Origin of the sequence: Roseburia sp. 831b, from assembly GCF_001940165.2 — a bacterium.
In the GTDB taxonomy this organism is placed as follows: Bacteria; Bacillota; Clostridia; order Lachnospirales; family Lachnospiraceae; genus Roseburia.
Map to the genome: position 1 here is coordinate 1 of NZ_CP135162.1, position 230,686 is coordinate 230,686.

Annotated in this window: 194 protein-coding genes, 1 tRNA gene, 2 pseudogenes, 1 CRISPR repeat array and 2 riboswitches (1 of these 200 cut by a window edge); of the genes and pseudogenes, 172 read left to right on the forward strand and 25 right to left on the reverse strand. The window is 41.3% G+C overall.

Annotated elements, in window-relative coordinates; genetic code table 11:
* From BIV16_RS00005 to BIV16_RS00085, 17 genes are all read left to right on the forward strand, one after another.
* Complete coding sequence (locus BIV16_RS00005) at nt 1-396, forward strand: replication initiator protein A (protein ID WP_002588752.1); 396 nt, start codon at nt 1-3, stop codon at nt 394-396.
* A gap of 183 nt (nt 397-579) precedes the next feature.
* The gene (gene mobV / locus BIV16_RS00010; protein ID WP_002334814.1) at nt 580-1,524 is read left to right on the forward strand and encodes a MobV family relaxase; all 945 of its coding nucleotides are present in this window, start codon (nt 580-582) and stop codon (nt 1,522-1,524) included.
* A 72-nt stretch (nt 1,525-1,596) separates the two neighbouring features.
* The gene (locus tag BIV16_RS00015; RefSeq protein WP_002334813.1) at nt 1,597-1,791 is read left to right on the forward strand and encodes a hypothetical protein; all 195 of its coding nucleotides are present in this window, start codon (nt 1,597-1,599) and stop codon (nt 1,789-1,791) included.
* A 144-nt stretch (nt 1,792-1,935) separates the two neighbouring features.
* Nucleotides 1,936-3,513 carry a recombinase family protein gene (locus BIV16_RS00020; protein WP_154410947.1) on the forward strand — a complete coding sequence of 526 codons (1,578 nt, stop codon included), beginning with the start codon at nt 1,936-1,938 and terminating at the stop codon, nt 3,511-3,513.
* A gap of 52 nt (nt 3,514-3,565) precedes the next feature.
* Nucleotides 3,566-4,102: a hypothetical protein gene (locus tag BIV16_RS00025; protein ID WP_075679987.1), complete on the forward strand. Its 537-nt coding sequence runs from the start codon at nt 3,566-3,568 to the stop codon at nt 4,100-4,102.
* 152 nt (nt 4,103-4,254) lie between these two features.
* Nucleotides 4,255-5,280 carry a helix-turn-helix domain-containing protein gene (locus BIV16_RS00030; RefSeq protein ID WP_075679986.1) on the forward strand — a complete coding sequence of 342 codons (1,026 nt, stop codon included), beginning with the start codon at nt 4,255-4,257 and terminating at the stop codon, nt 5,278-5,280.
* 151 nt (nt 5,281-5,431) lie between these two features.
* Complete coding sequence (locus tag BIV16_RS00035) at nt 5,432-6,418, forward strand: diaminopimelate dehydrogenase (protein WP_075679985.1); 987 nt, start codon at nt 5,432-5,434, stop codon at nt 6,416-6,418.
* Between the two features lie 222 nt (nt 6,419-6,640).
* On the forward strand, nt 6,641-8,614 hold the full coding sequence (locus BIV16_RS00040) for a sodium-translocating pyrophosphatase (protein WP_075679984.1): 1,974 nt from the start codon (nt 6,641-6,643) through the stop codon (nt 8,612-8,614).
* Nucleotides 8,615-8,922: 308 nt separating this feature from the next.
* A complete protein-coding gene (locus BIV16_RS00045; protein ID WP_075679983.1) occupies nt 8,923-9,981 on the forward strand; it encodes a D-alanyl-D-alanine carboxypeptidase family protein in 1,059 nt (352 codons plus the stop codon).
* 322 nt (nt 9,982-10,303) lie between these two features.
* Nucleotides 10,304-12,472, forward strand: a complete 2,169-nt coding sequence (locus BIV16_RS00050; protein WP_075679982.1) for a peptide ABC transporter substrate-binding protein — start codon at nt 10,304-10,306, stop codon at nt 12,470-12,472.
* Between the two features lie 248 nt (nt 12,473-12,720).
* Nucleotides 12,721-13,497: an SDR family NAD(P)-dependent oxidoreductase gene (locus BIV16_RS00055; RefSeq protein ID WP_075679981.1), complete on the forward strand. Its 777-nt coding sequence runs from the start codon at nt 12,721-12,723 to the stop codon at nt 13,495-13,497.
* A gap of 115 nt (nt 13,498-13,612) precedes the next feature.
* Complete coding sequence (locus tag BIV16_RS00060) at nt 13,613-14,668, forward strand: methyl-accepting chemotaxis protein (protein WP_075679980.1); 1,056 nt, start codon at nt 13,613-13,615, stop codon at nt 14,666-14,668.
* A 111-nt stretch (nt 14,669-14,779) separates the two neighbouring features.
* Entirely contained in the window at nt 14,780-15,322 is a 543-nt protein-coding gene (spoVT, locus tag BIV16_RS00065; RefSeq protein ID WP_075679979.1) for a stage V sporulation protein T, read from the forward strand.
* Nucleotides 15,323-15,594: 272 nt separating this feature from the next.
* A complete protein-coding gene (locus BIV16_RS00070) occupies nt 15,595-16,653 on the forward strand; it encodes a metallophosphoesterase family protein (RefSeq protein WP_075679978.1) in 1,059 nt (352 codons plus the stop codon).
* Nucleotides 16,644-18,203 (forward strand): ATP-binding protein, encoded by a 1,560-nt coding sequence (locus tag BIV16_RS00075; protein ID WP_075679977.1) that lies wholly within the window; start codon nt 16,644-16,646, stop codon nt 18,201-18,203. The genes BIV16_RS00070 and BIV16_RS00075 overlap by 10 nt, the downstream gene beginning before the upstream one ends.
* 32 nt (nt 18,204-18,235) lie before the next feature.
* Nucleotides 18,236-20,605 (forward strand): transglycosylase domain-containing protein, encoded by a 2,370-nt coding sequence (locus BIV16_RS00080; RefSeq protein ID WP_083625119.1) that lies wholly within the window; start codon nt 18,236-18,238, stop codon nt 20,603-20,605.
* 72 nt (nt 20,606-20,677) lie between these two features.
* A complete protein-coding gene (locus tag BIV16_RS00085) occupies nt 20,678-21,619 on the forward strand; it encodes an ROK family glucokinase (protein WP_075679976.1) in 942 nt (313 codons plus the stop codon).
* Between the two features lie 179 nt (nt 21,620-21,798).
* Here BIV16_RS00085 and thiT read toward each other — a convergent pair whose 3' ends face one another.
* A complete protein-coding gene (gene thiT / locus BIV16_RS00090) occupies nt 21,799-22,485 on the reverse strand; it encodes an energy-coupled thiamine transporter ThiT (protein ID WP_075679975.1) in 687 nt (228 codons plus the stop codon).
* 32 nt (nt 22,486-22,517) lie between these two features.
* Nucleotides 22,518-22,626, reverse strand: a riboswitch (TPP riboswitch).
* Nucleotides 22,627-23,533: 907 nt separating this feature from the next.
* Here thiT and BIV16_RS00095 point away from each other — a divergent pair.
* From BIV16_RS00095 to BIV16_RS00140, 10 genes are all read left to right on the forward strand, one after another.
* Complete coding sequence (locus BIV16_RS00095; protein ID WP_075679974.1) at nt 23,534-23,989, forward strand: MarR family winged helix-turn-helix transcriptional regulator; 456 nt, start codon at nt 23,534-23,536, stop codon at nt 23,987-23,989.
* A gap of 9 nt (nt 23,990-23,998) precedes the next feature.
* Nucleotides 23,999-24,262, forward strand: coding sequence for a DUF4321 domain-containing protein (locus BIV16_RS00100; protein WP_075679973.1), 264 nt, complete (start codon nt 23,999-24,001; stop codon nt 24,260-24,262).
* Between the two features lie 357 nt (nt 24,263-24,619).
* Entirely contained in the window at nt 24,620-25,978 is a 1,359-nt protein-coding gene (gdhA, locus tag BIV16_RS00105; RefSeq protein ID WP_075679972.1) for an NADP-specific glutamate dehydrogenase, read from the forward strand.
* 267 nt (nt 25,979-26,245) lie between these two features.
* Nucleotides 26,246-27,118 carry a SatD family protein gene (locus BIV16_RS00110; protein ID WP_075679971.1) on the forward strand — a complete coding sequence of 291 codons (873 nt, stop codon included), beginning with the start codon at nt 26,246-26,248 and terminating at the stop codon, nt 27,116-27,118.
* Nucleotides 27,109-27,867 carry a DUF3307 domain-containing protein gene (locus BIV16_RS00115; RefSeq protein WP_075679970.1) on the forward strand — a complete coding sequence of 253 codons (759 nt, stop codon included), beginning with the start codon at nt 27,109-27,111 and terminating at the stop codon, nt 27,865-27,867. The genes BIV16_RS00110 and BIV16_RS00115 overlap by 10 nt, the downstream gene beginning before the upstream one ends.
* Before the next feature lie 144 nt (nt 27,868-28,011).
* Nucleotides 28,012-29,349: a replication-associated recombination protein A gene (locus BIV16_RS00120; RefSeq protein WP_075679969.1), complete on the forward strand. Its 1,338-nt coding sequence runs from the start codon at nt 28,012-28,014 to the stop codon at nt 29,347-29,349.
* Nucleotides 29,350-29,383: 34 nt separating this feature from the next.
* Nucleotides 29,384-29,812, forward strand: a complete 429-nt coding sequence (locus BIV16_RS00125; protein WP_075679968.1) for a CBS domain-containing protein — start codon at nt 29,384-29,386, stop codon at nt 29,810-29,812.
* Between the two features lie 170 nt (nt 29,813-29,982).
* On the forward strand, nt 29,983-30,537 hold the full coding sequence (locus BIV16_RS00130; RefSeq protein ID WP_075679967.1) for an ECF-type riboflavin transporter substrate-binding protein: 555 nt from the start codon (nt 29,983-29,985) through the stop codon (nt 30,535-30,537).
* A 6-nt stretch (nt 30,538-30,543) separates the two neighbouring features.
* On the forward strand, nt 30,544-32,253 hold the full coding sequence (locus BIV16_RS00135; protein WP_075679966.1) for an ABC transporter ATP-binding protein: 1,710 nt from the start codon (nt 30,544-30,546) through the stop codon (nt 32,251-32,253).
* Nucleotides 32,246-33,073: an energy-coupling factor transporter transmembrane component T family protein gene (locus BIV16_RS00140; protein ID WP_075679965.1), complete on the forward strand. Its 828-nt coding sequence runs from the start codon at nt 32,246-32,248 to the stop codon at nt 33,071-33,073. The genes BIV16_RS00135 and BIV16_RS00140 overlap by 8 nt, the downstream gene beginning before the upstream one ends.
* Before the next feature lie 61 nt (nt 33,074-33,134).
* On the opposite strand, the gene BIV16_RS00145 is transcribed toward BIV16_RS00140, so the two are convergent.
* Both BIV16_RS00145 and BIV16_RS00150 read right to left on the reverse strand, forming a co-directional pair.
* On the reverse strand, nt 33,135-34,208 hold the full coding sequence (locus tag BIV16_RS00145; RefSeq protein WP_075679964.1) for a hypothetical protein: 1,074 nt from the start codon (nt 34,206-34,208) through the stop codon (nt 33,135-33,137).
* Between the two features lie 388 nt (nt 34,209-34,596).
* Nucleotides 34,597-36,243: a SulP family inorganic anion transporter gene (locus tag BIV16_RS00150; RefSeq protein WP_075679963.1), complete on the reverse strand. Its 1,647-nt coding sequence runs from the start codon at nt 36,241-36,243 to the stop codon at nt 34,597-34,599.
* A gap of 295 nt (nt 36,244-36,538) precedes the next feature.
* On the opposite strand from BIV16_RS00150, the gene BIV16_RS00155 reads away from it, so the two are divergent.
* The 4 genes from BIV16_RS00155 to BIV16_RS00170 all read left to right on the forward strand — a co-directional run bounded on the left by BIV16_RS00155 (nt 36,539) and on the right by BIV16_RS00170 (nt 40,018).
* On the forward strand, nt 36,539-37,813 hold the full coding sequence (locus BIV16_RS00155) for an IS110 family transposase (protein ID WP_075680211.1): 1,275 nt from the start codon (nt 36,539-36,541) through the stop codon (nt 37,811-37,813).
* Between the two features lie 336 nt (nt 37,814-38,149).
* The gene (locus BIV16_RS00160; RefSeq protein ID WP_075679961.1) at nt 38,150-38,473 is read left to right on the forward strand and encodes an MGMT family protein; all 324 of its coding nucleotides are present in this window, start codon (nt 38,150-38,152) and stop codon (nt 38,471-38,473) included.
* A gap of 363 nt (nt 38,474-38,836) precedes the next feature.
* Nucleotides 38,837-39,427 (forward strand): hypothetical protein, encoded by a 591-nt coding sequence (locus BIV16_RS00165; RefSeq protein ID WP_075679960.1) that lies wholly within the window; start codon nt 38,837-38,839, stop codon nt 39,425-39,427.
* A gap of 156 nt (nt 39,428-39,583) precedes the next feature.
* A complete protein-coding gene (locus BIV16_RS00170) occupies nt 39,584-40,018 on the forward strand; it encodes an RrF2 family transcriptional regulator (protein ID WP_075679959.1) in 435 nt (144 codons plus the stop codon).
* Nucleotides 40,019-40,403: 385 nt separating this feature from the next.
* Here BIV16_RS00170 and BIV16_RS00175 read toward each other — a convergent pair whose 3' ends face one another.
* Nucleotides 40,404-41,186, reverse strand: coding sequence for a hypothetical protein (locus BIV16_RS00175; RefSeq protein WP_075679957.1), 783 nt, complete (start codon nt 41,184-41,186; stop codon nt 40,404-40,406).
* Nucleotides 41,187-41,667: 481 nt separating this feature from the next.
* Here BIV16_RS00175 and BIV16_RS00180 point away from each other — a divergent pair, with 481 nt between their 5' ends.
* The 8 genes from BIV16_RS00180 to BIV16_RS00215 all read left to right on the forward strand — a co-directional run bounded on the left by BIV16_RS00180 (nt 41,668) and on the right by BIV16_RS00215 (nt 51,286).
* A complete protein-coding gene (locus tag BIV16_RS00180) occupies nt 41,668-42,438 on the forward strand; it encodes an ABC transporter ATP-binding protein (protein ID WP_075679956.1) in 771 nt (256 codons plus the stop codon).
* A 3-nt stretch (nt 42,439-42,441) separates the two neighbouring features.
* On the forward strand, nt 42,442-44,118 hold the full coding sequence (locus tag BIV16_RS00185; protein WP_075679955.1) for a putative ABC exporter domain-containing protein: 1,677 nt from the start codon (nt 42,442-42,444) through the stop codon (nt 44,116-44,118).
* Between the two features lie 170 nt (nt 44,119-44,288).
* Entirely contained in the window at nt 44,289-46,457 is a 2,169-nt protein-coding gene (locus tag BIV16_RS00190; RefSeq protein ID WP_075679954.1) for a methyl-accepting chemotaxis protein, read from the forward strand.
* Between the two features lie 270 nt (nt 46,458-46,727).
* On the forward strand, nt 46,728-47,909 hold the full coding sequence (gene nifS / locus BIV16_RS00195) for a cysteine desulfurase NifS (protein ID WP_075679953.1): 1,182 nt from the start codon (nt 46,728-46,730) through the stop codon (nt 47,907-47,909).
* 95 nt (nt 47,910-48,004) lie between these two features.
* The gene (gene nifU, locus BIV16_RS00200) at nt 48,005-48,442 is read left to right on the forward strand and encodes a Fe-S cluster assembly scaffold protein NifU (protein ID WP_075680266.1); all 438 of its coding nucleotides are present in this window, start codon (nt 48,005-48,007) and stop codon (nt 48,440-48,442) included.
* Between the two features lie 41 nt (nt 48,443-48,483).
* Nucleotides 48,484-49,416 (forward strand): cysteine synthase A, encoded by a 933-nt coding sequence (gene cysK, locus BIV16_RS00205; protein ID WP_075679952.1) that lies wholly within the window; start codon nt 48,484-48,486, stop codon nt 49,414-49,416.
* 91 nt (nt 49,417-49,507) lie between these two features.
* Nucleotides 49,508-50,062 (forward strand): signal peptidase I, encoded by a 555-nt coding sequence (lepB, locus tag BIV16_RS00210; protein ID WP_075679951.1) that lies wholly within the window; start codon nt 49,508-49,510, stop codon nt 50,060-50,062.
* Between the two features lie 57 nt (nt 50,063-50,119).
* The gene (locus BIV16_RS00215) at nt 50,120-51,286 is read left to right on the forward strand and encodes a cation diffusion facilitator family transporter (RefSeq protein WP_075680265.1); all 1,167 of its coding nucleotides are present in this window, start codon (nt 50,120-50,122) and stop codon (nt 51,284-51,286) included.
* Between the two features lie 128 nt (nt 51,287-51,414).
* Here the strand turns inward: BIV16_RS00215 and BIV16_RS00220 are convergent, their stop codons facing one another.
* Together BIV16_RS00220 and BIV16_RS00225 are read right to left on the reverse strand one after the other, a co-directional pair.
* Nucleotides 51,415-53,814 carry an LTA synthase family protein gene (locus BIV16_RS00220; protein WP_075679950.1) on the reverse strand — a complete coding sequence of 800 codons (2,400 nt, stop codon included), beginning with the start codon at nt 53,812-53,814 and terminating at the stop codon, nt 51,415-51,417.
* A gap of 372 nt (nt 53,815-54,186) precedes the next feature.
* Nucleotides 54,187-54,633: a metal-sensing transcriptional repressor gene (locus BIV16_RS00225; protein WP_075679949.1), complete on the reverse strand. Its 447-nt coding sequence runs from the start codon at nt 54,631-54,633 to the stop codon at nt 54,187-54,189.
* A 268-nt stretch (nt 54,634-54,901) separates the two neighbouring features.
* On the opposite strand from BIV16_RS00225, the gene sdaAB reads away from it, so the two are divergent.
* Both sdaAB and sdaAA read left to right on the forward strand, forming a co-directional pair.
* Complete coding sequence (gene sdaAB, locus BIV16_RS00230; RefSeq protein WP_075679948.1) at nt 54,902-55,582, forward strand: L-serine ammonia-lyase, iron-sulfur-dependent subunit beta; 681 nt, start codon at nt 54,902-54,904, stop codon at nt 55,580-55,582.
* Between the two features lie 19 nt (nt 55,583-55,601).
* Entirely contained in the window at nt 55,602-56,471 is an 870-nt protein-coding gene (sdaAA, locus tag BIV16_RS00235) for an L-serine ammonia-lyase, iron-sulfur-dependent, subunit alpha (protein ID WP_075679947.1), read from the forward strand.
* Nucleotides 56,472-56,615: 144 nt separating this feature from the next.
* Here the strand turns inward: sdaAA and BIV16_RS00240 are convergent, their stop codons facing one another.
* The gene (locus tag BIV16_RS00240; RefSeq protein ID WP_075679946.1) at nt 56,616-57,956 is read right to left on the reverse strand and encodes a butyryl-CoA:acetate CoA-transferase; all 1,341 of its coding nucleotides are present in this window, start codon (nt 57,954-57,956) and stop codon (nt 56,616-56,618) included.
* 209 nt (nt 57,957-58,165) lie between these two features.
* Here BIV16_RS00240 and BIV16_RS00245 point away from each other — a divergent pair, with 209 nt between their 5' ends.
* Nucleotides 58,166-58,681, forward strand: coding sequence for an NUDIX hydrolase (locus tag BIV16_RS00245; RefSeq protein ID WP_075679945.1), 516 nt, complete (start codon nt 58,166-58,168; stop codon nt 58,679-58,681).
* Nucleotides 58,682-58,728: 47 nt separating this feature from the next.
* Here BIV16_RS00245 and BIV16_RS00250 read toward each other — a convergent pair whose 3' ends face one another.
* Nucleotides 58,729-59,211 (reverse strand): pyridoxamine 5'-phosphate oxidase family protein, encoded by a 483-nt coding sequence (locus tag BIV16_RS00250; RefSeq protein WP_075679944.1) that lies wholly within the window; start codon nt 59,209-59,211, stop codon nt 58,729-58,731.
* A 49-nt stretch (nt 59,212-59,260) separates the two neighbouring features.
* Complete coding sequence (locus BIV16_RS00255; protein ID WP_075679943.1) at nt 59,261-60,337, reverse strand: glycosyltransferase family 2 protein; 1,077 nt, start codon at nt 60,335-60,337, stop codon at nt 59,261-59,263.
* A 199-nt stretch (nt 60,338-60,536) separates the two neighbouring features.
* Here BIV16_RS00255 and BIV16_RS00260 point away from each other — a divergent pair, with 199 nt between their 5' ends.
* The 7 genes from BIV16_RS00260 (at nt 60,537) to BIV16_RS00290 (ending at nt 67,678) form a co-directional block, all read left to right on the forward strand.
* Complete coding sequence (locus tag BIV16_RS00260; protein ID WP_075679942.1) at nt 60,537-61,472, forward strand: DMT family transporter; 936 nt, start codon at nt 60,537-60,539, stop codon at nt 61,470-61,472.
* Nucleotide 61,473: 1 nt separating this feature from the next.
* Nucleotides 61,474-62,700 (forward strand): class I SAM-dependent rRNA methyltransferase, encoded by a 1,227-nt coding sequence (locus BIV16_RS00265; protein WP_075679941.1) that lies wholly within the window; start codon nt 61,474-61,476, stop codon nt 62,698-62,700.
* Between the two features lie 285 nt (nt 62,701-62,985).
* A complete protein-coding gene (locus BIV16_RS00270; protein WP_075679940.1) occupies nt 62,986-63,558 on the forward strand; it encodes a hypothetical protein in 573 nt (190 codons plus the stop codon).
* 373 nt (nt 63,559-63,931) lie between these two features.
* Entirely contained in the window at nt 63,932-64,408 is a 477-nt protein-coding gene (locus BIV16_RS00275) for an NUDIX hydrolase (protein ID WP_075679939.1), read from the forward strand.
* A gap of 65 nt (nt 64,409-64,473) precedes the next feature.
* Nucleotides 64,474-65,190, forward strand: coding sequence for a sulfite exporter TauE/SafE family protein (locus BIV16_RS00280; protein ID WP_075679938.1), 717 nt, complete (start codon nt 64,474-64,476; stop codon nt 65,188-65,190).
* Between the two features lie 153 nt (nt 65,191-65,343).
* Entirely contained in the window at nt 65,344-67,149 is a 1,806-nt protein-coding gene (locus BIV16_RS00285) for a hypothetical protein (RefSeq protein ID WP_075679937.1), read from the forward strand.
* Between the two features lie 70 nt (nt 67,150-67,219).
* Nucleotides 67,220-67,678, forward strand: coding sequence for a GNAT family N-acetyltransferase (locus BIV16_RS00290; protein ID WP_075679936.1), 459 nt, complete (start codon nt 67,220-67,222; stop codon nt 67,676-67,678).
* A gap of 138 nt (nt 67,679-67,816) precedes the next feature.
* Here the strand turns inward: BIV16_RS00290 and BIV16_RS00295 are convergent, their stop codons facing one another.
* Nucleotides 67,817-68,014, reverse strand: a complete 198-nt coding sequence (locus tag BIV16_RS00295; protein WP_075679935.1) for a hypothetical protein — start codon at nt 68,012-68,014, stop codon at nt 67,817-67,819.
* A gap of 136 nt (nt 68,015-68,150) precedes the next feature.
* On the opposite strand from BIV16_RS00295, the gene rlmD reads away from it, so the two are divergent.
* The 12 genes and pseudogenes from rlmD to BIV16_RS00350 all read left to right on the forward strand — a co-directional run bounded on the left by rlmD (nt 68,151) and on the right by BIV16_RS00350 (nt 79,732).
* Nucleotides 68,151-69,872: a 23S rRNA (uracil(1939)-C(5))-methyltransferase RlmD gene (rlmD, locus tag BIV16_RS00300; RefSeq protein ID WP_075679934.1), complete on the forward strand. Its 1,722-nt coding sequence runs from the start codon at nt 68,151-68,153 to the stop codon at nt 69,870-69,872.
* Between the two features lie 301 nt (nt 69,873-70,173).
* Nucleotides 70,174-70,764: a GNAT family N-acetyltransferase gene (locus BIV16_RS00305; protein ID WP_075679933.1), complete on the forward strand. Its 591-nt coding sequence runs from the start codon at nt 70,174-70,176 to the stop codon at nt 70,762-70,764.
* Complete coding sequence (locus tag BIV16_RS00310) at nt 70,761-71,165, forward strand: hypothetical protein (protein WP_075679932.1); 405 nt, start codon at nt 70,761-70,763, stop codon at nt 71,163-71,165. The genes BIV16_RS00305 and BIV16_RS00310 overlap by 4 nt, the downstream gene beginning before the upstream one ends.
* Before the next feature lie 9 nt (nt 71,166-71,174).
* Nucleotides 71,175-72,071, forward strand: a complete 897-nt coding sequence (locus tag BIV16_RS00315) for a sugar phosphate isomerase/epimerase family protein (protein ID WP_075679931.1) — start codon at nt 71,175-71,177, stop codon at nt 72,069-72,071.
* 26 nt (nt 72,072-72,097) lie between these two features.
* Nucleotides 72,098-72,676: a phosphorylase family protein gene (locus BIV16_RS00320; protein ID WP_075679930.1), complete on the forward strand. Its 579-nt coding sequence runs from the start codon at nt 72,098-72,100 to the stop codon at nt 72,674-72,676.
* Nucleotides 72,667-72,825: pseudogene (locus BIV16_RS15670) on the forward strand (recombinase family protein); the annotation flags it as partial. The gene BIV16_RS00320 and the pseudogene BIV16_RS15670, both read left to right, overlap by 10 nt.
* Entirely contained in the window at nt 72,811-73,245 is a 435-nt protein-coding gene (locus tag BIV16_RS00325; protein WP_278335605.1) for an NAD(P)-dependent oxidoreductase, read from the forward strand. The pseudogene BIV16_RS15670 and the gene BIV16_RS00325, both read left to right, overlap by 15 nt.
* A 130-nt stretch (nt 73,246-73,375) precedes the next feature.
* On the forward strand, nt 73,376-74,353 hold the full coding sequence (locus BIV16_RS00330) for an aldo/keto reductase (protein ID WP_075679928.1): 978 nt from the start codon (nt 73,376-73,378) through the stop codon (nt 74,351-74,353).
* Nucleotides 74,337-75,458, forward strand: coding sequence for an ABC transporter transmembrane domain-containing protein (locus BIV16_RS00335; RefSeq protein ID WP_075679927.1), 1,122 nt, complete (start codon nt 74,337-74,339; stop codon nt 75,456-75,458). Before BIV16_RS00330 ends, BIV16_RS00335 begins: the two co-directional genes overlap by 17 nt.
* Complete coding sequence (locus BIV16_RS00340; protein ID WP_242940358.1) at nt 75,455-75,961, forward strand: ATP-binding cassette domain-containing protein; 507 nt, start codon at nt 75,455-75,457, stop codon at nt 75,959-75,961. Before BIV16_RS00335 ends, BIV16_RS00340 begins: the two co-directional genes overlap by 4 nt.
* A 173-nt stretch (nt 75,962-76,134) precedes the next feature.
* Nucleotides 76,135-77,952, forward strand: coding sequence for an ABC transporter ATP-binding protein (locus tag BIV16_RS00345; protein ID WP_083625109.1), 1,818 nt, complete (start codon nt 76,135-76,137; stop codon nt 77,950-77,952).
* A gap of 1 nt (nt 77,953) precedes the next feature.
* Nucleotides 77,954-79,732, forward strand: coding sequence for an ABC transporter ATP-binding protein (locus tag BIV16_RS00350; protein ID WP_075679925.1), 1,779 nt, complete (start codon nt 77,954-77,956; stop codon nt 79,730-79,732).
* Here BIV16_RS00350 and BIV16_RS00355 read toward each other — a convergent pair.
* Together BIV16_RS00355 and BIV16_RS00360 are read right to left on the reverse strand one after the other, a co-directional pair.
* Nucleotides 79,714-81,036 (reverse strand): MATE family efflux transporter, encoded by a 1,323-nt coding sequence (locus tag BIV16_RS00355; protein ID WP_083625107.1) that lies wholly within the window; start codon nt 81,034-81,036, stop codon nt 79,714-79,716. The genes BIV16_RS00350 and BIV16_RS00355 overlap by 19 nt on opposite strands.
* Nucleotides 81,037-81,522: 486 nt before the next feature.
* The gene (locus BIV16_RS00360) at nt 81,523-82,647 is read right to left on the reverse strand and encodes an IS91 family transposase (protein ID WP_075679811.1); all 1,125 of its coding nucleotides are present in this window, start codon (nt 82,645-82,647) and stop codon (nt 81,523-81,525) included.
* A gap of 198 nt (nt 82,648-82,845) precedes the next feature.
* Between BIV16_RS00360 and BIV16_RS00370 the strand changes: the two genes are divergently transcribed.
* The 4 genes from BIV16_RS00370 to BIV16_RS00385 all read left to right on the forward strand — a co-directional run bounded on the left by BIV16_RS00370 (nt 82,846) and on the right by BIV16_RS00385 (nt 87,661).
* Complete coding sequence (locus tag BIV16_RS00370; protein ID WP_075679923.1) at nt 82,846-83,586, forward strand: MerR family transcriptional regulator; 741 nt, start codon at nt 82,846-82,848, stop codon at nt 83,584-83,586.
* 235 nt (nt 83,587-83,821) lie between these two features.
* Nucleotides 83,822-85,180: a Trk system potassium transporter TrkA gene (trkA, locus tag BIV16_RS00375; protein ID WP_075679922.1), complete on the forward strand. Its 1,359-nt coding sequence runs from the start codon at nt 83,822-83,824 to the stop codon at nt 85,178-85,180.
* Between the two features lie 13 nt (nt 85,181-85,193).
* Nucleotides 85,194-86,636 (forward strand): TrkH family potassium uptake protein, encoded by a 1,443-nt coding sequence (locus tag BIV16_RS00380; protein ID WP_075679921.1) that lies wholly within the window; start codon nt 85,194-85,196, stop codon nt 86,634-86,636.
* 125 nt (nt 86,637-86,761) lie between these two features.
* Nucleotides 86,762-87,661, forward strand: coding sequence for an SseB family protein (locus BIV16_RS00385; protein ID WP_075679920.1), 900 nt, complete (start codon nt 86,762-86,764; stop codon nt 87,659-87,661).
* Nucleotides 87,662-87,751: 90 nt separating this feature from the next.
* Here BIV16_RS00385 and ybaK read toward each other — a convergent pair whose 3' ends face one another.
* Nucleotides 87,752-88,234 carry a Cys-tRNA(Pro) deacylase gene (gene ybaK / locus BIV16_RS00390; RefSeq protein WP_075679919.1) on the reverse strand — a complete coding sequence of 161 codons (483 nt, stop codon included), beginning with the start codon at nt 88,232-88,234 and terminating at the stop codon, nt 87,752-87,754.
* A 200-nt stretch (nt 88,235-88,434) separates the two neighbouring features.
* Here ybaK and BIV16_RS00395 point away from each other — a divergent pair, with 200 nt between their 5' ends.
* The 9 genes from BIV16_RS00395 to BIV16_RS00435 all read left to right on the forward strand — a co-directional run bounded on the left by BIV16_RS00395 (nt 88,435) and on the right by BIV16_RS00435 (nt 99,194).
* Nucleotides 88,435-89,019, forward strand: a complete 585-nt coding sequence (locus BIV16_RS00395; RefSeq protein WP_075679918.1) for an HdeD family acid-resistance protein — start codon at nt 88,435-88,437, stop codon at nt 89,017-89,019.
* Nucleotides 89,020-89,091: 72 nt separating this feature from the next.
* Nucleotides 89,092-89,322, forward strand: a complete 231-nt coding sequence (locus BIV16_RS00400; protein ID WP_075679917.1) for a hypothetical protein — start codon at nt 89,092-89,094, stop codon at nt 89,320-89,322.
* Between the two features lie 103 nt (nt 89,323-89,425).
* Complete coding sequence (locus BIV16_RS00405; protein WP_075679916.1) at nt 89,426-90,481, forward strand: HD-GYP domain-containing protein; 1,056 nt, start codon at nt 89,426-89,428, stop codon at nt 90,479-90,481.
* 32 nt (nt 90,482-90,513) lie between these two features.
* The gene (locus tag BIV16_RS00410) at nt 90,514-91,089 is read left to right on the forward strand and encodes a TetR/AcrR family transcriptional regulator C-terminal domain-containing protein (protein ID WP_075679915.1); all 576 of its coding nucleotides are present in this window, start codon (nt 90,514-90,516) and stop codon (nt 91,087-91,089) included.
* A gap of 172 nt (nt 91,090-91,261) precedes the next feature.
* Nucleotides 91,262-93,373 carry an efflux RND transporter permease subunit gene (locus BIV16_RS00415; protein WP_075679914.1) on the forward strand — a complete coding sequence of 704 codons (2,112 nt, stop codon included), beginning with the start codon at nt 91,262-91,264 and terminating at the stop codon, nt 93,371-93,373.
* 16 nt (nt 93,374-93,389) lie between these two features.
* A complete protein-coding gene (locus BIV16_RS00420) occupies nt 93,390-95,633 on the forward strand; it encodes a hypothetical protein (protein ID WP_075679913.1) in 2,244 nt (747 codons plus the stop codon).
* Between the two features lie 209 nt (nt 95,634-95,842).
* Entirely contained in the window at nt 95,843-96,418 is a 576-nt protein-coding gene (locus BIV16_RS00425; protein WP_075679912.1) for a manganese efflux pump MntP, read from the forward strand.
* 143 nt (nt 96,419-96,561) lie between these two features.
* Nucleotides 96,562-98,373 (forward strand): B12-binding domain-containing radical SAM protein, encoded by a 1,812-nt coding sequence (locus tag BIV16_RS00430; protein ID WP_075679911.1) that lies wholly within the window; start codon nt 96,562-96,564, stop codon nt 98,371-98,373.
* An 83-nt stretch (nt 98,374-98,456) separates the two neighbouring features.
* On the forward strand, nt 98,457-99,194 hold the full coding sequence (locus BIV16_RS00435; RefSeq protein ID WP_330546338.1) for a 3'-5' exonuclease: 738 nt from the start codon (nt 98,457-98,459) through the stop codon (nt 99,192-99,194).
* Here BIV16_RS00435 and BIV16_RS00440 read toward each other — a convergent pair.
* On the reverse strand, nt 99,142-99,744 hold the full coding sequence (locus BIV16_RS00440; protein WP_075679910.1) for a hypothetical protein: 603 nt from the start codon (nt 99,742-99,744) through the stop codon (nt 99,142-99,144). The genes BIV16_RS00435 and BIV16_RS00440 overlap by 53 nt on opposite strands.
* A gap of 310 nt (nt 99,745-100,054) precedes the next feature.
* On the opposite strand from BIV16_RS00440, the gene BIV16_RS00445 reads away from it, so the two are divergent.
* The 11 genes from BIV16_RS00445 to BIV16_RS00495 all read left to right on the forward strand — a co-directional run bounded on the left by BIV16_RS00445 (nt 100,055) and on the right by BIV16_RS00495 (nt 109,921).
* Complete coding sequence (locus BIV16_RS00445) at nt 100,055-101,668, forward strand: VanW family protein (RefSeq protein ID WP_075679909.1); 1,614 nt, start codon at nt 100,055-100,057, stop codon at nt 101,666-101,668.
* 90 nt (nt 101,669-101,758) lie between these two features.
* Complete coding sequence (locus BIV16_RS00450) at nt 101,759-102,742, forward strand: AIR synthase family protein (protein ID WP_075679908.1); 984 nt, start codon at nt 101,759-101,761, stop codon at nt 102,740-102,742.
* Nucleotides 102,743-102,770: 28 nt separating this feature from the next.
* The gene (locus BIV16_RS00455; protein WP_075679907.1) at nt 102,771-103,274 is read left to right on the forward strand and encodes a tRNA (cytidine(34)-2'-O)-methyltransferase; all 504 of its coding nucleotides are present in this window, start codon (nt 102,771-102,773) and stop codon (nt 103,272-103,274) included.
* 18 nt (nt 103,275-103,292) lie between these two features.
* Nucleotides 103,293-104,144, forward strand: a complete 852-nt coding sequence (locus BIV16_RS00460) for an energy-coupling factor transporter ATPase (protein ID WP_075679906.1) — start codon at nt 103,293-103,295, stop codon at nt 104,142-104,144.
* 19 nt (nt 104,145-104,163) lie between these two features.
* The gene (locus BIV16_RS00465; protein WP_075679905.1) at nt 104,164-105,012 is read left to right on the forward strand and encodes an energy-coupling factor transporter ATPase; all 849 of its coding nucleotides are present in this window, start codon (nt 104,164-104,166) and stop codon (nt 105,010-105,012) included.
* Between the two features lie 8 nt (nt 105,013-105,020).
* A complete protein-coding gene (locus BIV16_RS00470) occupies nt 105,021-105,833 on the forward strand; it encodes an energy-coupling factor transporter transmembrane component T family protein (protein ID WP_075679904.1) in 813 nt (270 codons plus the stop codon).
* A gap of 27 nt (nt 105,834-105,860) precedes the next feature.
* Nucleotides 105,861-106,586: a tRNA pseudouridine(38-40) synthase TruA gene (truA, locus tag BIV16_RS00475; protein WP_083625105.1), complete on the forward strand. Its 726-nt coding sequence runs from the start codon at nt 105,861-105,863 to the stop codon at nt 106,584-106,586.
* A 199-nt stretch (nt 106,587-106,785) separates the two neighbouring features.
* Nucleotides 106,786-107,214 (forward strand): 50S ribosomal protein L13, encoded by a 429-nt coding sequence (rplM, locus tag BIV16_RS00480; RefSeq protein ID WP_075679902.1) that lies wholly within the window; start codon nt 106,786-106,788, stop codon nt 107,212-107,214.
* Between the two features lie 16 nt (nt 107,215-107,230).
* Nucleotides 107,231-107,623, forward strand: coding sequence for a 30S ribosomal protein S9 (gene rpsI / locus BIV16_RS00485; protein ID WP_075679901.1), 393 nt, complete (start codon nt 107,231-107,233; stop codon nt 107,621-107,623).
* Nucleotides 107,624-108,755: 1,132 nt separating this feature from the next.
* Nucleotides 108,756-109,193, forward strand: a complete 438-nt coding sequence (locus BIV16_RS00490; protein WP_075679900.1) for a MarR family winged helix-turn-helix transcriptional regulator — start codon at nt 108,756-108,758, stop codon at nt 109,191-109,193.
* A gap of 47 nt (nt 109,194-109,240) precedes the next feature.
* Complete coding sequence (locus BIV16_RS00495) at nt 109,241-109,921, forward strand: YczE/YyaS/YitT family protein (RefSeq protein ID WP_278335602.1); 681 nt, start codon at nt 109,241-109,243, stop codon at nt 109,919-109,921.
* A 243-nt stretch (nt 109,922-110,164) separates the two neighbouring features.
* On the opposite strand, the pseudogene BIV16_RS00500 reads toward BIV16_RS00495, so the two are convergent.
* Nucleotides 110,165-111,542: pseudogene (locus BIV16_RS00500) on the reverse strand (transposase).
* On the opposite strand from BIV16_RS00500, the gene BIV16_RS00505 reads away from it, so the two are divergent.
* The 16 genes from BIV16_RS00505 to BIV16_RS00580 all read left to right on the forward strand — a co-directional run bounded on the left by BIV16_RS00505 (nt 111,531) and on the right by BIV16_RS00580 (nt 128,647).
* Nucleotides 111,531-111,728, forward strand: a complete 198-nt coding sequence (locus BIV16_RS00505) for a hypothetical protein (protein ID WP_075679898.1) — start codon at nt 111,531-111,533, stop codon at nt 111,726-111,728. The pseudogene BIV16_RS00500 and the gene BIV16_RS00505 overlap by 12 nt on opposite strands.
* A gap of 71 nt (nt 111,729-111,799) precedes the next feature.
* Complete coding sequence (locus tag BIV16_RS00510) at nt 111,800-112,072, forward strand: hypothetical protein (protein WP_075679897.1); 273 nt, start codon at nt 111,800-111,802, stop codon at nt 112,070-112,072.
* 22 nt (nt 112,073-112,094) lie between these two features.
* Nucleotides 112,095-113,363, forward strand: a complete 1,269-nt coding sequence (locus BIV16_RS00515; RefSeq protein WP_075679896.1) for an O-acetylhomoserine aminocarboxypropyltransferase/cysteine synthase family protein — start codon at nt 112,095-112,097, stop codon at nt 113,361-113,363.
* Between the two features lie 86 nt (nt 113,364-113,449).
* Nucleotides 113,450-113,893 (forward strand): TspO/MBR family protein, encoded by a 444-nt coding sequence (locus BIV16_RS00520; protein WP_242940346.1) that lies wholly within the window; start codon nt 113,450-113,452, stop codon nt 113,891-113,893.
* Nucleotides 113,894-113,969: 76 nt separating this feature from the next.
* Nucleotides 113,970-114,398: a hypothetical protein gene (locus tag BIV16_RS00525; protein WP_075679894.1), complete on the forward strand. Its 429-nt coding sequence runs from the start codon at nt 113,970-113,972 to the stop codon at nt 114,396-114,398.
* Between the two features lie 126 nt (nt 114,399-114,524).
* Nucleotides 114,525-116,324, forward strand: coding sequence for an ABC-F family ATP-binding cassette domain-containing protein (locus BIV16_RS00530; protein WP_075679893.1), 1,800 nt, complete (start codon nt 114,525-114,527; stop codon nt 116,322-116,324).
* A gap of 10 nt (nt 116,325-116,334) precedes the next feature.
* Nucleotides 116,335-117,294 (forward strand): tRNA dihydrouridine synthase, encoded by a 960-nt coding sequence (locus tag BIV16_RS00535; RefSeq protein ID WP_075679892.1) that lies wholly within the window; start codon nt 116,335-116,337, stop codon nt 117,292-117,294.
* Between the two features lie 15 nt (nt 117,295-117,309).
* A complete protein-coding gene (locus BIV16_RS00540) occupies nt 117,310-118,140 on the forward strand; it encodes a magnesium transporter CorA family protein (protein WP_075679891.1) in 831 nt (276 codons plus the stop codon).
* 10 nt (nt 118,141-118,150) lie between these two features.
* Nucleotides 118,151-119,005 carry an NAD(+) diphosphatase gene (gene nudC / locus BIV16_RS00545; protein WP_075679890.1) on the forward strand — a complete coding sequence of 285 codons (855 nt, stop codon included), beginning with the start codon at nt 118,151-118,153 and terminating at the stop codon, nt 119,003-119,005.
* A 146-nt stretch (nt 119,006-119,151) separates the two neighbouring features.
* Nucleotides 119,152-120,168 (forward strand): radical SAM protein, encoded by a 1,017-nt coding sequence (locus BIV16_RS00550; protein WP_075679889.1) that lies wholly within the window; start codon nt 119,152-119,154, stop codon nt 120,166-120,168.
* 33 nt (nt 120,169-120,201) lie between these two features.
* A riboswitch (ZMP/ZTP riboswitch) is annotated at nt 120,202-120,285 on the forward strand.
* Nucleotides 120,286-120,467: 182 nt separating this feature from the next.
* Nucleotides 120,468-122,696 carry a formate C-acetyltransferase gene (pflB, locus tag BIV16_RS00555; RefSeq protein ID WP_075679888.1) on the forward strand — a complete coding sequence of 743 codons (2,229 nt, stop codon included), beginning with the start codon at nt 120,468-120,470 and terminating at the stop codon, nt 122,694-122,696.
* A gap of 138 nt (nt 122,697-122,834) precedes the next feature.
* Nucleotides 122,835-123,761 (forward strand): radical SAM protein, encoded by a 927-nt coding sequence (locus tag BIV16_RS00560; protein WP_242940357.1) that lies wholly within the window; start codon nt 122,835-122,837, stop codon nt 123,759-123,761.
* A gap of 121 nt (nt 123,762-123,882) precedes the next feature.
* Nucleotides 123,883-125,244, forward strand: a complete 1,362-nt coding sequence (locus tag BIV16_RS00565) for an MATE family efflux transporter (protein WP_083625101.1) — start codon at nt 123,883-123,885, stop codon at nt 125,242-125,244.
* A 167-nt stretch (nt 125,245-125,411) separates the two neighbouring features.
* Nucleotides 125,412-127,271, forward strand: a complete 1,860-nt coding sequence (locus tag BIV16_RS00570) for a GNAT family N-acetyltransferase (RefSeq protein WP_075679887.1) — start codon at nt 125,412-125,414, stop codon at nt 127,269-127,271.
* A gap of 122 nt (nt 127,272-127,393) precedes the next feature.
* Nucleotides 127,394-127,924, forward strand: a complete 531-nt coding sequence (hpf, locus tag BIV16_RS00575) for a ribosome hibernation-promoting factor, HPF/YfiA family (RefSeq protein ID WP_075679886.1) — start codon at nt 127,394-127,396, stop codon at nt 127,922-127,924.
* 649 nt (nt 127,925-128,573) lie between these two features.
* Nucleotides 128,574-128,647 (forward strand) — tRNA-Ile (locus BIV16_RS00580).
* A 171-nt stretch (nt 128,648-128,818) separates the two neighbouring features.
* On the opposite strand, the gene BIV16_RS00585 is transcribed toward BIV16_RS00580, so the two are convergent.
* Nucleotides 128,819-129,106 (reverse strand): GNAT family acetyltransferase, encoded by a 288-nt coding sequence (locus BIV16_RS00585; RefSeq protein ID WP_075679885.1) that lies wholly within the window; start codon nt 129,104-129,106, stop codon nt 128,819-128,821.
* Nucleotides 129,107-129,587: 481 nt separating this feature from the next.
* Between BIV16_RS00585 and BIV16_RS00590 the strand changes: the two genes are divergently transcribed.
* The 10 genes from BIV16_RS00590 (at nt 129,588) to BIV16_RS00635 (ending at nt 143,142) form a co-directional block, all read left to right on the forward strand.
* Nucleotides 129,588-131,264 carry a M3 family oligoendopeptidase gene (locus BIV16_RS00590; RefSeq protein WP_075679884.1) on the forward strand — a complete coding sequence of 559 codons (1,677 nt, stop codon included), beginning with the start codon at nt 129,588-129,590 and terminating at the stop codon, nt 131,262-131,264.
* A gap of 67 nt (nt 131,265-131,331) precedes the next feature.
* On the forward strand, nt 131,332-133,488 hold the full coding sequence (locus BIV16_RS00595; protein ID WP_075679883.1) for an ABC transporter substrate-binding protein: 2,157 nt from the start codon (nt 131,332-131,334) through the stop codon (nt 133,486-133,488).
* Between the two features lie 96 nt (nt 133,489-133,584).
* Nucleotides 133,585-135,156, forward strand: coding sequence for an ABC transporter permease (locus tag BIV16_RS00600; RefSeq protein WP_075679882.1), 1,572 nt, complete (start codon nt 133,585-133,587; stop codon nt 135,154-135,156).
* A 6-nt stretch (nt 135,157-135,162) separates the two neighbouring features.
* Nucleotides 135,163-136,131 carry an ABC transporter permease gene (locus BIV16_RS00605; RefSeq protein WP_075679881.1) on the forward strand — a complete coding sequence of 323 codons (969 nt, stop codon included), beginning with the start codon at nt 135,163-135,165 and terminating at the stop codon, nt 136,129-136,131.
* An 11-nt stretch (nt 136,132-136,142) separates the two neighbouring features.
* The gene (locus BIV16_RS00610) at nt 136,143-137,915 is read left to right on the forward strand and encodes an oligopeptide/dipeptide ABC transporter ATP-binding protein (protein ID WP_075679880.1); all 1,773 of its coding nucleotides are present in this window, start codon (nt 136,143-136,145) and stop codon (nt 137,913-137,915) included.
* A complete protein-coding gene (locus BIV16_RS00615) occupies nt 137,908-139,218 on the forward strand; it encodes an ATP-binding cassette domain-containing protein (protein ID WP_202969654.1) in 1,311 nt (436 codons plus the stop codon). Before BIV16_RS00610 ends, BIV16_RS00615 begins: the two co-directional genes overlap by 8 nt.
* A gap of 129 nt (nt 139,219-139,347) precedes the next feature.
* Nucleotides 139,348-140,610: a hypothetical protein gene (locus tag BIV16_RS00620; protein WP_075679879.1), complete on the forward strand. Its 1,263-nt coding sequence runs from the start codon at nt 139,348-139,350 to the stop codon at nt 140,608-140,610.
* 32 nt (nt 140,611-140,642) lie between these two features.
* Nucleotides 140,643-141,788: an aldo/keto reductase gene (locus BIV16_RS00625; protein ID WP_075679878.1), complete on the forward strand. Its 1,146-nt coding sequence runs from the start codon at nt 140,643-140,645 to the stop codon at nt 141,786-141,788.
* Nucleotides 141,789-141,880: 92 nt separating this feature from the next.
* Nucleotides 141,881-142,459 carry a hypothetical protein gene (locus BIV16_RS00630; protein WP_075679877.1) on the forward strand — a complete coding sequence of 193 codons (579 nt, stop codon included), beginning with the start codon at nt 141,881-141,883 and terminating at the stop codon, nt 142,457-142,459.
* 41 nt (nt 142,460-142,500) lie between these two features.
* The gene (locus BIV16_RS00635) at nt 142,501-143,142 is read left to right on the forward strand and encodes a DUF1653 domain-containing protein (protein ID WP_075679876.1); all 642 of its coding nucleotides are present in this window, start codon (nt 142,501-142,503) and stop codon (nt 143,140-143,142) included.
* Between the two features lie 2 nt (nt 143,143-143,144).
* Here the strand turns inward: BIV16_RS00635 and BIV16_RS00640 are convergent, their stop codons facing one another.
* Nucleotides 143,145-143,591 (reverse strand): CYTH domain-containing protein, encoded by a 447-nt coding sequence (locus BIV16_RS00640; RefSeq protein ID WP_075679875.1) that lies wholly within the window; start codon nt 143,589-143,591, stop codon nt 143,145-143,147.
* A gap of 164 nt (nt 143,592-143,755) precedes the next feature.
* Between BIV16_RS00640 and BIV16_RS00645 the strand changes: the two genes are divergently transcribed.
* The gene (locus tag BIV16_RS00645; protein WP_075679874.1) at nt 143,756-144,307 is read left to right on the forward strand and encodes a DJ-1 family glyoxalase III; all 552 of its coding nucleotides are present in this window, start codon (nt 143,756-143,758) and stop codon (nt 144,305-144,307) included.
* Between the two features lie 87 nt (nt 144,308-144,394).
* Here the strand turns inward: BIV16_RS00645 and BIV16_RS00650 are convergent, their stop codons facing one another.
* On the reverse strand, nt 144,395-144,607 hold the full coding sequence (locus tag BIV16_RS00650; protein ID WP_075679873.1) for an alpha/beta-type small acid-soluble spore protein: 213 nt from the start codon (nt 144,605-144,607) through the stop codon (nt 144,395-144,397).
* A 470-nt stretch (nt 144,608-145,077) separates the two neighbouring features.
* On the opposite strand from BIV16_RS00650, the gene BIV16_RS00655 reads away from it, so the two are divergent.
* From BIV16_RS00655 to yihA, 8 genes are all read left to right on the forward strand, one after another.
* Nucleotides 145,078-146,799: an ABC transporter ATP-binding protein gene (locus BIV16_RS00655; protein WP_075679872.1), complete on the forward strand. Its 1,722-nt coding sequence runs from the start codon at nt 145,078-145,080 to the stop codon at nt 146,797-146,799.
* A 47-nt stretch (nt 146,800-146,846) separates the two neighbouring features.
* Nucleotides 146,847-148,637: an ABC transporter ATP-binding protein gene (locus tag BIV16_RS00660; protein WP_075680259.1), complete on the forward strand. Its 1,791-nt coding sequence runs from the start codon at nt 146,847-146,849 to the stop codon at nt 148,635-148,637.
* A 28-nt stretch (nt 148,638-148,665) separates the two neighbouring features.
* The gene (locus BIV16_RS00665; RefSeq protein ID WP_075679871.1) at nt 148,666-149,745 is read left to right on the forward strand and encodes a lysozyme inhibitor LprI family protein; all 1,080 of its coding nucleotides are present in this window, start codon (nt 148,666-148,668) and stop codon (nt 149,743-149,745) included.
* Nucleotides 149,746-149,896: 151 nt separating this feature from the next.
* Entirely contained in the window at nt 149,897-151,240 is a 1,344-nt protein-coding gene (gene tig / locus BIV16_RS00670) for a trigger factor (protein WP_075679870.1), read from the forward strand.
* Between the two features lie 198 nt (nt 151,241-151,438).
* A complete protein-coding gene (gene clpP / locus BIV16_RS00675) occupies nt 151,439-152,020 on the forward strand; it encodes an ATP-dependent Clp endopeptidase proteolytic subunit ClpP (protein ID WP_075679869.1) in 582 nt (193 codons plus the stop codon).
* Nucleotides 152,021-152,143: 123 nt separating this feature from the next.
* Nucleotides 152,144-153,406, forward strand: coding sequence for an ATP-dependent Clp protease ATP-binding subunit ClpX (clpX, locus tag BIV16_RS00680; RefSeq protein ID WP_075679868.1), 1,263 nt, complete (start codon nt 152,144-152,146; stop codon nt 153,404-153,406).
* A gap of 46 nt (nt 153,407-153,452) precedes the next feature.
* Nucleotides 153,453-155,723 (forward strand): endopeptidase La, encoded by a 2,271-nt coding sequence (gene lon, locus BIV16_RS00685; protein WP_242940356.1) that lies wholly within the window; start codon nt 153,453-153,455, stop codon nt 155,721-155,723.
* A 51-nt stretch (nt 155,724-155,774) separates the two neighbouring features.
* The gene (yihA, locus tag BIV16_RS00690; protein ID WP_075679866.1) at nt 155,775-156,386 is read left to right on the forward strand and encodes a ribosome biogenesis GTP-binding protein YihA/YsxC; all 612 of its coding nucleotides are present in this window, start codon (nt 155,775-155,777) and stop codon (nt 156,384-156,386) included.
* A 209-nt stretch (nt 156,387-156,595) separates the two neighbouring features.
* On the opposite strand, the gene BIV16_RS00695 is transcribed toward yihA, so the two are convergent.
* The gene (locus BIV16_RS00695; protein ID WP_075679865.1) at nt 156,596-156,814 is read right to left on the reverse strand and encodes a hypothetical protein; all 219 of its coding nucleotides are present in this window, start codon (nt 156,812-156,814) and stop codon (nt 156,596-156,598) included.
* Nucleotides 156,815-157,315: 501 nt separating this feature from the next.
* Between BIV16_RS00695 and BIV16_RS00700 the strand changes: the two genes are divergently transcribed.
* The 13 genes from BIV16_RS00700 (at nt 157,316) to BIV16_RS00760 (ending at nt 176,822) form a co-directional block, all read left to right on the forward strand.
* Nucleotides 157,316-158,335 carry a DHH family phosphoesterase gene (locus BIV16_RS00700; protein WP_075679864.1) on the forward strand — a complete coding sequence of 340 codons (1,020 nt, stop codon included), beginning with the start codon at nt 157,316-157,318 and terminating at the stop codon, nt 158,333-158,335.
* 95 nt (nt 158,336-158,430) lie between these two features.
* Entirely contained in the window at nt 158,431-159,549 is a 1,119-nt protein-coding gene (locus BIV16_RS00705; protein WP_242940345.1) for a hypothetical protein, read from the forward strand.
* 12 nt (nt 159,550-159,561) lie between these two features.
* On the forward strand, nt 159,562-159,885 hold the full coding sequence (locus BIV16_RS00710; RefSeq protein ID WP_075679861.1) for a hypothetical protein: 324 nt from the start codon (nt 159,562-159,564) through the stop codon (nt 159,883-159,885).
* A 421-nt stretch (nt 159,886-160,306) separates the two neighbouring features.
* Nucleotides 160,307-163,498 (forward strand): isoleucine--tRNA ligase, encoded by a 3,192-nt coding sequence (gene ileS / locus BIV16_RS00715; RefSeq protein ID WP_075679860.1) that lies wholly within the window; start codon nt 160,307-160,309, stop codon nt 163,496-163,498.
* Between the two features lie 129 nt (nt 163,499-163,627).
* The gene (locus tag BIV16_RS00720; RefSeq protein ID WP_075679859.1) at nt 163,628-166,093 is read left to right on the forward strand and encodes a glycogen/starch/alpha-glucan phosphorylase; all 2,466 of its coding nucleotides are present in this window, start codon (nt 163,628-163,630) and stop codon (nt 166,091-166,093) included.
* Nucleotides 166,094-166,231: 138 nt separating this feature from the next.
* Entirely contained in the window at nt 166,232-167,329 is a 1,098-nt protein-coding gene (trpS, locus tag BIV16_RS00725) for a tryptophan--tRNA ligase (RefSeq protein ID WP_075679858.1), read from the forward strand.
* A 15-nt stretch (nt 167,330-167,344) separates the two neighbouring features.
* Nucleotides 167,345-170,818 carry a DNA polymerase III subunit alpha gene (locus BIV16_RS00730; protein WP_075679857.1) on the forward strand — a complete coding sequence of 1,158 codons (3,474 nt, stop codon included), beginning with the start codon at nt 167,345-167,347 and terminating at the stop codon, nt 170,816-170,818.
* 71 nt (nt 170,819-170,889) lie between these two features.
* Nucleotides 170,890-171,864, forward strand: a complete 975-nt coding sequence (gene pfkA, locus BIV16_RS00735) for a 6-phosphofructokinase (RefSeq protein ID WP_075679856.1) — start codon at nt 170,890-170,892, stop codon at nt 171,862-171,864.
* 107 nt (nt 171,865-171,971) lie between these two features.
* On the forward strand, nt 171,972-172,745 hold the full coding sequence (locus BIV16_RS00740; RefSeq protein WP_075679855.1) for a TrmH family RNA methyltransferase: 774 nt from the start codon (nt 171,972-171,974) through the stop codon (nt 172,743-172,745).
* Nucleotides 172,746-172,758: 13 nt separating this feature from the next.
* A complete protein-coding gene (locus tag BIV16_RS00745) occupies nt 172,759-173,022 on the forward strand; it encodes a hypothetical protein (protein ID WP_075679854.1) in 264 nt (87 codons plus the stop codon).
* A gap of 1 nt (nt 173,023) precedes the next feature.
* Complete coding sequence (locus BIV16_RS00750) at nt 173,024-174,085, forward strand: PTS transporter subunit IIC (RefSeq protein ID WP_075679853.1); 1,062 nt, start codon at nt 173,024-173,026, stop codon at nt 174,083-174,085.
* Nucleotides 174,086-174,235: 150 nt separating this feature from the next.
* Complete coding sequence (locus BIV16_RS00755) at nt 174,236-174,895, forward strand: GTP pyrophosphokinase (protein WP_075679852.1); 660 nt, start codon at nt 174,236-174,238, stop codon at nt 174,893-174,895.
* Nucleotides 174,882-176,822, forward strand: coding sequence for an ABC-F family ATP-binding cassette domain-containing protein (locus BIV16_RS00760; RefSeq protein ID WP_075679851.1), 1,941 nt, complete (start codon nt 174,882-174,884; stop codon nt 176,820-176,822). Before BIV16_RS00755 ends, BIV16_RS00760 begins: the two co-directional genes overlap by 14 nt.
* An 83-nt stretch (nt 176,823-176,905) precedes the next feature.
* Here the strand turns inward: BIV16_RS00760 and BIV16_RS00765 are convergent, their stop codons facing one another.
* On the reverse strand, nt 176,906-177,343 hold the full coding sequence (locus BIV16_RS00765; RefSeq protein ID WP_083625160.1) for a threonine/serine exporter family protein: 438 nt from the start codon (nt 177,341-177,343) through the stop codon (nt 176,906-176,908).
* Nucleotides 177,343-178,119: a threonine/serine ThrE exporter family protein gene (locus tag BIV16_RS00770; protein ID WP_075679849.1), complete on the reverse strand. Its 777-nt coding sequence runs from the start codon at nt 178,117-178,119 to the stop codon at nt 177,343-177,345. Before BIV16_RS00770 ends, BIV16_RS00765 begins: the two co-directional genes overlap by 1 nt.
* A gap of 297 nt (nt 178,120-178,416) precedes the next feature.
* Here BIV16_RS00770 and BIV16_RS00775 point away from each other — a divergent pair, with 297 nt between their 5' ends.
* The 5 genes from BIV16_RS00775 (at nt 178,417) to BIV16_RS00795 (ending at nt 181,346) form a co-directional block, all read left to right on the forward strand.
* A complete protein-coding gene (locus tag BIV16_RS00775) occupies nt 178,417-178,662 on the forward strand; it encodes a hypothetical protein (protein ID WP_075679848.1) in 246 nt (81 codons plus the stop codon).
* Nucleotides 178,659-179,330, forward strand: coding sequence for a stage V sporulation protein AA (locus BIV16_RS00780; protein ID WP_075679847.1), 672 nt, complete (start codon nt 178,659-178,661; stop codon nt 179,328-179,330). Before BIV16_RS00775 ends, BIV16_RS00780 begins: the two co-directional genes overlap by 4 nt.
* Entirely contained in the window at nt 179,320-179,748 is a 429-nt protein-coding gene (locus tag BIV16_RS00785) for a stage V sporulation protein AB (RefSeq protein ID WP_075679846.1), read from the forward strand. The genes BIV16_RS00780 and BIV16_RS00785 overlap by 11 nt, the downstream gene beginning before the upstream one ends.
* A 123-nt stretch (nt 179,749-179,871) precedes the next feature.
* The gene (locus BIV16_RS00790) at nt 179,872-180,198 is read left to right on the forward strand and encodes a DUF3837 domain-containing protein (protein ID WP_075679845.1); all 327 of its coding nucleotides are present in this window, start codon (nt 179,872-179,874) and stop codon (nt 180,196-180,198) included.
* 683 nt (nt 180,199-180,881) lie between these two features.
* Nucleotides 180,882-181,346, forward strand: a complete 465-nt coding sequence (locus BIV16_RS00795; protein ID WP_143524723.1) for a SpoVA/SpoVAEb family sporulation membrane protein — start codon at nt 180,882-180,884, stop codon at nt 181,344-181,346.
* A gap of 78 nt (nt 181,347-181,424) precedes the next feature.
* On the opposite strand, the gene BIV16_RS00800 is transcribed toward BIV16_RS00795, so the two are convergent.
* The gene (locus BIV16_RS00800) at nt 181,425-181,988 is read right to left on the reverse strand and encodes a hypothetical protein (RefSeq protein WP_075679843.1); all 564 of its coding nucleotides are present in this window, start codon (nt 181,986-181,988) and stop codon (nt 181,425-181,427) included.
* A 30-nt stretch (nt 181,989-182,018) separates the two neighbouring features.
* Nucleotides 182,019-182,207 carry a hypothetical protein gene (locus tag BIV16_RS00805; RefSeq protein ID WP_075679842.1) on the reverse strand — a complete coding sequence of 63 codons (189 nt, stop codon included), beginning with the start codon at nt 182,205-182,207 and terminating at the stop codon, nt 182,019-182,021.
* Nucleotides 182,208-182,252: 45 nt separating this feature from the next.
* On the opposite strand from BIV16_RS00805, the gene BIV16_RS00810 reads away from it, so the two are divergent.
* The 15 genes from BIV16_RS00810 to clpX (BIV16_RS00880) all read left to right on the forward strand — a co-directional run bounded on the left by BIV16_RS00810 (nt 182,253) and on the right by clpX (BIV16_RS00880) (nt 200,681).
* Complete coding sequence (locus tag BIV16_RS00810; RefSeq protein ID WP_075679841.1) at nt 182,253-182,465, forward strand: hypothetical protein; 213 nt, start codon at nt 182,253-182,255, stop codon at nt 182,463-182,465.
* 445 nt (nt 182,466-182,910) lie between these two features.
* Complete coding sequence (locus BIV16_RS00815) at nt 182,911-184,275, forward strand: MATE family efflux transporter (protein WP_173664543.1); 1,365 nt, start codon at nt 182,911-182,913, stop codon at nt 184,273-184,275.
* A gap of 77 nt (nt 184,276-184,352) precedes the next feature.
* A complete protein-coding gene (locus BIV16_RS00820; protein ID WP_075679840.1) occupies nt 184,353-185,678 on the forward strand; it encodes an MATE family efflux transporter in 1,326 nt (441 codons plus the stop codon).
* 4 nt (nt 185,679-185,682) lie between these two features.
* Nucleotides 185,683-186,423 carry an alpha/beta fold hydrolase gene (locus BIV16_RS00825; protein WP_075679839.1) on the forward strand — a complete coding sequence of 247 codons (741 nt, stop codon included), beginning with the start codon at nt 185,683-185,685 and terminating at the stop codon, nt 186,421-186,423.
* 106 nt (nt 186,424-186,529) lie between these two features.
* Nucleotides 186,530-187,546, forward strand: a complete 1,017-nt coding sequence (gene spoVAD, locus BIV16_RS00830; protein ID WP_075680257.1) for a stage V sporulation protein AD — start codon at nt 186,530-186,532, stop codon at nt 187,544-187,546.
* A gap of 17 nt (nt 187,547-187,563) precedes the next feature.
* Complete coding sequence (gene spoVAE / locus BIV16_RS00835; RefSeq protein ID WP_075679838.1) at nt 187,564-187,920, forward strand: stage V sporulation protein AE; 357 nt, start codon at nt 187,564-187,566, stop codon at nt 187,918-187,920.
* A 152-nt stretch (nt 187,921-188,072) separates the two neighbouring features.
* Nucleotides 188,073-192,326 (forward strand): EAL domain-containing protein, encoded by a 4,254-nt coding sequence (locus tag BIV16_RS00840; RefSeq protein WP_075679837.1) that lies wholly within the window; start codon nt 188,073-188,075, stop codon nt 192,324-192,326.
* Between the two features lie 19 nt (nt 192,327-192,345).
* A complete protein-coding gene (locus BIV16_RS00845) occupies nt 192,346-192,690 on the forward strand; it encodes an Hpt domain-containing protein (protein WP_075679836.1) in 345 nt (114 codons plus the stop codon).
* A gap of 32 nt (nt 192,691-192,722) precedes the next feature.
* Entirely contained in the window at nt 192,723-193,145 is a 423-nt protein-coding gene (locus BIV16_RS00850) for a DUF4430 domain-containing protein (protein ID WP_075679835.1), read from the forward strand.
* Complete coding sequence (locus tag BIV16_RS00855; RefSeq protein ID WP_075679834.1) at nt 193,138-193,635, forward strand: hypothetical protein; 498 nt, start codon at nt 193,138-193,140, stop codon at nt 193,633-193,635. Before BIV16_RS00850 ends, BIV16_RS00855 begins: the two co-directional genes overlap by 8 nt.
* A gap of 100 nt (nt 193,636-193,735) precedes the next feature.
* Nucleotides 193,736-194,167 carry a hypothetical protein gene (locus BIV16_RS00860; RefSeq protein WP_075679833.1) on the forward strand — a complete coding sequence of 144 codons (432 nt, stop codon included), beginning with the start codon at nt 193,736-193,738 and terminating at the stop codon, nt 194,165-194,167.
* Between the two features lie 175 nt (nt 194,168-194,342).
* Entirely contained in the window at nt 194,343-195,281 is a 939-nt protein-coding gene (locus tag BIV16_RS00865; protein ID WP_075680256.1) for an AAA family ATPase, read from the forward strand.
* Complete coding sequence (locus BIV16_RS00870; protein WP_075679832.1) at nt 195,274-196,371, forward strand: DUF58 domain-containing protein; 1,098 nt, start codon at nt 195,274-195,276, stop codon at nt 196,369-196,371. Before BIV16_RS00865 ends, BIV16_RS00870 begins: the two co-directional genes overlap by 8 nt.
* Nucleotides 196,372-196,434: 63 nt before the next feature.
* Entirely contained in the window at nt 196,435-199,014 is a 2,580-nt protein-coding gene (locus BIV16_RS00875) for a transglutaminase-like domain-containing protein (protein WP_075679831.1), read from the forward strand.
* A gap of 134 nt (nt 199,015-199,148) precedes the next feature.
* Nucleotides 199,149-200,681 carry an ATP-dependent Clp protease ATP-binding subunit ClpX gene (gene clpX / locus BIV16_RS00880; protein WP_075679830.1) on the forward strand — a complete coding sequence of 511 codons (1,533 nt, stop codon included), beginning with the start codon at nt 199,149-199,151 and terminating at the stop codon, nt 200,679-200,681.
* 52 nt (nt 200,682-200,733) lie between these two features.
* Here the strand turns inward: clpX (BIV16_RS00880) and BIV16_RS00885 are convergent, their stop codons facing one another.
* Nucleotides 200,734-203,673 carry a glycoside hydrolase family 3 protein gene (locus BIV16_RS00885; RefSeq protein WP_075679829.1) on the reverse strand — a complete coding sequence of 980 codons (2,940 nt, stop codon included), beginning with the start codon at nt 203,671-203,673 and terminating at the stop codon, nt 200,734-200,736.
* Between the two features lie 143 nt (nt 203,674-203,816).
* On the opposite strand from BIV16_RS00885, the gene BIV16_RS00890 reads away from it, so the two are divergent.
* The 18 genes from BIV16_RS00890 (at nt 203,817) to BIV16_RS00975 (ending at nt 229,032) form a co-directional block, all read left to right on the forward strand.
* Nucleotides 203,817-204,713: an AraC family transcriptional regulator gene (locus tag BIV16_RS00890; protein WP_075679828.1), complete on the forward strand. Its 897-nt coding sequence runs from the start codon at nt 203,817-203,819 to the stop codon at nt 204,711-204,713.
* Nucleotides 204,714-204,776: 63 nt separating this feature from the next.
* On the forward strand, nt 204,777-206,465 hold the full coding sequence (locus tag BIV16_RS00895; RefSeq protein WP_173664542.1) for a S8 family peptidase: 1,689 nt from the start codon (nt 204,777-204,779) through the stop codon (nt 206,463-206,465).
* Between the two features lie 175 nt (nt 206,466-206,640).
* Entirely contained in the window at nt 206,641-208,383 is a 1,743-nt protein-coding gene (locus tag BIV16_RS00900) for a phosphoadenosine phosphosulfate reductase domain-containing protein (protein ID WP_173664541.1), read from the forward strand.
* Between the two features lie 12 nt (nt 208,384-208,395).
* Nucleotides 208,396-209,253: a DUF4007 family protein gene (locus tag BIV16_RS00905; protein WP_075679826.1), complete on the forward strand. Its 858-nt coding sequence runs from the start codon at nt 208,396-208,398 to the stop codon at nt 209,251-209,253.
* Between the two features lie 52 nt (nt 209,254-209,305).
* Entirely contained in the window at nt 209,306-212,869 is a 3,564-nt protein-coding gene (locus BIV16_RS00910) for a hypothetical protein (protein ID WP_075679825.1), read from the forward strand.
* Between the two features lie 36 nt (nt 212,870-212,905).
* The gene (locus BIV16_RS00915; RefSeq protein ID WP_075679824.1) at nt 212,906-214,060 is read left to right on the forward strand and encodes an aminotransferase class V-fold PLP-dependent enzyme; all 1,155 of its coding nucleotides are present in this window, start codon (nt 212,906-212,908) and stop codon (nt 214,058-214,060) included.
* A gap of 12 nt (nt 214,061-214,072) precedes the next feature.
* Nucleotides 214,073-216,232, forward strand: a complete 2,160-nt coding sequence (locus tag BIV16_RS00920; RefSeq protein ID WP_075679823.1) for a DUF262 domain-containing protein — start codon at nt 214,073-214,075, stop codon at nt 216,230-216,232.
* 17 nt (nt 216,233-216,249) lie between these two features.
* Nucleotides 216,250-216,405 carry a hypothetical protein gene (locus tag BIV16_RS00925; protein WP_173664540.1) on the forward strand — a complete coding sequence of 52 codons (156 nt, stop codon included), beginning with the start codon at nt 216,250-216,252 and terminating at the stop codon, nt 216,403-216,405.
* A 29-nt stretch (nt 216,406-216,434) separates the two neighbouring features.
* On the forward strand, nt 216,435-218,456 hold the full coding sequence (locus tag BIV16_RS00930; RefSeq protein WP_075679821.1) for an AAA family ATPase: 2,022 nt from the start codon (nt 216,435-216,437) through the stop codon (nt 218,454-218,456).
* Nucleotides 218,449-218,967, forward strand: a complete 519-nt coding sequence (locus BIV16_RS00935; RefSeq protein WP_075679820.1) for a hypothetical protein — start codon at nt 218,449-218,451, stop codon at nt 218,965-218,967. The genes BIV16_RS00930 and BIV16_RS00935 overlap by 8 nt, the downstream gene beginning before the upstream one ends.
* 186 nt (nt 218,968-219,153) lie before the next feature.
* Nucleotides 219,154-222,489: a type II CRISPR RNA-guided endonuclease Cas9 gene (cas9, locus tag BIV16_RS00940; RefSeq protein WP_075679819.1), complete on the forward strand. Its 3,336-nt coding sequence runs from the start codon at nt 219,154-219,156 to the stop codon at nt 222,487-222,489.
* A 14-nt stretch (nt 222,490-222,503) separates the two neighbouring features.
* Nucleotides 222,504-223,409, forward strand: coding sequence for a type II CRISPR-associated endonuclease Cas1 (gene cas1 / locus BIV16_RS00945; protein WP_075679818.1), 906 nt, complete (start codon nt 222,504-222,506; stop codon nt 223,407-223,409).
* Nucleotides 223,402-223,722 (forward strand): CRISPR-associated endonuclease Cas2, encoded by a 321-nt coding sequence (cas2, locus tag BIV16_RS00950; protein ID WP_173664539.1) that lies wholly within the window; start codon nt 223,402-223,404, stop codon nt 223,720-223,722. The genes cas1 and cas2 overlap by 8 nt, the downstream gene beginning before the upstream one ends.
* A 100-nt stretch (nt 223,723-223,822) precedes the next feature.
* A CRISPR array of direct repeats spans nt 223,823-226,496; the repeat unit is 36 nt; unit sequence ATTATAACATACCAAGCAATAACCGGGACTTACAAC.
* Between the two features lie 454 nt (nt 226,497-226,950).
* On the forward strand, nt 226,951-227,415 hold the full coding sequence (locus tag BIV16_RS00955; RefSeq protein WP_075680253.1) for a DUF3990 domain-containing protein: 465 nt from the start codon (nt 226,951-226,953) through the stop codon (nt 227,413-227,415).
* Nucleotides 227,405-227,848, forward strand: a complete 444-nt coding sequence (locus BIV16_RS00960; RefSeq protein WP_075679817.1) for a hypothetical protein — start codon at nt 227,405-227,407, stop codon at nt 227,846-227,848. Before BIV16_RS00955 ends, BIV16_RS00960 begins: the two co-directional genes overlap by 11 nt.
* Before the next feature lie 14 nt (nt 227,849-227,862).
* The gene (locus tag BIV16_RS00965; RefSeq protein WP_075679816.1) at nt 227,863-228,063 is read left to right on the forward strand and encodes a hypothetical protein; all 201 of its coding nucleotides are present in this window, start codon (nt 227,863-227,865) and stop codon (nt 228,061-228,063) included.
* A 3-nt stretch (nt 228,064-228,066) separates the two neighbouring features.
* On the forward strand, nt 228,067-228,519 hold the full coding sequence (locus tag BIV16_RS00970) for a signal peptidase II (protein WP_075679815.1): 453 nt from the start codon (nt 228,067-228,069) through the stop codon (nt 228,517-228,519).
* An 18-nt stretch (nt 228,520-228,537) separates the two neighbouring features.
* Nucleotides 228,538-229,032: a phosphatase PAP2 family protein gene (locus BIV16_RS00975; RefSeq protein WP_075679814.1), complete on the forward strand. Its 495-nt coding sequence runs from the start codon at nt 228,538-228,540 to the stop codon at nt 229,030-229,032.
* A 66-nt stretch (nt 229,033-229,098) separates the two neighbouring features.
* Here BIV16_RS00975 and BIV16_RS00980 read toward each other — a convergent pair whose 3' ends face one another.
* Entirely contained in the window at nt 229,099-229,980 is an 882-nt protein-coding gene (locus tag BIV16_RS00980; RefSeq protein ID WP_075679813.1) for an AraC family transcriptional regulator, read from the reverse strand.
* A gap of 130 nt (nt 229,981-230,110) precedes the next feature.
* Here BIV16_RS00980 and BIV16_RS00985 point away from each other — a divergent pair, with 130 nt between their 5' ends.
* On the forward strand, nt 230,111-230,686 hold the start of the coding sequence (locus BIV16_RS00985; protein ID WP_075679812.1) for a glycogen/starch/alpha-glucan phosphorylase. It continues 1,677 nt past the right edge of the window; the window shows 576 of its 2,253 coding nt (coding positions 1-576); its start codon is at nt 230,111-230,113; its stop codon lies off the right edge, out of view.

Sequence of the window (230,686 nt, forward strand, 5' to 3'; positions counted from 1 at the left end):
ATGACAAATACCATCTATATCCATCAGCCGGAAAAGGCGTTCAGCTTCACCCGGCTCCCGAATTTCCTCTTTGAAGCCCCCACATTCAAGCCCTTGTCCAACGAGGCAAAGGTTCTGTACGCCTTTATCCTGCGCCGGACAGAGTTATCCCGCAAGAATGGGTGGGCGGATGATTGCGGACGGATTTATCTGTACTATCCCATCTGCGAGGTGGTTGACCTGCTCCACTGTGGGCGGCAGAAAGCGGTAAACACCCTGCGGGAACTGCAATACGCCGGGCTGGTGGAGATCCAGAAGCAGGGCTGTGGAAAACCCAACCGCATTTTCCCAAAATCCTATGAAGCGGTTCCAAACACCGACTTCAAGAAATCCGGTTCTGGTACGCCGGAGGGCTGAAAACCGTACTTATGAAGTGAGGAAATCACTCCCCGGAAGTACGAAAACCGGACGGTATATAGAAATACAAAGATTAAAAAGATTTATTTATATTCTATCCATTCCAATCCTATCCGAGCTAATTTCTGCGGGATTTTCCCTGTGGAAAACCCCGGATAGGAAAGGAATGGGGAAAGGAGCAGAATGGCACAACACGCAATTTTGCGGTTTGAGAAGCACAAGGGCAACCCGGCAAGGCCGCTGGAAGCCCATCACGAAAGACAGAAAGAACAATACGCCAGCAACCCCGACATTGACACAAGCCGGAGCAAGTACAACTTTCATATCGTCAAGCCAGAGGGCAGGTACTATCATTTCATTCAAAACCGCATTGAACAGGCCGGGTGCCGAACCCGCAAGGACAGCACACGGTTTGTCGATACGCTGGTAACTGCCAGCCCGGAGTTTTTCAAGGGGAAATCCCCAAAGGAGATACAGGCGTTTTTCCAGAGGGCGGCGGACTTCCTCATTGGCCGGGTAGGACGGGAAAATATCGTGTCGGCGGTGGTACACATGGACGAGAAAACGCCCCACCTGCATTTGACCTTTGTTCCGCTGACAAAGGACAACCGCCTGTGTGCAAAGGAGATTATCGGCAACCGGGCAAACCTGACGAAGTGGCAGGACGATTTTCACGCCTATATGGTGGAGAAATATCCTGACTTGGAGCGTGGGGAGAGCGCCAGCAGGACAGGCCGGAAGCATATCCCCACCCGGCTTTTCAAACAGGCGGTTTCCCTCTCCCGGCAGGCAAGAGCCATTGAAGCCACACTGGACGGCATTAACCCGCTGAACGCCGGAAAGAAAAAAGAGGAAGCCCTCTCCATGCTGAAAAAGTGGTTCCCGCAGATGGAGAATTTCTCCGGGCAGTTGAAAAAGTACAAGGTCACAATCAATGACCTGCTGGCGGAGAATGAGAAGTTGGAAGCAAGGGCAAAGGCCAGCGAAAAAGGAAAGATGAAAGATACGATGGAACGGGCAAAGCTGAAAAGCGAACTGGACAATTTACAGCGGCTGGTTGACCGTATCCCGCCGGATATACTGGCGGAACTGAAACGTCAGCAGCGGCACACGGTAAAGGAAAGGTGATAGATATAAGCAGAAATTTTCGCCGCCTCTGTGCGGCATTGTACCTTGAAAACTGAATATGGAGGACACTGGATGGCAAAAAGTGAAAGCGATATTTTTACACCCCGAACAGGGCAGGTTATACAAGCAGAGAACGGCACGCAGTATTTTGTATGTGGGAACAACCGTATAAAAATCTCCGAACACTTCGCCGCAGGCGGGAAGCCCCTCGGTGATCTGATTGTAGATGTGGTGCGGCATACCGCAGAAAAAGCCGCTTCAACCTGATAGCCCATCATTGATAACACGCCCACGCTTATGATATAATTGCCATAGAGCAAAAGTATTGTAAGCGTGGGTTGTTTCTTTAGAAGGAGGATTTTTACGGTGAAACAACCTTACAATACTACGATTTACAACACGGCGCTTTATATGAGATTGAGCCGGGACGATGAACTGCAAGGAGAAAGCGGGAGTATTCAGACACAACGCATGATGCTCCGGCAATATGCCGCCGAGCATGGCCTGAATGTCATAGATGAATATATCGACGATGGATGGTCTGGAACGAACTTTGACAGGCCGGATTTTCAGAGAATGATTGATGACATTGAGGACGGGAAAATCAACTGCGTTGTTACGAAGGATTTATCCCGCTTAGGCAGAAACTACATTCTGACCGGCCAGTACACGGAAATCTACTTTCCCAGCAAAGGCGTCCGCTATATCGCTGTCAATGACAATGTGGACACCATCAACGGAGAGAATGAGCTTGCCCCATTCCTCAACATTCTGAATGAAATGCACGCCCGCCAGACCAGCAAAAAGGTAAAGGCGGCCATGCGGACACGGTTCGCAAATGGCGCACACTATGGAGCCTATGCTCCGCTTGGCTATGTCAAAGACCCAGATAAGAAAGGCCATCTTCTGATTGACCCGGAAACAAGGTGGATTATCGAAAAGATTTTTGACCTTGCCGTTCATGGCCGGGGAGCCGCCAGCATTACACGGATTTTGGTCGAAGAAAAAGTACCTACTCCCGGCTGGCTGAATTTCCAGAGATACGGCACTTTCGCAAATATCTATGCCGGAGCGCCGGAGGAAAAAGCCTATGCGTGGACGATAGCGCAGGTGAAAAGTATTCTGAAAGAGGAAACCTATATCGGACACAGCGTCCACAATAAGCAGACCAACATTTCATTCAAAAACAAGAAGAAAGTACGCAAGCCAAAAGAGGAATGGTATCGTGTGGAGAACACCCACGAAGCGATTATTTCCGAAGATGTGTTCCGTCAAGTACAGGAGCAGATTTGCAACAGGCGCAGACGGCAGAAGAACGGCACAACACAGATATTTTCCGGGCTGGTAAAATGTGCGGACTGCGGCTGGTCGCTGGCCTATGGTATGAACAGCCAGAACAAAAATCCCTATGCCCACTACCATTGTAGCAAGTACGGGCAAGGATTGCACCAGTGTTCCATGCACTATATCCGCTATGATGTGCTTTACGCCTATGTCCTTTCCCGTCTGCAATACTGGTCTGTGCTGGCACAGCAGGATGGGGACAAACTTCTGAAACGGCTACTTAACGCCAGCGACAAGGAACGCAATACTGCAAGGAAGCGGCAGACAGCCGAACTGAAAAAGGCGGAAAAGCGCAAAGCAGAAGTAGACACCCTGTTTGCAAAAATGTATGAGGACTGGTCTGCCGGACGCATTACAGAATACAATTTCAATATGCTGTCCGAAAAGTATCAGGGCGAACAGCGAGAATTGGACGTAAAAATTGAACGGCTTCACGAAGCGATGGAGACCGCCGCCCAGACAGCGGTTGACGCTGAAAAGTGGATAGGTCTGATGAAACAGTATGTCAATCCCACAGAATTGACGGCTGAACTTCTGAATACGCTGATTGAAAAAATCCTTGTCCATGAAGCGGTCAAAAGTGAGGACGGAAGCCGGGAACAGGAAGTGGAAATCTTCTACCGCTTTATCGGCAAAATCGAATGACACATCTTGAGATACCCAACAATATCTTTAACTAAGGGAAACGGGAAGAGGAATGCCGGACATTTCATCGTTAGATGCATTGTGTAATGATCTGGATGTGAGTGTGAATGAATTGCTAAGTGGCGAAGTGTTACCTCCTGAATTTTATGAGAAAAAGGCGGAGGAAAATATGAAAACATTAATAAAAGAGAATGAGAAAAATACAAAGGGAAACTGGATTCAGATGATTCTTGGAGAGGTGCTGGTAATCGTGGCATTTGTATTTCTTGCAATATGCATTGGGATAAGGATGCTTGGAAACTATTTTGACCTTCCATCGCTTCTTTATCTGGTGTTAATTTCAGCGGGAGTTGTTTTACTGTCCAGGCCGGCGGGAAAAAGAGAGGTATTTGCTGCCTTGCAAAAGGCTGTCATTCCTGCGGGAGCACTTGCGTCCGTGATAAGCTTGATTCAAATTTTCTTGTACGTAGAAGACATGGAGGTTATCTTTACCAACTTTGCGGTTGCACTGTTACCAATCGCGTACGGAATCTTTGTGTACCTGCTTTTACTTCCGATTACAAGACATTTGAAAAAAGAGACCGAATAAAAGAAAGGTCAGGTACCTACATCCGGGAGCAACTCAACCAACAGTAGAACTGACTAAAAAGCACCTCGATTGCAACATATGAAAAGACCATGTATAGTAAGAAATGTAAAAACAAGTGGCCACTCAAATTCAAAAGAAAGTTGAGAAAAAGTATGTTAGGAAATCAGATTAAATATTACAGACAGGAAAATAAAATCAAACAGGAAGAACTTGCCGAATTTTTAGGCGTGTCATTCCAGGCAGTATCCAAGTGGGAAAGGGGTGCAAGTGACCCGGACATTGCACTTCTCCCGAAACTTGCGGTATATTTTGGCGTTACGATTGACGAATTGTTTGAGATGCCTTATGAGGAACAGATGGAGCGAATCGAAAACATGATTTCGACCGAGCGTACCATCAAGGAAAAAACGTTTGAGAGCGCCGTCACATTTTTGGAAAACCGATTAAAAAATGCACCAAAGGACACAAGAGCGCTCTCGAATCTTGCTTATCTTTACAACCACAGAGCGCACAGTGACCATGAACTTGCTTCTTACTATGCTAAAAGAGTGTTAGAGGCAGACCCGGATGAAAAAGCAGGATGGGTTGCTTATCTGGAAGCAAACGGCGGTGTCTGTGGAGACAAATGGTATGACAATCACTTTGAGGTCATCCGTTATTTTGAAGAATTTTTAGAGAAAAATCCAGGCAATTTCTTAGGACTTTACGGCGTGATTGAGAATCTCCTTGCAGATGGCAGATACGAGGAGGCAAAGCCTTACATCGAAGAAATAAAAAAGGCAAAAAAGAACCATCAATATCTTTTATATAGCGGGGAGGTTGCGTTTGGAGAAGGAAGGCGTAAAGAAGCTTTGGAATACTGGGAGAAGATGGTAAAAGACTACCCGCAGACCTGGCAGGCATATTGCTCGTTAGGAGAAGGATACCAGAAGATGGGCATGGAAAAAGAAGCATTGGAAGCCTTTGAAACGTCATTTACGATGCAGGAGGCACCAAGAATTTATGATGGACTATGCTCCATGGCGCAGATTCATGAGAAACAGGGAGAACTCAAACTTGCCATACAGGATTATGAGCGCATCATTCGCTGCCTGAAAGAGGACTATCATGTCACAGAGGGTGAACAGAAGGAACAATACGAGCGTGAAATGAAGAGATTGAGAAGAAAACTCGATTGAAATTGATAGAAAAGAATTGAAATCCATAACCATTTATTTTAAACTGTATGAGGATAAAAAAGCACAGTTTTTCTGTGAAAAATTTCCATGGTCAGAGAAAAGAAAACAATCTGACTACAAATGTATATAAAAACAAAGGAAGGATGAGAAAATGAGTACAAGAATTGGAATAATTGGTTATGGAAATCTTGGACGCGGTGTAGAGTGTGCAGTAAAAGCAGCAGACGATATGGAACTTGTTGCAGTATTTACAAGACGTGATCCAAAGAGCGTTACAATTCAGACAGAAAATGTACCGGTTTGTAATGTCGCAGATGTGGAACAGTGGAAGGACAAGATTGATGTGATGATTCTGTGTGGAGGAAGTGCAACAGATCTTCCGGTTCAGACACCACAGTTTGCAAAGATGTTCAATGTCATTGATAGTTTTGATACACATGCAAAGATTCCGGAACATTTTGCAGCAGTAGATGCAGCAGCAAAGGCAGCAGGAAACGTTGCATTGATTTCCGTAGGCTGGGATCCGGGAATGTTCTCTTTAAACAGAGTTTATGCAAATGCAATTCTTCCGGATGGAAAAGATTACACATTCTGGGGAAAAGGTGTCAGCCAGGGACACTCTGATGCGATTCGCCGTATCAAAGGTGTGAAAGATGCAAAACAGTACACAATTCCGGTTGAAGCAGCACTTGAAGCAGTTCGTTCCGGCGCAAATCCGGAGCTTTCTACCAGAGAAAAACACACAAGAGAATGTTTTGTTGTGTTAGAAGATGGTGCAGATGCAGCAGCAGTAGAAAAAGAGATTAAGACAATGCCAAACTACTTCGCAGATTATGACACAACCGTTCATTTCATCAGCGAAGTAGAATTAAAAAGAGATCACAGCGGAATGGCACACGGTGGTTTCGTCATTCGCTCCGGCAAGACAGGCATGAACAAAGAGCATAACCATATCATTGAATATAGTTTAAAATTAGACTCCAACCCAGAATTTACAACAAGTGTTCTGGTTGCTTACGCAAGAGCAGCACATCGTCTCGCCAAAGAAGGACAGTGCGGATGTAAGACTGTTTTGGACATCCCACCAGCATACTTAAGCGAGAAGAGCGGTGAGGAGTTAAGAGCCTCTCTTTTATAAAACAAAGTTGTTTTTGTGAGAAAGAAACAAAAAACACATCCCTTTTTCAAAAATAAGATAGAAACTCCGGTTTTTCTTTGTGAAAAAGGGAGAAAAATCATGTAAAAAAGTGGCGGAAAAAAGAGGTTAAAGTGTTGACATTTTAGGCTTGTTTCTTTATACTTTAAACTTGCATGTTAAGAAAATAACAAGTAAAAGTAACGAAAGAAAGTGAGAGAAATTATGAACTATTTAATTCCTGTAATTGGAATCCTTGCTTTACTTGTTGCTGCAGGTCTTGCAGTATGGGTAAAAAAACAGGGTGAAGGAACTGACAGAATGAAAGAGATTGCAGCAGCAATCCACGAAGGTGCTCAGGCGTTCTTAATGTCTGAATACAAAATTCTTGTCATTTTTATTGTTGTGTTATTCGCAGCAATCGGATTCGGAATCAGCTGGGCAACAGCTATCTGTTTCGTAATCGGTGCAGTATTCTCTACAATCGCTGGATACTGTGGTATGCAGGTTGCAACACGTGCAAACGTACGTACAGCAAACGCTGCTAAAGAAGGTGGTATGACAAAAGCATTACCAATCGCTTACCGTGGTGGTGCTGTAATGGGTCTTTGCGTAGTTGGTCTTGGACTTTTCGGTGTCTCCATCATTTATTTTGTAACTGGTAATGCAGACATCTTATTCGGATTCTCTCTTGGTGCTTCTTCCATCGCATTGTTCGCACGTGTTGGTGGTGGTATCTACACAAAAGCAGCAGACGTTGGAGCTGACCTTGTAGGTAAAGTAGAAGCTGGTATCCCAGAAGATGATCCTCGTAACCCAGCAGTTATCGCTGATAACGTAGGTGATAACGTAGGTGACGTTGCTGGTATGGGAGCTGACTTATTTGAATCTTATGTTGGTTCTATCGTATCTGCAATCACATTAGGTATCCTTGCTTATGACGGAATGTCTGGAGCTTTATATCCACTCATCCTTGCAGCAGTAGGTATCGTTTCTTCTATTCTTGGTGTATTCTGTGTACGTGGAAAAGAAGGCGCAGATCCTCACAAAGCATTAAAGCTTGGAACAAACATTGCAAACGTAATTACAATTGTAGCTGCAGTTGTATTAAGTAAAGTAGTTCTTGGTTCTTACAAACCATGTGGTGCTATCATCGCTGGTCTTATTGTTGGAACATTAATCGGTACTATCACAGAATGGTACACATCTGACAAATACCGTCATGTACGTAAAATTGCAGATCAGTCTGAGACTGGTGCAGCAACAAACATCATCAGTGGTTTAGCAGTAGGTATGCATTCTTGTACTATCCCAATCATTTTGATTGCAGTTGGTATCTTCGCAGCTTACGCATTCGCTGGTATTTATGGTATCGCTCTTGCAGCAGTTGGTATGCTTGCTACAACAGGAAGCACCGTAGCAGTTGATGCTTATGGTCCAATCGCTGATAACGCAGGTGGTATCGCTGAGATGGCAGGATTAGACGAAAGCGTTCGTGACATCACAGATACATTAGACTCTGTTGGTAACACAACAGCTGCTGTTGGTAAAGGTTTCGCAATCGGATCTGCAGCATTAACAGCTTTATCTTTATTCGTATCATATTCCGAAGCAGTTAAGCTTGACAGCATTTCTATTCTTCAGCCTACTGTAATCATCGGATTATTCATTGGTGCTATGTTACCATTCTTATTCTCTGCTATTACAATGGAATCCGTTTCCAAAGCAGCTTATAAGATGATTGAAGAAGTACGTCGTCAGTTCCATGCAGACAAAGGTATCTTAGAGGGAACAAGCAAACCTGACTACAAGTCTTGTGTTGGTATCTCTACAAATGCTGCATTAAAACAGATGTTACTTCCAGGTATCATTGCAATCGTTGCTCCTATCCTTGTAGGTGTTCTTTTAGGTACAGAAGCATTAGGCGGACTTCTTGCTGGTGCTCTTGTAACTGGTGTTATGATGGCTATCTTCATGGCAAATGCAGGTGGTGCATGGGATAACGCTAAGAAATACATCGAAGGTGGTGCACACGGTGGAAAAGGTAGTGATCCTCACAAAGCAGCCGTTGTAGGTGATACCGTAGGTGATCCTTTCAAGGATACATCAGGTCCATCTATCAACATCTTAATCAAATTAATGACAGTTGTTGCTTTAGTATTTGCACCATTATTCTTAAGCATCGGTGGATTACTCTAGGATTTAACTTCATTTGAAGCTGAAATAAGAAAAACAGTTGTGTCTTTTACAAAAGTAAGAGATGCAGCTGTTTTTTCGTTATAAAGATTCGGATGGCAAAAGGCGAGAAGCAATTCTGGGTTCTTATAATTAAAATTTTGGAAAAAATAGGATAGTCACGAAAATAAAATTGTGCTAGAATGGTAAGGAAATTTTTTGCAGGAATAGAGCATGAAAATATTCAGATAATGAGAATAAAGGTAAATACTTAGAAGTATTTGAAAAAGACGCTGAGATTAAGATGAAATTGTGATGGGAGATAAAGAAACATGAGCAGACAGTCAGAGGCTAGAAAACAGAAAAGGAAAAAGGAGTTGAGAAGGCAGATTTTTTCACTGGCAGGTTTCCTTTGTGTGATACTTGTAATTGGGATTCTGGTAAAAGTAAATACAGGAAAGTCACCGAAAAATGAGATTGAAGCAGACTTAGGAGATACCGAGTACGTGGCGCAGGATGAATCAGCCACGGAAGACGAAGCAGCAGCCACGGCATCCGTAGAAGAAAATACGGAGGCGGCAAAGGTATTTTCTGCGCAGGAGACACCGGAAACTACAAATGTAGGTGATGGGATTGTAAGTGAACATGCTGTCTTAATTGACCTGGATAACGGAAATATTGTGTCACAGAAGGGCGCAAATGAGCGTATTAATCCGGCCTCGATGACAAAGGTGCTGACGGTTCTTGTGGCGGCAGAACATGTAAAGGATTTGGATGATACCTTCACGTTTACTTTAGATGTGACAGACTATGCCTATATCAATGACTGCAGTACGGCAGGTTTCCTGGAGGGTGAGACGGTTACGGTTCGTGATTTGTTCTATGGAACCATTCTGCCATCCGGTGGCGACGCTGCGGTAGGACTTGCAACGTATGTTGCAGGCTCCCAGGAAGCGTTTGTGGAGATGATGAATGAAAAGGTAAAAGAATTAGGACTGTCTGATTCTGCCCATTTTACAAACTGTGTCGGTATCTATGATGATGATCTGTATTGTACCACCTATGATATGGCAATGATTTTAGAAGCTGCGATGAACAATGAGTTATGTAGGGAGGTTCTGTCTACACATTGTTACAAGACGTCTGCGACAGAGCAGCATCCGGAAGGAATTGTAATCTCCAACTGGTTCCTGCGCAGGATTGAGGATAAAGAAACACTTGGAACCGTTGTCTGTGGAAAAACAGGTTACGTGGTGCAGGCAGGAAGCTGTGCGGCAAGTTACGGAGAAGCACCGGACGGTCATGGTTATGTCTGTGTGACGGCAGGTTCTTCTAGCAGCTGGCAGTGTATTTATGATCAGGTAGCCTTATATGATTCTGTATTTCAATAAAAGATAAAAATGGCTTAAAATAAGGGCGGTGCGTGACGTTGTTCATGCATCGCTTTAAATTTCTAAAAAAAGTTGTTGACAAATGAAAAGAAGTTTGTATAATAAAAAACAAGTGTTCGTGATACACAGACACAAAGCGTTGCGACGGTGCAATAGACGAAGACGTCTATCCGCACTTTTTTTATTCTTATTTCACTTTAACGTGATAAAACTACAAAACAACAAGGTGTTAATGGGAGAGAGAATTGTCGGACGAATCATGAATTTGACGTAAGCTATCAGGCAGCGTACGTTGAAGATAAATTTTTTAGGAGGAAAAATTATGAAGAAAAAAGTGGTAAGTGCAATGCTCATCGTAGCAATGAGTGCTAGCCTTGTAGGCTGTGGCAAAGGTTCCGCAGATGCAAATACAAGCAGCAACGCACAGACAGAAGAAGGCACAGAGAGTGCTGGGGCATCAGATGCCAACTATGACGCAACATCCAGTGAAATCTATGATGCACAGTTAGGAGATTTCTATGAGGCATATCAGAAAGTGGACGATGCATCATCTGTATCTGAGAAATATGCATTAGAAGCAGTTGCAGAAGCAAAATTATTAGAGTCAGGTGTTATGCTTCCAACACGAACACGTGGTGGTATGTATGCAATCTCCAGAGTGGCTCCAAGAACTGTTGACTATACATTATGGGGAAATGACTACGAAAGATTCCATCAGGCTCTTGTTGCTACGGATTATATCAAAGCAGCAGACAGAGCAGAGATGAAAGCAAAATGGGCTGAGTTAAAAGGAACAGGAACCTATGAAGACTGGGCAAAATCTTATCTTCAGGAAAAAGGATATACATTAAAAGATACCTACAATTATGTATATCCATCAGATCCTGTAACATGGGATGTACTTGCTACTTCTTTATCAGCAGATAGTGAAGCAATCATCAATACTTATGATGGTTTGATGGAATATGACTGTGAAGGAACACTTCAGCCAGCATTAGCAGAAAGCTACGAAGTATCGGATGACGGATTAACTTATACATTCAAGCTTCGTGAAGGTGTGAAATGGGTTGATTCCCAGGGAAGAGAAGTTGCTGATGTAACAGCAGACGACTTCGTTGCCGGTATGCAGCATATGATGGATGCACAGGGTGGTCTGGAATACTTAGTAGAAGGTATCATCAAGAATGCATCTGAATATATTGATGGATCTGTAACAGACTTCTCCCAGGTTGGTGTAAAGGCTGTTGATGATTACACCGTAGAATATGACTTAGAGGCACCATGTACTTACTTCACAACTATGCTTGGTTATGGTGTATTTGCTCCAATGAGCAGAACCTACTATGAATCACAGGGTGGTAAATTCGGTCAGGAATATGATTCCTCCGCATCCGATTATACATACGGTAAAGACCCTAACTCCATCGCTTACTGTGGACCATATCTTGTAACAAATGCAACTGCTAAGAATACTATTGTATTCCAGGCAAATGATTCTTACTGGAACAAAGATAACATCAACATCAAGACTCTTACATGGGTTTACAATGATGGTACTGATGTTACAAAGACATACACAGATTTGAAATCCGGCGTGTTAGACGGAGCTAACTTAAATACTTCAACAATTGAGACTGCAAAGACAGACGGTTTATTTGATGATTACGCTTATGTTACAGATACAGAAGCAACTTCTTACATGGCATTCTACAACTTAAACCGTGCAGCATTTGCAAATACAAATGATGATACAACAGTTGTATCCAGCGAGACAGATGAACAGAAAGCGCAGACAAATGCAGCTCTTCAGAATGTTCACTTCCGTAGAGCAATTTCCTTCGGTGTAGACAGAGCTTCTTACAACGCACAGGTTACAGGTGAGGATTTGAAATATAATTCTCTTAGAAATGGTTACACACCTGGTACATTCGTATCCCTTGATGAGGATGTTACAATTGATATCAACGGTGAAGAGACTACATTCCCAGCAGGAACATACTATGGTGAAATCGAGCAGGCTCAGATTGATGCTGATGGTGTTAAGATTAAAGTTTGGGATTCTACAGCAGATGAAGGAAACGGTTCTTCCGATGGATTCGATGGATGGTATAGCCCAGAGAACGCTATGGAAGAGTTAAATACAGCAATCGACGAATTAAAGGCTGACGGTGTTACCATTGATGCTGACAACCCAGTTGTTCTTGATTTGCCTTATGCATCTAACGATGAAAGATATACAAATATGGCAAACGCTTACAAACAGTCCTTAGAGGCTTCCTTAGAAGGTCTTGTAAAAGTAAACTTAGTAGCAGCAAATAGCAACGATGAATGGTATTATGCAGGATACTACACAAGCTATGGATATGAAGCTAACTACGATATCTATGACTTATCCGGATGGGGTCCTGACTACGGTGATCCTAAGACCTACCTTGATACCTTCTTACCTGATTACGCAGGTTACATGGTTCGTACACTTGGTATTTTCTAAATTCTGTTAGTTGCCTGAGTAACAGAATCAGTTTGAGACAAAGGAGCTGTCACTTCGGTGGCAGTTCCTTTGTTAGTTAAAAGATAGATGTAATTTTAAACAGAACACTTGTATTTTGTTGCAGGTAAAAGAAAAAATCTAGTGGAAGGAATAAGTTCCATGAATTGTGAAAAAGATTATCTTATGGTATAATAATTTTATTACAATTCATGGAATTTTTTGTTATAGAGGAGGGAAGAAGGGAGAACATGAAAAAACATTTTGCAGTGGTAACAGGTGCCAGTTCAGGCATTGGAAAAGAGTTTGCAAGACAGCTCGCAAGGGAGGGATATCCGTTGGTGCTGGTGGCAAGAAGAAAGGAACGCCTAGAAGAACTCAAAGCAGAATTAGAGAAAAAAGGCACCACATGTCTTTTGATTACGGCAGACCTTTCGAAAACAGCAGAATGTATTCGATTGGTGGAAGAATTAGAAGAGATACCGGTTTCTATCTTTATTAACAATGCGGGATTTGGGGACTGTGGATCCTTTTTGGATACGGATGCCAAGAAGGAACTTGAAATGATAGACGTCAACATCAAAGCCATGCATCTATTAATGAAGAAAATGCTTTATAGCATGGAACAACAGGGGCACGGTTATCTTTTAAATGTGGCATCTTCGGCGGGACTGCTTCCGGCAGGACCATACATGGCGACCTACTATGCAACCAAAGCTTATGTGGCAAGTCTGACACGTGCCGTGGCAGCAGAGCTAAAGCAGAAGAACAGCAACGTGTATGTCGGTGCACTTTGTCCGGGACCGGTTGACACAGAGTTTAATGATGTCGCAAATGTAGAGTTTGCATTGCCGGGAATTACGCCGGAATATTGTGCGTCTTATGCAATCAGTCAGATGAAACGCCGTAAGACGGTGATTGTGCCGACGCTTACGCTAAAGGCTGCGACAACTTTTGCAAGATTCATCCCACAGAAGCTTTTGATTGATATTGTGGGGCATCAGCAGAAGAAGAAGTTAACAAAATAACAGAAGTCAGTTATATATAGAAGAAAAAGATTTCAAAATGGGATTGACTTTTGAAAAAATTGGGTACAAAATCAAGGAAAACAAATGAAATTTGTAAAAATAGGGGAATGAGAGAATGTTTTCAAAATCAAATGACAAAGAATTACTTGAGGCACTTGCTGGATTAAGACCGGCAGATTACACGAAAAAACCGGAGCTGGCTGCAATTTATGCAAGACTGGTAAACGGACGGAAAGAGTTTGCGAAAGTTTACGAAAAAGATAAGGAAGTAGTGGAACAGTTAGGTTCCTTAGATCAGGACTTAGCACAGCACATCAAGACCTTAGAAGCACTTTCTTCACATGTAGCGGCAGCATCGGAAAAGATTTATGATGCAACATCTGAGACCACTTCTGTGGCAGAGCGTGTATCACAGCAGCATGAAGAGCTGACCAATACCATTATCAGTGCTTCTGAGGAGACGAGTGATGTATACAAGAAGATTGATGAGGGGCAGAATGAGTTAAATAACATCAGAGAGTTATCCAACCAGACCATCGAGATGTCAAAAGCGATGCAAAAGGATATGGATCAGCTGTCGGATGTGATTTTACATATGAATGAGGTAATTGAAGGTATCAATTCGATTTCTTCACAGACAAATCTTCTTGCATTAAACGCTTCTATCGAGGCTGCAAGAGCAGGGGAAGCAGGAAAAGGTTTTGCGGTTGTAGCAGACGAGATCCGAAAACTTGCAGAAGAGACACAGAAACTGACCGGCGATATGGGACAGTTTGTAGAAGGAATCCGCGGAGCATCCGAGAAGAGCGTGACAAGTGCAAAGGATACCATTACGGCGCTCGGCAGCATGACAGAGAAGATTGAGAATGTCTGGAAATTGAATGAACAGAATCAGCAGAACGTATCCCAGATTAACGACTCTATCAGTTCGCTTGCAGCAGTCAGTGAAGAAATCAGCAGTTCCATGACGGAGATGGAAAATGAGGCAGGAAACATCAAAGAACAGTGTGAGACATTAAAAGACGATTCTGCGAAGATGTCCGACGTCACAGATGCATTGGCAGATGTTGCAAGACCGGTACCTGTGATTAAAAATACATTAGAGGATGCAGCACAGATTATGGACGGAATGTCCAAAGATGTGTTCTATGCACAGACAACGGAAAAATAAGAATAATTTTTGTGATTTTCCACATACTAACTCCATGACTAATATATAGCAGAAAAGAGTGAAACGTAATCCAAAACACTCTTAGAAAATGTGAAATTGGAGGAAAAAGTAGTGAAAGCCACAGGAATTGTACGCAGAATAGATGATTTGGGACGTATTGTAGTACCGAAAGAAATTCGAAGAACATTAAGAATCCGGGAGGGAGATCCGCTGGAGATTTTTACGGACCGGGAAGGCGAGATTATTCTGAAGAAATATTCTCCGATTGGGGAACTCAGCCAGTTCGCAGTGCAGTATGCGGAGAGCTTAGCACAGACGACAGGGCATCTGGTATGTATTGCGGATCGTGACCACATTATTGCAGCATCAGGTTCCGGAAAAAAGGATTTTGATGGAAAACCAATCAGCAAACAGTTAGAAACGTTAATTGAAGAACGTGGAAATGTGGTTGCACAAAAGGATTCCTCGGATTTTATCAAGGTCACATTAGACGATGCCGGAGATTTTGGGCAACAGGCAATCTGTACCATCATCTGTGAAGGAGATGCCATCGGGGCAGTCATCCTTGCGGACAAAGAGGAGAAAATGGGTGAGACGGAGCGAAAGCTTGCTGCAGCTGCAGCTGGTTTTCTCGGTCGCCAGATGGAGCAATAGGAACAGGCTCTATTGGCTATCTCACAGGAACGATAAGATGTAAAAAAGTGGATGTCAGGCTTTTGAAAAGCTTGGCATCCATTTTTTGTCATATAAGTATTCCAGACCACCCTAATTTTTAGGTAGGGAAAGCTTAGTATTTTACCATATATTTCATTCCAGAAAAGTACAGCTTTTCGTGGAAAACAGTTGCGCAGTCCAACATTGGGTTGTAAAATAAGAACAAATGTACTGGTATAGCAGACAAATATGGAAAAAGGGAGGGACAACAAATGAGATTTATGCATATATCGGATGTGCACCTTGGGGTAAAACCAGATCAGGGAAGGGCATGGAGTGAGCGAAGAACACAGGATATCTGGGATTCTTTTGCCGAGGTAATTGCAGTGGCAGCAAGAAAAAAGATAGAGTACCTGTTTATTACGGGAGACCTTTTTCATGCACAGCCCCTAAAAAGGGAGCTAAAAGAGGTGGGACGCCTGTTTGAACAGATTCCACAGACCAAGATTTTTCTGATTGCAGGCAATCATGATTATTTACAGCCAAAATCATATTATTTGTCCTATCCCTGGCCGGACAATGTTTACTTTTTCCCAAAAGAAGAGGTGGAAGCAATCGATTTCCCAAAGGACAATATCACCGTGTATGGTTTGAGTTACTGGCACAGGGAAATCAGGGAGCGTCTTTACGATGAAGTAAGACCGGCGAATGGAAAACGAATCAATCTTTTCCTGGCACACGGGGGAGATGAAAAGCATATCCCATGCAACCCAACTACGTTTGTAAACAATGGATTTGATTATACCATGATGGGGCATATTCACAAGGGCGGTCAGTTAATTCCAGGAAAAGTGACGATGGCGGGAGCGCTAGAGCCGACCGACTGCAATGATTTTGGACCGCATGGTTATTGGATGGGAGAATTGGAAAAAGGACACTGTGTACTTCAGTTTTTCCCAATCCAAAAATGCCAGTACTGTGTGGAAACGTTTCCGGTTGAGCAAAAGACAACGGGGCGTGAGGTATTAGAATGGGCAAGAAACTTAATTCAGGAAAGTGAACCGTATCAGCTTTTTCGGATTCAGCTAAAAGGATATGCAGACCCGGATATGGAGTTTGGATTAGAGCGCATCGAGGCGTTAGAACAGGTGTTAGATGTAACATGTGATATTTTGCCAAACTACGATTATGAGAAATTAAAGGAAGAACATCAGAATACATTAGTGGAAGCATATATTACTTCCATGCAGGAAATGGAACAGACCAACATCACAAAAAAGGCATTAGAATATGGCGTAAGCGCCTTGTTAGGACATCAGATATGCAGATAAATCAGATTAAAATATACAACTATGGAAAATTACAGAACAAAGAATACACATTTGACCCGGGAATCAATCTGATTTATGGGGAAAATGAAGCCGGAAAATCGACGATGCAGGCATTTTTAAAAAGCATGCTGTTCGGGATGGAAAAGCCAAAGGGAAGGGCGGCAGCAGGAGAGCTTTATACGAAATATGAGCCGTGGCATGCACCGTCTTATTATAGCGGGGCAATGCATTTTTTCGTGGACGGGAAGCCTTTTTATCTGGAGCGCAATTTCTATGTGAAGGAGAAAAAGGAAGTTTTATGTAACGAAAGGGATGGGGAAGAACTTTCGGTTGCTTATGGAGATTTAGCGGTGCTGCTTGGAGGAATCAGCAAGGAGGCATATGAGGCAACCTATGAGATTCCACAGGCAGGAGCTGCGACTGGAACACAGCTTGCCGGACTTTTGGCAGAATACTTATCCGATGCCACGTTAGGTGGTGCCGGCTCGATTCATGTGACAAGGGCGATGAAGAATCTTTTGACCCAAAAGAGAGAACTTGCGTCCATACTTCGAAAAGAAGAACAGCAGCGAAAGCAGCAGCAAGAGCATGTACTGGTAGAAAAAAAAGTTCTTGAGCGTGACCTTGCAGAGCAGAAACAATTAATCGAGAAAGCAAAAATGCAAATGGAGTCAGAACAGCAAAAGGAAGCGCAATTTGCTAGAAAGCAGGAAACGGTTAGGAAAGAAAGCGGTATCCTACGCATTTTACATTCTTTTTCTTCCAGAACACTTCGTGTCGCTGGCGCCATGCTTGCAATTTTGAACTCGTTTGCTTATCAAATCTGGTATCAGGTGGCACCCGTTTTCTGGCTGTTAGAGATTTTTTTCATTGCAATTTTCTTTTGCGGAATTTTTTCGAATGAGACGACAGGGGAAGATGCGCCAGTTCCAGATGGAATATCACAGAAGCCTCAGTTGGAAGAGGAGCCTTTTTCGGAGAAAAAGTTACTTCGAAAATTAGAAGAGACAGTGCGCGAAAAAGAAATCAGATTGTCTAATTTGAAGGAACAATCAGAACAATTGGAACAATTAAGCCGGAAAGAACAGGAATTAAAAGAGGATATCCAGGCGTTGGAATTAGCGCAGATGCAGATTCAAAAATTATCGGTGGAAGTGAGTGAGGATATCCAGGATCAGCTCGATGCGCAGGTGTCAAAATATGTGTCAGAGCTTACGAACGGCAGGTACGACAGAATCCGGGTGGACGAACAGGGAAATTTAAAAGTTTATCTGGAAGGAAGAACCATTCCGCTAGAACAGCTTAGCAAGGGAACGTTAGAACAAATGTATCTGGCGCTGCGCCTTGCTGTTGGCACTGTTTTTACAAGAGAGGAAAAGCTGCCGCTTTTGCTGGATGAGACATTTGCAATGTATGATGAGACACGTCTGGGAGAGGCACTTCTTTTACTGGAAAAGCAGCAGACACAGGTATTTTTGTTCACCTGTCAAAAGCGTGAAGAAGAAATCTTACAAAAAATGGGTATTATGTACCAAAAAGTGGTATTATAGTAAGGTAATGTTAGGAAAGGAACCTGATTTTTATGGCAAAAAAAAGAAAGAAAAAGAGAAAGAACCGTTTCTTTTGGTTTTTCGCAAAATTTCAAATTGTTCTGATGTTCTTAGTCATTGGTGCATTGGCATATTATTATTATGGTGGCTATGCGCAGCAGATTCAGAAATTGCATTCCGAGGCAGTACAGCTTGTGAAGGATTCCACCGAGGCTACCTTTAAGTCAGCACAGACAAGTAGTGTCTATGATGCAAATGGGGATCTGATTACCAAGTTAAGAGGATCAAAAGACGTTTATTATGTAAATTCTGAGGATATTCCTGCCGATGTAAAGGCGGCGATTATCAGTATTGAAGATAAAAAATTTTACAGACACCACGGTGTTGACTATAAAGCGATTGTGCGTGCATTTGTCGCAATGGTAAAAAATCGTGAGGTAACGCAGGGTGGAAGTACGATTACAATGCAGCTTGCAAGAAATATTTATCTGTCAACGGAGCAGACCTGGCAGCGAAAAGTGGAAGAGATTTTTATTGCACTTGAGATGGAACGTGTTTACAGCAAGGATAAAATTTTGGAGTATTACTTAAATAATATCTATTTTGGAAATGGATATTATGGAATTCAGGCTGCAAGCCGTGGTTATTTCAATAAGGATGTCCAGGATTTGGATCTTTCGCAGATTGCATATCTGTGTGGAATTCCGAACAATCCGACCATGTACAACCCACTCACCCATTTGGATAAAGGGGTTGGGCGAAGAAATCGTATTCTGAAAAATATGTTAGAGGACGGAAAAATTTCGCAGGCCAGATACAATGAGGCTGTTTCCGAGGAGATTGTCTTAGACCAGCCGGAAGAGACGGCAAAGAATGATTATGTGGAAACTTATACCTATTCTTGTGCAACCAAGGCGTTGATGTCATTGGAGGGATTTGAATTCCAATATGATTTTGATACGCAGGAGGAGGAAGATGCGTATGATGAGGCTTACAGTGAACTTTACGATGAGTGCCAGAAGAAACTGTATACAGCCGGTTATCAGATTTATACTTCCATTGACCTTACCATGCAGCAGGAATTACAGGATTCTGTGAACGATACGTTAAGCGATTTTACGGAGACAACGGATGACGGCGTCTATACGCTTCAATCTTCTGCGGTATGTATTGACAATGACACAGGATTTGTAAAAGCAATTGTAGGTGGACGAAGCCAGGACTTTTCCGGCTATACCTTAAACCGTGCCTACCAGAGTTTCCGACAGCCTGGTAGTACGATAAAACCTTTGATTGTATACACGCCAGCTTTTGAAAATGGTTATACGCCGGATTCCCATGTGGTCGATCAGCCAATTGAGGATGGACCAAAGAATGCGGGAGGTTCCTACCGAGGCGAGATTACGGTACGGACAGCGGTAGAGAATTCCATCAACACGATTGCATGGCAGTTGTATACAGAGCTGACCCCAAAGGTAGGTCTTTCCTATTTGAAAGAGATGAATTTCTCCAAAATTGTTGCAGCAGATGAGACACCGGCAACCGCACTGGGTGGTTTTACCAATGGTGTTTCCGCAGTTGAGATGGCATCCGGTTATGCTACGATTGAAAATGATGGTGTTTACCGCGAACCGACCTGTGTCACATCTATTTTGGATGCAGATGGAAATGTAGTTTATTCCGCACCACAGACAGAGACGATTGTCTATAAGCAGAATGCAGCCCGCATGATGACCGATGTGTTACAGGGTGTTATCAAAGAAGGTACCGCAAGAGGACTTTCCCTTGGTGACATGCCATGTGCTGGAAAAACAGGTACGACAAACGGTTCAAAGGATGGCTGGTTTGTGGGTTATACCAGATATTACACCACAAGTGTATGGGTTGGATATGATATGCCAAAAACTTTGAATAACTTACAGGGTGCAACCTATCCTGGAAAAATCTGGCAGGATTTCATGTTAAAGATTCATGAGGGACTAGATCCGCTTGATTTTCTCCCATATGCACAGGTTTCCGATAGTGTGAACCAGGGTGAATCGCAGGACGAGACAACCGATGAGTCGCAGGATGCGGTAGAAAATACGGATGCACAACCGACAACAACGGATACAGGAGATGCGCAGCAGACTACAACCGATCAGACACAGAACAATCAGACGCAGCAGGGAACGACGGGACAGACAAACAATTCTACCGTCACAACCCCAACGGATATCCAGGGTACAACTACAAATGACAATGGAAACTCGCAGAATACCATCAACGGAACAACGGGACAGACAGATTCCGATTCGTCAAATGGTTCCCAGACCAATCAAAACGGTTCCCAGACCAATCAAAATGGCACCCAGACAGGGCAAAATGGAGGAGAAAATACGCCATCCGATGGACAAAACTGAACCGTTGACAATTAGGAAACGAAACCGTAAAATAAGGATAGTATTTGGCGAAAATCAGAAAGGAAATAAATCATGAAAAAATATGCATTTGGTGTAGATATTGGTGGTACTACCATCAAGATGGGTTTTTTTGAAACAAGTGGAAAAATGTTGGATAAATGGGAAATCAAGACCAATACCGAGAACAACGGAGCTTCCATTTTAGAGGATGTGGCTCGTGCCGTTGACAACAAACTGGCACAGGAGAGCATCTCCAAAAATGATGTACAGGGAATTGGAATCGGTGTACCAGGACCTGTTATGGCAGATGGAACTGTGAATAAATGCGTAAACCTTGGATGGGGTGTATTCAATGTTGCAGAACAGTTACAGAACTTAAGTGGTCTTTCTGTAAAAGTAGGAAATGATGCAAATGTCGCAGCACTTGGAGAAATGTGGCAAGGCGGCGGTAAAGGATTTACAGATGTAGTTATGGTTACACTTGGAACCGGTGTTGGCGGTGGAATCATCATCGGTGGTAAGATGGTTTCTGGTGCAACAGGAGCCGGTGGTGAAATCGGACATGTCATGGTGAATGAAGACGAAATCGAACTCTGTGGATGTGGAAAATGTGGATGTTTAGAGCAGTATGCATCAGCAACCGGAATTGTTCGTATTGCAAAAAGAAAGCTTGCAACTACAACCGCTGAGACATCTTTACGCAATTTTGATGAACTCACTGCAAAAGATGTTTTCGACGAAGCAAAAGCAGGAGATGCGGTTGCCGTTGGTCTTGTAGACGAAGTAGGTAAGATTTTAGGAACAGCACTTGCTAATATTGCATGTGTAGTAAACCCACAGGCATTTGTAATCGGCGGTGGAGTTTCAAAAGCTGGTAAGATTTTAACAGATAATATTGAAAAATATTATGTAGAAAGAACCTTCCATGCCTGCCGTGGTGCAAAATTCGAACTTGCATCCCTTGGAAATGATGCAGGAATGTATGGATGTGTCCGTATGTTGTTAGAAGACTAAAAAAGATGCAGGGATGTATCTGTGTATTGCCAGAGGTACAGAAATAAAAATCCACAGCTTACGAAGAACTATAAATTTCGTAAGTTGTGGATTTTTTCAAATTGACTGTTTTTGAGCAAGCAAATTTCTGGTTTCAAAAGTTATGTTTGCTTCATATGAGATATTTTTCAAAGTTTGACTTACACTTCTGCACGTGCCATTTTTTTCACATAAGCAAGGGCGCTTGCAACCGGTGGAAGTGAAATCAAAATCAAGGTTACAAGTGCCTCCGGTACTAAGTAGCTTGCCTGATAAGTTACGGAATAGACTAACGCCGGAGTTCCTTCTGGTGCGAAAGAACCGAAGAAAACAACACCGGAAATGGTGGAACAAATGAAACGTCCGATTACACCGACAACATATCCAATCTGTAAGCCCCATTTTTTCTTATAAAAGAAACCGGAGAGTCCTAAGGCGCCGAATGCAAGCGGGTAATCCAAAAGCATCTGCGGAATCGTGTAAAAGATTGGTTCCATGACAAACTGAACAAGACCATAGGCAAAACCGGTCATAAGTCCGATAGATGGACCGTACCAATAACCAATCAAAGCGATAAAGAGCATACTAAACAATGTGACAGAACCACCCATTGGAAGGTTGGCAAATTTAATCATAGAGGTCACAACTGCAAGTGCAATGGCAACTGCAGAGAATACAAGCTGCTTGGTTGTAATAGCCTTTTTGGTCTCAGCGCTCTTGTGACGAACGAGAAGTGAACCAATGATTAAGATTGCGATGATGGCAATGATAATCACAAGACCAATTGTAGTTAAATGTGCAGAGCCGTCATCCCAGGCTCCTTCTGGTGTTGCAAAAAAATTGTTCATAAAAAATCTCCCTTCATATTTCATGCCAGGAGGGAGTGATAAAAACGCTTCCTTACGCCGGTATTATCCGGTTCAAGTAATGAGGGTCGATGAAAATCATCTCTCAGCGTTGCAAAAAGCAATGCACCCCTAGCAGAAATATTTTATTGTGTGTAACGTGATAGGTTTAGGAAAACCTTCGTCGTTAAATATAGCAACGTTAAGAAATAAAGTCAAGGAAGATTGTCGAAAAATACAATCCGGTTCGCCAGAGGATGAAGATGGAAGTTGGTTGAAGAAAAATCGAAGCAGGTCAGAGCAATGGAGTAGAAAAAGCAGAAAACTTTTGAAAACACCTAAAGCCATTTAAGCAATGGAGTAGAAAACTGGGAAAAGTTGAAAAAGCACCTAAAGCCACCGAGCGAATGGAGTAGGAAACTGGGAAAAGTTGAAAAAACACCTAAAGTCATTTAAGCCATGGAGTAGAAAAAGTGTGAAACCGCTGAAAGCACCTAAAGTCCTCTAAGCAATGGAGTAGAGAACAAGATAAATGCTCAAAAATACCTAAAGGCGCCAAGGCAATGGAGTAGAAAATAAGATAAATGCTTGAAAACACCTAAAGTCATTTAAGCCATGGAGTAGAAAACAAGATAACTGCTTAAAAACACCTAAAGGCGCCAAGCCAATGGAGTAGAAAAAGTGTGAAATCGCTGAAAGCACCTAAAGTTCTCTAAGCAATGGAGTAGAGAATCCGGAAAATTACAAAAACCACCTAAAGTCGCCAGAACAAGGCGTTGGAGAAAGCAGGACGTATCTAGAATCTCTTAAAGAGCCAAAGTGAAGGGAGTGGAAAAGTTAGAAAACGTCTAAAACCATTTAAAGCCAAGTGCATACAATAATATAACTACAATAATAGTTATACATTCCTTTTTTATAACGAAAATTTGAAAATTTCTTGATTCTTAGGCAAGACATGGTATGATAAAAGTCGGGGAAAATTGTCATAAAAACTGGAAACTTGACTCGGACAGAAGTTTTTTGATTTATGACAGCAAAAAGGAGTATAACAATGACAACAGATGAAGCATTTAACGAGTTATTGGTGAAACTTTTCAAGGATATCACGGAGATTGAGGGAAGAGAACTGGTAACAGAGGAGTTCCATGACATCACGTATAACGATTTCCATATTATAGAAGGAATCGGTACGAAAGAGGCAAAAACCATGACTGGAATTGCCAAAAGCATGAATGTCACAACAGGCACCATGACAAAGGCAATTGAAGGTCTGACAGAAAAAGGTTATGTGACAAGGGAGCGAACCAAAGAGGACAAACGAATTGTCTTTATTTCATTGACGGAAAAAGGAAAACGGGCTTACGAACATCATGAGGCGTTTCATAATCGTATGATTAGCTCCATGAAAAATTCACTTTCCAGAGAAGAATTGACGGTTTTAGCTCATTCTATGGAGACGCTTACAAACTTTTTTCATGAAGTTTACGAAGAAAATAAGAAGAAATAGGAGAATACAATGAGTAGAGGGAATGCAGGAAAAAATAATTGGGCACTGTTTTTATTATTGTTAGCAGGAATTGTGCTTGGAGGCTTCCTTGGTTCACTTGCAGAGGGAGTACCATTTTTAAGCTGGTTAAATTACGGACAAAACTTCGGATTTGCAGAACCAATCGTGTTGAATCTTGGAATCTTGGTTCTGACATTTGGGCTGACCATTAAGATTACAATTGCAAGCATTATAGGTGTGTTATTAGCGATTATCATCTACCGACTTATGTAGTTGGATTGCATGAGCTTGTAATCAAGATGTGAGATTAAAAATTGTATAAGGAAGATTCTGCCAGGCAATGTGCTGTGGCAAGAAAAACAGGGTGTCAGGCGCTTGTATGTCTTGATGCCCTATTTTTTTACTTCATAAAAATAGGATAAATAAGAAAAATCAAGAATATTGATAAAAAACGTTATAAATGAAATTTTTAATAGATAAACTTGCAAAAATACTGCTTTTTTGCATGAAAACTTTAATATTTTAACGAAATAAAGAAAAAACCATTGCATCATAATTCATTTTATAATAAAATAAACGTGTTGATGAACAAACAACGGCATGTTGTGTTAGAAAAGGAGATTGTGAATTATGAGTTACGTTGATGAAGTACTTGCAAAAGTAAAAGCAAAAAACGCTTCTGAACCTGAATTTTTACAGGCTGTTGAAGAAGTATTAGATTCTTTAAGACCAGTAATTGATGCAAATGAAGATTTATATCGTAAAAATGCAATTTTAGAGAGAATCACAGAGCCAGATCGTCAGATTATGTTCCGTGTACCATGGGTAGATGACAATGGACAGGTTCAGGTAAACAGAGGTTTCCGTGTACAGTTCAATAATGCAATTGGACCATACAAGGGAGGTTTAAGACTTCATCCTTCCGTTAACTTAGGTATTATTAAATTCTTAGGATTTGAGCAGATTTTCAAAAACTCTCTTACAACACTTCCAATCGGTGGTGGTAAAGGTGGTTCTGATTTCGATCCTAAGGGCAAATCAGATAGAGAAATCATGGCATTCTGCCAGAGCTTTATGACAGAGCTTTCCAAATACATCGGAGCAGATGTCGATGTTCCTGCCGGTGATATCGGAACAGGCGCAAGAGAAATCGGTTTCATGTTCGGACAGTACAAGAGAATCCGTGGTTCTTTCGAAGGTGTATTAACAGGTAAAGGACTTACATACGGTGGTTCCCTTGCTCGTACACAGGCTACAGGATATGGTTTGTTATACTTAACAAACGCATTGTGGAAAGATCATGGAATGAGCCTGGAAGGTAAGACAGCAGCAGTTTCCGGTTCCGGTAACGTTGCAATCTACGCAATCGAGAAAGCTTACCAGTTAGGAGCAAAAGTTGTAACATGTTCTGATTCTACCGGTTGGATTTATGATCCAGAAGGAATCGATGTTGCATTATTAAAAGAAGTAAAAGAAGTAAAACGTGCACGTTTGACAGAGTATGCAGCTGCTAGACCATCTGCTGAATATCATGCAAAAGAGAACGGTGAACACGGTGTATGGCAGTACAAAGTAGACTTAGCGCTTCCTTGTGCAACTCAGAACGAGTTAGACCTTGAAGATGCAAAAATGTTAGTTGCAAACGGTGTTACATCTGTAACAGAAGGTGCTAACATGCCTACTACATTAGAAGCTACCAAATACTTACAGGAGAACGGCGTATTGTTCGTAGGTGGTAAAGCTGCTAACGCCGGTGGTGTTGCTACATCTGCATTAGAGATGAGCCAGAACTCCGAGAGACTTTCCTGGACATTCGAAGAAGTTGATGGAAAACTCAAAGGAATCATGGAAACAATCTACGCTAACATTTCAGATGCTGCTAAGAGATACAATGCAACAGTTGGCGGTCAGACAGACTATGTTGCTGGTGCAAATATCGCAGGTTTTGAAAAAGTTGTTGATGCTATGCTTGCTCAGGGTGTTTGCTAGGCAAAAATTAAAAGCTGATAAATAGTTATTCAAAATAAGCCCCCACACATTACAGAACTGTAATGTGTGGGGGCTGTTGCTTTTATGGACAATAAATGAAAATATAGAAAATGACTAGATTATTCAAGAATAAGTTGGAAAACGCAACTAAAAATAATTACAGAATTAAAATGCAATCAAATATGGTTGCAAAATAAAAATGCAATCAAAAACAATTGCAAAAATAAAATATAAGTTTTAAAATATATGAAAAATGGAGGTGCACTTATGAAAAAATATGTTTCATTAATAATGGATATTGAAAAGTCAAAATCATACGATATCAACGATCGAAACGAAATGCAGCATTATATAGATAAATGCATCAAAAATCTTAACATTTTATTTGATGAGGGAATGCAATGTGAGGTTACATTTAGTGCGGGTGATGAACTTCAAGGATTGTTCCATGATGTTGTTACAGCGTTGTTATATTTCAGAATGTTAGAAATGCTTGTGAACCCAGTTAAGATAAGGGCTGGTATTGGAATCGGTGATTGGACTGTAAAGATGGAACAAGGATTGTCTACACAACAAGATGGACCAGCTTATCATAAAGCTAGACAAGCAATTGAAGCGGCGCGCAGCATGCAGTTACAGAATGTTCGAATTTGTTCAGATAATGATGATATATTAGCAAATCATTTAATGAATGCATCTTTACCTTTAAAAAGGCAGCAGGTATATATGCAAAATATGGTTCAGGTTTTAATGGAGCTGCTGTTCCCATTCGTTCCGGCAAGTATTAAGTTGGGTAGATATGATGTTGTGAAAGAATTAATTGCAGTTAAATTTGAATATAGGTTAGGCTCAAAAAACAGGGGAGTATATTCAAGAAGAAATATTGTTATGGAACAAGAAGTTTTGAATCTGAATGAGATACCAGCCGTGTTGCCAATTTATATAAATGGAGAGATAGCGGATGCAGAATCGGCTATTATTAAGAAAAATACAGCGTTGATTATTTCAGAGATACTGCGATGCTCTAGGCAGAATGTGGTATCAATTATGAGAAGAGGTAATTCTAATAAAATAAGAGAATTAGATTATGTGGCATTGCAATATGTGAAAAAACATTATGGAGGAAGTAGATGGAATTAATTTTACTGGGACATATTATTGGGGATTTTTATGTTCAGACGGATAAGATGGCTGAAAAAAAGAAGAACTTGATAAAATATATGCTAATACATTGTTTGATTTATTCAATTGTGATAGGAATATGCTTTTATATACTGTGTAGAAAAATTGTGGGGACTTTGATAATATCAAGTTTTGTTTTTCTAAGTCACCTTATGATAGATTTATTTAAGGGCAGATGTGATAAGAAAGTTGCTAAATATGAGTATATATTTTTTCTTGCTGATCAGACAATACATATTATAGTAGTACTTTTGAGTGTTTATATTATAAAGCAACAATTTGGTTCTCAGATGGAAAAGGAATGGGTGATAAATGGGATAACAATAAACGTGAAAAATTGTATTGTAGTTATTGTAGCTGCTTTAGTGTGTTGGAAGCCTGCAGCAATTTTTGTTTCGTTAGTATTCAAAATGATACCTGAGACAATAGAACAGGCGGATGAAATAGCGGACGTAAAAGGAAATATAGAAAATGAAGGAGCAAAAATAGGTTCCTGGATTGGAATATTGGAAAGAGAAATAATTTTAATACTTGGATTAATGGGACAATTTGGTGCAATAGGATTTGTGTTAACGGCAAAGAGTTTAGCAAGATTCAAGCAATTAGAAAACAAATCGTTTGCTGAAAAGTATCTGGTTGGAACACTATTGAGTGCATTAATTGCAATAGGAAATATCGTTATATGTAAATTTTATGGTCTTGCCTAGATAATTTTTAGAGTTCCTTTTCCTTACAGTATGTGATATAATACAAACAAATGTTCGCAAAATATAAGATATGATGTGAAAACTTTTTACAGATGAGATTGATATTTTCGCCAAAACATAAGATACTTGGAAATGGAGAGTAACATGGAGCAGATTTCGTTGTTTGATACAAGTTCACAGGAAGAATTTGATATGAGCGCACCGCTTGCAAGCAGACTGCGTCCACAGTCGATTGAGGAATATGTGGGACAGGAACATTTGCTTGGACCGGGAAAGCTGCTTCGTCAGATTCTAGAAAAAGACCAGATATCATCGATGATTTTCTGGGGGCCGCCCGGAGTGGGAAAGACGACACTTGCACGCATCATCGCAAAGCATACGAAGTCGAAGTTCACCAATTTCAGTGCGGTGAACAACGGAATCAAAGAGATTAAAGACATCATGAAGCAGGCTGAACAGGACCGTTTCTGTGGAATCCAAACGATTGTGTTTGTGGACGAGATTCATCGCTTCAATAAGGCACAGCAGGATGCATTTCTTCCTTATGTGGAAAAAGGGAGCATTGTGCTAATCGGGGCGACAACGGAGAACCCGTCTTTTGAGGTAAATGCAGCGCTTTTGTCCCGGTGTAAGGTGTTTGTGTTAAAAGTATTGACAAAAGAGAACATCGAGCAGATTTTAAGGAATGCGCTAAAGAACCCCAAAGGGCTTGGAAATCTAAAGGTGCAGATGGAGGAGGAATCCATTGCATTTATAGCGGCATTTTGTGATGGGGACGCCAGAACAGCCTTGAATACGCTGGAAATGTCTGTTTTAAATGGAAACGTGCAGCCGGACGGAACGATTGTTGTGGATAAGGATGTGGTGGAGCAGTGCATCGGGAAGAAGGCGCTTCTTTATGATAAGGATGGAGAAGAGCATTATAACCTGATTTCTGCGCTGCACAAGTCGATGCGAAACAGTGACCCGGATGCGGCCATCTATTGGCTTGCCAGAATGTTAGAGGCGGGAGAAGACCCGCTTTACATTGCAAGGAGACTGATTCGGTTTGCAAGCGAGGACGTTGGAATTGCAGACAGCAATGCACTTCCACTTACAGTTGCCTGTTATCAGGCATGCCATTTTATTGGAATGCCGGAGTGCAATGTCAATTTAACGCAAGCGGTTGTCTATCTTTCCATGGCGCCGAAATCAAATGCGCTCTATCTGGCTTACGGAAAAGCAAGAGAGGATGCACAGAAAATGCTCTCCGAGCCGGTGCCGCTTCAGATTCGAAATGCCGTGACGGATTTGATGTCGGATTTGCATTATGGAGAAGGCTATGTGTATGCGCATGATACCAAAGAGAAGGTGACGGCAATGCAGTGCCTGCCAGATTCGATTGCAAATCACACATACTATCACCCAACCAATCAGGGAAAAGAAGCAGCGGTGAAGGAACGCTTAGAGGAAATCAGAGAATTTCGTAAGAAACATTCCTAGAGAATAAAAATAAGAAAAATGGGGTAAACGAACGATGAATATTTTATTTTTTTTAACACCAAAAGAAGAGGTGGCGTATGTGGAGGAAGATGATTCCCTGCGCCAGGTTGTGGAGCGCCTGGAATATCACGGATATTCTGCAATTCCGCTTTTAAGCAAAGACGGAAAGTATATTGGAACCATCACAGAGGGTGATATTTTGTGGGAAATGAAGGATAAGGATTACCCGGATGTGCATCGCATGGAGAAAATCAGAATTATGGAGGTACCACGTAGAAGAGATAACGAGGCTGTCAATGTACAGGAATCCATGGAAAATCTTTACGATAAGATTACGAATCAGAACTTTGTTCCGGTGGTGGATGACGACCAGACGTTTATCGGAATTGTAACCAGAAAAGATATCATTGTTTATCTGGCGAAGAAGGTAAAAGAACAGGAAGAGAAAGAGAAAACAAAATAAATTTTTCCATGGATTGAAATGGAATTATGCTAAAAAATAGCGTGATATTTTTATTGAAAAAACAGTCTTGATAGCTTATGATGTATGGGAGAAAGTCGGTTAACAAAACTACAAGTGTAATTAGCTTAAAGAGAAAAGGCTGTATATCATGCAGCAGATAGGAGTACATTATGAAAAACAAATTTGGTATCAAAGAAGTTGTCGCAACTGGTATTGGTACAGCACTGTTCATTGTGTTGACAAACGTACAGATTCCGCTTGGATTTATTCCAAACACATCCTTACAGCCAAGAGCTGCATTATTAGCATTTTTTGCAGCAGTATTTGGTCCGGTAGTAGGTGGAATCATGGGACTTGCAGGTCATGCAATCGGTGATGCATTGTTCTACGGCAGCGTATGGTGGAGCTGGGTATTCCCAGATGCAGTATTTGGAATTGCAATGGGTCTTTTTGCAAAACGGTTTGCTGTAAAAGAAGGCGGATTTACCACAAAACAGATGGTAAAATTCAATATCGTTCAGGTTGTTGGAAACCTTGTAGCATGGGTAGTCGTAGCACCTGTATTAGATATTTTGATTTATGCAGAACCAGCCAACAAAGTATTCGTTCAGGGTGCAGCAGCATTTGTTGCAAACATCATTGCAGTTGGTGTATTAGGAACTATTTTAACAGCAGCATATTCTAAGATTGGAGCAAAATCATCCAGTCTTACAAAGGAAGATTAAGATTTTATGGAACCAATTATCGAATTTAAAGATTATTCCTTTAAATATCGATCACAGGTAGAACCAACTCTCCAGGATATCAATCTGTCGATTTATCCGGGAGAGAAGGTTTTGATTGTGGGACCATCCGGCTCGGGAAAGTCAACACTTGCCCACTGCATCAACGGGCTGGTTCCATTTTCATTTACTGGTGAGAGTAAGGGAAGTTTAAAAATTAAGGGGCAGGACCCGGCAAAACTTGGAATTTTCGGAATGTCGAAGTTAGTGGGAACTGTTTTGCAGGATACGGACGGTCAGTTTATTGGCCTTACGGTAGCGGAGGATATTGCATTTTCCATGGAAAATGACTGTATCGAACAGGAAGAAATGTTTGACCATGTGAATCGCGTGGCCAAGACGGTTGACATCACAGATTTTTTAGACCATGCACCGAATGCATTGTCAGGCGGACAGAAACAGCGTGTTTCGATGGCGGGCGTTATTGTCGATGACGTGGATATTCTGCTTTTTGATGAGCCGCTTGCCAATTTAGATCCGGCGACAGGAAAACGTGCCATTGATTTGATTGACCGGATTCACAAAGAGAAAAACACAACGATTGTCATCATTGAACACCGTTTGGAGGATGTTTTATACCGTGATGTAGATCGTATTATTGTAGTAGGGGACGGAAGAATCGTCTCAGATTTAAAACCAGATGAACTTCTGGCAGGTCAGATTTTAAAAGAGCAGGGAATTCGTGAGCCACTATACATCACGGCACTAAAATATGCCGGCTGTACCATAAAGGGAGCGGATTTACCACAACATATTGAATCGATGAATCTTTTGCCATATAAGGAGCGTGTGCAGAACTGGTATGGTAAGGTTCAACTAACCAAGAAAACATCAGACAGGGAGCCGGCGCTTGAAGTTCGTAATTTGAGCTTTTCTTATGTGCCAGGGCAGCCTGTTCTTTCGCATATAGATTTTTCCATTGCAAAAGGAGAAATGGTAGCACTCGTTGGAAAAAATGGTGCTGGAAAATCAACCCTTGCAAGCTTAATTTGTGGTTTTATGCAGCCGGACGAGGGCGGAATCTATTTAAATGGAGAGGACCTTTCGGGATACTCGATTAAGGAGCGCGGAGAGAAAATTGGTCTTGTCATGCAAAGCCCGAATCAGATGATTTCCAAGCCGATGATTTTTGATGAGGTAGCGCTTGGACTTCGTGTAAGAGGAGTGCCGGAGGAAGAGGTAAAAGAACGGGTATTTGAGACGTTAAAGATTTGTGGACTGTATCCATTCCGAAACTGGCCGGTATCGGCACTTAGTTTTGGACAAAAGAAACGTGTCACAATCGCATCCATCCTTGTGATGAATCCTGAGATTTTAATTTTAGACGAGCCGACAGCAGGACAGGATTATCATCATTATACAGAAATCATGGAATTTTTAAGAAAAATTCATAGGGAACTTGGAATCACAATTGTAATGATTACACATGATATGCACCTGATGCTGGAATATACAGATCGTGCAATTGTAATTGCCGATGGTCAAATGTTAGCGGACGATACGCCGGCAAATATTCTGACCAATGAAGAGATTTCGGACAGAGCATATTTGAAAAAAACATCGCTCTACGATCTGGCGGTGCGTTGCGATATCGACGAGCCGTCTGCCTTTGTAGAATGTTTTATACAGTACGAAAGAGAGGTAGGGCGCGATGTCTAGACTTTTAACTTATGACCCGAAAGATACCTGGATTCACCGGTTGAGTGGGCTGACCAAACTGATTTTCTTTCTTGCGTGGTCCATTGTCAGCATGATAACGTATGATACAAGAATTCTTTTGTTTATGTTAATCAGCAGTCTGATTATTTTTCGGATTTCAAAAATTGAGTGGAAACAGATTTCAACCGTATTTAAGTTCATTCTGTTTTTCCTATGCCTGAATTTACTGGCAGTGTTTCTTTTTTCCCCGTATGAAGGAGTAAAAATTTATGGAACACAGACAGATTTGCTGCATCTTGCAGGTCATTACACGATTACCAAAGAGCAGCTTTTCTATGAGTTAAACATTATGATTAAATATTTCACGGTAATTCCGGCGGTCTTAATGTTTATTTTGACTACCAATCCGAGCGAGTTTGCGGCATCTATGAACAAGATTGGTGTCAGCTATAAAATCAGTTATTCCATTGCGATTGCATTGCGCTATATCCCGGATGTCCAGGCTGATTTCACGAAGATTAAGCATGCGCAGGAAGCGCGTGGAATTGAGATGAGTTCCAAAGCAGGTCTTATAGACCGTATCAAAAATGTATCGTCCATTCTGTTCCCACTGATTTTCACCAGTATGGATAGAATTGATGTGGTAAGTAATGCAATGGAACTGCGTGGTTTTGGAAAAAATAAAAAAAGAACCTGGTATTCCGGTAAGAAACTTTCATCGAAAGATATAACTGTAATTGTAGTTGTATTCGTATTTGCGGTGGTAAGCCTGGCAATCACATTTGCGGATGGAAGCCGTTTCTACAATCCGTTCCAATAGAGGAGGGTGGAAGGAAACCAGAAAAAAGCAACGTGCAATATTTATCATTGCACGTTGCTTTTTATATCTGGTTCCCATGGCTATTGTATAAGATTCCGGTAACGGTATCGTACCATTGGATGTTTACGTTCTCATCGGTTTCTACGATGCGAATGTCAATGGTATGTCCCTGGTCGAAGTAGAGGGAGGATACGTTATCCGGTGCCATGTAGCAAGTACCGTTGTAGTTGCATTTCAGGCGCCAGGTGGTGACATCGTATGTGGAAACGCTATGAGGAGTCTTTTCGTTTTCAGAGGAAGCATCTGGTGCATCAGAGGAGCTATCTGGTTTTGGGGCAGCGTTCTGACCAGAATCCGTTTCTGAATGGGAGTCTGCTGCGGATGCAACTTCAAGTTCCTGCAGCCTTGCATCATAGCCAGCAATCAATCCATGAATCTGTTCTTCATAGGAAGCAAGCTCGTCATCGTTGCAGATGTTATCATCCTTGATATTGTCTAAACAATCTGAAAGTGCTTCTTTTGCTTTGGATAAAAGATTTGCATCCTCTGTGGAAGCGGCATCTATCGTATTGTTTTTGATTTTCTTATCATAGGAGGCAAGTGTGTCCTCCTTATCTAAAACAGCAAGCTGATCGGTGTAGGTAGTGATGAGCTTGTTTAATTTTTCTTTATATTCATTGAATTCGTCGTTGGTTAAGACGGTATCTTTTTCAATATGTATCACAGCAAGCTCATCGGAAAAAGCCTTGATGGATTTGGTGACAGCATCCTTGTCTGAGGACAGCTCCTTTTTGGACAAGGTATTAGACTGGATACAGCTATCGTAATCATCCGTAAAGAAATGTTTCATTTTCTTTAACGTTTTCTGATAGGTTGTCGTAACATCGTCCAAAGCAGAATCAGAGTCTTTATAATCCTTGGCTTCCGCTTTTAAACTTTCATAAAGATTTAATTTTTCAAGGCGGTCATCTTCTTTTTTGAAGGAACGGTACTGCTCCTGGATGGAAGTGTCCATGCTGCTGATTTCCTGTTGCTCCTGATAGGTGTGATAAACCCAGAAACCAATTGAGCTGGTAGCGCCGGCAATCACAAGAATGGAAAGGACGCCAATCAAGATTTTGGTTCTTTTTTTCATGCGAGAGTACTCACTTTCTTTGGTGGTTGGATTAGAGCGGTAAAAGATGGTGCATAGTCTTTGGAGGGATAAATTGCACAAATCCAGATGTATTTTGTTCTAATGTTCTTCCATAGTCGCAAAATAGCTCTGTCTTTGTGTAATTTATCCACTACCAAGTTATAGAACCATCTTTTACCACCTTAATTACAATAGGTTCTTATTAGATAAATTATAATACAAAAAAAATTTTTCTGCAAATTTTGAGAAAGATTTGAGTGTCAAAAGGCAGCTTACAAGTTCCTTGTTGACAAATCGCACAAGGTCAAGTCTATTTTGTTTTGATGAGTGAACATAAGAAAGCCCCCAAAACAGAATGCATCTGTTTCGGGGGCCTGGTTTTGAAAATTTATTTTACAAGATTTTCTGCATAGTCGAGAGCTTCTACAATATTTTTGTGGAAATTTTCTGCACCGACATATTCTACGAAATGGTCTTTTTTCATGACAGACATTGGCTGATCATTGACGTGAGAGAAGACCAGGGTAATCTTTTTCTTTTTGGCACGGTCTGCTAATTCACGGAGAGATTTCATTGCACTTGCGTCGATGGCTGGAACGCTTCTCATTCGGATGACAACTACTTTTGTAGATTTGTCGCTGTTGATGGCTAAAATCTGGTCAGCAGCGGCAAAGAATAATGGTCCGCTGATTTCGAAAACGCGGATGCTGTGCGGGATTTCACGCATTTTTTCTGCCTCACCAGGGGTGACATCCGGCTCGTCTGTGTATTTCCATGCTTTTACATCTGCAGTTTCAGCCATACGCTTCATAAATAACATAGCCGCCATCACGACACCAACCTCGATTGCGACGACAAGGTCGAAGAATACGGTCAGAAGAAATGTTGCGACAAGAACAATGACATCGCTTTTTGGTGCTGTTTTGCAAAGATGGAAAAAGGAAGTCCAGTCAGCCATGTTAGCAGCTACGACAAGAAGCACAGCGGCTAAGGTTGTCATTGGAATCAATGCGGCGAGAGGCATTAAGACCAACAAAATAATGGTTAACGTAATACAATGCACAATGCCGGCGATTGGAGTACGGCCACCATTTCTTACGTTGGCAGCGGTTCTGGCGATAGCGCCGGTTGCCGGAATTCCACCGAAAAGACCGGAAAAAATGTTACCAAGTCCCTGACCAATCAGTTCGGCGTTGGATTTATGCTGGTCGCCTATCATACCGTCTGAAACGACAGCGGAAAGCAAAGATTCGATACCTGCCAGAATTGCAATCGTAAAAGCAGGGGAAATCATCTGCTGAATCAGGTTCATGGAAAGTGCCGGCACATGGAAGGTTGGAAAAGAAGAATTCAATTCTCCGTAAACGCTGCCGATGGTGTTGACCGGTAATTTTGCAAAATAAACAATGGCAGTTGTGACAATGATAGCCACCAGAGAACCTGGAATTTTATCGGTAACCTTTGGCCAGACTAACATAATGGCAATTGCGACAAGTCCAATCACAAGTGCTGTCCAATTTATGGTACTGATATTTTCGGCATAAGCAATGACTTTGTTTAGAAATTCGGACGGAACAGAATCAATGGAGAGTCCGAAGAAATCTTTTAATTGTCCGACAAAAAGGGTGACTGCGATACCACAGGTAAAACCGGTTGTAATCGTATATGGAATGTATTTGATGAGAGAACCAAAATGGCAGATTCCCATCAAAATTAAGATGGCACCGGCTAAAATGGTTGCGACAATCAAACCGTCGGTGCCATAATTTGCAACGATTCCGTAAATAATGACAACAAAGGCTGCAGTAGGTCCACCAATCTGGACGCGACTGCCGCCAAAAAAGGAAATAAAAAAGCCTGCGATGATTGCGGTATAAAGTCCCTGTTCCGGCCCCACACCGGATGCAATCGCAAGGGCAATGGATAAAGGCAATGCAATGATTGCGACAATGATACCGGAAATGATATCTTTGATGAGCTGTTCTTTGGTGTAACCCTTCATTACATCAAAAAGCTTTGGGCGTAATTCGTTCATAATAATCTCCATTCCGCCGCCTTCGGCTGGCGGCACAAATAGTAATGAAAGTGTTCCAACTCTCTACACTGTGCTGTAAAATAGTTTGCAAGAAGCTACACTACAAAGCACGGGAGGAGGAGTTGTAATAACTTTCTTCGTTTTAGACAGCATAATAATCAGTGTAAGTTCTGCCTTTTCAAGCACAAATAAGTGGCATCATGAATCCGTACACTAAGAATTGTTTAAGCACCTTAGTTTAATTGTGTGGCAGTTCAGTCAATGGCTTCTTATCATTCACGAAAGGAGTCTGACTATGAAAGTTACTTATCAAACCTGTTGTGGTATCGATGTTCACAAATCTTTTCTCGTTGCCACAATTGTAAAAACCACTGGTGGCATTGAGCCTTCTTACCAAAAGAAGCGCTTTTCCACCTTTAACAATTCAATTCTTGAATTCAAGCAATGGCTTCTCGACAATGATTGCCATGATGTCTGTATGGAATCCACAGGTAAATACTGGGTTCCTGTCTTTAATCTTCTGGAAGATGAGATCAATGTTGTCATTGCCAATCCCAAGTGGGTAAAGGCTGTGAAAGGCAACAAAGATGATACCAAAGATTCTAAATGGATTGGGGATTTATTCCGTCTCGGACTTGTCAAAGGCAGCTATATCCCTTGTAAGATAGTCCGTATTCTCAGGGAATACACTCGCTATCGTTACAAGCTTGTTTCCTGCCGTTCAAGTGAAAAGAATCGATATCAGAATGCTCTTACTGTCTGTAATGTTGCATTAGATTCTGTTGTTTCCGATATCTTTGGGAAGTCATCCATGTCCATTATCGACTATCTGCTTGAACAATCGGGTACATCCATTAACCACGAAGAAATCGCATCTAAGCTTCTTCGGAGCCTCAAATCCAAAGAAGATGCTGTTATAGAATCCGTCGAAGGATATCAGATGACTGATGCCCAAAAATACCGTGTGCGCCTCGTCCGCACACATATGGATTATATCACAGCAGAAATCAACGATGTTGATAAAATGATAGAAAATATGATTTCTTCTAATCCTGATTTTGAAAATGCTGTCCAGTTCCTCTGTACCATTCCGGGTGTCAAACGTGATAGTGCAATCACTATCATCTCCGAAATCGGTACTGATATGTCTCAGTTCTCAAGTTCCAAACGTTTATGTTGCTGGGCTGGTCTTACACCAGGCAGCAATGAATCTGCTGGTAAGAAGAAATCTGTTCGGATTACACGTGCCGGTGTCTACCTCAAACCTGCATTAGTACAGTGTGCTCATGCAGCCGTAAAATCTGACAAATCTCCTTACTACAAAAAGAAATATGAATCACTTGTTAAACGTCGTGGCAAGAAAAGAGCCATTATCGCTATTGCCCGTATGATTCTTACTGCCATCTACCAGATGCTGTCTACTGGTGAGCAGTGGAATCCGAGCGATCTTTACAAAATCGATATGCCTGTAGCTCTTGTTGAAAAACAAAAGGCAAAAGCTATCAAGCAAGCCAAGAAACTATTGCAACGGGAGGGAATACTTCCTCCTGATGAACCATTAGCTTCTTAATCTAATTCACTATATCTATAACACTCTAAAAAGTTGCCTGATTTAGACAGCTTAGTAAAGTGCGCCCATTTATGGCTGTCCTCTACTTTCTTTCACACTAACTCCTCGTGTCTTTCTGTTGTGATGGAAAAATTTTCTCACAAACGCTTCTTTGGTTAAATTGTGTATAAAATATAAATTTTATAAAAAATATATAAAATTTGAGACCACAAGTTAAAAGTTTAGCATGGTAAAACCTTGATTTCAAGGGGAAAAAAGCATTTTTATATGGAAAAATTGGATATTTTCGAGTACACTAGAGAGTATCAGAATCAGAGGAAAAGGAGTTCTGAAAATATGGAGCAGGAAAAGAATACATTTGAGAAAATATATGAAGTTGTAAAACAGATTCCAAAAGGAAATGTAGCAACGTACGGGCAGGTTGCAGCGCTCGCCGGAAACCGCAGGTGGGCGAGGGTTGTCGGTTATGCGTTACATGCCAACCCAAGTCCGGATGAGATACCGTGCTACCGTGTGGTAAACCGGGAGGGGCGTCTGTCCGAAGCCTTTGCGTTTGGCGGCAGAAACAGGCAGCAGGATCTGCTGGAGCAGGACGGAATTGAGGTCGTTGATGGAAAAGTTGATTTGAAAAAGGTGCAATGGAGCAGAATTGCGTTCTGAAATCGACGGCAAGGATGCTGAGGGGATAGCCGGAAGAGATATATGAAAGAGATAGCTAGAATAAATAGCTGAAATAGATACTCAGAGAAGATAGCTAGAATAGGTATTCGGAGGAGATACGCATAGGACATGCTTAGAAAAATTATTTTGAATAGAGATACGGAATAGGTATTTATAGGATATATTTCGAAAAGCTATTAAAAATAGATATTCATAGGACCTGCTCAGAAAAGATATTTAGGATAGATACTCGGAATAAATATATGAAAGAGAGCCCCAGAATGGATATCCAGAAAATCTATTTAGAATAAATATTCGAATGGATAGATAAGACAGATAATTGAAATAGATGGAGTGAGAAGAATGAATTGGAAGAAATTGATAGCTCTGATAGCAATTGGATGCTGTTTTTTGACAGGTTGCGGAATGATGGAATTCCCGGAAGTAGATACGGCACGTGTAGAAAAGCCGATTAATCCAGAACGTGTTCTGGAAAACAAGGATGGTCAGGAGATTTCAAGTGCCACGTCAAACGACGAGGAAGAATCGGAGTCCATGAATCAGGGAAAGTCAACAGAGACATCATCAACAGAAGGCAAAGATTCGACAGTTGCATCATCAGTAAATAGTGAAAAGTCCCAGGAGAAGCTAAAGTTTGCAATAGGAAACTGGGATTGCCTATATGGTTCCTGGATTGATTTGAATGAGAATCAGTATACTTTTGAGCAGGATGGAACATACACCTATTTACCATATCAGGCATCCGAAACAGAAACCGGAACCTATACGGTTGAGACGGAAGGTGAGAAAGACTATCTTGTCATGCTATCCGATGCCGGTGAGAAAAAGAAGTACGAGCTAAGTATGGTGCGGGCAGGAATCGGATTATATAGCACAGAAGAAGGAAAAGAAACAGAACTGGCAGCTTATTTGCTTTCAAATAGCGGGGAGTAGTTGATACAAGAAATTTAATTCCTATTGACATAGTATGAATACTAGAATATAATACGTCTTGTGAAAATGGAAACCAGCATATAGTGTTTTAGATGCTAGAAATGAATGATAAAGATGTAGTAATGGGATTACGATATAGGAAGGAATGGATTTTAAATGAAAGTATCAACAAAAGGAAGATATGCATTACGTTTAATGTTAGATCTTGCAATCAATAATTCAGGAGAACCTATCAGCTTAAAGGATATCGCAAGACGTCAGGGTATTTCTGACAAATATCTAGAGCAGATAATTTCTGTTTTAAATAAAGCAAATTATGTAAAAAGTATTCGTGGAGCACAAGGCGGTTACATTCTTCGTATGAAACCGGAAGAATACACAGTTGGCATGATTCTTCGCCTGACAGAAGGAAGTCTTGCGCCGGTTGCTTGTGTGGAGGATGAAGAGAACACCTGCGATCGTGTACACGATTGCGCCACAATTATGGTATGGCAGAAGATGAATGATGCAATCAATGAAGTTGTAGACAGTATCACGCTTGCAGACCTTGTAGATTTTGAAATGCAAAAAGCAGGTCAGTATGTGATTTAAAAGTGTCATGGGGCTTTTTGGAGGTAGTTTCAGTAAAATCGAAAAGTGCATTACAATTGAAAAAGAATGCAGCAATTGAAAAAAATGTCACAACTGAAAAAGAATGTTACAACCAAAAAAGGGGCGCCACAACTAGAAAAAGTTGTGTGGCGCCCTTTTTCCCGTATTTTATGCTGGAAAAACAGGTGAAATGGGCGTAGAACGCAAGAGGAGCGCTTTGACGCCCCGCCTATGTGGTGATGTCGGGGCGTATAGGAGAAAAAGAGTTCAGCTACAGCCAAAAGGCAACTTTTTTATTGGAAAATAAATCGAAAATGGGCGTAGAAAGTAAAAGACAACTTTCTTCGCCCATTTTGTTTTGAAATCAAAGAAAAGCCAACAAAATCTATTTTGCCAGAAATTCCTGAACGAGTTTATCAACAGTTTCAATGCTAAGGGGATTGGCTTTGGTTTCGTAGGTGGTAATAAGTTGAATGGAAGGAATAATGCCACAGGAGGCGTAGAGGGATAATTTTTGAAATGCATTTTGGGAGTACTCCGTAACGTCCATAAGTCCAAAATGTTCCCAATAGTAAGTGTCTCCGGTGACAGGATGACGAATTGTGAAATCAGGATATAAAATTACAGATTTTAGGTGTAATGCACATTCATAGCGGAAAGGAATCTGATATTTGGAAAGAATAGTAGAGATAAGTGCCTCAGACTTGGAGCGGACATAGTTGCCGGAAATTGTCTTTTGGTTAAGCTGTTCGGGATGAAGTCGATTATGTTCAAAAGGTGAGGCTGCCCATTCTGCAAGTTCTTTGGATAGTGGCTGCAAATGAGGAAGAAGAAGTTCCCGATATGCGTTATGTTCCAAAAGACTCTGGTCGGTGTGGCGAACATGAGACAGATAGTAATTCAAATAAAGTTCAAGTGCTTTTTGTTCCTCTAATAAATCTTCCAGTTGTAAAGACAGGTATTTCTTCTGAGCCAACTCTTCTGCGAGAGGGCGTTGTGATTTTGGAAGATAGGAAGAAGTGTGACCGTCGCTTTGGTACCATTTGAAACGTGTCCCATTTTTGGTACAGTATAAATTTTTCTCAGGGAAACGACGAAGCTGATTCTGAAGAGATTGTATTTTCTCCTTCAGGTTGGCAAGTTCTAATCTAGCGTGTTCATAACTCATAAAAGCCTCCATTTCGAATGTTGTCTTTGCACAACGTAGGGTTGGGTTCAGACAAAAAGTAAAGGATATGTTAGAGAAAAAGGTAAGAAATACAAGATAAAAATAGAAGGTGCAAGATAAAAAACAGAAAGTACAAGACGAAAAACAAGAAGTGCAAGGTAAAAGTATGGCATACGGGATAAAAGCAAAAAGCACAAGATAAAAGGTAAGAAGTACAAAGCAGAAAGCACAGGGAGTATAAATATCAAAAACAACCAGAAAAATTAGAACATTTCAGAAAAAATAGAAATCAGAAATCTATTTTTAATGTAACAAAAGCAAGTCAAATTGTAAAGCAGGAAAATCGCAGAAACTATAAAAAATGCGCTTGCAAGGGAGATGGCATTCCCCCACATTAAGGAAATATTAAAACAAATCCGCCGCCCAGTTTGCTATAATAGAAATAGTTTGATAATCAAAGCAAATGTAGGAGGAGAAAGAAATGTTAATGGTTTCGCACGTGACCAAAAAGTATCGCAAGGTAATGGCAAATAAAGATATTAATTTTTCGATACCGGATGGCCAGATTGGAATTTTACTTGGACAAAACGGTGCTGGAAAAAGTACCATCATCAAATGCATTGTGGGCTTTTTAAAATATGAAGGAATGGTTCAGGTGAATGGACTAAACAACAAATCCATTGAGGCAAAAAGAATTATGGGATACGTTCCAGAGATTCCGTCACTCTACCCGAACCTGACCGTAGAGGAACACTTAGAGTTTATTGCAAGGGCTTATAAGCTAAAGGATTACAAGAAATACAAAGAAGAATTGTTAGAGCGGTTTGAACTTGCGGATAAAAGAAAAAAATTCGGAGACGAGCTTTCCAAAGGGATGCAGCAGAAGTTAAGTATTTGTTGTGGACTGCTTCCAAAACCTTCGCTTGTGCTGTTTGATGAGCCGATGATTGGGTTAGACCCGCATGCGATAAAAGAACTGAAAAAAGTTTTTGTAGAACTAAAGGAACAAGGCGCAACGGTTCTTGTGAGTACACATATGATTGACAGTGTGGAGGAGTTATGGGATACCACCTACATTATGAAAAAAGGTGAAATTGCCGCTATTGTAAAAAAAGAAGACATGGCACACACAGAGAAAAAACTGGAAGACATTTTCTTTAGCGTCACCGAAGGTGACGCTGACACTGAAGGTGACGCTGACACTGAAAGTGACGCTGTCATCGAAGGTAACACTGAAAAGGAAGAGGTGTAACAAATGAAATTTGTAGGATATTATGCGTTTCACACCTTTGTGAATTCCATCAAAAAAATGTTCAAAAGCACCTTTTTGATTGTGATAGCAGCCATTTTGGCAATTGGAATCATATTCGGCGTCAGCATGGGACTTTTAACATCCAGTCTGGAAGAGAATGAGGAGATATCGCAGGAGCTTAGTCAGGAGGACAATCAAGAGGAGCAGCAGGAAAATGCACAAGATCTCCAGCAGACGGAAGGAACCACGATGGATGAGATGTTTACGCAGGCGTTTTGGAACAAGTGCATTGAGGCGGGAGCAGAAGTCCTTTTCCTGGGATTTTTGCTGTGGGGAATGTATGCCGGAGCGAAAAAAGGTTCCGACATCTTTTTGATGGCAGACGTGAATCTGTTGTTTACGGCGCCACTAAAGGCGCAGACGGTCTTAATGTTCCGTCTGACCTTTCAGATGGTGGCGGCATTGCTCGGCTCTATCTACCTTGTTTTCCAGGTTCCGAATCTGATTGAGAATGCAGGGTTAAGTGCGTATGCCGTGCTTGCAATTTTTCTGGCGTGGATTTTTTTGGTTCTGTTTCAAAAACTGCTTTCCGTGCTTACTTACACGGTCACTGCAACCTATGAAAAATTAAAACCATATGTGCTGCCATTTATTCTGGCGGTTGCCGGTATTATTTTATTGGTGACGGGAGCGATTTACCTTTCATCTGGAAGAAGTGTGGAACGGACGCTGGACATTTTGTATACGTCCAAGTGGTCTAGAATGATACCAATGATTGGCTGGTATAAGGGAATGATTGTGACCGCCGTGGAAGGAAAAATGACGGCATCCCTTTTGTATCTGCTGCTTTTGCTGGCCGGAATGGGAATTATGATTGTTTTGATCTGGAGAATCAAAGCAGATTTTTATGAGGATGCCATGGCGGGAGCACAGACAAGAGAAGACCTGATGAATGCCGCAAAAGAAGGAAGAAATGCTACTGCGAAAAAGCGCACCAAGGAAAGAAAAACAACGGGAGAGCTGTCGGGTGTTGGTGCAAGCGTATTTTTCACCAAAGAAATGTATAATCGCAAACGCTTTGCAAAGGGCGGATTTTTGACGAATACCATGTTAACGTATATCGCAATCTGTGTTTTTGTGCCGGTTTTTTGTATAAAAGCGTTGGAAATCAGAAGTTTCCTGCCGGCAGGCTTTCTCTTGGCAGGTTTTGTGTTCTTTCGTACCTACGGCAATCCAATCGCGATGGAAACAGCAAGAAACTGGCTTTTCCTGGTGCCGGATAACCCTTATAAAAAGGTGTTTTTTGCGATGGCTGCAGGAAGCTGTTCCTGCGCGCTGGATTTGCTGCCGGCGCTTGTGATTGGAAATCTCATCAGCAAAGACAGTGTGGCAAACACCGCTCTTTGGATGCTCTGCATTGTCACGATGGACTTTATGCTCTCGGCGGTCGGGGTGCTTTTAGAGGTGTTGATTCCGACATCTGCGCTTGACACGGTAAAAAGCATGATTCAGATGGTACTAAAGTTCTTCATGATTATGGTGGAAATTGTTTTATTTGTAGTTGGAGCAACCGGCTTTGGATTCGTGGGTGGACTGTTGGTTGCAACGCTTGGAAACAGCGTGATTGGTGCCATTATCTTCCTGATTTACCCATCTTTTTTACATGAAGGTGCCGCTTAAGGCGTAAAACAGAGTCTGCCTGTTTTTTCTTTGGAAAATCAGTTGAAAAATTCTTCAAAACCTAGTACAATCAACTTGGTAAAATTATACAAAAAAATAATTTCTGAAAAAACATTTATTGTCGAAAATTTACGAAAAAATGTACAGGGAAGAAGAAGGGGGATTTACAGATGAAAGGGAACAAGGCAGAGACACGACAGAAGAAGGTGGCTTGGGGAAAAGAAAAACAGGCGAAGAAAAAGCGCCAGAGGGTAGCAACAGGTACACCAAAATCCACGAATCGTACGACCAAAACAGGATTTTTCAGTATCCGTAATAAACTGCTGCTAGCATTTTTAGTGCCGATTATCTTCATGATTATCATCGGATACACTGCATATCAGAAGGCGGCAGACGGTATGAGCAGTAAATTTAAAGAATCGACGCTGCAGACGATTTGTATGGCAACCGAGTATCTGGATATGAGTGATAACTTTATTGAGGCAGAAGGTATCAAGTACGCATTTGACAGTAACATCGGTCAGTATGCGATGGGATTGTTTGACAAGGATGCCACGAAGAAGTCCAATATCATCAATACGACAAAATCAAGTATTTCGGCGTCACAGACGTCCAATGCATTTATCAGCAATATTCATATTATAACCAAGAGCGGTGCCCACACGATTTCAACCAAGAGTGGAGCAGGACTGACAGGATTTTATGATGATTACATAGGAGAACTTTCTTCAAACGGAACAACGCTAGACAGCAAATGGACAGATAAACATCAAGTATTAGATGAACAGACAGGACTGACAGAGGATGATTATTTTATTGCATTCCAGCTCGTCAACAGCTCTAAGACGGCAGTGGTTGTCATTGATATCAAAGAGGATGCGCTGAGTGATTTTATCAGTACGCTTGATATGGGAAAAGGCAGTATCGTAGGACTGGTCACACCAAATGGCAAGGAGATTGTCTGCAAACGTACTGCAAAAGGTGTGGAGACCGTAAAGGAAGAAACACAGATATTCTACGGACAGGATTTCTTCCAAAACGCAGTGTCGGATGAAAATTTAAGTGGCGCGAAACAGGTTACTTACAATGGAAAACCATACCTGTTTTTCTATAGTAAGAGTGAAGTAGATGGCATGACAGTCTGCTCATTGGTTCCGATGACCACCGTTACAGGACAGGCAAGCGATATTGGTACAATTGCGGTCGCACTCGTGATTTTAGCATCCGTAATCGTTTCCGTGATTGGAATTAAGATTGCATTACAGATTCAAAAGAATATGAACCGCATTTCCAATAAATTAGGTGAGGTGGCACAGGGTAACCTTACCGTAGCGGTAGAAGTAAAAGGAAAAGATGAGTTCCGGGGACTTGCAGATTCCGCAACCAACATGATACAGAATAATAAGAATCTCGTACAAAAAGTCAATGCAGCAACAAAACAGCTTGAGGTTTCTGCGGACGAGGTAAAAGAGGTATCATCTGTTATTCAGGAGTACTCCACAGATATCACCAAGGCAATCAACGAAATTAATGATGGCATGGAAAAACAGTCTGTACATGCACAGGAATGTGTGGAGAGAACGGACAGCTTATCGACAGAGATGCAGGAAGTAAGTCGTGTGGTCGATCATGTAGAGCAGCTCGTGCACGAGACAGAAGAAATGATTACACAGGGAATGGATATTGTACATAATCTGGGTGAGCGCGCGAAGGCAACCACCGAGATGACCGGAAAAGTAGGAAGTAGTATTCAGGCACTCCGGGAAGAAACGGAGATTATCAATGGATTTGTCGGCATCATTACGGACATTTCCGAGCAGACCAATCTCTTGTCCTTAAATGCATCGATTGAGGCTGCGCGTGCCGGTGAAGCAGGAAAAGGATTTGCGGTCGTTGCAGAAGAGATTCGAAAGCTTGCGGATGATTCTGCAAAGGCAGCAGGCGAGATTCGTGCAAATGTGACCAATATCACGTCCCAGACGGTAAACAGTGTGGAATGTGCGAGCCAGGCAGAATCCATGGTTCAGTTACAGACCAAAGCCGTTGAGGATGTCATCCAGGTATTCCATGAAATGAATCAGCGCATGGATACGCTGGTAGATGGATTAAAAGAGATTGTACAAAGTGTCGATAAAGCAGACCAGGAGCGTACGGATGCACTTGAGGCAGTGCGTAATATCTCCGCAATCATCGAGGAGACAGCAAGCAGTGCAGAGGTGGTACACGATACAGCGGTACGTTTGCAGCAGAATGTCGACAACCTGAATCAGACAGCAGATTCTCTTGGTGAGAACATGGATGGATTAAAGGGAGAAATCTCCGTATTTAAAACAGAATAAGGCGCATAAAAAGTCGAATTCAGGCGTAACAGAAAAGAGTGCTGTTACGCCTGTTTTATAGAGTATGTTCTTGATAAAAAACATTTAATTCCTATCTTGACAATAGGAAATAATGCGTTATAATACTCTTATCCTATCAAGTAACTAGGAAATAAAACAAAAGCCAAAGCATTTATCCGGTTTTCTGGGAATCTGGAGAACCTGGAAAGACGAAAATATAAGAAAACTTCTATGCGCAGGCAAAAGCATAGAAAAAGGAAGGTACAAGATATGAATAAAGTGATTTACTTTGATAACGCAGCTACAACGCAGGTTTATCCAGAAGTATTTGAGGAGATGAAACCATATTTTACAGAATACTACGGAAATCCATCCAGTATTTATTCTTTTGCAGGGGAATCCAAAAAGGCAGTTGACCATGCAAGAAAAAGTGTGGCAGATTTAATCAATGCGAAAACAGATGATATCTACTTTACCGGCGGCGGAAGTGAGTCTGACAACTGGGCATTGAAAGCAACCGCTGAGGCATATGCTTCCAAGGGAAAACACATCATCACAAGTACCATTGAGCATCATGCAGTTTTACACACTTGTGCATACTTAGAGAAAAAGGGATTTGAAATCACTTACGTTGGCGTAGATGAGAACGGTGTAATCAAATTAGACGAATTAAAGGCTGCCATCCGTCCGGATACCATTTTGATTTCCGTCATGGCTGCAAACAATGAAATCGGTACAATTGAGCCAATCGCAGAAATTGGTAAAATTGCGCATGAACATGGAATTCTTTTCCATACCGATGCGGTACAGGCATTTGGCCATATTCCGATTGATGTAGAGACTATGAACATCGATATGCTTAGCGCAAGCGGCCATAAAATCAACGGACCAAAAGGAATTGGTGTGATGTACATCCGTAAAGGTGTCAAGATTCTTTCCTTTATCCATGGTGGGGCACAGGAGAGAAAACGTCGTGCAGGAACACACAACGTACCTGGTATCGTAGGAATTGGAAAAGCAGCAGAACTTGCAAAGAATAATATGGAACAGAGAAGCGAATATGAGACAAAGCTTCGTGATTACTTTATCAGCAGAATCGAGAACGAGATTCCATACGCAAAATTAAATGGTGACCGTGTGAAACGTCTGCCAAACAACATTAACTTTTCCTTTGAATTTATCGAAGGAGAGTCCATGCTCATTCTGTTAGACCAGAAAGGAATCTGTGCATCCAGTGGTTCCGCTTGTACATCAGGCTCCTTAGACCCATCCCATGTTTTACTTGCGATTGGTCTTCCACATGAGAAAGCACACGGCTCTCTTCGTCTGACAATCTCTGAGAAGAACACAAAAGAAGAGGTTGACTTTACCGTTGATGAATTAAAGAAAATCATCGAGCGTTTAAGAGGAATGTCTCCGCTCTATGAAGATTTCTTAAAACATCAGAAATAAACTACAATTGTAATTAGATAACATTTATTTTGAAAAAGGAAAATTTCACTTTATCAGAATAAAGGATGACAATTTCGAAACGAAAGGATAAAATTATGTATAGCGAAAAAGTAATGGATCATTTTAATAACCCAAGAAACGTAGGCGAGATGGAGAACCCAAGTGGTGTGGGAACTGTCGGAAACGCAAAATGCGGAGATATCATGAGAATGTATCTGGATATCGACGACAACGGAATTATCCAGGAAGCAAAATTTAAGACCTTTGGCTGCGGTGCAGCAGTTGCAACCAGCAGTATGGCGACAGAGCTTGTAAAAGGAAAAACAATCCAGGAAGCACTTGAAGTTACCAACAAAGCGGTTATGGAAGCATTAGACGGACTTCCACCAGTGAAAGTACACTGTTCCCTTTTGGCAGAGGAAGCAATCCACGCAGCACTTTGGGATTACGCAGAAAGAAACCACATTAAGATTGAAGGATTGGAAAAACCAGTCAACGATATCAGTGAAAAAGAAGAAGAGGAAGAATATTAAACCTGATTTGATTGCAGGGGAAAAAGAAGGAGAAGAAAGCGATGTCTAATATTTTTAAAGGAACACTTGGCTTAATTGGAAATACGCCATTAGTAGAAGTGACTAACATTGAGAGAAAATATCAGTTAGAGGCAACGGTTGTTGCAAAATTAGAGTATTTTAACCCGGCGGGAAGCGTCAAAGACCGTGCAGCTTACTACATGATTAAAGATGCAGAGGAAAAAGGTCTTTTAAAACCAGGTTCTGTTATCATCGAGCCAACATCCGGTAATACCGGAATCGGTCTTGCATCCATTGCAGCAGCAAAAGGATACCGTGTCATTTTGACAATGCCGGAGACCATGAGTGTGGAACGTCGTAATATTTTAAAAGCTTACGGTGCAGAGATTGTCTTGACAGAGGGAGCAAAAGGAATGAAGGGTGCCATTGCCAAGGCAGAAGAACTTGCAAAAGAGACACCAGACAGCTTCATCCCATCCCAGTTCTCCAACCAGGCAAATGCACAGGCACATCGTGAGACAACAGGACCGGAAATCTGGAACGATACCGATGGCAAAGTAGACATCTTTGTCGCTGGTGTTGGTACCGGCGGAACCGTAACCGGTGTTGGTGAATATTTAAAATCCAAGAATCCGGATATTAAGATTGTTGCAGTAGAACCTGAGACATCCCCTGTTTTATCCAAAGGTGTCAGTGGTGGACATAAGATTCAGGGAATCGGTGCAGGATTTGTTCCAGAAGTTTTAAATACCAAGATTTACGATGAAGTTTTCCCGGTTTCCAATGAAGCTGCATTCCAGATTGGAAAAGAAATTGCAAAGAGCGAAGGAATTCTGGTAGGAATCTCATCCGGTGCTGCATTATATGCTGCAATCGAGCTTGCAAAACGTCCAACCAACAAAGGAAAGACCATTGTTGCATTATTGCCAGACAGCGGAGATCGTTATTACTCCACAGCTTTGTTTACCGAATAAGAAAAAGAAACCGAAAAAGTTTACAATCTGTTTGCTTTTTTTCTTCAGGCAAGTGTGGTAAAATGAAAGAACCGTAGAAGGAGACTAAAATATGAGCGAAAAAGAGCAGCAGAACGAGCCGGCATGGAAAGAAGTCCTAAGTTGGATTCTGACCTTCGCAATTGCGATTGTAGCGGCTTTATTGATAAAGAATTATGTGATTATTAACGCAAGCGTTCCGACAGGTTCCATGGAGAATACCATTATGACAGGTGACCGTCTGATTGGAAACCGTCTTGCATATCTGAAAAGTGACCCACAGCGTGGAGATATTATTATTTTTAAATACCCGGATAACGAAGATGAAATCTATGTAAAACGTGTCATCGGGCTTCCGGGAGAGACGGTGTCGATTCAGGATGGAAAAGTTTACATCGACGGCTCTGAATATCCATTGATTGAGGATTACCTGAAGGAGGAGTGGGTTGTCGCAACCGGTCCTTATACGTTTGAGGTACCGCAGGGCTGTTATTTTGTGATGGGAGATAACAGGAATGATTCCTGGGATGCAAGATACTGGACAAATAAGTATGTCTCAGAAGACAAAATTCTTGGAAAGGCAGTACTTCGCTACTGGCCATTCAATAAAATAGGAAAATTAAATTAAAATCAGAAAGGCAGCCCGAAAAGGCTGCTTTTTGTAAAGAAGGGTATGGTGATGGAAATGGTTGGGTTATTGGCAAAGATTTTTATTAAGGAGGATACGAAGAAGCCGGCGGAGGTCAGGCAGGCGTATGGAATGCTTTGCGGCATAGTTGGCATTCTTTTAAATGTGTGCCTGTTCCTGGGGAAATTTTTGGCAGGGACACTCAGCAAATCGATTGCGATTACGGCAGATGCGTTTAACAACCTGTCCGATGCAGGTTCTTCCTTTATCACATTATTGGGATTTAAGCTGGCCGGGGCAAAGCCAGACCAGGGGCATCCATTCGGTCATGGAAGAATGGAATATATGTCCGGCCTTGCAGTGGCGGCGGCAATCTTAATCATGGCATTTGAGCTGATTAAGGATTCCTTTGGGAAGATTCTTCATCCGCAGGAGACCGAGTTTTCGGTTTTGATTGTTGTGATTTTACTTGTGGCGATTCTGGTAAAGCTTTATATGGGATTTTACAATAGCAGAATCGGAAAGAAAATTGATTCTGCGGCGATGAAAGCAACAGCGCTTGACAGTCTGAGCGATACGGCTGCGACAACGGTAGTCCTTGTGGCGACGCTGGTGGGTCATTTTACGAACTTAAAGATAGATGGCTACTGTGGTGTAGCTGTTGGATGCTTTATCTTCTATGCGGGCATTAACGCGGCGAGAGACACCATCAATCCACTGCTTGGTCAGCCACCGGAACCGGAATTTGTCAAAGAGATTGAAGATATTGTAATGTCACATTCCAAAGTGTGTGGAATTCATGATTTGATTGTGCATGATTATGGTCCAGGAAGACAGATGATCAGCCTTCACGCAGAGGTTGGTGCAGAGGGCGATATCTTAGAGACGCATGATGAGATTGATTTGATTGAAATGGAATTAAAGCACAAGCTAGGATGTGAAGCAACGATACATATGGACCCGATTGTTACCAAGGATGAACACGTAAAAGAATTAAAGAGTCAGGTAACAGCGATTGTCAAAGAGATAGAGGAGCATTTAAGCATCCACGATTTTCGAATGGTACAGGGACCAAGCCATACAAACCTCATTTTTGATGTTGTGGTTCCTTATGATGTGAAATTAGAAGATGATGAGCTGCTTGACAATATCCAGCAAAAGATTCAGGAGAAGATAGGAAAAAATTATTACTCGGTTGTTCAGATTGACCATTACTATTTATAATAGAGGAATCGCAGAGTGTGATATCAGAAAGTGACAGCGATATCATAAGATAAGAAAAAGCCAGGCATAAAATTCTATGTCATTTCGATAAGGATGACATTGAATTTTATGCCTGGCAATTTTTTATCTTATTGTGCAGCGTTTTCATTTGATGAGGTTGTAGAACCTGTTGTTGCACCGGAAAGAGAGGTTTCATCGGAACCGTCTTCCAAAGTTGTGTTTTCATCTGAAGTACCATCGGTGCTTTCGGAACCGGTAGATGGATTTAAGACATCGTCCGAAGTCTGATTATCCGTTGTACCGTCCGGGTTGGTTAAAAGCACACCGTTCTGTGCCGGATCTAATTCCGTTTCGCTGTCCTCCGTGTCGTGAATGACTGCCGGATCAACGTAAGTATATTCATTCGAAGAACGGAAGATGGCACCCTGTGCACCTACAATGTTTACCATGATGGTATCGCCGTCTGTTACCTTGTTCAGATTAACAGTCAGCATACCGGTTGAAATAAAGTTCGTCGGTACTTTTTCGCCATTTACAAAGACTTTACTGTATTTTGTAAAGTTGTTACCATATACCGTTAAGGTATTGTTGGTAGTGTTCTTATGAAGTGCTTTAATACTGATATCTTTGATACCCATCTGCAATTCTGTTGCAGGATATAAATCTTTTCCACCGTATGCGTAACGATTTCCATATAACAAATCGTACTGAAGCATTTCAAGTCCCCTCTGGTAGGAAACAGGATCGGCAGAGGACTGTGTCTGATGATATTTAAACATGGTTCCTTCGTGGATACCAAGCTGGTCGGTTGTATGAGCTAAAAGCTGATAAGCATAAAGGTCAGCGTCCTGTTTTTCAAGACCGAAGTTATTCCAGGTAACATATTTTGTCTTGTAGATGTCACCGGATTTCATATCGGAATCTTCCAATCCCATCGTAGGAAGGTGATCACCGAAGAATACGATGATGGTATCTTCACCACGGTTGTTTACGGCGGTAATCAGCTGATTCATAAAGTCATCAACATTGTGAATCATGTTAACATAATATTCCCACTGGTTGTTGCTTTCCTCTGTGGCAGCACCTGTGACACGGATAGCCGGGTTTTCCAAAATCTTTTCCTTTGGATAATCACCATGACCTTCTACGGTAATGGTGTAAACAAAATCGGACTGGTCAACAGTAGAATCCATCGCATCTACGGTTGCACCAACTAAAACGTCATCTGTGGACCAGTTCCCGTTTGGTGTAAGTTCTGTGATGTTTAATAATTCTTTACTGGTAAAAGTATTGAATCCCATCATAGAAAAGGCATTGTTTCTGCTATAAAAAGTAGCGGTATTGTTATGTGTTACGTGTGTAGCGTAACCGATTTTGGTTAAGTCAGATGCGATGCTTTCGCAATCGGTCTGTTTTAAAATTGTTTTATAAGGATATTCACCGGTTCCAAAGTACTGTACGCTCATTCCGGTTAAAACCTCAAACTCGGTATTGGCTGTTCCGGCACCAACGACAGGAACGGTTAAGTATCCGGTTGAGAAATTATCTTCCAGGTAATGGAAAGTAGGAATCGGATCTTCGGAAGTCTCTAAGAATTTTACTTCGCTAGGGTCTACGAAGGATTCCAGTAAAACAGTGATAATATTTGGCTGGTGGTCGCCAGTTGTAGTTGTTGCAGATTCGGAATTTACGGTGTCCTCAATTTTTGCAACATTTTCTTCGGTGTAATTATCCGGTTTATCCATACCACGTCCTACGACACTGCTGGAGAATCCATAGATAAATCCATAATCGGAAAATCCCTGTGCAATGTTTGAGAAGTAAGATGCCAGGATGTTAGAATTTTGTGCAGCCTGTGTGGTAACAGGAAGACCAATCATCAATAACAGTGCGATACAGATTGGAGACACAATGTTGTGTTTCTTTCCCTGATATTTTGGTCCACGGAAAAATAAGAAAACACAGAATGCAACAAATGCGCCGACAACTGCAACAACAGCGGTTGCTTCCTCTGCTGTAAAATAATTGGTGTTCTGCATTGCAAATAAATCAGAAATACATTTTAAATCGGTATAAGTAAATGGTGTAACACGGTTTGATAAAATAACACCATTTACGGTTCCAAGGAAAATCCAGAACCCACTGATTAAAAGACGAAGCAATGCTCTTCTGCGGACTAAGTAAACAAGTGTCAGTGATGCAAAAATAATAAATGCATTATATAAGTAAGCTAATGTGTGTCCGCCAACAAAGGAACATGCCGAGATAAAGCTCCTTCTTGAAATTACCTCAATCATAAAGGTTAAGAAACAGGACAGCAGGAAATGAAATACCAAAGAGTATTTATTTAAAAATGCAATCCTTTTATAATATTTTTCTGTATGTGGTTTCTTCTTTGGTAATTTTGCAATTACGCGAAGAACGACTTGCTTTGCTTTTTGGAACTTCTCATTGTCTGCAATCTTTCGACCAAGTCCAAAAGCTTTTTGAACAATTTTGCTCTGTTGTAAACGATGTTTCAGTTTCATGATAATCCTCCTTGTTTTGCGAAGCAAAATGCGACCCTGCGAGAGCAGAGGATTTTCCTCCTTGTTTTTCCTATATCTATCAACATATGTTTCTACCAGTTTTTTGTAAAAAAATAGTAAAAACAAGGTAAAATGTCTATTACGCGACACTAAAAGAATATACCGCTAAGAGCCTAAAAAATCAACGGTAAACATACATAAAAAAGTCTTAAGATTTATTTAATTTCTAGCAATTATGAATAAATTATGTACAAAATGTGTACAAACATAAGGGGATAAATGGAAAGCTATCTGAGTTTCTACCTATTATATAGGTGTATGACATATGTTGTATATCATATGTCATACAAAAAAAGAAGTGCGCTAAGAATTTTATTTTATAAATTTTTTGATGGCCTCGTTCAAATCACGAATCACCTGTTCGTCGCCGGTTTCGATGGCGTCAACGACACAATGATTGATGTGATCTTCCAAAATGACTTTTCCAATATTGTTGATGGCAGAACGTACGGCTGCAATCTGGATGAGCACTTCGCTGCAGTCTCTTCCCTCCTCCACCATTTTCTTGACGGCCTCCATGTGGCCGATGGCACGGTTCATACGGTTTAAGACAGCCTTGGTATTTTCATGGTGGTGTGGATGTCCCGCCTCGTGAGTATGGGAATGCTCCTCATGGGAGTGGTAGTGTACACCGTCGTGAGTATGCTTACCAGTATGAGAATGTACCTCTTTTTGAGTATGTTCATCAGTATGATGATGTGTTTTATCCTTGGGATGCTCATCAGTGTGATGATGTGCTTGAATCTTTGTTTCGCTCATATATGAAATACCTTCCTGAAAAGATTTTATCGTAATGTTAAAGTATTGGAATGAATTATAGTGTAGCATATTTGAAAAAAAATAGCTAGTTCATAAGGATAAGGAATCTTTGTAGACAGAATGATTTTCGGATGCTATAATGAGCCAAAGAGAATAAAGTTGCACCAAAGAGGGTATATTCATAAGGATATACCCTTTTTAACCGTAGCAGTCTAAGTTATCAAGAAATAAGCTATCTTTTGGCAATAAAAAAGAGAAGAGGATACCAATGAATTTATTAGATATTATCGGCCCAATTATGGTTGGACCGTCAAGTTCACATACAGCGGGAGCCGTAAAAATCGGAAGAGTCTGCGGAAAATTGCTTGCAGAAGAAATTGCAGAGGCAAAGATTTTTTTTCATGGTTCATTTGAGGCGACAGGAAAAGGACATGGAACGGACAAGGCATTGATTGCCGGACTTCTTGGAATGCAGGTGGATGACTCGAGAATTCCGAAGAGTTTTGAACTTGCAAAAGAAAAAGGAATGAAGTTTGAGATTGAAGGAATCGACCTTGGGGACGTGCATCCGAATTCCGTAAAAGTAATTCTTACCGGAAAAAGTGGCAGAACTTTGGAAATTATCGCAGCGTCCGTCGGTGGAGGACAGATTCAGATTTGCCAGATTGACGGACTTACGGCAAATTTCAGTGGAGATTATCCGACACTTATCGTACACAATGCAGATCAGCCGGGACATGTGACAGAAGTGACAGCACTTCTGGCAAAAGAGTCGGTTAATATTGCCACGATGCAGTTATATCGTGCAAGCCGTGGCGGGAATGCGGTTATGGTCATTGAGTGTGATCAGGAAGTGCCTGCGCATGTAATTTCACATCTGGAACATTCCAAAGGAATTATGAAAGTAACCTATTTAAGCCTTTTAGACGAGAAAAAATCGGAAGAATAAAAGTTGGAGGATAAGATTCATGTATAAATCGCTGGAAGAAATCTGCCAGGAAGAAGAAAAGACAGGAAAACCATTCTGGAAAATCGTGCAGGAGGATGACTGCAAAGAGCAAGGCATCACAGAAGAGGAATCTTTTGCACAGATGACGACGATGTACCGCGCCATGAAGGAAGCGGACGAGTCGTATGATCCAGAACTAAAATCTGCAAGTGGTCTTGTCGGCACAGAGGGTGCCAAAATGAAAAAAGCCAGGGAAGAAGGCAAGATTCTCTGTGGTGATTTTATTGGAAAAGTGATGGAAAAGGCGCTAAAGACCGGAGAATCCAACGCTTGTATGAAGCGTATTGTGGCAGCTCCGACAGCAGGTGCCTGTGGTGTGGTTCCGGCAGTGCTTCTTTGTTTACAGGAAGAAAAAGGATTTACAGAAGAGCAGATGGTAGAAGCCTTATACGTGTCAGCCGGAGTCGGTGGAGTGATTGCAAGCAGAGCATTTATTGCCGGTGCAGCCGGTGGATGCCAGGCGGAGATTGGGTCTGCATCATCGATGGCAGCCGGTGCGGTCGCATATCTGATGGGAGGGAATGGTAGAGCAATTTCCAACGCGGCAGCGTTAGCCATGAAAAATCTGTTAGGACTTGCCTGCGACCCGGTTGCCGGACTCGTTGAAGTCCCTTGTGTGAAACGAAATGTCATGGGAGCGGTAAATGCACTCACATCAGCGGATTTGACAAGCGCCGGAATTATCAGTAAGATTCCGCCGGATGAAGTGATTGATGCGATGCGTGCGATTGGACGAAGCATGCACGAAGATATCCGTGAAACCGGAAAAGGTGGACTTGCCGGAACACCGACCGGAGTAGAAATCCGTGAGAAGATGTCCCATCTTTAAGAACTAAGAGAAAAATATGGTGTTATGGTTATAGTATCAAAAAAAGAACATTCCCTGTTGCACAGAAAGAAATTTCTTGCCAAACAAGGAGTGTTCTTTTTTATGTGAGAAAGATAAACTCTATCTAATGATGTAAACTAAAAATTATTTGTTGCTTCTTCTCCAGATGTGCATCTTGTCAGCTTCTTTGATTAATTCGTCACGGAAATCTGGATGTGCGATAGAAATCAAAGCTTCTGCCTTCTGCCAGGAAGAAAGTCCTTTTACATTTACCATACCGTATTCAGTTACAACAAAGTGTGTGTTTGCACGGGTATCGGTTACGATAGAACCTTCTGCTAAGGTTGGACGGATACGGGAGTGCATAACGCCCTGTTTATCTGTAAAAGTAGAAGAACAGCAGATAAAGCTCTTACCACCGTTAGAAAGGTAAGCACCGAGTACGAAGTCTAACTGTCCGCCTGCACCACTGATCTGTTTGATACCTGAGGATTCCGAACTAATCTGTCCAAAGAGGTCAATGTCGACACAGTTGTTGATGGAGATAAAGTTATCCAATGCAGAAATCTGGCGAATGTCGTTTGTGTAGCTGACCGGAGCACTCATAAGCTCTGGGTTCTCATCGAGGTAATCATACATTTTCTTGGTTCCGGCACCGAAACCATATACCTGACGATAACGGTCGATGTTCTTCTTGGAACCGTTGATTTTTCCTGCTCTTGCAATATCAACGAAAGCATCTACATACATTTCGGTATGAACACCAAGGTCTTTTAAATCAGATTCTGCAATCAAAGAACCAACGGCATTTGGCATTCCACCGATACCAAGCTGTAAACAGGCACCGTTTGGAATCTGGTCTACGATAAGTTGTGCAACTTTTTTATCAACATCTGTTGCAGCTCCGCCGCCACCAAGTTCTCCGATTGGAGGATTGGATCCTTCTACGATATAAGTAACATCTGAGATATGTACGCCAGTCTCAGTACCACCAAGACAACGAGGCATATTTTCATTTACTTCTACGATAATGTGTTTTGCAGTCTCGCACATAGCACCAAGATGGGAAGCGTTTGGTCCAAAGTTAAAGTAACCATGTTTGTCCATTGGGGCAACCTGGAACATTGCAACGTCATCCGGTGTGCTGGACTCTCTATAATAACGAGGCAGCTCTGAGTAACGGATTGGAGAATAGAACGCACATCCACGGTTGATTAATTTACGCTCGATTCCAGACATATGCCAGGAATTCCAGGTAAAGTGTTCACCAGCATCTTCACGTTCAAATACAGCCAATGGTTTTAACAGGATACCACCACGAAGGTTAATATCTTTTAATTCATCGGTACGTTTTGCAAGCGCACGATCCAAGGCATCTGGTGTTCCATTACACCAACCATAATCAACCCAGTCACCGGATTTGATTATTTTCACTGCTTCGTCTGCAGATACAAGTTTCTGTTTGTATTCAGTTGAAAAATCCATCACAAATACCTCCTGATTGTTTGAATTGTGAATTTGTTAAAAATTTATCATACTTTATATCCTATCACTTTATTGTCGATTTTACAACCCAATCCATAAAAATTGTCTCGTCTTTGTACAATTTGTCATTTATGTGATAAGCTAATTGTATAAGATCATTTATGTGGAGAAATGCTTCTACTGAATTCTACGAAAATCAGGAGGAAAATATGTTTGAGGTTACATTGATTACAGATGAATATGAGGAAGGCAAAAAGATTCGCACAAGGACAGCAGTCCGCAGTATCCTTTCTTATCAGGGAAAACTGGTGATGGTTGAGACAAACTGCGGAGATTATAAATTTCCGGGCGGAGGTGTAGAACCGGGAGAGACCGAGTTAGAGGCACTAAGACGTGAAATCCAGGAAGAAACCGGATATATCGATGTTGAGATTAAAGAATTGGCGGGAACCGCCTTTGAACAAAATATTGACCCGGATGAACCAGATACCTTTTTTCAGATGAAATCAATTTATTATAACTGCAAGTTATTAAGTGAAAAGAGAGCACCCGGGGTATTGGATGATTACGAGGAAAAATTAGGCTTTCATCCATGCTTTATTACCGCAGAGGAATGTTATCAAAGAAATCATGCCCTGGTAGAAAAGGGGTTTGCAAGCCCAAAAGAGATTCCGTGGTTAGAGCGGGAAACAAATGTGTTACATAAAATACGGAAGAACTTTTAACGTTCTTCCGCAAAATGTGACACCGTGAGGCACCCTGGAATCTAAAGTTAGGATTCATTTACCAGTTTTCCCGTCATCCGGTCGATTGTCATGGCAAAGACATTGACCCGGTCTAAAGATTTTGCGATTTCTTCCTCGATGGCTTCTTCGGTTGGAAAAAATTTTCTTGCTAACATCTGGCAGGTTTCTAATATTTTGTCAGAATCTGTAACAGTCTCAAGCCTTCCAAGGCAGACCACACTTTTTATATTCAGCGCCCAGTCGCCCTCCTTGATAAAACCATCGTCCATCACAGTAAAGCAGACCTTAGGGTTACCAGCCATCAAATCCAGCTTTAGTCCCTGTTTTGCTCCATGAAAATATAATTTTCCATCTGTTTCATTATAATATTGATTTAACGGAATTGCGTAAGGATACCCATTTTCTCCGTGAAATGCCATAATCCCGCGAGGGGCAGTTTTCAGCACCTCAACGCATTCTTCCGGGGTGATTTCCTGCTTGAACCGTCTCATTTTTCTAAAATCATTCATGTCTTTTGCTCCTATCATTCGATACATTTGCTCGCAGCCAGAACAATGTTTAAAGTTCTTCCGGCATCGTCCAGTTTTTCGCCTGTTCTTCATACTGGCTGGCAAGCTGTTCGTATTCCTCCACCTGAATCTGCGTCAGCGCGTCATCCGTGGACTGTCTAAGAAAAGCTGCAATCGCAGTGTAACAGTCATGTAAGCGGTAAAGTGGCGTATCGCCGCCACAGTGGATATTCAAAATGCTTTCCGTCTCAAAAGCAGCATTGTAGAACCACATAATCGCTTCCTCAAAATCTTCACAGGAAAAGAAGTATTCGCCCAGTTCACAACAGATTTCCGCACATGGAGTGGTCAGCATATCCTTTAAGCAAAGTTTGAAAAATTCATTGACCTGTCCTTCGATTCGATAACATCTTGCCAGGACACAGGAAGCTTCTTTTAAAAGGTCATCCTTATTAGAGGTAAAAAGGGTGTGCGCAAAGATTTCTTTTGCGTCAAGAAAATCCTCATCCGAGCCAGTCAAAAGAAGTTCCTTTGCATACATGCGGTGAACCTTGTCGGACAACATACCATTTTTAGCAAATGCATTTTGGAAAATCGAAAAATCGCGCTTGTTGTGGAGCGCAAGCGGCATATGGAAAATCTCAATGTCGCTGTCATAAACCACAGGTTCAAGCTGCACCGTCTCGTGGATTGGGTCAATCCAGGTGAAGGTGCGCAAACGTTTGAACAGTTTTGGACGGTATTCTTTTTTTGCATTTAACACTGTATTAAAATCCTGCGTTGTAATATATTTCATCTGTACAATATCGATTTCCGGGAGCAGGGACTGCTTCATCTGGAAAAAGCGTTCCCGGTTTACATCATCTAAGACTTCGTCGGCGTCCGGCGCATAGATGTAATCCATGGTTGCCTTGGAAAAAGAAAAGTTCCTCGCAGATGCAAAGTCATCATTCCACGGGAAATCGTAAACGTTTTCGGTATATTTTTTCGCAATCTCTTTGGTCTCGTCGGTAGAGCCGGTGTCAACGATGATAATCTCGTCCATCAAATCGGCGATGGAGTCTAAGCATCTTGCCAGCACCTTAGCCTCATTTTTTACAATCATACATAAACTAATCCGAATCATAGTATTCCCCAAGCCTTTCTTGTCATTCCCTTTTTATATCGACATTTGTCGTTGAAAAGTCAACCGTGCCGTGTGGAAAAGATTCGTGTATTTTCGTAGTCATGTGGAAAAAATTATGCTACAATGTGTTGAAAACTTTTGTTGGTGCAACAGGAATTTTAAATTATAATTTTACAGGAAAAAGAAAGACGGAACTAAAATGAAAGAAACAAAAGAAGTATGGATGCAAAAGACCGTTGTGGTCTGGCTTGGCGCATTGTTATGCTGCGCGCTTTGGGGAAGTGCGTTCCCTTGTATTAAAATTGGTTACCAGCTTTTTGAGATAGGAGCAAAAGATGTTGCAACGCAGATTTTATTTGCAGGTGCGAGATTTTTTCTGGCGGGCGTTCTCGCGATTTTGTTTGGAAGTGTGTTAAACAAAAAGCCGCTTCTTCCAAGAAAAGGAGCGATTGGCAGAATCGTGTGGCTTAGTTTTTTACAGACGGTGCTGCAATATCTGTTTTTTTACATTGGACTTGCCCACACGTCAGGAGTAAAGGCTTCGATTATCGAGGGAGTCAATGTGTTTATCGCAATTTTAGTGGCAAGCCTGATTTTTCATCAGGAGAAACTGACTGCAAGAAAAATGATTGGCTGTGTGATTGGATTCGCGGGCGTTGTCCTGGTAAATGTTAACGGAAGCGGGATGGACGCAGGAATTAGCTTTTTCGGGGAAGGATTTATTTTTTTATCCACGGTGGCGTACGCATTTTCCTCCGTATTTTTGAAACGTTACTCGAAGGAAGATAACCCGGTCATGTTAAGCGGGTATCAGTTTGTGACTGGTGGAATTATCATGATGCTTTGCGGATTTGGCATGGGCGGAACACTGACACACGTTACTCCGGCGGGAATTGCGATGCTTTTGTATCTTGCGCTGGTGTCGGCGGTGGCTTATTCGCTCTGGGGCGTTCTGCTAAAATACAATCCAATCTCAAAAGTGGCAGTGTTTGGCTTTATGAACCCGGTGTTCGGCGTGATTTTATCCGCAATTTTACTAAACGAGGCTGGAACTATTGGCGCAATGTGCCTGGTTGCCCTCGTGCTGGTATGTGTTGGAATATATATTGTAAATAAAGGTGAAAGAAGGAAATAGAATGAGTGCAGTAGTGACATTGAAAAAAGGAGAGGGCCGTACCATCAAGGCGGGCGGCGCATGGATTTTTGATAATGAGATTGATACCATCGTAGGAACATTTGAAAATGGAGAGGTTGTGCTGGTTCACGATTTTGACGGCTATCCAATGGGGAAAGGATTTATCAACCAGAATTCCAAAATCAGAATCCGTATGCTGACCAGACATGTGGAGCAGGAAATTAATCGTGAATTTTTTAACATGCGTGTGAAAAATGCGTGGGAATACCGAAAAGTAGTGCTGGGTCAGAATCCAGAGGATTTGATGGCGTGCCGCGTGATTTTTGGTGAGGCAGATTTCTTGCCAGGGCTCACCATTGATAAATATGCGGATGTTTTAGTTGTGGAATGTCTTGCGCTTGGAATGGAACCGTTTAAGGAACTGATAGTTGACCTTTTAAAAGAAGAGCTTGCAAAAGATGGCATCCAGATTCGCGGCGTCTATGAGCGAAGCGATGCCAATGAGCGGAAAAAGGAAGGACTTCCAAAGAAAAAAGGATTTATCGGTGCAGAGTTTGACACAGATGTTGAGATTGTAGAGAATGGTGTTCACTATCTTGTAGACGTTGTAAATGGCCAGAAGACCGGATTTTTCTTAGACCAGAAATACAACCGTCTTGCGATGCAGCGTATCTGTAAAGGAAAAAAGGTGTTAGACTGCTTTACCCATATGGGAACGTTTGCATTAAATGCCGGAATTGCAGGTGCAAGCGATGTAACAGGACTTGACATTTCGGAATATGCAGTTGAGCAGGCAGCCGAAAATGCCCGTCGAAACGGTCTGGAGGATACCGTGCATTTCCGCTGCGCAAACGTATTTGATGAACTCCCAAAACTTGCAGCAGAAGGAGAAAAATTCGACGTTGTCATCCTGGACCCACCGGCTTTCACCAAATCCCGCGAGGCAACAAAGAATGCCATCAAAGGTTATCGTGAAATCAACATGAAAGGGTTAAAACTTGTCAAAGATGGCGGCTATTTTGCAACCTGTTCCTGCTCTCACTTCATGACACAGGAACTTCTTGCAAAGACGGTGAAGGAGGCTGCAAAGGCAACGCACAAGCGCCTCCGCCAGGTAGAATTCCGCACCCAGGCACCGGATCATCCGATTCTTTGGGCAAATTCGACGAATGTGCCGGAGAGTTATTATTTGAAGTTTTATATTTTCCAGGTGGTGGACGAACGCTAGGCGTCCGTCTGGAAAAATAAGAGCGGGCAAGTGGCGGAAAACCTTGATTTATGATGTTAGAAGGGATTAAGGCAGATTGATAAAAATTGCATTGGAAGCTGTAGGTTTTATCACAAATGATATTTCCTACAATAAAAATAGAATCATAAAAGCGATAGAGGAATGTGGGGATAGCTCCATTAAGAATGAGTAGGAGCAGCAGTTTTTTCAAACGGTAAAATTATTGAAGAAGTTCCGGCAGGGGAGGAAAGAGTTTTATTATTTGAGGAGAATGGAGAGTAATTTATGTATTATCATGCTTCGCAGGTAAAAGGCATACAGGTTTTAGAACCAAGAATATCTAACCATAATATTCCGCTGGTATATTTTTCAACCAAGCGGGAAAATACATTGGTATATCTTAGCAACGCGGTTGAAAAATATTGTAAGGAAAGTGGCTTTCAATATAGCGGGTCATGGTCTAAATGGGGATCTTACGGTTTTGATAAAGATGGGATTTTAAAAATTGAAGAATATTATCCGAACGCGTTGGAGGAAACTTATAAAGGAGTAAAGGGGTATATTTATTCCTGTGCGGATGTTGCGACTGATACAGATTTTAAACTTCAAATACCAGATGCAGTTGTTTCTAGAAACGAAACTCCGGTAACAGATTGCGAATATATCGATAACGCATATACTGAATTGATTAAAGCAGAGCAACAAGGCCTAATTAGGATTGTTTATTACAAGGATTTTATAGCAAAACGAGAAGATTGGCTAAAAGCAGTCATCAATGAAGAGTATAGGAATGCCACAGATCATCCAGAATATCAATATTTTCTTGAGGCGAAATTCTCGAAATATTTGGAAAAATAATAATTTTGCATGGAAATTAAAAGATAGAACATCAATCTGGAGTGGATATTATGACGATTGCTCAATGGAATGCACTTACAAATTAGAAAGGTAATCTATGAAGAATAAGAGGAAATCTCTATATGACTGCACAGAATTAAAAAAATATCATTTAAACAGTAAATTTTATTGCAAACTACTTACGAATCATGAAAATTACTGTGTGAAATAAAAAAAGCTCCATCTAGGCAGTAATATTTTTGGAAATGACACCAAATGTTAAAAAATTTACTGTACAAAATGGAAAAACTGTCGTTTGAGCAGTTATGTAGCTTGAGTCGGATAAGTGTAGGTCTTAGAAAGATATAAATCGAAATTTAGAGGAGGCAATGCAATGGATATTTCCTATAATTGTGAAAATCAAAAATTTAATTATAGAGTATGTGCCATGATAATCTTGGAAAATAAAATTTTAGCGATGCACGATGAACGTTCACCCTATTTTTATCTTCCTGGTGGAAGAGTTAAGATGGGTGAAACTGCTGAGCAGGCAGTGGTTCGGGAAGTTCAGGAAGAACTTAGTGTAACTCCAAAGATTACACGTCCATTATGGCTCAATCAGGCGTTTTTTACCGAAGATGTGGATAATCTCCATTATCATGAACTGTGCATTTATTTTCTGGTGGATATTTCAGAGACAACTCTACCGGAAAGAGGAAACGTCTTTACTCTGACAGAAGGAAAGCATATCCACACTTTTGAATGGCTGGAGTTTGACAGATTGAAAGATGAATATTTTTATCCGCTTTTCCTGAAAAAAGCGATTTACGATCTTCCAGATGAATTCACCCTTCGCACGGAATTAGAGTAACAAATTCAAGTTCGCAGAGACGTTAGAGTAATTATTTTTGCAAGAAAAAAGAAAGGAATTTCATCATGTACTTATGGATAATCGCAGCTGTGGTCTCCTATTTTATCAAGGGGCTGTGTGGCTTCGCAAATACACTGGTCTTTACTTCGATTCTAAGCTTTGGAGCATTGAACGCTAATATTTCCCCCATCGACCTGCTGTTGGGCTATCCATCGAATCTGATTCTCACCTGGGAAAATCGAAAAAGGCTTGATTCCAAGGTCTACCTTCCTCTGGCAGCGTTAGTGTTGCTGGGCAGCATTCCCGGTGCCTTTTTGCTCAAAAATGTAGATGCCAGAGCTATCAAGCTGGTATTTGGTGTTGTCGTGGTTGTGTTAGGTGCAGAGATGTTTTTCAGAGAATACAGCAAAAAGCGGGTTCATTCATCCAAGCCGGTATTGGCGATTATTGGCGTGACGGCAGGTGTTTTGTGCGGTTTGTTTGGAGTGGGTGCATTGCTGGCAGCCTATGTCAACCGCGTAACGGAGGATTCCGGTTCATTCAAGGCGAACATCAGTGCGGTGTTCATTGTAGAAAATACGTTCCGTATCATTCTATACAGTGTTCTTGGACTGCTTACATTTGATACGGTAAAATCGGTCCTGATGCTCATTCCTTTTGCGTTGTTAGGACTAATTGCTGGTATGAAATGCAGCAATTACATGGATGAAAAGCTCGTTAAAAAAATAACATTCATACTACTGGTCTTGTCTGGAATATCATTGATTCTGAAAAATCTATGATAAAAAAAAGTGGTGCACAAAAAGAGAAGAAAAATTCTTTCGCTAAAAAAAACACACCTTTAGAAAAAATACATTCCTTTTTTCGGGAATGTATTTTTTTATACTATTAACATTAAGGTGTCAAAAGATAGCCTACAAATTAGGAGATTAGGTATGCAAGCGGTAAGGAAAAGACGTCTGTTTCGTGCAGGATTGGTTTTGCTCATGACGGCAGGACTTGGAATCGCAGGACACAGAGAAAGTGGAAAAAGTACGATGGAAACAGTTGTAAATTATCAGAATGAACTATTTGGGGAAAACGTTTATATTTTTTCGCCGGACGATGACCCGGATGAAGTGAATGCCATACTAAAGGACATTTATCAGGAACAGGAAGCAAATCAATTTGGGGAGGAGCGGTATAGCATTTATTTTATGCCGGGAACGTATGATGACATTGATGTGAATGTTGGATTTTACACGCAGGTGGCAGGACTTGGAGAACTTCCCACGGATACGAAATTAGGTTCCTTAAGCTGCACGGCCCGCTGGCTTGGAGATGATCCGGATAACCACAATGCATGTTGTAATTTCTGGCGGGGCGTGGAGAACCTGGAACTAAAAAGTAATACAATGTGGGCGGTTTCACAGGCAACTTACATGCGAAGAATGCAGATTGATGGGGCATTATATCTGCATGATAATTACGGATGGTGCAGCGGAGGATTTCTTGCAGATTCCAACATTGATTTGCTGACAGATTCCGGTTCCCAGCAACAGTGGCTGTCGCGCAATTGTAACTGGAAAAAGTGGATGGGCAAAAACTGGAACATGGTCTTTTTGGGAATCGAACCTGGAAAATCACCGGAGGGAACGTGGCCTGCGGTGCCGTATACGGACGCGGGAGCAACTGCCCGTATACAGGAAAAACCATTTTTGATTTATGATAAACAGGAAGGATTTTGCGTATATGTACCGGATGAGCGGACCAACGCGTCAGGAGTGTCATGGAAAAAAGAAAATGCTGGAAAAACAATTCCATTCTCTGCATTTTATGTGGCAAAAGCGGGGGTAGATACTGCAGAGACGATGAATCAGGCGCTGGCAGAAGGAAAGCATTTGTTTTTGACACCGGGAATTTATGATTTGGATGCACCATTACAGGTAAAAAATGCAAATACAATTGTACTTGGAACGGGGCTTGCAACGCTTCGTGCAACAAATGGAACTGCCTGTATACAGACCGCGGATGTACCAGGATTAAAAATTGCAGGTCTTTTATTTGATGCAGGAACAAAAGAATCGGAAAATCTTCTGGTAGTTGGAGAAGAAAATGCTCCATCGACGGACGAAAATGCAGAGAAAATAGCACTTAGCGATTTGTTTTTCCGCGTGGGAGGAACCAAAGCGGAAGCTCCTGCAAAGGTAAAACGCTGTGTGACGATAAACAGCAGTCATGTGACGGGAGATAATTTCTGGGTATGGCGTGCGGATCACGGAGATGATGTTGCATGGGAGGAAAATACGGCGGACGAGGGAATTGTGGTAAACGGTGACGATGTCTTTATGTATGCGCTGATGGTGGAACATTTTCAAAAATACCAGACGACCTGGAATGGTGAGGATGGATGCGTTGTCATGTACCAAAGTGAAATTCCATACGATGTCCCGAATCAGGAGGCATGGATGAGTCATAACAATACGGTAGATGGATATGCATCTTTTCATGTGGATGACGCGGTAAAACAGTTTGAAGCGTGGGGACTGGGGATTTACCTTTACAATCGGGATGCCAAAGTCAACCTAAATACTGCAATGGAAGTTCCGGACCAAAATGGTGTAAAGGTACATAATATTTGTAGTGTTATGATTACCGGCAATCCGGGCATGTCCCATGTGTTAAATGACAGTGGCGATCCTGTGATGAACAGTGGCGACAGAGCCGTAATTTGTGAGTATGAAAATGGAGTGGTGCGGTAAAAATAGCAATGAAAGTTTCATCCTGTTATGTTACAATGATATAAAATTGTAATGGGACGAGGAAACCGATATGGAAATAAAAGAAATTCAAACAAGAACACCGCAATTAATCGAAACGCTGTTAGCTGTCTGGGAGGATTCTGTCCGGGCAACACATCTGTTCCTTTCGGGTGCAGAGGTTCTTCGGATAAAAAAATATGTACCGCAGGCTTTAAAGGGTGTGGAGCATCTGCTGATTGCAGAAAGTGAGTCAGGACAACCGATTGCTTTTATGGGAGTAGAAAAGAATCGTCTGGAAATGTTGTTTCTTTCTCCGGAAGAAAGAGGAAAAGGAATTGGAAAACAACTGATTCAGTATGGAATTCGGAATTACGGAATACAAGAGGTTACGGTCAATGAACAAAATCCACAGGCGGTAGGATTCTATGAGCATTTAGGGTTTAAAACATATCAACGGACAGAATGCGATGAGGAGGGGAATCCATATCCACTTTTGTATATGAAACGGATGAAGAAAATGAAAAAGTGACATGTGCAAAGTAAAGGACAGTATAACAGCATCCCCGAAGAGGATACACCAAGTACAAGCGTATTTGGTGTATTTTTTTGTGTATACACAGGCACAAACAGTTGGTATAATGAAACAAAGAAAGACACAGATTTTGTTTTAGGACAACTTGCTGGAAGCTACATTTTTAGAAGATTTGCTGCGAATGTTATGTCCGTACAAGCTTGCATACATTGCAGCAACGACAGCTACGATGACAGGTGTTTCGATGTGAAGTCTTCCAAGAAGATTACCGATAATGGCTCCAACAACGGTTGCTCCAACTACAAGTGTAAATGTTTTGATGAATTTTTTCATGATCGATTCTCCTTTTGCGTAAGTGATTTGATATATTTATATTACAAAAAAAGGAAAGTAGAATCCATGGATGTGGCTTACAATTTAAGAGTTAATCTTACAGTTTGGTAAGATTGGAAAAATAGAGAGGAAAGATATGTCAGAAACAAGAAAAAAATACAATTCACAGAAAAAAGGAAAACCATTTTCAAAAGAAAAACAGGTTACAACGAAAGAACATTTTTCAGGAAACGGTGCAAAGAAAAATGCGGCGGAGCTTGGCAAAAAATATAGCTGGGATGCTTCCAAAAAAGAATCCGCAGGAAAGATGGCAAAGCAGAATGCGCAGGGGAAGCTTGCAAAGCAGCATACCAGTAGCAGCCATGCAAAAAAGCAGGATAAGGATGCCTGTCCTTATGCAAAAAAATGTGGTGGCTGCGATTATCAGGGCATTGCGTATGAAAAACAGCTTTTGAAAAAGCAGGAACTCGTAAAAGAATTAGTTGGTAAGTTTGGAAAGGTAAATCCAATTCTTGGAATGAAGGACCCGCTTCATTATAGAAATAAGGTACATGCTGTCTTTGACATTGAACGAAGAGGTGCCCGTGGAAATAACAAAGGGCGTGGCGGAGTTTCGGCAGGAACGATTATTTCCGGTGTATACAAGGCAGGAACCCATGATGTCATCAATATTGACAGTTGTATGATAGAGGATCAGAAAGCAGATGCCATCATCCGCGATATTCGTGGCTTGCTCCGCTCTTTTAAAATCAAGACTTACGATGAGGACACCGGATACGGCTTGCTTCGCCATGTTTTGGTGCGCAAAGGATTTCAGAGTGGCGAAATCATGGTGGTGCTTGTGCTCGGTTCACCGGTTATGCCATCCAAAAATAATTTTGTAAAGGCGCTTCGCAAACTTCATCCGGAAATTACGACGGTTGTGATAAATATCAATGATAAGAGAACCAGCATGGTATTAGGAGAAAAAGAGCATACCATCTATGGAAAAGGCTTTATCGAAGATACACTTTGTGGCTGTACGTTCCGCATTTCTCCAAAATCCTTCTATCAGGTCAACCCGGTGCAGACAGAGGTTCTTTATGAAAAAGCAATGGAATATGCGCAGTTGACCGGAAAAGAGCGCGTCGTAGATGCATACTGTGGAATCGGAACCATCGGTCTGATTGCAGCAGCAAAGGCAAAAGAAGTGATTGGGGTAGAATTGAACCGTGATGCAGTGCGTGATGCGGTAACGAATGCAAAACGAAACGGAATCCAAAATGTTTCTTTTTATAATAAGGATGCAGGCGAATTTATGGTGGAAATGGCGCAATACAAAGACGGCACGAAAGAGCAGGATGTTGATGTCGTATTTATGGACCCGCCAAGAGCCGGAAGTGATGAAGCCTTTATGTCTTCCGTTGTAACACTCTCACCAAAGCGTGTGGTTTATATTTCCTGTAATCCACAGACACTCGCAAGAGATTTGGAGTATTTCAGAAAACACGGTTATGTGATGAAAGAATGCACACCGGTTGATATGTTTCCGTTTACGGGGCATGTGGAGACGGTATGTCTTTTGTCAAAACTTCGTGAAGCAAAGCATTATGTGAGTGTGAAGCTGGATATGGATGAGATGGATATTATTTCTGCTGAGAGCAAGGCTACATATGAGGAAATTAAGAAATATGTGGCTGAGCATAATGATGGGATGAAGGTTTCTAACCTTTATATTGCGCAAGTGAAGGCTAAGTATGGAATCATAGAGCGTGAGAACTATAATTTGCCTAAATCAGGGGATGCGAAGCAGCCACAGTGTCCGAAAGAGAAAGAGGATGCGATTGCGGACGCATTGAGATTTTTTCGGATGATTTAAAAATTTGATTGACAATTGAGTATTACAGTAGTAACCTAAACCTAATATTTTTTGAAAGGAAATTCTTCGGATGAGCAGATTTGTATCCAAATCTTCATACGTAAATGTGGTAGCCAAGCATGCGGGACACGTGGATGGTTTTGTTGTTGTATGTAAAGATAGTGGATACAGAGAAGAGTAGAATTTCAGAATATATACGATATACGTATACGCTGACCACTTATCTTTTCTGGGTAAGTGGTTCTTTTATTATTTAGGCCAGATAATAAAAGTAATCAGATTAGAAAGTGAGGGGTAAAACATGCATGAATATGTAATAGAGACAGATTGTCTGGATATTGAGTTGGTAGAACCTCAAATAAAATATGCTGAAGATATTTGGAATTTTCGTCAGAAGATAATTAATAATGATGCAAATAGTGAAGATCAATTTGCAGGATGCGGTTGTCTTGGTAAATGTAACTCTGTAGAGGAATGGATTCGTATATGTAAATTGAGGAATAGTGAGGAAACTTGTAACGAGGGAGGAACAACGGTACCTTCAGATATGTATCTTGCAGTACGAAAAAGCGATGACAGAATTGTAGGGATTATTGATTTGAGACACCACATTGATCATCCTATTCTTGGAACATGGGGCGGTCATACAGGCTATTCGGTTCGTCCTTCGGAAAGAAGAAAAGGATATGCTAAAGAGATGCTTCGTTTGAACATCAAAAATGCAAGAGCATTGGGTATCAAAAAAATGCTGGTTACCTGTGATGAAACCAATAAGGCCAGCGAACTGACTATTATTTCGAATGGCGGCATTTTCGAAAAAAGCATTGAAGTTGAAGGTACTATGATAAAAAGATATTGGATTGACTTAAAGAAAGTAGGTGAAGATGGATGAGATACTATCGTATTCACACTGCTGATATAGCATATATCACGCAGCAGCCGAGAGGAATTTTTACTGCAATTGGTAAACTGGTTGACGCAGGTATCCTATCCGAGGAGGAAACTGCAGAATACTGGAAGAATCGAGCCTATTTCGAAAAGGTATTGCCGGTGCCTCCCTTTTATGACGAGGGCAATCCGGACAAGGCAATTACTTGGTTTAAAGATACACCTGAGGGGAATCGGATCTATTCTGAAATGACCTTTTATCATGAGATGGCAAGAAAATATGGAACCCAGCTATATATGTCTGAGTGTGCTGAGATTCCCGGGGAAATCATCTACGAGGATGATTATCAGATTGCCATCAGGAATCAAAGGACAGATATTCGTATTACAACACATGAAATATAGGAGCATCTTATGAGAAAAATACTATGTTCAACAGGGGCATTGTTTCCGCGGACAACCCCCGAAAAATATGCGGCGCTTGGTGATATGGCGGATAAACTGAACTGTGATGGATTTGAGTTCATGGTGGACAGTACGATGTATGAAAATGTGGACAAGCTAATTCAAATCGTTAAGCCATTGAAGTTATGGATTCCGGTGGTGCACTGTCAGAAATCGCTGGGGGAATCTTTATGTGGTATGAAAGCTTGGTTTGACGGGACAGGATATCATGAATACAGAATGACTGATGAGGAGGACCGGGCAGCCTTCGAAAACGGGATTAAACGCTTTCGAGTGAATCTCGAGATTGCCAATGCCTTCGGCGCAGATAAAATGGTGCTCCATCTCTGGAATGGTATTGTATCCGATAAATATCTTTCCAAAAACATCGAACGCTTTGGCATGTTAGATGACCTGGCGAAGGCTTCCCGGGTAGAACTGATGATTGAAAATGTGGTATGTAACCACAAAAATCCTCTCGAAAATATGAGAAGAGTGCACGCAGCATACCAAAACGCCACCTTTGTCTTTGACACTAAGATGTCTGAGTTTCACAATCAGACCATGGAATTGTTTTTGCCTGAGTGGGACTGGCTGCTTCGGGAGCGGCTGATATCGCACATGCACATCAATGACTATAATGGCGGGTACATGGACTGGAGCAATCTGAGAACACTTCCCGTTGGAGCAGGAAAGATTGATTTTACAGGTTTTTTTGATAAGCTTGCACAATATGATTATGCGGGTGACTTTACGGTGGAAGCAACAGCAATTTGTAGGGAAACCGGTGAAGTGGATTACAATATGCTGAATGCATGTTTTGACAGGATTCGGAGCCTGCTGCGACATACTGAAACACATAAATAAAGTAAATCAGAGGAGGAAAATCAACCATGAAAAAGAGGATGATTGAAATAATGGACAAATTTCATCAATACAATTCCGACAACATGGCATATCTTGCTTTCGGTCTTGATAAGAATGAACACTATGATGTGCTGGTTGTTGCACCAAGCTTTTCTCCGTATAAACTTAAGATGGATAGCTATTGCAAGATCACAACCTTAAAGGAAGGCGCATATATTGCGGGATACCTCGTTGAAAAAGATGACCTTAAGATTGCATGGATAAAAACTGCATCATCAGATTCAAATCTGATTAATCATGTTGCAGTATGTGCAGAGCTAACCTTTGATAAAATGATTTTTATAGGTGCAGTTGGCGCATTAAAACCGGAGTTTGAGCTTGGCGATTTGTGCACGCCAACTTATTCGATTGCAGGTGGTTCTGCACATACCTATCTGAAAGATTCCATCAAAGATTTTGTCCATTTTGAAAGGGTAGAACCTGACATGACATTTATAAACAATATTGTTGAAATCGTAGAAGAAAGCGGTTATGAATTAAAGAAAGCATCTGTATTTTGCACACCTTCCATCTCTACACTCGTGTCTCAACAGCTATGCAGATAGATGGTTATTCACTGGAAGCACAGAAAACCAAAATGAAAGCATTCTGTGACTATAATGAATATGAAATAGCCGGCGAGTATGAAGACTCAGGAAAATCCGGTAAATCCATTGAAGGAAGAATTGCTTTTAATCAGATGATCCAAACGGTAGATTTCTTAGAGGAATTATGTGAAAAGACAGATATGCTCATCTTATCGCTGCCAAAGACGAAAGATACGGATGTACTGATTGATGCCCAGATTTTAAAACTTTTAAAAGGAAAATACCTTGTAAATGTAGGACGTAGTAATTGTATCGATCAGGAAGCTTTATATAAAGCGCTTGAAACCAAACAGCTTACCGGGGCTGCAATCGATACCTGGGATAAAAAACCAGGAAAATATGAGACAGATTTTTATCCAACCGTGCTGCCTTTTGAGGATTTGGAAAATATTGTATTGTCGCCACATCAAGCGATGAAGGTAGATGTAGGTCATGATCGTTACGTGATGGATATTTTACAAAAGGTAATCCACTACTTAGAAGCGGGAAAACTGTCGGATGTGGTGGATTTGAAAAAAGGGTATTAGGAGAGGAAATCCATCAGATTCCCTCTCCACTTTTTATTATAGGCATTCTGTCACTGCAAAACAAGTCTTAAAATTTTTTCCCTGCTTTGTCATAATAAGTTCCATAACGACAGAGGAAAAAGGAGAAGGAATGAAAAAAGGATACTGTAAAAGTGGAATGGGAAGAATTGCGTTAGGAACGCATCTGGGAGATTTTTCAAAAGAGGATTCAAAAAAGTATCAAGAGGCGATTTCTTATGCCCTGCAACATGGATTTACAACTATTGATGGAGCAATTAATTATCGTGGAATGTGTTCCGAAAAGGACGAGGGAGCTGCAATTGGAACGTTAATGGAAAAAGGAAATCTGCGACGGGAAGATTTTTGCATTACCTCCAAGGCAGGACTTTTGTATGGGGATGTGCAGGTGGGAAAAAATCCAGGTAAATATTTAGAAGAGGTTTTAGAACCGCAGGGGATAACACGTGCAGATTTTTCAGAGTATGGTGGATTATATCAGACGTTAAATCCTAAATTTTTTGAAATTGCGTTACAAAAGTCGCTGCAAAACTTAGATTTGGAGACGATTGATGTTCACTATATTCATATCCCGGAAATCTCACGTTTACAGTTAACACAAGAGGAATTTTATGATAGGATGGAAATGTTGTTTGCCTGGTACGAGGACAAGGTAAAACAGGGAAAAATCCGGTATTACGGAATTGCCCTTGAGTTTATGGGAGAAGAACCACAGGAAGAAAAGTGGCATTTTGAGCTTGAAAAAGTAAAGGAGAAAGCACAAAAGGCAGGAAACGGAATGAGCCATTTTAAATACGTTTTGTTTGAATATAATCGTTTTTGTGATTATCCGGTGACAACATTAAGCCAGACCGTGAAAGGACAGAAATATACACTGGCAGAAGCTTGCAGGAAACTTGAACTTGAAACGGTGGGAAGTATGCCACTTGCAATGGGGGACGCACTGAAAATGTATCGTGTGGAGGAATTGCTGGCGTTTGCATTAGAAGGCGTGGATCATGTGATTGTGGGGAGCAAGAACATCGGGCATATAAAGGAAATACTGGAAATACAAAAAAGAATCGAGGCACCCAATGCATACATATTTTAAAATCCTAAAAGCAATTATAAAAGAAAATAAAAAGCAGACCTGTTTTTGCTTTGGCATCATGTTGGTGATGTCCATTTTGCAGGTCGCAATTCCGCTTGCGATGAAAGGAATGGTTGCAAGAATTGAGGAAGTTCCATCTGTTTCACTTTTCCTTATTTGTGTTGTAATCTACGCCGGAATGTGGCTTTGCTACAATTTTTTAAATGTGAAATGGTACAAGCACATTGATATGCTTGGGGAAAAGGTTCTGTGGTTTATCCGTGAAAAATTATACAATGCCATCTGGAGCTTTGAGCAGGACACTTATGCAAGGCTTGGAAAAAGTTATTTGAAAAATGTTCTATTTACCGATGTCATCAGCATTTATGGAAATATTATCCTTTATTCGTTGAACATTTTTGCAGATTTCTTTATGATTTTGATTCTTCTTTTGGTGTCGTTCCAGGTAGATGTAACTACAACTGTAATTTTAATTTTTGCAGTTGTGATTGGATTTGTATTTTCTTTTTTCTCAAAACCGGTCATGTCAAAATGCTCCAGAACCGTGAACCAGTCGTTGAAGCGTGAGAATGCGACAAATGATGAGTGTGTGGAGGCGATTGAGCTGACGAGAACGAATGGATTGCAGGATTATTATCGCAAAAAGGTGAAAAATAGTATTCATGATTTTATCCAGGTTGCCATTAAGTCGGATCAAAAGACGGTATTTTTACAAAATCTGATGGAACATTATCACCAGATTATGATTATGGTAATCACAGGTTTTCTGGTGCTTCATGCAAAATCAGCCAGTGCTGGCACACTTGTCTATTATATTTTTGTGACAAATCTGATTATTGAAAAAAGTCGTGCCATAGAGGGAAATTTCTATCAGTTCATGAAAAATATGGCGGCATTTGAAAATATCGACCGTATTTTAGAGGAAGCGAAGCCGGAAAAGGAGGATGGAGAGGAACTTTTAGACATTTCAGAGATTACATTTGATAAGGTCGGATTGTCTTACGAAAACGGAATTCGTGTCTTTTCAAATCGTTCTTTTACGATGAAAAAGGGGATGCCATTCTTTTACAAGGAGGAAACGGATGTGGAAAATCTAGTACGCTGAAAATGATAGCTGGATTTTTAACACCAAGCAAGGGAGACATTCAGTATAACGAAATCTCTTATAAAAAGGTGAAACAGCAGTCACTCTACCGCAATATCTGTTACCTGAACCAGGAGGAACTCCTTTTGAATGAGACGTTGCCAGATTATCTTTCCATCATGGCTCACAAAGAGATTTCTAGGGAAGCATATCAGAATTATGTGTCAAAAGTAAATCTGACGAAGGAATACGGGAAGATTACGGATAACGGCAAAAGCTTTTCCGGTGGTGAAAAGAAGAAAGCGATTATCATGAAGCTTCTGGCAAGAAAACAGGATGTTTCAGTCATCTTGCTAGATGAGATTGAGGCAGGGTTAGACAAGGAAAGCCAGGAGAGAATCGGGCAGATTGAAAAAGAGTTATTGCGGGAGAGAGAACACTATATTATTGTAAAAATCTCACACGGCGAGGTTGCAAATCTGGAATGTTACAATAAGGTGATTGATTTGGAGGCTAACAGATAACCCCGCACAACACCTGCCGATTTTTACCACTTACATCGGAAAAAACACCACTTAGTAAATATCTATTTACTAAGGCTGGTGTTTTTTTTATGATAGTGCAAAAGCCAGAAAGCTTAAGAGGCTGCGCAGCCGGATTCTATTTTGAAAAAGAAAAATGAAACGAGGAGACAAGCATGGAAAAAAGGAAGTATGACATTTTGGCGGTCATAAAAAGAATGCTTTTGAATGTAAAAAATCAGGATAAGAAGCAGTTTTTGCGCGTAGCAATTTATACAGTGGCGGCAACGGCGTACCCGTTCCTAGCAGTTTTTCTGCCGAAAATTGCAATTGGAATTTTAGAGCAGAACGGGGAAAATGCCGCAAGGGATTTGGCGGCTGCAATGGTACTTTATGCAGTTGTGGCAGGAGTGTTAGGGTATATCATGAAATATATGGATCAGGTGATTCAGATTCATAACATGCGCTATCGTTTAAGAAATTTAACTGATGTCACAGACAAGGTTATGACGATGGATTATCACTATGTAGAGGATTCAAAGTTTTACGAGGAAAACGACCGCGCATTTGCATCTTTGAATGGCAATGCGCTTGGAATGGAAGGTGTCTATAACAAGCTGTATCTGATGCCGGCGGCATTACTTAGTATTCTTGGAATGATTGCACTGACCGGGTACTTAAGTCCATGGATTATGCTGGCGTTGCTTTTGCATGTCGGCGTTATCATGTGGATTTCCAGACAGAATCACAATTATCGTTATGCCAGAAAAGAGGAAGTGGCAAAGGCAGAGCGAAAGATTCGTTATTATTACAAGACGACCCATGATTTTTCCTATGGAAAAGATATTCGAATCTATAATTTCAGGGACCGTATCCTGAAAAATTATAAAGAGGAGATTGATGCACTGACCCGTTTGACCGGAAAAATGGCAGAACACGAGTTTTTACTTGGAATGGCAGGAATAGTTACACTGATAATTACAAATGTAGTTATGTATGGAATATTGGTTTATCGTGCCTACATGGGAATGCCAATCAGTTCTTTTACGATGTATATTTCCCTAATTATGTCCTTGATGCAGATGATGCTGACATTCGGGGAGAACGTTGCATTTATCTGCAATGAGGGACAATATGTCAACGATTTCTACAATTTGATGGATGCAGACTTGAAAAACGAAGGTGGAACCGCTGGAAAACCACAAGGAACCTTAGAGATTGTGTTCGATCATGTATCGTTCCACTATCCAAACAGTGAAAAGGAAGTGTTCCACGATTTGAATTTTACGATTCACAAAGGTGAGAGCGTAGCTGTGGTTGGAGTAAACGGAGCCGGAAAATCCACGCTGGTGAAACTGATGACAGGTCTTTTTGAGCCGACGAAGGGACATATTTACATCAACGGTGTGGAAATCAGGGAGTATCGGAAAAAGGATTTGTACGATCTTTATGCAGCCGTATTCCAGGATGTCAATATTTTGGCATTTACCATCCGGGAAAATGTAGCATGCCGTGCAGAACATGTGGATGATGCCCGTGTTGAGGAAGCATTGGATAAGGTTGGATTAGGCGATAAAGTCCGGGGATTTGAGAAAGGGTTAGACCAGATGATGTTAAAAGTCATCGATGAAAACGGAACTGATTTTTCCGGTGGAGAGCGCCAGAAATTATCCATAGCAAGAGGGTTATATAAAGATGCACCAATGGTCATCATGGATGAGCCGACAGCAGCGCTGGATGCCCTGGCAGAAGAAAAAATTTATAAGAGCTTTAGCGATATGGTAAAAGGAAAAACAGCACTTTACATTTCACATCGTCTTGCAAGCACGAAGTTCTGTGATAAAATTGCGCTTTTTGATGCGGATGGATTAAAAGAATACGGTACGCATGAGGAACTGATGGAAAAGAAAGGTGCGTACTACAAGATGTTTGTGATTCAGGGAAAATACTATCAGGAACAAAACGATACAACTACAAATGTAGAAAGGGAATAACATGAAAAAGTTAGCAAGTTTTTTAAAACTGTCATGGCAGGTTTCGCCATCCTATATCATTGTCTTGATTTTAGATGCGTTTGCAAATGGCGCAAAACTTCTTTTTAATATCATTTTGCCAAAATTTTTGGTGGATGAGTTGTTGGGAGCAAGAGACGTCAAAGTCCTTTTCTTATTCGTGGGACTCATTGTTGCAAATAACGTGCTGATGTCGCTTTTGGAAAATGGATTTAAGGCGGTCAAGGAGAAAAAGGAATCCTACTTCACGCAGTCGATGAACAAAAAGATGGCAGAGAAAATCATGAAACTGGAGTATTCCTGCCTGGAGGACCCGTATTATCTGGATTTAAAGGAACGTGCTGTGTATGCCATCAGCAACCAGAATGCAGTGAAATATCTGATCGACTGCGCCGCAAAGATGTTTAGCGGAGCTGTGACACTGGCAGGTCTTATCGCGATTATGGCAACGCTAGGACCGGTTCTTGTCTTGATTGTGGCGGTCGGTGTTGTTGTCATGCTATTGTTTTATTCTGGAATGTCAAAGTACATGGTTTACATGCAGCAGGAGTTAGTTCCGATTAACCGTAAGTTTGGGTATTATTTTGATTTGGCGTTTGAAAAACAGAATCAGAAAGATATCCGTTTGTATGACATGGCTGACATGGTGCAAAACCGTTTGTCCTCCCATTTAGAGGGAACCTGTGATATTTTTGAAAAAATTTTCCGCAGGATGGGAAAGTCCTTTGGCGGAATGAGCGTTGTCAATGATGCAGTTGCGGCAATCTCCTATGCCTATGTGGGATTCCGCACGCTATCTACCTGGTTTGGACCAAGAATTTCCATCGGTTCATTAACCATGTATGTGTCCTGTGCCATCCAGTTTTCGGCAACCGTTGTGGATTTTGGAACCAATATTGTAGGAATGCTGCAGCAGCTGGCATTTTTAGACCCATACTTAGAATTCATGGGACTTGCGGAGGAGACAAAAGAGACAGGGAAAGCAAAGTTTGTGGGTCCTGTGGAAAGCATTGAATTCAAAGATGTTACATTTACCTATCCAAAGGCAGAAAAACCGGTGTTAAAACACGTTTCTTTTTCCATTCACAAAGGGGAGAAAATCTCGATTGTCGGGCTTAACGGCGCCGGAAAATCAACACTTGTAAAATTAATCTGCCGGATGTATCACATGGATAGCGGAGAAATTTTAATCAATGGAAGAAATATTTACGACTATGATTATCTTTCCTATATGAAGTGTATCGCAGCCGTTTTCCAGGACTATCGCCTGTTTAATTTTACGATTGCAGAAAATATCTCCTGCCAGGAAAAGGGGGCAGATCGAAAGCGGATTGAAAAACTGATTGACGAGGTTGGACTTCGTGAAAAAATTGACGAATTAATAGATGGCATCGATAGCCGTTTTGGAAAAGAATACGACGAAGATGGCGTGGAAATGTCCGGTGGACAGGGACAGAAAGTTGCGATTGCCAGAGCACTTTATAAGGATTCGTCCCTTGTGATTTTAGACGAGCCGGCGAGTGCACTTGACCCGATTGCAGAGGCTGAAATCTATGAGAAATTCAACGGTCTTGTGGATGATAAGACTGCAATTTACATTTCCCATAGAATGTCCTCAAGTGTTTTCTGTGACAAAATCTTAATCATCGACGGTGGAACCGTTTCCGATTTCGACACGCATGAAAATCTGATGAAAAAGACAGAAAGTCTGTACTATAAACTGTTCGAATCGCAGGCAAAAAATTACAGATTAGAAGCCTGATTGAACTTTTTAATATGGGTGGCGTAGAGGACGATTGCAGTCAGCATGGCAATAAGATTTCCAATCAGTGTGGCAGCAATGACACTTTGCACCTGTAATACCGGAGCCAGAAGGTACGTGAAAAGAATGCGGCTTCCTAATGCAACAAACGAAGTTGCGACAAAGAACGATACCTTCTGGTAAGCCTTAAAGAGCGAATCAAAGAAATATTTTACAAAGATAAAAAGGTAGGAGAAGCTGTAAAAGACCAGATAAGTGGTAGAAAAGGAAAAGCTTTCTCCGTTCGGATTTTCAAGGAAAAGTCCGACAAATGCCTGTTTTAAGGCAAGTGAGGAGGCAATTACGATTCCGCAAAAGATCAGTCCAATCGGGAAAAGCGTGTGCTTTACCGTGTGGAGCTGGTCTTTATTTTTGGCACCAATCGACATAGAGGAGAAAATCTCAAGTGTCGTGGTGATGCCAAGCATCGGAACTAACATCAGGTTTCCGATGGTGTTGACGGCACTGAATCCACTGATATAGGAAACACCGAAGGTATTGACGTAGGAGTTGATAAACAGCGCACCAACTGACATGACGGATTGCTGTAACAGGCAAGGAACGCCAAGGCGCAACACTTTTCCGGTAAAGCTTTCTGCTGTCCTGGTCTGAAAAGTAACGTTGTATTCGCCTAATTTTCTTTTTAAAAGAGGAATCAGGAAAAGAATGGAGACGAACTGGGAAAACAGGGAGGCAAGTGCCGCACCGTTAACACCCCAGTGCAAATATTTTACAACCACAATATCAAGTACAATATTTAACACCTGTGTCAGTGTAATATAGAAGGTTGGCCGTTTGGATTCCCCCATTCCGCTTAAGGAGGAGTGAAGGACAACACAAAGAATACCCATCACAATGGAAAGGGTATAGATATAAACTAAAATTGTAGTTTCATTCACAATCTCCGCCGGGGTGTGGATGACGGAAAGCAGCGGTCTTGTAAAAAGGAAGAAAAAGGTGACGATGAGTGCGCTAAGCATAAGTCCGACGATGACAGCGTCTCGCAAAATACGCGGAAGTTTGTCATATTCTTTTGCACCGACGTGTCGTGACACCAGAAGACTCGCAGCACTGCCGATTCCACTTGTCAGCGAAAAGCCGACATTGATGACACTCATACAAGAGGAAAGAATTGCAAGCGCCCGCTCATTGACATAGGTTGCGACGATAACGTTGTCGACAAAGCTATAAGCCTGGTTGATGATATACATAAAAATAATCGGAATACAAAATTCCAACATCCTTCTTTGAATTGATTTTTCCATAAGATTGAACTGCCTTTCTTTTTAAATACTCAAACTTTGTACGATTAAATGATGAAAAAGCCGCCTGGTACTAAGGGTGTGTGCATACCAACTGGGGAACAATTCGTGAGAATTGCGTAAATTTGTCGATGCCAATTTTCGGCTCAGGGTTTGTGTACATTCGCCATCTGAACACTTCCAACATGGTGTCCAGCTGTCGAATGAACATAAACAATGGCAAGAGCCGAAAATCGACATCGACAAATTAGCAATTGGAAACGTGTTCCCCAGTTGGTATGCACACACCCTTAATCCCAGGCGGCTTTCTCACTTTATAGGAAATTTCTCAAACAGTCAGAAATAGTGTATAATGAACTTGAAATAAAAAATGACATGACAAAAGAGCGAATGGTGGATTCGCCATGACGTTGTTTATGAAGTTTTTTGTTTTGGTTTAGGACAGCTGCACTATCTGACTATGGAGAAAGAATTACTATGAGCATGGAGTTATCCATATCCCATAACCTTTCGATATTGTTCAAATAGTGCAGTTTTTTTGTGGTAAACTTCTAAAACCAACATAGAAGTGCCACATTCGGAACAGCAGAGAGGGTCGTATCCGAAAGAGAGAAGAATGGAGTGCCGCCAGTCCTGGATAGAACGCAGGAAATGTTGTTTTTCAGCAGAAATACATTTACGGAGATTCTTTTCCTGTTTATGATGTTTGGCATATATCCCATAGTAGCGAAGCATTTTGAAATGTTTTTCGGGGATGTGTACAATTAGTTTTTGGATGAAGTTCAAAGCAGGGATGGTTTCAGTAACTGTTTTGTTGTCTTCGTGTCTGGTGTAATGAAAGGTTACATTTTCGCCGTCATAATAATCAATACGTGATGTGGCGATAACAGGCCTGCCGAGGTATCGGCTGATGTATTTAATGGTAATATCAGGAGTGCAGAGATTTGGCTTTGCACGAACATAAAAACCATTGGAGTGTTTTGTGTACATTTCATTTTTAACTTTACGAAAGGTGGGACCAATACGGAAGGAGAGCTGTTCAAGCAGCACTTTGCGGAAGGCATTACGAAGAAAGTTGTAATCAAAGTGTTTGACAGGACGCCAGGGAGTGATGTTGCCAGCACCGCCTTCAGAGATGAGGGCATGGATATGGGGATTCCATTTTAAGTCACGCCCAAAGGTGTGAAGAACACAGATAAATCCGGGAGTAAAGTTTTCAGTTTTATTCATTTTGGAAAACATACGAAGGACAACGTCACGGACAGAATGAAATAAGCAATTTAAGAGAGACCTGTCTTTGAGAAAATAAATGCGGAGTTCCTCTGGGATGGTGAAAACACAATGGCGGTGAACACAGGAAACGAGCTTGCAGGACATCTGAAAAGAACGAAGCTGGTTGTATTTGTTTCCACAGGAAGGGCAAAAACGGCTTTTACAGCGAAAGGGAACAAATTTAAGATTTCCGCAGTGAGGACAGCCATACATGGCACCACCGTGAGAAGAGTCACCACAATGAATCATCTTGTTGACATTTTCAATGACAGCAGGACGAGGATGGAGTTGGTAAATGATGTGTTCATAATAATCGGTAAAGATGGATTGTAATATATTCATAATAGAATTTTACAATAAAGAAGGAGATAAGAAAACCCCTACCCCTCATGAATGAGGGGCTAGGGGAGTTGAGAGTGTCGAAGACACTTTTTTATAAGTGTATCGTGCAAAGCCTGAGAAAAATAGTTGTCATTTTTGACGTCAACGTATAGTATAAAGGTGTACGTTACGTACAAGTCAAGAAAAAGAGGAACGAAGATGAAAAAAAAGAATTTTTTGACCGCAAGGGAGTTCGCACAGTTCGCGGAGACAACCGTGCGGACGGTGAAATACTACGGGGAGGTCGGTATTTTTTTCCCGGCAAAAACAGAAAAGAATGGGTACCGGTACTACACAAAGTACCAGTTAGATGAGTTTCGGACGATTCAGATTTTGCAGGAATGTGGAATGAAGCTAGAGGAAATCCGAACCTATTTAAAGAATCCGTCCTTTGAGCGAAAACAGGAAATCATAAACCTTCAGCATCAAAAGCTTATGCAGCGCATCCAAAAAGACAAAAAAGTGTGTGATTTGCTTTGGGTGGAGCAGGCGATGATGAACCTTGCAAAAGAGCACGCATATAGTGGAACCTGGGAAATCGAGCTGCCGCTCTACGGTTACGAATTAGAGGATATGGAGCAAAAAGACGTGGTGATGATTCAGACATTTCAGAATGAGTCCATGCATGGCGTGTATACAAGGGCAGACCAGTCGAGAGGAAAGTTTCAGATCTGGACGTCAAAACGGACGGGAACCCATCACTTTACGGGAAAAAAATTTTTGATTTCTTTTTACAAAGAACATCCATCGAAGCTCCAAAATCATATCAAAGAGATGGAAAAAGAGGTCACAATGCGGAAGCAAAAAGCATGCTCACCTTATTTTTACTCTGCATTATTTGAAGGAAAAAGTGACAATAATATTTCCTTCCTTTTGGTAAATATTGTCGATACAAAATAGTGCAAAAGTACCGATAAACAAAAAAAGGGAAAAAGATGTATTCGAAATCACAACAAAACAGAATTTTGCCCCCTGTAAACTGTTAAAATAGCCGATTGACAAGTGAAGATTTCTAACATAAGATAAAGGCAAGCAGGTCGCTCCCCGCATCTAATGAATTAGGTGTTATATGGGGAGACCTTTTTTGCTTTATTATAGCATGTATATATGAAATGTTTTTCCGGTGGAGGATGAGATGAGAATAATTATTGTTGGCTGTGGAAAAGTGGGAAGAACGATCACAGAGCAGCTGAGTTTAGAAGGCAATGATATCACGGTAATCGATAGAAAAAGCACTGTTGTGCATGACGTCACCAATAACTATGACGTTATGGGTGTTGTTGGAAATGGTGCAAGTCATTTGGTACAAAAAGAGGCTGGAATCGAAGAGGCAGATTTGTTGATTGCGGTGACGGAATCCGACGAATTGAATCTTCTTTGTTGTCTGATTGCAAAAAAGGCAGGTAACTGCAGTACGATTGCGCGTGTCAGAAACCCAATGTATAGCAACGAAGTGAACTTCATTAAGGAAGAGCTTGGTCTTTCCATGACAATCAATCCAGAGTGTGCAGCTGCGACAGAAATCGCAAGAATTTTGCGTTTCCCATCTGCAATTAAGATTGATACTTTTGCAAAGGGCAGGGTCGAACTTTTAAAATTCAAAATAGAGGAAGGCTCCATGCTTCACGGATGCAGCCTGATTGAAGTTTCCAAAACACTGAAAACGGATGTTTTGGTGTGCGCGGTAGAGCGTGAAGATGATGTTATGATTCCAAACGGAAGTTTTGTTTTGCAGGCAAATGATGTAATCAGTATTGTGGCATCTCCAAAGAACGCCAGAGACTTTTTCAAAAAGATTGGTGTCGAGACACATCAGGTGAAAAATGTCATGATTGTCGGCGGTGGCACGATGGCATATTATCTGTCCAAACAGCTTCTGTCCATGGGAATTGATGTCAAAATTGTGGAAAAAGATAAGGATCGCTGCGAAGTTTTAAGCGAGTTATTGCCGAAAGCGGTTATCATCAATGGTGATGCAACCAACCAGGATGTGCTGTTAGAGGAAGGAATCCAGCACTGTGAATCCTTTGTTTCTTTGACGGGAATTGACGAAGGAAATATTTTCCTTTCCTTATTTGCAAAGAACTGTTCCAAGGCAAAAGTTGTAACAAAAATCAATCGAATTTCATTTGACGATATCATCAACAAATTTAACCTTGGAAGCTTAATCTACCCGAAAAATATTACGGCAGAATATATTGTGCGTTATGTGCGTGCATTAAAAAATTCCATTGGAAGCAATGTTGAGACCTTATACCGAATCATTGAGAATAAGGCAGAGGCACTAGAGATTGTCATTCATGAGGGCGCTTCGGTTGTCGGTGTTCCGCTGCAGGAGCTTCCATTGAAAGATAACATTCTGATTGCATGTATCAACCGTGATGGAAAAATTATCACGCCAAACGGACAGAGTGAGATTGAAGTGGGCGATACGGTGATTATCGTGACAACGGAGCCTGGAATCCAGGATATTTCAGATATTTTGAAGCACTAGTGGAGGAAGACAGATGAATCATTCAATTATTTGTTATATTTTAGGACTGGTGCTTCGGTTTGAGGCGGTATTTTTACTGGTGCCATGTATCGTAGCAATTGTGTATCAGGAAAGAGCAGGCTGGGCGTATGCGCTGGTGGGACTCGTCTGCTTTGTCCTTGGAACACTCGTGACCAGAAAGAGACCGGAAAATCTGCTTTATTTTGCGAGAGAAGGATTTGTAACGGTTTCTTTAAGCTGGATTGTGATGAGTATTTTTGGCGCAATTCCGTTTGTACTTTGTGGAGATATTCCAAGCTTTACAGATGCACTGTTTGAAACGATTTCCGGATTTACCACAACTGGTGCGAGTATTTTGCCGGAGGTGGAATCCTTAAATCACTGCAGTCTGATGTGGAGAAGCTTTACACATTGGGTCGGTGGAATGGGCGTTTTCGTCTTTTTGCTTGCGGTAATGCCGATGGCAGGTGGCTACAACATGCATTTGATGCGTGCGGAAAGCCCGGGACCGTCTGTCAGCAAATTAGTACCGAAGGTCCGGGATACGGCAAAGATTCTTTACGGCATTTATTTTGCAATGACGTTGGTTGAATTTATATTGCTTCTTATGGCAAAAATGCCACTTTTTGATGCAGTTGCAACCGCAGTAGGAACGGCAGGAACCGGTGGTTTCGGTATTAAAAATGACAGTATGGCAGGATATTCCATGACCATCCAGGGAATTGTAACCGTATTTATGATTCTCTTTGGTGTGAACTTCAATGCTTACTTCATTATCCTTCTTGCAAAAAATAAAAAGGATGTCTTTAAGATAGAAGAAGTAAAATGGTATTTTGGTATCATTATAACTACAATTGTAATTATTACTTATAACATTCGTCACATGTTTGGCAGTCTTTTTGAGGCATTCCATCATGCGGCATTCCAGGTTGGTTCCATCATTACGACAACCGGTTTTGCAACGACGGACTTTGATTTATGGCCGCAGCTATCGAAGAGCCTTCTTGTGATGATTATGTTTGTCGGAGCCTGCGCCGGAAGTACCGGTGGCGGTATCAAGGTATCGCGAATCATTATTTTGCTTAAGACCGTCAAACAGGAAATGATTTATTTTGTTCATCCAAGAAGTGTTAAGACGATTAAGTTAGATGGAAAAGCACTTGACCACGAGACCGTACGTGATGTCAGCGCATTCATGGTAACGTATGTCATTATTTTTGCAATCTCATTTCTGATTCTTGCATTTGATAATTTAGACATGGTAACAAACTTTACGGCTGTTACGGCTACCATCAACAACATCGGACCGGGACTTGAGTTAGTTGGTCCTACTCGAAATTTTGGACTGTTTTCTCCGGTTGCAAAATATGTTTTGATGTTTGATATGTTAGCAGGCCGGTTAGAATTGTTCCCATTGCTGCTTTTGTTCACACCTTCCGTGTGGAAGAAGAGCTAAGGGTAATTGCGCAAAGAAAAAGTTGTTTTGGAGTAATCTCTAAAACAACTTTTTTGTGTATTCATTTTTGCAGGATGATGTGTTAAAATGAAACAAGAAATGTTTGAGAGGGGAATTTACCGACTATGGAAGAAAAAACAACAATGGAAATCACAAACGACGCATTAGAGGAAGCGATTAAAGAATACGCACAGACCAAGGACAAGGATGGTTTGACCAAGGTGCTGAATTTACTTGGACCGACAAGACTTTTTGTACCGGCAATGCTCACAGCAGAGACAACACCGGCTCCATGTTTTTTAAAGACAAGCACCGGCGAACAGTTTTTGGCAGTCTATACCTCCAAGGAGCAGATTCCAGAGAATCCAAAGAGTCAGGCACTTCTTACCATGCCATTTCCAACCTGCAACAATATTGTAGTGAAGGAAGAGCTGAATCTGACAGGAATGGTTGTGAATCCATTTACCGATAATCTGATTTTAAAGAAGGAATTAGTCCAGAAACTTCATGAGATGGATGTAGAGCGTGCCCAGATGAAACAGGTGAAGATGACACCACAGCAGTTTCAGGCATTCGTGCGCAAACAGGTAGAGTTTGGAATTTTTCCAAAACGTCTTTACGAGGAGAAAGAAACATTCGTAAACCAGTTATGTGACGAGAAAGAGGCATTTGTAAACGAGCTTTATAAGGCTGCATTTAAAGAGGAAAAGCTGTATCCGTTTTCAGAGCAGGATTTCTCTGTCATGGCGTTAAATATCAGCGAGGATTTATTACTTGCGCGTGTTGATTTGCCAGAAAAAGCGCTGGTACCACCACTTTGTTACCGCGTTTATGTAACACTCAATCCAACTACAAATGAAGTTAACTATTTCACCATCGAAAAAACACCGGAGAAGGATATCCGTAAATTAGGCCGTATGACTGCCGATGGAAAACATGTTGACTGTGGCGTGGCTCCGGTAGAAGGTGCAGAGTTACAGTGCATCATGGATCTTGCGAAAGACAAAGGTGATTTGACCTGCTAAGACAGGAGAACAAAGTGAATACTAGAAAAAGTAAGCCTGGCAGAACGAATGTCTGTCAGGCTTGTTTTTTACAAAAAAATCACAGTCAAGCTATTCATGCACGATTACATCCGCATATTCTGCCCGGACAACTTTCATTAAATCGTCCGGTGCAAGGCAGATGGTTGTGCCGACCCGGCCACCGCTGATATAGATTTTGTCATAGTGGGCAGCATTTTCCTGCACGACGGTCGGGTACTGTTTTTTCATGCCAAGCGGGGAGCAGCCGCCGCGGACATAGCCGCTGATGGCAGTTAAGTCCTTAACATGTGTCATTTCGACGGATTTTTCACCGACAGCTCTTGCGGCAGCTTTTAAATCAACTTCATCGGCAATCGGAACGACAAAGACATAATACTGTTTGCTTTTTCCCTGCATAATCAAGGTTTTAAAAGATTGTTCAACAGGAGCACCGGTTGCTGCAGCCGTGTGAAGCCCGTCGATAAAGTCATCACATTCGTAGGTTAATACCTCGTATGAAATCTTATTTTTATCTAAAATACGCATTGCATTTGTTTTTGCTTCTTTTCCCATGATAAACTCCGTTCCTGTGTAAAAAATGATGTTACACATATTTTCGTTCTATGCGCTTAGTCTAGAAAAAGTTTGCATGAATGTCAAGGAGACAATCCTAAAATAAATCTAAAGAATCCGAAAATTACATGACAAAAAAGAAGAAAATGAGTTAATATGTATTTAGAATCAATATTCATAAGGAAAAGGGAGAGATAAGGATGAAAGAATTTTTGAAAAGGGTAAAAGCAGATATGATTGTATCTGCAATACTTTGTATGGCACTTGGCGTTGTCCTTTTTGTCTGGTCCGAACAGACAATTGACATTATTTGCAAAGCGCTGGCAATTATTTTGGTTGTGATGGGAGTTGTGCGTGCGATTACCTTTTTGCGTGACCGTGAGAAGAATGTAATTACAGGTGCAGTTGGATTGATTGAGCTTTTGATTGGTATCTGGATTTTTTTAAGACCGGAGAGTATCGTAAGCCTGATTCCAATAGTGATTGGTGTTATCCTGCTGGTGCATGGATTAGCAGATTTCCGCCTGGCATTTGAGACAAAAGGAAATGGCTATGAGACCTGGTGGTCGATTTTAATTATGGCATTTATCAGCGTGATTTTTGGTGTGATTTGTATTGTGGATTCCTTCGGCGTTGTTTCACTTGCAATGAAATTCATCGGTGTGGCACTGGTTTACGATGGAATTTCAGACTTGTGGATTGTGACAAGAGCGACAAAGGCTGCAAAAGAATTTAAGCAGGCAAATGAGACGGTGGATGTCGATTACAAAGAAATTGACGAATAAGAAGATGCACACAGAAAGTGACGGCATCCAAAGGGATAGAAGTATACTGTATACAGAAAAGAGATGTTTTCAATGAGACAGATGGAATTTAAGATGGAGCGGACAGGATTGCTTGAGGTCGGAGATGTCTTGCCGGTCACAGAGAGCAAGCTGCCAACCTCTTATTATTACACATTGGGAAAAGCGTACGCGATGTCTGCGAATTATGCCGTAAGCGAACGATTAAAGTCACGTGAAGGAAAAGTTGTGGATGTCAAAGAGACAGAAAAAGGATACTTTGTCACCGTGGAATTCGACGAGTAGTGAGGGAATACAACGTAAAATGTAGTTAGAAACCTTCTTGTATTATTCCCCAAATTAGTATAAAATAAATAGTATTACAGAGGGATTTAGAAGGAAGAAAGAAATGAGATACTTGCCGATAAGCAAATTGACATCAGGAATGGCATTAGGTCAGGATATCTATGACGGTTCAGGCAGATTATTGCTTGCAAAGCACCTTATTTTAAGCAGAGAGTATATTGCAAACCTGGAATTGTTAGGGTTTCCGGGAATCTATATCGATGATGCTTTTACACAGGGGATTGAGATTCAACAGGTGTTGAGTCCGCAGGTCAGAAGCCAGGCATTGCATGTGATTCATGAGATTTACATGGCGGATGAGACCTTGTTACAGCCAATTGTCAGCAGAGCTGAGATTATGGCGATTGTAGAGCGCGTTGTGGAGAATATTTTAAGCAATGGCGACGTAATGTGTAACATGATGGACATTAAGAATTATGATGATTATGTATTTTATCATTCCATCAATGTGATGATGTTATCGGTCATGATTGGAATTCATGACGGGATGTCAGAAGACGAGTTAAACCTGCTTGCAACAGCGGCAATGTTGCATGATATAGGACAGAAATTTATTGATGCCGATATTTTAAAGGCAGACCGGCCACTTACGGAAGAGGAACGTGAGACGGTGGCACAGCATCCAAAGTTAGGGTATGAGTATTTGCATGATAATTACGATCTTTCTTCTTTGGTCTATACAAGTGTGCTGCAACATCACGAATGGTACAACGGTGAAGGCTACCCGCTCCGCAAATCAGGAGAAGAGATACCGCTTTTTGCCAGAATTATCAGAGTGGCGGACAGCTACGATGCGATGGTTTCCAAGCGTCCATCCAGAGAACCCATGTTGCCGGGAGACGCGGTGGAATATATGATGGCGAGATGTGGCATGGAATTTGATCCGTATCTTCTGAATCTGTTTTTACAGCAGATTGCGGTATATCCGGTGGGATGTGAAGTGGAATTGTCCAACGGCGAGAGAGCCGTGGTAATGGAGAATTTCAAATGTTTCACGTTGCGTCCGTTAGTCAAATTAGAAGAGACAGGGGAGCTGCTTCACTTGCGGGATGACCCGATGGCACGTAGCATAACAATTACCAAATTAATTGTGGATTAGTCGTAGAAAAGGTCTGAAATGAAGAGGTAATGATGACGGGACAGGGAAAGAGTGCAATTGATACTTTATTAGCAGAAAGTTTTAAGGAACTGACATTAAAACAGCCAATCGAGAAGATTACAATCAAAGAGATAACAGACAAGGCTGGCGTGATTCGACCGACTTTTTACAACCATTTTCAGGATAAATATGAGTTGTTAGAGTGGATTATCACCAAAGAGCTGTTAGAGCCGATAGAGCCATTGGTTCAAAATGGTATGGTTTCGGAGGCACTGGTTGTTTTGTTTTCAAACATAGAGAAGGAAAAAGAATTTTATTCGAAGGCAGTAAAGCTGGAGGGACAGAATTCTTTTGGAAGTATTGCACAGCAGAGCGTAGAGCGGATTTTGCGAAAAGTATTTGAAGAGGGCGCAGCAGGAAAGAAGCAGAAGTATATCTGGCTGACACCTGAGCGTATTGCAGAATATTATGCGCAGTCCATGTGCTATGTGGTGATTAGCTGGATTAAGACAGGCATGACAATTTCTGCCAAAGAATTAGCGGAAGTATACAACTACATAATTAAACGTTCCATGGACGATATTTTAGAAGAAATGAAGAAAAGTTAAGTCATTATTTATACAAAAAAGGGCTTTTGTATATTGGAATGATACAGAAAGAAAAGATTGAATATTCAAATATTCAGTCTTTTTTTTTATTCTATAGTTAGAAACCTAAATTGAAAACGGGGGAGTCTACCTTTTCAAGGTTAAGGAAAAAACAGAAAGAGATGGTGAGAAAATGATCAAATTTGGAAAAGGAGTTGTAAAGTTCCGTGTGCCAATTTTAATTATTAGCTTCCTGCTATTAATTCCGGCAGCGCTCGGCTACTTTAAAACGAGAGTAAACTATGATATCTTGACGTACTTACCAAAAGATATCGAGACGATGAAGGGTCAGGATATCTTGCTTGACCAGTTTGGAAGCGGTTCTTTTTCATTTCTGGTAGTAGAAGGAATGCAGGAAAAGGATATTTCGGCAATGCGGGAGGATATTGCCGATGTTGATCATGTGAAGGATTGTATCTGGTATGATTCCCTGTCAGATATCAGCATCCCGATGGATATGCTTCCGGATGAAGTTTATGATTTCTTCAACAATGATGAGGCAGACAGTACGTTGATGGTTGTGTTGTATGATTCTTCGATGTCATCCGATGAGACCATGAACGCAGTTCAGGAGATTCGAAAAGTGGTAGACGGAAAAGCATTTGTCAGCGGTATGTCAGCAGTTGTTACCGATACAAAGCTTTTGTCCGATAAAGAGGTTCCAATCTATGTATTGATTGCGGTTGTTTTGGCAGTGATTGTGTTGTCACTGACGATGGATTCCGCAGTAATTCCGGTATTTTTCCTATTAAGTATTGGAATGGCAATTGTATACAACCTTGGTTCTAATGTGTTCAAAGGAGAGATTTCCTATGTTACCCAGGCACTTGCAGCGGTATTACAGCTTGGTGTTACGATGGACTACTCCATTTTCCTGTGGCACAGCTATGAGGAGCAGCAGGAACGTTTTCCAGGGGATAAGGAGCGTGCGATGGCACATGCAATTTCCGGTACAATCACATCTGTTGTAGGTAGTTCAATTACAACCGTAGCTGGATTCGTTGCACTTTGCTTCATGAGTTTTACGTTAGGTCTTGACCTTGGTATCGTTATGGCAAAAGGTGTTGTACTTGGCGTTATATGTTGTGTAACAGTACTTCCATCCATGATTCTTATTTTTGATAAGGCAATTGAAAAAACAAGACATAAAGCAATCATGCCAGACCTTGGAAAAATTGCCGGATGGATTACCAATCATTATGTTGTATTTATTGCACTGTTCCTGTTGATTTTAGGACCTGCCATTTACGGTTATACACACACAGATGTCTATTATGACCTTGCAGGAACCTTGCCTAAGACGCTGGATAGCCAGATGGCAAATGAGAAACTGGATGAGCAGTATGACATGGGTGCAACACATATGATTCTTGCGAACAGCAGCCTTTCTGCAAAGGATGCGAAAGCAATGTTAGACGAGATAAATGATGTGGATGGTGTCAAAATGGCACTTGGTTTTGACTCACTGGTAGGCCCGGCAATTCCAAAAGAATTCATCCCGGACAATATCAAAGAGATTATGATTAGCGGTGACTACCAGCTTATGATTGTCGGAAGCGAATATGCAGTTGCTTCGGACGAAGTCAACAACCAGTGTGATGAGATTAAGTCCATTATCAAAAAATATGATCCGACAGCAATGCTGATTGGGGAAGCACCTTGTACAAAAGATTTGATTGAGATTACAGACGAAGACTTTGCAAGAGTCAGTGTCGTATCCATCGGTGCAATTTTCATTATCATTGCATTTGTATTTAAATCGATTTCTCTGCCGATTATTTTGGTATCCGTTATTGAGTTTGCAATTTTTATCAACATGGGTATCCCGTGTTACACAAAGACGACGCTTCCGTTTATCGCATCCATCGTAATTGGAACGATTCAGTTAGGCGCAACCGTCGATTATGCAATTCTTATGACGAACCGTTATAAGAGAGCAAGAAGCAGAGGCGCAGAGAAAAAAGAGGCTATTACAGCGGCACTGGAAGGATCGATTCAGTCCATTATTGTCAGTGCATTAAGTTTCTTTGCCGCAACATTTGGAGTAGGTATGTATTCCAATATTGATATGATTAGTTCCCTTTGCTCTTTGATGGCACGAGGCGCAATCATAAGTATGTTTGTTGTAATCTTCATTTTGCCTTCTATGTTCATGGTATTTGATCGTGTTATCAGGGCAACAAGTGTTGGTTTTAAATATAAAGAGGGAACGGCAACAATTCCTGATGCAAAGAGTAATAAATAAGAAGGAGGAATCGAATATGAAATTACCAGAATTAAAGAACAGATTTCAAAATAAATATGTGATTCGAATTATTGCAGGTGTTTTGATGGTGGGTATGCTCGGAACATCCTTCCAGGCATATACCGTATACGCCGAAAAAAATGATACAGAAGAATCTACGGAAGCAGCATCTGAGACTGAGGCAGACGAAGATACAACAGAAAATGAAGATACCTTGTCAAGCCTTATGGGAGATGGCATTTCTGTCAAACAAAAGACCATCGGAAAAGATGAAACCGTCTATGTGATTTCGGATAACACCGGAAAAGCAACCGAGACCATCGTTTCGGATCACTTGATTAATACAGATAATGCATCAACCTTAAAAGATGCATCTACATTGAAGGATATCGAGAATATAAAAGGTGATGAAACATTTACCCAGTCCGGCAATGAACTTACCTGGCAGGCGGAGGGCAATGATATCTACTATCAGGGAACATCCACAGAGGAGACACCAATCACACAGCACATTACCTATTATCTGGATGGAAAAGAGATTGCACCAGATGATCTTGCAGGAAAATCCGGTAAAGTGACCATCCGTTTTGACTATACCAACAATGCAAAAGTAGGCGATGTCTATGTTCCATTTGCAGCAATCAGCGGCATGATTTTGGACGACAGCTTCTCCGATATTGAGGTTACAAACGGAAAAGTGATTTCCGATGGCAATAACAATGTGGTTTTGGGTTATGCACTTCCTGGATTAAAGGAAAGCTTACAGCTTGACGACGAAGATTTGGATGAGGATGTCAATATCCCGGATTATTTTGAAGTAACTGCAAATGTAGAGAATTTTAAGCTTGATATGACGATGACAATGGCAGTCAACGCAGCAAACTATGTCAGCACAGACGGTGGATTAGACCTTTCTACATTAGATGACTTGTTAGATACCTTAACAGATGCAACATCCCAGTTAGAGGATGGTTCTGCACAGCTTGCAGACGGTCTGGATACGTTACAGTCTAAGATGGGCGAATTTGAATCCGGCGTTTCAAAATTGCAGAGTGGAATCAAGAGCTATACCGATGGTGCTAACACCCTAGCGGGCGGTATTGGAACCTTAAAGGATAAGAGTGGTGCACTTGCAGATGGCGTTAACACCTTAAACTCCAGTGCACAGGCTTTGAATTCTGGAATCTCTCTGCTCAATAACACGGTAGGAAAAGAGTTTACAGACGAAGAAAAGAGTGCCATTGCATCACAGGCAAGCGCAACGGTCGCAGCACAGGAACAGACGATTAAGGATACGGTGGATGCAGGTGTCGATGCCCAGGCATCCACGATTCAGAGTACAGTTGCGGCAGGCGTAGGACAGACCTTTGATGCCGGACTCTATGCACAGGTTAAGAGTGGTGCAACAAGTGCTTTAAACAGTAAGACAGATTTGATCAATGTCCTGAAAGCAGGTATTACGCCACAGGTACAGGCAGGATTTGTTTCCCAGGTAAATGCAGCGATGGGTACCAGCTTCCAGACTTATGCTGAGACACAGGCAGCATATGATGGCGTCTATGGTGCCGGTGCAGCAGATGCAAAAGTTGCGGAAAGTGTCAATGCCCAGGTTGCAGCAGTCGTAGACCAGCTCGCAGCAAGCGTGGCAGACACGACAAAGGATGTATCGTCCAAGGTTGCAGCAAGCGCAGCAGTAAGCGCATCTAAGACAGTAGCTGAGAATGCAGCCTTATCAGCAGCACAGCAAGTAGCGGGTCAGGCAGCTGTATCAGCAGCAGAATCTACGAAGAAGACAGTTGCATCTTCCATTACAGCAACACAGGCCAACGGTTACAGCCTTGTAAGTGGAATGAACGCACTTGCAGCAGGAACACAGACTTTGGCAGATCAGGTACCGGCACTGACAAGTGGTATCAATCAGTTAAACGATGGAGCATCCCAGTTGACCGCCAACAATGACACACTTGTAAGTGGAATGAATACATTAGCAGCCGGCACAACAGCACTCGGTGATGGTGTTGACCAGCTGACGGAAGGTTCCCACACACTTGCAGATGGAATCGTTCAGTTCAACGAGGAAGGAATCCAGAAGATTGTCAATGCATACAACGGTGATATCAAAGATTTGGTTGACCGTATCCAGAGTGTAATTGATGCTGGTGAGGATTACCAGAGTTACACAGACATTGCAGATGGCGTAAACGGAAGCGTGAAGTTCATCTACAAGACAGCAGCAATCAAGACTGCAGAGGAAAAGTAAAGACTACACACAACTAAAAATGTAGTTTAATAGTTTAAGAGGGAAAAAGAATCGGTCAGGCGGTTTGAGGGAACTGCCCGGCGCAGGAACTCTTCCGGAAATCAGTTTTCTGGAAGAGTTTCCATAAAAGTTTTTCATGGAAGTTTTTCTGGAAATTTTTGAGGGAAAGAGTATAATAGGATAGAATATCATCGCAAGGGAGGATGAAGATGAACTGGATAGAAAGTTTGCTAATCATAGCAGGAATTTCATTAGACATATTTGCAGCGATGGAATGCCAGGGCTCATTGGTAGCGAAAATAGATAAAAAACATTTGAGTCTGATTTGTGCATTGATTGCACTCTGGCAGATGGTTGCTTTGTTTGTAGGAAATTCACTTGCTACGCTCCTTTGCCGGGATGAGATAACGCAGAAAGAGAGTTTAATTGGTGAAATCCTTGCAATCGTTATTTTCTTTGGATTAGGAATCCGGTTGTTAATAAAGGCACTTCGGAATGAACGGGTGATTGAACACCGCGAAGAAAACTTAGGATTCAAGCGTTTTACCTTGATGGCAGCAATGACAAGTATTTACACAGTCCTTGCAGGAATTGCGTTTGGTCTGTTAGGGACCAATGTAACGATTATTTTAGTATTAATTGTCTGTTTTACGATAGCATTTGTAATTATGGGAATGTATACAGGCTACCACTTGGGATTCGAACATAAAACAAAAGCTTATGTTGGCGGCGCAATTTTATTATGGATTGCAGGAATTGATGTCATTGTCCGACATCTGCATTAAGGAATCATCGTGACAAAAGAAAAAGACTTCTACAACGTAGTTGAGGGACTGGGTTGTGGAAGTCTTTTAGTTTTTTCCTGCAAGAGATTGTAATCTGTGTTATAATGAGGCGATGAAAATAGAAAAGTAAAAGAGGAAGCAGTGTGAACATATATTTAACAGCAATCAATGCAAAATACATTCATTCCAATCTGGCTGTGTACAGCCTGAAAGCCTATGCGAAGGAGTTTCAGGATAAGATTCAGATTGGTGAATTTACGATTAATAACAGAGCGGATGCGATTTTAGAGGAAATCTACAAGGCAAAACCGGATGTACTTTGTTTTTCCTGCTACATCTGGAATATTGCATATGTGGAGGAGATTATAACGGAATTTCATAAACTGCGGCCGGAGGTTCCAATCTGGGTTGGCGGGCCGGAAGTGTCTTATGAGGTGGAGGCATTTTTAAAAGAGCATCCACAGGTGACCGGAATTATGATTGGTGAAGGAGAAAAGACATTCCGAGAGGTGTGCGAATATTATGTAAACCAAGAGAACGCACAAACGCAGGATGAAAAAGAAAAAGAGGGCAGCATAAAACATTCAGAGAGGCTTTTTGATATCAGGGGGATTGCAATCCGCGAAGAACAAACAGGCGAGGTGATTCTGACCGGGCCGCAGGAAATCTTAGATATGAATACGATTCCATTCTGCTATGGGGATATTGAAAAAAGCAGCGAAGAGGACCAGATGGCATACTTTAAGAATCGCATTATCTACTACGAATCCAGCCGTGGATGCCCGTTTTCTTGTAGTTATTGTCTGTCTTCCGTGGAGAAAAAGCTTCGTTTCCGTGATGCGGAACTTGTAAAAAAGGAACTTGGCTTTTTCATTGAGAAGAAGGTTCCACAGGTCAAATTTGTGGATCGAACCTTTAACTGCGACCATAAACATGCGATGGAAATCTGGAAGTTCCTCAAGGAACATGACAATGGAGTCACCAATTTCCATTTTGAAATATCGGCAGATCTTCTGACAGAGGAGGAACTGGAGTTTATCGGAACGATGCGCCCGGGGCTGATTCAGCTTGAGATTGGGGTGCAGTCGACCAATGAGGCAACCATCACAGAGATTCACCGTACCATGAAGTTAGACCGGTTAAAAGAGACGGTAAGAAAGATTCAGAAGAATGCAAATATCCATGAGCATCTTGATTTGATAGCGGGATTGCCTTACGAAGATTACGAGACGTTCCGAAAGTCGTTTAATGAGATTTATGCATTAAAACCAAATCAGCTTCAGCTTGGCTTTTTGAAGGTGCTTAAGGGTTCTTACATGTATGAGCATGCAAAGGAATACGAAATCGTTTACCATGCAAAGCCACCTTATGAGGTGATGAAGACCAGATGGCTTCCGTTTGAGGATGTACTTCGCATCAAACGGGTAGAGGAAATGCTAGAAGTTTACTACAACAGTGGGCAGTTTGAAATTACGATGAAGGTGTTGGAACCATTTTTCCAGGATGCCTTTTCCATGTTCCAGCTGCTTGGAGACTTCTACGAAAAGAATGGCTACTTTGCGATGAGCCACTCCAGAATCAGACGTTGTGAGATTCTGCTGGAATTCATGCAGGAGTATTTACGTGAGATGCACGGAAAGGTTGACATAACAACTGAAAGAGGAGATGCGTTGGAGCTACATCAGGAGGCACTGCTGTTTGATTTGTATTATCGCGAAAATTGCAAGAGCAGACCAAAATGGGCGGCAGACGCTACATCCTTTAAAGAGATGACGAGAACCTACTGCAAACGTGGAATGCTTTCCCATGTCGAACCGTTCCATTATCTTTTCCCGGATAAGAAGGTACGCACGCTGAAAGAACTCCCGGCGCGGCAAAAGGAGCCTGTTTTTGTATTGTTTGATTATGAAAAAAGAGATCCGCTCGACCACCAGGCAGCGGTAAGTCTTGTGTGAAAAAATTCACAAATAACATTACAAAAAAGATTCATAAAATAATTTATGGGACAGTGGCTTTTTCAATTAAAACGAGGAATGAAATGATAAAAGATTATGTGGTTATCGACCTTGAAATGACAGGGTTAGATGCAAAAAAAGATAAAATTCTAGAGACAGGAGCGGTTCGTGTCAGAGACCATCAGGTTGTAGAGACGTTTGGTACCGTCTGTAATCCAGATGTGCTTTTGAGTGAAAAAGTGATAGAACTGACCGGCATCACACAAAAGATGGCAGAGGAAGGACAAGCGCTTGATGAGGCGGTGGCGGAGTTCCTGGATTTTTGTGGCGAAGATATTATCGTAGGGCAGAATGTGATTTTCGATTATAGCTTTTTAAAACAATGGGCGGTCAATCATAAGATTCCGTTTGAACGAAAGGTACTCGATACGTTAAAACTTGCGAGAAAATTTTTGCCGGAAGGACAAAAGAAGAATTTAGAAGCACTTTGTGAATATTATAACATAGAGCGTGAAAATGCACATAGAGCCATCGATGATGCCCTTGCGACGCAGCAGGTTTTTGAAATGCAGCAGGCACAACTGGAAAAAGAAAATCCAGATGATTTTATTCCAAAACCGCTGCTTTATAAGACAAAAAAACAGACGCCCGCAACCGGGCGCCAGAAAAAACAGATTGAGCTGTTTGCAAAAAAACAGCAGATTACATTGGAAACTCCGGTCGAGAAGCTGACAAGAAGCGAGGCCTCCAGATTAATTGACCAGTTTATTACCCAATATGGTCAAGCTTATCGAGAATGGGCTGCTTCATTAAAGAAGTAAGACCGGACGCCGCATCTTTTAGGTGGGCAATGCCTTGTGTGTTACCGTTTTTTGCATAAAGTTCTGCGAGAAGTGTGTAGTTTGCACTCATATCCGTGCCGGTTTCGATTCCAAATTCCAAAACAGGAATGGCTTCGTTTTCATAACCGTTTTTGATGAGGCATTTTGCATATAATACCAAGGTCTGAACCAGTCGGGTATAGTTTTGTTCGTATTCAGTCAGGTCTGGAAGATTGGCAGGACCATATTTCAGCTTCAGGTCGGTGTTGGACATACCGTTCAAATTCAGCATTTTTTTCGGGGAAAGTGCCTCTAAATCGGCAACATAGCTTTGCAATTCCTCATCATCGCTGATATTAGTTGGAAATTTTTCAAAAGGTATGGTAATATAGGAAAGTCCGCTGATATCCTGGCGCCTTACATGGTTAGCCTCAGCTTCGCGGTTCCAAAATTGTTCGTCGATTTCTGCTTGTTTTTGATTATTACGCCGGATGGCGTATGCTAAAATAAGTACAAAGACGATAAAGAGTCCTAAAAATGGGAATGCCATAGTGTACTTCCTTTCTAAAAAAATAATCGAGGTGTAAAAATGTATAACTTTAATAATAACAAAAACAGAAAAACATTTGCCGCAGTTGTAGTCATTGTTTTGGTTGTAGCAATGCTTGTGACAACAATCTTATCTGTTATGTAAAAATATACAGAAAAAGAGAGGGCATGTCAAATATATTCGTGGATATGTACCTTGAAAACAAATTGACAAATGGGATATAATGTCGACAGGTGTTTTGCCACTATCAGTGCGGCAAAACACAGCTTGGAAACAAGTGAAGGAAATAGAATTATAAGAGGGTAATGAAATGAAAAATTGGAAGAAAATCGTACCATTTATAGCAATTGGATTGTTTGTGTGTTCAGTGGTAGGATACAATGTGACAGCAAAGGCACAGGAGGAAGATAAAATTGCGGATAAGGTGACGATTGGCGGAATTGATGTGGGCGGAATGAACGCATTAGAAGCATCCGAGGCCGTTGAGACACACGTAGAAGAGGCAATGAATACTACCTTCACATTACAGGCAGATGAGAATCAGATTGAGGTAAAGGCAAAGGACCTCGGAATAACATGGTCAAATACAAATGTAGTTGATGAGGCGCTTCACCTTGGAAAAACAGGAAATCTGATTCGCAGATACAAAGATAAAAAAGACTTAGAGAACTCAGGCAAAGAACTTGCATTGAAATATGATGTGGATGAAGCAGCCGTTTCTTCTATTTTAGAGGAAAATGCTGCTACCTTAAATACAAGTGTTGTGAACAACGGATTAACCAGAGAAGATGGAAAATTTGTCTTTGTAAAAGGTCAGTCCGGTGTGGAAGTGAACGTAGAGGATTCTATCGCACAGATTGAAACATTTTTAAGCAGTGACTGGGATGGCGAGGATGCCACCATTGATTTAGTGGCTGACGTTGTAGAGCCGGAAGGCAGTGAGGAAGAACTCTCAAAAGTAAAAGATGTGTTAGGAACCTTTAACACAAGTTTTGCAACATCTTCCGCTGCAAGATGTGCTAATATTGAAAATGCAGTTTCTAAGATTAATGGAACCGTGCTTTATCCGGGAGAAGAATTCTCAGCTTCTGGAACCATGGGAGAGCGAACAGCGGAGAATGGTTACCAGTTAGCCGGAGCATACGAGAACGGACAGACGGTAGAGGCTTATGGCGGCGGTGTATGTCAGGTTTCTACGACGCTGTACAATGCAGTGATTTTATCAGAATTGAATGTGACAGAGCGTTCCAATCATTCCATGATTGTAAGTTACGTAGATCCTTCTAAGGATGCAGCAATTGCAGGTGATTACAAGGATTTGAAATTTAAAAACAATACCAACGCTCCGATTTATATCGAGGGATATACAGCTGGAAAAGTGTTATATTTCACGATTTATGGACAAGAGACAAGAGATGCAAACCGAAAGGTTACTTATGAGAGTGAGATTGTGTCACAGGAAGATCCGGCAGTTCAGTTTGTAACAACTGCAGACCCGCTGGGAACTATCAGTGTGGCACAGTCTGCGCATACCGGATATCACGCAAAATTGTGGAAGATTGTCACAATTGACGGGGTAGAAGAAAGCAGAGAACAGGTGAATACCAGTGTATACAAACCTTCCGCAAAAATCATCAATATCGGACTTGGAACAGATAATGCGGATGCTATCAATGCGGTCAATGCAGCGATTGCGACAGGGGATGAAGCAACAGTACGTGCGACAGTGGCACAGTATGCAGCACAGACCACTGAGACAGCAGCACCAGCACCTTCTACGGAAGAACAGGCGATTGTGCAGGAACCGGTTGTGACACCACCACCTGCAGATACAACAACACCGACAACAGATCAGACTACAACCGATACGACAACAACACCGACAACAGATCAGACTACACCTGATGCGACAGTGGTTCAGTAGGAAAGGTTGAGTGAAGCTGCCTCTTATGATAGAGGCAGTTTTTACTAAATAACGATAAACGTAGTTGAAACAGAAAGATATGGTAGTGATATGAAGATAGGAAAAGCATCCGAATCCGTGTTAAAACGCTCGGTATTCAAACAACTTCATACAAAAAGAGACGAAGTCATTTCGGCGGTGGAAACAGGATTAGATGCAGCCGTGTTAAAGTTAGATGCGGATGAAATGACAGTATTATCCACAAACCCGGTGATGGGCACGCTAGAGGAACTGGGCGAGTATGGAGTGCTTTCCGTCGTAAGTAACCTTGCTGCGGCTGGAGCAACACCGGTTGGGATTCTTCTTACCATCCTTTTACCGGAGAAGGAAGATGAGCGGACGTTAAAAAAAATTGTGGCGCAGGCGCAGGAAGTTTGCGGCCGTTACCAAATCCAGATTTTAGGCGGTCATACGGAAGTTACAAAAGCGGTGAATCAGCCGGTCTTAAGTCTGGTGGCAGTTGGAAAGGCAAAAAAGGAATCTCTTTGTTTGGCAAAAGGTGCAAAGCCGGGGATGGATATTCTGATTGCAAACTGGATTGCACTGGAAGGAACGGTGCTGCTGGCAGCAGAGAAAGAACAGGAGCTTTTAACCAGATATACGGCTCCGTTTCTGGATAAGACAAAAGCGTTAAAGGAGTTTTTAGATATACAAAAAGCGGCACAGATTGCCGCCGGACATGGTGTAGGCGCGATGAAGGATGGCTCTAGAGGCGGCATTTTTGGTACACTGTGGGAGTTCGCAGAGGCTTCCGGCATCGGGCTTGAGATTGATTTAAAAAAAATACCAATCCGTCAGGAAACGGTTGAAGTGTGTGAGTTTTTAGGGGTAAATCCGTATGAACTCCATGCGGGAGGATGTCTGTTGATGGCAGCAGAAGATGGAAATGCGCTGGTACAGGCATTAGAGCGGGAAGGCATTTTTGCAACGGTCATCGGAAAAGCGACAGCAGGAAATGACCGTGTACTTTTGAATGAAGAAGAACGCAGATTTTTAGAACCGGCGAAGCCGGATGAACTGTTGAAATTCATATAAGATAAAATGAGATACGTTGGAGGAAGATATGGCAGAGTTAAACATTGTATTATATGAGCCGGAAATACCGGCAAATACTGGTAATATCGGAAGAACCTGTGTCGCAACAGGGACAAAACTTCACCTGATTGAACCACTGGGATTCCGGTTGGATGAGAAGGCATTAAAACGTGCCGGCATGGATTACTGGAAAGATTTGGATGTGACAACTTATGTAAACTGGGATGAATTCTGTGAAAAGAATCCAAATGCGAAAATTTATATGGCAACGACAAAAGGAAGACATGTTTACTCAGATGTATCTTATGAGCCGGACTGTTTTATCATGTTTGGAAAAGAAAGTGCAGGGATTCCAGAAGAGATTTTAAAGGCGAATCCAGATACCTGTGTGCGAATTCCAATGATTGGGGAGACACGTTCCTTAAATTTATCCAATTCCGTTGCGATTGTGCTTTATGAGGCACTTCGCCAGAATCAATTTGACCACATGAAGTTAGAAGGCCAGCTCCATCGTTTAAGCTGGGACGATTAAGAAGAAAAGAGGAACCAAATGGGGATTATCAATGCAAAAAAACTGGTTCATGAATATATCAGACGTGACGAAGAAGGAAATGTAGAGTCGATTCAGACTGCATTAGACCACGTCGATTTAGATGTGAAGCAGGGTGATTTTATCGCAATTCTTGGACATAACGGTTCAGGAAAATCAACATTAGCAAAACATATCAATGCACTTTTGTCACCATCAGAAGGCACTCTTTGGGTGGATGGAAAGGATGTATCCAAGGAAGAAAATGTGATTCCGGTCAGAAAAGCGGCAGGAATGGTATTCCAGAATCCAGATAACCAGATTATCGCAAGCGTTGTCGAGGAGGATGTCGGATTTGGTCCGGAGAACATCGGAGTTCCGACAGACGAAATCTGGGAGCGTGTGGAATCGAGTTTAAAGTCGGTTGGCATGTTAAAGTACCGCACACATTCGCCGAATAAATTATCTGGTGGACAAAAACAAAGAGTTGCTATCGCAGGTGTGGTTGCCATGCAGCCAAAATGCATTGTATTAGATGAGCCGACAGCGATGTTAGACCCAAACGGCCGTGCAGATGTCATCCGTACCGCACATGAGCTGAACCAGAAAAAAGGTGTGACCATCATTTTAATTACACATTATATGGAAGAAGTGGTAGATGCTGATTATGTCTATGTGATGGAAAAAGGAAAAGTTGTCATGGATGGAACGCCACGCGATATTTTTTCCAGGGTAGATGAATTGAAAGAACACCGGTTGGATGTGCCACAGATTACCTTATTAGCAGATGAACTTCGAAAAGAAGGCGTTGCAATGCCAAAATGTATTTTGACAAGGGAAGAATTTGTGGACGCTTTTACAAAGCTTGTATAGAAAATGAAGTGGAGAAATTATGTCGATTATTTTAGATAAAGTCAATTACACGTATAGTGAAGGAACTGCGTATGAGATTCATGCATTAAAAGACATTAATTTAAAGATTGAAGATGGAGAATTCATTGGAATTATCGGTCATACAGGATCTGGAAAATCAACACTGATCCAGCATTTAAATGGTCTTGCCAAAGCAACATCCGGAACCATTTACTATAATGGGGAAGATATTTATGATGACGATTATGACCTTCGTTCTTTGCGTAACCGTGTGGGGCTTGTGTTCCAGTATCCGGAGCATCAGCTTTTTGAAACCACAATCTTTGATGATGTGTGTTTTGGACCAAAGAACCAGGGATTAGACAAAAATGAAGCTGGACTTCGTGCGTTTGAGGCGCTGCGAAGTGTCGGACTCCCGGAAGAATTGTATTATCAGTCACCGTTTGAACTTTCCGGTGGACAGAAACGTCGTGTCGCAATTGCAGGCGTGCTGGCGATGAAGCCGGAGGTGCTGATTTTGGACGAGCCGACAGCGGGACTTGATCCGGCAGGACGTGATGAAATCCTGGATTTGATTCAGAAAATGCACAAAGAAAAAGGAATTACCGTCATCCTGGTTTCACACAGCATGGAGGACGTTGCAAAGTATGTAGACCGAATTATCGTGATGAATCAGGGTCAAATGATGTTTGACGATTGCCCGAAGGAAGTGTTCAAACACTATAAAGAATTAGAGGCGATTGGTCTTGCTGCACCGCAGGTAACGTATCTGATGCATGAATTAAAGGAAAAAGGTTTGCCGGTAGACATTGAGGCAACAACAGTGGAAGAAGCAAAAGAAAGTCTTTTGAAGGTTCTAAGGAAGTAGGAAAAAATATGTTAAGAGATATCACATTAGGCCAGTATTATCCAGCAGATTCTGTGATTCATAAACTGGACCCACGCGTAAAATTATTTAGTACACTTATATTTATCATATCCTTGTTTTGCTTTAAAGGATTGGCAGCGTTTCTGGTGGCAACCGTTTTTCTGGTGGCGGTCATTAAGCTTTCGAAGGTTCCGTTTCATTTTATGGTAAAAGGATTGAAAGCAATCATGGTGCTGATGTTAATCACGGCATTGTTTAACCTTTTTTTGACGCCAGGTGATCCTATTTTTTCTTTCTGGATTTTTAATCTGACGATGGAAGGTATCAAAAATGCGGGACTTATGGCAATTCGTCTGACCTACCTGATTTTGGGAACGTCCATCATGACACTTACCACAACGCCAAATCAGCTGACAGACGGGTTGGAAAAAGCACTTCATCCGTTGAATAAAATTAAAATTCCGGTACACGCAATTGCAATGATGATGTCGATTGCTCTTCGTTTTATTCCGATTTTGATTGAGGAAACGGACAAAATTATGAAGGCGCAGATGGCGAGAGGTGCCGATTTTGAATCTGGAAATCTGATGAAAAAAGCAAAAAGCATGATACCACTTTTGGTGCCGCTTTTTGTCTCCGCATTCCGAAGAGCGGATGACCTTGCAATGGCAATGGAGGCAAGATGTTATACCGGTGGGGAAGGCAGAACCAAGATGAAACCGTTAAAATATGCCGCAAGAGATCATAAGGCATATGTAGTTGTATTGGCGTATTTCGTCGTGATTCTTCTTTGCAGATTCTTTTTAAGCTGGCCGATGTAGGAGGAAACTTCTTTGAAACGAGTGAAAATGATTGTTGCCTACGATGGAACAAACTATTGTGGGTGGCAGATACAGCCCAACGGAATTACAATTGAAGAAGTGCTGAACCAGAAATTGTCACAGCTTTTAGGGGAGGAGATTACCGTAACCGGTGCAAGCCGCACCGATTCGGGCGTTCACTCCCTTGGGAATGTGGCAATTTTTGATACTGATACCAGAATGCCGGCAGATAAAATTGCATTTGCGCTAAACCAGCGCCTGCCGGAAGATGTTGTGGTGCAAGGCTCCTGTGAGGTGCCGGCAGACTGGCATCCTCGTTATCAGGAAAGCCGCAAAACTTATGAATATCGCATTTTAAACCGGACATTCCGTATGCCGACGAGACGGCTGGATACTTATTTTTTCCATTATAATCTAGATGTGGAAAAAATGCAGCGGGCGGCATCCTATCTGGTTGGAGAACACGATTTTAAAAGCTTTTGCGCGGTAGGTGCGCAGGTAAAGACAACGATTCGTACCATTTACGCCTGTGATGTGACAAAAGGAGCGGATGATATTATTACCATCCGCGTCACGGGAAATGGATTTTTATATAATATGGTTCGTATTATTGCAGGAACTTTGGTGAAAGTAGGCAATGGTGATATTGAGCCGGAACAGATGTTGGAAATTTTAGAGGCAAAGAACCGCGAGGCAGCCGGCCCGACTGCACCGGCACATGGACTCACTATGATGGGGATTGAGTATTTATAAAAAAAGAATGTGTATTTATATGGAAAAAACTTGACACACATGGCTTCGTGTACTATAATATTCAAGTCTGACAAAGAGACAAAATGTTACTCCAAAGCCCCGGAGTGCATTTGATTGATACAATTTATTTGGCAGAGGAAGCGGTGCGCCGGACATTCGCATTGTGGAAATGTCACATAACATTCTAGGAGGAAAATCAATGAAAACTTTTATGGCTAGCCCAGCTACCATTGAGAGAAAATGGTATGTAGTTGACGCTGAAGGTAAGACATTAGGACGTTTAGCATCTGAAGTTGCTAAAGTATTAAGAGGAAAGAATAAACCAACTTTTACACCACACATCGATACAGGTGATTATGTAATCGTTGTTAACGCTGAGAAGATTAAAGTAACTGGTAAGAAATTAGACCAGAAAATTTACTACCATCATTCAGACTATGTAGGTGGTATGAAAGAAACTACTTTAAAAGAAATGTTAAACAAGCACCCAGAAAGAGTAATTGAGTTTGCTGTTAAGGGAATGCTTCCAAAGGGACCTTTAGGAAGACAGATGTATACAAAATTATTTGTATATGCTGGTCCAGATCACAAACATGCAGCTCAGAAACCTGAAGCTTTAACATTTTAATAGGAGGTAAACTACATTGGCTAATACAAAGTATTACGGAACAGGAAGAAGAAAATCATCTGTTGCCAGAGTATATTTAGTACCAGGTACAGGTAAAATTACAATTAATAAAAGAGATATCGATGAATATCTTGGATTAGAGACATTAAAAGTTATCGTTCGTCAGCCATTAGCTGCAACAGAGACTCTTGATAAATTCGACGTTTTAGTAAACGTTCGTGGTGGTGGTTACACAGGTCAGGCTGGTGCTATCCGTCATGGTATCGCTCGTGCATTACTTAACGTAGATGCTGAATACAGACCAGTTCTTAAGAAAGCAGGATTCTTAACACGTGATCCTCGTATGAAAGAACGTAAGAAATACGGTCTCAAAGCAGCTCGTCGTGCACCACAGTTCTCAAAACGTTAATATTCGTATTTGGTTTGGAACTTATCTATCCCGGAAACAGTTTTGTTTCCGGGATTTTTTTGCATTCGAAAGACACATCTTATGATTTTGGGAAGTGCAGTATAATATTAACTATTCTCGAATTACAGGGAGAAATGTATCTATTATAGAGATTGCAAAGACAATGGGGAAGGATGCTCAATATGTTCGAATTGGGATACAGCAAGGAATTTTAAGCCTTGGAATACAATGAGAATGGGAGAATCAAGTGCGTTCAGATATTATTGCCCAGATAAGAAAGTATGGGAAGAAACAGGTTATTTAATAAAAATGTCTGAAAATCATTTTGACTTTTTTTTTCGTTAATGTTAGTATAAATATATAAAAGGTGCTACCGATAGACGGTTAGTCCAGTATATGAATTGATTAAAATAATCGCCTCAGTTTACCAGACCGGGGGCGATTATTTTTTGTGTGATTTATTACCGAGTGTATATCCAAGTCCAAAGCAGGTTAAGCCAAAACTTAAAACTGCAATGAGACCTTCAAGAGTCAACATTGGCATCCCTCCATGGAAAGATTTCATACTAGATGATTTCTATGTAAACAGAGGGTCACAGTCCCTCTGTTGAAGGACGAACCGCCTACCGAATAGGGTAGCACTTATATTATGATAACAAGGAAAGAATACAGGTGCAATATTTTTATGAAATATTTAGAAATACAAATTTGCATTAGTAGCATCAACCTAAACTGACAATTCACAATCAAGAGCGAGTGAAGCATATTTGAGAGTCTCATCAATCGCAAGGTTATGAATCAATCTTCGCGAGTTAGGTGTAGTATGTAGATTCTTCTGAGGAGTAGTTTCCGGGATTTTTTATTCTAAGAAACATATCTTATGATTCCGTGTTTTTACTTCCAACACCCTCCTTCTTGACAATTTCCCCCATTCTGTTATAATTATAAATCGTATAGTTTGTATACAAACTATTCACATACAAACAAAATCACGCACATACTACATAGATTTATACAGTACCAACAACGCATAACACCAACAATGCATAACACCAACAATGCATAACTACAAAGCCCGACCCACAGATTGGGGTTCATGAAAAAATTTTCAAGCACAAGAATGGAGTTTAACATGGAAAATTCCTTACATTACAGGCTAAGAACCTGCCACACGAACTGCCAGAAAGCAATCGTTCATCATATCAAGCAGACGACGGAACTTCGTCCTGGCGAGCCAAAAATTTTAGAATTTCTTGCAGAACATGAGCCATGCGAGCAGAAGGAAATTGCTGCAGGATGTGGACTTGATTCGGCTTCTGTAACCGGGATTCTAGGACGAATGGAGTCCAGAGGACTTGTGGAAAGGAAGATGAAACCAGGCAACCGCAGGTCACTTTACGTGACGATGACAGAACATGGAAAGGCTCTGCACGAAGAGGTAGAAAAAACGTTTTATCTGGTGGATCAGGCGGCAGAAAAAGGTCTGACCCAATCAGAAAAAGAAGAATTTACAAGACTATTACAGCTTGTAAATCAAAATCTGATAGAATTATTAGAAGAACAAAAATAAAACGAATTTATGACATCTAAGGAAAAAATAACAGGAGGAATGGAAAATTGAGAAAAAGAGTAACTGAAAAAATAAGAAAAGAAAATTATGCGGTACGTTTTCCGGTTTACATAATAGGACTATTCATTATGACATTGGGAGTATCCATGTCTGTAAAATCAAACTTAGGAGTGTCGCCGGTCAGCTCGATTCCATATACCATCACCTGTATCACCGGGCTTGAGATGGGAAAAGCAACGATTTTATTTCACATTGTGTTAGTTCTGCTGCAGGTTTTAATTTTAAGAAGCGCATTTCAAATGAAGAATCTATTGCAGGTTGTAGTTGGAATATTGTTTGGCTATTTTACGACATTTTCGAATTACCTGTTTTCCTTTTTACCATCGACAGACAATCTTGTAATTCGTATGCTGCTGATGCTTTTTAGCACCGTTTTAATTGCGATTGGCATTTTCTTTTACCTGCCTGCCGATATTGTGCCACTGGCGGGAGAGGGAGCCATGAAGGCGATTTCGGATAAGACAAATATTGTATTTAGTAAAGTAAAAATGGGATTTGATATTTCGATGGTCGTAATTTCGCTGATTTCCTGTCTCTTGATTTTGAGAAAATTAGGCTCTGTTGGAGTTGGAACCATTGTTGCAGCGGTATTGGTAGGAGCGGTTCTTGGTGTGCTGACAAAGCTTTTTGAAGAGAAAAGAGACCGTTTTCTTCAGGGAAACGCATAATTTCATAGGTAATTGCGAAACAAGTTCGCAATCTTGATTGAAAACAAGGATAGAATCCTGCAATGCAGGATTCTTGGAATGGAAGGTGGCAGTCATTCATTTAGGGCATGACAAAAAGGCTTCATAGTTAGTATGAAGCAGAAAAATTTATAAAATCTCAATTTTAAGCAATCAAAGGCTTAAGACTTCGGATGTATTGATGTTGATGAATTTTATCAGCAACGATTACTGTAACAAGTTGAGCTATGCCAGCCAAAAGTAAATCGGCATGAAGCGTTTTTTCGTTCTGGGTTTTACGATTAGCTACGCAAAAGCTGTCTTTAAAGTGGTTAATAGATTTTTCAACGTTTACACGGATTTTATATGTTTCTTCCCATTCGTCTGACCCCCGTTCCACTCCGGGATAGGCACGAAGATTCTTTTCGGGATAAACGTAAATCATTCTTCCACAGGAAGATGTTGTGCAGGGATTATCACAATGGCATACACGGCGTTTTGTTTTATCTGCTTTATTGTATTCCCATTTCATTTTCGGGCAGACAAATTTCATCGTGGGAATTTTGCTTTTTAAGTGTGATTTACTACCTTCTCTTTTCATAGGAAGCGAAGGATCATGAGGACAACAGGGAACACCATTTTCGTTGATGGTATAACCGTTATCTTCCATAGAAAGTTTAACGCGGAGAGGAATAAATGCTTTTTCAAATCCAATTTCACCGAAAAGAGATTTGTAGATTTCAATCGTGTCAAAAGCAGCATCACCAAGAAAAGTCTTAGGGGCGATAAGCGGATGCTTCTGAAAGAAATCAACCAGGACAGGAAGCAGGGCTTTTGAATCGGCAAGAGATTTATCCTCATCAGGAGAGTCAGATTTCTTTTCCACAACGATATCCGGATGAGCCTTTAGGAACTCTTTGTTATAGAAAGTGATATCACGGACAATACCAAGTCCGTTGGTTACAATGCCAAACTTATAGGCGTAACAGAAATGTCCATTAATGTACATCTGCTGGATTGCCTGATTGGAAGCAGCATGCGTAGGCATGGAACCATAAGCAGCCTTATAAGGATCATAGGAATCATCAAGGTTATGGGATTTCTTGAAAGCCTTTAACTGCTTGATAATACGGTTTGCGTATTTTGGATTATTTTCAGTCACCCAGGCTTCAATGCCAGAGGTATCGAAGATGGTCATAGCCGCCAGATGAGGATCAAGTTTTTGGCATATCGGTTCGGTCATATCAACCATGTGAACGAACATAGATTGTAAGTCCATCAGGAAATCCTGTTTAAAACGGGTAAATTTTGAGGCATCAGGAACAACATCAAAGCCACAGAAATCACGTAATTCCTGAGAGTATTTCAAGAAAACGATTAGGAGCATATCAGTCGGGATTGAGAATATACGCTGAATCAGAAAAGCTTTAAGCATTGGATAAAGCTGGTGCTTACGAGGTCTTCCGGTTGAAGCATGAAAATGAGTAACAAAAGAAACAGGAACAATTTCATCAAGGTTAATGGCTTCATCAAGAAGAGAAAGGAACTGGTATTTGTCGTTGTCGAATTTATTTTGGCAATCTTCAAAAACTTCTGCCAAAGAGAGCTGTTTATGTGTTATCATGTAGGTATATCTCCTTTAGGTGGATTGGTTGATAGTTTCTCACAACTCTATTTTAGCATAAACCTTGAGGAGATATTTTATTTTAACAACAAAAAAAGCCGTATTTATGCGGCTTTTGGCGTTTCGCAAGCGCCTAAATTGTCAAAAATAGAAAAGGAGAAATATATCAGAGGCGCCATTATGTAACTTGTTATGATTTTATAAAAAAGGCAAATGGATATTACTACAGCGGACAGAGGGATTTAGCGATAAATCTTATGGCGAGTGATGATGAATACACTTGGAAAGAGACATTTTTAGCAGATTTGTCTCAAAGCAAAAATCATGTTTATAAAAATAATGCAGAAAAGTATTACAAAGCTCTGCCAGCTTGGGGAGTAACAGACAATTCGAATGTTCAAAATGTAACTGTTGACAGTCAGAAGATTGATGAAGTGCATGAAATTGATGTCGATGGTGAGACATATTATCTTTGGATAATTTATGATTTGCAAACGCAGAATAAGGTTTCTGATGTTATAATAGAGTAAAAGAAACTAGGAGGGAAAAAGAATGAGAGACGAGACAAAATGTTTACACGCAGGATATACACCTGGAAACGGAGAACCGCGTGTGTTACCAATTGTACAGAGTACAACTTATGTATACGATTCTGCAGCAGAGGTTGCAGCAATCTTTGATGATCCAACCAAAGGCCTTTGCTATTCCAGATTTGGAAATCCAACGGTTATGGCAGTTGAGGAGAAAATCAATGCCTTAGAGGGTGGTGTTGGTGCAATGTGTACCACATCCGGACAGGCCGCAACATTGCTTTCCATTTTAAATATCTGTTCCGCAGGAGACAGTATTGTAAGTACACCAACCATCTATGGAGGAACCATCAATCTGTTTTCATTTACCTTGAAGAAGTTAGGAATTGAATGTATTTATGTCGACCGCGATGCTTCCGTGGAAGAAATCAAGGCAGCATTTAAACCAAATACCAAGCTTGTCTTTGGTGAGACCATCGCGAATCCGGCATTAAAAGTATTTGATATTGAAAAGTTTGCAAACATTGCACATGAGATGGGAGTACCTCTGATTATGGACAATACCTTTGCAACACCGATTTTATGTAAACCCTTTGAATTTGGTGCCGATATCGTTATCCACTCCACCAGCAAGTACATGGATGGACATGCCGTTCAGATTGGCGGTGTCATTGTCGACAGCGGTAACTTTGACTGGACAAACGGCAAATTCCCGGAACTTACAGAGCCGGATGAATCTTATCACGGAATTTCTTATACCGAAAGTTATGGAAAAATGGCTTACATTGTCAAAGCTAGAATGCAGCTGATGAGAGACTTCGGTGTTTATCCGGCTGCACATTCTGCCTTTTTATTGAATCTGGGTCTTGAGACGCTTCCGGTTCGTATGAAGCAGTATTGTGCGAATGCGATGGCAGTTGCAAAACACTTGGAGGAATCACCGGTTGTGGAAAGTGTACTTTACCCGGGACTGCCTTCCAATGAAGATTACGAGTTAGCGCAGAAATACTTAAAAGGATGCAGTGGTGTCATTTCTTTTATCATCAAGGGAGGAAGACCTGCAGCAGCAAGATTTATGGATTCTTTAAAGCTTGCATCCAACGAGGTTCACGTTGCAGACATCAGAACCTGTGTGCTTCATCCGGCAAGTGAGACGCATCGTCAGCTGACCGATGAGCAGCTTGTGGCAGCAGGCATCAATGCCGGCATGGTTCGTTTCTCCGTAGGTCTGGAAAATATAGAAGATATCATCGAGGACCTGGACCGCGCATTACAGGCAGCAGCAGAATAGAAATAAGGTTCATACTTTTGTGGATATTATCATAAGATAAAGAAAAAAGTGTGGATTAGATGCAGCAAATAAACTGGAAAAAATTAATGATAAGCTTAAGTTTAAGCCTTGGAGCAGGAGCCCTGTCTGCGTTACTGACCAAAGACAGTATGGAGCAGTACAAAATGCTTTACCAGCCGCCACTTGCTCCTCCTGGCTTTGTATTTCCAATCGTATGGACGATTCTTTATTTTTTGATGGGAATTGCGGCTTATCTGGTATGGAATTTACAGGCGGAAGAAAAAAAGCAGGCGCTGACCACGTATTTGATTCAACTGATTCTAAACGTAGGCTGGTCTGTTATTTTCTTCCGCTTTCATGCTTATCTCGTGGCATTTGTGTGGTTACTTCTTTTGTGGTATGCCATTTTTCTTACCATCCGGCAATTTTATGCCATCCATAAAACCGCGGGAAAATTACTTTTTCCATATCTCATCTGGGTGACATTTGCCGGTTACTTAAACCTGTCCATTGCACTTCATGAGATGTGAGTTTTGCCGGCTGCATAAAACCTTTTCTTTTTACAGATACTGATTGCAAGAAAAGGCGAAAGGCAGGATGATTGATATGGAAGATACGAAAAAGCTTTTAGAGGAATGTAATTCCGGCTGCAAGATGGCGATTAACAGCATGGAGCAGGTGTTAGAATACGCCAGGGATGAGAAACAGAAGGAAATTCTGATGGACTACAAAGAGCAGCACGAGCATTTAGAACAGGAAAGCTCCATGCAGTTAAAAGAGGCAGGGTGGGAAGAAAAAGAGCCGAAAGCAATGGCAAGTGCAATGTCCTGGTTTACGACTGAGATAAAGATGATGAAGGAGGACGATTCCCACCAGATTGCAAAACTAATGATGGACGGATGCAATATGGGTGTTCAGTCGGTTTGTGAGTATCAGAACCGATATCCGAACGCAAGTGGAACGGCAAAGGCGATTGCAGAGAATCTGATTCGTGTTGAAGAAAAATTTTATCAGAAAATGAAACCATTTTTATAAATGGAGGCTGCAAAAAATTTAAGACTGCTTTCTTACATTCAGGTAATATCAAATGATATTACCTTTTTTTGCAATCAAATCTATGGTATGATGGGGGAAAGCTGACACGAAGAAAGAGGAAGTAGAATGATCAAAGTTGAAAAATTATCCTATTCTTTTCCAGATAAGGAATTATACCAGGGGATTTCATTTACATTAGAAGATGGCGTACACTGCGCCTTTATCGGAAGTAACGGAACCGGAAAAAGTACATTGGTTTCCATGCTTCAGAATCCGAAGGAGTATTTGTACAATGGAAAAATAGAACGTGACGAAAATGCCAGAATCGGCTATGTGAGCCAGTTTGCCAAGAGAGAGGACGAAGGAGAGCAGACGGTTTTTGCGTTCTTAAGTGAGACATTTGTGACGCTGCAAAGCCAGATTGCAGCAATCTGTGAACAGATGGGAACGGCAGAGGATTTGGACTCCATTTTTGAAGAGTATCAGAAGCTTTTGGACTTATCAGATGCCATTGATGCCGATAACTATGAGAGCAATATTCGAAAACAGTTGAAGGTGGCAGGTTTTTCCCAGTATGAGGACCGTGCCATCTCAAAGTTGAGTGGCGGAGAATATAAGTTATTGCAGGTCATGAAGGAAATGCTGTTGCTGCCGGAACTTTTGATTATGGACGAGCCGGATGTATATCTTGATTTTGAGAACCTGAATGCACTTTGCAACCTGATTAACAATCATAAGGGAACGATGCTTGTGATTACGCACAACCGTTATCTGTTAAACCACTGCTTCAACAAGATTCTTCATTTAGAGGACAAGCAGATTCAGGAGTTCGATGGAAATTATGTCGATTACCATTTCTCCTTATTGCTTAAGAAGATGGAATTGCAGGAACTTGCCAAGGCAGATATGGATGAGATTGAGCGAAACCAGAAGCTGGTCGAGAAATTGAGGGCAGACGCAACGAAGTTTGCAGACGGAGCAAGAGGAAGAGCCCTTCGAGCAAGGGTTTCCATGTTAAATCGTCTGGAGGAGCGCCGCATCAAGGCACCATTTGTGGAACTGCGCCAGCCGGAGATTTCGTTCCATACAGGAAAAGGAAACCAGCCGGAAGAGATTGAGAACAGCCAGAATACAGAAGAGAATCAGAGTACGGACAAGAAGGTACTGCTTCGCATCAAGGATTACGAGGTGTCCTTTGATGATTTGCTGTTAGAACACGTGGATTTTGAAATCCAGGAAGGCGAAAAGGTTGCCTTGGTAGGTCCGAATGGAACCGGAAAGACCACACTGCTTCGTGAAATTTTTCACAATAACAACAAAGCGATTGAGACAGATGCAGATACCAGGATTGGCTTCTTGTCGCAGATTCAGGGCGAGACGCTTGCGGAGGAACACACACCGTGTCAGGAGTTTGAGGAGCTGGGATTTGAAAAAGATGCAGACATCGAGGCATATTTAGAAAAGTACTGCTTCCCGAAGGAATCCATCTATCAGCGCATCAAAAACTTATCCGGCGGCGAGAAAAATCTGCTTCAGATTGCAAAATTAGGTGCGCAGGATGTCGATTTTCTGATGTTAGACGAGCCGACCAGCCATCTGGACACTTACGCGCAGATTGCCCTGGAAAAAGCGATTGCAGACTATCCGGGAACGGTGCTTATGGTTTCCCATGATTTTTATACCATTGTAAATTGTGTGGATTATGTGCTTTATGTGGAGGACAAGACAATCCGGCGTATGAGCAGCAGGGCATTCCGCAAAATGATTTACGCAAATCATTTTGATAAAGATTATCTGGAACTCGAACAAAAGAAAAAAGAGTTTGAAGTGCGCATCGAGGCTGCACTGAAAAATTATGATTACGAGACGGCAGGAAAATTATCCGTCGATTTGGAAGAAATCATCAAGAAGATGGCAGAAAGATAGGAAACGAACGATGAAGATTTATCTTGCCCCGATGGAGGGGATTACCGGCTATATCTTTCGCAATGCGCTGTCACAGTGTTTTGGGGGTGTGGACCGCTATTTTACCCCCTTTATCACAACACATACGAAAAAGGCGATGAACGCGAGGGAAACCAATGACATTCTGTCGGAACATAACAGTGGAATTCCGCTCGTTCCGCAGATTATTTCAAAAGATGCCGATGATACAATAAAATTAATCGAAAAATTAGAAAAAGAGTATGGCTACCAGGAAGTCAACCTAAATCTTGGCTGTCCATCGGGAACCGTAGTGGCAAAAGGAAGGGGAGCAGGATTTCTTGCACATCCAAAAGAACTACAAATGTACTTAGAACAAGTGTATGACAAGATTGGAATTGCGATGTCGATTAAGACCAGAATCGGGCTGGAGGATGCAGGAGAATTTCGGCAGCTACTGGAAATCTTCAATCAATTTCCGGTATCCGAACTGATGGTACATCCGCGGGTGCAGAAAGACTTTTATAAAAATAAGCCAGACTGGGAAGCTTTTTCCTATGCATGTCAGGAGAGCAGGTGCAATGTCGTGTACAACGGAAATCTTTTTACGAAAGAGGACGTCGCAGAATTTCAAAAACGTTTTCCTTCCTGCGATACGGTCATGATTGGAAGAGGGCTTATTTCAAATCCGGCATTGGCAAGAGAATTAAAAGGCGGCAAACGTCTTGAGATGGAAGAATTCCAGGAATTTCATGGCTTATTGTTACAAGGATATGCAAAAGAACTTTCCGGTGATAAAAATATTTTGTTCAAAATGAAAGAACTGTGGTTTTATTTTGAAAAACAGTTCGACCACACCGATAAACACATGAAGAAAATCAAAAAGTCGCAAAGTCTCATGGAATATGAGCTTGCAGTAAAACAGCTTTTAAACGAATCGCAGATTTTGGAACAGCCAACCGTATTGTTTTAAAGAAAGGCGTACATCATGCAAAAGGTTTTGAAAAAGGAACAGGTAGAAGAGTATCTTGCATTTTTGGACCCTAAGATTGTCGAATATATCAAAGAGGATCAGACGGAGACATTCGAAGACCATATGGATTATGATTTGCTTGCATTTGACTGGTATGACATTGAGCAGGTTCAGATGCGTTCCTCTCAGATTATGATTTATATGGATAAAGAGAATTTATTTTTCTTATGCGAGGAAGAGAGGGCTTTAGAAAAAGTAAAAAGCCTGATGCCGGAAAATCAGGACAACGAACAGGTGTTATACTTATTTTTTGCCGGACTTTTGCGCAATGACATCAATCATCTGGCAGAAATCGAAGATGAGATTACGGAGACGGAGGATGAGGCGCTGGTCGGCTCCAGAAGAGTCTACCTTGGCAAGATTGTGCGCTACCGCAAGGAACTGCTTCGCCTGAAACGCTATTATGAACAGGTGGATTCCGTGCTTGATAACCTTACTGCAAACATCAACGGTCTTTTAAGCAAGGAATGCATCAGACGCCTTACGATTCTGGCAAACCGGACCGAGCGTTTCCGTTCCAGTGTGTTAAATCTGCGTGATTATGTGACACAGATGCGCGAGGCTTACCAGGCGCAGATTGATATTGAACAGAATAATCTTATGCGTATTTTTACGGTAATCACAGCCGTATTTTTGCCGCTGACGCTTATGGTAGGCTGGTATGGCATGAATTTTAAATACATGCCGGAATTATCCTGGAAATATAGTTATCTGGTATTTGTCATCATCAGTGTGGCAGTCTGCGTGATTTTATTGATTATATTCAAAAAGAAAAAATGGTTTTAGGAGAGAAAAAGTGATTCAGGATATTTTACCAAAGCATTTTACAAATCACTACATGGAAAAAAGTCCGGAAAAAGAAAGTAAAATCATCGGATTTCGGGAGAATCTGATTTTTTTCCGGGAAAAAGAGAAGAAAATAGAGTACCTGACCTATCAGGATTATACTGCAATTTGTCGCGAATTCAAAAAAGAAGTGCCATTCTGCCGCTATTTGTTTTCGATTGACGAGGAGGACTATTTCCTTGCAGATGTAAGCTTTCTTGAGAACTGGAATGGTTTTTCCTTCCACAGAATGTTTGAGATTCGTTCGATGCGCCCGATGGATGCCATGCTTGCAGGGGCAACGGCATATCACCTCTACGTCTGGTACCGGGACAACCGTTTTTGCGGACGATGTGGCGCACCGCTGATACATAAAAAAGAGATGAGAGCCTTAGAATGTGAAAAATGTCACAATCTCGTGTTCCCAAAGATTGCGCCTGCCGTGATTGTGGCGGTGACAGATGGGAATCGGATTCTGATGACGAAATATGCAGGGCGTGAATATAAGCGTTATGCACTGATTGCCGGATTTACCGAGATTGGAGAGACGGCAGAGCAGACAGTCATGCGTGAAGTGATGGAAGAAGTCGGTGTCAAAGTGAAAAATATCCGTTATTATAAAAGTCAGCCCTGGGGATTTGACAGCAATTTGCTGCTCGGATATTTTGCAGAATTAGACGGCGACGATACCATTTCGATGGATGAAGAAGAATTGTCGGTAGCAGAGTGGGTGCATTACAAAGATGTTCCCGCTGATTCCGAAGGAATCAGCCTGACCAGAGAGATGATGACGAAATTCCGCACAGAGAAAGAAAAAGAAGCATAATTTTTTTAGAGATTCGGGTGTCATAAGGCAGCGTAACACTTTCTTGTTGGCAATTTGCACAATGCCAAGTCTATTTCGCTCCGATGAGTGAACATAAGAAAAGTCTAAGTATGCCTGATAAAGATTACGCAAGATAGGAGAAGAATATGAGGGTTGTACCATATCAGGAGATTTTAGAGAAAAAAATAAAACGGCAGAAGGAGTTACTTGCGCTGGGCGCAGAATGTCATGCGAACGGACACTGTTTCCACTATGGGAAAATTTCGTTTGGATGCCGGGACTGTTACACGGGAGAGCAGTCGATGAATCTTTTCATCGGGACACAGTGCATGTGCAAATGTCCCTACTGTTATTACGATGAGAACAAGAGTGAACTGTTGTTAGATGCCAGTCAGGAGCAGCGGGAGATTGAAATTGAGAAGATGAAACTGCGCGATTTCGAGAATTACAGGCCGGCGATTGTCTCTTTTTGCTCGGCAGGGGAGACGCTGCTCTACCTCGATACGTTTGAGCGCTATGCGAAGGAACTGTATCCGCTGATTTATGCAAAAGATATCAATCCATACACGTTTCTTTACACCAACGGAATCCTTTGCAACGAAGAGAATCTGACCAGATTGAAAAAGATTCATGTCAATGAAATCCGTTTCCATATCTCTGCCAGCGATTTTGCACCGCAGGTGTTAGAAAATATGAAACGTGCCAAAGAGATGGGATTTCGTGTGACGGTGGAGGAGCCAAGTTATCCGCTAAACCGTGAAAAATTGATGAGTCTGCTGCCATTTTTTGAAGAGATTGGTCTTGACCATTTGGATTTGGTCGAACTTCATCTGACCGAGTTTAACCGTGACCGGATGGAAGCACTTTATCCGGGTGACGATTACCTTGCCTATAAAGATTATTTTTATCATCTTTATGACAACGGAATGGTCTATGACATCATGGAAGAATGTATCAAAAAGAACTATCATTTTTCTGTGCTTGACTGCAATTCAGGAGTGGAGCGATGCCGCAATAACTTAGACCAGGACGTGCTTTTTGAATGGAACTGCGTGGAGGGAATGTGTGCCGATTATGACACCGGAACAGGCTTTCATCCCCGTATGAAAAATGGAAAAAAATATCTCGATTCGGAGACTATAGAGAAAAAATATAAAAGTTAACACTTGACGTGGGAAGCAAAATTAGGTATATTCATGTTGTTATATGACTGACGGAAAAAGTGGAAGAACCACATGGAGTATAACAGAATAGCAATGCCGACCGTCTGGGCAGAATCGCTCGGACTGTCGGTTTTCTTTGTATCGACAGTTAGTTACAACTAACTGCAAAAAACGACATACAAAGATCCCCCGGGCAATGTCATTTTTCGAGAAAAGTGACGGAGTGTAACGATTGTTACAGCAAAAAACAACAAAATAACGCATAGTAAAGCGGTAGGAATTGACAAGGAGGATATCAAATGCAAAACGAATGGAGAAGTTTTCAAAAAGGAAGCTGGGAAAGTGAGATTAATGTAAGGGACTTTATTCAAAGAAACTACACACCTTATGATGGTGATGACTCTTTCTTAGAGGGACCAACACAGGACACAACAGATTTGTGGCAGGAAGTCTTAGAACTTTCCAAGAAAGAAAGAGAAGCAGGCGGTGTTTTGGATATGGACACCAAGATTATTTCCACAATCACTTCTCATGGACCAGGATATTTAGATAAAGACAAAGAAAAAATTGTCGGTTTCCAGACAGATAAACCTTTCAAGCGTTCCTTGCAGCCTTATGGTGGAATCCGTATGGCGGTAAAAGCTTGTGAAGATAATGGATACAAAGTAGACCCGGAAGTGGTCGAATATTTTACCACACATAGAAAAACACATAACGCAGGTGTTTTTGATGCATATACACCAGAGATGAGAGCTTGCCGTTCTGCACATATCATTACCGGACTTCCGGATGCTTACGGACGTGGACGTATCATCGGTGATTACAGAAGACCGGCACTTTACGGTGTAGACCGACTGATTGAGGACAAAGAGGAACAGTTAAATTCCACACGTACCATTATGTACTCCGATGTGATTCGTGAAAGAGAAGAATTATCCGAGCAGATTCGTGCTCTTAAAATGTTAAAAGAATTAGCAAAAATTTATGGCTGCGATATTTCAAAACCGGCAAACAATGTGTTAGAGGCAACACAGGCTGTTTATTTTGCTTACCTTGCAGCAGTCAAGGAACAGAACGGTGCGGCAATGTCCTTAGGACGTACCTCAACCTTCTTAGACATCTATGCACAGCGAGATCTTGCAGAAGGTACTTTCACAGAGAAAGAGATTCAGGAAATTGTGGATCAGTTCATCATGAAGCTTCGTATGATTAAATTTGCACGTACACCAGAGTATAACAGCATTTTTGCCGGAGATCCTACATGGGTAACCGAATCCATCGGTGGTGTCGGCGTAGATGGCAGACATATGGTAACCAAGATGTCTTATAGATACTTAAATACTTTGAACAATATTGGAGCAGCACCGGAACCAAACTTAACCGTACTTTGGTCTACAAGACTTCCGGAAAACTTCAAGAAGTTCTGTGCAAAGACATCCATCGCACACTCTGCAATCCAGTACGAAAATGATGATATCATGCGTGTGGTTCACGGAGATGACTACGGAATCGCTTGCTGCGTATCCTCTATGAGAATTGGAAAAGAGATGCAGTTCTTTGGAGCAAGAGCAAACCTTGCAAAATGCCTTCTTTACGCAATCAACGGTGGTGTGGATGAAATCAGCGGCAAACAGGTCGGACCAAAATACCGTCCAATCACATCCGAATATTTAGATTACGATGAAGTATGGGATAAATACAAAGACATGATGAAATGGTTAGCAGGTGTTTATGTCAATGCGTTAAATATCATTCATTACATGCATGACAAATACTGCTATGAAAAATTAGAGATGGCATTGCATGACAAAAATGTAAGAAGATGGTTCGCAACCGGTATCGCAGGATTTTCCGTTGTAGCCGATTCTCTTTCCGCTATCAAATATGCAAAAGTAAAACCAATCCGTGATGAGAATGGTGTCGCAATCGATTTCGAAGTAGAAGGTGACTTCCCGAAATATGGTAACGACGATGACCGTGTCGATGAGATTGCAAAAGAGGTTCTTCACACCTTTATCGGTTATGTAAAAGGAAACCACACTTACCGTGGAGGTATCCAGACAACCTCTATCTTAACCATTACATCCAATGTTTCTTATGGCAAGAATACAGGTGCTACACCAGACGGAAGAAAGAAAGGGGTTGCATTTGCACCAGGCGCAAACCCAATGCACGGACGTGACACCCACGGAGCAGTCGCAGCACTTGCATCTGTTGCAAAGATTCCATTTATGGATTCCCAGGATGGTATTTCCAATACCTTTACCATCGTGCCGGATGCATTAGGAAAAGAGGAAGCTGGTCAGGAGACAAACTTGGTTGCATTGTTAGACGGCTATGCATCCCAGGGTGGACATCACTTAAATGTAAATGTTTTAAATCGTGACACTTTATTAGATGCACAGAAACATCCAGAGCTTTATCCACAGCTTACCATCCGTGTATCCGGTTACGCAGTAAACTTCATCAAACTGACAAAAGAGCAGCAGGATGAGGTAATTGCACGTACTTTCCATGAAAGAATGTAAGACGATATCTGGTTAAAATTTTTGGATAGAATAATAGTTGAAATGATTCAGGCTCCTCGCAATAGGATTGTGGGGAGCTTGATGACTACAAAAGTAGTTGTATATAATTTGAGCAAGCCGCAGGGAGAACAAGAAAAGATGGGATATATTCATTCACTTGAAACATTTGGAACCGTAGACGGACCAGGCGTCCGTTTCGTTGTATTTTTTGAAGGATGTCCAATGCGCTGCCAGTATTGTCACAATCCAGACACCTGGCATATGCAGGATGGAACAAAGATGCAGGCAGATGAGATCATTGAAAAAATGGAACGAAACCGTTCCTATTATGCGACCGGTGGAATTACAGCAACGGGTGGCGAGCCGATGATGCAGCTGGATTTTTTACTGGAGCTTTTCACCAAGGCAAAAGAAAAAGGGATTCCTACCTGTCTGGACACTTCCGGCATTATGTTTCCTGGGACGCAAGAAAATGTATTATGTCAAGAGAAGATACCAGGCATGGAAGATTCTTTATGTCCAGAAAAGTTATCAGGCAAGGAAGATTCCTTATGTCCAGAAAAGTTAGCAGACAAGGAAGATTCTTTATGTCAAGAGAAGATACCAGGCATGGAAGATTCCTTATGTCCAGGGGAAAAACAGAAAAAAGACCGGCTTGAAAAGATTGCCTGTCTGATGGAGGTAACCGACCTTGTGATGCTTGACATCAAGCACATAGACGATACAGAGCATCGCAAACTGACCGGTCAGTCCAATCAGAACATTCTTTCCTTTGCAAAATACTTAGATTCGATTGGAAAACCGGTGTGGATTCGTCATGTGGTAGTTCCAGGAATTACCTTAGAAGAACACGAGTTAAAAGAACTTGGCAGATTTTTAAGCACACTTTCCAATGTTGAAAAATTAGAAGTTTTGCCGTATCATTCGCTTGGAAAAGTTAAGTACGACAATCTCGGCATCGAGTACCCACTAAAAGATACACCGCAGACGACCAAGGAACAGGCGGCGTGGGCAAGGGAACAAATCTGTTCTACCTGGAAAAGGGAGAAAACAGGGGAAAATTAAGAAAATATAAATAAGCTTTTGACTTGTTTTGTGCCCGGGCAGGCTCTATAATGAATCTAACCAAAGGGATATCCAGTTTGGATATCCTTTTTTGACTAGGGGATTAGGGAGGTTACATGGGATGAAATTCGCAATGTCAGAGGGACAAAAGAGGTTTTACAAAGATCTTGCTGCGCTTGTGATACCGATTTCAATTCAGAATCTACTCACAAATGCGGTGAATTCAGCAGATGTATTTATGCTTGGCTATGTGGGACAGTCAGCACTTTCAGCAGTGTCGTTAGCGAATCAGTTTCAGTTTATATTAGGAGGATTTTTCTTCGGAATCACATCGGGAATTACGATGTTGGCGTCTCAATATTGGGGAAAAAAGGACACCGATTCTATTCAGACAGTCATGGGAATTGCGATGAAGATTTCGTTTGTGATTTGTCTGATTATATTTTGTGGTGCTGTTTTTGCACCGGAAGTTTTGATGAAAATATACACAAATGATGCAGAATTAATCGCGATTGGGGCATCCTATCTAAGGGTCATTGGAACATCCTATCTGCTTATGAGTGTGTCACAGGTATACCTTTGCATTTTAAGAAGTACGGAGAGAGCAAAAATCAGTACTGCAATCAGCAGCACGGCATTGATTTTAAATATTGCATTGAATGCAGTCTTTATCTTTGGACTTTTTGGAATGCCAAAGCTTGGCGTTGTCGGTGTCGCAATTGCAACTGTGATATCGCGAGTGGTGGAAGTGTTTCTTTGCGTAGTTGATATGATGCGCGGAAAAAGTTTTCAAGTAAAACTAAGCACTGTGTTTGCCAGAAATAAACTGCTGTTTCAGGATTATTTAAAATATTCGATACCGGCATTGGCAAATGATATTTTGTGGACACTGGCGTTTTCCACCTATTCGATTATTATGGGACATATGAATTCGGATGTTGTTGCGGCAAGTTCAGTTGCAACGACAGTGCGAGATTTGCTTACTATTGTCTGTTATGGCCTTTCGTCCGGTGGTTCCGTTTTGCTTGGAATTGAGATTGGAGAGGGACGGATGGAGCATGCAAAGAAAGACGCTTCCAGACTATGTCATGCAACCTTTATGTTTGGTGTATTGACAGGTTTGCTGATTTTAGCAACAAGACCGTTGGTATTTGCCTGTTTCCAGCTAAGCGACCGTGCTTACGAGTACTTAAATATTATGCTGATCATCAGTTCTTATTATGTGGTAGGGCAGACGATGAACACGGTAACAATCGCAGGAATTTTCCGTGCGGGCGGAGATTCCAGATTCGGAATGATCTGTGATGCAGTCACAATGTGGTGTATCTGTGTTCCGCTCGGATTTTTGAGTGCGTTTGTATTTAAATTACCGCCGATGGTGGTGTATTTTATCCTCTGTCTGGATGAATTCTGGAAGATTCCAGTGGTTTACCACCATTACAAGAGTTATAAGTGGCTGAAAGATATTACGAGAGATTTTTAGGAAGAAAGAAAAAGTGTGAAAAATGCTCCGCAAGAATCGCACTGAGGCGAAGTTGAACAATGTCGCAAATGCGACCCGCCGCAGGCGGAGAATTCTGCAAGCGAGATTTTTTCATACACAAGTTTGTGCGAGACACAAACTTGGAATGTGCAGGAATGGAGATTAGAATGTTAGAACAGAAACTTGAGTTCCATGAGATTTGTCTAAGTGACCAGGAATGGATGAATGAGAAACTAAAGGAAGACAATCTGGGAGCTTGTGAATATTGCTTTGCAAACAACTATTTATGGAGGAAGGTGTATCATACAGAAGCAGCGCAGTTATTTGACTGTGGCATTATCCGGTTTCACGAAGAGGGAAACCACATTGTCTATTCGTTCCCATTTGGAAATGGAGACAAGAAAAAAGTGCTTTCTTATCTGAAAGAACAGTGTGAAAAAGAGGGACGAACTTTGGAACTGTATCCAATTGTGGACGAAGACAGGTTGGAATTATTGGAGTGGTTTCCGGGTCAGTTCGAGGTGGATGCAGACCGCGATGATTTTGATTATGTGTATACCGTGGAAAAGCTTTCTACTTTAAAAGGCAAGAAACTCCACGGAAAAAGAAATCACATTGCGCGTTTCAAGGATGCGGATGACTGGAGTTACGAGCCGCTTTCCGATGAAAATGCCTTGGAATGTAAAAAAATGGCATTCCAGTGGAGCAAACTTCGGGAAGAAAAGTGGAACGAGGAAATGCAGCAGGAACTGGATGTGCTCACGGAGGCTCTTTCTTTATGGAAGGAACTGCATCTTGTGGGCGGCGTCTTGCGAAAAGCAGGAGAGATTGTTGCTTTTTCCATGGGAGAGCCGTTGACGGAGGACAGCTTCGTTGTCCATTTTGAAAAAGCTTTCCCGGACTTGCAGGGAGCATATCCGATGATTAACCAGCAGTTTGTGCTGCATGAATGTCAGAAATATAGTTATGTAAACCGAGAGGAGGACACCGGAGATCCTGGCCTTCGAAAAGCAAAACTTTCCTATTATCCAGATGTTTTGCTGCGCAAATATCGTGCCATTCAAAGCCAGGTTGTGTTTGCAAATGAGTTTGATTTTCCGGCAATTCAGGAAATCTGGCAGGCGTGTTTTGGGGATGAGGAGGAGTATATCCAATTTTACCTGAACCACCGTTTTGAGACGGAAAATATGCTTGTGATTCATGAGGATGGAAAACCGGTTTCGATGGCAAGCTTTTTCCCGGCTGAACTTATGGTAGGAGAAGAGCGGGTGCCAGTCCTTTATGTGTATGCGGTTGCAACGCTTCCGAAATATCAGAAAAAAGGCTACGCAGCGCAGATTCTAGAGTATGCCAAGAAAAAATATAACAGACCGTTGGTTTTGCAGCCAGCTGAAGCATCGCTGGAAGCCTATTATGAAAAATTAGGATTTGAATCCTTTTTTGAAAAAGAAAGTATAGACTTTGAGAAGAAGGGTATCGCTTTCGAGAAAGAAAATAGGAATTTTGAAAAAGAAAACATTGCTTTTGAAAAGACTATGGATGTAGTTGATAACACAGAGGTCTCTGGGAAAGACGACTATGAAAGTGTTTTAGCGGGCTGGTGTTTCAAAGAAATTACACCGGCGGAGTATAAACAGATACGTGATGCATATTATGGAAAAGACGGCTATGTCTGCTGGGATGAAAAAGCGATTGCATATGCCATTTATGAAAATAATTTCTGCAATGGTAAGGCAAGAAAGCTTGTTCCGGCTGAAAATACAGAGGAGTGGGTCAGCGAAAACACAGAAGAGACAGAGCATGCAAGGGAAGAACTGCTTTTATACCGCATGGAAGATGGAGATTGCCGGATTATTGAGACAACATTAGAGATGGCGGAGCTTCGAAAAGTAGCAAATGCAATGATGCAGTCCGGCATGGCATCGAAGGTTTTTCTGGAGAATGCGGGTGGTATGATTTGGCTGCCACAAGGGAAAAAGCAACTCATTTCTTTACAAAACCCATATCTTAATTTAACTTTAGGGTAAAAATGTAAAATTTTTCTGAAAAATCACAAAACAAAGCACAATTGTCTTGCGATAAACGTAAAATATGTTATAATATAGACATGATATATCTGTATCAAATAAACGACGAAGGGGTGGGCATCATGAGAATAACGATTACAGGAAGAAACATCGAATTAACAGAAGGATTAAAAGCCGCAGTGGAGGACAAGTTAGGTAAATTAGAAAGATACTTTACTCCAGACACAGAGGTATATGTAACGCTTAGCGTGGAGAAGGAGCGCCAGAAAATTGAAGTGACCATTCCGGCAAAAGGCAATTACATCCGTTCAGAGCAGGTAAGCAACGATATGTATGTATCCATTGACCTTGTGGAAGAAGTCATTGAACGTCAGTTGAAAAAGTACAGAACCAAGATAGCAACCAAACAGCAGAATGCCGAATCTGTTTTCAAGAAAGAATTCTTAGACAATTCAGATGAGGAAGACGAAGAGATTAAGATTATTCGGACGAAGAAGTTTGGAATTAAGCCAATGTATCCAGAAGATGCCTGTGTACAGATGGAATTACTTGGACATGATTTCTTTGTATTCATGAATGCAGAGACAGAGGAAGTAAATGTTGTCTATAAGAGAAAAGGCAATACTTACGGATTGATTGAACCGGAATTCTAAAATAGGAATTGAAAGGGAGAGCAGATTTTGCTCTCCCTTTTTTAGCGGGTTCCATTGGCATTCTTGTGTTTCAGTGAGAGGGAGTATCAGTACTTCGCTTTTTCATTGAGAAGTTTATATCAGTACTTCATTCTTCATTAGAAAGTTTATATCAGCACCTTGTTCTTTATGTGGGGAATCGCTTCTTGTGCTCGAACAGAGAGAACGTATTTGGAGTAGAAAATGAAAAAGTTATCTAAAAACACCTAAAGCAATCAAGCGAATGGAGTAGGAATTTCAGAAAAGTGAAAAAAACACCTAAAGTCGCCAGAACAATGGAGTGGAAAAATAAGAAAACCTTTAAAAACACCTAAAGTCGCCGGAGCAATGGAGTGGAAAAATAAGAAAATCCTAGAAAACACCTAAAGTCGTCAGAGCAATGGAGTGGAAAAACAGGAAAATCCTAGAAAACACCTAAAGTCGCCGGAGCAATGGAGTGCGAATTACAAGAAGTACTTGAAAACACCTAAAACTCATCCAGGCATGCAATGGGAAAATAAGTTGAAAAACCCAGACAGCAAGAAAAATAAAAAAAGTTGAAAAAAACACTTTACAAAATAGTTTTACTATGATAAGATATCAAACGTTGACGGCACAAACCGTAGGACATGGGCTTATAGCTCAGCTGGTTAGAGCGCACGCCTGATAAGCGTGAGGTCGGTGGTTCGAGTCCACTTAAGCCCATTATAAATAGGAAAAGGATTTGCACATCTGTGCAAATCCTTTTTTGTGTGTAATAGGAAAATCCGTTCCTATTACATAAAAATGCTTCGCGAGGATCACACTGCAGCGGAGTTGAACAATGTCGCAAATGCGACCCGCCGCAGACAAAGAACCACTTTTTTCACCTAAATCTTACACATAAATACTCTTTGGCCATTCATCCTGGTGCGCTGTATATGTCTCATTCAACCAGTCGACTGCCTGCTGTTTTCCCTCCATGGTAAAAGGAAAAGTATTTTTCATAATTTTCTCCGGGGCGGTGTTGGCGAAGGTGTAGGGACCAGGCCAGACATAGACGTTAAAATGATCGTTTCCCTCTTCTTTTTCCAGCTCTAACTGAAAACGCATTCCGTGGTAACTTCCACGAAATTTTTCCTTCTTATAAAAATTGAGGTTTAAAACTTCTTCTGTTGTAATCACGAAATGTTCCTCCTAAAAATAAAATCTGTCTTTGTACTGAATACATTTTACCTCATTTTTCATCAGAAATCCAAGTGAAAATCTGGTATATTTTACCTGGAAAAAGGGGTGGATTTTTGCTTTAAAGCATTAAAAAGTCAAACGGACAAAGAAAAATTATATTTTTTTACTAGGAATTTCATGGGATAATTATGAATAAAAAAACATATATAAATGCGTAATTATGAATAAATGTAAAAATAAGTTGAAGAAAACGTAAAAATAATGTATAATTATATAGTCTATGGCAGAAAACTTAGTTATTGACAACTGAATTTTTGCATGTATAATTATAGACATGTTGTGCGTGCGACGCATACATTTGTATATGAAGAGAGTGCAGTGGACAATGGGGTCCGTTGGCACTTTTTTTGATTGCAATAAATTAATTTAACAAAATAAAGTGATAACGTAATGGAGCATAACGCAAAGGGGTAGAAAAATGAAGTTTTCAGAGATGCCATATAAAAGAATTGATATGGATCAGGTCGAAAAAAAATTCAAAGATATCATTGAGCGGACAAAGAATGCAAAGAGTGGAGAAGAGCAGTTTACAATCCACAAAGAGTATTATGCGTTGAACGATGATATTCAGACGAATATGACACTGGCATATATCAGACATGATATCGACACGACGGATGAGTTCTACGAGAAAGAACAGAATTTTTACGACGAAGTGATGCCGATTATCAATAATTATGAAACAACTTATGGAAAAATCTTGTACGAATCACCTTATCGTGAGTACTTAGAGAGCAAGATTGGGAAAGTTCCATTTAAAAATATCGAATTATCGTTAAAAGCATTTGATGAGAAGCTGATTCCATTGATGCAGGAAGAAAATGCTTTGGTAAGCCGCTATGATAAATTGATTGCAACGGCGAAGATTCCTTTTGACGGGGAAGTATATAACCTTTCCCTGATGGGCAAATTCCAAAGAAGTTCTGACCGTGAAGTAAGAAGAAGAGCATGGAAGGCGGTCAGCGATTATTTCTTATCGGTAACAGATGAAATCGATGAGATTTATGACAAGATGGTAAAGAACAGAACCGAGCAGGCGAAGATGCTTGGTTATGAGAATTATATTGAACTTGCTTATTATAGAATGGGTCGTAATTGTTACGACAAGGATATGGTGGCAAATTTCAGAAAACAGGTCAAAGAATTCTTTGTTCCATTTGCAAACAAGCTTCATGAACAGAGAAGAAAAAGAATTGGTGTGGAAAAGTTATCCTATATTGATAACGGTGTTTATTTCACAAACGGTAATCCGGAACCAATCGGAACACCGGAAGAAATTTTAGCGGCCGGACAGAAGATGTACAGTGAACTTTCTCCACAGACGAAAGAATTTTTCGATTTCATGAGAGAGAACGAGTTATTCGATGTATTAGGAAGAAAGACAAAGAAACAGGGCGGATATATGACCTATCTTCCGAATTACAAATCACCGTTCATTTTTGCAAACTTCAACGGAACGAGCGGCGATGTCGATGTTATCACACATGAGTGTGGTCACGCATTCCAGGGTTATCTGGTGCGCAACGAAGAAATTCGTGAGGTGGCAGACATTACCATGGAGACCGCAGAGATTCATTCCATGTCGATGGAATATTTCACATACGGATGGATGGATTTATTCTTTGGAAAACGCAAGGATGATTATCTGACCATGCATTTGGAAGATGCATCCGCATTTGTGCCATATGGATGTATGGTGGATGAATTCCAGCACATCGTGTATGCAAAACCGGAAATGACACCACAGGAACGAAAAGAAGTCTGGATGCAGTTAGAAAAAGAATACAGACCACATATGGATTATGAAGATGATCCGTTTTATTCCAAAGGAGGATTCTGGCAGAGACAGCCACATATTTTCCAGGTGCCGTTCTATTATATTGATTATTGTCTCGCAAGTGTTTGTGCAATGCAGTTCAAAGTCATGATGGATGAAGATTTTGAAAAAGCATGGAACAATTACTATAAACTTTGCAAATTGTCAGCAAGCGATTTCTTTGTCAATGTAATCAAAGAAGTCGGATTACAGAATCCATTCGAGGATGGATGCATCAAAGAGCTTGTAGAAAAGTTAAGCGCAAAGACATTTGAGTAACATGTATTTGACAGATGCCATCAGGCAGGCATCCGTTGAAGATATAGATTAAAGGAGGAAATGAATAATGAAGAAAAAGATTGTAAGTTTAATCTTAGTTCTCGCAATGAGCACAAGCATGCTTGCATGTGGCAGTTCAAAGTCATCAAGTGATTCTTCTACTGATGCAGCAGGAACAGAAACAGGCAGCGATAGCGCTTCCTACGACGAACAGTCTTCTGCAATTTATGATGAGCAGTTAGGCGACTTCTATGATACTTACCAGACTGCACAGGAAGCAGATACTGTTTCCGAGAAATATGCATTGGATGCAGTTGCAGAAGCAAAATTATTGGAATCATGTGTTATGCTTCCATTATCTACACAGGGTGGTTTATATGCCATCTCCAGAGTGGCTCCATATACAATTGGTTATTCAATGTGGGGAAATGATAACAGAAGATATCACCAGGCTTTAGTTACTGATAAATTTATCAGCAATGCAGACAGAGATGAGATGAAAGCAAAATGGGCTGAGTTAAAAGGAAAAGGAACTTACGAAGATTGGGCAGAATCTTATCTTACAGATAAGGGATATACTTTAAAAGACAGTTATACTTTGATTTACCCATCTGATCCTGTAACATGGGATATCTTAGCAACATCCCAGTCAAACGATTCTGATGCAATTGTTAATACTTATGACGGATTGATGGAATATGATGTAGAAGGAACACTTCAGCCGGCATTAGCAGAAAGCTATGAAGTATCGGATGACGGATTAACTTATACATTCAAACTTCGTGAAGGAGTAAAATGGGTAGATTCCCAGGGAAGAGAAGTTGCTGATGTAAAAGCAGACGACTTCGTTGCTGGTATGCAGCACATGATGGATGCACAGGGTGGACTTGAATACTTAGTACAGGGTGTCATCAAAAATGCATCTGAATATATTGATGGAACTATCACAGACTTCTCACAGGTTGGTGTAAAAGCTGTGGATGATTACACAGTAGAATACACTTTAGAGGAGCCATGTACTTACTTTACAACCATGCTTGGTTATGGCGTATTTGCTCCAATGAGCAGAACTTATTATGAATCTATGGGTGGTAAGTTTGGTCAGGAATACGATTCTTCTGCTTCTGATTATACATATGGTAAAGATGCAAACTCCATCGCTTACTGCGGACCATACCTTGTAACAAATGCAACTGCTAAGAATACCATTGTATTCCAGGCAAATGATTCCTATTGGAACAAAGACAATATCAATGTTAAGACAATTACATGGTTATATAACGATGGATCTGATGTGACAAAATCTTATGTAGATGCAAAAGCTGGTACCGTAGATGGAACAAACTTAAATACTTCTACAATTCCAACTGCAAAAGAGGATGGATTGTTTGATGATTATGCATATGTATCTCAGACAACAAGTACATCTTTCACAGCATTCTACAACTTGAACCGTACAGCATTTGCGGATGCAAATGATGAGACAAAAGTTGTTTCTGACCAGTCTGAGGAAGACAAGGAAAGAACAAACAAAGCAATGAACAATGTTCACTTCCGTAGAGCAATCTCCTTCGCAGTAGACAGAGGTTCCTATAATGCCCAGGCTGCAGGAGAAGACTTGAAATACAATGCACTTAGAAACTCTTACACACCAGGTACATTTGTACAGCTTGATGAGGATACTACAATCTCTATCAATGGAACAGATACCACATTCCCTGCTGGAACAAACTATGGTGAAATCGTTCAGGCTCAGTTAGATGCTGATGATTTCAAAGCAACGGTATGGGATCCTACGGCAGATAACGGAGTAGGTTCTTCCGATGGATTCGACGGATGGTACAATCCTGATAATGCCGTTTCTGAATTAGAGACAGCTATTGCAGAACTTTCCGATGAGGGTGTTACTGTCGATGAAAGCAACCCAATCGTTCTTGATTTGCCATATCCATCTAACGATGAAAGATTTACAAACAAAGCAAATGCTTACAAACAGTCTGTAGAAGCTTCCTTAAATGGAATGGTAAAAATCAACTTAGTAGAAGCTAAGGATCTTGATGAGTGGCAGTATGCTGGATATCTTACAAGCTACGGCTATGAATCAAACTACGATATCTATGATTTGTCTGGATGGGGCGCTGATTACGGTGATCCTAAGACATACCTTGATACTTTCTTGCCAGACTATGCAGGATATGTAGTAAAATCTCTTGGTATTTTCTAGAGTGATGATTGTGTTTTTTGTTGCCTGATTAATATGAAAAGAAGATGTGGCCGGAGCGGGTTTCCCGTTCCCGGCACATTATATGAGTGAACAATTATGACAAAATATTTAGTAAAACGTTTATTACGAGGATTGGTGTCAGTTGTTATCGTAGTTGCAATCGTTATGACCATGATTTATTCTTTGATGGATCGTAACCTTATCTTTGCAAAGGATAACACATATTCACACCAGAAGAATAATTCAAAAGTAACATATGCTTATGCAAAATGGGAAGAATACGGATACTTAGATTATGTATCTTATGCAGATTATCTGCAGGCGCTCACAAATAAAGGTGAGATTGATGAAGAAACAAGAAGCAGCGTAGTAGGAATTGGCAGAACAGCAGACAAGGATTCAGATACAGTAAAAGAATACGTTGCGCAATTTAAAGATTATTATGAATCCAAAGGTTATACAATAAAACGATTAGATGCCGTTATGATGAACGGTAAAAAGATTGCGGACGGTGGACAGCCACAGCTCTTTGCTTATAAAGACGTCCCACTGTGGACACGTATGTGTTCATACTTCTCAAAGTTAATTACAATTGATAGTGTTAATAATGTTGAAAATATTGTAGGGGAAAGAGGAATATCCTTTACTTTACATGACCCTGTTTATGGCGGGGATAAATTTTCACCTGCAATTATCGGAAATGGTACCACACATAAATACCTGTTATATTTTGATAACAAGTTCCCATTCGTACATCAGAATATAATTACCATTAATCTTGGTACTTCCTATTCCGTAAATGAAGGTGTCGATGTATTTAAAACAATGAACAGCGCACAGGGATCTTATACAAAATCTCTGATTACATATCCAACAGGATTACAGGAAAACAGTGCAGATGATCTTCATACAGCAACTTATGTAAAGAATTCTCTAAAGACCAGTCTTGTATATGAAGCCCGCTACACAGATGACTATACCAATGTAGATACGACAAAATCCGCATTGTCAAAAGTAGGATTTTCCTTTGTCATTGGTTTGATTGCATCCATTCTTGCATACCTTATCGCAATTCCACTTGGAATTATGATGGCAAGAAAGAAAGATAAACTGATTGATAAGATTGGAACAATCTACATTGTATTTATTATTGCGGTTCCATCTTTGGCATATATCTTCTTATTTAAAGCAATTGGTGGAAAGGCAGGACTTCCAACTACATTTGATTTGGAATCGACCAGCAAGTTAATGTATGTGCTTCCGATTATTTCATTGGCACTTCCACAGATTGCAAACTTAATGAAGTGGTTACGTCGTTACATGATTGATCAGATGAATTCTGATTATGTAAAATTTGCAAGATCTGGTGGCCTGACTGAGGGTGAAATCTTTAAGAAACATATTTTAAAGAATGCAGCAATTCCGATTGTGCATGATATACCAGCAACCGTTCTTTACGCATTGGTAGGTGCTATTATCACAGAGCGTGTATATGTAGTTCCTGGTGCAGGTAACTTGTTAACAGAAGCAATTGGAAAATATGATAATGGTGTTATTGTCGGTGTAACATTGTTCTATGCAGTTTTATCCGTTGTATCCATTATTTTAGGTGATATCCTGATTTCCATTGTAGATCCAAGAATTTCATTTTCTAGTAAGGACAGGTAAAGAAGTATGAATCAAGATTTAGAACAGTTTGGCTTGTCAGAGGAAGAATTGTTTTCCCGTGTGGATCACAGCGACCTTGACGCAGAGAAGATTACGGCACCAAGGTATTCTTACTGGCATTCCGTATTCCGTGTATTTTTTAAGAAAAAAATAAATATTGTAATTTTAGCACTTTTAGCAGTTATTCTTGCATTTACTTATATTTACCCACTGTTTGTCGATTATGATAAATTTGGTAACTTGTTGAATGCAACTGCAAAACATTTGTCACCATCCGCTGCAATGAAACAGTTTGGCGCAAATATCCACTGGATTTTAGGTGCAGGTGCTGCCGGACAGTCTACCTTTGATGCGATTTGGTTTGGATCTAGAATTTCCATCTCGCTTGCGCTGGTGTGTGGATTGATTAACATTACAGTCGGTGTAATAGTTGGTGCAATCTGGGGATTCTCCAAAAAAGTAGACAGAATCATGATGGAAGTTTACAACGTGGTTGCAAACGTACCATACATCCTGATTGTATCTGTTATGGTTATGATTTTGACAGCAAGCTTCTGGACGATGGTCTTTGCGTTGACCATCACAGGATGGTTAACCATTGCGTACTTCATCCGTACACAGGTAATCATCATCCGAGACAGAGAATATAACCTTGCATCCAAATGTCTTGGAACATCAACAACCAAGATTGCAATGAAAAACATTCTCCCATTTATGACATCAATCGTAGTTACGGTTGCTGCGACAGAGATTCCAAACTATATTTCCATGGAAGTATTCCTGGCATACATTGGAATGGGACTTTCAGACATGTCCTTAGGACGTCTGATTTATGAAGCTGAGAGCGCAATGGTTACACCTGGATGGGGATTCGAATTCTGGAGCCCGGTTGTTATTTCAGCAATTATCACAATAGTATTGTACGTTGTAGGACAGAACCTTGGTGATGCATCTGATCCAAGAACACATATGTAGAGGTTACCGAAATGGAAGATAGAAAAGTTTTATTATCCGTGAAAGATTTGGATGTCAAGTTCCATGTACGTGGAAGAGAATTGACCGCAATCCGTAATGTTTCACTTGATATTTACGAAAATGAATCAATTGCAATTGTAGGTGAGTCCGGTTCCGGAAAGTCTGTATTTACCAAGACATTTGCAGGTATGCTCGATGGAAATGGTTTTATCTCAAATGGTAAAATCATTTACAACGACGAGGAGTTATCCGATACCGTTGTAAAGTTAAATGATACAGCGAAAAAGACCATCAAAAACTCACTTCACAAGTTGAATGAATATTCCAAGTTAGAGTTTGGCGCAGCAACCTATCGCCAGATTCTGGAACTGGAATCAGAAAAACGTCAGAAAGCAAGCTTATCTGAGGAAGAAAAAGAAGCTGTTGAAGGAAAGATAAAACAGCTCAAGAGCAAGAGAAATGAGGAATATAACTTAAAACAGACTTACGATCCTTCCAAAGAAAAAGATAAGATTAAACAGGCAGCGCAGGAAATCTCAAGATTAGACAGCGAAATCAAAAATCTTCAGAAAGAAGATGAAAGATTAATAAAAGAGAAAAAGAAAGCGCTTGCAAGCGATACAGCATACTTAAATGAGTATGCAAAGAAGATGACAGCTCTTCGTGAAAAACGTGCAAAAGAAGTAACTGCAGAGATTTCTGAGGAGACAAAGAAAAGAAATGAGATTCTTGCAAAAGAACTTTACCTTTCTGTAGGAAGATATGGATTTACAAAGAGAAATCAGTTAATCAAAAAGCTGTTAGATGCGTTAAAGAATGCAATGCAGCTTGGTGTTGATCTGATGGACGAGGAAGAACGTAATGCAATCTTTGATACGGTTGCGTTCCGTGTAAAATATCTGGATGAAACAGAAGATACCTTACATGGTACCTGTATCTTAAACCTTGCAAAGATTAAATACGAGAAGGACTGGAGCCAGATTCGTGGTGGCAAGATTGCAACCGTATTCCAGGATCCGATGACATCCTTGAACCCAATTATTACAATTGGAAAACAGATTACATCCGTTATTTTAAAACACCAGGATTGTACAGAGGCTGAGGCCAGAAACAGAGCATTAGAGTTAATGCGTAAGGTTGGAATTCCAAACGTAGAAGCACGTTTTGATGATTATCCATTCCAGTATTCCGGTGGTATGAGACAGCGTATCGTTATCGCAATCGCATTGTCCTGTCAGCCAAAAATCTTAATCTGTGATGAGCCTACCACAGCGCTTGATGTAACAATCCAGGCACAGATTTTGAAATTGTTAAAAGATTTACAGAGAGAATTCAACTACACCATCGTATTTATTACACATGACTTAGGTGTTGTTGCAAATATTGCAGACCGTGTTGCAGTTATTTATTCTGGACAGATTATCGAGATTGGTAATGTAGATGAGATTTTCTATGATCCACGTCATCCATATACATGGGCATTACTTTCTTCACTGCCACAGCTTGCACAGAAGAATACAAAACTTTATTCCATCAATGGTACGCCACCATCTTTGTACAATAAGATTGTCGGTGATGCATTTGCACCGAGAAATCCATATTGCTTAAAAATTGATACTCTGGCTGAGCCACCAATGTTTAAGGTAACAGATACCCATTATGCAAAAACTTGGTTGCTTGATCCAAGAGCTCCTAAGATTGAGAAGCCTGAGATCATCCAGAATACACAAGAGAAACTGATCAAAGCATTTAATATAAGTATAGGAGACGGAGAACGTGTCTAAAGAGAATAAGAAAAAAGTAAATGGTACCCATGTTTCTCATTTGCCAGAACATGGACCAATCGATGAGAATGGCAGAGAAGTCTTACTGTCATTAAAACATGTAGATATTACGTTTGGTAAAGGTGAAAATGCGGTAAAAGCTGTTAAGGATGCATCTTTTGATATCCACAAGGGAGAAACGTTCTCTCTTGTTGGAGAATCCGGTTCCGGTAAGACAACCATCGGACGTGCTGTTATCCGTGTAAACCAGTTATCAGGCGGTGAAATTTATTACAAAGGTGTTCCGATTACTGGAAAGATTCCACATTCCCTGGATCGTGAAGTAATTCGTAACATCCAGATGGTATTCCAGGACCCTGCAGCATCTCTAAATGAGCGTGCAACAGTAGATTACATCGTATCCGAAGGTCTTTATAACTTCCATCTGTATGAAAATGAAGCAGACCGTGTGAAAAAGGTTGAGACCATGATCAATGAGGTAGGTCTTCTTCCTGAGCATCTGACCAGATACCCACATGAGTTCTCTGGTGGACAGCGTCAGAGAATCGGATTGGCACGAGCAATGGTTATGGAACCAGAACTTGTTGTTGCCGATGAGCCAATTTCTGCTTTGGATGTTTCTATCCGTGCGCAGGTATTGAACTTATTAAAGAAATTCCAGAAGGAAAAAGATATTACATATTTGTTTATTGCACATGACCTTTCTATCGTACGTTTCATTTCGGATCGTATCGGTGTTATTTACAAAGGTAATATCGTTGAGGTTGCAGATGCAGAGGAGTTATTCAACTTCCCATTACATCCATATACACATTCTTTGATTTCTGCGATTCCAATTCCAGATCCAGAATTAGAGAAAAACAAAGTGTTATATACATATGATCCATCTATCCATGATTACAGTGTAGATAAACCTGAGTTTGTCTGCGTTGGACATGACCACTGGGTATATGGTAATAAGAAAGAGATTGAAGAATACAAGGCATTGCGTGATAAGAATGAGCCAATTCAGTCTATCACAATTCGTAAATCAGGCGAACAGAGCACTACCGAAGAAGTTCATGAAAATGTAGTTTCCGAAGAAGAAATTGCATTACCACCAGTTCACGATACCGGAAGTGTATGGTATGTGGTATTGTCTTTCTTCCTTCCAATCATTGGTATCATTATGGCATTGGTATTCAAACACAAGAAACACTTCCGCAATTACAAGGCATGTAAGAAGGGTGCGATTGCAGGATTTATCGTAATTGGAATCATTCTTGCTATTTTTGCACTTGCACTTTTAGCGGTTGTATTCTAAAATTAAAGATAGCAGGAACTTAGAGAGATTTAAGTTTTAACGTAGAGAACGGGGCGGATATGAAGATATCCGCCTGTTTCTTTATAGAAATCAGAAAAAGAAGTGGAATAGAAAAGGATAGAGGTAAAGATGAGACGTACAGGAACAAATGAAAGACCCGTTGTCAGACCTGTGATAAAGGCAGAACTTTCCGAAAAAAATTCAAAGCGTAGATTGATTGTGGTCATTGTGTTGATTCTACTTGCGACAAGCGCATTTACATATGGAATTGTATCTTATTTAGGAAAAGAATCCGGCTGGACTACAATTGTAGCTAAATCGGCATCAGAGCGAAACTGCAGTGACGAATTTGTGTTCCAATATTGTCTGGGGGCAAGTGGAGCCTCAGCAACAGCGGAAGGGAAAGAAATACAACTGCTTTACACAGACGCAACAGTGAAGGCATATCAGCTTTTTAATACAGATGAGACATTTGATGATGTGCATAACATGGCATATTTAAACCAGCATCCGAATGAGGAAGTAAAAGTAGATGATGTGTTATACCAGGCATTTTATCTGTTAGAGAAAAGTGGAAACAGAAGCCTTTATTTAGGGCCGGTTTATGAGGTGTATGATGGTCTTTTTTCCTGCACAGAAGATTACATGACGGCAGATTATGACCCACAGCAGAACGATGAAGTTGCATCCTTTGTGGAGCAGGTTTCAGCTTTTTCCAGTAATTCGGACGCAATTCAGATAGAATTACTCGGAAATGACAAAGTAAAATTGAAAGTTTCCGATGAATATCTAGCTTTTGCAAAAGAGAACGAAGTGACAGATTATATAGATTTTTATTGGATGAAAAATGCGTTTATCATCGATTATCTTGCAGATGTGATGATTCAAAACAACTATACGCTTGGCTCAATTTCCAGTTATAACGGTTTTGTAAGAAATTTGGATGAGAGTGAAAATTCATACTCCTATAATCTATATGACAGGGAAGAGAATACCATTTACGGAGCCGGTGTGATGGATTACACCGGGGCGAAGAGCATTGTATATCTGCGCAATTACCGGATGACAGAGGTGGATGACCAGTATTTCTATGAGTTTGAAAACGGGGAAATCCGGAATGCCTATTTAGATGCAGCGGATGGAAAAAGTAAAACTTCTTTAAACAACCTGGTTTGTTATGCCACAGACCAGACCTGCACGCAGATATTGCTTCATATAATGCCGGTTTATATTTCGGACTCTTTTGACGCAAGCGCGCTGTCAGCCTGGGTAAATGAGGGGATTTATTCCATTTACTGTGCGGATCACACCATTTTTTATAATGAGGATGGTTTGAAGATTCATGACCTTTATGAGAAAGATGGTGTAACCTATACAACTTCAAAATTTTAACGAAAATCAAGTAATACAAAAGGAGAAGAACAATGGGTGATTTAAAAAGTTTAATGCCAAAGAAATTAGGATTTGGATGTATGAGACTTCCGGTTATCGGGGAAGACACGGCAAAAATTGATGATAAAGCATTTTGTGAAATGGTGGACAAATATTTAGAACAGGGTTTCTGCTATTTTGATACTGCTTATCCATACCACAATGAGAAGTCCGAAGAAGCGGTAAAAAGATGTATCGTCAACCGTTATCCGAGGGAACAGTTTTTCCTCGCAGACAAGATGCCGGTCTGGAATGTAAAGAAAACGGAAGATTATGACCGCATTTTTGAAGAGCAGAAGAGACGGTGCGGCGTGTCATATTTTGATTTTTATCTGTTACATGCAATGGATAAGGCACGTGTAGAAGAGACAGAGCGTCTGGGTGGTTTTGAGCGTCTGGCAGAGAGAAGAAAAGCAGGAGAAATCAAGCACCTTGGTTTTTCTTTTCATGACAGTGCAGATGTGTTAGAGGAGATTTTAAGCAATCATCCAGAGTTAGAGTTTGTGCAGCTCCAGATTAATTACTATGATTGGGATTCTGAGTCGGTGCAGTCAAGAAAATGCTATGAGACAGCAGTGCGTCATAATGTCCCTGTGATTGTAATGGAGCCGGTAAAAGGTGGTACGCTTGCAAATCTGATTGGGGAACCGGAAAAGATTTTGAAAAAGTTAGATGACAAGGCAACTCCAGCTTCGTTTGCAATCCGTTTTGCAGCTTCTTTGGATAACGTGATGCTTGTCCTAAGCGGCATGTCAGATATGGAGCAGTTGTTGGATAATACTTCTTACATGCGAGAGTTCCAGCCACTGAATGAGGAAGAAAAAGATGCAATTGTGCGAGTTGTAGATGAATTACATAAAATTCCAACAATTCCATGTACCAAATGTCGTTATTGCGTGGAGGGATGTCCAAAGAAAATTGTCATTCCGTCCGTGTTTGATGCCTATAATTTTTCCGTACAGTTCGGAGTCAATGAAAAGACCAGAAAGGGTTACGAGAATGCTGTGCAGGAGCATGGAAAGGCAAGCGATTGTATCCATTGTGGAAAATGTGAAAGCCAATGTCCACAGCACCTTGAGATTCGAAAGCTGTTAGAGGATGTTGCAAAGACATTTGAAGATGGGACCTCAGGGGAATAAGATTACTGTTGAAAACAGAGGTAATTTTTTGTTGTATCGCAAATGCAAATTCTTTATAATAAAAGGAAAGAATAAAATAGGAGAGACAAAAGATGGAAAACCTGATTGTGTTAATCATTGCAATCATTGGAATTATTGTGAAAGCAAAATCATCCGATGAGAAAAAGAAAAAGCAATATACTTATCAAAAGCCACAGCAGCCAAGGCAGGCACAGCCGCAGTATACCCAACAGTCAAGACCTGTACAGCCGCAGTACACAACTCAGCAGCCAAGGCAGGCACAGCCGCAGTATACCCAGCAGCCAAGGCAGGTACAGCCGCAGTACACCAAGCAGCCAAGGCAGGTACAGCCACCAAAGCCGCAGCGGGAAAGATATGAACAGTGGAAAGCTGCGAAACAATCAACGCAGGGCAAGGCAATGGATGCGATGCAGCAGCTAAAACAGCAGGAGCAGGAAAATTCGATTCTTGAGCGTGCAAATTTGAACTTGCAGGAATACGAAGGCGATGTGGAGAGCGATATGCTAAGTCAGGTAAACGACAGAATTGTGACGGGATATTCCGGGGAGATGGAGTTTGAGCGTGATTTTATTGCAGAGGGAATCGAAATGCTTAACAGCTTTCAGGTGCCGGATTCTGTCGAACAGTTTTTGACTCTTCCAGAGCAGTAAGAAGAGCAGACAAAAAGTAATTGCAGAAAATGGAGTAGAAAATGGACAGAATACCAAGAAGCGGTGAAATTTACCGTCATTTTAAAAATAAGTTATACCAGATTGTGACGGTTGCAACACACTCTGAGACAAAAGAACAGCTTGTGATTTATCAGGCATTGTACGGGGACTTTAAAACATACGCAAGACCACTTGAGATGTTTGTCAGTGAAGTGGACCATGCGAAGTATCCACAGGTAACACAGAAATATCGCTTTGAGAAAGTGGATATGAGTGAAGAAAAAGCACAGGAATGTGGACAACAATCGATAAATAGTATGCAGCAAAACGCAGATAATGTTTGCGCGGCAGAGAAAAAAGATTCAGTTGTGAAGACAGAATTTTTGACTGCAGGGACAGAAGCTTTGGCTGCAACAAACAAATCTTCTATTACGGAAAAGAAAAATAGTCTGTTAAATCAGACGGCGGAAGAGAAATTGATGGCGTTTTTTGATACAGACGATTTTGAAGAACGTTACCAGATTCTAGTATCGTTGCAGGATGAGATTACAGATTTGATGATTAATAATATAGCGGTGGTACTTGATGTTGTGATTCCGGAGGGAGACACAGAGTACCGTTACGAAGAATTAAAGCGCTGTTTCCGTACAAAACAGCGCTATGAGAATAGCAGATTAAGATAAACCTAGCAGCGTTTGCTTAACGTGCTGTTATGATAAGCAGTAGAGAAGGTGACGTCTTCGCCAAACCATTCCGGTGGAACGAAGGAGTTGGCGTCTTCTTCTGTTTCAAACTCAACTTCTGCGAGCTGCAATGGAGCAAGCTCGCCCTCGAAGATATCAAGTTCTATGGTATGTTTTTCATCCAATGGAATGAGGTATCTTCTTTTTTGTATTAAAATACCATCAATTTTGGTTACAAGATGGTCAAAAGCTTCCTTGTTGAGTGGAAGATTGTATTCCTCCCTCACCATAAGTCCTTTTCCCTTATAAGTTAATGTATATTTGTCGTTGGAACGACGGACCCTGACCACCGGGTCGGTATTTAAATACCCCTGTGAAATCACTTTGACAGGGTATTGCTCTAGATGTTTTGGCAATTCTTTCACCAAATATTTTCGTTCGATTTCCATAAAAACCTCCAGGCTGTTCTAATATATTGATTAGGATGTGCAATTTGATAATATAGTAAACAGCTTTTGCTTGCACATCCTAATCATTATATTGTGAAAAAAACGAAAATGCAATATAATAGAGACTGGTAAAAATGAATTCGTCATGAGGAAAGGTGAGGAAAATGAGTAAAATTGGTATTTTTTTAGCGGAAAGCTGCGAAGAGATTGAGGCACTTACCGTCGTAGATATTTTTAGAAGAGCAAAAATGGAGATTGAACTGATTTCTATATCCGATTCGAAAGAGATTACAGGTTCTCATAAGATTCAGTTTATGGCAGAGACAACGGCAAAAGAAGCAGATTTTTCTACACTAGACGGTATTGTTCTTCCGGGTGGAATGCCGGGAACCCTTCATTTAGGTGAGAGTGAGATTGTAAACCAGACAGTCCAGACATTCGCAAAAGAAGGAAAATTAGTGGCTGCAATCTGTGCTGCACCAAGTGTATTAGGACAGGCAGGAGTGTTAGAAGGCAAGCATGCAACCTGTCATCCGGGATTTGAAGAGAAGCTGACAGGAGCTATCACAAGCGAAGACAAAGTAGTGGTAGATGGAAATATCATCACCAGCCGTGGAATGGGAACAGCAATTGATTTTGCACTTGCAATCGTAAAATATTTCGCTGGAGACGAAGCGGTTGCAAACGTCTGCAAAGGATTAATCTATCATATTTAGCATGGATTCCTTTTCTTGAAAACAGGAAAAAAGAGGGTTGTGTACCGCAAGTACATGACCCTCTTTTGCTTTGCCCATGAAAGCAAACTATTTCATCTGTTCTTCCTGTTTCATGATCATTTTTTTGACCATTTCACCACCGATAGAACCAGCCTGTGCACTGGTTAAGTCACCGTTGTAACCATCTTTTAAAGGTACTCCGATTTCACTTGCAACTTCCTCTTTGAAACGTTTCATTGCGTCCTTTGCCTGTGGTACTGCCATCTGGTTTGTTCCAGAACTTGAATTAGATCCACTCATGATTTTTACCTCCGTAACGATACTGTTGATTGTCACCAGCAAAGCCTGGTGCAGTTGTTTTGGATGAACAAGTAGTAAGTTACTGTTTATCCTAATGCTATTATTTACAGGATAGGAAATATTATGATGGTAATTTTTGAGAAAAAGTGTTGACAAGTTAATACGAAAGTGCTTTACTAAAGTAGTATTCTAAAATTTTGAGGAAAGAGAGGTAATAAACTATGATTAGAAATACGAAATTGAACAAATTTGAACTGAATCATGTTGCAATTACCTCGGTGTGTGCGAAGAACCAGGCATAGGTGTATGTTTGGGGATAGCATAGGGATAGACGACGTTTCGCCGCGGTGATGGTTTCACCGCGGTTTTTTTGTGCTTTTTTTGAAATTCAGGCACGTTTGTCTATAACACATTGAGGAAAATGATTTGGGCGTAAAAGGCAAAATAAAAAGAAGAATGGAGGAGTTTTCGTGAAGAAATTAAGTACATATCTAGGACGATATTGGTATGGTTATCTGTTTGCAATTGTTTGTATGGTTGCAGCAATCGTACTTGATATGATTTATCCTAAAATAACACAGAGCATCGTCGACGACGTTATGATTGGTGGACAGATGCAGCTTTTGAAAGGACTGTTAATTGGAATTGTGTTGGTCGGAGTTGGCCGGTGTGCGTTCGGATACTTCAAAGAATTTACCTTTGATGTACTTTGTTCCAAGATTGGTTCCCAGATGAGAAAGGATTTGTTTCATCATATCCAGACCCTTTCGATGGATTATTTTGACAATACCAATACAGGAGAATTGATGGCGCGTGTCAAAGATGATATTGACAAGGTGTGGAATGCGTTAGGCTATGTCGGAATGCTTGTCATTGAGGTGACCATTCATGTCAGCATCGTACTGTATTGCATGTTTTCTTTAAACTGGAAAATGACATTTATTCCGCTTGCCACGATGATTGCATGTGGAGTAATCGCAATCGTGATGGAGCGAAAATTAGATAAAGTTTACGAGGATATCAGTGAGGAGAATGCAGTTCTTACCACCGTTGCAGAAGAAAACCTTGCCGGTGTCCGTACCGTAAAAGCTTTTGCGAGAGAAAAACACGAGATTGCAAAATTTTTATCACACAACAAACGTTACTATGAATTAAACATCAGACAGTCAAAGGTTTTGGTGCGCTACTACCCAATGTTTTCGTTTGTTGGAAAAATGCTTCCTGTTGCAATGACAGTTGTAGGTGGATTTTCTGTTTTGAATCAGACGATGACCTTAGGAGCATTGGTAGCCTATGTGGAATACAGCAGAAATTGTACCTGGCCGATGGAGATGCTTGGATGGCTGACGAATGACCTTTCCTCTGCGATTGCGTCATACAAGAAAATCAAGAAGATTTACGCACAGACTTCCAGCATCAAAGAAAAAGAGAATCCGGTTCACTTAGATGAGGTGAAGGGGGAGATTACATTCGAGCATGTCGATTTTGAAATTGAAGATGCCCATATTTTAAAAGATGTCAGCTTTGATGTAAAACCAGGCGCAACCATCGGAATTATGGGAGCAACCGGTTCCGGTAAATCTTCGATTGTCAATCTGATGCAGCGTTTCTATGATGTAAAAAAAGGAAGCGTCAAGTTGGATGGCGTGGATGTCAGAGATTTAAGCTTAGAGCAGCTTCGAAGCAGTATATCAGTGGTCATGCAGGATGTGTTCCTGTTTTCCGATACGATTGAAGAGAACATCAAGATGGGATTAAGAAAACAGCTTCCGATGGATGATATCAAAGATGCGGCAGAGCGTGCGCAGGCAAAAGGTTTCATTGAAAACATGGAAGAACAGTATGAAACGGTTGTCGGAGAGCGTGGTGTGGGTCTTTCCGGAGGTCAGAAGCAGCGAATCAGTATTGCAAGAGCACTTGCGAAGAAGAAACCGATTCTTGTAATGGATGATTCCACATCTGCTTTGGATATGGAGACAGAACACGAGATTCAGAAGATGCTGAACGAATTAGATTCAACTACAAAAGTAATTATAGCGCACCGTATTTCTGCGGTCCGTCATGCAGACGAAATCATCTACTTAGAGGATGGCAAGATTGCAGAGCGCGGAACACATGAAGAATTACTTGCTAGGAAAGGACTTTATTACAATACTTACATGGCTCAATATGGAAAATTTTTATCCGCCTAGGAAGATTTTTCAATAAAGCCTACACATAAGGAAGGAGCGTGAAAAGCGTGGCAGTTAACTCATTTCGAGAAGATGAACAGATGAAACATACCGACCGGAAAAAGATTTTGCGTCGATTATTTTCCTATCTGTTAGATTATAAACTTACCATTGCAGGAGTATTGATTTGTATGCTTGTAACCGTTGTGATTGCACTGGTCAATCCACTTTTGATAGAAGCAGCAATCGATACTTACATTGCAAAAGGTGACGTCAAGGGATTACTACGGCTTGGAATCATTGCACTGGCAATGAATATTGGATACATTATTCTGGTAAAGGTACGAATGTATGTCATGTCGGTGGTATCCAACAAAATTCTGTTGTCAATCCGTCAGGAACTATATGAACACATTCAGAAGTTATCTTTTTCCTTCTTTGACAGCAGACCAACCGGAAAAATTTTAGCGCGTATCATCGGGGATGTAAACTCTCTAAAGGACGTGCTGGTAAATATGGTCACAACACTTTTGCCGGAATTTGCAACAATTGTTGGTGTTGTCGTTATCATGCTGGTAAAAGATTACAGACTTGGATTTGCGGCATTAAGTACCGTGCCGCTTATGATGGTAGCTATCTGTATCGTGCAGAATGTATCACACAAAAGATGGCAGGTTTACCGTAAAAAATCGTCAAACTTAAATGCCTATGTGCATGAAGACATTGCAGGAATGAACGTGGTACAGAGTTTCCGTGCAGAAAATGAGACAAAAGAGATTTTTGAGGATTTGACAGACCAGCACCAGAAATCGTTTGTCAGTGCGGTTGTTTTTGCGGATATGTTTGGACCGGTCATCGATTTTTGCTGGGGATTCGGTTCCATGATTATGTATTTTGTCGGTATCGCAATCCTTGGAGTCGACCACATTTCCGTTGGTTTGCTTGTTGCGTTCGGCAGCTATATCAATATGTTCTGGAACCCGATTATGAATTTAAGTAACTTCTACAATCAGCTGGTTACCAATATGTCAGCAGCAGAGCGTATCTTTGATATTTTGGATACCGAACCGGACATTGTGGATGGAAAAGATGTAGAAGAGCTTCCAGAGGTAAAAGGTGCAGTAACGTTTGACCACGTATCTTTTACATACGATAAAGGAACACCGGCAGAGACAAAAGTATTAAATGACGTTAATTTCCAGGTAAAACCAGGCGAGACAATCGCACTTGTCGGACCGACAGGAGCCGGTAAAACTACAATTGTAAATCTAATCAGCCGTTTCTACGATATAGAAGAAGGAAGAATTCTGATTGATGGACACGACCTTACCAAGGTTTCAATCGAGAGTCTGCGAAAACAGATGGGTGTGATGACGCAGGATAACTTCATTTTCCATGGAACAGTAAGAGATAATATTTTATATGGAAAATTAGATGCGACGGATGAAGAGATGATTGCAGCAGCCAAAGCGGTCAATGCGCATGACTTTATCATGAAGATGGAAAAAGGTTACGATACCGAGTTGAAAGAGCGTGGAGCAGGTCTTTCCATCGGACAGCGTCAGCTGATTGCATTTGCAAGAACCATGATTTCGATGCCAAAAATCCTGATTTTGGATGAGGCAACCTCAAGTATCGATACGCATACCGAACTTTTGGTGCAGCAGGGAATCGAGGCGCTTCTAGCAGGAAGAACCAGCTTTGTCATTGCGCATCGACTGTCGACAATTCAGAATGCAGACCGTATTTTTGTCATTGATAAAGGCGGTATTCTAGAGCAGGGAAGTCCGAAAGAACTGATGGAGAAAAAGGGATTTTATTATAACCTTTACATGGCACAGTTTGCAGGTTTGCAGTAGGAGAGAATGTAAAAGGAGGATGATGAGGATGAAACGTAAGTTCGTATCAAAAGGAATGTTGGTTGGTGTTGCAGGAACGCTGCTGGTTGCTCTTGCAGCCTGCCAGCCGGGTGAGACAAAGGAAAAGACACCAGAAGCAGCACAGCAGGAAAAAACGGTTTTGGAGATGGAGAGTACATCAGAGCCAATACAGGAAACACAGACCAGTGAAACGGAACAGGATACGACAGAGGAAAATCTGGGATTTTCTTTTTCAGATTTAAAAAATGTGCAGTTTGTGTTCAGCAGTGGTGTCGGTGGCTGGTGTACCACACTGGATATCGCGGAGGACGGAAGCTTTTCCGGTGTTTATCAGGATTCTGATATGGGAGACACCGGGGATGGTTATCCAAATGGAACCTATTATTATGCAGAATTTACAGGAAAGTTTGCACAATTAAAACAAATTGATGATACGACTTACGAGACATCTATTGAGAGTATCCAGCTGAAACAGACGGCCGGGGAGGAAGAAATCATCGACGGCATGAAATATGTTTACAGTGAACCATATGGTCTGGACGATGCAAAAGAAATCCGCATCTATACAAAAGATGCAAGGGTAGCAAATCTGCCGGAAGGCTTTGTCTCCTGGGTGAGATATAATCAGGAGCTTGGTGAGACACTTGATTGCTACGGATTATATAATGTGGCAGCAGAAGAAGGATTTGTTGGCTGGGAATATGAAGAGGATGCGGCAGATGCTGCAACGGATATCAACGATGAGCTTGCGGCAGTAGAAAAGCAGGCAAAAGAGATTGAGGATAAGCTTCAGGGAGATGACCTTACACAGGGGGACTACAATATTTTGACCGGGCAATTATTTAACGTATGGGATGACGAGTTAAATGCAATCTGGTCAAGGTTAAAGGATACGCTTTCTGAGGAAGAGATGGAGAAACTTACAAAGGAAGAACGTGAGTGGATTGCGGACAAGGAAGAACAAGTCAAGGAGGCTGGATTAGATGCGGAAGGAGGCACCATGCAGCCGATGCTAGAGAATGACAAAGCAGCGGAACTAACCAGAGAGCGTGTCTATGAATTAGCAGATTATCTTTCTGAAAAATAAAAGAGTTTCGTTTCTAAATGCATAGAGATGCTTTCTGAAAAAAAGTGCTAGTAATTTCGCAAACTCTATGCTATAATGCTTAAATGACTGCGATATAACGTGAATTGTACATCTATGATATTTCATATATATAAGGAGGAAAATAATAGTAATGAGTGTACAGGTAGAAAATTTAGAAAAAAACATGGCAAAACTTACCATTGAAGTGCCAGCCGAAGAAGTAGAGAAAGCTTTACAGGAAGCATACAACAAAGAGAAGAACAAAATCAGCCTTCCAGGATTCCGTAAAGGAAAAGTACCTAGAAACATGATTGAAAAAATGTATGGACCAGCTGTATTCTACGAAGAGGCAGCAAATATCTTAATCCAGGCTAATTATGCAGCCGCAGTAGAAGAGAGTGGAGCTGATGTTGTTTCAAGACCTACTATCGATGTAACTCAGATTGAAGCTGGAAAACCTTTCATCTTCACAGCAGAAGTTGCCGTTAGACCAGAAGTTGAACTTGGTAAATACTTAGGTGTTCAGGTTACAAAGATTGACACATCTGTATCTGACGCAGAAGTAGAAGAAGCTTTAGAGAAAGAAAGAAATAATAACTCCAGAACAGTTGCTGTAACAGACAGACCAGTTGCAGTTGGTGATACAGCAATCATCGACTTCGAAGGATTCATCGACGGAGTAGCATTCGAAGGTGGTAAAGGAGAAAATCATCCATTAGAGATTGGTTCCCACTCTTTCATCGATACATTCGAAGATCAGTTAGTTGGTAAGAACGCTGGAGATGAAGTTGAAGTTAACGTAACATTCCCAGAAGAATATCAGGCAAAAGACTTAGCTGGTAAGCCAGCAGTATTCAAAGTTAAGATTCACGAAGTAAAAGCAAAAGAACTTCCAGAATTAAACGATGAATTTGCACAGGATGTTTCTGAATTCGATACATTAGAAGAGTACAAAGCAGATCTTAGAAAGAACTTAGAAGTTCAGAAAGAGAACGAAGCAAAACGTACAAAAGAAGACGAAGCAATCAAGAAGATCATTGATAAATCCAAGATGGAGATTCCAGAAGCAATGATTAAGACACAGTGCGAATCTATGGTAAATGAATTTGCTCAGAGAATCGCTCAGAGCGGACTTTCCATGGAACAGTATATGCAGTTCTCCGGACTTACAATGGAAAAATTAGAAGAGCAGGTTCGTCCAGAAGCTGAAACACGTATCAAGAGCAGCCTTGTATTAGAGCAGATTGCAAAAGACGAGAACATTGAAGTCAGCGATGATGAAGTAAAAGCTGAAGTTGAAAAGATGGCAAAAGCTTACGGAATGGAAGCTGACAAGTTAATGGAATACTTAGGAGATGCTGAAAAAGCTTCTATTAAGAGAGATCTTTCTGTAACAAAAGCAGTTGACCTTATCATGGAAAACGTAAAAGAAAGAGCAAAACCAAAGTCAAAGAAAGAAAAAGAAGCTGAAGCAGAAGCAAAAGCAGAAGCATAAGATTTTAGAGTAATTGAGAAAAGGAATCAATACAGGCAGACTGGCTCAGATGAGCCGGTCTGTTTGAGATTTATGCAAAAGCAAAAAAGGATAAAGTAGTTCTAAAATTTTTCTGAAAAAAGCGAAATAGGATTGACAATCTACTTCAAAAGACAGACAATTTAAGATAGGACTGTAATTAGATTGGAGGAAATTAATATGAGTTTAGTACCTTACGTCATTGAGCAGACAAGTAGAGGAGAACGTAATTATGATATCTACTCACGTCTGTTAAAAGAAAGAATCATTTTCCTTGGAGAGGAAGTAAACGAGACAACAGCAAGCTTAGTGGTAGCTCAGTTGTTATTCTTAGAGTCAGAAGATCCAAATAAGGATATTCATTTATACATCAATTCCCCAGGTGGAATGGTAACCGCAGGTCTTGCTATTTATGATACTATGCAGTATATCAAATGTGATGTTGAGACAATCTGTATGGGTCTTGCAGCAAGTATGGGAGCATTCCTTTTAGCTGGTGGTACAAAAGGCAAGAGAATGGCTCTTCCAAATGCAGAAATCATGATTCATCAGCCATCCGGCGGAGCAAAAGGACAGGCAACAGAGATTCAGATTGCTGCAGAGAACATTTTAAAGACCAAGAAGAGATTGAACACGATTCTTGCAGAAAATACCGGTAAATCATACGAGCAGATTGCTGCAGATACAGAGAGAGATAATTACATGTCTGCACAGGAAGCAATGGAGTACGGTTTGATTGACAGAGTTATCACAAGCAGATAAAATAAGAATCAGAGACCAAGGAGACCTTATCCGAATCGCAAGATAAGATAGGGAAAGGGATTAGAAAATAATGTGAGGGTACCCCGGACGGGATGCCCTCATGTAGAATTATGGAGAGTAACGATGGCGGGAAGAAATGATGAGAAGTTCCGGTGTTCTTTCTGTGGAAAGACACAGGATCAGGCCAGAAAATTAATTGCAGGACCAAATGGTGCCTATATTTGTGACGAATGCGTAGAGATTTGCGCAGAAATCATCGAGGAAGAATTCGATGACGAAGAGGCAGGAAAAGAGACAGAAGATGCTAAAGAAAGCATCAATTTATTAAAACCAATTGAGTTGAAAGCTTTTTTGGATGACTATGTAATTGGACAGGATCAGGCAAAGAAAGTTTTGTCTGTTGCAGTATATAACCATTATAAGAGAATTATGGCAGGTGCAGACACCGGAGTTGAGTTACAGAAGAGTAACATTTTAATGTTAGGACCAACCGGATCTGGTAAGACATTGCTTGCCCAGACACTTGCAAGAGTGTTGAACGTTCCATTTGCAATCGCAGATGCAACAACATTGACAGAGGCCGGATATGTCGGTGAGGATGTGGAAAATATCCTTTTAAAACTGATTCAGGCAGCAGATTATGATATCTCACGTGCAGAACACGGTATTGTCTACATTGATGAGATTGATAAGATTACCAAGAAATCGGAAAACGTTTCCATTACACGTGATGTTTCCGGTGAGGGTGTGCAGCAGGCATTGCTTAAGATTTTAGAGGGAACGGTTGCGTCTGTTCCACCACAGGGTGGCAGAAAACATCCACAGCAGGAGCTTATCCAGATTGATACCACCAATATCTTATTCATTTGTGGTGGTGCATTTGATGGCCTTGAGAAGATTATCGAGACCCGTATGGACCAGAAATCTATCGGTTTCAACGTGGAAGTAAAAGGAAAGAACGAAGAAAATGTAGGTAAGTTATTTAAGAAAGCATTGCCACAGGACTTTGTCAAATTTGGCCTGATTCCAGAGTTTATCGGACGTGTGCCGGTAACAGTATCCTTAGATGCACTGGATAAAGAGGCATTGGTTCGTATCTTAAGAGAGCCAAAGAATTCACTTGTAAAACAGTATGAGAAATTATTTGAGTTAGATGGTGTTGCATTGGAATTCGATGACGATGCAATTGATGCAATCGCAGAGAAATCCCTCCAGCGTAAGACTGGTGCGAGAGGACTTCGTGCCATCATGGAAGGAGTCATGATGGATCTAATGTATCGTATTCCGTCAGACGAATCCATCTCAAAATGTGAGATTACAAAAGAAATCGTGGAGACCAATCTTGCATTAGAGGAGCAGGAAACACCACAGATAGAGGAAAAATAAATTGGAAGAATTAATTGTAACATTGCCTGCAGTTGCCCTTCGTGGAATGACAATTTTGCCAGGAATGATTGCACATTTTGATATCAGCCGTCCAAAATCCATCAAAGCCGTAGAAAAGGCAATGATGGAGGAACAAAAGATTTTTCTTGTGACACAAAAGGATGTGGAGCAGGAAGAACCGGGGCAGGATGATTTATACGAAATCGGAATTGTTGCGCAGATCAAGCAGGTAATCAAACTACAAAATAATATTATTCGAATCCTTGTGGAAGGAACAGAGCGAGCAAAGCTTAGAGGTTTCCTTGGGGAAACAGAGTATCTGCACGCAGAAATCTGCCTGCAGGAGAAAGAGCAGGAAGAACTGCCGGATGAAGTAAAAACAGGACTGGTTCGTGGAATACAGGAAACGTTTTTGAAGTATCTGGCTGTGAATCCAAAGCTTGGAAAAGAATTACAAAAGCAGATTGCGCAGACAACAGATTTAGAGAAACTGATGGATCTGATTGCCAATAATCTGCCGGTTCCATATCAGGAAAAACAAAAGATTCTTGAGGCGGTTACCCTGACAGACCGCTATGAAGTTCTGGTTGCCTTGCTGCTTCGTGAAATTGAAGTGACAGCAATCAAGAACGAGTTCCAGGCAAAGGTGAAGGAACGTGTTGACAAGAATCAGAAAGAATATATTTTGCGTGAGCAGATGAAGTTAATCCGCGAGGAGTTAGGCGAGGACAACACGGAGTCGGATGCGGATGGTTATCTGGAAGCATTAGGCAAGTTAAAAGCCAATAAGGCTGTGAAAGATAAAATCAAGAAAGAGATTGACCGTTTTAAGAATATCAGTTCCAGCTCGTCTGAGAGTGCGGTGACACGCGGCTATATTGAGACATTGTTAGAGCTTCCATGGGACAAAGCGTCAAAGGACAACAAGGATCTTTCCAATGCAGAGCGCATTTTAAATGAGGATCATTACGGTCTTTGGAAGGTAAAAGAACGTATGTTAGAGTTTCTTGCCGTGAGAAACTTAACCAAGAAAGGAGAAAGCCCAATCATTTGTCTGGTTGGACCTCCGGGAACCGGTAAGACCAGCATTGCACGTTCGGTTGCAAAAGCTTTGGATAAAAAATACGTTCGTATTTGTCTGGGCGGTGTCCGTGACGAGGCAGAGATTCGTGGACATAGAAAAACGTATGTTGGTGCGATGCCGGGTCGTATTGTCAACGGATTAAAGAGTGCAGGTGTCAAAAACCCATTGATGCTCTTAGATGAGATTGACAAGATGAGCAGTGATTACAAAGGAGATACAGCGTCCGCACTGTTAGAGGTTTTAGACGCAGAGCAGAACAACAAGTTCCGCGACCACTATGTGGAACTGCCGATTGATTTGTCGGAGGTCTTATTCATTGCGACCGCAAACTCTGTTTCGGATATTCCAAGACCGCTGCTTGACCGTATGGAGCTGATTGAAGTAACCAGCTACACAGAAAATGAGAAGCTACATATTGCAAAAGAACATCTTGTTGCAAAACAGCTTGAGCGGAATGGCTTACAAAAAGGACAGCTTACCATCAGTGATAAGGCTTTGGCGAAAATTATTTCCGCTTACACAAGGGAAGCCGGTGTGCGTAACCTGGAGCGTAAGCTTGGAGAAATTGCAAGAAAAGCTGCACGTGAAGTCTATGAAGGAAAGAAAAAGACCGTAAGAATTACCGAGCAGAACTTAGAAAAATACCTTGGAAAAGAAAAATACAGCTTTGATAAGGCAAACACAAGTGATGAAATCGGTATTGTCAGAGGTCTTGCATGGACGAGTGTGGGTGGCGATACATTAGAGATAGAAGTCAACGTGATGCCGGGAAAAGGTGAGTTCCAACTAACCGGCCAGCTTGGAGATGTCATGAAAGAATCTGCACAGGCCGGTATCAGTTATATCCGTTCTGTCAGTGAAGAATATAACATTCCGAAAGACTTTTTTAAGGAACATGACATTCATATCCACATTCCAGAAGGCGCTGTGCCAAAAGATGGTCCATCCGCTGGTATTACAATGGCAACTGCTATGCTTTCAGCCATCATCAAAAAGCCGGTGCGTGCCAATGTTGCAATGACCGGCGAGATTACGTTACGTGGACGTGTTCTTCCAATCGGAGGATTGAAGGAAAAGACGCTTGCAGCGAAAAATGCAGGAATTAAGACCATCTGTGTTCCAAAGAAGAACGAAAAGGACATTGAGGAAATCTCCGCAGAAATCAAAAAAGGGTTAAACATTGTTTTTGTAGAGCAGATGCAGGATGTATTAGACGTAGCATTTGTAAAATAAGGATGCAGGTATCGTACAGGTGGCATTTGTGAAATAGAAAGGATAAACATTATGGTAATTAAGAGCGTGAATCTGGAAACCGTCATTGGCATTACCAGTAAGATTCCAGATAACACTTTACCGGAGGTTGCATTTGCAGGAAAATCAAACGTTGGAAAATCATCGATGATTAACGCCCTGCTGAATCGCAAATCTCTGGCGCGTACATCCTCTCAGCCGGGAAAAACGCAGACCATCAACTTTTACAATATCAATGATGCGATGTATCTCGTAGACCTCCCAGGGTATGGTTATGCCAATGCGTCCGTCGAGGTAAAAGCAAAATGGGGCAAGATGATTGAAAAGTATCTGCATACTTCCAAACAGTTAAAGGCAGTATTCCTTCTGATTGACATTCGTCATGATCCATCTGCAAATGATAAGATGATGTATGAATGGATGGTATATCAGGGATTTAAACCAATTATTATTGCAACCAAGTTAGATAAAATCAAAAGAAGCCAGATTCAAAAACAGGTCAAGGCAATCAAAGAAGGCCTTAAGGTAGAGCCGGGAACTATCGTGATTCCATTCTCGTCAGAGACCAAACAGGGACGTGACGAGCTTTGGGAAGTGGTGGATTCCCTTGTATTACCACAAGAGGAAACAGAATCTGAAGCATAAGAAAAGGGACTGCAAAATCCCTTGAACAAAAAAAGCCAAGACCGCAAGGTCAATGGCAGGAGGTTAAGTATGAGAAAGAGAAGTTCGTATCGTGATGCGGTATGGGCTTCTCTTTTTTGGAAGAAGAATCAAATGGCAAAAATTACGAGAGATTTTGGCACGACAAACAGAAACGGGAAAGCCGTGCATCGACTTTCCCGTGTTAGAAATCAGGATTCTTCTTTTTCTAAAAATGAGACGTCCGCAAAATCCGCTTTTTCAGGCTTCCCATAGTCTGAATTTTCGGCAATGTAATCCTGAATGTTTTTGCGGAGAATCAGATTGATGTAAGACGAAAAGGTTCGATCGTCTTTTTCGGCTAATTCTTTTGTCATGCGTATAATATCATCATCTAAGCTAATGCTAACCTTTGATTTTAATGGCTTCATACCTAGTAACCATACCTTTCCACAGTATTGTAAAAATCTGGATTCTACAATGCATACTCCCTTTATTTGAGAAAATTATACTAAGAATTCGTATAAAATACGGAAAAGTAGGATAAAGTAGCATGAAGTAGTATTTTGACAAAAATAAATTTCAAGGGAAACAGAGATGTCAATTGCCTGGAAGAATAAGCAAGGGAAACAGAGATGTCAATTGCCTGGAAGAATAAACAAGGGAAACAGAGATGTCAATTGCCTGGAAGAATAAGCAAGGGAAACAGGAATATTATATGTCTGGAATAGGAAGCAAGTGAAATAGGAATATTTTTGTCGGGTATATTAGACAGGAACAGCAGGAAAGTGTTAATCCGGCATGTTAGGTGTGGTAAAAAGTGAAGTTACATGTTATATTGAAGTATAAGAGATGACTGGATAGGTTGGAATCCAGCTAAGCGCGTTTCAGATAATGAAAACTGTGATATTACGGAAGGGCATAGGATTTGTATGACAAAATTAGATGAGATTTTAAGACAGATTAATCGGCCACATGTTTATATTCAGACACACAATTTCCCAGACCCGGATGCAATTTCGAGTGCATACGGATTACAGCAATTGCTAAAGGCAAGAGGGATAAAGGCCTCCATTTGCTATAAAGGGAAAATTGAGCGGTACAGTACGGAAAAGTTGATTGAACTTTTGGATATTGAACTGTTAGATTTAGATGAGATGGAAGGAGATTTGTCGCAGGACGATGAAGTGATTCTGGTGGACGCACAAAAAGGAAACTCCAACATCATCGATATGACAGGGGAAGAAATCATTTGTATCGATCATCATCCGATTTTTGAAAAATATCCATATCGCTTCAAAGATATCCGGCCGGAGGTGGGAGCGTGTGCCTCCATTATTGCGCAGTACTATTTTGAAAATGAAATCCCAATGGATCAGAAAACAGCGACCGCACTGACGTTTGGAATCCGTATGGATACCGGCAGGCTTTCGCGCGGCGTCAGCAAACTGGACATGGAAATGCTTTATCAGATGTTTGACTTGTGCGACAGCCAGAGAATTCACATGCTTGAGAACAGCAATCTTTATTTTAATGATTTGATTGCGTATTCGGAGGCAATCTCAAGTATTCACGTTTATGGGAATATCAGTTTTGCAAATACCGGTCAGGACTGTCCGGAAGCATTGATTGCAAGCGTTTCTGATTTTATGCTTGCACTGGTGGAGGTATCTTTTTCCGTAGTCTATTCCTGGAAAAAGGAAGGAATCAAACTTTCAGTCCGAAGCGAGACACCGCGGTTAGATGCAGGAAAAATTATCAATGCTGCATTGCGGGGGCTTGGAAATGGCGGAGGACATGCTTCCATGGCAGGTGGATTCGTGCCATTCAGTGGAACGGAGCGCGAGGCAGACTTAATGTTTCGTAAGATTCAGGAGCGTTTTATTGAAGTGATAGACCCGGAACAAAAGCAGGAAACACACAAATACGTTGGAACTGCAAAGAAAGGGTGAAAAAGGGATGATTTATTCGTTTTTGGGAATTGATAAAATGGTGGGTATAAAGTACTGTATAAATGCCACTATCAAATGCCAAGAAAGGAATAAGAATGAAAAAGAAAGTAAGAAATGTTGTTTTTGCCATGCTTGCGATTGTATGCATGATTGCAAGTAATATTACCCCTATGACAGCATATGCACTGGACGGTGCATCAGGAGATGACATAAGAACATTTCAGTTTGATGTGACCTTTGAAGGAACAAGAATGGAAGGTACCTTTATTGAAGTTTTTGAGATGGACTTTGCAAGCACAAAGCCAACAGATCAAAAATATATCAAGATTGCAGAGGGAACCTCTGTTGTTTCCTGTAAGTTGAATTTAACACAACTGTTAATAGACAATAAGTTTATTTATACAAGATTTCTTTTACCGGAAGGGTATGAATTCAGTAACGTCGAGCTTGATGAAAATAACAATCCAACAGATATCCAGACGGATTACTGTGTATATGCCATTGAGGATTTGGAAGAGTATGCAGATGGTGATACGATTTCTTTTACGGATGTCATGAAGAAAGAACCACAAACACCGGATACACCAAGTACACCGGATACACCAGGTAACCCGTATACACCAAGCACACCAGATACTCCAAGTACGCCAGATGTACCAAGTACACCAGATACTCCAAGTACTCCAGACGTACCAAGTACCTCGGATGTACCAAGTAACCCAGATACACCAGGCACACCGGATGTGCCAGAAACCCCAGATACACCAAGCACGCCAGGAACATCAGGTACTGCTGTGACAACAACCAATCAGTGGAATGAAGTCAGCACGATGTTAAAGGAAAATGAGACTGGAAAAGTAAATGTGAAAAAGGATGCATCTTTCAGTACGGTAGTGGAAAAAGAAGTATTGAGTGATATTTTCCATACCATGAAAGATACCAAGAAAGATGTTACATTTTCCTTTGCAGATGAAGATGGAGACACCGCATATAGCTGGAGTTTTTCCGGAAGCGATATCACAAAGCCGGATGCCACTATTTTAGATTTTAAGGTGGAAACCAATGCGAAGATTGACGACGTGGAAAGTGCGATTACGGCAACCGGAACAAAAGGCCAGTATGAGACGGTTCATTTTTCACACGAAGGAGATTTACCGGGAACTGCAACCGTAACTGCAAAAGTAGATTTACCGGATCAGAAAGTTTATTTTTAATACTATAACCCTGTGACACGTTTCTTAGAGCTTGTCAGCGATCAGGCAGTGGTACAGAATGGATATGCAACATTCCAGATTGAGCATTGTTCTGATTACGTGTTATCCACAGAGAAGCTGGATTTAGATGCCGGTAAAAAGGTGGAAGAGACGCCACAGACTCCAAGTACTCCAAATACGGATACACCATCTGTGTCGGAGCAGAATGTACCACAGGTGCAGGCGTCCAGCGCACCAGATACCGCAGATATGTCAAACGGTGTTGTGCCGATGACGATTGGCTTGCTTGCCGGTGCAGCATTGTTATTTTTGAATACCAAAAAAGAAAAAGAATAACCACTTGACTTTTCAGGCTCTCATAGCTATACTTATTCCTAGATTTTATAAAATAAAGACGATGACGAAGACAGTAGTTTTTAGGAGAAAGGCAAAGAGAGCCGGAGTAGGTGAGAACCGGTGTGAGTATCCTGATTATGAACATCACTTCCAAGTTGCAGCTTGAAATTATTTCTGACAGAGCAGAAAATGTGGCAAATACATTTTTTACAAATGCAATCAGATAAGAGTAGATGCTGACGTTTTTCCAACGTTAACAGGAACGGGTATGAAATTTCTTATCTATCAGATAAGAGAGGAGTACATTGTAATTAGGTGGTACAACGACTTTTAAGGCTCTCGTCCTATTTACAGGACGGAGCCTTTTTCTGCTTTATAGGAAAATCCTATAAAGTCAACAAGAAATAAAGGAGATTGTGAAATGTATAACAAAGTTGAAACGAATATGAATTTCGTCGACAGAGAAAAACAGACAGAAAAGTTCTGGGAAGAACATGACATTTTTAAAAAATCCATGGAACAGCGTAAACAGTGTGAAACTTACACCTTTTACGATGGACCTCCAACTGCAAATGGTAAACCACATATCGGACACGTTTTAACACGTGTTATCAAAGATATGATTCCAAGATACCAGACCATGAAAGGAAAATACGTTCCGCGTAAAGCTGGATGGGATACACACGGTCTTCCAGTCGAACTTGAAGTTGAAAAAATGCTCGGCTTAAACGGAAAGGAGCAGATTGAAGAATACGGTATGGAGCCTTTCATCAAAAAATGTAAGGAATCTGTATGGAAATACAAAGGAATGTGGGAAGACTTCTCTGGAACTGTCGGTTTCTGGGCAGATATGGAGAACCCATATGTTACTTACGACAACAACTTTATCGAGTCCGAATGGTGGGCATTGAAACAGATTTGGGATAAGAAGTTATTATACAAAGGATTTAAGATTGTTCCTTACTGTCCTCGTTGTGGTACACCACTTTCTTCCGCAGAGGTTTCCCAGGGATACAAGACGGTGAAAGAACGTTCCGCAGTGGTTCGTTTTAAGGTAGTAGGAGAAGATGCTTACTTCCTTGCATGGACCACAACTCCATGGACACTTCCATCTAACGTGGCACTTTGTGTGAACCCGGATGAGACCTATGTAAAAGTAAAAGCAGCAGACGGCTATACTTATTACATGGCCGAGGCACTTCTTGACAAAGTTCTTGGCAAGCTTGGAACTCCTGCTAAGAAAGGAAAAGACGGCGAACCAGACCAGGAAGAAGTAAAAGCTTACGAAATTTTAGAGACTTACAAAGGAAAAGACTTAGAATACAAAGAATACGAGCCACTTTATGCATGTGCAGCAGAAGTTGCAGAAAAACAGCATAAAAAAGGTCACTTCGTAACCTGTGATTCCTATGTAACGATGTCAGACGGTACCGGTATCGTTCATATCGCACCTGCATTTGGTGAGGATGATGCAAATGTTGGACGTAAATATGACCTCCCATTTGTACAGTTTGTAAATGGAAAAGGTGAATTAACAGAAGAGACACCATACGCTGGCTTGTTTGTTAAGAAAGCAGACCCAGAAGTATTAAAAGACTTGGATGCGCAGGGCAAACTTTTTGACGCACCGAAATTCGAGCATGAATATCCACACTGCTGGAGATGTGATACTCCATTAATTTACTACGCAAGAGAATCCTGGTACATCAAAGAGACCGCTGTAAAAGATGACTTAATCCGCAACAACAATACCGTAAACTGGATTCCAGAATCCATCGGTAAAGGACGTTTCGGTAACTGGCTTGAAAATATTCAGGACTGGGCAATTTCCCGTAACCGTTACTGGGGAACTCCATTAAACATCTGGGAATGTGAATGTGGTCATCAGGAATGTATCGGAAGCCGTGAGGAACTTGCAAAACGTTCCGGTAATCCAGATGCTGCAAAAGTAGAGCTTCACAGACCATACATCGATGAAGTAACCTTTACCTGCCCGGATTGTGGAAAAACAATGCACCGTGTACCAGAAGTATTAGACTGCTGGTTTGATTCCGGAGCAATGCCATTTGCACAGCACCATTATCCATTTGAGAACAAAGATGTCTTTGAAAAACAGTTCCCGGCACAGTTTATTTCTGAAGCAGTAGATCAGACCCGTGGATGGTTCCATTCTCTGATGGCAGAATCTACACTCCTTTTCAATAAGGCACCTTACGAGAACGTTATCGTATTAGGTCATGTTCAGGATGAGAACGGACAGAAGATGTCAAAATCAAAAGGAAATGCAGTAGATCCATTCGAGGCATTAGAGACATACGGAGCAGATGCAATCCGCTGGTATTTCTACATCAACAGTGCACCATGGCTTCCAAACCGTTTCCATGGAAAAGCAGTACAGGAAGGACAGCGTAAATTCTTAAGTACTTTATGGAACACGTATGCATTCTTCGTACTTTATGCAAACATCGACAATTTCGATGCAACAAAATATACGTTAGACTATGACAAACTTTCCGTTATGGATAAGTGGCTGTTATCCAAATTGAACTCCGTTGTCGGAGAAGTTGACAACAACCTTGGAAATTACCGTATTCCAGAGGCTGCAAGAGCATTGGATGAGTTTGTCGATGAGATGAGTAACTGGTATGTAAGACGTTCCCGTGAACGTTTCTGGGCAAAAGGAATGGAGCAGGATAAGATTAATGCTTACATGACACTTTATACAGCACTTGTAACCATCAGTAAATGTGCAGCACCTATGGTTCCTTTCATGACAGAGGACATCTACCAGAACCTTGTTTGCTCTATTGATAAGAGTGCACCGGAAAGTATTCATTTGTGTGACTTCCCAGTGGTAAATGAAGCTCATATCGATAAAGAGTTAGAAAAGAACATGGACGAAGTCTTAAAGATTGTAGTAATGGGTCGTGCATGCCGTAACGGCGCAAACATCAAGAACCGTCAGCCAATCGGCAACATGTTTGTAAAGGCGCCGGTTGCACTTGATGCATTCTTTACAGAAATCATCGAGGATGAATTAAATGTGAAGAACGTAAGCTTTACCGATGATGTCAGCGCATACACAAGCTACACCTTCAAACCACAGCTTCGTACCGTAGGACCAAAATATGGTAAGTTCTTAGGACAAATCCAGAAAGCATTAGCAGGTCTTGATGGCAATAAAGCAATGGCTGAGTTAAAAGCCAATGGATTCCTTGCATTGCCGGAAGTAAATGATGACGTAAAACTTGCAGAAGAAGATTTACTGATTACCATGACGCAGATGGAAGGATATGTGACAGAGGGTGATAATACCGTGACGGTTGTCCTTGATACAAATCTGACACCGGAATTGTTAGAAGAAGGTTTTGTGCGTGAGATTATCAGTAAGATTCAGACTATGAGAAAAGAAGCTGGTTTCGAGGTTATGGATAAGATTGTGGTATCTTACGAGGCAGAAGGAAAAGCAGCAGAAATCTTTGAAAAACACGGAAATGAAATCATTGCCGAGGTTATGGGAAATGAAATTCATGCCGGCAACTTAGAAGGTTTCGAAAAAGAATGGAACATCAACGGTGAAAAAGTAACACTTGCCGTTAAGAAAACAGAATAATCATAAAAAATATAAAATCTGGCAGAATCGGTTGGGATATCTGCCAGATTTTGTTGTATAATAGTAGAATATTATGGAAATAAGTTTGATGTAGAAGGCGAAGGGATTTTATAAAGGAGGACTTGGAACGTGAAGAAACCGAAGTTTGACAAAAAGGAATTTATAGCAAGTATTGAGGAAAATCTGAAGAACTTATATCGTAAACGGTTAGACGAGGCAAACCAGCAGGAGATTTTCCAGGCAGTTTCCCTGCGGGTAAAAGAAACCATCATCGACCAGTGGATGGCAACCCAGAAGGCAATCAAAGAGGCGGATCCAAAGATGGTCTATTATATGTCGATGGAGTTTTTGATGGGGCGTGCATTAGGAAACAACCTCATTAACATGGCGGCATATGATGAGGTAAAAGAGGCATTAGAGGAAATCGGCTTTGACCTGAACGTGATTGAGGATCAGGAACCGGACCCGGCACTTGGCAATGGTGGTTTGGGGCGTCTTGCAGCCTGCTTTATGGAATCTTTGGCAACTTTGGGATATGCAGCTTACGGCTGTGGAATCCGTTACCGCTATGGTATGTTCAAACAAAAGATTGAGGACGGTTATCAGGTTGAGGTGCCGGATAACTGGTTAAAGGATGGCTATCCATTCGAATTAAAGAGATCCGAATATTCCTTTGAGGTCAAATTCGGCGGTTATGTAAGAGCGGAGGTAAGGGAGGACGGAAAAACACATTTTGTACAGGAAGGCTATCAGTCTGTCCTTGCCGTTCCTTATGATATGCCAATCGTCGGCTACAACAACAATATGGTCAATACCTTAATGATCTGGGATGCCCTTCCAAAAGAATGCTTTGAGTTGAATTCCTTCGATAAAGGAGATTACCACAAGGCAGTGGAGCAGGAGAATCTGGCGAGAAACCTGGTCGAAGTACTTTATCCAAACGATAACCATATTGCAGGAAAAGAGCTTCGCTTAAAACAGCAGTATTTCTTTGTATCCGCAAGTTTACAGCGTGCGATTGCAAGATATAAGAGAAGACACGATGATATTCATAAACTGCCGGAGAAGGTAACGTTCCAGCTGAATGACACGCATCCTACCGTAGCGGTTGCGGAACTGATGCGAATTCTTGTGGATGAGGAAGGACTGTCCTGGGAGGAAGCATGGGAGATTACGACAAAGTCCTGTGCGTACACCAATCATACGATTATGTCGGAGGCACTGGAAAAGTGGCCAATCGAAATCTTTTCCAGATTGCTGCCAAGAATTTACCAGATAGTAGAAGAAATTAACCGTAGGTTTATTTTGAACATTGAGGCAAAATTCCCAAACAATCCATATATGATTCAGAAGATGGCAATTATCTACGATGGTCAGGTGAAGATGGCACACCTTGCGATTGCAGCAGGTTATTCCGTAAATGGTGTGGCAAGACTTCATACGGAGATTTTAAAGAATCAGGAATTAAAAGAGTTTTATCAGATGTTCCCGGAGAAGTTCAACAACAAAACCAACGGTATTACGCAGCGTAGATTCTTACTTCACGGAGATCCGTTGTTAGCTTCCTGGGTAACTGACCACATTGGAAATGACTGGATTACCAACCTTTCCCACATCAAGAAACTTGCTATTTATGCGGATGATGAGAAGGCGCAGCAGGAATTTTTAAATATCAAATACCAGAACAAGTTAAGACTTGCAAAATACATCAAGGAGCACAATGGCATTGAGGTAGACCCGCGTTCTATTTTTGATGTGCAGGTCAAGAGGCTTCACGAATACAAACGTCAGCTGTTAAATATTTTACACGTCATGTATCTGTACAATGAATTAAAAGAACATCCAGATATGGAGTTCTATCCAAGAACCTTTATCTTTGGGGCAAAGGCGGCAGCAGGCTACCGCAATGCGAAGCTGACAATTAAGTTAATCAACAGTGTGGCAGATGTCATCAATCATGACAGCAGCATCAATGGCAAGATTAAGGTTGTCTTTATCGAGGATTACAAGGTATCAAATGCAGAGTGGATTTTTGCGGCTGCGGATGTCAGCGAACAGATTTCAACAGCCAGCAAGGAAGCATCGGGAACCGGCAATATGAAGTTCATGTTAAATGGTGCCTTAACACTTGGAACGATGGATGGAGCCAACGTGGAAATTGTCGAGGAAGTCGGCGAGGAGAATGCATTTATTTTTGGCATGAGCTCCGACGAGGTCATTGAGCATGAACAGAAACGTGATTATGACCCAATGCAGATTTTCAATCAGGATCAGGATATCCGGAAGGTGCTGATGCAGTTAATCAATGGTTATTATGCGCCGGATGATTCCGAACGTTTCCGCGATTTGTACAATTCACTTTTGAATACACAGTGTACGCAGTATGCAGACACTTACTTTATTCTTGCTGATTTCCGCTCTTATGCAGAAGCTCAAAAGCGCGTGATGAAAGCATATCAGGATGAAGCAGGATGGGCAAAGAGTGCGATTTTAAATATCGCACATTCGGGAAAATTCTCGTCCGACCGTACCATCGAAGAGTATGTAAAAGACATCTGGCATCTTGACCGTATCAAGGTTACGATGGAGGACTAAAGGTTTCCGAAAAAACAAAAAGATAGGTTGCGGGAAACCAGGATAAATTATATAATAAGAAAGCATAAACTTTTCGAAAAAGAAGATAGAAACTGGTTGACATAATATCAATCAGAGAGGGATAGAGGAGAAAGAAAATTGGAAAACAGACCACAGATTATTTTAACGGGAGATCGTCCAACCGGTAAATTACACGTAGGACATTATGCAGGATCTTTAAAAAGAAGAGTAGAGCTGCAGAATTCTGGCAAGTTTGATGAGATTTACATCATGATTGCAGATGCGCAGGCACTTACGGACAATGCGGATAATCCTGGCAAGATTCGTGACAATATCATCGAAGTTGCTCTTGATTATCTTTCAGTTGGAATTGATCCGGCAAAGGCAAATATTTTTATCCAGTCACATGTGACAGAACTGACAGAGCTTAGCTTTTATTATATGAACCTGGTTACCGTTTCCAGATTACAGCGTAACCCAACGGTAAAAGCAGAGATTCAGATGCGTAATTTTGAAGCAAGTATTCCGGTTGGATTTTTCAATTATCCAATCAGCCAGGCTGCTGACATTACCGCATTTGAGGCAACCACGGTTCCGGTTGGAGAAGACCAGATGCCGATGTTAGAGCAGACCAAAGAGATTGTACACAAGTTTAACAGTGTCTATGGCGAGACTCTGGTAGAGCCAAAGATTTTATTGCCGGACAATAAGGCATGTCTGCGTCTTCCTGGTATCGATGGAAAAGCGAAAATGAGTAAATCCTTAGGAAACTGTATCTACCTTTCCGAATCAGAAGCAGATGTGAAGAAAAAGGTAATGTCCATGTTTACGGACCCAGATCATATCCAGATTAGTGATCCGGGAAAACTGGAGGGCAATACCGTATTTACTTACCTGGATGCGTTCTGCAAGGATGAGCATTTTGCGGAATACTTACCAGAATATGCAAACTTAGATGAATTAAAGGCACATTATCAGAGAGGCGGACTTGGCGATGTGAAGGTCAAGAAATTCTTAAACAATGTGTTACAGGAAGAATTAAGCCCAATCCGTGCACGCCGTGCCGAATATGAGAAGAATCTGGATGAAGTTTACGATATCTTAAAGAGAGGCAGTGAGACTGCAAGAGAAAAAGCAGCAAAGACGCTTGCAAAAGTAAAACACTCCATGAAGATTGATTATTTTGAGGATGAAAGCTTTTTAGCAGAGCAGAAAAAGAAATACTCCAATTCATAGAACAGGAACAATGATATGGCATTTACGCATTTACATGTCCATACAGAGTTTTCACTTTTGGATGGATCGAATAAGATAAAAGAATACGTTGCCAGAGTCAAAGAACTTGGAATGAACAGTGCCGCCATCACAGACCACGGGGTCATGTATGGCGTCATTGACTTTTACAAGGAGGCAAAGGCACAGGGAATCAACCCGATTTTAGGGTGCGAGGTGTATGTGGCGCCGAATTCCCGTTTCGACAGAGAATTGTCGCATGGGGACGATCGTTACTACCATCTGGTATTGTTAGCGGAGAATAACCAGGGCTACCAGAACCTGATGAAGATTGTTTCAAAAGGTTTTGTCGATGGTTATTACTACAAACCACGTGTGGATATGGAAGTCTTAGAAAAGTATCACGAAGGGATTATCGCATTAAGCGCCTGCCTGGCGGGGGAGGTGCAGCGATATCTGGTTCGTGGTCTTTACGAAGAAGCGAAAACGGTTGCGCAAAAGTATGAGAACTGCTTTGGAAAAGGCAACTTTTTCTTAGAACTTCAGGACCATGGAATCCCGGAGCAGAAGATGGTGAATCCGCAGTTGCTGCGCATGAGTGAGGAACTTGGAATTGAGTTAGTTGCAACAAACGATGTGCACTACACTTATGCGGAGGATGCGGAGGCGCATGACATCTTACTTTGTATCCAGACCGGGAAAAAATTAGCGGATGAAGACCGTATGCGCTACGAAGGCGGACAGTATTATGTGAAGTCGGAAGAGGAGATGCGTTCACTTTTCCCGTATGCACTTCAGGCAATCGAGAATACGCAAAAGATAGCAGACCGCTGTCACGTCGAGATAGAATTTGGTGTGACAAAGCTGCCACATTTTGATGTGCCGGAAGGATATAATTCCTGGACCTATCTGAATAAATTGTGCCACGACGGATTGAAAGACCGCTATCCAAAGAAATGGGAAGAGCTGCTTCCGAAGCTTGATTATGAGCTTGGCGTTATCCAGAAGATGGGATACGTCGATTATTTTTTGATTGTATGGGATTTTATCAACTATGCCAGAACACACGGAATTCCGGTCGGACCGGGACGAGGCAGTGCGGCAGGAAGCCTGGTATCTTATACAACCGGTATTACGAATATCGACCCGATTAAATACAGCTTGCTGTTTGAGCGTTTCTTAAACCCGGAACGAGTTACCATGCCGGATATTGATATCGACTTCTGCTATGAGAGGCGAAGTGAGGTTATCGATTACGTCATCAAAAAATACGGTGCAGACTGTGTGACACAGATTGTGACGTTTGGAACGTTAAAGGCAAAAGGCGTGGTCCGTGACGTCGGACGAGTCATGGATTTGCCATACGCATTTTGTGACAAGATTTCCAAAAGCATTCCAGATGAGCTTGGAATTACAATCGAAAAGGCTCTGACGATGAATCCAGAGCTCCGTGCGATGTATGAGTCAGACGCGACTGTTAAGAACCTGCTTGATATGTCAAAGCGATTAGAAGGGCTGCCACGTCATACTTCCATGCATGCAGCAGGTGTCGTAATCTCACAGAAGGCGATGGATGAGTACGTGCCATTGTCGAGAGGTTCGGACGGTACGATCACAACACAGTACATCATGACGACCATCGAAGAACTTGGACTTTTAAAGATGGACTTTTTAGGTCTTCGTACCTTAACGGTCATTGACAATGCGGTCAAGCTGGTAAAAAGAAATTACGGCGTGGAAATCGATGTGGATCGCATTGATTATGATGATAAAAAAGTATTAGAATCGATTGGAACCGGCCACACAGAAGGCATTTTCCAGCTAGAGAGTGCCGGAATGAAGAACTTCATGAAGGAGTTAAGACCGCAGAGCCTTGAGGATGTCATTGCGGGAATTTCACTGTATCGTCCGGGTCCAATGGACTTTATTCCAAAGTACATCAAAGGAAAAAATGAGCCGGACAGCATCAGTTATGTATGCCCGGAATTAGAGCCAATCCTAGAGCCGACCTACGGCTGTATTGTCTATCAGGAACAGGTAATGCAGATAGTACAGAGCCTTGCCGGTTATACGATGGGACAGGCGGATAACATCCGTCGTGCGATGAGTAAAAAGAAACAGTATGTCATCGATGCGGAGCGCCAGAACTTTGTTTATGGGAACGAAGAGGAAGGCATCAAAGGATGTATCAACAATGGCATCAGCGAGAAGGCAGCGAATGAGATTTACGATTCCATGGTAGATTTCGCGAAGTATGCGTTTAACAAATCGCATGCAGCAGCCTATGCCGTGGTTTCCTATCAGACCGCATTCTTGAAATTCTACTATCCGGTAGAATTCATGGCTGCCCTGATGACGTCCGTACTGGATAATACCAGAAAAGTATCGGAATACATTTACACTTGTCGTCAGATGGGAATCAAAGTGCTGTCACCGGATATCAATGCCGGTGAAGGTGTGTTCTCTGCGGATACGGAAGGAATCCGCTATGGACTCTATGCCATCAAGAGCATTGGACGTCCGGTTGTGGATGCGATTATTGAGGAACGTAATCAGAATGGACCATATTCCACACTCCAGAACTTTATTGAGCGTGTGTGTGGGCGTGAAATCAATAAGAGAGCCATTGAGAACCTGATTAAAGCGGGAGCCTGTGACTGCCTGGATGGAAACCGCCAGCAGATGGTGCTTAGCTATGCGATGATTTTAGACAATGTCAACAGCCAGCGGAAAAAATCCATGGAAGGCCAGATGAGCCTGTTTGATTTTGCTTCCGAGGAAGATAAGAAAAGTTACGAGATGAAATATCCAAACGTGGAGGAATATCCAAAGGAAGTGAAGTTAGGATATGAAAAAGAAGTGCTTGGCATCTACTTAAGTGGTCATCCTTTGGAAGAGTACGAGGAAAAATGGCGCAAGAGCATTTCGAAGGTGACGACGGACTTTATTCTGGATGAAGAAACCAATGAAATCAAGGTAAAAGATAACGAGAAAGTCACCGTCGGTGGAATCATCACGGAAAAGACCATCAAGTACACGAAGAACAATAAGACGATGGCATTCCTGACGATTGAGGATCTGGTTGGAACGGTGGAAGTGATTGTGTTCCCAAGGGATTACGAGCGCTATCACACGATGATTGAGGAGGACGAGAAGGTCTTTATCCAGGGACATGCCAATGTCGAGGAAGAGAAAAACGGCAAAATCATCTGTGAAAAGGTGATTCCGTTTGATGACACCAGCCGTGAAGTCTGGTTAAAGTTTCCGACCAAGGAAGCCTATGAAGAAAAGGAAAAAGAACTCTTTTCCATGCTTCATGATTCCGATGGAAAAGACAGTGTTGTCATCTATACTTCATCCCCGAAAGCAATAAAAAAATTGCCGGCAAGTCAGAACATCAAAGCGGATTCTGAGATTGTGAACAATTTAACTAACTTTTTGGGCGAAAATAATGTAAAAGTTGTAGAAAAATCCATTGAAAACAGACGCTAAAGAGATTAAAATGATAGAGATAGAAGATTAGTATATATTTTCGACGGGTATATTTTAGGAGGAACTAAAAAATGGCAAAAGAAGTAAAAACAATTGGTGTTTTAACAAGTGGTGGAGATGCACCAGGAATGAATGCTGCAGTACGTGCCGTTGTACGTCAGGCATTATCAAAAGGGTTAAAAGTTAAAGGAATTAAGAGAGGATATGCAGGACTTCTTCAGGAAGAGATTTTCGATATGGAAGCAAAAGACGTATCCGATATTATAAACCGTGGTGGTACTATTTTACAGACTGCACGTTGCTTAGAGTTCAAGGAATTAGAGTATCAGAAGAAAGCTGCTGAGATTTGCAAGAAACACGGCATTGATGGTATCGTTGTTATTGGTGGTGACGGTTCTTTCCAGGGAGCTCAGAAGTTAGCTGCTCTTGGAATCAACACAATCGGACTTCCAGGAACCATCGACCTTGATATTGCATGTACAGAGTACACTATTGGTTTCGATACAGCCGTTAACACAGCAATGGAAGCAATCGATAAGATTCGTGATACTTCTACTTCTCATGAGAGATGTTCTATCATCGAGGTTATGGGACGTGGCGCTGGTTACATCGCATTATGGTGCGGTATTGCCAACGGTGCTGAGGAAGTATTACTTCCAGAAAAATATGACTTTGATGAGCAGAAGCTTGTAAACAACATCATCGAGAGCAGAAAACGTGGTAAACAGCATTACATCATCATCAATGCAGAAGGTATCGGACATTCTGCAAGCATGGCTAAGAGAATCGAAGCTGCAACCGGTATGGAAACAAGAGCAACTATCTTAGGACATATGCAGCGTGGTGGTAACCCAACAGCAAAAGACCGTGTATACGCTTCTACCATGGGTGCATTGGCAGTTGATTTACTTTGCGAAGGAAAGAGCAACCGTGTCGTTGGATACCGTCACGGAGAATTCGTTGATTTTGATATCGATGAAGCACTTGCAATGCAGAAATCGATTCCAGAATACGAATACGAAATCTGTCATAACCTTTCCATCTAAGAGGTGGGACAGGCTGGATACAAAACAGCCAGGAAATCGAATAGAAAATAAGAAAACTCCACGGATTTTGGGTTCGTGGAGTTTTTTAGATAAAAGAGGAAAACGAAATGATTACAAGTACGAGTAACCAGCAGATGAAACATATTTTGGCTTTGGAGAAAAAGGCAAAGTATAGAAGAGAAGAACAGCAATTTGTTGTGGAAGGCAGAAAGATGTTTGCAGAAGCTCCAAGGGAGTGGGTGAGTAAAGTCTACGTCGCAGAATCTGTTGTGGAAGAAATGCAGGATTATCTCGATGGTTATCCCTACGAGGTTGTCTCGGATTCCGTTTTTAAAGCGATTTCCGATACGCAGACACCGCAGGGAATTCTTAGCGTGGTAAAAATGCCATCGTATGAGCTGACAGATTTGTGGAAGCAGGATCAGACATCGCTTTTAATTTTAGAGAGCGTGCAAGACCCTGGAAACCTTGGAACGATGCTTCGAACCGGAGAAGGTGCGGGCATTACCGGAGTCATCATGAACAAGACAACGGTGGATCTTTTTAATCCAAAGACCATCCGTTCTACGATGGGAAGTATTTACCGTGTCCCATTTTTTGTGGCGGAAGATTTAGAAGAAACCATGCAGGAATTAAAGGAAAAGGGCGTGAAGCTTTATGCTGCCCACCTAAAAGGCACGATGCAGTATGATGAACCGGATTACACCGGTGCTACTGGATTTTTGATTGGAAATGAAGGAAATGGATTAAGTGATGAGATTGCAAATCTTGCAGATACTTACATTAAAATTCCGATGGAGGGAAAAGTAGAATCACTAAATGCCGCAATTTCTGCATCCCTTTTGATGTACGAAGCGAACAGACAAAGAAGAAGAAAATAGAGGGGCAGGTACAATGAGAATCTGGTTTAAAATGTTTGAAAATACGCATTTGCTTAAGGATATGACGGTCACAAATGAGACGGATGAGACGAGAACACATAAGATTTTTCAGGCGATGGATGAGGTATGTTATGCATTTGACCTTGGAAAGCCAATCTGGCTGGATAAGAATGTGAACGAATTCAAGCGTCACGCCAAGACAAGATTTACCAAAGATAATTTTGTGGAGGAGATTGAGTTTGATTTCCTTGAGATGGAAGTGATAGAGGAGGACTAGCGTGGAAAAATTTAAAGCATTTTTAAAAAGAAAAAATATTATCCTTTCGGCAAAACGTTATGGAATTGATGCCCTTGGGGCGATGGCACAGGGATTGTTTGCGTCCTTGTTAATTGGAACGATTGTCAGCACAATCGGAACACAGTTTGGCATTGAGCTTCTTGTAACCATTGGAAATTATGCAAAAGCAGCCGTTGGTCCTGCAATGGCAATCTCGATTGGTTATGCCCTGCAGACACCGCCGCTCGTTCTTTTCTCACTGGCAGCAGTTGGAGCCGCCGCAAATGAGCTTGGCGGTGCCGGAGGACCACTTGCCGTGCTTGTGGTCACCATTTTTGCAGCAGAATTTGGAAAAGCTGTTTCCAAGGAAACAAAAATTGACATTATTGTCACACCGTTTGTGACGATTTTTATTGGCGCAGGTTTGTCACTCTGGTGGGCACCGGCAATCGGAGCAGCCGCAAGTGCAGTAGGAAATGCGATTATGTGGGCGACAGAATTACAGCCATTCTTTATGGGAATCGTGGTATCGGTTCTGGTTGGAATCGCGCTGACGCTTCCTATCAGCAGTGCAGCAATCTGTGCCGCATTAAACTTAACGGGACTTGCCGGCGGTGCAGCCCTGGCAGGATGCTGTGCGCAGATGGTTGGCTTTGCGGTGCTTAGTTTTAAAGAAAATGGCTGGGGTGGATTTTTTGCACAGGGAATCGGAACTTCGATGCTACAGATGGGAAACATCGTTAAGAATCCAAGAATCTGGCTTCCTGCAATTTTGTCCTCAGCAGTGACCGGGCCGGTTGCAACCTGTATATTTAAGATGCAGATGAACGGCGCAGCCGTATCCTCTGGAATGGGAACCTGCGGTCTTGTCGGTCAGATTGGCCTCTACACCGGATGGTTAAATGACATTGCAGACGGAAGTAAAACAGCCATCACATCCGTTGACTGGCTGGGCATGATTCTGGTGTGTTTTGTACTGCCGGGAGTGCTTACATGGGCGTTTGGCATGCTCTTGCGCAAGCTGAACTGGATTAAGGAAAATGATTTAAAACTAAATTTGTAGTTAGACCGAAAACGGGCGAAAAATGTAAAGAAAAGACGCCAAAACTTTTGAAATATCCCACCAAAGTAACAAGAAATATGGTATAATAAAAGGGCATGAAGAATAGAAATAAAATTGGTCTTTATGTGGATTTTGTTTGGAGGGAGTAACATGGATAAACCATTTACATTGAGTGAAGGGGTCGATAGTTGGAACACTATCATCTTTTTATATAATTCGGCACTGAAGGAGGTTGGAACGAAGTTAGAGATTTTAAATGACGAGTTCCAGCAGGTACATCAATACAATCCGATTGAGTATATCAAATCGAGAATTAAGACACCGGAGAGTATTGTAAAGAAGTTAAAGCGCTATGGACATGAGAGTACCATAGATAACATGGTCAAATACATCAATGACATTGCGGGAATTCGAATTGTATGTTCGTTTACATCCGATATTTACCGCCTGGCTGAGATGATTGGAAAGCAGAACGACCTTACGGTTGTATCGGTAAAAGATTATATCAAGCATCCGAAAGAGAGCGGTTATAAGAGTTATCATATGCTGGTAACGGTACCGATTTTTTTGACAGACCGTGTGGTAGATACCAGAGTAGAGATACAGATTCGTACGATTGCGATGGATTTCTGGGCAAGTCTGGAACATAAGATTTATTACAAATTTGAAGGAAATGCACCGGAATACATCAGCAGAGACTTAAGAGAGTGCTCTGGAATCGTATCCATGCTGGATGCAAAGATGCTCCAGTTGAATGAGGCAATTTTGGAGGCAAAAGCCGCACAGGAAGAGGAACATGAATTTAATTAATGTTGAAAATATTACAAAAATATACACAGAGAGGAAGCTTTTTGAAAAAGCTTCCTTTTATCTGCAAGAAGGAGAAAAAGTTGGAATCATCGGTATCAATGGAACTGGAAAATCCACACTTTTAAAAATCATAGCAGGCGCAGAGGAACCGGACGAGGGAAGTGTGACAAGAGCGAATCACATCGTGGTTCGTTATCTTCCGCAGAATCCGGTTTTTGACCCAGGAAAAAACGTGCTGGAGAATGTGCTAGAACAAGCTGTGAAAAATTTTGAAATGCAGGGGAATGAGCCTGTAAAGATGACAAAAGGGCTTCATGAGGCAGACCATTGGAATCTGGAAAGTACAGCAAAGAACATGATGACGCGTCTTGGAATCACAGACTTTTCAAAGAAGGCAGGAGAACTTTCGGGTGGACAAAGAAAGCGTCTTGCGTTAGTTGCCGCACTGTTAGTTCCCTGCGACGTCCTGATTTTAGACGAGCCGACGAACCATCTGGACTCGACTATGGCAGACTGGTTAGAAGATTTTTTGAAAAATCAGAAGGCTGCGCTTGTGATGGTAACGCATGACCGATATTTTTTAGACAGTGTCTGCAACCGGATTGTTGAAATAGATAAAGGTGCAATTTATAGTTATGATACAAACTATTCCGGATTTTTGGAGCGAAAAGCAGAGCGTGAGGAGATTGCGGTTGCAAGTGAGCGAAAGAGACAGTCGGTGTTACGCAAAGAGATTGAGTGGATGCAGCGTGGCGCAAGGGCAAGATCGACCAAGCAAAAGGCGCACATCCAGCGTTACGAGGCGCTCCGGGACCAAAAAGGACCGGAATTTGACTCTAAGATAGAGATTGGTTCTGTTTCGACCAGAACAGGAAGAACTACAATTGAAGTTGAAAATGTCAGTAAGGGATATGATGGAAGGAAGTTGATTTCTGATTTTTCCTATATCTTTTTAAAGAATGATCGAATTGGATTCATCGGGCCAAACGGTTCGGGTAAAACCACCTTGATGAAATTAATCGACGGACGTATCCAGCCGGATGCTGGAAAAATCACAATCGGCCAGACCATAAAGATTGGTTACTATACCCAGGAAATTGAAAATGACAAGTCGGCGGGGGTTGCCTATATGGACCCGAACGAGCGTGTCATTGATTACATCAAGAATACTGCAGAATATGTAAGAACAGAGGAAGGACTCGTCTCGGCGTCCGTGATGTTAGAGCGCTTCCTTTTCCCGGCATCCCAGCAGTACAGCCCGATTGGAAAGCTTTCCGGTGGAGAGAAAAGAAGATTAAACCTGCTTCGCGTCTTAATGGAAGCACCAAATGTCCTGATTTTAGACGAGCCGACCAACGATCTGGATACGCAGACTCTCGCAATTTTAGAGGATTACCTCGACCGCTATGACGGAATCGTTATCACGGTATCGCACGACCGTTACTTTTTAGACCGTGTGGTAAGAAGAATCTTTGCGTTTGAAGGGGACGGCGTCATCCGCCAGTACGAAGGTGGTTACACAGATTATGTAAACCGAAAGAAGGCGCAAGAAGCAGTTTCGTCACAGAAGATTTCTGCTGGAAAAGACAGTGTGTCAGGAAAAGGCAGCACATCAGGGAATGATAGTGTCTCCGGTAAAAACAGCACATCCGGAAAAGAGAATTTCCACGGCGAGAAAAAGCTAAAATTCAGCTATAACGAGCAGCGAGAGTATGAGACCATCGAGGCAGACATTGAAAAGCTGGAAAGTAAAATCGAGGAACTGGAAGCCAATATTTTAAAGAATGCCAGCAATTTTGTGAAACTCAACGAACTGACGAATGAGAAGATGAAGGCAGAGGCAGCCTTAGAAGAAAAGATGGAACGTTGGGAATACTTAGAAGACTTGGCAGAACGGATTCAAAAACAAAAAGAAGCAGCAAATTAATAGAAAACGCCAGAACCGGCAAGAAACGGACATGTATCCAGAATCCTGGACACATATCAGGCAAAAACCGGGACTGGCGTTTTTTATCTTTTCTTTTTCCCGAGTGCATGAAAAACAGCCTGCGGAATCGCAAAACCAAACACGATACCAAGTGCAATGGCACCGGCAATCAGGAAGGTTTCGGTTCCCTTTTGGGAAAACGATTTCATTTCGTTCATAATCAGATAATAAGCAGTATAGTAAATGCCGGCACCAGGTACCAATGGGAAAATCCCAGGTATTAAAAACATGGTTACCGGATTTTTGCGAACGACGGATAAGATGCGGGAGAGAATTGTTAACACAAAGGTTGCAAGCAGGCTTGCAGTCGCAACTCCCATCTTATGGTTCATGCAGATAATGTAGACAATCCAGCCGACAGCACCGGTCAGTCCGCAGAAAAACAATTCTTTTCTTGGCGCATGAAACAGTACTGCAAACGATAACGTCGCAATCAAAGAAACAATAAACTGTATCAGAATCATAGCAGGACACCTCCTGTCAAAAGCTGGTAAACGGTAATCACAGCGCCGACGCCGACCGCAATGCTAAAGGACGTTAGGAGTGCGTCAATCATGTGAATGGTACCGGAAAGATAATCTCCGTTAAAAAAATCACGAATGGAAGTGGTCAGGGCAATACCAGGAACTAAGGGCATGATATCACCGATGACGATTTTATCCTGCATAATAGGAAGTCCGATGGATAACAGAATCAAACTGCAGACCGTGACAAGTGCGCTTCCTAAAATATTTACGATAAAGCTGGACATGGGATGTTTTTTTGCAGTATTCAAAAATAATTGCAATAACAGTCCAATAAAAAATGCAAAAAAAGCATCAAGCGGTGTTCCACCAAACAGATAACAAAAACTGGCACTGCCAAGACCACAGAACAGAATCTGGATGTTGTCTTTGGTTTCTGGGATATTCTTGCAGGCATCCAGGCGGTCCCAGGAGTCTACTAGGGAACATTCATGGGAACAGATTTCGCGGGAAAGCTGGTTTAATGCAGCAATTCTTCCAAGATGGGTTTTGCCTAGTGGAACATGACGAATCATGCTGCAGGCATCATCTTTATTTTCATTCGCACTTGCAAAAATTCCGTTGGAAAGCACATAGACATCATAATCTTCAATCTCGTATGCCCGTAAAATATGCATCACAGTGTCCTCAACGCGGTAGATTTCACCACCATTTCGAAGCATAGCATCTCCAATTTCTACGGCAAGTGTCAGGATTTCTTTTGTTACAGCCATAACTTAACCTCAATTATTTTTCATCGTTGTACAAATTTCACCATAATTTTCATAGGGTTCGTTTGTCACTTAAATCTTACTAAAGTAATGTATTCCCTTTTAGGGTGCGTGTCAATCGTTTTTTGATGAAATTTTAAAAGAAAGATGCATTGCTTTTCTTTTGGAAAATTTCATGGAAGATTACATAATTTTTATGGAAAAAGGAGACGCTATATCTGTAAAATTTTGTGTGTAAATTTGCTAGAGGATAGCTGTATATTGTATACAAATACAGGCTTGAATAGGAGGAAGAATCTTATGACAAAGAAAAAATATCGAATCTGTATTGCCGTCTGTTTTTTGGTGATTGTGGCATGCAGTGTATTTGTTTTATATGAGAAAAATAAAGAAAAGCAGGAGTTTGAGGACGGGATTCTTGTGGAGCGTCAGGTCAATCAGGATTGTGAGGAAGAAATTGTGTTGGAATGTCGGGAAAGACAGAAAGAAAGCAAAGTATTGGTAAAACATTATTTGGAAAGTGGAAAGGAAAATGTGGCAGTATGAGTGTAAAGCAGGAAACAATTTATGTAAAGATAGACCAGAATGTGGTTTGTTCTGACCGGAATGTAACCCTTTCGGATGTTGCCAAAATGGAGTGTACCAATCAGGCTGCATTAAGACAAATCAAGCAAAAGAAACTTTATTCTTTTCCAAGGGAGCCGCAGGAAAAAGTCTGGATAAAAGGGCAGGCAGCAAAAAAACAACTACAAGTGTTTTCTATTTTAAAAGTAATTGAACTGATTCATGAGGATTATCCAGACCTTGATGTGGTAAATGAGGGCGAAAAAGACTTCATTGTGGAATACCAGCCGTCACCAGAGCCATCGAAGTGGACAAATTATCTGAAAACAGGGGTGCTTGGCATTATCATTTTTTTCGGGGCAGCGTTTACGATTATGGCATTCAACAACGACGTTTCAGTCACGGATGTCTTTTCCAAGTTGTACTTGCAGGCAACCGGGACAAAATCCAATGGAATGACAGAACTTGAAATCAGTTATTGTATTGGTCTGCCTCTTGGGATACTCATCTTTTTCAATCACCTTGGCAGGAAAAAGATTACACATGATCCGACCCCAATTCAGATTGAACTTCGCAAATATGAACAGGATGTAGATACTACATTTATTCAAAATGCGGGAAGGGAGGGGCATAATATTGATGTTAAGTAGTCATATTATGTTAACCATACTTGGTGTAATTTTTGGTCTGGCGGTGTCTGCCGGAACCTTTGCATTTCTTTTAGTCATCGGTGTGGTGCCAAGAATGGTAGGAAAAAGTAATACGGCGTCGCATGCTATTTTTTATGAAAATGCAATCATTCTAGGTGGAACGATTGGAAATCTTCTATCTGTTTTTCCAGACATCAGGATATGGCTCGGTTCTCCACTACTGATTGTGTATGGCCTGTGCGCCGGCATTTTTGTAGGATGTATCGCGGTTGCACTTGCCGAAATCCTAAATACTTTTCCCATTATGTATCGCCGTGCCAATTTAAAGATGGGGCTATCGTTTGTGATGACTTGCATGGCGTTTGGAAAAGCGTGTGGTGCATTCTTTTATTTCTGGAACCAGATGGGGGAAGGTTGACAGTCTTTTTTCTAACAGAAAGGAAAGTGTTGTATGTTATATTAGAAGAATAGGAAGGTTGACAGTCCTCTTTTTCCTTTATAAAATGAAGAGAAGAATACAGGAAGAAAAGAAGGGAAGAAAATGGTTCCATCAATTGCAAGACAAAGTGTGATGATAAAATGTAATATGCAGACGTCGGTTTTAACCGGAAATTATGAACTCTATTATGTGGCAGGTCTGATTTCAAAACTAGAAGGGGTTGAGGTGACACCGGATTTAAAACCACTAGAACTTCTAGAGACGCTCCAGGAGAAGACAAAGGATCTTCATCCGGAGGACGAAAGAGAAGCATATTTAATAAAGCTGGTGCACGATTACAAACCGGACGAAGCGTATGACGACCAGACCAGGGAATTATTTGAAATGGGAAAAAATGAGCAAAATTTGTGGCAGGTGGTGATACCTTAACAGGTGGGATAGAGATTGTTCCGTGAAAAAATAACAACATTTATGACAGGTGAGGATATCTTCGAAATATTGGGATGACAAAATGGCATCATGAGATATTGGAATATTCATAGATTGACTTATGTGATATAAATAATCAACTTACATTATGTAAACTAAATGGAAGGCGGGAGAGATACCCGTCTTTTTTAGGTAATAGGAAAATCCGTTTTTATTACATAAAAACGGATTTTCCGCGAGGATTGCACTGCGGCGGAGTTGAACAATGTCGTAAATGCGACCCGCCACAGGCGGAGAATCCTGCAAGCAGGATTCTTTTTACGTTATAAGATTTGGGTGCCAAAAGTTTGCTTACAGTTTTTTACTGGCAAATTGCACAATGACAGGTCCATTTTGTTCCGATGAGCAAACATAAGAAAAATACTTATTTTTCACAGTGTGATATACATTTTTTCATGAAAATTGAGAAAACTATTCTTAGAATAAAGGAAATGTACCTGGCAGCGGATATAGGAAAAGCAAAGTTGTACAGCTTGATAGAAAAATAACAAGAGACAACTATAATGGATTGCAGGTTTCCTTAAACAATTGCGAATGGAGGTATCAAAGGTTGTTTTGGTAACTAGAAATGCCTTCTGGGATTCATCGAAAAATATACGACAAAGAAAGGAAGAGTAGTTTCTATGAAGGACGAAAAGGAACAGCAACAGAAAGCGTATAACAAATATGTGAAGGAAGTGACCCCGACACATAACCTGGCAGCAAATATGGCGAAAGCGTTTGTGACAGGTGGAATCATTTGTGTGATAGGTCAATTCATTTTAAACATTGCAAAAGGTTACGGACTTGACCAGGACAGTGCAGGTGGGTGGTGCAGTATGCTTCTGGTATTGCTCAGTGTAATTTTAACAGGACTTAATATATATCCATCACTTGCAAACTGGGGCGGCGCCGGCGCACTTGTTCCAATTACAGGGTTTGCCAATGGTGTAGCCGCGCCGGCAATCGAATTTCAAAAAGAAGGCCAGGTATTTGGAATTGGATGTAAGATTTTTACAATTGCAGGGCCAGTTATTTTATACGGAATTTTTACTTCGTGGGTGTTAGGCTTGATTTATTGGTTTTTGAAGATGGCGGGCATGTTCTAAGCTCGCCATCTGTCAAGTGAATGGAGTAGAAAATCCGGAAATCTTCTAAAAACACCTAAATCCGAAATACAATGGAAATCAGGAAAGAAAATAAAAATGAATCAGATTGTCTACATAGTCAAGATCAATAGGATGTTCCTTTGTTTCATATGTGGTAATGAGCTGGCAGGATGGAATAATTCCGTTTTGTACATAAAGTTGTAGTTTGGAAGAAAAATTACGAAGATATGCAGGGTCGTCCATCAATCCAAAGTGTTCCCAATAATAGAAATCCCCGGTTTTTGGGTGACGAATTGTGAAGTCGGGATAAAGATTTAGTTGTGGAAGCGAAAGCTGGCATTCATAGCGAAAGGGGATTTTGTACTGGAACAAAAGCGAAGTTATCATGGATTCAGATTTCGAGCGAACGGTTATGCCAGCGTTAGTTTTGATGACAAGACCTTCGGGATGACTCGGATTTGTTGGAAAAGAAGCAGCAGCCCATTGACGTAATTCCGTGGAAAGTGGAAGAAAATAAGGCGATATCAGTGGAGTATAGCGGGAATTTTCATGAAGAATCTGAGCGGATTTAGAAGGATTCTTTTTCAAAAAGTTTAGAAAGTGTTCTAATTCTTTTTTCTCTTTTTCTAAATCTTCTTCCAAAGCAACAAGATATTTTTTATAGGCGAGTTGCTAAATGGTGGACATATCGCTTGTGGAGAGATAGGTTTTTGAATCTTTTTCACATTGATAATATTTGAAATAGTTACCACTTTTTTGGTAGCTAAGCTGGCCGCCGGGCATTTGCCTAAGTTCATTTTGGGTTTCGGCAAGTTTTTTTGTGACACGCTGATATTCAGCTTCAAGATGTTGTGTAAGCATAGATAATCCTTCCTAAAATTAATAAAAATAGATATAGCATCAAAAATGAAATATCAAAAATGGAATATCAAAAATGAAATATCAAAAATGCAATATAAAAAGGTGAAACATAAAAAAGATGAACATAAAAAGACGAATATAAAAAATGAAATCCAAGAAAAACAGAAGAATCGTGGAACAAAGGAAAAAATGAAGAAACAGGAACCATCAAGGAAAATATCCCAATGGGAAAACAAGAATCATGAATTGAAACACTAACATAAAAAGAAAAAATACGAAAGAAAAATTAGAGCAAAATAAAAAGAGCATCCGAGAAAAACAACACGGTAAAAAAACAGGAATCGTGAAATAAATTATTAAAATGAAAAAACAAGAATCATGAAATAAATTACCCGAATGAAGAATCAAGAATCATCCAATAAAACATCAAGAAACTTCCTATTTTCAGTATACGGAATTTCTACACAAACCGCAATGTTAATTTCATATAGCAAGAAGAATTATTTTCGGGTTCATAAAAAGCAAAAACAAAATCTGTTTACCATCACCAAAAGAAATGGCGAACAAGGTCCGAAATTCATCGTAGTCAGCATAGAAGAAAAGTCAAAATTGTGTTATGATAAAAATAGTCGCTTATGGAGCAGACAAGTTGATGGATAAATGAATTCAGATGCGCAAAAATGGCGCAAGAATGAGGATTAGAATGGAAGAAACAAAAGAGAATAAGATTATTGAAGGTGTCATCTGGAAGCAGCTGTTGCTGTTCTTTTTTCCAATTATGATAGGCACTTTTTTTCAGCAGCTTTATAATACCATAGATGCTGTGGTAGTAGGGCAGTTTGCCGGCAAGGAGGCACTTTCTAGTGTGGGTGGTTCGTCAGCGCAGATTATTAATCTGGTGGTTGGCTTTTTCACTGGACTTTCCGCAGGGGCTTCTGTGATTATTTCACAGTTCTTTGGGGCAAAAGATGAGGAAGGGCTGAAAAAGGCGTTACATAGCGCGTATGCATTTTCAATTGTGGGTGGAATTTTATGCGGGATATTAGGCGTATTGTTTGCAAAGCCATTGCTCACCATTATGAATACCCCACAGGAGCTGATGGCGCAGTCAACGCTTTATGTCAGAGTTTATTTTTCCGGGCTCATTTTTATTTTTGTATACAATATGGGTTCGGCGATTTTGCGTGCGATTGGAGATTCCAAACGTCCGCTTTATTATCTTATGATTTGCAGTGTGATTAATATTGCGCTGGATTTATTGTTGGTACTTGGGTTCCACCTTGGAGTCGCAGGTGTGGCAATTGCAACGCTGATTTCGCAGGCAGTCAGTGCGGTTATGGTCACTGCAGCACTTATGTACCGGACACCGGGGCTGAAATTGATTCCAGCAGAGATTCGCTTTCACAGGGAGGAATTTTCGACCATGCTTCGGATTGGACTTCCGACAGGAATTCAATCCAGCATGTATAGTATTTCCAACATGATTGTCCAGACCGTTTTAAATAATTTTGGCGTTGATACAATGGCGGCGTGGGCGGTATTTGGAAAAATAGACAGTCTGTTTTGGATGGTCAACGGAGCATTTGGAATTGCCATAACTACATTTGTAGGTCAAAATTGTGGCGCAGGAAAATGGGACCGTGTCAAAAAAGGTGTCCATGTCTGTCTGGGAATGGCACTTGTGACAGCACTTGCATTTAGTGCAGTATTTCTTTCGGAGGGCTCCTTGCTCTTTCGGATTTTCACGCAGGATAAGGGTGTCATTATGATAGGACTTCGGATGGTAGCCGTAATTTCCCCGACGTATTTTTTGTTTGTGTTTATCGAAATCTTATCGGGAGCACTTCGCGCAGAGGGACATGTGTTAGTTACTACGGTTATGACATTAAGTGGAATTTGCCTGCTTCGAATTCTATGGGTTACGCTCATTGTTCCAAACGGAACGTTGGAAGAAATCGTAGCCTGCTATCCGGTAACATGGGCAATCTGTGCGCTCGGAATGATACTCTATTATGGGTATAAACAGCGCAAAATTTTTGCCCAGCAAAAGCTTAAGACAGCCCCGTAAGGTGTCAGATAAAACAAAAGCTTAAGACGTCCCTGGAGAATGTCTAAATACAATAAGGATTAGAAAAGGAAAAAGTCATGTCAGTTCAGAAAACATTTGTAAAATATGTATCGCAGAATATCCTTGGTATGATTGGAATTTCACTTTATATTCTGGCAGATACGTTTTTCATTTCACTTGCGCAGGGAGCAAACGGAATTACGGCTCTAAACTTGGTCTTGCCGGTTTACAACCTGATTTTTGCGTTTGGAGCGATGATGGGTGTCGGTTCGGCAATCCGTTTTAAGGTGCTGCGGGCAAGAGGTGAGGAAAAAGCAGATTACTATTTTTCCAATGCTATTTTTTGCGCACTTATAATCGGAAGCATCTTCATGGTGCTTGGCGGATGCTTTCCGCAAAAGGTGGTACAGTTTCTTGGAGGAGATGCGGTTATTGTGGCGGTAGGAGCGCCGTATACCAGGATTTTCATGCTGTTTACTCCATTTTTCATGTGGAATCATATCTGTAATGCGTTTGTAAGAAATGACGGAAATCCAACGATTGCGATGCTTGCAACACTTTCCAGCAGTCTTTTTAATATTGTGATGGATTATGTTTTAATGTTCCCGCTTGGACTTGGAATGGTTGGGGCGGCACTTGCAACCGCTGTTTCGCCGGTTGTGGGAATTTTCGTCTGCATGATTCATTTTTGCTCTAAGAAAAATACCGTAAAATTTGTATGGCGCATGCCATCTATAAAAAGGCTGATTCAGGCATGCCAGCTTGGTGTAGCAGCATTTATCGGAGAGTTTTCTTCCGGTGTAACTACAATTGTATTTAATATGTTAATACTGAAACTCGCAGGAAATGTGGGTGTGGCAGCGTATGGTGTCATTGCGAATACATCGCTGGTTGCAGTTGCGGTTTTCAATGGCGTATCACAGGGAACACAGCCAATTTTCAGTGAACATTATGGAAAAGGAAATGCAAAGGAAGTAAAAAAAGTGCTGCGGCTTGGAATTGGTACGGCGCTGGCACTTGCAATAGGAATCATTGTCTTTACACACGTTTTTGCGGCGCCGATTACAGGTGTTTTCAACCAGGAGGGCGATGCAAATATGGCGTCCTATGCAATTCGCGGTATCAAACTTTACTTTATCGGATTTTTGTTCGCTGGTTTTAACATCGTAGGAACCGGTTATCTAAGCGCCGTAGAGGAGGCAAAATGGGCATTTGTGGCATCTTTATTAAGAGGTGTGGTTGCAATCAGCGCATGTGCTTTTTTACTGTCGGTGTTATTGGGAATGACTGGAATCTGGCTGGCATTTCCGGCGGCGGAATTTCTGACTGCAATCGTGACAGGGGTTGCAATTATCAGGACAAAGGATAAAATATCAGGGGAGAAATTAGAAAAGAGGATTTAAGAGTATGAAAAAAAAGTGGAGTCTTAAGAAAAAAATATTGGTGATTGTACCATTGCTTCTTTTAGCCGTACTTGTAGGCGCAGGAGTCTGGTATGTGAATGATTATTATCACAGTGATGAGATTGCAGAGACATATCTGACAACTACGGATGTAGTTGAAGTGAGTGAAAATGACTGGGGTTATTTCTTCGACAGCGAAGGAACGGAGGACGCCTTGATTTTTTATCCGGGAGCAAAAGTAGAGTACACAGCTTATGCCCCGATGATGATGATGATTGCAGAAAAGGGAATCGATGTTTTTCTGGTAAAAATGCCTTGTAACCTTGCAATATTAGGACAGAATAAGGCACAGGAAATCATGAATCAGTATGAGTATGAAAACTGGTATCTGTCCGGTCATTCGCTTGGCGGTGCGATGGCAGCCGATTTTACGGCAAACCATCAGGACGAAGTCAAAGGCCTTGTTTTAATGGCGGCGTATCCAACAAAAGAGATTACGGAAAAAGAAATCTCCGTGCTTTCCCTTTATGGAAGTGAGGACGGCGTATTAAACTTAGATAAGCTTGCAGAAGGAAAATCCCTGATAGCTGGAAGTTACTTAGAAATCTGCATGGAAGGCGCAAACCATGCCGGATTTGGAAATTACGGAGAGCAAAAAGGGGATGGAATCGCAAGCATGACAAGCGGTTTGCAGCAGCAGAGAACCGCAAATGAGATTGCATCCTGGATGTCACAGAATCAGTAATTGGAAGAAAGACAAATGAATAAGAACTTTTTGGAAAGACATACTATCCTTAAGAAAATCAGAAGTGGATTCTTGCAAAAGAAAACACAACAGAAAGGGTGATGAGATGGAAGTTCAAAAAGGAAAACAGAGCCTCCAGTTTACGGAGGCTCCTTTTATAATCAGCAGTGCAAGCATTGTCGGAAAAAAGGAAGGGGAAGGCCCCTTAGGAGAGTGCTTTGACATGGTTTGTGAGGACGACAAATTCGGGGAAGATACCTGGGAAGAGGCAGAGAGCACCTTGCAAAAAGAGGCGGTGGCATTGACACTTGGAAAAGCAGAGCAGACCAGTGAGGACATCCGCTATCTTTTTGCCGGAGACTTATTGGGGCAGAATATCGCAACATCGTTTGGCCTACAAGATTATAGTGTCCCATTATTTGGACTCTACGGTGCGTGCAGCACCTGTGGAGAGTCCTTATCCCTTGCAGCGATGACCGTGGCAGCAGGATATGCCGACCAGGTGATAGCCGTCACATCAAGCCATTTCGCGAGTGCGGAGAAACAGTTCCGTTTTCCACTGGAATATGCCAACCAAAGACCATTGTCCGCAACCTGGACGGTGACCGGGAGTGCAGCATTTCTCGTTGGAAAGAAAAAAAGCAAGGTGCAGATTACCGGAATCACAACCGGAAAAATCATGGATTATGGAATCAAGGATTCGATGAATATGGGGGCGGCGATGGCTCCGGCAGCAGCGGATTGTATCGCACAGCATTTTGATGATTTTAAGCGCTCGCCGCATGACTATGACAAAATCATAACAGGCGATTTAGGAACGATAGGAAAAGAGATTTTAATCGATTTGCTTTTAGAAAAAGGGTACGACATCAGCCAGGTGCATACCGATTGCGGGATTGAGATTTTCGATGCAGCGACGCAAAATACGGGTGCAGGAGGTTCTGGCTGCGGCTGCTCTGCGGTGACGTTAAGTGGACATTTCTTAAAACATCTGGAAAAAGGAAGCTTACAGCGGATTCTGTTTGTGCCGACGGGAGCGCTTTTGTCGACTGTCTCCTTCAATGAAGGGAAAACAGTTCCGGGGATTGCCCATGCAGTTGTGCTAGAGCATTTAAAAGAATAGGAAAGGTGGAAAAACTTATGGATTATGTAAACGCATTCTGGGTTGGCGGGCTGATTTGCGCGCTGGTACAGATTTTGATGGAAAAGACGAAGATGCTTCCGGGAAGAATCATGGTTCTTTTGGTATGCGCAGGTGCCGTACTGGGCGCAATCCAATTGTATGAACCGTTTTTACAGTTTGCCGGTGCCGGCGCAAGTGTGCCATTGCTAGGATTTGGAAATGTGCTATGGAAAGGGGTAAAAGAAGCTGTGGATGAAAATGGATTCCTTGGCATTTTCCAGGGAGGATTTAAGGCGAGTGCGGTAGGAATCTGTGCTGCCCTGGTATTCGGGTACCTTGCCAGCCTTATTTTCCAGCCTAAAATGAAAAAATAAAGATAAAATTAGAGCGAAAATTGCATGGAACATATCGAAATTGGGATGTAAGAAATTTGAAAAAAACGGTCGAATCATGTAAAATTGTAATTAGATAGCAGACTTGGATAGTGGGGAAGGACTACAATGCTGCAGATGAGGAGTGCTTGCGTATGGGGAACAGATTGACAATCCTGATCGTGGACGATGTTGCAATTAATCGTGAGATCTTAAAAGATATTTTCAAAGATGAATATAAAGTTGTGGAAGCAGAAGATGGGCTGGGTGCGCTTGAAGTACTTCGGGGAGAAGAGCACGTAGACATCATTCTGCTTGACATCATAATGCCAAAAATGAACGGGTTAGAAGTGTTACAGATTATCAAACGGGATGAGCGGTTAAAGCGTATTCCGGTCATTGTAAATACCCAGGAGGGAGAGCGTGCCAAAGAGTTCAAGGCGCTTGAAATGGGGGCAGATGACTTCATTATAAAACCGTATAACCCTAAGATTGTCAGACAGAGAGTGACGAATCTGGTTCATAAATATATCAAAGAAAAAGAGAGCATGGAGCGTAAAATCCGCAACACAATGAACCGCCTGCAGTCGCTCATTGACACGGTTCCGGGTGGAATCGCAATTTTTGAAATATCGGATGGCGTCCATATCGAATTTTTCAATGATGGATTGTGTGAACTTTTGGGATATAGCCGGGAAGAATTTTCCAGATATCAGACACAAGATGCACTGGAACTGGTGCTCGAAGAAGACCAGAAGATTTTAAAAGAGGAGAATAACGCCTATCATGAGAATGGCTCCATTCATTGTAAGGTTCGTTTCCTGACGAAAGAGCATACCATTAAATGGGTTGGAATTACGGCAAAGAAAATGGAATCCGAAGAAGGCCGCAACGTTTATCATGCGGTCTTTATGGATTCGAGCGAGGAGAAAGAGACCGAGGAACGTCTGCAAAATTCCATGGAAGAACTGCGCTACCGGGCAGAGCGGGATAATCTGACCGGCGTTTACAACAGGGAGACATTTTACCGTAAGACAGAGCAGATGCTCCGGGAGAATCCGAAGGAGACCTTTGTCATTGGACAGTGGAATATTGACCGTTTTAAGGTTGTAAATGAGCTGATGGGCAGCAGTGCGGCAGATCATATTCTGCGAAAATTTGCCCAGAAGATGGACGAGAAATTAAAAGGTCATGGTACATTTGGACGTTTAGAGGCAGACCATTTTGTGACCTGTACGACCAAGCGTTTTATTGAGCAGGGAATTGAATATATCGAGCAGATGCTGGCGGGGGTGATTAACTGGGAGAGAATTCATTATCCGATTCGTATGCATGTCGGCTTTTATCTGGTAGAAGATAAGACAACACCGGTAGAATTGATGTGTGACCGTGCAGATATGGCATTGCAGACGATTAAGAATAATTATCTGAAACGCTGGTGCTATTACAATGACAGCTTAAAAAGAGAGATTTTGGACGAGGAAGAGTACGTGGTCGAGATGGAAACGGCTCTTTTAGAACACCAGTTTGTGGTTTATTATCAGCCGATTTATGATGCGAGAACAAGAAAGCCGGTCAGCGCAGAGGCACTGGTACGCTGGCAGCACCCACAGAAGGGCATGATACCGCCGGATGTGTTTGTGCCTCTTTTTGAAAAAAATGGTTTTATCACAAAACTGGATATGTTCGTATGGGAAGAAGCCTGCAAATTTTTAGCAGAGCGAAAGGAACAGGGAAAGGAACCGATTCCAATTTCTGTGAATCTTTCCAGAATTAATTTTTATAATCCAAATCTTGCGGCAGAGATTTGTGCGCTGACAAGACGTTACCAGGTTTCGCCGGAATATTTGCGTTTAGAGATTACGGAGAGTGCTTATAAGGACAATCCAGAAGAGATGTTGTCTACGATGAAGACATTGCAGGAAGATGGATTCAAGGTTTTGATGGACGATTTTGGAAGCGGCTATTCCTCTTTGAACATGTTGAAGATGGTGCCGGTTGATATTTTGAAAATCGACATGAAGTTTATTGATGATTTGGAGAATTCCGAGCGTGCCTGCAATATTTTATACAATATTATCCAGATGACAAAAGGATTGAAAATGGGTGTCATCGCAGAAGGAATCGAGACACAGAACCAGTGCGAACTCTTGTTTGGAATGGGATGTACTTATATTCAGGGATTCTATTTTTCAAAGCCGCTTTGCAAGGAAGATTTTGTAAAAGAAATCGAGTGCCAGGAGGAAAAGAATTTCGATTATGAGATGGCAGGTGTGAAAAAACAGACGATACTGGTGGTTGATGATACCGAGTTAAACCGTTCGTCCATCATGGAAATGATAAAAGACAAATATCGTGTGTTAGAGGCAAAGAATGGGGAGGAAGCACTTTCCATTCTGAAAAAAGAATTTGCCAACATCAATCTGGTTCTGTCGGATATCTTTATGCCGAAGGTGAGTGGATTTGATTTACTTGAAATCATGAAGCGGAACGATTTGCTCCGCATGATACCAGTGCTGATTTTAACGGCATTCGGAGATCAGGAGAACCAGAGTAAAGCGTTGGAATTAGGGGCATTAGATGTGATTACCAAGCCGTATGATGCAAAGACGCTTAAGAAAAGGATTGAGAACCTGCTTCAGATTTCAGAAAATGATTCCATTAAGGCAGAAGTGCACGCATTGCGAGAAAGTTCCACGGTTCGAAAACAGGTGCAGTCGATGCTGCGCAACGATGTAGCATCCATTTGCAGAATGGAGATTTCTTACAAAGATTTTGAAATCAAAAGAATGGTGTTCGCAAATGATAAATTTATGGAATTGCACCAGATTCACAGCACAACATACCGAAGCAAAAAAAATCTGGGTGGATTTTTAGACAATATCGTGGAGGAAGATAAAAAGAGGTTGAGAGATCGTGCGGAACTGGCACTCAGACGTCGTGAAAAATGCTGGCAGAACGTATACCGGATTGAGGGCGCAAACGGTTCCATACATAGCATGATATCCAACTGTACCATGGATTTTCAGGCAGACGGAATCTTTTTTGATACCATAGAGATTGAGGTGGTAACAAAAGAGAATTTTGAATTTGAAAAGTCCCTAGATATGTTAAGCCAGGCAATTACAAAGGAGACAAACTTACAGTTCTTTTTGTATTCTTTGGATGATGACAGCGTTGATTATATTACAAAACGGAAAAATGGAAGTTCCAGACGAGTCATCCAGAAACGAAGTCTGTTCCAGATGCTCCCTGGAATTGCGGATGCTGACTATGTGCGCCGGGAAGAAATGTATGAGCGTATCCGGAACGGAAAACGCACGACCAGTGAAGAGTTCCACTGCGTTTATACAGACGAGGATACCAGGGAAACTGTCTCAAAGTGGTTCAGAGTTACCCTGTCACGAATGGAAGGAAGTCCGACGGAGAAAAGAATGGCGCTCGGAGTCTGCGAAGATATCACAAAAGACAGAGAACATCAGATTTGTAAGTGGAGAGAGCAGCAGTATCAGGCAATTCTAGGACAGAATGCATTCTTTTTTGCAGAGATTGATTTGACGGATAACCGTTTTATATCGGAGAAGATTCAGGACAATGGATTTGGGTTAGAGGATGCAGAAATCCTCTCTTACGATGATTTTGTGGAGCAGCGAATCGAAAAACTGGTCTTAAAGGATGATATCAAATATATCGATTCCTGGATGCGAAGAACAAACTTAAAGAAGTGGTTCACACAGGGAGAGCGGGAGATTTCGTTTGACCTTCGGATTATGCTTCCGAATAAGAATGCCTATGAATGGTTTACCTCTACGGTTTACATGTCAAAAAATCCTGGCAACAACCATGTCTGTGCAAGCTGGAAAATCCGCAATACAGAGGCTGAGAAAAAGAAACTCGGCAAGATTCGCCAGATGGCAGAACGGGATTCGCTGACGGAATTATATAACCGTATTAATTTTGAAAAACGTGTATCGAAAGAACTTTTAAAAGAAGCTTCGCAGAATAAGAGCCGCGCATTTATCATGATTGATGTGGATAATTTCAAACAGGTGAATGACAGCTTTGGTCATGATTTCGGGGACATTGTATTAAGGGCGGTTGCAAAAATCCTGCGTTCCAGCTTTACGGAGGAGAATATCATCGGTCGTTTGGGCGGCGATGAATTTGCGGTCTTTATTTCAAAAGCTTCGTCCAAAAAAGTGATATTAGAGCAGGTGCAGAAAGTGTGCGCCAAGATATCAACCACATTTGAAAACAAAGGAGAAAAGGTCTCCATCAGCTGCTCCATCGGTGTTGTATACACGCCGGAGGAGGGAAAAGAGTTCCAGATTCTGTATGAAAAGGCAGACGATGCACTTTATCAGGCAAAACATGCAGGAAAGAATCAATATAAGATATTTACAAACTAGAAGTGGAGATGAGATACAGATGGATGAACAAAAGTTAAGGGCAGCAGGTATTGATTACAAAGGTGCAATCGAACGTTTTGCAGACAATCAGGTGTTGTATGAGAAATATCTGCTCCGTTTTGAGGAAGATACGCATTGTAAGGACGCAATGGCGGCGTTAGAAGAACAGAATTATGATGAGGTGCTTGCACAGGTTCATGCGTTAAAAGGTATGGTAGGAACGTTAGGAATGATGACGTATTATAAGGTCTGCCAGGATGTCGTGGATGCATTAAGAGCCAAAAAGTACGACACCATTGCAGGTTTGATGGAAAAAGTGCAGGAGGAGCAGGCGCGCATCCAGCAGATTTATAAGGACAAATAAGGTCTTGTATACAAACAGTTTTGGAGGAAAAAATGTCAGAAACAACAAAAAAAGTAAGTAAGAAAAAAATTATAATTGCAGTCGTGATACTTGCCCTTGTGGCAGCCCTTTTTGCAGGGCTTTATCTGAAATTCAGCCCAAAGGCACACAAAGGTGCAAAAGAAATTACGATTGAGGTAATCGACAATAACGGAGCGTCCGTTACTTATGATGTGCATACAGATGCAGAGTATCTGCGTCAGGCGATGGAGGATGCCAAAGGACTAGAGTTCGATGGAACAGAGTCTGATTATGGTCTTATGGTGGAAACGGTAAACGGCTTGTATGCGGATTATGTAAATAACAATGCCTATTGGGCATTTTATGAGGGCGGCGTTGCCTGTGACTATGGTGTGGACAGCCAGCCGGTAGAAGATGGACAGTCTTATCAGATTATTTATACGATAAATGAGTAAAAAGAAGCGGTTAACCACAAAAGAAATTGCATACATGGGTGTCATGGTAGCAACCTTAGAAGCAGCAAAGTTTGCACTATCTTTTTTGCCAAATGTAGAGCTAGTGACACTTTTTATTATTTTATATACACTTTTCTTTGGAGGAAAAGTAATTTATGTCATTCTTGCATTTATCCTAATCGAAGGCTGTCGGTATGGATTCGGATTATGGTGGGTGATGTATCTTTATGTGTGGCCGCTTTTGGCACTGTTTACCCATCTTCTTCGAAAATGGGAATCGGTCATGACGTATAGCATTTTATCCGCAGCGTTTGGCCTGTGCTTTGGAGCACTCTGTTCGATTCCGTATTTTTTCATTGGTGGACCAACAACCGCGTTTACCTGGTGGATTGCAGGGATTCCATACGACTTACTGCACTGTGCTTCCAATTTTGTACTGTGTCTGATACTGTTTCGCCCGCTTCGTGCAATTTTAAACAAATTAGAGTGAGATGCCTCATATTTTTGCAAGCCAAATCTTCTAGAATCTGAATAATGTAGAAAAATATGGTCATACTATCCTTGAAAAAAGAAAAAGGAGATTATGAACCATGAAAAAGTTTAAAATTGTGATGGCAGCCTGCGTGATGGCAATGTCCTTGTGCATGGTAACAGCATGCGGAAATCGGAATGACGGAAATAACGCCAATAATACGGAGAGTGTGACGGATTCTGAGAACATTACAAATGACAGAAACAATAACGGAACCAACAACAATGGAACCACAAACGGAACGAACAACGGAACCAATAATGGAAACACGAATGGGAACAACAATGGGAATAACAATGGAAACAACGACGAAAATGGCGGCGTTGTGAAAGACATCGGAGATGGAATCGTAGATGGAGTGGATGATGTCGTAGACGGCGTGGAGGATGCAGGAGATGATCTTGTGAACGATGCCGATGACGGAACCAACAACAATTCAACTACAAATAACAGCGTAACAGAAGGAAATACAAACAATACAGCAAGATAGAACAGGCTGTATGAAAAAAAGGTGGAATGCAGAATGCTGCACGCCACCTTTTTTATACTTTTTATTGTGTCGAAATTGAGAAATGGTATAATAAAAAAGAACAAAAATAAAGCAGAAAAGGGGTTTCGTTTTGGAGAACAGGGTAGAAAAAAGTGGGTTAGAACAAAAGGCACAGATGGTTGTGCAAGAGGTAAAGAAGGCAGTGAAGGGAAAGGATGACTGCATCCAAAAGGCGTTTGCTGCAATTCTTGCAGGTGGTCATATTCTGATTGAGGATGTGCCGGGAGTAGGAAAGACGACGTTAGCGCTTGCGTTTTCAAAAGCGATGGAACTTGAAAATCATAGGGTACAGTTTACGCCGGACGTATTGCCCGCCGATATTTTGGGATTTTCCATGTATCAGAAGCAGACGGGGGAATTTGTGTATCATCCGGGTACCATCATGTGTAATCTTTTTCTTGCGGATGAAATCAATCGTACTTCGCCAAAGACGCAGTCGGCGCTTCTTGAGGTAATGGAGGAAGGAAATGTGACGGTGGACGGGGTCAGCCGAAGTGTTCCGGACCCTTTTATTGTGATGGCAACACAGAATCCAAAGGGAAGTGCGGGAACGCAGATGCTGCCGGAATCCCAGTTAGACCGTTTTATGATTTGTATGAGTATGGGCTATCCAGATGCAAAGAGTGAGATTGAGATTGCAAAAGGAAGGACAACCGGCTCTATGATAAATAAGATTGTGCCAGTTATGAGCGCAGTGGAATTAAGCCGTATGAGACAGGTGTGTGAGGAAATTTATTTACATGATGCGATTTATGAATATATGGTAAATCTGATTACGCAGACAAGAGAAAATCCATACATAGAGTTAGGAGTCAGCCCGCGAGGAATGATTGCGCTCGCCAGAATGGTCAAAGCACATGCTTTTTTGCAGGGAAGAAATTATGGAATTCCAGAGGATGTCGAGCAGGTCTTTTTGGATGTGACAAGACATCGAATCGTGCTAAATACAAAAGCGAGAGTGACACAGGTGACGGAAGAGAGTGTGTTGCAAAAGATATTAGAGGATACCGCAAAACCGACCGTATACAAAGAAAGAGCAGGACGTCATGAGTAGTTTTTTTATCTTTAGCATTTTGTTTGCCGTGATTTTATATGCAGCGATTCTGTATGGGAGCAAGGCATTGGCGGCACTCTTTTTCGCTGGAATCTGCTATGTCCTGTTTGCTTATATAGGGCTTTTTTTCCAATTGAAAAAGGTAAAAACTACAATTGTAGTTCCGATTGCAACGGGGGAGAAAGAAAAGAAGCTTACAGTCTTATTAAAGACGACAAACAAGGGAAAATATCCAATTCAAAAGCTTGCCTACCGGATAAAAATAACACATTCACTCTCAGGATGTTCCTATAAGAAAAGACTATATGGTTCGGCAGCACCTAAGAAGCAGACCACGCTTCCTACAACAGCCTGCGGGTCGATGAGCGGGGCTTATGAGGTGAAGCTTTGCCGTCTGCGCATTTATGACATGACGGGATTTTTCTATCTCTCAAAAGCATGTGATGAGTTTGCGCAGTTTCAGATTATGCCGGAGCTTATGCCGGTAAATGTAACAGTAGGACAGGCTGCCCGCCATTTTATGGGGGAGACGGATGTGTATGAGGATAAAGGCGGTGGAACAGACCAGTCGGAACTGTATCAGATCAGAGAGTTTCGGGATGGCGATAAAATCCAGAGCATTCACTGGAAAATGTCAGCCAAAATGGACGAGCTTATGGTGAGGGAGAACAAGCTGCCACGCGGCTGTGCGGTCGTATTGTTGTTGGATGCTGGAAACAGGAAAAAGACAAAAGAACAAAGGACAGAGGCATTTTTGCAGCTGGGTGCGTCGATTTCTTTTTGCCTGCTAGAAGAAAAGTGTCCACATTACATTGCATGGTACAGTGGAAAAGAGAACCAGATTGTGCGTATCCGTGTGGAAAAAGAAGAGGATTTCTATCTGTTTCTGATGCAGTATTTTGCAGAAAAGCCAGGTGTGTGTGAAGCGAATCTGCGCGAGGAATATCGAAGAAAATACCGGATGGAGACTTATGTGACGGATTTGTATCTCAACCAGGAATTGCGCATCGAAAAGAATGGAGAATTTTTAACAAAACTTTCGGATGCTTCACTGGAAAAAGAATGTGAGGAATTAGACCTTATCGTATAAAAATGTTACATACAGGATTCATACTTACGCACAAACTTCAGATAAGTAAGAATGGGGATTATTATGAGACAAAATAAAAAGAAGAAATGGGTTCGTATGGAGCCGCAACAGCAAAAGCAGGCGAAACAGGGCAGCATCTGGTGCAGTCTTGAAAAAGGCATCTGCCTGCTGTTGGTTTTTCTTGGGACTATTTTGATGTATCGGGATGTTACAAAAGGAACGGGAAGCGGCATTGGAAGCCTTTTGGCAGGAGGAGTATTTTTGCTGCTGCTTGCTTTTTCCTATGACAGGTGGCAGGGGAACAAGAAGATTACCTATATAACTACAATTGTCATTGCAATTGCTGCCCTGTGGTTTCGAAAAGCAATTGGTTCTGGATTTATAGACCTGTGCAACCACTGGATTGGGCTGGTCAATGATTATTATGATGAACAGTTTTTGTTGCTGTCAGAGGAGGCGGCAAAAAGTGCCAATTCTTCGGTGTTTGCCGTGTTCCTTTTCGCGTGTCTTGCCTTTTTCCTGGCAGATTTCGCGATTCAAAAGAAAAGCTGGACAGCACTCTGGATTCCTGGAATGATAGTGATACTTGCGGGCTTGTGTGTCGGATATGCACCAGGGGAAGTGGGATTGTTCCTTTTTTTAGCCGGAGTCTTTGGAATGCGTCCTTATTGTAAGAAAAGAAAGGAAGGTGCCCTTCCGGCAAAACAATGTCTGAAGATGAGTGCCACATTGGGCGTTACGGTGCTTTGTCTGGGAGGTCTTGTCTTTTCCCTTGGGGCATCGCCCATCCAAAAAGTGGTGAAGCTGCAGGCGGATGTCCTGGCAAAACAAAAATATTTTGAACAGGTCATAAGCAGTGGCGAGCTGTTTTCTTTTTTTCAGGGGGATTATCAGGAGGTAACCAACAAAAAACCATATTATACGGAGCGGGAAGTGCTGACGCTTACGACGGATGCCAAGCCAAAAAATTCAGTCTATCTAAGAGGCAAGGTGGGAGATACCTATCAGGATGGCCGATGGGGGAACGAAGGGGAAGATGCGTTTGAACGTGAGAGCAAAAACTGGAAGATTGCATCGCAGGAAGATATTGCAAACGCACTTTATGAGATGCCTTATGAAAGCCAGGGAAGCGATGGGGCGAAGATAACTTACACAATCGCCTATCAGGCGACAGGGGACCGCCTTGCGTATCTGCCATATCTGACACTTCTTTCTCCGGCAAAAGAGCCGGTTACGGTAAACGGGGATGGAACGGTTCAAAGAACCTCAAAGAAAGAGCAGGCGGTAAGCGGAATCAACTATGATAACGTCTTTGATTTTGTAGGCAGTGCATCGGCGGGAAAAGAGCAACAGGAGTTAGACGAGACTTACCGGAACTTCTGCGAGAGATATCTGGAGGTGCCGCAGAATCTGGACGAGCTGGATGCTCTGGGGCAGGAGTTAAACACGGTGCTGCAGGACTTAAAGGATAAGGGTGCCGGGCAGATGGAGGTCGAGCTTGCTGCAATCTGTATGGTGCGGGATGCAGTGAATAGCCGTGTCACCTATGACCTTGATTTGGATGCCGTTCCACAGGGAAAAGACGTAGTGGAGAATTTTCTGTTTCATTCTGGAAAAGGTTATTGTACTCACTATGCAAGTGCAGGAACATTGCTTTTTCGTGAGTTAGGAATCCCGGCAAGATATGTGACCGGGTACGTGGTTGAGCGGGACGAATTTGAACGGGAGCAGAACAAGCAATATGTGGCGGGCGTAAAAGACAGCGCAAGCCATGCCTGGGTCGAAGTTTATCTGGAAAATATCGGCTGGTTTCCAATTGAGATGATATCGGGATTTGATGACCAGTTAGATTCCATGCATCTGGTTCAAAACCAATATGGGGACTATGCAATCTGGTATGAAAATCAATATAAAATAACATCCGTACAAAGACTGACCGGATATGAGCGCGATATGGATGTGGAGTCCTGGGACAATCCGGTTTCAACCTATGAAAACCTGAACAAGAAGGCGCAGGATATGGATGCACTTGCAGCAGAACAGACCGGAGAAACACAGACAACGGAGCGTGAGACAGCCAATCAGGAAAACACAAAGTCTGATATTAAGAACGCCATGTCGGAGGCAGAAAACGGGAAGTACAGCGCAAACGATACGAGGTCTGGGACGGGAAGTAATGTAAGACAGCAAGGAGACGAAGAGTCGGGAACTGCCGGAGGAGCGAATAGAAACGATGCGGCCGGGAACACGCAAAATAGCCGCTGGATTTTTGTTTTCCTGTTGAATTTCTTTATTGCAATTACAGTTGTAGTTGTAGCTATTATCATATGGAAAGCAAGGGTATGTGCAATTGAGCGGGCGTGCAAACAAAGAGATACCAGAAAAGCCGTGAAGAATATTTCAAAGCAGCTTTATCTTCAAATGAAACGAAAACATCTTTTGCCAGCGAAAAAGCTGGATGACGCACAATTTTTTAAAGCGTTAGAGAACGCAGACGCTTCTTTTTCCAAGGAAGAGATTGCGCGGTTAAAAGAAATTATAAAACGGGCAGCATATAGCAATGAGGCAATAGAAGTGACAGAGGCAAAGTTCTGCTATGGCATTTATCTGCGGCTGAAAAAGCATCCAAAGAAAAAAGCGTAAGTCGCTATCGGATGGAATTAAGGGACGAAGTTTCTAAAATAAGTATAAATATCGGTGATTTTCTTGTGATTAAAAGAAAGATGTTTTATAATAATAGGCAGTTTACAGATTGAAGAAAGGACATAGGTAGTGAAATGTCAGAATTTGATAAAGATGAATTCAAAGAAGTAACCGATATGGAAGAAACGATAGATCAGAATACAAAGAACGAGTCCACAAAAGAGAAGACAGATTCTGCTACAACACAGGAGACATCCGGTGGGAATGCCGATGCTGCTACAACACAGGAGACATCCGGTGAGAAGGAAGAGTACGAGGAAGTCTGCTATATTTGCAGACGCCCGGAGCATATTGCCGGCAAAATGATTCAGATTCAGAATGAGATTTACATCTGCCGCGACTGTATGCAAAAGACATTTGACAGCATGAATCATGCACCGTTTCCAATGGGCGATATGTTAAATCTTGGAAATGACAAGATGCCAAACATCAGCATGATTAATCTGTCAGACCTTCAGGGATTTGTGCCGAACAACCAGCGCCTGAAGAAGAAAGATAAGGAAAAAAAGAAAGAGCCTGTACTTGATATCAAGGCAATTCCTGCGCCACATAAGATTAAGGCATCCTTAGACGAATATGTCGTAGGACAGGACTACGCGAAGAAGGTAATGTCCGTTGCGGTTTACAATCATTACAAGCGAATTGCAAACCAGAACGTGGATGATGTTGAGATTGAGAAGTCCAACATGCTGATGATTGGACCAACCGGATGCGGTAAAACTTATCTGGTAAAGACCCTGGCGCGCCTTTTGGATGTGCCGCTTGCAATCACAGATGCAACATCCCTGACAGAAGCAGGATACATCGGCGATGATATCGAAAGCGTTGTCAGCAAGCTTTTAGCTGCAGCAGGAAATGATGTGGAAAAGGCAGAGCGAGGCATCATTTTCATCGATGAGATTGACAAGATTGCCAAGAAAAAGAATACAAACCAGCGTGATGTCAGTGGCGAGTCCGTGCAGCAGGGAATGTTGAAATTGTTAGAAGGAGCTGAGGTTGAAGTGCCGGTTGGCGCAAGCAGCAAGAATGCTATGGTTCCAATGACAACTGTAAATACAAAGAACATTCTTTTTATCTGTGGTGGTGCTTTCCCAGACTTAGAAGAAATCATCAAAGAGCGTTTGAATAAAACATCTTCGATCGGATTCCAGGCAGATTTGAAGGATAAATATGACAAGCAGGAGAATCTGTTGAAAGAGGTAACGGTTGAGGATGTGCGTAAATTCGGTATGATTCCTGAATTTTTAGGACGTCTTCCCATTATGTTTACATTGGATGCACTCAGCGAGGAGATGCTGGTACGCATCTTAAAAGAGCCAAAGAACGCGATTATCCGCCAGTACCAGAAGCTTCTTGAGATGGACGAGGTAAAATTGGAGTTCGACGAGGATGCACTCTATGCCATCGCCAAGAAAGCCAAAGAAAAAGATGTTGGAGCCAGAGCACTTCGTGCCATCATCGAGGAATTCATGCTGGATATCATGTATGAGATTCCAAAGGACGACAACATCGGTTCTGTCACCATTACCAAGGATTACATTGAGAAAAAGGGTGGTCCACTCATTGCGATGAGAGGATATGATGCACTCCCGGAGAAGGAAGCATAAGAAAAAGAAATATTATAGTGTGAAACTTGCAATAGAAAAAGCCTGCGTCTGGTTAGACGCGGGCTTTTTTTGCAATTGGTTTCAAGGCAAGATACCCAATCTGCATGCCAGATTTAACTACGTTTGTATGCAGTTTATAAAAACCAGCATCCAGATGAACTCTTCCAAGTTTGTGCGTCATCCACTGGCCAAGGGTTCCGTTGGTGTTGATGGTACACAGGTTGGAATCGTTTAATAAAATCGTAACGGTGCTTTGTGCGAGGACATCCTCTTGCGACATCGTGTTTGCGACCAAGAGGAAGTCACCGCCTTCTTTCACTTCTAACCAGACAGAATCGGTAAAAGAAGGAAGAAAGACATTTTTCTGCAAAGCGGCGGTCTGTCTGCTGGAATCGGATGCTAAAAGAGAGAGTACGGCATCCGTCGGAGCAGCATTTTTTAAAAGAAAATCTACTTTTTCCGGTTCCTTATCGGTTGGAGCAATGGTGACGGAGAATTCGTCAAAAGTCTGTTTGCGTCCAAATACCGGTGCCTGCATTAAAAAGCTGCAAATGTGTCTGGCACAGCGCTGCAATTCCCCGATGGTAAGGGTTCCATTGGCAAGGGATGGAAGCGTATTGTCGTTGGAGGCATTTAATTCAGCGCCGTCGTTGTTGACTACCATGTAAAGGTCGTTTCCGGCACGCACCATAAAGTTTGTGGAGGTTCGATCCGCGTCACCGCCATCCACACAAGAGTTCATTTTTGCCCACCAGTCGGTCATGACGATTCCGTCAAATCCCCATTCTTTTCGTAAAATTGTGGTACAAAGATCATAATTGGAAGCACACCAATGACCATTTAATGGATTGTAAGAGGTCATGATGGAGCGTGCGCCACCTTCTTTTACGCCCATCTCAAAGCCCTTTAGATAGATTTCTCTTAAAGCGCGCTCAGAGATGACCGAGTTGACTACGGAACGGTTGCTTTCCTGATTATTTCCCGCAAAATGTTTCATGGTAGCGGTAGCACCACCCTTATGAATACCGCGCACGGTAGCGGAGGTGAAGGTGCCGGTTACAAATGGGTCCTCGGAAAAATATTCGAAGTTACGTCCGTTCAACGGGTTTCTTCGAATGTTAAGTCCAGGTCCAAGCAGGGAATCAATCTCGTTGCGCAGCAGTTCTTTTCCTTCCATCACATAGAGTTCTTCAATCAGTGCAGGGTTCCAGGTTGCTGCCTGCAAGGTTCCAATCGGAAGCTGGGTCGCTTTCAGCCCACCTTCCATACGGATACCGGAAGGACCGTCAGCACAACATGCAAGAGGAATGCCATAGGAAAAGAGACTATCGCCGACGCCGCCAAAGCAGGAAGCTGTTCCGGGCGTTACCTTAGTGCTGCACATTCCCTCGCCACGGACGATGGTTGCAAGTTCTTCTTCATTTAACTGTGCGATAAAATCATCCAGAGTCGCTTTCCCATCTGCGGCATCATGTAAAGTGATGCATTTGTTCCCGGTGATTGGAAGCGCTTTCGGCAGACGGCTTTCGATACGCTCACGAAGAGAATACTGCATTCTTGGTACTTCTTCGGATGCAGGCTCATAAGAACCATCAGAGCGTTTGGCTCCAGGGCGGAGACGCTTGAAATTTTCCGTTGGGGCAAGCGCCTGCTCCAATTCCTCTACAACCGTAGTTGCGCCGAGGAAAATAGAATCCTCCGCCACGTGGATAGAGGTTCCGTTGAAAGAAATTGCGGCAGCAGAATCCTTTAATGTAACAGCAGAATCTTCCACAAATGGAACCAGGGTTGTCTTTCTTACACTGCTACCGGCAAAAAGGCGGTATTCCCCGTCCTCTAAAACGTAACAGTAAGGATGTCCGGTCACGCCGCTGTCATCATAGGATGCCATAGTAGAGAGCGGAGACGTAATCGTCACCGTTTCGGATTCCTTTGGTGCCAAAAGAGAGGTTTTGGCAAATCCAGCAAGTTGTCGAACCGGCTTTCCAAGCTTTCCCTGAGGTGCTTCATAGTAGACCTGTACCACTTCTTTTCCAGAATAAGTGTCGCCAGTGTTTGTGACGGTTGCAGTTACTGTGATTGTTTCATCAGAGGAGAGGGCAGCACACAGCCCGTCGATGGAAAAAGTGGTGTAAGACATGCCGTATCCAAATTCGTAAAGTACCTTATCAGGCGCAAAGGTCTCAAAATAGCGGTAGCCGACATAAATATCTTCCTGATAAAGATTTTGGTCTTCCCCACCGTAATTTTTGGTGGATGGATAGTCCTCGATGGAAGCGGCAATCGTATCGGTCAGTTTTCCACCAGGCGTAACTACACCTGTAATTACATCTGCAATGCCGTTTCCGCCTTCCTGGCCACCCTGCCAAGCGTAGAGAACCGCTCCGATTGGGTGAACATAGGAAGCATCGTGAACAAAACTCATATCGATGATGTTTGGAACATTTAAGATGACAGCCGTTTTGGAAAAATAGCGTGTTACCTGCGCAATCATTTCTTTTTCCTCTGGTGTCAGTAAATAACTTCCGCTTTCGGCAGCGTTGTCCTGATCCTCACCGGCAGTACGTCCAATCACGATCAAAGCCTTATCGGACTGTCTGCTTGCCGCATCGACCAGCTCATCGGTCAAAGGCATCTCAGCCTGGTGCCATGGTTCTGCAGCCCAGCCGCCGCCACCGTTGTCAAAAGGATGTTCTTTGTGCCATGCTTCGTAAGTGGCAGCAAGTGTTTCATTCACAGAAATCCCCTGTGCCAGGCGCATGCTGCCTAATAAGTTTGTCGTGTATGCAACATTGACAGCACCGCCGGAACCGGTTCCGCTGCGATAATAGTCAATCTGGCAGCGGCCGAAGATAGAGACGGTTTCCCCTTTTTGAACCGGAAGAACATTTCCTTGGTTTTCCAGTAAAACAGCTCCTTCCGCTGCGACTTTTCGTGCTAATTCTGCAAATCCCTCCAAAGGGACGCCAATCTTTTTATTTGTCTGAGTCATAGCAATACCTCCATTTATATTCTGAATCCTGTTAAAAAACTATTTCGTACGTTAGATTTATTATAGAATAAGATTTGCTGGCATGATATAATGTCTCTGTAAAAAAGTAGCACAAGTTTGTCGTAATAGAAAAGGAAAAAGAGATGTATTTTGAGGAAGAAAAACCGAAAACAGAGGACGGGCAGACCTCTCACATCGTTTGCCATATACAGTATGTTTCAGGCACCGGAACGGTTTATCCGGCTCACTATCATTCCTACATTGAGATGCTTTATGCAACAAGCGGGGAGTATGAGGTGACACTGAGCGGAAAACAATACAGATTTGTCAAAGGAGATATGGTATTAATCAACAGCAGGGAAGTGCACCAGATTGACTGTAAGAAAAAAAGTGGCGGAGAGTATCTCGTCATCCGTTTTGAGCCGGAAATTCTATATAGCAGCGTGTTTGATAATGATAAGGAATTGCAGTATATCCTGCCGTTTTTGTTCGAGGACGCCGGTCACCAGAAGGTCATTCGTGCAGCGGAACTGGAAGAGTCGTTTGTTCCAAAGCTGGTCTGGCAGATTTACAAGGAATACGAGGAAAAAGAATATGCGTATGAGTTTGCGATGAAAACCGGAATCAGTGAGATATTTCTGTGGGTGCTTCGGTACTTCCACCGGAAGGGAAATACATTTTCCATCTCGGACCAGAACCGGAAGGCGATGCTTCGCAGATTACAGCCATGCCTGGATTATGTGGAAAAACATTACGAGGAGGAGCTTCGCTCGGATGAGATGTCGAAAGTCTGTCAGATGAGTGACAGCTATTTTTCCAGGATGTTCCATGCGCACATGGGAAGAACATTTCATGATTATGTAAACTATATTCGCATTCGCGAGGCAGAAAAAATGCTGCTTACTTCGCAAAAAAATGTGACCGAGGTTGCCGGAGACGTCGGCTTTTCCTCGTCGAGTTATTTTATCAAGCAGTTCCGCTTGCAAAAGGGAATCTCGCCGAAACAGTTTCAGAAACAATTTGGTGTAAAAATGTCATAAGACAAGACGTCACTGCATTGGATATAAGGAGGTAAGTGCAGGATAAAAGGCAGGGCTATGCGTATGGCTGATTGTGAAGAACAAATCTATTCCAACGATTATTATGATTTTATTGTTTCGTATGATGAATTCCCGGAGGAAGAATTTTTCGCGGACTGTGTACAGCGAATCGATGATAATTACGACACATTTTTTTATAAAAGAGAAGGACTCCCGCCGCTTGATGTGGCAAGTTACACCTACACGGCAATTCCAAAATGCTATGCACCTTTGGATCAGACCGCATTGGAGGCGAGTGGAATCCTAAGAATCCAAAACCAACCGACACTTTCGTTAAAAGGACAGGGAGTGCTGGTTGGTTTTATTGATACCGGAATTGATTACCAGAATCCGGTTTTTCAAAATGCAGACGGAACGAGCCGGATTTACCGTATCTGGGATCAGACAATCCGCACAGGTGAAAAACCAGCGAGCTTTGAATATGGAAGTGAATATACCACGGAGCAGATTAATGAGGCGCTTCGGATGAAAAATCCAAAGGAACTTGTGCCAACGGAGGACGAGAATGGCCACGGAACGTTTTTGGCGGGAGTTGCCTGCGGGGGAGAGGATGTTGCAAATGACTTTATCGGTGCAGCACCACAGGCTGAGATTGTGGTTGTAAAGTTAAAGGAGGCAAAGCCATACCTAAGAGATTTCTTTTTCATTCCGCAGGATGTACCGGCCTACCAGGAAAATGACATTATGAGTGGCATCAGCTACATCCATCAGCTTGCCAATGAAAGGAACCTTCCGGTTGTGATACTGCTTAGTCTGGGGGATAACATGGGAAGTCGTGGAAAGGACGGACCGCTTTCCACCTATTTCAACTACATTTGTACGCGAAGAAAACGGATTGGTATTACCTGTACCGGAAATGAGGCGAATGCCAGACGTCATTTTCAGGGAAATCTGACGGATGATATGGAATATGAAGATGTCCAGATTAATGTGGAAAATGATGGCCCCGGTTTTTTTGCGGAGCTTTGGTCGAACGCGCCACAGCTTTTTGCGGTATCCATCCTGTCACCTTCCGGGGAACGGATTCCAAAAGTTCCGTCAAGAGAAGGAAACCGGGAAGAAGTTACCTTTTTATTTGAAGGAAGCACGGTTTCCATTGATTACCGGATTGTAGGAAGAGAGATGGGAAATCAGCTTATCTATATGCGTTTTCAAAATGTGGTAAAAGGAATCTGGACGATACGGGTCTATCCGACCAACAAAACAACAGGGGAGTACCATGTCTGGCTTCCGATGGAACAACTGTCGAGTACGCAGGTTTTCTTTTTAAAATCCAATCCAGATCTGACCCTTACCGTGCCTGCCAATGCACCGCTTCCGATTACGGTCGGCGGCTATTCGGTTGCTGGCAACAGCATTTATCTGGATTCCGGGAGAGGCTATACCATGACCGGTGCCATCAAGCCGGATTTTGTGGCGCCGGCAGTCAATGTATATGGGCCAGCACGCAACAACCGGTATGAGACGCGGACAGGAACCAGTATCGCAGGAGCCATCACCGCGGGAGCCTGCGCCCAAATCTTAGAATGGGAGGTCTCAAAACAGAAAAACCCAACGATTACAACCGCCGACATCAAAAATATGCTGATTCGGGGAGCAAACCGCTCCACGGACCGGACTTATCCGAACCGGGAATGGGGATATGGAAGGCTCGATGTGTATCGGGCATTTGAAATCATCAGGGAGACGTAGAAAATCCCGCAGCCAGAAAATGGCTGTGGGATTTTTTAGGTTCTACCCATTGCCATTTTAATATTTGATGTTTATAATGGTATTAAAAATTCCTACTTTATACTACCAAGTAGTATAAAGTAGGAAAAAGACGTATAGAAACGGATAAGAAGAGAGATTAGGTGCAGCAAGACGAATGATTACATATATATGTCACAACAAAAATGAGAAAACCGGGGAAAATCTCCCATGTACCAACAACCGATGTGAGACGAGTGTATGCCCGACCTGCGGTGGACGGGCGGATGCTGTTTCGCAGATTTTCTGGTGCAAAAAATGCAAGGTTCCAACTTATGAGGAACATTGCCCGATTTGTGGTGGAAAAGGGAAAAAGCTTGCAACGGATATCAGACCGGTTTTCCCGGAGGAACGTTTGTTGATTGAGATTGTGCTGGGAGAACCGTTTTGTCTGAAGGATGCCTTTGTATGGAATGGAACCGGGAATCACTATTATGCGGATGGCAAGAAAGTGCCATTTTCCGTAAAAGATTTGAAAAACAGGGATGCGGAGGAGATTCGAAGACAATACGAAAAATATGCGCCCAAGAATTCGTATGAAACGTTTGAGCAGAATATCAAACGCTTTGTCCTGGCAAACAAAGAGCGCTATGAGAAGATAACAGAAGAGGCGAAGGCATTCATCCGGGAGGCATCGAAAGAGTATAGTCCGATGGATATGTTTGTTTCGTTCAGTGGTGGAAAAGATTCTACGGTTACTGCAGATTTGGTGACAAGGGCGTTAAGTAACCCGCAGATTATGCACATTTTTGGCGACACCACGTTAGAGTTCCCGTATACATACGAGTACGTGGAGCGCTTTAAGAAGCAGCATCCAAAGACACCGCTGATGCCGGCACGCAATAAAGAAAAAGATTTTGAAGAATTATGTCAACTTGTTGGGCCACCAAGCAGGGTCATGCGCTGGTGCTGTACCGTTTTTAAGACCGGTACGATTCAAAAGAAGATAAAATCGCTCTACCGCGATAAAAGCCGGATTCTGACTTTTTACGGAATCCGCAGGAGCGAGTCGCTTAGCAGAAGCAAGTATGAGCGGGAATCCGAAAGCCCGAAGATTACCAAACAGCACATCGTATCGCCAATCATTGACTGGATGGATTTCGATGTGTGGCTCTACCTTCTGACAACCGGAATTGATTTTAACGATGCATACCGTCTCGGATATGCCAGGGTAGGCTGCTGGTGCTGCCCGAACAACAGCGGATGGTCGGAATTTTTATCGAAGATTCATATGCCGGAGCAGTCGAAGCACTTTCGGAACATGCTGCTTGATTTTGCAAGAAAAGTGGGAAAAGAGGACGCAGAGGTCTACGTTGATGACGGTTTCTGGAAGGCAAGACAGGGCGGAAACGGACTGGAGTATGCGCAAAAATCAGTCGTAGAATTCAAACCGTGTGCCACAGAGGAAAATGCGTTCAATTATGAACTGCAAAAGCCGATTACCCAGGATTTTTACGAACTGTTCAAACCGTTCGGGTATCTGAATTTTGACATGGGAAATGCAAGGCTTGGTGAAGTCTATGTCCTGAATAAAAAAGGAGAAATTCTTTTGAAATTACAGGGAAGATTGGGAAGCAGAAATCTAAAAGTAACCATTGTCAGTCACAAAATTGCGGGCGCATCGGACTTAAAGACAGCTGAAGAACGTGTGAAATGCCAGATTACGAAATACCAGATGTGTATGGGATGTCTGGCTTGCGAGAGTGTCTGCCGTTTCAATGCGTTGTCGGTAAAAGACCGGAAAGATGGAAGCGTGGAATATCGCATTTCCGATGAAAAATGTATGCGCTGTGGGGAGTGTGTGAACCACTTTATCGCAGGCTGTTATATGAGAAAAGTGTTAAGTATCAAGAGAAATTAGGAGGTGAAACTTTTGGCAGAAAATAAATATCGTTTCAAAGGGCATGGAAGTTTTACCATTCGGGAAGGCTGGCTGAACAAAGGGCTGATTGCGGTGCGTGATAATCCGAAGGTTTTTGCAGAAAATGCAGGTGTGGACAAGCTGGGGGTTGGTCCGAATATGGCACAAGCCATCCGCTACTGGCTGCGCTGTGCTGGTCTGACACAGGACAGACCAAGAGAAGGCGTATTTTTAACTTGGCTAGGACAGCTTTTATATGACAAAGACTGTTATTTTGAGCAGGATTTATCTCTTTGGCTGGTGCATTGTAACATCGTGTTAGAACGCGAGCTTGCAACGGCATGGAACCTCTTTTTTAATCAGTTTTCTTATGAGGAATTTGATAAGAAAACAATGTCAGAGGAGATGATGCATCTTGCAAAAAAATATGCAGGTGACGGAAAGGTTGCAGAAACTTCGGTAGAGAGTGACTGTGAGGCCATCCTTCATATGTATTTCAAGAAAGAGGAAAAATCAGGAAGCCCGGAAGAAAAGAATGTAAGCCCGTTTGGAAAGTTCCAGCTTTTGAAGAAAACAGGCGACATCATCCAAAGAAAGCAGCCCAATTTGCGGAATCTCCCGGAGGAAGTGGTCTGGTTTATGCTAAAAAGACAGTTACATGGAGGAAATTCCATCAGCATAGAGGAACTTTTAGAAGGGGAGGACAGCCTTGGAAAAGTGTTGCAGCTCAAGCGAACCGGCCTGCTTGAAATGCTAGGGCGCATGGAAGAGCGGGAGTGGATTACGATTAACCATACAGCAGGACTTGATATGGTCTACCTTAAGACGGATAAAACAGCAAAAGACATAATCGAAGCGTATTACGGCTAAGACAAGAGAGTGGAGCCAATCTCCATTCTTTTACAAGATGGAGAGAAGTACAATGAGAAAACAAATGAATCTAATACAGATGAATCATAATTTTCGAAAATCAGTAAATTTGCAATTAGACTTAGGAGACATGGAGCGAATCGAAAGCTACATTCCGACGCACTCCTCAATTGCAATTTTAGAGCGATATCTCGAAAGTGTTGCAGGAAAGACATCCGAGAATGCAACCATTCTGATAGGACCTTATGGAAAAGGAAAATCGCACTTGCTGCTGGTTCTTCTGGCAATGCTTCACGCAAAAAAAGAAGAACTTTCCACAATTTTTGCAAAGATGGAAAAGGTGGATGAAGAAGCCACAAACCGCATGAAAAAGTTGATTGCGTCCAAACGCTATCTTCCGGTCTTAGTGTCCGGGAATGCCGGAGAGGACTTAAACCAGGCATTTATTTTTGCATTGCGGGAGGCATTGCACCGTGAAAAGTTAGAAGAGCTGGCGCCGGAAAGCTATTATTCCGAGGCGGTTGCAAGGATTGAAAACTGGAAAAAAGTTTATCCTGACACCTATCATCGATTAGAGGAAATGCTTGCCCTGGAAAAAAGTTCGGTAATTCAACTACAAACAGAGTTGAATAAGCAGAAGAAAGAAGCCTTAGAGCAGTTTCGAAGTCTGTATCCAAAACTGACATCGGGAAACCGTTTTGAACCTCTTTTGCAGCAGGAAGCAATGAAGGTGTACCAGCAGGTAAACCGCAGTTTGCAGGAAGAGTACGGATATTCCGGCATGTTCCTCGTGTTTGATGAATTCAGCAAATATCTAGAAGGGCATGAGACCGCAACTTTTTCAAAAGATATGAAGATTTTGCAGGAAATGTGCGAGCTTGCGAATGCAGGAAAAGAAGGACAGCTGCTGCTTACCCTCGTTGCACATAAGAGCATCCACGAGTATGTAAGAGGATTAGACCGTGATACCATCAATGCGTTTCGTGGTGTGGAAGGCAGAATCCGTGAGATTGAGTTTGTCGTATCCGCCCAGAACAACTACGAACTGATTGCAGACACAATCTTGAAGAAAGAACCGGAATTTTCAAAAGAATTCGAAAAATTACAAAAAGAGACACAATATCAGAAGCTGATGCAGGAATCGCGTTCGCTTCCTTGTTTTTCGAAGTTGTTTGGCGAGGAAGATTTCGAACGTGTTCTCATGAAAGGCTGTTTCCCGCTCACTCCGGTGACCGCATATGCGTTACTTCGCATCAGTGAGAAGGTTGCGCAGAATGAGAGAACCATTTTTACGTTTCTGGCGGATGAAGGACAGGGAAGTCTGTCGTGGTTGTTGAAAAATGGTCAGAATGAGCTGGTCGGTGTGGATAAAATCTATGATTACTTCAAGGGCTTGTTCCGGGAAAACAATGACCAGCAGCAGATTCATGCCGAGTGGCTGGTTGCCGAGTATGCACTTGCACGTGTGGAGACAGAAGAAGAGCGAAAGGTGATAAAGGCGATGGCGGTCATTCGAATGATTCACCGCGAGGAAGAACTGCCGGCACAGAAATTGCCGATTCGCTTAGGACTGGCTATGGATGTAGCGCAGTTTGAAGGGGCGATGCAGTCGCTTGTGAAAAAAGAACTTGTGGTCTACCGGAGCAGCCAGGGTGTCTATGGCTTCCGCAAGATTGCCGGAACCGGGTTAGAGGAAAAGATTGCAAAAGCGATGGCAACAGTGCAGGATAAGATTTCGCTCTGCCAGGATTTGCAAAAGGTTTCCGATTTAGAGTACGAACTTCCGAAAAAGTATAACCAGGAATACACCATTACAAGATATTTTCAATATGAGTTTATGATGGAGGAAGATTTTTTCCAGTTAACACAGACGAAGTATCTGTTTGACGAAGCATTTTCGGACGGAAAATTGTTACTTCTTTTATCAGAAGATGCGTCGGATGCAAAGCAGTTGGAAGAGAAAAAAAGAGCGGTGCAGCAGCACCTGGAGAAACTAGGAGATATCAGAGTGTTAGCACTGTTGTCCGAGTTGCCGTTTACGCAGCGGGAAAATTTAGTCCGTCTGTCCGCAATTGAGACTTTGAAAAAAGATGAAAGTTTTATTGAGGACAATGATGTTCTTTTACAGGAGTTATATCTCTATGAGGAAGATTTGATTTTTGAAATCAATGCAGCATTAGAAGAGGCATTCCTTGCAGAAAATAAAAATGTGTGGATTCTACGTGCAAGGCAAGAGGCAGAGCGCGGTACGACAAAGGCAAGAATGAATCAGATGTTAAGTGCAATCTGCGAAGAATATTATGAATTTTCGCCGCGTGTCAATCACGAGCTGCTCAACATCCAAGAGGTACAGGGAAATTATCTTCGCGCCAGAAATGCCGTCATCCGTACTCTGCTAGAGGATGGAGCTACCGATGCTTACCGGAAAGGAACCAACCCGGAGGCACTGGTATACCGTGCGGCATTTTTAAATACCAAAGAGGATGCAGGCTGCCGTCTCCTTTGTGAAAAAATTGACGAATTCTTTGCACATTGTGCCGGAGAAAAGAAGATATTCATTGAGCTGTACCGCAAGCTGCAAGGTGAGGGGCTGGGTGCAAGAAAGGGAATTATTCCGTTATTTATTGCAAAGAAACTGGCAATGGTAGAAGGAACACCTGTCATTTATCTAAGAAATAAAGAATTAGAGCTTTCACCGGAAACGCTCAATAATATCAATGAATTCCCGGAAAAGTACCAGCTTTATATTGAACCGGAAACTGCAGCAAAAAATCAGTATCTGGCAGGTTTGGAAAAGATTTTCTGTGCATCGGATTCCCTTGTTTTGACTAAGAAAAAGAGAATCAGCGGAATTGTAACCTGTATGCAAAGATGGTATCGCTCGCTGCCACAGTACACGATGGTGACGCAGACTTATCCGGAAAATGTGTCCGATGCCGTAAAAGGACTCCGGAATCTGTTAAAGCGGGCGGAGTTAAACCCGCATGAACTTCTTTTTGAAAAAATGCCACAGGCACTCGGTGTAACGTCGTATGGCGATGCAAGAAACGTGTTAGAGCAGGTGATGCAGCTTATGAATGAAAAGCTGACAGAGTTAAACCATAGCGTTGCGGAAAAGACGAAAGAAGTATTTGCGGCAGAAAAGAAAGAAAGTCTAAGTGCTATTTTGCATGCATGGTACCGAGGCCAGAGTGAGGCAGCGAAAACGCATGTTTTAAGTACAAATGTAAATAGATTTATGAATTATCTTCAGAATCTCACAACCAATAATGAGGAAGAGATTGTAGCAGATTTATCCAAAATTGTGATGGATATGTATTTAGAAGACTGGAACGATAACGTTTTGGCCTCCTATGAGGAAGAATTAAAAGCCATCAAAGAGGAGATTGAGCAGTTATCCAGTCAAGGTACACAGGCATCCGGGAAAAACAGAATCATTTTAAAAGATGCCGATGGAAATGAGATGGAACGCTGTTTTGATGCAGATATCACAGATTCCACTAGTGTTTATCTGAAAAATATGATTGAAGAGGCACTCGATGATTTTGGAGATACCTTAGAGATGAATCAGAAAGTTGCCGTTTTGGTACAGACACTGGAAAAATTAATTCAATAGAAAAACGTTGCAAAATACGAGCGGAGGAAGAGAGACTTGGAAAATTGTATTTATTTTGACAATGCAGCAACCACATATCCCAAACCAGAAGAAGTCTATGAAACAATGGATTATGTAAACCGGCATGGCGCAGTAAATGCCGGAAGGGGTTCTTATGCTCTGGCAAGGGAAGCTGCAACTCTTATTTCCGACACCAAAAAATCAATTTTAAAATTAGCAGATGCAGACGATGTAGCAGAGGTTGTATTTACAGCCTCTGCTACGTTTGCGTCTAATCAAATTTTTGGTGGGCTGGAATGGTCAAAAGAGGATGTGGTCTATGTAACGCCTTACGAGCACAACGCGACGGCAAGAGTGCTGCATGCGCTAAAGGAGAAGTATCACTTTTCCATAGAACTTTTAGAACTGAATCCGGAAACACTAGAACTCGATTTGGAAAAAATCCAGTTCCAGTTTTCCAGAAAAGCACCGACTGTGGTTGTCATGACCCATGTCAGCAACACCATAGGATATGTGGTTCCGATAAAGGAAGTAGCCAATCTCGCGAAAAAATACAACGCAACTACAATTGTAGATGGAGCGCAGGCATTTGGATTACTTCCGTTTTCATTAAAACAAATGCCAATTGATTTTTACATTTTTGCAGGTCACAAAACAATGTATGGACCGTTTGGAGTCGGCGGATTTATCTGGAAAGGGTCCGTGTCGCTGCATCCGTTTTTAGCAGGTGGCACCGGCAGTGATTCCTTGAATCTTGATATGAAATCAGGCGATGAGGTGATGCTAGAACCCGGAAGCCCAAACCTCATTGCAATCGCAGGACTCCAGGCTGCAATCGAAACACTAAAACCAGCGGAGCTCATGCAAAGAGAACAACAACTGACCGCATATCTGGTAGAGCAGCTTCGCACCATCTCAGGCGTAACCTTGTATACACCATACAATCGCACAAATCATGTTGGAATTGTAGCGTTTAACCTAGAAGGTTACCAGTCAGCCGATGTCGGTATGATTTTAGATGAAGATTACAACATTGCAGTTCGCACCGGTTACCAGTGTGCACCTTACATCCACGATGTGCTTGAGGACAAGGAACACTTAGGCATTGTCCGGGCGAGTATCGGCAGGTATACGACGAAAGAGGAAATTGATTCGTTGGTGAAAGCGGTAAGGGAGATTGCGGAAGAGTAGGAGGAAGAGAAAATGGAAAAGAATACAAGTAATTTGAAAGATTTGATTGGAAAAATAGAAAAGAAGGATATTTTGCTGCCTGATTTTCAGAGAGGATTTGTATGGAAAGATGAAGAGCAGCAGCGAAAAATCGTAGCATCTGTTTTGGCTAAGATGCCGATTGGAAGTATTCTTTTATTAAAGTCACAGGCCGGAGATTATAGTTCCAAACAGATTGGTTCCAAAAATACCTTTGAGCCGGAAGATACAAAGCAGGTGGTAGAGTTTTTATTGGATGGGCAGCAGAGAATGACGGTACTTACCAATGTATTTTCTAATGTGATTCATGAACAGTGTGAGAAAGTAAGTGATTTGATTTCTCCAACTTTGAAACGTCGTTTCTTCCTTAGAATTCCAAAATGGAAGGATTGTGACAAGGAAAATGATATTTTCGGAGTAAAGAAATTTGAATTTTCCTATAAAAATCCAGATTCAGAATATCCGAAGTTTTTATCAGGGGATGTATTGAACAATGTTGAATGTTTAAGTTTTTTAAATAATGATAAGAAACCTTATAATCCGCAAAGTGATTTTTCTACAGATTTGGATGATTTTTGTAGAACATATGACAAGGGGTATTTAATACCACTTTATCTTGTAGTTCCATCACGCAATAGAAACGGCGATAAGATGAAATTGCGGATGGAAGTGATTCAGGATGAAATAGCACACAATATAGAAAAAGAGATTAAAACAGAATTTCAAAATTGTGATACGGATGAGGAAAGAAAAGTATTTATTGAAAATTTTATTGAGGATAAAAGAATCTGTAAAGAAATACTTGAGGGTAATATAGGGCGTCTGGATGATTATTTGGAGGAAAAGAAATATAGTTGGAAGGCGGACCTTAGCGAATATCTGGATTCCTGCGTAAAAGCGATTGCATTGTCAAAAATTGAAGTGGAAAGCGAACAGAGAGAGCGTGCAATTGACATTTATGAGAATTTAAACCGTGGAGGGGTAAGCTTAAGCACGTTTGATTTAATTATGGCTCGTGTTGCAAAAGTAAATCGTAACTGGTACAGAGAGTTTACGGAATGTCTGAAGGAAAAGCAGGAGTATACATTAGAAGTAGTGCCAAAAGATTTGAAAGCGCTTGTCAGCGAACAAATTACAGATAACAATTACAATGCAATTATTCAGACCAAGTGTCTGAATGAGGATAAAAATGAGATTGCATCCAAGTTTATTGATGCATTTTTAGATGTGTTGTCGTTGTATTGTTCCAATAAGGAGTATGACCCGCAGAAATATTCTATAGATGATATTAAGCGAAAGAAAATTTTAAATTTACAGCCGGAAGAAATTAACGACAATACCAAAATGGTTTGCAATGCGTTAAACAGAGCGTTATTTTTCTTTCAGACAAGATGTGGAATTCGAAATGTGAATGAGATAAATTATTCGCTCATGTTGGTTTTAGTCGGTGTTGTTTTTACAAAAAAAGAATGGTTTGAGCAGAGCAGGGTACATGATTTGTTAGAGGCATTATATTGGTCAGATATTTTTTCGGGAGAATTCGATAAGGACCAGAATGTGACCATGATTGCTCAATTGCAAAAGATAATAAAAGCGATAAATGAGGATGCAGATATCTCATGGTTGGTAAGTTTGGAAAGTGAAGTTTTAAACGGACAGAATTTCTCAGATAAAGAATTCCTGCTTATGGAAAAAGCAAAAGAAGATCGTTATCCAAAACAAATATTAAGAAGCTTTTTATGTCAGTATTTATTGGCAAAGACCTATACGGATATGTTTGAGGATAAGAAAATCAGTGTATTTTACCAGGATGCGGATTCTTTAGAAGAACATCATATCGTGCCACTTGGAAGCGTGAAGAAAGTAGGGGAATCTACTGCAAAGCTTAGAAATATGCAAGATAACATCTGCAATTCACCATTGAATTTTGTATATATCACAAAGGAAGCAAATAAGGAAATTTCGTCTAAAGATTTGGATAGTTATATTAAGGGGATTTTACCAAAAGCAAAGTCAGCACTTCATATATCTAACATAGTAGTGGCAGATGATAACAAGGTAAAAGAAATATTAGCAGATCGATTTGTGAATTTGCAAGGAGATATTACGCAGCATATTACAAATTTACGTGATTCATGGGAAGCACAAAAGTAATCAAGGGAGGTTTTTACATGGCAAAACTAAACGATAACCAGCTTTTTCAATTAAAACTCGAAATTCTTCGGCTTGAACGGAAAAATCTCCGCAGCAAGGCGAAGACAGAACAGCGAATGTCCGATGAGATTCAAAAAATTATTGTGGAATATTCAAAAATGGTCAGAGATTAGTGTAAAAAACTAACGGAGGAGAAGGAAGAATGAAATTTAAATCGATAACGATGAAAAATTTTATGCGCTACAAGGGAACCAATCAGATTCAGTTCAGTTGTGATCCAGAGAAAAATGTAACGGTAATATTAGGAGATAACACAGTTGGAAAAACAACAATTGCGCAGGCATTTCGCTGGGGATTATATGGTGCAATTTTTGCAGAGCGCGGGAAAAAGCAGGAAGACTATCTGCTCTTAAATAATGATGTTTTGGCGATGATGGATGCCAATAGCCATGCAAGCGTTTCTGTGGAATTAGTTGCCGAAGATGAGGAAAAACAGTACCGGATTTTTCGTGAAATCAGCTACGCCAGGATATATCCGAAAATGATGGTGCGTGAGGTTTATAAAAAATTAGAACTACATACATCGGAAATAGAGACAAGAGGTGATGAAATCGAAGTTGAAACAGAAAAAGTGCAGGAGGTCATCAATGAACTTTTCCCAAGAGACTTGTCACACTATTTTCTGTTTGATGGTGAACGCTGGAGTGATGTGACCGTTGGTGGCGTAAAAGAAAGCATCAAGGATTCGGTGCATATTTTAACCGGGCTTTCGTCATATCAGGCTGCACTCGATCATTTAAAAGATATGGGTGGAAATTCTGTCATTCGTAAATTTAAAAGTAAAATATCCGGTTCAGGAGCAGTTTATGATGGTCTGGAAGAGGAACGGAAACGGTTAGAGCATTTGAATGAAAAAAGAGAGGAAGAAATCGGGACGATTGATATTAATGTTTCGCATTACCTGGAAAAATGTGAGGAAATCAATCTGTATCTCGAAGAAAATCAAAATACAGAAAAAATGCAAGCCGATTATAAGCGGTTAAAAGTGGTTCAAAGTGCACAGGAAAAACGTGGTGTTGATAATTACAAAACGCTGGTTAACGATTATAGCAATCAGGCATTTATGATATTTGCGCAACCGCTGATGAAGGAAGCACTCTCCATGGTAAAATCGGTCGCGGGTGAACGGCGTGATATTCCTCACATGCGTCAGGCGAGTATTGATTTTATCATCAAAAGCGGAAGATGTATCTGTGGAAATCCGATTCATGAAAATTCGAAAGAATTGGAATGTCTGTTAGAACAAAGGCGTTATCTTCCACCGGCAGATATGGGGTCTTTGCTTGGAGAATTTGAAAAAACATGTAAGCAATGGGAAAACAGAACCGTAGATACTGCCAAGGAATTAAAAGAACAGGCAAGACTGGTGGACGATAGTATTCATGACTACAACGAAACCTGTAATCAGATTGTGGCAATGGAAAAGCAGATGGAAGAACATGTTGATTTTGCAGAACCAAGGCGGCAATTAAAATATTATAAAGAAGAAATTCAGACGCTCAGCATTAAAAAAGGGGAATTGCAAGGGCAGATTCAGTCATCCGAGCGAAGAATCATGCAGATTGAAGAAGAGATGCGCGGACAGGAGGCGAAGAATGAGGAAAATGCGAAATGGAGAAAACGCCTTCAGATTGCAGAACAGCTTTATGATTCGATGAAACAGGATTTTGATGAAAAGGAAAAGAAAGTATTTCTTGAGTTAAATCAGCAGGTTCAGGAAAATTTTAACCGCATGTTCAATGCAAAAGATAAAAAGATTCAGCTGAATGAGCAGTACGAGATTCAAATGTTATATAAAACAGAAATTGGCTTTCGCGAAGAAAAGAATCTTTCAGAAGGAGAAAAAATTGCAAGAAACTTTGCGTTTATCGTGACTATTCTGGATTATAGCCGCAAGAAGGCTGCCGAAAAAGGGGATGGAAGTATGGGAGACACGTTACCAATTGTACTTGATGGTCCATTTTCCAAATTGGGAGATGAGAACATCAGTTTGATTGCAAAAGTCTTACCGCAGGTTTCCGAGCAGGTCATTCTTTTCATGTTGAAAAAAGACTGGGAATATACCGGATTAGATGAATATGTCGGAGCATCCTATTTTATTGAAAAAGAGGCGGATAAGGCATACGCATCAATCAAAAAAGTGGGAGGTGACAACATTGGCTAATTACGAATTTTTCAAAAAGGAATTTGAGTTTCGTGGAAAACATGCCAGAATGGTCGGTGAATTGTGGAAAGCGAACGATTATGAACATACCTATTTTAAACGATTGATAGATGTTTATATCTTAGCAGCAGTGGTTGGATTTCGGCTGGATCGAAAAGCAGATGAAGATTATGCGCCATTTGAACCGAGAAGTATTTTCCCGGAACAGTTAATCCGCGAGAAGGACAAGCTTGATTTTTTAATGCAGATGATTTTAATGTTAGAATTTGCAGAAAAAATGCCGCAGGAAGAAGCGGTAAAAATAGCATTTCGTGGTGCCGAGACAAAAGAAGAATTTGACCGCTACAATGAGATTTTTCATTCCTATGTAAGAGGCGGTGTCGAGGAACTGTATGAACGATTGATTATTCGAAAAGCAGAAGTAGATGATGATTACCGGGATAATAAGACGGCGAATCTGATGACACTTTTCGAGTGGTTTGCACCGAAAAAAAACAGCTTTACAAGATGAAATCAATGGGATATAATATAGGAGAATTATAACATACCAAGTAATAACAGGTTCTTACAATAAGGTAAGATACCTAAAAGCTCTAATCCCATTCTTCGGAATGGGATTATCTTTTATCCGAATTTATTTAAGCGCACTTAATAAATAAATTTGTCCCGGTATGGTTCAAATGAAAGGAGAACAGGTATGGAAGACAAAATGTATTACAGGATTGGGTTAGACATTGGAATTGCATCGGTTGGATGGGCAGTACTTCAAAACAACAGTAACGATGAGCCGGTTCACATTGTGGACATGGGAGTTCGAATTTTTGACAAGGCAGAACAGCCAAAAACAGGGGAATCATTGGCTGCACCAAGAAGAGATGCTCGTTCCGTAAGAAGACGTTTACGCAGAAGAAAGCACAGATTAGACAGAATTAAATGGTTGTTTCAGGAAAGTGGATTGATTGAAATCGATTCCTTTATGGAGCGATATCACAAGGAGAATTTGCCGGATGTGTACAAGCTTCGTTATGAAGCACTAGATCGAAAGCTGAGTGATGAAGAACTTGCACAGATTCTATTACATATTGTAAAACACAGAGGGTTTAAGTCAAACCGTAAAGCGGAATTAAAAGAGAAAGATAATGGGGCTGTCTTAAAGGCGACAAGTGCAAATGAGGCACTGATGAAAGAAAAAGGATATCGCACTGTCGGAGAGATGCTATACTGTGATATTGCGTTTAAGACTCCGTGTGCATGGAGTGAAAGTGGATATATTTTATCACCACGTAATAAAGCAGAAGATTACAGACATACGATAAAACGTGACTGGCTGGTTGAGGAAGTAAAACAGATTTTTGCAAGCCAGCGTCAGCTTGGAAATACAAAGGCAACGGAAGAATTAGAAGAAAAATATCTTGAAATTATGCAGAGCCAGCGTTCTTTTGACATGGGGCCTGGACGACAGAGTGATGGAACACCGAGTCCGTATGCGATGGAAGGTTTTGAAGGCCGTGTTGGAAAATGTACACTTGAACCAGAGGAATTGCGTGCTGCAAAGGCGACATATACAGGTGAATTGTTTGTTGCATTACAAAAAGTAAACCATATTCGTCTGGTAAAAAAGGATGGAACATCAAGACCACTTAGTGCGGACGAGAGAGCATTGATTATGGAAATGCTTCATTCTAAGAAAGAGGTTACCTACAAGGCAATTCGTAAAAAATTAAATATTGATGAAACCTATAAGTTTAACATGTTAACTTATAGTGAGAAAAAGGATTCTGAGACAACAAAATTTGCCGGCATGCCATGGCATTATGAATATCAAAAGAGAATTGGATATTTTGCAGATGAGTTGCCAAAGGCAGAACGTGAAGAACTATATAATAATATTGGACGAATTTTAACCTGTTATAAAAACGATGATAGCAGAACAATCCGTTTAAAAGAACTTGGGTTAGAAGATGAGGATATCGATAAATTATTAGAGTTAACACCGAGCAAGTTTTTGCGTGTTTCCGTCAAAGCAATGAAGAAAATTGTTCCGTATTTGGAAGAAGGGATGATTTATAATGAAGCTTGTGATGCTGCAGGCTACGATTTTAAGGCAGATGGTACACAGAAAAAAAGCAAGTTGTTAAAGGGCGAGGATGTGACTACAACCATTAATGAGATTACAAATCCGGTTGTAAAACGTTCTGTTTCTCAGACAGTGAAAGTTATCAATGCAATCATTCAGAAATATGGTAGTCCGCAGGCAATCAATATTGAACTTGCACGTGAGATGGCAAGAAACTTCCAGGATCGTATGACGATGGACAAGAACATGAAAAACCGTGCGGCTGAGAATGAAAAGATAAAAAAAGAAATTCAGGAACTTGGAAAACTATCTCCAACAGGTCAAGATATCTTGAAGTATCGTTTGTGGAAAGAACAGGATGGGGTATGTCTGTATTCAGGAAAACACATTCCGCCAGACGAATTATTTGACGCAGGTTATGATATTGATCATATTTTACCATATAGTATAACATTTGACGATAGTATGCGAAATAAAGTTCTGGTTACGTCGCAGGAGAATCGTCAAAAGGGAAATCGCACGCCGTATCAGTATTTTGGAAATAATCCAGAAAAATGGGAAGCGTTTGAAGCAAGGGTATATCATATTGTTCATGATTACAGAAAACAGCAGAAGTTATTTAAGAAAGAGATTACAAAAGAAGACAGAAATCAGTTTAAAGAACGTAATCTAAATGATACCAAATATATAACAACGGTAGTCTATAATATGATTCGTAAAAACTTGGAGTTCGAATCATTTTATAATCCAGAGAAGAAAAAACATGTTACAGCGGTAAACGGTGCTATTACGTCCTATTTAAGAAAGCGTTGGGGCATACAGCCTAAGAATAGAGAGACAGACACACATCACTCTGTGGATGCGATAATTGTTGCATGCTGTACCGATGGCATGATTCAAAAAATTTCAAGAAGTGCACAGGCGAGAGAAGCGATATATCAGCAGGATGGAGCCCTCTATGATTATGAGACAGGGGAGATATTTAACCGAGATGAATGGAATGAACGTTATGGAAAACAGATTCCAAGACCGTGGGATGCATTCCGTGATGAACTAGACGTTCATTTGGGAACAGATCCGAAAACATTCTTGGAAACGCATCCGGACGTTACAACAAAGATTGATTATCCGGAGGAAATTTTTGAAAATTTACATCCGATTTTTGTCTCACGTATGCCAAATCATAAGGTAACAGGGGCAGCACACGCAGATACAATTCGCAGTAACAAGTACCATGAGGACGGAGGTTTCGTTGTTACTAAGACGGCATTGACAGACATTAAGTTGAATAAAGATGGAGAAATCGACGGCTATTTCAATCCAGAAAGCGATATGGTACTTTATGAAGCTTTAAAACGCCAATTGAAGTTATATGGAAATGATTCCAAGAAAGCGTTTGCAGAACCATTCCATAAGCCAAAAGCTGATGGAACGGAAGGTCCTGTTGTACGCAAGGTGAAAATTCAGAAAAAGTTATCATTGGGTGTTCCTGTGAATAATGGAAACGGAATTGCAGAAAACGGTTCCATGGTAAGAATCGATGTATTTCGAGAGAATGGAAAGTATTATTTTGTTCCAATTTATACGGCAGATGTTGTGAAAAAGCGGTTGCCAAATAGGGCGGCGACGGCTCATAAGCCATATGAAGAATGGAAAGAGATGAAAGATGAGAATTTTATTTTTAGCTTGTATTCTAGAGATTTGATTCATGTAGTGAGTAGGAAAGAGATGAAGTTAAATCACGTAGAACAAGGAAATATCGTAACAAAAGAAATGTATGTGTATTATACTGCCTCAGATATAGCAACAGCCAGTATATCAGGAATTGCTCACGATAGTAGTTTCAAATTTAGAGGTCTAGGAATACAAAGCTTAGAAGTATTCGAAAAATGTCAGGTTGATGTGTTAGGCAACATTTCTGCTGTACGAAAAGAAAAACGTATGGGTTTCAACTAGAGAGAAGGTGAAACATGGGGTATCGCAATATCAAGATTGACAGTAATGTGAAACTTCATATTAAGAATCAGCAATTAGAGATTGAGATGGGAGAGTGTGTAAGTATTCCATTGGAAGACATTAACTGTATTCTAATTGAGAATCAGACCGTATCATTATCAAGTTATTTGCTACAAAAGTTGTCGCAGTATGGAATTGCGCTTTATGTGTGTGACGAAAAGCATTTGCCGAATGCGGTATTGCTTCCCATGGTTCGCCATAGCAGGCATTTTAAAATCTTGAAATGCCAGATGAACATCTCAAAACCTTTGCAAAAACGTTTATGGCAGCAGGTGGTTGTTCAGAAGATAAAAAATCAGGCATTATGTCTGAAATTGCTTGAACGGGATGGAGCAGAAGAATTAATGAAGATGGCAAAGGAAGTCCAATCGGGAGACCGGACACATGTGGAAGCAAAGGCGGCAGCCTTTTACTTTAAAAGTTTGTTTGGTTTCGGATTTTCGAGAGGAGATGACCATATTATTAATTCTGCATTGAACTATGGATATGCAATTATCCGTGGGCTGATAGCAAGGTCAATTGTTTGCTATGGGTTAGAACCTTCCATTGGTATTTTTCATAGTAGTGAATTGAATAGTTATAATCTTGCGGATGATATGATTGAACCGTTTCGACCGTTGGTTGATGTATATGTAGCACAGCATTTTGATATTTCGGAGGTTGACAGTGGACTGACACCAGAGATAAAGAAGGGCTTATTTGGAATCATCAATTATGATATGTTAGTGAAAGGCGAAAAACGAATCATCAGTAACAGTATTGATATGTTGGCAGCAAGTTATAGCAGCGCATTGCAGGGCAATCGTACAGGGCTTGACTTGCCAGAACTGATGCCGTTACAGGTGCATAGTTATGAATAAGTTTATGAGATTATTAGTATTTTTTGATTTGCCGGTTGTGTCACCAAGTGAAAAGAAGGCAGCGGCAAAATTTCGCAGGTTTTTATTAAAAGATGGTTATCATATGATACAGTGGTCAGTATATTCTCGTATTTGCAATGGAACTGACGCAATTGCAATGCATGAATCACGATTGAAACAAAATTTACCCAAACGAGGTTCTGTTCGTGTACTTACCCTTACAGAAAAGCAATATGAATCCATTGAAGTGTTGTTAGGAGAAAAGACATTTGATGATGATTCAGATTCAACAGAATTGCTAAATATTTTTTGAAAAACAGTATAATTAACTTAGTTTTGAACATGAAAATAGTCTTTTGAAATGTGAAGAACCCCACTCAATCCATTGGATTTTGTGGGGTTCTTCCGGCCCTATTATAACATACCAAGCAATAACCGGGACTTACAACGTTGAAAGTGTCAACAGTTCCTAGTATTTAATTATAACATACCAAGCAATAACCGGGACTTACAACCTATACAGTGTAATTGTAAATTATTACAATATTATAACATACCAAGCAATAACCGGGACTTACAACTACGAAAGGAAAAAAGAAATGAAATATATTATTATAACATACCAAGCAATAACCGGGACTTACAACTGTTCAGCTCAGTACATTGCACTTAATACAATTATAACATACCAAGCAATAACCGGGACTTACAACTAAAGAAATTGACTTCCTCAAGGTAGCACAATTATAACATACCAAGCAATAACCGGGACTTACAACCAATCTTGTCAACCTCTTTTTGCAAAAAATATTATAACATACCAAGCAATAACCGGGACTTACAACCAAAGATGGCGAAGATGTTATGCGAATTGAATTATAACATACCAAGCAATAACCGGGACTTACAACGTACGACCGTGGAGATAATATCAATGTAATATTATAACATACCAAGCAATAACCGGGACTTACAACTAGTTTTTTTAATTTTCGCTCAATATCAATATTATAACATACCAAGCAATAACCGGGACTTACAACAATGAAAGCGAAGCAGGTTTTTACTTTGAATTATAACATACCAAGCAATAACCGGGACTTACAACTAGGGTTTCCCTACTCAACTACCTTTCTTGATTATAACATACCAAGCAATAACCGGGACTTACAACGATGCTGTGAGATATATTGCACAGATGTTAATTATAACATACCAAGCAATAACCGGGACTTACAACTAGCTATTTGCTCTAACTCTTCTTGGACTTATTATAACATACCAAGCAATAACCGGGACTTACAACGTTGATAAAGTCAATTTCTTTCATGCCGTAATTATAACATACCAAGCAATAACCGGGACTTACAACAACCTATGTAGTTCCTGTCGCAGAACAGGTATTATAACATACCAAGCAATAACCGGGACTTACAACTGTAAGGAATTTTTCAGAGAGTACATTGACATTATAACATACCAAGCAATAACCGGGACTTACAACAATCGTTCAAAAACACATATATCTTCATTAATTATAACATACCAAGCAATAACCGGGACTTACAACTAGACACGCGAATATATATCGCACCAAGCTATTATAACATACCAAGCAATAACCGGGACTTACAACGTACGGAGTATTCAACAGAATCCGTGCAGAATTATAACATACCAAGCAATAACCGGGACTTACAACTCCATATATAGATGGGTCTAATGGTATTTCATTATAACATACCAAGCAATAACCGGGACTTACAACAAGCGTTCAAAAGTGCATATATCTTCATTAATTATAACATACCAAGCAATAACCGGGACTTACAACGGAATGAACCTTTAATCTGTATGAATGGTAATTATAACATACCAAGCAATAACCGGGACTTACAACTCCATATATAGATGGGTCTAATGGTATTTCATTATAACATACCAAGCAATAACCGGGACTTACAACCAATATGCACCGCCTTAATGTTATCAGTTTATTATAACATACCAAGCAATAACCGGGACTTACAACAGAAAAATTAATTCCAGGGTCAGTTGATAAATTATAACATACCAAGCAATAACCGGGACTTACAACATGATGGAAAATTGTGTGTTTCAAAGCACAATTATAACATACCAAGCAATAACCGGGACTTACAACTGAATCGTAACCTTAGATTTTTGAGCCAATATTATAACATACCAAGCAATAACCGGGACTTACAACTTGTTTAATACCTTGTAAACTATGCAACCAATTATAACATACCAAGCAATAACCGGGACTTACAACCCCTGCTATACTTATGTCGTATTGCCATATATTATAACATACCAAGCAATAACCGGGACTTACAACTTTTTGCCACCCCCTCTACGTCATAAATCTATTATAACATACCAAGCAATAACCGGGACTTACAACGTCAGCAACTTCCCCACCTTTTAAAAGGTTATTATAACATACCAAGCAATAACCGGGACTTACAACAGGAACAGTTTACAACGGCAACTTAAAAAGATTATAACATACCAAGCAATAACCGGGACTTACAACGTAAATTATGTAAAGTTTTTTCAAATTTAATTATAACATACCAAGCAATAACCGGGACTTACAACTAAGGAAAAAGCGCACAACCAACATGACGGATTATAACATACCAAGCAATAACCGGGACTTACAACCACACAACACGACCCTATGCGTTATACTTTATTATAACATACCAAGCAATAACCGGGACTTACAACAATCTTCTTTACTCATTGTTTACTTCCTCTATTATAACATACCAAGCAATAACCGGGACTTACAACAACTACAAATTCCTCAACTGGAATTTTATATTATAACATACCAAGCAATAACCGGGACTTACAACTAGAAACAGCCGCTTTTTCGGCTGTTTCTGATTATAACATACCAAGCAATAACCGGGACTTACAACAATCGTTCCAATTGATCGTGTTCCTCCATTATTATAACATACCAAGCAATAACCGGGACTTACAACTCTTCGGTTGTTTGCTTGTAAATGTTTCTTATTATAACATACCAAGCAATAACCGAAATCTGTAACTATGAGCAATAAAGTGTAATGTAAATATAACTTGGATATATAGACGGATGGGAATATTTGAGATAATATGCTATTATTAAACTGTCAAAATTAATCAGAAATATAATTGGTGTTAAATAGCAAAAATACATAATAATTATACTTAGTAATAACAGAGATTTACAATGTCCCTGTTGTTGGATGCCAAGTAGCCCCGATATAATATATAAAGTAATAACCGGGACCTACAACATTTTTTGTTCCCGTAACATTTATAGGAGAATTATAACATACCAAGTAATAACCGGGACCTACAACTACTCAGCATAATGTATTATGTAATCATCAATAATATAACAAATAACTTTACAAAATACAATGATTATTATATTATGCTGAGTATAAGCTAATATAAACACGCAAAGACGCGGAAAGCAAATTAATATGAAAGGGGAAAAATCAATTTGTGCAAAGAAATTATTCTATACCATGGGAGTAAAGAGATTGTTGAATTCCCAGAAATCAGAATTCAAAGATTCCACAAGGATTTTTATTTTGGCTTTTATTGTACTATGTATCCAGAACAGGCGATTCGATGGGCAACAAGATTTGATGGGATAGGATATTTAAATGAGTACAGATATATGCCGAATGATAAGTTAAATATAAAAAAGTTTCCACAGATGACGGAGGAGTGGCTTGATTTTATTGCAGCATGCAGATCTGGTAGACCACATGAGTATGATATTGTTGAGGGACCAATGGCCGACGATACAATATTCAACTATGTTCAGAATTTTATTGATGGAAAAATTAGTCGAGAAGCATTTTGGGATTTGGCTAAATTTAAAAAGCCAACTCACCAGATTAGTTTTCATACTGTAAAAGCTTTAACAACATTGACATTTTTAAAAGGAGCCAAAGTAAAAGATGAAGAATGACAGTGCATTATTTTTTACCTGCAGTCTAATTGAATTTATTGGTCGACAGCAAAAACAACGCCGGTCTGCGGTTGTAAAATATCTTGGAAAAGATACAATCCGAAGAATATACAGTTATGCGGATGTATTTCATTGTGAACCAATTGAAAAAGTTGCGGATGACTTTATCACCAGGACAAAGATACCAACGGGGACATATGATAATGTTGCAAAGTGCAGATATCTTGTACCAGATTATTGGACAATTGGAGAGGTATATGAACGCTTGATTGAGGACTTGGAAGAACAGGCGGAAAAGAGCGTGGAGGAATGGATTGTTGAGGTATACACATCGTGGATAGATGCTGCGATATCAAACTATAATACAGATTTTTATTATCAACCACGACAATATATTGTTGAATGTTATAAAGAAGGAAAAGTATGTGCATAAAAGGAGGCCTCCAAATGTCAAAAAGCACCCTAATCAAAGACACCACCAAAGCAGAGCGAATCGCCCTGATTAAAAGCTGGATTCCAGACGATGACGGTTTAGAGGACTGTGACATCGATCTTTGGGAGATGTACCGGGATTACATTAATGGAGAAAAAGAGATTGTGGAAATTAATGCCGCATTTCAAGCGGATTATATCAGTGACGAGGAGTAGCAGATGGTATTTATAGCAATTGCGGCAGCAGTATTTGGCATTGATTTCGGAATCAAAAAGTTTGTCGAAAAGAAATATCAAAGAAAAGTCAGGCATTCGAAATTACATAATACAATTGTGATTGAAAAATATTATAATAACGGAGCGGCACTAAATCTGCTTGCAAAAAGACCGAAGGTGATGCGGGTGCTTCACACGATTGTGATGCTTGCTGTTTTGCTTGTGGACGGGATGCTGCTAAAGACGCCGGATAAGACATGGACGAAGACCGGACTTGCGCTGTTGACAGGTGGTGGTCTGAATAATTTATACGACCGTTACACGAAGGAGCATGTGGTAGATTATATCCGGTTTAATATCGGACCAAAATGGTTTCGCGACATTATTTTCAACGTGTCCGATTTTTTCGTGTTCTTAGGAGCAATTTTTGTGGTAGCGGGCAGTGATGCCGTTTAAAACAGGAGGAACAATTTCGTGACAAAAGAGCAGTACCGGAAGCTGACAGAGTTTTTGAGGAAGGATGACAAAAAGAAAAACGCGGTTGTCTTGCTCAATCGAATTTTAACTACAATTGTATTTGTGACATATCCGCTGTATCTTCTTTTCCTATTATGGAAAAAAGAGGTCTGGCTGGCACGGGCAATCATTGTTCCACTCGATTCTTTTTTGGTAGTAAGCTTTGTACGGTATTTAATCAATGCAAAACGTCCCTATGAAAAATTTGACCTGCCTCCGGTTTTGGAAAAAGATACCAAAGGAAAATCCTTTCCAAGCCGTCATGTGTTTTCGGTGTTTATCATTGCAATGACCGTGTTTTATACATTCCCATGGGCGGGAATTGTCTTGATGGTGATAGGCGTTTTACTTGGCGCAATCCGTGTGGTTGGCGGTGTACATGAACCAAAAGATGTGGCAGCAGGCGCACTTGTTGGAGTTCTGTGCGGACTTATAGGATATTATTGGATATAAAAAACGGATGGGTACCTCCATGAAAAATCGTTCAGGAGGCAGCCTATCCGTTTTTGATTTTTACGATTAAAGCGTGTATTTTTTGCGGTACGCGCTTGGCGTCATTTCAAATCTTTTCTTGAAAATACGGTTAAAATAAGAAAGATTGTCAAATCCTACTTCTGCGGCAATATCTAAGATAGAAGATTCGGAAGAAAGCAAAAGCCTCGAAGCCATCGTAAGCCGGTATTCGTTCAGGTAGTCAATGAAGGAAGTTCCCATCGTATTTTTAAAATATTTCATAAAATGGGACTGGCTTAAATGAACCTCATTTGCCATGTCTTCCACCGTGATTTTTTCCATATAATTGTTTTCGATATATTTTAAAATCGTTTTCATTTTCTCCAGCGACTTGTAATCCTTTTTCGGGGCCTCTTTTAAGCAACATTTATTAAAGAGCGTGAAAAAGAAAAGATAAAGCTGGCTTTTGATGAAAAGCTGGTATCCCTGCGGATTTGTTTTACAAATCTCATCATTGGCGTCGATGCAGGCAGAGATTTCCTTATAATACGGATCTTCTGGACGGTAGAACATCGGCACAGCAACATTGCCGTGGAGCAGGGGCTCTATGTACTCGGTGTTGCAGGAGTCCGTCTTTTTTGAAAGCAGAATATTTGGGTGAAAAATAATATTTTCATATTCCATCGATTCATTCTCAAACTGTTCAATCGAATGAAGCTGACCGGGCAAAATCAACGCAATCATTCCGGCACTGACCTGGTATTGTTTCAATTCCACTGTAATGATACCGCGTCCTTTCTTAATATATACAATTTCGATTTCATCGTGCCAGTGTACCGGCACATAGGAAAAATCGAGCGGAATCGAACACAAATAGGTAATATACGGAAAAAGCGGGTTTCCATGTAAAATTTTTTCGTGATAATTTTCATACTCTAAGATATTCATGATGATAGTATTGTACCACTTTTTGGTGAAATATTACAAGAAAAAAGAAAAAAATGACGATATACTAATCTCATAAGAAACCCGATTTACGAAAATTTACGAAAATCAATTTTAAAAATGGAGGATTTTTATGAAGTTACAGGAAATCGTAACCAACAGATACAACAAAAGTATCGCAGATTGTACAAACGAAGAAATCTACTTTGCTTTACTTGAAATGACAAAAGGAATGGCAAAGGCAAAAGAGAGCAACGAAGGAAAACGTAAATTATACTACATTTCCGCAGAGTTCTTAATTGGTAAGTTATTATCCAACAACTTAATTAACTTAGGAATCTACGATGACGTGAAAAAGCTTCTTGCTGAAAACGGAAAGAACTTATGTGAAATCGAAGAGGTTGAGCCAGAACCATCTTTAGGAAATGGTGGACTTGGACGTCTTGCTGCATGTTTCCTTGATTCTATCGCAACTCTTGGATTAAACGGTGACGGTGTTGGTCTTAACTACCACTACGGATTATTCAAACAGGTATTTGAGAACAATCTTCAGCATGAGACACCAAACCCATGGATTGAAAAAGAAAGCTGGTTAACAAAAACAGACGTTACTTACCCAATCCAGTTCGGCGGATTCACATTACAGTCCAGATTATATGATATTGATGTAACAGGTTACGATAACCGTACAACAAAACTTCACTTATTC

Excerpts from the sequence above, each read along its gene's own strand:
- BIV16_RS00005 (WP_002588752.1), top strand. The coding sequence starts at position 1 with ATGACAAATACCATCTATATCCATCAGCCGGAAAAGGCGTTCAGCTTC.
- mobV (WP_002334814.1), top strand. The coding sequence starts at position 580 with ATGGCACAACACGCAATTTTGCGGTTTGAGAAGCACAAGGGCAACCCG.
- BIV16_RS00015 (WP_002334813.1), top strand. The coding sequence starts at position 1,597 with ATGGCAAAAAGTGAAAGCGATATTTTTACACCCCGAACAGGGCAGGTT.
- BIV16_RS00020 (WP_154410947.1), top strand. The coding sequence starts at position 1,936 with ATGAGATTGAGCCGGGACGATGAACTGCAAGGAGAAAGCGGGAGTATT.
- BIV16_RS00025 (WP_075679987.1), top strand. The coding sequence starts at position 3,566 with ATGCCGGACATTTCATCGTTAGATGCATTGTGTAATGATCTGGATGTG.
- BIV16_RS00030 (WP_075679986.1), top strand. The coding sequence starts at position 4,255 with ATGTTAGGAAATCAGATTAAATATTACAGACAGGAAAATAAAATCAAA.
- BIV16_RS00035 (WP_075679985.1), top strand. The coding sequence starts at position 5,432 with ATGAGTACAAGAATTGGAATAATTGGTTATGGAAATCTTGGACGCGGT.
- BIV16_RS00040 (WP_075679984.1), top strand. The coding sequence starts at position 6,641 with ATGAACTATTTAATTCCTGTAATTGGAATCCTTGCTTTACTTGTTGCT.
- BIV16_RS00045 (WP_075679983.1), top strand. The coding sequence starts at position 8,923 with ATGAGCAGACAGTCAGAGGCTAGAAAACAGAAAAGGAAAAAGGAGTTG.
- BIV16_RS00050 (WP_075679982.1), top strand. The coding sequence starts at position 10,304 with ATGAAGAAAAAAGTGGTAAGTGCAATGCTCATCGTAGCAATGAGTGCT.
- BIV16_RS00055 (WP_075679981.1), top strand. The coding sequence starts at position 12,721 with ATGAAAAAACATTTTGCAGTGGTAACAGGTGCCAGTTCAGGCATTGGA.
- BIV16_RS00060 (WP_075679980.1), top strand. The coding sequence starts at position 13,613 with ATGTTTTCAAAATCAAATGACAAAGAATTACTTGAGGCACTTGCTGGA.
- BIV16_RS00070 (WP_075679978.1), top strand. The coding sequence starts at position 15,595 with ATGAGATTTATGCATATATCGGATGTGCACCTTGGGGTAAAACCAGAT.
- BIV16_RS00075 (WP_075679977.1), top strand. The coding sequence starts at position 16,644 with ATGCAGATAAATCAGATTAAAATATACAACTATGGAAAATTACAGAAC.
- BIV16_RS00080 (WP_083625119.1), top strand. The coding sequence starts at position 18,236 with ATGGCAAAAAAAAGAAAGAAAAAGAGAAAGAACCGTTTCTTTTGGTTT.
- BIV16_RS00085 (WP_075679976.1), top strand. The coding sequence starts at position 20,678 with ATGAAAAAATATGCATTTGGTGTAGATATTGGTGGTACTACCATCAAG.
- thiT (WP_075679975.1), bottom strand. The coding sequence starts at position 22,485 with ATGAACAATTTTTTTGCAACACCAGAAGGAGCCTGGGATGACGGCTCT.
- BIV16_RS00095 (WP_075679974.1), top strand. The coding sequence starts at position 23,534 with ATGACAACAGATGAAGCATTTAACGAGTTATTGGTGAAACTTTTCAAG.
- BIV16_RS00100 (WP_075679973.1), top strand. The coding sequence starts at position 23,999 with ATGAGTAGAGGGAATGCAGGAAAAAATAATTGGGCACTGTTTTTATTA.
- gdhA (WP_075679972.1), top strand. The coding sequence starts at position 24,620 with ATGAGTTACGTTGATGAAGTACTTGCAAAAGTAAAAGCAAAAAACGCT.
- BIV16_RS00110 (WP_075679971.1), top strand. The coding sequence starts at position 26,246 with ATGAAAAAATATGTTTCATTAATAATGGATATTGAAAAGTCAAAATCA.
- BIV16_RS00115 (WP_075679970.1), top strand. The coding sequence starts at position 27,109 with ATGGAATTAATTTTACTGGGACATATTATTGGGGATTTTTATGTTCAG.
- BIV16_RS00120 (WP_075679969.1), top strand. The coding sequence starts at position 28,012 with ATGGAGCAGATTTCGTTGTTTGATACAAGTTCACAGGAAGAATTTGAT.
- BIV16_RS00125 (WP_075679968.1), top strand. The coding sequence starts at position 29,384 with ATGAATATTTTATTTTTTTTAACACCAAAAGAAGAGGTGGCGTATGTG.
- BIV16_RS00130 (WP_075679967.1), top strand. The coding sequence starts at position 29,983 with ATGAAAAACAAATTTGGTATCAAAGAAGTTGTCGCAACTGGTATTGGT.
- BIV16_RS00135 (WP_075679966.1), top strand. The coding sequence starts at position 30,544 with ATGGAACCAATTATCGAATTTAAAGATTATTCCTTTAAATATCGATCA.
- BIV16_RS00140 (WP_075679965.1), top strand. The coding sequence starts at position 32,246 with ATGTCTAGACTTTTAACTTATGACCCGAAAGATACCTGGATTCACCGG.
- BIV16_RS00145 (WP_075679964.1), bottom strand. The coding sequence starts at position 34,208 with ATGAAAAAAAGAACCAAAATCTTGATTGGCGTCCTTTCCATTCTTGTG.
- BIV16_RS00150 (WP_075679963.1), bottom strand. The coding sequence starts at position 36,243 with ATGAACGAATTACGCCCAAAGCTTTTTGATGTAATGAAGGGTTACACC.
- BIV16_RS00155 (WP_075680211.1), top strand. The coding sequence starts at position 36,539 with ATGAAAGTTACTTATCAAACCTGTTGTGGTATCGATGTTCACAAATCT.
- BIV16_RS00160 (WP_075679961.1), top strand. The coding sequence starts at position 38,150 with ATGGAGCAGGAAAAGAATACATTTGAGAAAATATATGAAGTTGTAAAA.
- BIV16_RS00165 (WP_075679960.1), top strand. The coding sequence starts at position 38,837 with ATGAATTGGAAGAAATTGATAGCTCTGATAGCAATTGGATGCTGTTTT.
- BIV16_RS00170 (WP_075679959.1), top strand. The coding sequence starts at position 39,584 with ATGAAAGTATCAACAAAAGGAAGATATGCATTACGTTTAATGTTAGAT.
- BIV16_RS00175 (WP_075679957.1), bottom strand. The coding sequence starts at position 41,186 with ATGAGTTATGAACACGCTAGATTAGAACTTGCCAACCTGAAGGAGAAA.
- BIV16_RS00180 (WP_075679956.1), top strand. The coding sequence starts at position 41,668 with ATGTTAATGGTTTCGCACGTGACCAAAAAGTATCGCAAGGTAATGGCA.
- BIV16_RS00185 (WP_075679955.1), top strand. The coding sequence starts at position 42,442 with ATGAAATTTGTAGGATATTATGCGTTTCACACCTTTGTGAATTCCATC.
- BIV16_RS00190 (WP_075679954.1), top strand. The coding sequence starts at position 44,289 with ATGAAAGGGAACAAGGCAGAGACACGACAGAAGAAGGTGGCTTGGGGA.
- nifS (WP_075679953.1), top strand. The coding sequence starts at position 46,728 with ATGAATAAAGTGATTTACTTTGATAACGCAGCTACAACGCAGGTTTAT.
- nifU (WP_075680266.1), top strand. The coding sequence starts at position 48,005 with ATGTATAGCGAAAAAGTAATGGATCATTTTAATAACCCAAGAAACGTA.
- cysK (WP_075679952.1), top strand. The coding sequence starts at position 48,484 with ATGTCTAATATTTTTAAAGGAACACTTGGCTTAATTGGAAATACGCCA.
- lepB (WP_075679951.1), top strand. The coding sequence starts at position 49,508 with ATGAGCGAAAAAGAGCAGCAGAACGAGCCGGCATGGAAAGAAGTCCTA.
- BIV16_RS00215 (WP_075680265.1), top strand. The coding sequence starts at position 50,120 with ATGGTTGGGTTATTGGCAAAGATTTTTATTAAGGAGGATACGAAGAAG.
- BIV16_RS00220 (WP_075679950.1), bottom strand. The coding sequence starts at position 53,814 with ATGAAACTGAAACATCGTTTACAACAGAGCAAAATTGTTCAAAAAGCT.
- BIV16_RS00225 (WP_075679949.1), bottom strand. The coding sequence starts at position 54,633 with ATGAGCGAAACAAAGATTCAAGCACATCATCACACTGATGAGCATCCC.
- sdaAB (WP_075679948.1), top strand. The coding sequence starts at position 54,902 with ATGAATTTATTAGATATTATCGGCCCAATTATGGTTGGACCGTCAAGT.
- sdaAA (WP_075679947.1), top strand. The coding sequence starts at position 55,602 with ATGTATAAATCGCTGGAAGAAATCTGCCAGGAAGAAGAAAAGACAGGA.
- BIV16_RS00240 (WP_075679946.1), bottom strand. The coding sequence starts at position 57,956 with ATGGATTTTTCAACTGAATACAAACAGAAACTTGTATCTGCAGACGAA.
- BIV16_RS00245 (WP_075679945.1), top strand. The coding sequence starts at position 58,166 with ATGTTTGAGGTTACATTGATTACAGATGAATATGAGGAAGGCAAAAAG.
- BIV16_RS00250 (WP_075679944.1), bottom strand. The coding sequence starts at position 59,211 with ATGAATGATTTTAGAAAAATGAGACGGTTCAAGCAGGAAATCACCCCG.
- BIV16_RS00255 (WP_075679943.1), bottom strand. The coding sequence starts at position 60,337 with ATGATTCGGATTAGTTTATGTATGATTGTAAAAAATGAGGCTAAGGTG.
- BIV16_RS00260 (WP_075679942.1), top strand. The coding sequence starts at position 60,537 with ATGAAAGAAACAAAAGAAGTATGGATGCAAAAGACCGTTGTGGTCTGG.
- BIV16_RS00265 (WP_075679941.1), top strand. The coding sequence starts at position 61,474 with ATGAGTGCAGTAGTGACATTGAAAAAAGGAGAGGGCCGTACCATCAAG.
- BIV16_RS00270 (WP_075679940.1), top strand. The coding sequence starts at position 62,986 with ATGTATTATCATGCTTCGCAGGTAAAAGGCATACAGGTTTTAGAACCA.
- BIV16_RS00275 (WP_075679939.1), top strand. The coding sequence starts at position 63,932 with ATGGATATTTCCTATAATTGTGAAAATCAAAAATTTAATTATAGAGTA.
- BIV16_RS00280 (WP_075679938.1), top strand. The coding sequence starts at position 64,474 with ATGTACTTATGGATAATCGCAGCTGTGGTCTCCTATTTTATCAAGGGG.
- BIV16_RS00285 (WP_075679937.1), top strand. The coding sequence starts at position 65,344 with ATGCAAGCGGTAAGGAAAAGACGTCTGTTTCGTGCAGGATTGGTTTTG.
- BIV16_RS00290 (WP_075679936.1), top strand. The coding sequence starts at position 67,220 with ATGGAAATAAAAGAAATTCAAACAAGAACACCGCAATTAATCGAAACG.
- BIV16_RS00295 (WP_075679935.1), bottom strand. The coding sequence starts at position 68,014 with ATGAAAAAATTCATCAAAACATTTACACTTGTAGTTGGAGCAACCGTT.
- rlmD (WP_075679934.1), top strand. The coding sequence starts at position 68,151 with ATGTCAGAAACAAGAAAAAAATACAATTCACAGAAAAAAGGAAAACCA.
- BIV16_RS00305 (WP_075679933.1), top strand. The coding sequence starts at position 70,174 with ATGCATGAATATGTAATAGAGACAGATTGTCTGGATATTGAGTTGGTA.
- BIV16_RS00310 (WP_075679932.1), top strand. The coding sequence starts at position 70,761 with ATGAGATACTATCGTATTCACACTGCTGATATAGCATATATCACGCAG.
- BIV16_RS00315 (WP_075679931.1), top strand. The coding sequence starts at position 71,175 with ATGAGAAAAATACTATGTTCAACAGGGGCATTGTTTCCGCGGACAACC.
- BIV16_RS00320 (WP_075679930.1), top strand. The coding sequence starts at position 72,098 with ATGAAAAAGAGGATGATTGAAATAATGGACAAATTTCATCAATACAAT.
- BIV16_RS00325 (WP_278335605.1), top strand. The coding sequence starts at position 72,811 with ATGATCCAAACGGTAGATTTCTTAGAGGAATTATGTGAAAAGACAGAT.
- BIV16_RS00330 (WP_075679928.1), top strand. The coding sequence starts at position 73,376 with ATGAAAAAAGGATACTGTAAAAGTGGAATGGGAAGAATTGCGTTAGGA.
- BIV16_RS00335 (WP_075679927.1), top strand. The coding sequence starts at position 74,337 with ATGCATACATATTTTAAAATCCTAAAAGCAATTATAAAAGAAAATAAA.
- BIV16_RS00345 (WP_083625109.1), top strand. The coding sequence starts at position 76,135 with ATGGAAAAAAGGAAGTATGACATTTTGGCGGTCATAAAAAGAATGCTT.
- BIV16_RS00350 (WP_075679925.1), top strand. The coding sequence starts at position 77,954 with ATGAAAAAGTTAGCAAGTTTTTTAAAACTGTCATGGCAGGTTTCGCCA.
- BIV16_RS00355 (WP_083625107.1), bottom strand. The coding sequence starts at position 81,036 with ATGGAAAAATCAATTCAAAGAAGGATGTTGGAATTTTGTATTCCGATT.
- BIV16_RS00360 (WP_075679811.1), bottom strand. The coding sequence starts at position 82,647 with ATGAATATATTACAATCCATCTTTACCGATTATTATGAACACATCATT.
- BIV16_RS00370 (WP_075679923.1), top strand. The coding sequence starts at position 82,846 with ATGAAAAAAAAGAATTTTTTGACCGCAAGGGAGTTCGCACAGTTCGCG.
- trkA (WP_075679922.1), top strand. The coding sequence starts at position 83,822 with ATGAGAATAATTATTGTTGGCTGTGGAAAAGTGGGAAGAACGATCACA.
- BIV16_RS00380 (WP_075679921.1), top strand. The coding sequence starts at position 85,194 with ATGAATCATTCAATTATTTGTTATATTTTAGGACTGGTGCTTCGGTTT.
- BIV16_RS00385 (WP_075679920.1), top strand. The coding sequence starts at position 86,762 with ATGGAAGAAAAAACAACAATGGAAATCACAAACGACGCATTAGAGGAA.
- ybaK (WP_075679919.1), bottom strand. The coding sequence starts at position 88,234 with ATGGGAAAAGAAGCAAAAACAAATGCAATGCGTATTTTAGATAAAAAT.
- BIV16_RS00395 (WP_075679918.1), top strand. The coding sequence starts at position 88,435 with ATGAAAGAATTTTTGAAAAGGGTAAAAGCAGATATGATTGTATCTGCA.
- BIV16_RS00400 (WP_075679917.1), top strand. The coding sequence starts at position 89,092 with ATGAGACAGATGGAATTTAAGATGGAGCGGACAGGATTGCTTGAGGTC.
- BIV16_RS00405 (WP_075679916.1), top strand. The coding sequence starts at position 89,426 with ATGAGATACTTGCCGATAAGCAAATTGACATCAGGAATGGCATTAGGT.
- BIV16_RS00410 (WP_075679915.1), top strand. The coding sequence starts at position 90,514 with ATGACGGGACAGGGAAAGAGTGCAATTGATACTTTATTAGCAGAAAGT.
- BIV16_RS00415 (WP_075679914.1), top strand. The coding sequence starts at position 91,262 with ATGATCAAATTTGGAAAAGGAGTTGTAAAGTTCCGTGTGCCAATTTTA.
- BIV16_RS00420 (WP_075679913.1), top strand. The coding sequence starts at position 93,390 with ATGAAATTACCAGAATTAAAGAACAGATTTCAAAATAAATATGTGATT.
- BIV16_RS00425 (WP_075679912.1), top strand. The coding sequence starts at position 95,843 with ATGAACTGGATAGAAAGTTTGCTAATCATAGCAGGAATTTCATTAGAC.
- BIV16_RS00435 (WP_330546338.1), top strand. The coding sequence starts at position 98,457 with ATGATAAAAGATTATGTGGTTATCGACCTTGAAATGACAGGGTTAGAT.
- BIV16_RS00440 (WP_075679910.1), bottom strand. The coding sequence starts at position 99,744 with ATGGCATTCCCATTTTTAGGACTCTTTATCGTCTTTGTACTTATTTTA.
- BIV16_RS00445 (WP_075679909.1), top strand. The coding sequence starts at position 100,055 with ATGAAAAATTGGAAGAAAATCGTACCATTTATAGCAATTGGATTGTTT.
- BIV16_RS00450 (WP_075679908.1), top strand. The coding sequence starts at position 101,759 with ATGAAGATAGGAAAAGCATCCGAATCCGTGTTAAAACGCTCGGTATTC.
- BIV16_RS00455 (WP_075679907.1), top strand. The coding sequence starts at position 102,771 with ATGGCAGAGTTAAACATTGTATTATATGAGCCGGAAATACCGGCAAAT.
- BIV16_RS00460 (WP_075679906.1), top strand. The coding sequence starts at position 103,293 with ATGGGGATTATCAATGCAAAAAAACTGGTTCATGAATATATCAGACGT.
- BIV16_RS00465 (WP_075679905.1), top strand. The coding sequence starts at position 104,164 with ATGTCGATTATTTTAGATAAAGTCAATTACACGTATAGTGAAGGAACT.
- BIV16_RS00470 (WP_075679904.1), top strand. The coding sequence starts at position 105,021 with ATGTTAAGAGATATCACATTAGGCCAGTATTATCCAGCAGATTCTGTG.
- truA (WP_083625105.1), top strand. The coding sequence starts at position 105,861 with ATGATTGTTGCCTACGATGGAACAAACTATTGTGGGTGGCAGATACAG.
- rplM (WP_075679902.1), top strand. The coding sequence starts at position 106,786 with ATGAAAACTTTTATGGCTAGCCCAGCTACCATTGAGAGAAAATGGTAT.
- BIV16_RS00490 (WP_075679900.1), top strand. The coding sequence starts at position 108,756 with ATGGAAAATTCCTTACATTACAGGCTAAGAACCTGCCACACGAACTGC.
- BIV16_RS00505 (WP_075679898.1), top strand. The coding sequence starts at position 111,531 with ATGTGTTATCATGTAGGTATATCTCCTTTAGGTGGATTGGTTGATAGT.
- BIV16_RS00510 (WP_075679897.1), top strand. The coding sequence starts at position 111,800 with ATGGCGAGTGATGATGAATACACTTGGAAAGAGACATTTTTAGCAGAT.
- BIV16_RS00515 (WP_075679896.1), top strand. The coding sequence starts at position 112,095 with ATGAGAGACGAGACAAAATGTTTACACGCAGGATATACACCTGGAAAC.
- BIV16_RS00520 (WP_242940346.1), top strand. The coding sequence starts at position 113,450 with ATGATAAGCTTAAGTTTAAGCCTTGGAGCAGGAGCCCTGTCTGCGTTA.
- BIV16_RS00525 (WP_075679894.1), top strand. The coding sequence starts at position 113,970 with ATGGAAGATACGAAAAAGCTTTTAGAGGAATGTAATTCCGGCTGCAAG.
- BIV16_RS00530 (WP_075679893.1), top strand. The coding sequence starts at position 114,525 with ATGATCAAAGTTGAAAAATTATCCTATTCTTTTCCAGATAAGGAATTA.
- BIV16_RS00535 (WP_075679892.1), top strand. The coding sequence starts at position 116,335 with ATGAAGATTTATCTTGCCCCGATGGAGGGGATTACCGGCTATATCTTT.
- BIV16_RS00540 (WP_075679891.1), top strand. The coding sequence starts at position 117,310 with ATGCAAAAGGTTTTGAAAAAGGAACAGGTAGAAGAGTATCTTGCATTT.
- BIV16_RS00550 (WP_075679889.1), top strand. The coding sequence starts at position 119,152 with ATGAGGGTTGTACCATATCAGGAGATTTTAGAGAAAAAAATAAAACGG.
- pflB (WP_075679888.1), top strand. The coding sequence starts at position 120,468 with ATGCAAAACGAATGGAGAAGTTTTCAAAAAGGAAGCTGGGAAAGTGAG.
- BIV16_RS00560 (WP_242940357.1), top strand. The coding sequence starts at position 122,835 with ATGGGATATATTCATTCACTTGAAACATTTGGAACCGTAGACGGACCA.
- BIV16_RS00565 (WP_083625101.1), top strand. The coding sequence starts at position 123,883 with ATGAAATTCGCAATGTCAGAGGGACAAAAGAGGTTTTACAAAGATCTT.
- BIV16_RS00570 (WP_075679887.1), top strand. The coding sequence starts at position 125,412 with ATGTTAGAACAGAAACTTGAGTTCCATGAGATTTGTCTAAGTGACCAG.
- hpf (WP_075679886.1), top strand. The coding sequence starts at position 127,394 with ATGAGAATAACGATTACAGGAAGAAACATCGAATTAACAGAAGGATTA.
- BIV16_RS00590 (WP_075679884.1), top strand. The coding sequence starts at position 129,588 with ATGAAGTTTTCAGAGATGCCATATAAAAGAATTGATATGGATCAGGTC.
- BIV16_RS00595 (WP_075679883.1), top strand. The coding sequence starts at position 131,332 with ATGAAGAAAAAGATTGTAAGTTTAATCTTAGTTCTCGCAATGAGCACA.
- BIV16_RS00600 (WP_075679882.1), top strand. The coding sequence starts at position 133,585 with ATGACAAAATATTTAGTAAAACGTTTATTACGAGGATTGGTGTCAGTT.
- BIV16_RS00605 (WP_075679881.1), top strand. The coding sequence starts at position 135,163 with ATGAATCAAGATTTAGAACAGTTTGGCTTGTCAGAGGAAGAATTGTTT.
- BIV16_RS00610 (WP_075679880.1), top strand. The coding sequence starts at position 136,143 with ATGGAAGATAGAAAAGTTTTATTATCCGTGAAAGATTTGGATGTCAAG.
- BIV16_RS00620 (WP_075679879.1), top strand. The coding sequence starts at position 139,348 with ATGAGACGTACAGGAACAAATGAAAGACCCGTTGTCAGACCTGTGATA.
- BIV16_RS00625 (WP_075679878.1), top strand. The coding sequence starts at position 140,643 with ATGGGTGATTTAAAAAGTTTAATGCCAAAGAAATTAGGATTTGGATGT.
- BIV16_RS00630 (WP_075679877.1), top strand. The coding sequence starts at position 141,881 with ATGGAAAACCTGATTGTGTTAATCATTGCAATCATTGGAATTATTGTG.
- BIV16_RS00635 (WP_075679876.1), top strand. The coding sequence starts at position 142,501 with ATGGACAGAATACCAAGAAGCGGTGAAATTTACCGTCATTTTAAAAAT.
- BIV16_RS00640 (WP_075679875.1), bottom strand. The coding sequence starts at position 143,591 with ATGGAAATCGAACGAAAATATTTGGTGAAAGAATTGCCAAAACATCTA.
- BIV16_RS00645 (WP_075679874.1), top strand. The coding sequence starts at position 143,756 with ATGAGTAAAATTGGTATTTTTTTAGCGGAAAGCTGCGAAGAGATTGAG.
- BIV16_RS00650 (WP_075679873.1), bottom strand. The coding sequence starts at position 144,607 with ATGAGTGGATCTAATTCAAGTTCTGGAACAAACCAGATGGCAGTACCA.
- BIV16_RS00665 (WP_075679871.1), top strand. The coding sequence starts at position 148,666 with ATGAAACGTAAGTTCGTATCAAAAGGAATGTTGGTTGGTGTTGCAGGA.
- tig (WP_075679870.1), top strand. The coding sequence starts at position 149,897 with ATGAGTGTACAGGTAGAAAATTTAGAAAAAAACATGGCAAAACTTACC.
- clpP (WP_075679869.1), top strand. The coding sequence starts at position 151,439 with ATGAGTTTAGTACCTTACGTCATTGAGCAGACAAGTAGAGGAGAACGT.
- clpX (WP_075679868.1), top strand. The coding sequence starts at position 152,144 with ATGGCGGGAAGAAATGATGAGAAGTTCCGGTGTTCTTTCTGTGGAAAG.
- lon (WP_242940356.1), top strand. The coding sequence starts at position 153,453 with ATGACAATTTTGCCAGGAATGATTGCACATTTTGATATCAGCCGTCCA.
- yihA (WP_075679866.1), top strand. The coding sequence starts at position 155,775 with ATGGTAATTAAGAGCGTGAATCTGGAAACCGTCATTGGCATTACCAGT.
- BIV16_RS00695 (WP_075679865.1), bottom strand. The coding sequence starts at position 156,814 with ATGAAGCCATTAAAATCAAAGGTTAGCATTAGCTTAGATGATGATATT.
- BIV16_RS00700 (WP_075679864.1), top strand. The coding sequence starts at position 157,316 with ATGACAAAATTAGATGAGATTTTAAGACAGATTAATCGGCCACATGTT.
- BIV16_RS00705 (WP_242940345.1), top strand. The coding sequence starts at position 158,431 with ATGAAAAAGAAAGTAAGAAATGTTGTTTTTGCCATGCTTGCGATTGTA.
- ileS (WP_075679860.1), top strand. The coding sequence starts at position 160,307 with ATGTATAACAAAGTTGAAACGAATATGAATTTCGTCGACAGAGAAAAA.
- BIV16_RS00730 (WP_075679857.1), top strand. The coding sequence starts at position 167,345 with ATGGCATTTACGCATTTACATGTCCATACAGAGTTTTCACTTTTGGAT.
- pfkA (WP_075679856.1), top strand. The coding sequence starts at position 170,890 with ATGGCAAAAGAAGTAAAAACAATTGGTGTTTTAACAAGTGGTGGAGAT.
- BIV16_RS00740 (WP_075679855.1), top strand. The coding sequence starts at position 171,972 with ATGATTACAAGTACGAGTAACCAGCAGATGAAACATATTTTGGCTTTG.
- BIV16_RS00745 (WP_075679854.1), top strand. The coding sequence starts at position 172,759 with ATGAGAATCTGGTTTAAAATGTTTGAAAATACGCATTTGCTTAAGGAT.
- BIV16_RS00755 (WP_075679852.1), top strand. The coding sequence starts at position 174,236 with ATGGATAAACCATTTACATTGAGTGAAGGGGTCGATAGTTGGAACACT.
- BIV16_RS00760 (WP_075679851.1), top strand. The coding sequence starts at position 174,882 with ATGAATTTAATTAATGTTGAAAATATTACAAAAATATACACAGAGAGG.
- BIV16_RS00770 (WP_075679849.1), bottom strand. The coding sequence starts at position 178,119 with ATGGCTGTAACAAAAGAAATCCTGACACTTGCCGTAGAAATTGGAGAT.
- BIV16_RS00775 (WP_075679848.1), top strand. The coding sequence starts at position 178,417 with ATGACAAAGAAAAAATATCGAATCTGTATTGCCGTCTGTTTTTTGGTG.
- BIV16_RS00780 (WP_075679847.1), top strand. The coding sequence starts at position 178,659 with ATGAGTGTAAAGCAGGAAACAATTTATGTAAAGATAGACCAGAATGTG.
- BIV16_RS00785 (WP_075679846.1), top strand. The coding sequence starts at position 179,320 with ATGTTAAGTAGTCATATTATGTTAACCATACTTGGTGTAATTTTTGGT.
- BIV16_RS00790 (WP_075679845.1), top strand. The coding sequence starts at position 179,872 with ATGGTTCCATCAATTGCAAGACAAAGTGTGATGATAAAATGTAATATG.
- BIV16_RS00795 (WP_143524723.1), top strand. The coding sequence starts at position 180,882 with ATGAAGGACGAAAAGGAACAGCAACAGAAAGCGTATAACAAATATGTG.
- BIV16_RS00805 (WP_075679842.1), bottom strand. The coding sequence starts at position 182,207 with ATGCTTACACAACATCTTGAAGCTGAATATCAGCGTGTCACAAAAAAA.
- BIV16_RS00810 (WP_075679841.1), top strand. The coding sequence starts at position 182,253 with ATGAAATATCAAAAATGGAATATCAAAAATGAAATATCAAAAATGCAA.
- BIV16_RS00815 (WP_173664543.1), top strand. The coding sequence starts at position 182,911 with ATGGAAGAAACAAAAGAGAATAAGATTATTGAAGGTGTCATCTGGAAG.
- BIV16_RS00820 (WP_075679840.1), top strand. The coding sequence starts at position 184,353 with ATGTCAGTTCAGAAAACATTTGTAAAATATGTATCGCAGAATATCCTT.
- BIV16_RS00825 (WP_075679839.1), top strand. The coding sequence starts at position 185,683 with ATGAAAAAAAAGTGGAGTCTTAAGAAAAAAATATTGGTGATTGTACCA.
- spoVAD (WP_075680257.1), top strand. The coding sequence starts at position 186,530 with ATGGAAGTTCAAAAAGGAAAACAGAGCCTCCAGTTTACGGAGGCTCCT.
- spoVAE (WP_075679838.1), top strand. The coding sequence starts at position 187,564 with ATGGATTATGTAAACGCATTCTGGGTTGGCGGGCTGATTTGCGCGCTG.
- BIV16_RS00840 (WP_075679837.1), top strand. The coding sequence starts at position 188,073 with ATGGGGAACAGATTGACAATCCTGATCGTGGACGATGTTGCAATTAAT.
- BIV16_RS00845 (WP_075679836.1), top strand. The coding sequence starts at position 192,346 with ATGGATGAACAAAAGTTAAGGGCAGCAGGTATTGATTACAAAGGTGCA.
- BIV16_RS00850 (WP_075679835.1), top strand. The coding sequence starts at position 192,723 with ATGTCAGAAACAACAAAAAAAGTAAGTAAGAAAAAAATTATAATTGCA.
- BIV16_RS00855 (WP_075679834.1), top strand. The coding sequence starts at position 193,138 with ATGAGTAAAAAGAAGCGGTTAACCACAAAAGAAATTGCATACATGGGT.
- BIV16_RS00860 (WP_075679833.1), top strand. The coding sequence starts at position 193,736 with ATGAAAAAGTTTAAAATTGTGATGGCAGCCTGCGTGATGGCAATGTCC.
- BIV16_RS00865 (WP_075680256.1), top strand. The coding sequence starts at position 194,343 with ATGGTTGTGCAAGAGGTAAAGAAGGCAGTGAAGGGAAAGGATGACTGC.
- BIV16_RS00870 (WP_075679832.1), top strand. The coding sequence starts at position 195,274 with ATGAGTAGTTTTTTTATCTTTAGCATTTTGTTTGCCGTGATTTTATAT.
- BIV16_RS00875 (WP_075679831.1), top strand. The coding sequence starts at position 196,435 with ATGAGACAAAATAAAAAGAAGAAATGGGTTCGTATGGAGCCGCAACAG.
- clpX (WP_075679830.1), top strand. The coding sequence starts at position 199,149 with ATGTCAGAATTTGATAAAGATGAATTCAAAGAAGTAACCGATATGGAA.
- BIV16_RS00885 (WP_075679829.1), bottom strand. The coding sequence starts at position 203,673 with ATGACTCAGACAAATAAAAAGATTGGCGTCCCTTTGGAGGGATTTGCA.
- BIV16_RS00890 (WP_075679828.1), top strand. The coding sequence starts at position 203,817 with ATGTATTTTGAGGAAGAAAAACCGAAAACAGAGGACGGGCAGACCTCT.
- BIV16_RS00895 (WP_173664542.1), top strand. The coding sequence starts at position 204,777 with ATGGCTGATTGTGAAGAACAAATCTATTCCAACGATTATTATGATTTT.
- BIV16_RS00900 (WP_173664541.1), top strand. The coding sequence starts at position 206,641 with ATGATTACATATATATGTCACAACAAAAATGAGAAAACCGGGGAAAAT.
- BIV16_RS00910 (WP_075679825.1), top strand. The coding sequence starts at position 209,306 with ATGAGAAAACAAATGAATCTAATACAGATGAATCATAATTTTCGAAAA.
- BIV16_RS00920 (WP_075679823.1), top strand. The coding sequence starts at position 214,073 with ATGGAAAAGAATACAAGTAATTTGAAAGATTTGATTGGAAAAATAGAA.
- BIV16_RS00925 (WP_173664540.1), top strand. The coding sequence starts at position 216,250 with ATGGCAAAACTAAACGATAACCAGCTTTTTCAATTAAAACTCGAAATT.
- BIV16_RS00930 (WP_075679821.1), top strand. The coding sequence starts at position 216,435 with ATGAAATTTAAATCGATAACGATGAAAAATTTTATGCGCTACAAGGGA.
- cas9 (WP_075679819.1), top strand. The coding sequence starts at position 219,154 with ATGGAAGACAAAATGTATTACAGGATTGGGTTAGACATTGGAATTGCA.
- cas1 (WP_075679818.1), top strand. The coding sequence starts at position 222,504 with ATGGGGTATCGCAATATCAAGATTGACAGTAATGTGAAACTTCATATT.
- cas2 (WP_173664539.1), top strand. The coding sequence starts at position 223,402 with ATGAATAAGTTTATGAGATTATTAGTATTTTTTGATTTGCCGGTTGTG.
- BIV16_RS00960 (WP_075679817.1), top strand. The coding sequence starts at position 227,405 with ATGAAGAATGACAGTGCATTATTTTTTACCTGCAGTCTAATTGAATTT.
- BIV16_RS00965 (WP_075679816.1), top strand. The coding sequence starts at position 227,863 with ATGTCAAAAAGCACCCTAATCAAAGACACCACCAAAGCAGAGCGAATC.
- BIV16_RS00970 (WP_075679815.1), top strand. The coding sequence starts at position 228,067 with ATGGTATTTATAGCAATTGCGGCAGCAGTATTTGGCATTGATTTCGGA.
- BIV16_RS00980 (WP_075679813.1), bottom strand. The coding sequence starts at position 229,980 with ATGAATATCTTAGAGTATGAAAATTATCACGAAAAAATTTTACATGGA.